This is a genomic window from Methylobacterium carpenticola (genome assembly GCF_042748905.1).
GTDB classification, from domain to species: Bacteria; Pseudomonadota; Alphaproteobacteria; order Rhizobiales; family Beijerinckiaceae; genus Methylobacterium; species Methylobacterium carpenticola.
Window position 1 is genome coordinate 5894275 of record NZ_JBHZEO010000001.1, and the last position, 222023, is coordinate 6116297.

Consider the following 222023-nt stretch of genomic DNA (forward strand, 5'->3'; position numbering starts at 1 on the left):
TCGCGCGGGTCATCGACATCACCACCTTCGTGCCGCCCGATCAGGACCAGAAGCTCGCGACCATCGAGGATGCGGCGAGCGTGCTCGGGCCGGTGTTGAGCCCGCCGCGCGTCGCCCCGCCCCCGAGCGACCGTGAGGTGGTGACGGCGATCAAGTCGGCCTCGACCGCCTTGCGCGGCGTCGCGGGCAACGGCGAGACCGGGCCGCAGAAGGAGATCATCGCCTTCACGGAGACCCTCGACCGCCTCGCCGCCGCGGCGCCCGCGATCCGCGAGGCCGCGGCCGCCGCGACCGTCCCGGACCTCAAGGGGCTGCTCACCCGCCTGCGCGGCCTGCTCGCGCCCGAGAAGATCACCATCGAGAACCTGCCCGAGCAGATCCGCTCCGAGTGGATCGCCAAGGACGGGCGGGCGCGCCTGGAGGTCCAGCCCAAGGGCAACTCGAACGACAACGCGGTGCTGAAGCGCTTCTCCAAGGAGGTGCTGAGCGTCGCGCCGCACGCGACGGGCGCGCCCATCGCCACCACCCGGTCGAGCGGCACCATCCTCGGCGCCTTCATCGAGGCGGGCCTGCTCGCCCTGGTCTCGATCTTCGTGATCCTGTCGGTGGCCCTGCGGCGTCCCTGGGACGTCGCCATGGCGCTGGGCCCGCTGGTGCTCGCCACCCTGTGGACGCTGGAGGCGCTCTACCTGATCGGCATGCCGCTGAACTTCGCCAACATCATCGCGATGCCGCTGATGCTGGCGGTGGGCGTGGCCTTCCACATCTACTACGTGATCGCGTGGCGGGCGGGCGTCGCCGACATGCTGGCCTCCAGCCTGACGCGGGCGATCTTCTTCTCGGCGCTGACCACCGGCACCGCCTTCGGATCGCTCGTCCTGTCGAGCCATCCGGGCACGGCGAGCATGGGCGAGTTGCTCGCCCTGTCGCTGTTCTTCACGCTGGTGGCGGCCTTCTTCATCGTGCCGGCCTTCCTCGGCCCGCCGCCGAAGCCCGCGAGCCGCGCGGTCCCCGCCCCGGCGCGGGAGCCCGTCCGCGAGCGGGAGAGCGTGGCGGCCCGGCGGGCGGTGTAGCGGTCGATCCGGCAACGTGAGTTGAAAAACGGCCGGCGATCCTGGATCGCCGGCCGTTTCGCTGTCGGATCGCCGTGCTTCGGAAGGCTGCCGGGGGACGTCGCGCCCGGGAGACCTATCCGACGAAGTCCGAGAACCCGCCGAGCCTCGCGCCCGAGGCGGCGAGCGCCGCCTTGCTCTCGGGAGCGGTGAGGGCCGCCAGCTCCTCCGCATAGGCGTAGCCCGGCGCTTCGCCCGGGAAGCCGCCCGCCGTCGCCGGATGGGCGTAGAGTTCGGTCAGCCCGTCCGGCAGGTGCCGCAGCAGGCCGGCGACGCGCGGCGGCGTCATCTGGCCTGACCATGCGAGGCCGAGAACCCCGTCCGGCGCGAGCAGACCGGCGCGGCGGGCGCGCAAGCCGAGCAGGGCCGCCCAGGGCGCGGTGTCGAGAGCGAGCCCTGATGCGCCGCCGGGCTCCGCCCGCCGCAGCACCGCGCGGTCCTCCCGCGGCACCCGCAGCGCCCGCATGCCGTAGTCGCGGCCGATCGCCAGCACGAGGCCGGCGATCACCGGATGCACGTGGAAATGCTTGTGCGCGTTGACGTGGTCGAGGGGGAGCCCGGTCGCCCGGTAGGCCTCGAACTGGGCCCGGATCTCCGCCGCGAGCTGGCGACGGGCAGAGGGTTTCGCGGCGAGGTCGAGGCCGAGCCGGCCCATGTCGCGGCGCAGGAGCCCGTTCTCATCCACGAGGTCGGGGAGGTCCGCGGCCGGCAGCCGGGGCCACGCCTCCACCATGACGAGGTGCAGGCCGACCCGTAGGGAGGGCAGCCGCCGCGCCCGCGCCACCGCGTCGGCGGCGGCGGGCGCGGCCACCATCAGGCTCGCCGCCGAGAGAATGCCCTCGCGATGCGCCCGCTCGACCGCGTCGTTCACCTGAGGGCTCAGGCCGAAATCGTCCGCGGTGACGACGAGGCGCTTGCGGGATGGGGTCATGGCGCGAACGAGGGCCCTGAAGATGCGAAAACCCCTCTCCCGGGCGGGAGAGGGGTCGTGTCGGTGATCGGCCCGAGGCGTCGGGGCGTTACGCCGCCTTCGGCGTCGCCTGCCGCTCCTTGAGGAAGCGGTAGAACTCCACGCCCTCGCGCAGGCGGCGCTTCATCATCTCGGGCGAGCGCACCATCTCGCCGACGATCGAGGCGATCTTCGGCGCCCGGAAGTAGAACTTCCGGTAGAAATCCTCGACCGAGTTGAAGATCTCGGTGTGGGACAGGTGCGGGTAGTGCAACGGCGCGATCTGCACGCCGTTCTCGTCCACCAGCTCGGCATTGGCCTCGTCGAGCCAGCCGTTCTCCACCGCCTGCTTGTACAGGAAGGTGCCCGGATAGGGCGCGGCCAGCGAGACCTGGATGGTGTGCGGGTTGATCCGGGTGGCGAACTTGATCGTCTCCTGGATCGTCTCCTTGGACTCGCCCGGCAGGCCGAGGATGAAGGTGCCGTGGATGGCGATGCCGAGGTCGTGGCAGTCCTTGGTGAACTTCTCGGCCACCTCGACCCGCATGCCCTTCTTGATGTTGTGCAGGATCTGCTGGTTGCCGGACTCGTAGCCCACCAGCAGCAGGCGCAGGCCGTTGTCGCGCAGCACCTTCAGGGTCTCGCGCGGCACGTTCGCCTTGGCGTTGCACGACCACGTCACGCCGAGCTTGCCGAGCTCGCGGGCGATCTCCTCGGCGCGGGGCAGGTTGTCCGTGAAGGTGTCGTCGTCGAAGAAGAACTCCTTCGTCTGCGGGAACGCCTTCAGGCAGTACTTGATCTCCTCGATCACGTGCCCGACCGAGCGCGTGCGGTAGGTATGACCGCCCACCGTCTGCGGCCACAGGCAGAAGGTGCAGCGCGACTTGCAGCCCCGGCCCGAATAGAACGAGATGTAGGGGTGCTTCAGGTAGCCGATGAAGTAGTTCTCCATCACGAGGTCGCGCTTGTAGACGCTCGTGACGAAGGGCAGCTGGTCCATGTCCATCATCACCGGCCGGTCCTCGTTGTGCACGATGACGCCGGAGCTGTTGCGGTAGGACAGGCCCTTGATCTGGGAGAGGTCGCGGCCGTCGGCGACCTCCTTGCAGGTGAAGTCGAACTCGTTGCGGGCGACGAAGTCGATGACCGGCGCCTTCTCCAGCGAGCCCTGCGCGTCCACCGCCACCTTCGCGCCGATCAGGCCGGCCTTGAGGTTCGGGTTGGCCGCCTTGAGCGCCGCCACCGTGGCCACGTCCTGCTTGAAGGACGGCACCGAGGTGTGGAGCACCACGAGGTCGAAATCCTTCGCCTGCGCGGCCACGTCCGAGAGCTTCAGGTTGTGCGGGGGCGCGTCGATCAGCTTGGAATTCTCGACGAGGGCCGCGGGCTGGGCGAGCCAGGTCGGATACCAGAACGATTTGATCTCGCGCTTGGCCTGGTAGCGGGAGCCGGCGCCGCCGTCGAAGCCGTCGAAGGTCGGAGCCTGGAGGAAGAGAGTGCGCATCGGGTTCGTCTCGCGGTTGCGGTCGGGGCCGGTCGGCCGGCCGGATCAGGTCGAGGGAGCGCCGGATTCCTGCGCGAGGCCCGGCTCGGGGATGAGCGTGCCGTCAGCCACAACGCGATAATCATGACCTTTCCAAGTCACGGCGCCGGAGACGAAGCACCACGCGAAGCCGGCGAAGGACACCAGGTCGCGGATCGGCAGCAGCCAGTAGGGGTGCGGCTCGAGGCCGAAGGCCCGCTCGATTCGCAGGCACTGGACGATGCGGCAGGTGAGCGCCAGCGCCGCGATGGCGAGCCCCTCCGGGCTGGTATCGGGCATCAGCGCGCCGATCAGGGCGAGCGGGAAGGCGTGGGTGATGAGGCTGCCCGCGTAGCCCGCCGGATCGACGTTGCGGATGGTGCGGTTCCAGCGCGTCTCGTGCCGCCACAGGTCGGAGAGCGAGGTGTCGACGCAGGTATGCCCGATGGTGAAGTTCGGGATGGCGACGATCCCGCCGCCGCTGCCGCGCAGGGCCGCGCCGAGGGCGTAATCGTCCGCGAGGTCGTCCTTCACCCGCTCGAAGCCGCCGATCGCCGCGAGCTGCTCCGCCCGGAAGGCGATGGTCGAGCCGAAGCAGGGCTCCGCGAGGCGAAGCCCGGTGCCGACGAGGACGTTCGGCAGGAACTGCGTGTCGATGGCGAGCGTCGAGAGCTGCGCCCAGACGGTCTTGTAGGCGGGAACGCCGTGATAGAGGCAGGTCACGCCCGCCACCCCCGGCTGCGCCAGCTCCGCGACGAGCCGCTCCAGGTAGTCGGGCGCCACCACCATGTCGCTGTCGGCGAGCACCACGATCTCGTGCGCGATCAGGCTCGCCATGTTGATCAGGTTCGAGACCTTGCGGTTCGAGCCGTGCTGGCGGGAATCGACCACGAGGTCGATGCGCAGGGCCGGATGCGCGGCCTTGAGGCGCTCGACCACCGCGATGGCCGGGTCCGCCACGGTCTGGACCCCGAAGATGACCTGGATCGGACCGGCGTAGTCCTGGCGGCAGAAGGTGGTCAGGTTCTCGTAGAGATTGGGCTCCGCCCCGCAGAGCGGCTTCAGCAGGGTCACGGACGGACGCCCCGCGCCGGCCGGCAGGGCGGGCGCGGGGCGGCGCGCCGTGCGGCCGGCGAGCCACGCCGCCACCAGGGCATAGGCGCAACCCACCACCGCGAGGCAGAAGAACGGGGTCGAGATCCAGGTGGAGTCCATGAGAGATCCGAGGACACTGGCGGCCGCGGGCAGCGGCGAAACGGGGGCGGCGGGCCCCCGCGGGATCAGGGTTTGGCGGCACCCGCCGCGGGCGCTCCGGCCGGCGCCGGCGTCGGCGCGGCCGCCAGCATCGTGGCGGTGGTCTTGCGCAGGAATTCGAGGAGCGCGTCGGCACCGCCGCTCTTGAGCGTGTCGGCGAAGTTGGTCCTGAGCGTCCCGGCCTCGCTCACCGTCCCCTGCAGGTAGACGTCGGTGATCTTGCCGTCCGCGTTGGTGATGTAGTCGACCGGGGATTCGTCCCCGCTCGCATCGGTGGCGGTGCCGCGCACGATGCGCCCGCTCCCGCGCGGCTCGCTCTTGGGCTGTACGCTGAAGCGCCCGCCCGTCGCCGCCGAGAGGCGGGTCGCGTAGGTCGCGGTGAGATAGGGGCCGAAGGCCTCGATCAGGGCGGCCTGCTTGTCGGCCGGGATGTCCTTCCAGCGCGAGCCGACCGCGAGGCGCAGCATGGCGGGCAGGTCGAACGACTCGGCCATCGGCGCCGTCAGCACCGCCACGCGGCCGCGCACGTCCGGGCTCTTCAGCGCCTCCTGGAACGCCTCGATCATCCGCTGTGCCGTGGCGACCGCCGGGTCGTCGGCGGCCCGGGCCGGGCGGAGCCCGAGGCCGGTGCCGAAGGCCGACAGGCCGGCTGCCAGGATGCCGGTCATCACGAGGCCGGCGCGCAGGATCTCGCGTCGATTCCGCACGTGCGTCACTCTCCCCTTTTCGCATCGGCGGTCGCCACGCCGGGCGCCGCATAGCCGTAGGCCGGATCGAGGGATGCCGGCGCCGACCCGAACATGCCGCGCAGGGACGATCCGAAGCTCGTCGCCGTCCCGCGGGCGCGGTTCTCCAGGGTGTGCCAGAGACCGAGGCTCGGCACGCCGACCGCGAGATCGGCGACCCGCTTGACGAGGGAGAGCGCGAGCGCCGCCTCCGCCGGGATGCCGAAGATCGCGCAGAGGGCGATCAGCCCGCCCTCCTGGGCACCGAGCGCGCCCGGCACCGCGAAGGCGGCCCCGCGTACCGCCTGCGCGAGGCTCTCGATCACCAGCGCCTCCACGAAGGCGGTGCCGTAGCCCATGAAGCGCAGGACCACCCACACCTCCAGGGCGCCGATCACCCAGCCGATGAGATGCAGCCCGATGGCGGAGACCACGCGGCGGGGCGATCCGTAGAGACCGCGCAGATGGGCGTAGAGCACGTCGACGGCGCCGAGGGCCCGCCACTCGCGCCCGCTGGCGAAGCGGCGCATCGCCGCCTGCAGGAGCCGGTGCCCGGAGCGCCGCTGCACGAGGTAGAAGGCGCCGAGCGCGGGCGCCGCCACCGCGAGGCCCACCGCCACGTAATGCACGATCGGCCCGTCGCCGCCGAGGGCGATCAGGATGCCGAGCCCGGCCACGGTGAACAGGAACTGGGTGAGCGCCTGGAGCATCAGGTCGACGAACATGCTCGCCCCGGCGAGCCCGCCCGGCACCTTCTGCAGGGTCAGGAGCCGCGCGCCGATGAGGTCGCCGCCGACCTGCGCCACCGGCAGCAGCGTGTTGATGCCCTCGCGCACGAAGCGGATCGACACGCAGGTGCGCAGGGTCGGCCGGCTCTCCGCGGAAAACACCGCCCACCAGGCGAGGCCCGCCCAGGCCACCGCGACCACGCGCGCCAGCACCACGAGCGCGGCACCCCAGCCCGCGGCCCAGGCGGCTTCCATCACGGCCTCGGGGCCGGAGGACACGAACAGGCCGATCGCGGTGCACAGGCCTGCCGCCAGGGCCAGGGTGGTGAGACGCTTCATGGTCCTCTTTCTGTTGCCACGGTTGCTCCGCGGGCCCCCGGGATGCGCGCCATTCGTGCAACGGGCGGGCGCAAAACATCCTCTTCCGAGCCGCGACGTTGCAGCTTCACCACGCGTTGTCTATCACCGCCCGGACACACTACCGGGTAAACGGGGTGTGCCGTCGCTTCGACCCGATTCCTCGGGAAAGCTCGCAACATTATGGCGCTGGGCGCTTTTTCCGGTCCGAGCGCTGAAAATGCTCCGATGCGGAAGCGCCCCGGATGAGGCCGATTTGCAACGGCCCAAGGGGAGAGACACAGACATGGACCGGGAGACGACCATCGCTCCGGAGCACGCCGTGCTCGACGAGGCCGCCAGCCAGGACCTGCTCGCGTTCAACGCCGCATCGGCCCCGCACCGGGCCGCATCGCCCCACTCGCCGGTCATGGCCTGGAACGAGTGGGATCCCCTTGAGGAGGTGATCGTCGGCAGCCTCGACGGCGCGACCATCCCGACCCATCACCTGACGGTGATCTTCAACCTGCCGCGCGCCGCGCAGCCCTTCTACCGCTTCGCCTCGGGCTGGAAATACCCGAAGTTCATGAAGAAGCTGGCCCAGGCCGAGCTCGACAACTTCATCGCCATCCTGGCGGGCGAGGGCGTGACGGTGCGCCGGCCCGACACGGTCGATTTCTCGAAGAAGTACAAGGCGCCACGCTGGACCTCGCGCGGCTTCTGCGTCGCCTGCCCGCGCGACCCCTATCTCGTGATCGGCGACGAGATCATCGAATCGCCGATGTGCTGGCGCTCGCGCTACTTCGAGGGCGATGCCTACCGGGCGCTGTTCAAGGAGTATTTCCGGGCCGGCGCCCGCTGGACCTCGGCCCCGCGGCCCCAGCTCACCGACGACCTCTACAATTACGACTATCGGGTGCCGAACCTGAAGGCCGGCGAGCCGATGCGCTACACGGTCAACGAGTTCGAGCCGGTCTTCGACGCGGCGGATTTCGTGCGCTGCGGCCGCGACCTGTTCGTCACCCGCTCGAACGTGACGAACCTGATGGGCATCGAGTGGCTGCGCCGCCACCTCGGGCCGGGCTTCCGCATCCACGAGATCGAGAGCCGCTGCCCGCAGCCGATGCACATCGACTCGTCGTTCATGCCGCTCGCGCCCGGCAAGGTGCTGGTCAATCCCGAATACATCGACGTCGAGCGCCTGCCGCCGATCCTCAAGAAGTGGGACGTGCTGATCGCGCCGCAGCCCGATCCGGTCGAGGGTTTCATGAGCAGGATCTCGATGTGCTCGCCCTGGACCTCGATCAACGTGCTGATGCTCGACGAGAAGAAGATCGTGGTCGATGCGAGCCAGCCGACCTTGATCAAGGCGCTCAAGGATTGGGGCTTCGATCCGATCCCGGCACCGTTCCTGTCCTACGGCCCGTTCGGCGGCTCGTTCCACTGCGCCACGCTCGACGTGCGGCGGCGCGGCACGCTGAAGTCCTACTTCTGATTGATGACCGGGAGGGCTTCGGCTCTCCCGCTCCGACCCCTTTCCGGGCCTGCACGGCTGGAGCGGCAGCGGAGGGAATTCCGGAAAAGGGGTCGGGAAGTCGGCAGGAGCCGCATGCCGGAAGCGGCCCGCCGCTCCCGGTTGTGCAACCACGGAACCCGTGCCGCTCTCAGCGGGCGCCCGCTGCCCGCTGCATGTCGAGCGAGCCCTTGTCGGTCCATTCCGGCGGGAAGCCGAGGGAATCGCCGATGATGCCGTCGATGCCCGGAGCGCGGCCGAACGCTTGGCAATCGGGATCGAGCGGGGCCTCGCCCAGCGCCGTCACGCGGATGCGGTCGTAGGTCGGGATGGTGAGTTCGGCCTGGAAAGGATCCTCGCCGGTCGCGAGCAGATAGCCGAAATCCTGGCCGAAATCGCCGGCGAGGTCGTAGGCGTCGCTGCCCGGGGAGAAGCGGGCTTGGTTGGTGAAGGAGTTGGCGCCGCCGGCCCAGACCATGGCGGCCCGCTGCTGCCGGCGCGCGTCGATCGCCTCGGCCTCGACGGTCAGGTCGCCGAGCCCGATCGGGATGCGCGGCACCGGGACCTTGCCGACGGAATCCGCGAAGCCGACTCCGACCTGGGCCGCGATGGAGATCGCCGCCGAGGCGCCGATCGTGGCGCCCGCCGCCGGCACGTTGGTCAGGCCGACGCGGGTGATGGCGGAGCGGACGGTCAGGTCGGCCTTGCCGGAAGAGACCACGTCGTAGCGCAGGGAGAGTTCGTAGCAGAGCGCCCGGTCCGCCGCGTTGGCGATCAGCCGGCGCTCATGCGGCGTGAGGCTGGAGCCCGAGACCACCTCCGAGAAGGCGGTCGGGATGATGCGCACCGTCCGGGTGCCGGCCAGGGCCGCCTTGTCGACGAAGATCCGGGCCTTCGTGGCGGTGGCCTCGGTGGGTGTGAGGTGGTCGTACCGGGAGATCAGGCCTGCCTCGGTCAGGAGCGGCGTCCCGCATCCGGCCGTCGCGGCCAGGAGGGCCGCCGCCGCGCCGAAACGGACGGCCCGTGCCGCCAGGACCGCCTTGAGCACCTTCCGCATACACTCGCTTCCTATCCGGAGGAGGATGGGCGTCCCGCAGGGACGCAACCCATCCGCGCGCGCGCCAGGTGCCCCCGAGCCGGACGCCGCGAAGTTGGCCTAAGCCTAGCCGTTCGGCCCCGGCCGGAGAAGCCGCCGGCCCGCGTCGCGCGCGCTTCCGGACCTGCTGTAACGATTCAGCCACATGACCGGGCCCCGCCCCGGCCTCATCAGCTCAGCGGCGCCATGGAGCAGCTCTGGCCCCCGTCGACCGGCAGGCAGACACCGGTGATGAAGCGGGCCTCGTCGGAGGCCAGGAACACCGCCGCGTGGGCGATGTCCCAGGCCTCGCCGAGCCGCCCGAGGGGGACCAGCCGGTCGCGTCCGGCATCGCGGGTGCCGGCGGCGCGGCAATCGTCGCGCAGCGAGGTGTCGAGAAGGCCCGGCAGGATGGCGTTCGCCCGGATGCCGTGGCGGGCATATTGCATCGCCACCGCCACCGTCGCCTGGTTCACCGCGGCCTTGGCCGCCGCATAGGCGAAGGCCGGGGCGCCGGCGCAGCGGATCGAGGCCACCGAGGAGATGTTGACCACCGCGCCCCGGCGCCGCGCCCGCATGCCGGGCAGCACCGCCCGGCAGGTGCGCCAGACGCCGCCGAGATTGATCTCGATGGCGCGTTGCCACGCGGTCTCGTCGAGATCCTCCGGGCCGCCGGGCTCGGCGAGGCCGACATTGTTGTGCAGGATGTCGAGGGCACCGAAGCGGCGCTCGGCCGTCGCGACCGCCCGGGCCACCGCCTCGGCGTCGGTGACGTCCGCCGTGACGGCTTCGGCCTCGTGCCCCTCCTCCGCGATGAGATGGGCGGTCTCGTCCGCGGCCTCGGGGATGCGGTCGACGCAGACGACCCGCGCGCCCTCGCGCGCATAGGCCACGGCCGCGGCCTTGCCGTTGCCCCAGCCGGATCCGGCCGAGCCGGCTCCGAAGACGATCGCGATTTTTCCGATGAGGCGGTCGGGCATGGCGGCATCTCCCGGTGCCGCGACACTCGCGAGAAAGACGGCCCTCAGGCAACGGGCCGCGAAGCAGGACCGCCATCCGGTGCCCGCATGGCTCCCGGGCCGTTCGTCCGGTCAGAGACCGCCGGCATCCCCGGCCGCCGGCAGCGGGCGGCGCGTCGCCCGCCGCCACGTGGCCACCGCGAGGCCCAGGGCCAAGGCCACCTGGAGGAAGTTGCCCTCGCTCAGGAAGGGGGAGCCGAGGCGGAAGTGAGAGGCGGCCTCGACGGCCCAGCCGAGGATCAGGAAGCCGGCGCAGAAGGCGAGCGCGGCGAAGAGAAGGGCGACGAAGTCGTTCATGGCTTGGGCCCGATGCGACACCGGACGATCCTAGCAAGGGGCGCGCCAGTCACTGGCGCCCCCTTGCCGGCCGCTCAGACCGGCTTCGTCGCCTGCATGGACGGGCGGGCCGCGAAGCGCGCGAACCACTCGGCCGCCGCCGGGTGATGGGCGCGCCACTCCATGTCGGCGAAGCGCAGATCGAGATAGCCGAGGCCGCAGCCGAAGGTGATGGTGCCGATGTCGAGCCGGTCGCCGAGGGAGGGCGCCGCCGCCTCGATGCGCTGGAGCGCGCTCACGACCTTGGCGCGCTGGCCCGCCACCCAGGCCTCGGAGCGCTCGGTCTCGGCCCGCACCCGGCCCTCGTAGACGACGAGGAGCGCCGCATCGAGGAGGCCGTCGCCGAGCGACTGCGCCGCGAGCACGCCCCAGCGCGTGGAATCGCGCGGGAACAGGCCGCCCTGCCCGAGATGGTCGAGGTACTCGCAGATGACCCGGCTGTCGGCCAGCACGGTGCCGTCATCGAGGATCAGGGTCGGCACCTGACCGAGGGGGTTGTGGGGCAGGATGCCGCCGTCCCGGTTCACCGGATGCGCGGCGGCGGGGAGCAGTTCCAGGCGGTCGGCGAGGCCGAGTTCGTGGGCCGTCACCATCACCTTGCGCACGAAGGGGGACGTGACCGAGTGGTAGAGCTTCATCGGGACCTCCGGGGAGTGAGTGCCTCAGCGGGTTTCCCGAACGGCGTCGTGCGGTTGTCCGGCGGGACTCTGCGGCCAGTCGGGACGCTGAAGCGGGGAAGCGGTCGGCCGGTTCGGCGGTGACGAAGATGCGAACCGGGAAGCTCGGCAGAATCGCCTCACGCGCTTCCGCCGAGCCCATCCGGGTGCGCTCAGGGGCGCGGGGCGCCGGCGGGCTTGGCGCCCGGCTTCGCCTCGGCCGGTTTCGGCGCGGTGGGCTTTGTGGTCGTCGCCGTGGCGGCGGGCCGCTCCGCGGGGGGGCGCGGCGTCTCGACCGCGAGGCGTTTCACCGGCCAGCCGTCGCTCCACCGCTCCATGTCGGTGAAGCGGGAATTGGCCTTCAGGGAGGCGGCGTCCTGACCGGCGAAGGCGGCCGCCGCGGCCATGTCGAATGTCTTCCAGTAGGCGAGGTAGTCGAGGCTGTCGGTGCCCGCGGCGTTGATCTGCGCCACCAGCGTGGTCTGCTCGCCGGTCAGCGCCATGTCGGCGGACCACTTGAAGGGCGGCGGCTTCTGCTTGGGGTCCTTCGGCGGCTCGGGCGGCAGCTTGATCGCCCCGGCATCGTAGGCGGCATTGACCCCCGCGGGCGAGGCCAGGGTGGCGGAGAGCGCCGGGAAGCCGTGATCGTCCGAGAGGGCCCGCATCAGGAGCTTGCGCTCGGGCGTGACGGCGGTGCTCTCGCGCATCAGCCGCCGGGAGGCGATGTCGGCGGCGCGCGCGTCGCGGTCGCCGATGATGGTGATGACGAGCGTCGCCGGATCGATGCGGCCGAGGTCGTGCAGGGCGATGCCGCGGGACTTGTCGTCCCGGGCGATGCCGCCCGGCATCGCGCCGAAGACGAGCTTGGGCACCGGCAGCCCGGTCTCCGCCGCGTGCGCCGCGATGTTGGCGGCGATCGGCACGCCGGCGAGATGGCCGATCAGCGCCACCCGGGCGAGGTCGGGCTTCGCCTCCGCATCGCCCGCGAGGCCGTCGAGCGCCTCCTTGATCAGGGCGGCCGCGGTGGCGCTCGCATCCGCGGGCCGGGTGCGGTTCACCTCCTGGAAGCGGGGGAACAGCACGAGATAGCCCTCGCGCGCGAGGTGCTCGATCCAGGAGCCGTAGGATTGCGGGTTGGTGGCGCCCCAGGCGTGCAGGAACACCACGACCGGGCGGCCCGCCGCGGGGGCGGCGCCGTTGCCGTAGAACGCGAAGGTCACGGCACCCGCGCGCCCGAGCGCCCGCTTGACGACGCTCTGCGCCGCGTAGGCCGCGCCGCCCGGCCCGTCCTTCGGCTGGGCGGGGGGCGTCGCGGCGCCGGCCTCGCCTGCCCCGGCAGCGAGGCCGAGGGTCAGCAGGAGGGCATGGAGGGTGCGGAGCGTGGGGCGCATGGGACCGGGAGGCTGGCGGGACGCTGCCGGCGGAGGACCGGACCGTCGACGGAACCCACCCGACACCAGATCGCACGCAATCTCAAGACGTCATCGACCCCGCGGCAACGGTGGTGCGATTCTGTCACTCCAGCGGTACAGTCGCGGGTGCAACCAGCGACGCAGCGGTCACGCCCCGTCGCGGCCCGCATCGTCCAGGGCGTCGAGGCGGGCCACGAGCCGGTTCAGGGCCTCGGGGACGGGCTCGTCGACGAAGTCCGTGTAGAGGGTGCGCAGGTCGTGCCCGAGTTTGGCGAGCAGCAGCGCATCCGCCAGCGACGACGCCGTGGCGTGCGTCTGGCCGAAACTGGCCGCATGGTTGCTCGGGATCAGCTTCATGGCGCGTCGTCGGGCGGGGCCCCGTCTCCGGTTTCGGGAAGGAAGCGGATCCCGGCGCGGGATCTCGCAGCGGCAAGTCTCAACAAATCACGAGTCTCAACGCGGCCGGATTGACTGGGTTGCGTAAAGCCGTGCGCCGAGAGGGCCGATCAGGTCGTTTCGCGAATTAACCTTTCGGCGCGGTCCCGCCCGCCGTTCCTCTGGAAATCTTGCCTGTGGACATCCTGCCGCCGCGCGCGATGATGTACGCGGCCGGCCGGTTCCATCGGATCCTGATCGAAAGAGGGGAATGGTTCCGCGCAGGCCCTGCCGCGCCGGTCCCGCCTCGGCGCGACCCGCCAGGTGCGTCCGAGCCGGTTTCAGCCCGCGCTCGCATCCCCGACGGGCGAGCGCCCGCCGTGATAGCCGGCCGCCTGCTCGACCAAGGTGAGGATGTCGAGCGCCCGCCAGGGCTTGGGGATGAAGGTGGCGGACATGCGCAGATCGCTCGGCTGATCGCCCGCGTCGCCGGAGGTGAGCAGCACGTGCACGCGCGGCCAGGTCACGCCGATGATCCGCGCGAGCTCGAACCCCCCGATCGGCCCGGGGGTGCGCACGTCGGAGAACACGACGTTCACCTCCCCGCCCCGCTCGCGCAGGATTGCGAGAGCCTTCTCTGCGGTGTCCGCCTCGATGACGCGGAAGCCCGTCTCCTCCAGCAGCGTCGCCGCCAGGAAACGCTCCTCCGGCTCGTCCTCAACGACCAGGATCACGGGTTGTGGCTTCGCGCCGCCGGTATCGCTCATAGGCATGGAACGGGCGTCCAGTTCACTGGTTGCATCGCCCGGGACGCTTCTCCGCGCGGGCTCACGAAAGCTTGACCACCAGCGCATCATCTTGCCCTTGATGTGCCGAATCAAGGGTGCGCCGGCACGTGATCCCGTGGCTCCGGGACGGAGCCGATTCCCGTTCGACGCAACCCCGTTTCGCAGCGTGTTGTCCGCCCGTTCGCCTGCCTTGGACCCATCTTGCGTCGGCCGGGGGCTCACGCCAAGGCGACCGGTGCGGATTCCCGTTCACGATTCGGCCAATCGCAGACCTGGCGCCGTGCGCGGGCGCACGGGTGCGAACGACCGAAGGGCGGCCCGAATGCCGGGCCGCCCTCCTCCTGCGGGTCGGATTGGAGCGCGCGTCCGGCTTCAGGCCGCCGCTGCCGCCTTGCGGGTCTTGGCCGGCCAGCCGAGGCTGACGAGCCGCTGCTTGGCGTGCTCGCGCACCTCGTCGCGCAGGCCGGGAGCCATGGCGGAGAGCCGGGCCTGCGTCTCCGGGGAGAGCATCAGGTCGGTCACGGCATTGATGCTCTTCGCCCGGTCGATCTGCGCCTTCAGATCGGCCTCGCCGGCGAGGCCGGATTCGGCGCTGGCGGCCTCGGCCGGCTCCTCCGCGGCCTCGTCCTCCTGGTCCGGCACATGGATGGGCTTCGTCTTCGCCGCCGGCTGGAGATCCGGGCGGGAGGCCTTGAACTCGTCGGCCTCGTCCTCCGAGTAGAGCAGGCCGTGCAGGCCCACCAGCTTGAGGATGACGCGGTCCTTCGCCCGCTTCTCGGCCATGGCGTAGACGTAGGCCGGCTGCCGGCCGCCGATCTTGTAGTTCACGCCGATCAGCGCCTCGCCGATCGACCATTCCGCGCGCTCGCCGCCGGGGCCCGGCATGTGGCCGGTGACGAGGATCACGGCCTCGTCCCGCTCGGCCCGAACGATCACCGGCGCGTCGAAGCGGATGCGGGCCTGGGCGGCGATCCGCTCCAGGGCCTTGTGGTAGATCACGGCGGTTCCCTGCACCCGCCAGACATTGCCGGCCAGCGGCTCGCCGTAGGTCGCGAGGATCTCCGCGATCTGCTTGTCGGTCGTTGCGCTCATGCGATCGATCTCACCTGCTCGAAGGCGGCTTGCGGCGGCCCTTCAGGCCCCCGATTCCACGGTCGATCTTGTAGCATGCCGGCTCTCGAAGAGCGAGTGATTTTGCCGGCATTCATCAAGAAGATCCGCGTCTCGATATCGCATTGCGGACTCCTATGCAGCGGCTTCGTCGCTCGATCCGGGTTCGATCGGAAGACCATAACCGCCAAGGTTCGGGATCAGGAACTGTGAAGGCGTTGACCGGATCGGTGATGTTCGCGTATCGTTCTTGTAAGACGAGCAGACGAAATCTTTTCAAGTCGCGCGAGCGGCGCCCGTTCCCGTCCGTGCCTCCGGAGTCCCGACCGGCCATGAACGCCCCCCTTCCGCACGATTCCGCTTCCCTGCTCGAGCGTCCGGGCAGCCGCCGCAGCGCGGTGCGGGGCGGGCGGCGGGCGGCGCCCGCGCTGCTTCCCGCGGCGCCGCGCATGGCGCTCGTGGCCGATTTCCTGGCGATCGCCGCCCTCGACCCGGCGGTGGAATCGCTGCGCGCCGCCCCGGCCCCCGCCCGCCTCCTGATGGGCGGCGAGGTGGTGGAGCACGCGGCGGATTTCGAGCAGGCGCGCACGGACGAGCCGGGCCTGCTGATCGACGTGGTGGCGGAGGCGGATCTCGCGCGCCATCCGTTCCGGGTCGCCTACGTGGCGGGGGAGCCGGTGGTGGCGGAGGACGGCCGGCGCTTCGTCATCGAGAGCGCGGCGACTTTGCGGGCCGAGCCCCGCATCTCGACGGTGCGGCTGGTGATGGCCTGCCGGCGCACCTTCGTCTCGGCGGGCGACCGGGTGCGGATCCTGCACCATCTCGACGAGAGCGGCACCGGCCGGCTGGTCGAGTGCGCGGCGGTGGTCCAGAACGCGGCGGACGGCGTCGCGGCGGTGCTGGCGCTGGCGGTCGAGGGATTGCTCGCCGTCGACATCACCCGGCCGATCGTGCCCGAGACCCCGGTGCGTCGGCGGCCCCTGCCCTTCACGGATCCGTTCGGGTTCTGAGGCTGCGCCGCAGCGCGGCGGCATTGTCGTGAGATCGTCGACGGCCCGGATCAGGTGAATCCGGGATATCCGCCGGTCCGGAGCGGAGTGCGCGAACAATATCGCAATGTCGAGGACCCGGGCTCTTGCCGCCTGTCTCTAGGGCCGCGAGAAGGTGCCAGGTTCGCGCGACGGAGACCGACATGGCGAATGACGACGAGTACGTGTACGACGAGGCGACCGGCGAGTGGCGGCCGGCCAGCGAACTCGCGGCCGCCGCCGCGGCGGTTCAGGTGCGGGACGCATCCGGGAACATCCTCGCGGACGGCGATTCCGTGACCCTGATCAAGGACCTGAAGGTCAAGGGCGCGAACCAGACCCTGAAGCAGGGCACGGTGATCCGCTCGATCCGGCTTACGGACAACCCCGAGGAGATCGACTGCCGCCACGACACGATCAAGGGGCTCGTTCTGCGCACGGAATTCGTGCGCAAGCGCTGAACCCGGGTCCGGCCGCCGCAACCGATGCGCGGCGGCCGGATTCAGGGGTCAGGGGGCCGCCGCCACGCCGTGCTGCGCGTCGAGAGCGACGTCCTCGCTCGGCACGCTCGCGGTCACCGCGTCGCGGCGGCGCCGGTCCGGGGCGGTCGCCTCGGCGACGAGATCGGCGAGCGCCTGGTCGAGGGGCAGCGTGCGGGTCTGCTGGCTGCCGAGGCGCCGGATCGAGACCGTGCGCTCCTCGCCCTCGCGGCGCCCGACCACCAGCATCACCGGCACCTTGGCGTGCGAGTGCTCGCGGACCTTGTAGTTGATCTTCTCGTTGCGCAGATCGACCTCGGCGCGCAGACCCGCCGCCTCCGCCGCCGCCAGCACGTCGCGGGCATAGGGGTCGGCGTCGCTGGTGATCGTCGCCACCACGACCTGCAGGGGCGCGAGCCAGAGCGGGAAATGGCCGGCGAAGTGCTCGATCAGGATGCCGGTGAAGCGCTCCATCGAGCCGCAGATGGCGCGGTGGACCATCACGGGCGTCTTCTTCTGCCCATCGGCATCGACGTAGAAGGCGCCGAACCGCTCCGGCAGGTTGAAGTCCACCTGCGTGGTGCCGCATTGCCAGTCGCGGCCGATGGCATCGCGCAGCACGTACTCGAATTTGGGGCCGTAGAAGGCGCCCTCGCCCGGGTTGATCGCCGTGCGGATGCGCCCGCCGGACTGCTCCTCGATCTCGGCGAGGACGCGGGTCATCACCGCCTCGGCGTGGTCCCAGAGGGCGTCCGAGCCGACGCGCTTCTCGGGCCGCGTCGAGAGCTTCACGACGATCTCGTCGAAGCCGAAATCCGCGTAGGTCGAGAGGATCAGGTCGTTGATCTTCAGGCACTCGGCGGCGAGCTGGTCCTCGGTGCAGAAGACGTGGGCATCGTCCTGCGTGAAGGCGCGCACGCGCATCAGCCCGTGCAGCGCGCCCGAGGGCTCGTAGCGCGACACCGCGCCGAATTCCGCAAGCCGCAGCGGTAGATCGCGGTAGGATTTGAGGCCGTGCTTGAAGATCTGCACGTGGCCCGGGCAGTTCATCGGCTTGATCGCGAAGACCCGCTCGTCCTCGGTCTTGGTGACGAACATGTTCTCCCGGTACCAGTCCCAGTGGCCCGAGGTCTCCCACAGGGCCTTGTCGAGGATCTGGGGGGCGTTGACCTCGCGGTAATCGGCCTTCAGGCGCCGCCGCATGTAGGCGATCAGCTCCTGGAACAGGGTCCAGCCCTTCGGGTGCCAGAAGACGACGCCCGGCCCCTCCTCCTGGAAGTGGAACAGGTCCATCTCCCGGCCGAGGCGGCGATGGTCGCGCCGCTCCGCCTCCTCAAGCCGGTGCAGGTAGGCGTCGAGATCGGCCTGGGCGGCCCAGGCCGTGCCGTAGATGCGGCTCAGCATCGGCTTGGTGGAATCGCCGCGCCAATAGGCGCCCGCCACCTTCATCAGCTTGAAGGCCGTGCCGACCTTGCCCGTCGAGGTCATGTGGGGGCCGCGGCAGAGGTCGAACCACTCGCCCTGCCGGTAGATCTTCAGGTCCTCGCCCGCCGGGATCGCGTCCACCAGCTCGACCTTGAAGGCCTCGCCCTTGTCGGCGAACAGGGCGCGCACGTCGTCGCGCTTCCAGACCTCCTTGGTGAAGGGGGCGTCCCGCGCGATGATCTCGCGCATCCGCGCCTCGATCGCGGCGAAGTCGTCCGGCGAGAACGGGGTCTCGCGGTAGAAGTCGTAGTAGAAGCCGTTCTCGATGACCGGGCCGATCGTGACCTGGGTCTCGGGCCAGAGCGACTGCACGGCTTCCGCCAGCACGTGCGCGCAATCGTGGCGGATCAGTTCGAGGGCGCGCGGATCGCTGCGATCGAGGAACTCGATGCGCGCGTCGCGGCTGATCAGGTCGTCGAGATCGTGGACGGTGCCGTCGAGCGCCATCGCGACCGTGCGCTTGGCCAGCGACTTGGCGATGCCTTCGACCACCGCGCGGCCGGTGACCGCGTCGTCGTAGGCGCGTGTGGCGCCGTCGGGGAATGTCAGGATCGGCATGAAAGCTCCTGCGGCTCACTCCTGCGCACCGTGCAGGTAAGCGGATGGGATGGGGCCGCCTCCATAGCAGCGCCGCCGGAAAAGGCCAGGGGCGCCTGCGCGACGCAGCGTCAGAGAGGCTTGCAGCGGCGCCTGAATATGATGCAATAAGGTTTTGTCTTGAAATCAGATTATTGAGTCGGTGATCCGTCGTCCGGACGATTGCTTCCGGAACACGGATCACAAGCCCGCGCGGCGATCGAGCGAAGCCGATTTCCGCATCGCGACGCGATGGCCTCAGCCGTCACCGAGCCATCAATCGGCAATCGGATGAGAGGGCGCCCCGCGTCACCTCGGCATGCGGCGCGTCGGGCTGCCGGAGCCGGACGTTCGAGCCCGCACAGCCTCCTCCGCCAGCGGCCCGGCCGGCGCGTTCACGCCCCGCCAGCGCCCGTAGGCCCAGGGCCGGTGCCACGCCGCCTGCGTCGGCAATGTCTCGGGCACGAGGTCGATGCCGTGGGTGCCGAAGGGGCCGCAGCGGCAGATGCGGGCCACGCCCATCCAGCCGCCGGCCCAGAGGCCGTGCCGCTGGATCGCCTCGTCCGTGTAGGCCGAACAGGAGGGCCAGTGCCGGCACTGGCGGCCGACGAGGCCCGACAGGGTGAGCTGGTAGCCGCGGATCGCCACATGCGCAGCGCGGCGCGGAATGCGGGCGGCGCGGCGTGGCGGGCTCACGCGGAGGCCTCGGCGGGGGCGCGGCGGGCGGCGATCTGGTCGAGGGCGTCGACCACGGCGTCGAAGGTCAGGAGCGTCGAGGCGTGGCGGGCCTTGAAGTCGCGCACGGGCTCCAGCACGGCGAACTCCGCCCACTTGCCCGCGGGAGCCGGCCCGCCCTCCTTGAGCATCCGGCGGACCTGGTCGCGCAGGTCCCGCAGCTCCGCGGCGGTCGCCCCGACCACGTGGCGGGCCATCAGCGAGGAGGAGGCCTGACCCAGCGCACAGGCCTTCACGTCGTGGGCGAAGTCCGTGACGGTGTCGCCCTGCGTGGCGAGGTCCACCGTGACGGTCGAGCCGCACAGCTTCGAATGCTTGCTCGCGCTCGCCTCCGGCGCCGCCAGACGGCCGAGCCGCGGGATGTCCGCGGCGAGTTCGAGGATGCGCCGGTTGTAGATGTCGCTGAGCATGGCGGGTTCGACTTTGGACGAGGACAGCCCCCGACCACCAGATGGGCCCCTGCAGGGACTTCCGGCAGAGGGCGTCTCATGGTGACCTGATGTGCAGCCGGCGCATTGCGCGTCGGACGCTGAGGCACGATATAGGCGGCCCGAGCCCGGATCGCGAGGCAGGCGGACGCGGCGCGTTCCGGTGCGACCGTCCGGGGCGGACGAATGGTTGTGAGGCCCGTATCCCGCGGGCGGGAGGCTCCATGGATGCGGTGCTGAAGTCGTTGTCGGTTCGGTTGCCGGACGCCGCCGACAAGCGCAGCGACGCGGCCCGTCCGGAGCGCATCACCGAGCGTCCGACCCGCCAGGAGGCGGAGGCCGCCGTGCGCACGCTCATCCGCTGGGCGGGCGACGATCCGGACCGCGAGGGCCTGCGCGAGACGCCCCAGCGCGTCGCCCGCGCCTACGAGCAGATCTTCGGCGGCTACCGCCAGGACGCGACCAACATCCTCGACCGGGTGTTCGAGGAGGTCGAGGGCTACGGCGACATCGTGCTGGTGCGCGACATCCCCTTCCACTCCCATTGCGAGCACCACATGGTGCCGTTCATGGGCAAGGCCCACATCGCCTATTACCCGCGCCGCGGCGTGGTCGGGCTCTCGAAGCTCGCCCGGGTGGTCGATGCCTTCGCCCGCCGCCTGCAGACGCAGGAGACCATGACGGCCCAGATCGCCGAGACCATCGACACGGTGCTCAACCCCCGCGGCGTCGCCGTGATGGTGGAGGCCGAGCACCTCTGCATGGCCATGCGCGGCGTGCAGAAATCGGGCGTGTCCACCCTCACCACCCAGTTCACCGGCGTGTTCAAGCAGGATCCGCACGAGCAGGTCCGCTTCCTCACCCTCGTGCGCGACAAGCGCTGATGGGCATCGTCTTCGCCGAACCCGGCGACCGCCGGGCGGTCGAGGAGGGCACCGCCTTCACCCCGCGCTTCGGCGCGGACGGCCTGATCACCGCGCTCGCCGTCGATGCGGAGACGGGCGCCCCCCTGATGCTCGCCCACATGAACCGCGAATCCCTCGCCCGCACGCTGGAGACCGGCGAGGCGTGGTACTGGTCGCGCTCGCGCGGCGAACTCTGGCACAAGGGCGCCACCAGCGGGCAGATCCAGCAGGTGGTGGAGATCCGGGTCGATTGCGACCAGGACGCGCTCCTCCTGCGCGTGCGGGTCGGCGGCGACGGCGGCTGCTGCCACACCGGCCGCCGCTCCTGCTTCTACCGGGCCGTGACGGTCGAGCCCGGGACGGGCGCGGCGCGCCTCGTCCCCGCCGGCTGATCCGGCCTCATCTCCCCGCCTCGGCGCGGCGGTCGTCCGCCTGCACCGTGCTGGTCGTGATCGCGTCCGGCGTCCAGTCGAAGGCGGTGCCGGCGCGGCCGAGCCGTTCCGCATGGGCGAAGAGCGCCCGCATGTAGCCCTGGTCGAAGGCCGCGGGCGAGCGGCGCGTGAAGCGCGCGTCGATCAGGGCCACGTGCAGAGGCAGCCCGGTGCGCGCGGCGAAGCTCTTGGTGAGCGCGATCGCGCCCGCCGTCTGGGCCCGGATCGCCGCCGAGAGCGAGCGGCCGAGGATGCTGAGCAGGCTGCGCTGGGTGACCTGGAATTCCGGCGACAGGGCGTTGTTGACCACCACGTAGACCTCCGGGGCCGGCACCGTGCCGGGCGCAGGGGACTCGCTCAGGAGGCTGGCGCCGGGCGCCAGGTAGAACGGCGCCGTGGTGCCGCCATCCGCGTGCATCTCCTGGAACCGCTTGCCGCCCGGGCCCTCGGCGTCGATCAGCACGGGCGGGAAGACGCCCGGGATCGCCGCGGAGGCGAGGAGCACCTCGCGGAACAGCTTGACCGAGGCGGGACCGCCCCTGGCGGCGATCGCGCCCATGTCCCAGAGGACCGGCCGGCCGCTGTCGAGTTCCGTCGTGACGACGAGGAGGCGGCGCCCCTTGGCGTGCTCGGCCGCGACATCGGCCATCAGCGCGGGCGTCACGCTCCGCTCGATCTGCCGCTTGAGCGGCCAGGTATCCGTGAGGCCCTCGTCGCTGCCGCCGAACTCGAACACGTCCGCGGCGGTCGTCTGGGTGTAGGCCTGTTCGAGGGCGCCGTCGTAGCGGCTGCCCGCGAAGGCGAAGGGCGCGATCAGGGCTCCGGTCGAGACCCCCGTGACCACCCCGAAATCCGGGCGGCTTCCGGACGCCGTCCATCCCTTGAGGAGTCCGGCCGCGAAGGCGCCGTTCTCGCCCCCGCCCGACAGGATCAGCCAGGGCGCCGCCGCGGCCTGGGGCGCCTTCGCGAGGAAGGCCCGGTAGGCCTCCGGATCGTCGGCCGGCAGGCGCAGCTGGTTCGGCAGTCCCTCGGGGCGCGCCACCGCGAGATCGGCCGCCGTGAACTCGGCCCGCACGGTGTTGCGCGGGCTCGTCGGCGGGTTGCCGGCCTGGGCCAGTGGGCTTGTGCCGAGCAGAATGATCGCGGCGCAGGCTAGGCCCCGCCGCCGGGTCGAACCCGACATGGTTCTCGTCCTCCGCCACCCGCCTCGTGCTGGAAACGCGGCGTTACCGAGCCTGTTCCGGTTTCGCTGCTTCGCATGTGCGAAATTGCACAAACCGCAATGGATCCGGCCGCTCCGGCAAGTCTCCGATGGCAGAGGGCAACTCGCCGTGGCTCGATCGATTGGGGCGAGGGTGACCGATCGCGGCCGATATGCGGGCGAAGACTGGAGGGCGGGGGCCCGGTATTGCGCCGGCTGAGAAGAGGCGGCGTCGGGCCCGGCCGCTACAGCCCCGCCACCAGCCAGCCGCCCTTCACCGCCCAGACGAAGGCGGTGAGCGTCACGATGGAGGCGAGCGTGCCGACGAGCAGGCAGAGGGAGGCGCGCTCGGTGCCGAGCCCGTATTGCGAGGACACGACGAAGATGTTGAGGGCCGGCGGCAGCGCCGCCATCAGCACCCCGGCGGCGATCCAGACCGGGGGCAGCCCGCCGATCAGCACCAGCACGCCGAGGGCGAGGAGCGGGTGCACGAGGAGTTTCACCGCCACGAGGAGCGCCACCTCGGGCGGCGGTAGGCGGGCCGGGCGCAGGGCGACGGTGAGCCCGAGCATGAACAGGGCGGTGGGGGCCGCGGTCTGGGCGAGGGAACCGGAGATGCGGTCGAGGACCACCGGCAGGTGCCAGTGCAGGGCACCCCAGACCACGCCGGCCGCCGCCGCGAGGTTGAACGGGTGGGTGGCGACCCGCAGCAGCACCGTGCCGATCGCCGCCGCGAGGCTGCGCCGTTCGTGACCGGAGAGCCCCATCAGCAGCGGCACGGCGGTGAACAGGAACAGGGTATCGAACACGAAGACCAGGGCGACGGGTGCGCCCGCCGTGGGGCCGAGCGCGCCCAGCACCAGCGGCGGCCCCATGTAGCCGATGTTGGAATAGGCCCCGGCCATGCCCTGGAGCGTCGCCTCGGCGAGCGCCCCGCGGCTCGCCTTCAGGCCGATGGCGAGGGACAGGGCGAAGGCGAGCGCCGTCGCCAGGGTGGTGCCGGCGACGAAGCGGCCGTTCATCACCTCGTCGAGGGGCTTGTCGGCGACGAGGCGGAAGAACAGGCAGGGCAGCGCCACGTAGATGACGTAGAATTGCAGCCACGCGAAGCCCGCCGCCCCCTCCGGCCGCGGGAAGTACCGGCCCGCGGCCCAGCCGACCGCGATGAGCCCGAAGAAGGGCGCCAGAAGATCGAACAGCGCCTGGAAATCCACGTCCTCGCCCCTGGCCGTCGTCGCGCCCCCGACCTTCGGCGGAGCGCGCGCGTCTTTACGCTGACGCTGCCCTTGCACTAACCCTCGGGGGTGAGCCAGGGCAGCGGACGCGCTTCCCCGCCCCGCGCGGCGCAGGGCTCGCGCCACCCTCGGTCGGGAGACCCCACGCCATGAAACTGCCGCGCCGCTTCTTCCAGCCGCTCGCCACGGGCGCGCCCGCGCCGTTCCGCGATCTGCCGGTGCGCCTGGAGCGCATGATCCACTTCGTGCCCCCGCACAACGAGAAGGTTCGCGCCCGGGTGCCGGACCTCGCCACCCAGGTCGACGTGGTGCTCGGCAACCTGGAGGACGCGGTCCCGGCCGACCAGAAGCTCGCCGCCCGCAAGGGCTTCATCGCCATGGCGCAGGCGACCGACTTTGCCGCCGCCGGCACCGGCCTGTGGACGCGCATCAATGCGCTCAACAGCCCGTGGATCCTCGACGACCTGTTCGAGATCGTCACCGAGGTCGGAAACCGGCTCGACGTGGTGATGGTGCCCAAGGTCGAGGGGCCGTGGGACATCCACTACATCGACCAGCTCCTCGCCCAGCTCGAAGCCCGGGCCGGGGTGACGAAGCCGATCCTCGTCCACGCCATCCTGGAGACGGCCGAGGGCGTCGCCAACGTCGATGCCATCGCGAGCGCCTCGCCGCGCATGCACGGCATGAGCCTGGGGCCGGCCGACCTCGCCGCCTCGCGCGGCATGAAGACCACCCGCGTCGGCGGCGGCCATCCAGATTACCGGGTCATCGCCGATCCGGTCGAGGGCGTGGCCGAGCGGGTGAGCGTGCAGCAGGACCTCTGGCACTACACCATCGCCCGGATGGTCGATGCCTGCCAGGCGAACGGCATCAAGGCCTTCTACGGCCCGTTCGGCGACTTCGCGGACGGGGCCGCCTGCGAGGCGCAGTTCCGCAACGCCTTCCTGATGGGCTGCGCGGGCGCCTGGACGCTGCATCCGAGCCAGGTCGCCATCGCCAAGCGGGTCTTCGCCCCCGATCCGGCCGAGGTCGCCTTCGCCAAGCGGATCCTGGAGGCGATGCCGGACGGGACCGGCGCGGTGATGCTGGACGGGAAGATGCAGGACGACGCCACCTGGAAGCAGGCGAGCGTGATCGTGAACCTCGCCAAGCTCGTCGCCACCAAGGACCCGGATCTCGCCCGCACCTACGGCCTGGGCTGAAGTCCCGCCTCCCCGGAAGCCGGTTCCTGTGGCATGATGCGGCGTGGCGGCGCGGGTGCAATCCTCCGCCGCCACGCCTACTTGTGCCCGATGAACGTTCGCCCGACCGATCCTGCCGCCATGTCCGCGCTGCCTGTTTCCGAGCCCGTCGCGATCCGCCGCGCCAAGTTCAACATCGGGGCGGTCGTGCGCCACCGGATCTATCCGTTCCGGGGCATCATCTTCGATGTCGATCCGGTGTTCAGCAACACCGAGGAATGGTGGCTGGCGATCCCCGAGGAAGTGCGGCCCGCCAAGGACCAGCCCTTCTACCATCTCCTGGCCGAGAACCAGGAGACCGAGTACGTGGCCTACGTCTCCGAGCAGAACCTGGTGCCGGACACCTCCGGCGAGGCCCTGCGCCATGCCCGCATCGCCGAGTTCTTCGTGCGCGACGCCACGACCGGGGCCTACCGGATGCGAGGCGACAGCGCGAACTGAGCCCGGTCCGGGCGCGCTCTGAATCCGTGAGCCGCGACGGTCCCCCGGTTTTCGCCTCCCGACCTACTGCCCAGACGAAAGGGCCGGGTGTCGCCACCCGGCCCTTGTCGATTCCGTTCCGCGGCGCGTGCTTGCGGCTTACTTGGGCGCGGCGTTGGCGGCGGGAGCCTGCGGCGCGGCGGCTCCGCCCTTCTGGGTCTCGAGCTGCTTGCGCATCTCCTCGCTGCGGCGCTCCAGCTCGGCCTGGAGCTTCTTCTGCTGCTCCTCCAGCACCTTCGGGTCGATCGGGGCGCCGTCGAAGGCCTTGCCGAAGCCGGCGAGCGGCACCGCGAAGGTGACCTCGCGCTGGGCCTGGTTCTGGACGCTCAGGTTCAGGGTGGTGCCCTTCTTGAGCGCGGCGATGAGGTCGTCCTTCAGCCCCGGCACCTCGGCGAAGCAGCCGTTCGGGAAGCAGACGGCGAAGCGGCCGGGCTGCGGCTGGCCCTGGTCCACCGCGAAGCGGATGCCGGGCTGGAGCAGCAGGCCGAGCGGCAGCAGGAAGCGGGCGACGCGCTGGTTCCCCTGCGCGCCCTTGAGGTCGTAGATCGCCGCGGCGAGAACCGGCTGGCCCTGCTCGGAGACGAAGTCGCGGGTCGTGTAGCAGACCTCGGCGCCGCTGCCCTGGTCCTTGCCGCAGACCTTGGTCCACTCGGCCTGGGACGGCTCGGACTTCACCTGCACCACCTGCGGGCCGTTCTGGGGAGCGGCGCCCTGCGCGGGCTGGGCCGGGGCGGCGGGTGCCGGGGCGGGCGCGGCGGGCTTCTTGGGCTGAGCCAGGGCGGGGACGGTCGCGAGGCCGAGCCCGAGCCCGGCCAGGGCGAGAAAGGCGGCGGCCTGGTGCGGGCGCGCGGAACGAGTCGCGAAGAACATCAGGTGGAAACCCCTCGAAACGGCTTGGTTCTCGAAGCCTGGAGCCGCGCCAGCGGCGGTTGGGCGTGTGCGGGAGCGTGGCCGGTGACCGCGCTCGACCTCCGGCGCCTGCTTCCCCGGAATTTGAGGCGAAGACAAGGCTTTCCGGCCGCCGCGCCTTAGCGCATGCCCGGTTCCCTGGCGAGGGGCGATCTTCAGAGTGTTTTAACCATGGCCGCAGAGAGTCGCGCTCCGATAGGATGAGGTGCGCGGTGGCGGCTCTACAGGCGGCGAGATGGCACGCGGGGGGCCCGCAGGCGCCGGAGGGGCTGAGCGGATCGGCGCGCCCCCTCGGCCTCGCGGCGCTCCTCGCGGCGGCCGCCGACCGGCATCCCGACCGCGTCGCCTTCGTGGACCAGCCCGACAAGCCGGATTGGAGCGGGCGGCCCGCCATCACCTGGACCTTCGCGGCGGCGCGCGAGATCGCGGCCCGCCTCACCGCCGGCCTGCAGGCCCTGCGCCTGCCGCCGCGCAGCCCGGTGGGCCTGTGCATGGCGGGCATGGCCGAGAGCCATCTCACCCTGATGGCGATCGAGCAGGCGGGCCACCTGCCCTGCCTGCTGCCGGTGACCTGGGACGAGGGGCGCCTGCTCCAGGCCGTCGAGGCGGCGCAGATGCAGGCGGTGATCACCCAGGGCCAGCTCGGGGACGAACGGCCGGCCGAGCGCCTCTGCCGCGTGGCGGCGCGCTACTTCCCCCTGCGCTTCATCGCGGCCTTCGGGCCCCAGGTCCCGGACGGGGTGATCACCCTCGACCGCATCGTGCTCGACCACCGGGGCGATACCGCGTCCTTCGGCGGCGCCGAGGTGGCGGGGCTCGTGACCTTCACGGGCGAAGAGCTGCCCCGGCCCGTCCTGCGGGACGGCGACGCGCTCACGGCGGCGGCCGCCCTCTGCCTCGTGCCGGCCCGGATCGAGCCCGGCGATCGGATCGTCAGCCTGCTGCCGCCCGCGGATCTGCGCGGCCTCGTGCCCGGCCTCGCCGCCGCCCTCCTCAGCGGGGCGACCCTCGAATCCCATGCGGTCTTCGACAGCGCCACCCTCGCGGCCGCGCTCGACCGGGAGGCCCCGGTCCATCTCGTCGCTCCGGGCTGGATGGAGCCCGGGCTCGCCCGGACGGCCATCGCCGCACGCCTGCGCAGCCTTCACCTCGTACACCGGGCGCCGGTGCGCCTGAGCGCCCGCGTCCCCGGCCGCCCCGGAATCGTCGACATCGTGGTCTTCGACGAGACGGCGCTGGTGGCGGGCCGTCGGGACGCGAACGACGTCGCGCTCCTCCTCGCCGCGCCGGAGCGCGTGGCCGCGGGCGGCCTGCTCCGGATCCGCCGGGAGCCGGACGGACGCCTCGCCTTCACCGGGCCGGCCGCCGCGGCGCGGCTGTTGCACCGCGGCATCGTCCGCGACGAATCTGTGGATGATTGGCGCGTCTCGCGGTTCACCACGACCTTGCTCGCCGGCGTCGCCACCGCGGTCACCGAGGTCTGAGGGGATCGCGACCTTCGGGTTTACTCCTTTGGCGACAGTATGTTGCATCGCCGCGTCGGGGCGGCGATTCCGGCGGATCGGCCGGCGACTGAGCCTCCTCCGCATGAACCATTCGACGGCTACGGGAGTTATTGCCGCGGTGCCTTCACGAGAGGCGCGCGACGGGTTAACACTTCCACCATGGGTGCGCTGCAGAAAGTCCTCGTCGTTGATGACGGCCACCGCGCCGTCGATCGGGCCCTCTCCGCCGAGCTCGCCGAGCTGGGTTATGCCAGCGTCACGGCGTCCCTCGAAGCGGCGGACGATGTTCTGGCCATGATGCCCCGTCCGGCGGCGGTGCTCCTGCACGTGCCGCCGCGCGGGAACGGCACGTTTCGGATCCGGACCGAGCGCCTGCGCGCCCAGATGCGCGACGCGGGCGTGCCGGTGATCGAGATCGACGGCGCGGTCGGCCAGAACGGCGGCCCGATCGACCTTCAGAGCCGTATCGGAACCCGGGTGCTCAACGAGCCGGAATTCTGAGCGGGCGGTCCTCGCAATCCCCGATGGGCGCGAGGGCCGGACCTTCGTTCTGGCATTGAGACGGCGTCCGCAGGATCGGCTCCGGCAGCCGGGTTGGCGCGCAAGGCTCCGCGAGCCCTGCATATCTCGGCATGAGGCGTGTCGCTGCCTCCATTGCCCGTCCGCCGCCGGGCGCATGCGGAGGCGCGTGGCGGATCCCGTAGCCCGGCGCCGCCCTTACCCCGCCCCCAGCAGCTTCACCGCGGCGTCCCGCTCGAACAGGTAGAGCAGCACCCGCAGCGCCCGGCCGCGCTCGCTCCTGAGGCCGGGATCGCGCTCCACGATGAGCCGGGCGTCGTCGCGGGCCGCCAGCAGCAGGTCGCCATCCGCCTCGGGCCGGGCCAGCCGGAACGCCGCGAGGCCAGACTGGCGGGTGCCCAGCACCTCCCCCTCCCCGCGCAGGCGCAGATCCTCCTCGGCGATGCGGAAGCCGTCCTCGGTCTCGCGCATCATCTCCAGCCGGGCGCGGGCCACCTGGCCGAGCGGGCCGCGATAGAGGAGCAGGCAGGTCGAGGCGCCCGAGCCCCGGCCGACCCGGCCGCGGAGCTGGTGGAGCTGCGCGAGGCCGAAGCGCTCCGCGTGCTCGATCACCATGATGGTCGCCTCGGGCACGTCGACGCCAACCTCCACCACCGTGGTCGAGACGAGGATGCGGGTCTGCCCGGCGGCGAAGCGGTCCATCGCCTCGTCCTTCTCGCGCCCCGGCATCTTGCCGTGGACGAGCCCCACCGCCTCGCCGAAATACTGGCGCAGGTCCGCGAAGCGCTCCTCTGCCGCGGCGAGGTCGATGATCTCGGATTCCGCCACGAGGGGGCAGATCCAGTAGACCCGTTCGCCCCGGGCGATCGCCCGTTCCAGGCCCGCCACCACTTCGTCGAGGCGCTCCGTGGAGACGAGGCGCGTCGCGATCGGCTGGCGCCCGGCCGGCTTCTCGTCGAGGACCGAGACCTCCATGTCGCCGAAACAGGTGAGCGCCAGGGTGCGCGGGATCGGCGTCGCGGTCATCACCAGAATGTCGACCGCCTCGCCCTTGGCTCCCAGCGCGAGGCGCTGGTGCACGCCGAAGCGGTGCTGCTCGTCCACCACCGCGAGGCCGAGATCGCGGAAGGCCACCTCCTCCTGGAACAGGGCGTGGGTGCCGACCGCGATCGGGACCGTGCCCTCCGCCAAGCCCTTCAGCGTCGCCCGGCGTTCGGCGGTGCGGTCGCGCCCCGTCATCAGCACCAGGGAGAGGCCGGCGGCCTCGGCGAGGGGCCGCAGGCGCTCCGCGTGCTGGCGGGCGAGGATCTCGGTGGGTGCCATCAGGGCGGCCTGCCGCCCGGCCTCGATGGCCGAGGCCATGGCGAGCATCGCCACCGCGGTCTTGCCGGAGCCGACATCCCCCTGGAGCAGGCGCAGCATGCGCCGGTCGGAGCGCATGTCCCCGCGGATCTCGGACAGCGCCCGGATCTGCGCGCCGGTCAGCCGGAACGGCAGCCCGGCCTCGATGCGCCGGGACACCTCGCCGTCGCCGGCATTCACCCGCCCCGGCGCCCGGCGCATGCGGCTGCGCACCAGCGCCAGGGCGAGCTGAGAGGCCAGCAGCTCGTCATAGGCGAGGCGGCGGCGCGTCGCGGGCGCCGGCTCGCCCTCGGCGGGCGGGGGCTTGTCCGGCCGGTGCTCCGCCCGCAGGGCCTCCGCGAAGGACGGCCAGCGGTTGCGGTCGAGCCAGGCGGCGTCCTGCCATTCGGGCAGGTCCGGCAGGCGCTCCACCGCGCCCTGCGCGAGCTTGCCGATGGCCCGGGAGGTCAGCCCCTCGGTCGCCCCGTAGAGGGGCTCGACGGAGGGCAATTCCGAAAACCCCTTGTCGTCGAGGATGCGGGCCGGGTGGACCATCTGGCGGAAGCCGTCCCACAGCTCGATCCGGCCCGAGACGTAGCGGCGCGCGCCCACCGGCAGCATCTTCTCGATGCGGGCGCGGGGCGTGTTGAAGAAGACGAGGCTGATATCGCCGGTGGCGTCCTCCACCAGCACCCGGTAGGGCCTGCGGCCCCCCACCGCCTGGGGCGGCCGGTGGGCCACCACGGTGACGCAGAGCGTCACCGGCTCGCCGACCGGCGCCTCGGCGATCGAGCCCCTGAGCTGGCGCGCCACGCCCCCGTGCGGCAGGTGGAACAGCAGATCCACCACCCGGGCCGGGTGCTCGGGCGTGCCGAGGAGCTTGTCGAGGAGCGCCGCCATCTTGGGCCCGGCGCCGGGGAGCACCGTGGCCGGCGCGAACAGGGGATCGAGCAGGGAAGGACGCAGCGACATGCGGGGGCGGGACAGGGAATCGGACCGCGGCGGTATACACGAGCCCGGCCGTTCCCGGCCGCCCTGCGACGATGCGGGATGACGCAGGCCGCCCCGTCGCCCATATAGAGGCGGAAGGAACGAGCGGATCCGCGGGAGCCTCAGGCCCCGGCGGGCCCGCTCCTGTTGTCTCGGGAACCGACCCCATGACCGGCACCACCCGCAGCAGCGCCGACCTCGATCCGCGCCGCCGCCGCACCCTCTACCGCTCCTGGCACCGCGGCACCCGGGAGATGGACCTGATCATGGGGCGCTTCGCGGATGCGGAGATCGGCACGCTCAGCGAGGCCGATCTCGACGAGTTCGAGCGCCTGATCGAGGTGCCGGACCGCGACCTCTTCCGCTGGATCAGCGGCGAGGAGGACGCTCCCGTGAACTACGACACCCCCGTCTTCCGCCGCCTGAAGGGCTTCCATCAGCACGGCGCCCCCATCCACAGCTAGGGAGGGCGGAGGGCCGGTGGCCCTCCGGCGCGGGTGCGGGGCGGAGTCGGCCCCGCCTCGGGGCCCTGCCCCGCATTCCCCGGACTTCCGGATCTTTCTCAGATTGCCCGATGGCCAAAGCCGCTCCCAGCCCTTCGCCCAAACCCCCGGTCGCCCGGTTCGCGCTTCCCAAATCCGCCGCCCTGACCCGGGCCGTCGAGGCCCTGAAGGCCGGCGGCAGCCCCACCCTGGCGCGCGTGCCGGACGGGTTCGACGCCCTGGTGGTGGCCGACCTCGCCCGGGCGCTCGGCCAGACGGCGCAGGGCCCGGCGGTGCTGGTCCACGTCGCCCGCGACGGCAACCGCTCGGCGGCCTTCGTGAGCGCGCTCGCCTTCGTCGCGCCGGAAATCGAGGTGCTGAGCGTCCCCGCCTGGGATTGCCAGCCCTACGACCGGGTCTCGCCGAACACCGCCATCGCGGCCCAGCGCATGACCGCCCTGTCGCGGCTGGCGCGCTCGCGCTCCTCGGAGGAGCGCCCCCGCATCGTCGCCACCACGGTCAACGCCCTGGTGCAGCGCGTGCCGGCGCGCGAGCGCATCGCGGTCGAGACCTTCTCGGCGGCGGTCGGCAACGCCCTCGACACCGACAAGATCGTGGCGTGGCTCGAAGCCAACGGCTTCCTGCGCACCGGCACCGTGCGCGACACCGGCGAATACGCGGTGCGCGGCGGCATCATCGATCTCTCGCCCCCCGGCCTGCCGAACCCGGTGCGCCTCGACTTCTTCGGCGACACCCTCGAATCGATCCGCACCTTCGATCCCGAGACCCAGCGCACCATCGGGCAGTTGCGCTCCCTCGATCTCGTGCCGATGAGCGAGGTGCAGCTCACCACCGAGACCATCCGGCGCTTCCGGCAGGGCTACATCTCGGCCTTCGGGGCGGCCACCCGCGACGACCGGCTCTACGAGGCGGTGAGCGAGGGCCGGCGCGCCGCCGGGCTCGAACACTGGATGCCGCTGTTCTACGACCGGCTCGACACCCTGTTCGACTACCTCGCGGGCGTGCCCTTCGTCTTCGAGAAGGATAGCGACGACGCGGCGGGCGAGCGGCTGGGCCAGGTCCAAGAGTACTACGACGCCCGCAGCGAGGCGATGAAGACGCCGCAGCCCGGCGTCGCCCCCTACAAGCCCCTGAAGCCGGATGCCCTCTACCTCTCGCCCGCCGAGTGGGCGAAGCGCGTCGAGGGGCTCAGCGTGGCACGCCTCACCCCCTTCGCGGTGCCCGAATCCTCCGGGCGCCGCACCATCGACTGCGAGGCCGAGCCCGCCCGCAGCTTCGCGCCCGAGCGGGCGCAGGAGGGCGTCAACGTCTTCGACGCGGCGGTCCAGCACGTCCGCGACCTCCAGGCCAGCGGTCACCACGTGATCCTGGCGGCGTGGTCCGAGGGCTCGCGGGACCGGCTGTGCAGCGTGCTCACCGACCACGGCCTGCCGAAGCCCAAGACCATCACCCGCCTCTCCGACACCCTGGCGCTCAAGCGCGGGCAGGACGTGGCAGTGGCGGTCTGGGGACTCGAATCCGGCTTCACCATCGAGCGGATGGCGGTCGTCGCCGAGGGCGACGTCCTGGGCGACCGGCTGGTGCGGCCCAAGCGCAAGGCCAAGCGGCCCCAGGACGTGATCCTGGAGGTGCAGGCGCTCAGCCCCGGCGACCTCGTGGTGCATGCGGATCACGGCATCGGCCGCTTCATCGGCCTCAAGACCGTGACGGCGGCGGGCGCCCCCCACGATTGCCTGGAGATCCAGTACAGCGGCGGCCTGCTGCTGCTGCCGGTGGAGAACATCGAACTCCTCACCCGCTACGGCTCGGAGGAGGCCGAGGTTCCCCTCGACAAGCTCGGCGGCGGGGCGTGGCAGGCCCGCAAGGCCAAGCTCAAGCGCCGCATCCTCGAGATGGCGGGTGCCCTCATCAAGGTCGCGGCCGAGCGCTTCCTGCGCCCCGCCCCCAAGCTGGTGCCGCCGGACGGCACCTACGGCGAGTTCGCCGCCCGCTTCCCCTACGAGGAGACCGAGGATCAGGACGCCGCCATCGCGGCGACGCTGGGCGACCTCACGGCCGGGCGGCCGATGGACCGGCTGATCTGCGGCGATGTCGGTTTCGGCAAGACCGAGGTGGCTTTGCGCGCCGCCTTCGTGGCGGCGATCGCGGGCAAGCAGGTGGCGGTGGTGGTGCCGACGACGCTCCTCGCCCGCCAGCACTACCGCACCTTCGCGGAGCGCTTCAAAGGGCTGCCCGTCAACGTGGCGCAGGCCTCCCGCTTCGTCTCGAACGCCGAGATGAAGAAGGTGCGCGAGGGGCTCGCCGACGGCACGATCGACATCGTGGTCGGCACCCATGCGCTGCTTGCCAAGAACGTGGCGTTCCGGGACCTCGGCCTCATCATCATCGACGAGGAGCAGCATTTCGGCGTCGCCCACAAGGAGCGGCTGAAGGCCCTGCGCGCCGAGGTCCACGTGCTCACCCTGTCGGCGACGCCGATCCCGCGCACGCTTCAGCTCGCCATGACGGGGGTGCGCGAACTCTCGATCATCGCGACGCCCCCGGTGGACCGGCTGGCGGTGCGCACCTTCGTGACGCCCTTCGATCCGCTCCTCATCCGCGAGGCGCTGCTGCGCGAGCGCTACCGAGGTGGCCAGTCCTTCTACGTGGTGCCGCGCATCGAGCATCTCGACGAGGTCAAGCGCTTCCTCGACCGGGAGATGCCGGAGGCCAAGGTCGGCGTCGCGCACGGGCAGATGGCGGCGGGCCAGCTCGAGGACGTGATGACCGCCTTCTACGAGGGCAAGTTCGACATCCTGCTCTCGACCACCATCGTGGAATCGGGCCTCGACATCCCGACCGCCAACACGCTGATCGTGCACCGGGCCGACATGTTCGGCCTCGCCCAGCTCTACCAGCTGCGCGGGCGCGTCGGCCGCTCGAAGGCGCGCGCCTACGCCCTGTTCACGACGCCGGAGAACAAGACGCTCACGGTCCAGGCCGAGCGGCGCCTCAAGGTGCTGCAATCCCTCGACACGCTCGGTGCCGGCTTCCAGCTCGCGAGCCACGACCTCGACATCCGCGGCGCCGGCAACCTGCTCGGCGACGAGCAGTCGGGCCACATCAAGGAGGTCGGCTACGAACTCTATCAGCAGATGCTGGAGGACGCGGTCGCTGCCCTCAAGGCCGGCCAGGAGGTGCCCACCGACGAGCAATGGTCGCCGACCATCGCGCTCGGCGCCCCCGTCACCATGCCGGACGACTACGTCTCCGACCTCACGGTGCGGCTCGGCCTCTACCGCCGCCTCGCGACGCTGGAGAGCGACGCGGAGCTGGAGAGCTTCGGGGCGGAACTCATCGACCGCTTCGGCCCGATGCCGCCCGAGGTGGAGCAGCTCCTCAAGATCGTGACCATCAAGATCCTGTGCCGGGAGACCAACGTCGAGAAGGTGGAGGCGGGCCCGAAGGGCATCGTCCTCCATTTCCGCGACCGGGCCTTCGCCAATCCGGGCAAGCTCGCCGCCTACATCGCCGAGCAGCGCAGCTTCGCCAAGGTGCGCCCGGACATGAGCGTGGTGTTCATCCGCAACCTCGACACGGTGGCCGAGCGGCTGAAGGAAACGACCGGGATCCTGCGCGATCTCGTCAAGCTGATCACGCGCAAGAAGGCGGCCTGACCGGGGCCGGAACGGGCCAGGGGTTCGGCTCTCGGTGGCCTGCTGGAGCCGCGCCCGGTCACGCTGCCATCGAGCGCTGCTCTCGGTCTTTGATTTTACAGGTTTTTCCGCGACGAGCCGGGATCCGTTCCGTCGGACAATGCTCTAGAGCTGCTTCTCGAAGAAGTGGTCCGGGTAGGGATCGTCGTTGAAGCGGTCGATCTCGATCCAGCCCGTGCTGCGGTAGAGCTGCAGGGCCTCGGGCAGCGCGCTGTTCGTGTCGAGGCGAAGAACCGTGATCGCGAGGCCCCGCGCGACCGTCTCCGCCGCATCCATGAGGCGGCGGGCGAGGCCGAGGCCGCGGGCGGCGGGGGAGACCCACAGCCGCTTGATCTCCGCCCGTTCCCCGCCGCTTCCCTTGAGGCCGACGCAGCCGATGGGGAGCCCGTCGGACAGGGCGACGAGGAATGCCCCGCGCGGCCGGATCATGTCGGCGGCGTCGGGATCGCGCGAGAGCGAGACGTCGAAGCCCGTCGCGAACCGCCGGCCCAATTCGGCGTAATACTCGCCGAGGCAGTGGCGCGCCGCCTCCCCGCGCGGATCCGCCTCCTCGACGCGGATCCGCTCCCGCCCGAGGGCCACGGCCACGAGATCCATGGCGCGCAGCAACTCGTCGGCCCGCGGATGCCGGGCCAGCAGGTCGGCCGCGCGGGCATTCGACAGCGCCTCGTAGGCGGCGAACTCGCGCTGCCCCGCCGCGGTCAGCGTCGCGACGCGCCGCCGCGCATCCTCCGGGTGAGGCGCGGTCTCGACGAGGCCCTCCTCCTCCAGGCCGCGCAGGAGCCGGCTCATCAGGCCCGAATCGAGCCCGAGATCATCGCGGATGCCGCCGACATCGGTGCGTCCCTGGCCGATGGCGTTGAGCACCCGCGCCGCGCCGAGGGGACGGCCGCGGCCGAGGAAGGAACTGTCGAGGGCGCCTACCTCGACGGTGACGGCGCGGCCGAAACGGCGGATGCGGTTGATGGGATCCGGGATCATTTATCTGACTTAAGTCAGATGATCGTCCGGGTCAACGCCGCCCGGTTCCGTCCGGACGAAGCAGCCCCTGCTTCGGCCCGGACCGGCCGGGCCGTGATCTCGCCTCGTCAAGATGAGCGCACAGGTTGCGCTTGCCGCGTCCATCGGCGAGACTTGACGACTCCCTCCGGTGACAGGAGCAGGCGGCGATGCTGACGGTGAGAATCTGGGCGGTGGGCGGCCTGCTGCTGTCACCCGCGGCGGGGCTGGCCCAGACGGAGGCCGACCGGACGGGCACCGGCGGCGGCCCGGGTTCGACCATCACGGCCCCCTATACCAGCTCCACCGGTCAGACCGTCCCCAGGCCGGGGATGGATCGCGGGATGGAGCGCCGGCTCGACGAGCGCACCCGCGAGGAGCGCCGCGACGATGCCATCGACAGCAGCATCTGCACGGGCTGCAAGTAGTTCCGCTCGGAACCCGCGCGCCACAGCCCCGTTTCGGCCTGAGATCCGCCGCGCGTCCCGGCATCACCGCCGCGACCCGGCCGCCGAAGGGGTCCTGTCGCGCATGCGCTCCGTCTCGCTCCTCCGTCCGCTCGCTGCGGCAACCGCCGCGCTCGTCCTCCTGCCCCTGGCCGAGGCGCAGGCCGGCTGCACGCGCCGCATCGTCAACCGCTCGGCGCTGACGCTGGTGGGCAGCCAGGACGGTGGGCCGACCTTCGTGCTGCCGCCCGGCCGCTCGCGCCCGGTGAGGCTCTCGGCGCCGGGACAGTTCGACCTCGCCGCCAGCTGCGGGCCGGCTGGCCCGGTGGTCGCGTCGGCGCGCCTGCCCTACGAGGCGATCCTGGATCGCTGCTACGTCGAACTCGGCACCCCCCTGCTCGCCTCGACCTTCGGGCGCGGACATCTCGGCCAGCAGGGCACCGGCCCCTTCGCGGCCAACGCTCCCCGCCAGGGCGACATCGTGCTCGGCCCGGGCGCGAACGGCGCCTGCCTGATCCGCTGATCCCCGGCCGGGGGGATCAGGCGAAGGGCGCCGGGGCGGTCATCTTGCGCGACGCCTGGACGACGAGGCGCGCGAAGGCCGTCGCCGCCGCCGAGGCCTGGATCTGGCTGCCGTAGGTTTCGTCCGAGCGCAGCAGAGTCACGCCGCGCGGACCGAGAAGGCGCCAGCCCCACTGGCCGGGCTGTTCCTGTTCGACCCGAAACTCCATGGCCGCCTCGCAAGATTCCGCCTCGCCTGTACCTGCCCGATACTGACAAGAATCAGCGTGTGACCGTGATGCGACGGGCGTGCCGGTCCGCGGCGGGCGGCATCGACTCGGGCGATTCGTCCCCGATATCAACAATGGGCGATGGCTCGGGGCGGGTCGGCTTCGGATCCGGGGGCCGCGAGCGGGGCCGGCGCGGCGGGGCCGCGACTCAGGGAGCCGACATCACCCGGGCGGGCCGGACGCGGCCGCCGAGGTGGAGCGCGCAAGGTGGGCCGGGCTCGACGATCCCCCCGGTCCGGCGAGGCCCGGCCCACCGTCGGCCGCGCGCGGTCCGGCCGCGGCGGGGCGACGGCACGATCCTCGGCCGGCGGTTCCCGCGCCGCCTTGATCCAGATCAACGGAAGCGGGAGAGGTGGCGTGCCCCGGCCCGGAACCCCTCGGTAAAACGTGGGCCCGGCCTTTACAAACCAGTGCGGATGGCCCTGTGTGAGCCCCCGGGGCCGTGCGCCCCGTGAGGGATCGTCATCATGAAATTTCGGGTCGAGGTCGACTGTACTCCGCTGGAAGCGCGTCAGTTCGTCGGCCTCCCGAACGTCGAACCCATGCAGGCCGCCGTGATGGCGGAGATCGAGCGGCGGATGCTCGCCGACATGGAGCGGTTCTCGCCGGACACGATCATGCGGAGCTGGTTCTCGTTGTTTCCGCAGAACGCCGAGCAGATGCAGTCGCTGTTCCTGAAGATGTTCCAGCAGGGTTTCGGCGGGGGAACGCCGCCGGCCAGGAACGAGTGAGCGGACGGACGCGGCACGGGCTCCGGCCCGCGGCGGCCGTTGGGGCACGCCGTTAGGGAACGTCCGCGCGACTTGGCGGTTGTGGCCGGGAGCCGGAGCCGCCATGGACGACAAATCGTTTCCCGCCAGCCCGATCACGCGCGTGCCGCTCGCCCTGGCGCTGTCCGGCCTCGCCGGCTGCGCCGACGCGATCGGCTTCCTGCAATTCTCGCAGCTCTTCATGTCCTTCATGTCGGGCAACACCACGCGATTCGGCGTCGCGGTGGCGGGGGCGGACTGGGAGGGCGTGACCCGCATCACCTCGGTCATCGCCATCTTCTGCTTCGGGGCCTTCGCGGGCACGCTGATCGCGGCGTGGTCCGGGCGCTGGCGCCTGCCGGTGCTGCTCGGCCTCCAGGCCGCCTTTCTCAGCGTCGGGCTGATCATGCCTCAGGGGCCCTACGCCTTCCCGATCCACGCCTATCCGGTGGTGTTCGCGCTGGGCATGCAGAACGCGACGCTGCAGGACGAGGACGGGCGCAGCCTCGCGCTGACCTACGTCACGGGCGCGGTGGTCCGCTTCGGCACCGGGCTCGCCAACCTGCTGCTCCACAAGCCGGCCAAGTCCTTCTGGATCCAGGCGCCGCTCTGGGGGGCGCTCAGCGCCGGCGCGGTGACGGGCGGCGTGCTCCACGCCCATTTCGGCGAGAACGCCTTCCTGTTCCCTGCGATTCTGGCAGCCGCGCTCGCGGTGGGGGTGACCCTGCTCACCCTCGCGCGGCCCGGCAGCCCCCTGATCGCCGGGACGGCGCCCGCGCCCGACGCGCCGAAGGATGCGAGGCCGGTCTACGTGGTGCGCGAGCCGCTGCGCTCCTGATCTCGCGGCGAGGCGACGCAAGGTTCATCCGGGCCGCCGCGCGGGTCTCGGCCCCGCGGCCTGTCCGGATTTCCGGACAGCCATGCGGTTCCGTTCCGACCTTCCGGAACGTCAATTCCCCCGGGGCGCATTCAAGCCCTTGCACTTCCTCACTGGTCCAATAGCGTGAGCCGTGGCATGGCCTGTGCTGAACGCAGGCACAGACCAGCCTCACCGCCTCATGTTCGGGCGGACAGGCAACGAGGGAGGAACAGAGTGGAACGCAGCCGCGATCTCGACCCGCGCGATCCCGATCCCATCGAGACCCGGGAATGGCTCGACTCCCTCGATGGCGTGCTGGAAGTGGAGGGTCCCGACCGGGCGCACTTCCTCATCGAGCAGGTGATCGAGGAAGCCCGCAAGAAGGGCGCCCCGGTCCCCTACTCCGCCAACACGGCCTATCTGAACACGATTCCCGTCGAGGCGCAGCCTAGACATCCGGGTGATAGGGCGATCGAGCACCGCATCCGGTCGGCCATCCGCTGGAACGCCATCGCGATCATCCTGCGGGCGAACAAGGAATCCTCCGAACTCGGTGGCCACATCGCGAGCTTCCAGTCGGCCGCGACGCTCTACGACACCGGCTTCATGCATTTCTGGCACGCGGCCGGCGAGGGGCACGGCGGCGACCTGATCTACGTCCAGGGCCATTCCGCGCCGGGCATCTACGCCCGCGCCTATCTCGAAGGGCGCCTCAGCGAGGAGCAGCTCCTCAATTTCCGCCAGGAGGTCGGGGGCAAGGGCCTGTCCTCCTATCCGCATCCCTGGCTGATGCCGGATTTCTGGCAGTTCCCCACCGTCTCGATGGGCCTCGGGCCGCTGATGGCGATCTACCAGGCCCGCTATCTCCGCTACCTGCACCATCGCGGGCTCGCCGACACGGATGGCCGCAAGGTCTGGGCCTTCATGGGCGACGGCGAGATGGACGAGCCGGAATCGCTCGGCGCGATCTCGCTCGCCTCGCGCGAGAAGCTCGACAATCTCGTCTTCGTGATCAACTGCAACCTGCAGCGTCTCGACGGCCCGGTGCGCGGCAACGGCAAGATCGTCCAGGAGCTGGAGGCCAATTTCCGCGGTGCCGGCTGGAACGTCATCAAGGTGCTGTGGGGCTCCGGCTGGGACCAGCTCCTCGCGCGCGACACCTCCGGCATGCTCGCACGGCTGATGGCCGAGTGCGTGGACGGCGAGTACCAGGACTTCAAGTCGAAGAACGGCGCCTATATCCGCGAGCACTTCTTCGGCAGGTATCCGGAGACCAAGGCGCTCGTCGCCGATTGGAGCGACGAGGACATCTGGCGCCTCACCCGCGGCGGCCACGATCCGAGCAAGGTCTTCGCGGCCTACAACGCCGCGGTGAACCACAAGGGCCAGCCCACCGTCATCCTCGCCAAGACCGTCAAGGGCTACGGCATGGGCGAGGCGGGCGAGGCCCAGAACATCACCCATCAGCAGAAGAAGATGGGCGAGGCGGTCCTCAAGCAGTTCCGCGACCGCTTCCAGATCGAGCTGTCGGACGAGCAGGTCGGCGAGATCCCGTTCATCCGCTTCCCCGAGGGGAGCCCCGAGCACCGCTACCTGATGGCCCGCCGTCAGGCGCTCGGCGGCCCGCTGCCGGCCCGGCGGCGGAAGTCGCAGAGCCTCGCCATCCCGCCGCTCTCGGCCTTCGACGCGCAGCTCAAGGAGACGGCGGGCCGCGAGATCTCCACCACCATGGCCTTCGTGCGGGTGCTGAACACGCTCCTGCGCGACAAGGAGATCGGCAAGCGCATCGTGCCGATCGTGCCGGACGAGAGCCGCACCTTCGGCATGGAGGGCATGTTCCGCCAGTTCGGCATCTTCAGCCAGGTCGGCCAGCTCTACCGGCCGGAAGACGCCAACCAGCTGATGTACTACAAGGAGGACAAATCCGGTCAGATGCTCCAGGAGGGCATCAACGAGGCCGGCGCCATGTCGTCCTGGATCGCGGCGGCGACCTCCTACTCGCATTCCGACGCGCCGACGATCCCGTTCTACATCTACTACTCGATGTTCGGGTTCCAGCGGGTCGGCGACCTCGCCTGGGCGGCGGGCGATCTGCGGGCGCGGGGCTTCCTGATCGGCGGCACGGCCGGGCGCACCACGCTGAACGGCGAGGGGCTCCAGCACGAGGACGGCCACAGCCACCTGTTCTCGGCCACGATCCCGAACTGCATCTCCTACGACCCGACCTTCTCGTACGAGGTCGCGGTGATCGTGCAGGACGGCCTGCGGCGGATGTACGGCGAGCAGGAGGACGTCTTCTACTACATCACCGTGATGAACGAGAACTACGCCCATCCGGGCATGCCGGAGGGGGCGGAGGAGGGCATCCTCAAGGGGATGTACCTGTTCCGGCAGGGCAAGGGCTCGGGCCCGCGGGTGCAGCTCCTCGGCTCGGGCACCATCCTGCGCGAGGTCATCGCGGGCGCCGAACTCCTGGAGAAGGATTTCGGCATCGTCGCGGACATCTGGTCCTGCCCGAGCTTCACCGAACTGAAGCGGGACGCGATGGCCGTGGAGCGCTGGAACATGCTCCATCCGGACGAGACGCCGCGGAAGTCGCATGTCGAGACCTGCCTGTCGGGCCGCTCCGGCCCGGTGGTCGCGGCGACCGACTACATGCGAATGTTCGCCGAGCAGATCCGTCCCTACGTGCCGGCGCGCTACAAGGTGCTGGGCACCGACGGGTTCGGGCGCTCGGATTACCGGGTGCGCCTGCGCGACTTCTTCGAGGTCGACCGGCGCTGGGTGGCGGTGGCGGCCCTGAAGAGCCTGGCCGAGGACCAGCTGGTGCCGACCGCGAAGGTCTCCGAGGCGATCGCCAAGTACGGCATCGATCCGGAGAAGCCCGCCCCGTGGACGGTGTGACGCGACGCGGATCCCCTGTCCCGCAGGGCTTGCGGATTCACACCACCCTGTTCGGGCGGACCGTTCGAGGTGGGCGCGATTCCCCTCTCCCGAGTGGGAGAGGGTCCAGGGGTGAGGGTGGCCCGGGTTCAGGATTGTCCTGAACCGTCGGGCTGCCATCGGCACGGTTCCGTCTTCTTGCGGAACCGTCTCCACCCTCACCCCTACCCCTCTCCCGCCCGGGAGAGGGGATCCCGCGCCACCCGCACCACCATTCATTCAGACGTGACGTAACGGGAGAGACGTCGTGGCGACCGAAGTCAAGGTTCCGGATATCGGCGACTTCAAGGATGTGCCGGTCATCGAAGTGCACGTGAAGGAGGGCGACAGCATCGGGCCGGACGACCCGCTGATCTCGCTCGAATCCGACAAGGCCACCATGGAGGTGCCCTCCCCCTCGGCCGGCGTGGTCGAGACGGTGCTGATCAAGATCGGCGACAAGGTGAGCGAGGGGCACCCGATCCTGCTCCTCAAGGGCGAGGGTACGGCGCCCTCCGCCGACACCGCCACGCAGATGCCGCGCCAGGAGCCGGAGCCGAGCGCCCCTGCCCCGGCCGCCCCTGCTTCAAGCACCCCTGCCCCGAGCGCCCCGGCTCCGGCCGCGGCCTCCGCGATCCCGGACTTCTCGCAGGTCCATGCCAGCCCGGCCGTGCGGCGGCTCGCCCGCGAACTCGGCGTCGATCTCAACGCCGTCAAGGGCACCGGCGAGAAGGGCCGCATCACCAAGGACGACGTGAAGGGTCACCTGACCCGCGCGGCCGCCCCCGCGGCGGCGGCCGGCGGCGCCGTCTTCGCCGGCGGCGGCATGGGCATCCCGGAGATCCCGGCGGTCGATTTCGCGAAGTTCGGTCCCGTCGAGACCAAGCCGCTCGCGCGCATCAAGAAGATCTCGGGGCCGCACCTGCACCGGGCGTGGCTCAACGTGCCCCTCGTCACCCACCAGGACGAGGCTGACATCACCGAGACCGACGCCTACCGCAAGGAACTCGACACGGCCGGCAAGGAGAAGGGCTACCGCGTCACGCTCCTGTCCTTCCTGATCAAGGCCGCGGTCTCGGCCCTGCGCCAGCACCCCGAGTTCAACGCCTCCCTGTCGCCCGACAAGGAATCCCTGATCCTCAAGCGCTACTACAACATCGGCGTGGCGGTGGACACGCCGGACGGGCTGGTTGTGCCGGTGGTCAAGGATGCGGACCGCAAGGGCATCACCGAGATCAGCCAGGAACTCGGCGCCCTCTCGAAGAAGGCCCGCGACGGCAAGCTCACCGGCGCCGACATGCAGGGGGCGACCTTCACGATCTCGTCGCTCGGCGGCATCGGCGGCACCGCCTTCACGCCGCTGGTCAACGCCCCCGAGGTGGCGATCCTCGGCGCCGTGCGCTCCAAGATGGCGCCGGTCTGGGACGGCTCCGAGTTCAAGCCGCGGCTGATGCTGCCGCTCTGCGTCTCCTACGACCACCGGGTCATCGACGGGGCGCTCGCGGCCCGCTTCACCCGCCATCTCGCCCACGTCCTGGAGGACGTGCGGCGTCTCGTGATCTGAGGAGGCCGCCCGCATGAGCAGCAACGAGGTGCGCCTGCCCGATATCGGCGACTTCAAGGACGTCCCGGTCATCGAGGTGGTGGTGAAGCCGGGCGACACGATCGGCGTCGACGACACGCTGATCGTGCTCGAATCCGACAAGGCGACGATGGACGTGCCCTCCTCCGTCGCCGGGACGGTGGCGGAGATCAAGGTCAAGCCCGGCGACAGGGTCTCGCAGGGCGACCTGATCCTGCTGATGGCGGAGACGGCCGGCACCGGCGCGTCGAAGCCGGCCGTTGCCGAGAAGCCGGCGCCGGTCGCCGCGGCGAGCGCGCCCGCGGGCGGCGGAGGTCCGGGCCACGCGCCCGGCGAGGGGCAGGCGGGCTACGGCTCGTCCGCCGCCCGCGCGGGCGGCAACGGCGCGGCGGCGCCCGCGCCGCAGGCCGCCGCTCCCGTCTCCGGCGAGGAGATGCGGGCGGAGGTGCTGGTGCTCGGCGCCGGGCCCGGCGGCTACACCGCCGCCTTCCGGGCCGCCGATCTCGGCAAGAAGGTCGTTCTCGTCGAGCGCTGGGCGAGCCTCGGCGGGGTCTGCCTCAACGTCGGCTGCATCCCCTCGAAGGCGCTCCTGCACGCCGCCAAGGTGATCGACGAGAGCCAGGCGATGGCCGCGCACGGCATCAGCTTCACGGCCCCGCAGATCGACATCGACAAGCTCCGGGGCTGGAAGGAGGGCGTCGTCAAGAAGCTCACCGGCGGCCTCTCCGGCCTCGCCAAGCAGCGCAAGGTGACGGTGGTGACCGGCACCGCCCGCTTCGTCAGCCCGCACCAGGTCGCGGTCGAGCACGAGGGGCAGACCCGGATCATCGGCTTCGAGCAGGCGATCATCGCGGCCGGTTCCGAGCCGATCCAGATGCCGTTCATCCCGCATGACGATCCGCGGGTGATCGACTCCACCGGCGCCCTCGAACTCGGCGGCGTGCCCAAGCGCCTGCTCGTCGTCGGCGGCGGCATCATCGGGCTCGAGATGGCGACCGTCTACCACGCGCTCGGCGCGAAGGTGACGATCGTCGAACTGATGGACCAGATCATCCCCGGCGCCGACAAGGACATCGTCACGCCGCTGATGAAGCGGATCTCCAAGCAGTACGAGGCGATCCACCTCAAGACCAAGGTCACCGCCGTCGAGGCGCTGCCCGAGGGGCTGAAGGTGACCTTCGAGGGCGGGTCGGCGCCCGCGACCGACACCTTCGACCGGATCCTGGTCTCGGTGGGGCGGCGGCCGAACGGCAAGCTGATCGGCGCGGAGGCCGCGGGCGTGATCGTGGACGAACGGGGCTTCATCCCGGTCGACAAGCAGATGCGCACCAACGTGCCGCACATCTTCGCCATCGGCGACGTGGTCGGCCAGCCGATGCTCGCCCACAAGGCGACGCACGAGGGCAAGGTGGCGGCCGAGACCGCGGCGGGGAAGAACTCCTTCTTCGACGCGAAGGTGATCCCGTCGGTGGCCTACACCGACCCGGAGGTGGCCTGGGTCGGGATCACCGAGAACGAGGCCAAGGCCAAGGGTCTCAAGATCGGCAAGGGCGTCTTCCCCTGGGCGGCGAGCGGGCGCTCGCTCTCGCTCGGGCGCGACGAGGGGCTGACCAAGGTGCTGTTCGACGAGGAGACCGACCGCATCCTCGGCTGCGGCATCGTCGGGCCCTCCGCGGGCGACCTGATCGCGGAAGCCGCGCTCGCCATCGAGATGGGGGCGGATGCGAGCGACATCGGGCTCACCATCCATCCGCATCCGACCCTGTCGGAGACGGTCGGCATGGCGGCCGAGGCCTTCGAGGGCACGATCACCGACCTCTACATGCCCAAGCGCCCGGGCCACTGAGCCCGGGATCACCGGCAGAAGTGCCATGTGCGGTTCTGCCGGGACTATTCGCGGCGGGCGGTCCCCAAAGGCCGCCCGCCGGCTTCCTCAGCCCTTCCGGGGGGCGCGGTTCTTGCGCTGCTGGCCGAGGCCGATGCTCTTGGCGAGTTCGGAGCGCTGGGCCGCGTAGTTCGCCGCCACCATCGGGTAGTCCGGCGGCAGGCCCCACTTCTCGCGGTACTGCTCCGGCGTCAGGCCGCGCGTCGTCAGGTGACGCTTGAGCGACTTGTAGGGCTTGCCGTCCTCCAGCGAGATGATCGCGTCCGGCGTCACCGTCTTCTTGATCGGAATCGGCGGAACCGGCTTCTCCGGCGCCGGCGGCGGCGGCGCGATCAGCGCCTGCAGGGTGCCGTGGATGGACGTCAGCAGCCCGGGCAACTCCGACGCCGGAACCGAATTCTTCGAGACATAGGCGGACACGATATCGGCCGTCAGCGTGACAAGCTCATCGGCGTCCGCGTCCTGGCCATCCTCGTCTGTCATCATCGAGCATCCGTTCCGTAAGAGGTGACAATGCCCGGGCCGCCCTCGTTTGCTCTCACGGTCGGCCCGCGTTTCTCGTTCGACATGCTCCGAGTTCTGCCGTTGCAGAACTCCGAAGCCTGCATCAGACGTGTTGGCCCGTCTTATGCGTTCCCGCAAGATCCATGATGCTCAAACCGCGGTCTTTCTACGTACTTCTTGTGGATGGTGAGGCAGGAATAGCCTGATATACCCACCTTAGGTTGTCTCCATTGGAGATGCCTGCAAAATAATTGTATAAAATGCATTGCACAATCTGAAATATATGACATTTGATAAGGTTCAATCAAGCGCGCTCCGGCAGCTCGGCCATTCGAGAGAATGGGCACGTTCGCGGAGAGGTCTGCGTAATGCAGGCAGGATTTGCTACCATTGCGTGTAGATTGCGGTCTCGCTCTCCGGCTGCCGATACTTGACGAGAGCCGGTCGCCGCCGGCGAGTTCGGCCGGCGGATTGCGGGCGGCTGGTTCGGCGGGCCCGTTCGTCCTTCCGGCGACGATCCGCGGGACGGGCGCATGGCGCGCGGTGCCGCCCCGGCCCGGCGCGCCTGAACGCCCGGCCTGCAACCAAACGTGGGGATCGGTCCGTTTTATCCCGGCCGGGGGGTGGCGGGCGCGGCATTCCGCTGCGGCCGCTCCGCCGCGGGCAAGGAGCTGACGGGACCGCCTTCAGGCCGCGAGGCGCAGGCGGTCCTGACGGTAGCTCTCGATGAGGGCGGCGGGGATCGAGTCGAGCACGGCGGCGACCGCGGCCTCGCTGGCGATGCTGCGGGCGAGGAGGCGCGCCTCCTCGCGGGCGGCCTCCGCGTCGAACCGGTTGAGGAGCGCGACGAGGGCGTGGCTCTCGGCGAAGGGGAGGCCCTCGCAGGCCGTCACCGCCCGCTCGATCATCCGGCGCGACAGGGCGGGGCCGCTCTCCTCGGTGAGGCCGTCCGCCTCCTCGCGCCACGCGGACATCGCCGCCGCGAAGGCGGGTTCGAGGGCGGCCGGCAGCCCGGCCCGGCGGTAGAGGGCCGTGAAGCCCTGGCCGTGGGCGTCGTGCAGGAGGCCCGCGACCCGCTCGACCGCGAGGCCGCTGAGGTCGGTGAAGGCGGCTTCCGTGAAGTCCATCCGCCGCGACAGCATCGCGCGCAGGATCAGGCCGGCGGTGAGCTGGCCGTTGCGGCGCAGATAGGCCACGAGGCGGCGCAGATCCTCCCGCACCGCGCCCTCGGCGAGGCCGAGGGTCGTGCGGTCGCGGGCCTCGCGGGTGATGCGCTCGCTCCGGTCGGGGCTGAGCCAGCCGCAGGCGGAGACGAAGGCCGAGAGGGATTGGGCGAGGCGGGCGGTCACCGCCTGGCGCACTTCGAGCGGCAGGTCCGGCCGGGCCAGGATCGCCTCCCGCAGGGCGCCCGTATCGCCGTGGCGCTCCACCATCCGCAGCAGGCTGCCCGGCGTGATCGCGGCGCCCGGATTGCCGGCGAGGCGTCGCAGGGCCTCGGGGCCCGCGACCTCCGCGAGCGCCCCGCAGACCATCGGCGAGACGGCCGGGCGCCCCGCGATGGCCTCCCGCGCCGCCTCCTCGCCGATCGCCGCGCAATCGACGAGATCCGCATCCGTCAGGACGGGCGAGCGCGCCAGCACCAGGGCGGCGATCTCGGGCACGTCCTGGGCCAGCGCCACCACCACCGGGCGGGGCGCCTCCGCGGCGTTGGCGCAGGCCTCGGCGAGCGCCCGGCGCACCAGCGGCGAGGGGTCGTCCAGGAGCGCGGTGACGGCGGTCTTCGCCTCCCAGCGCGCCTCCGGGTCGAGCTTGGCGTAGAGATAGGCCCGCGCCAGCGACGAGGCCGCCTCGGCCCGCCGCCCGGCGGATTCGTGCTGCGTCCAGAGCAGGAACTGGCGGATCATCATCGGGGCGAATCCGGGAGGGCCATCAGGGATTGGCGGTCGAACGGTAGAGGCTCGCGAGGGGGCGGCCGGCCGCGGCGAATTCCGGCGGCCGGGCGGGCGGCAGCGGCGCGGACAGGAGGGTCGGCGCGGCGATCGGCGCCTCGGCGACCGACCCGGTGGCCTCCGGCGCCGCCGCGGCCTCGCTGCCGTCGGAGCGCGGGAAGTAGCTCGGCGCCGCTTGCGTCCCGCTGCCGCGCGCCTGCCAGAGGCGCGCCACGCTGTCGGAGACCGGACCCCGGCGCGCATCGGTCTGGAACAGCGAGCGCAGGCCGCTGCCGGCCTCAGGGGTGAAGGCGCTCGCGACGCTGCCGGTCCCGGTCGGGACGGCGGCCGGGGGCGCGCTCCCGGCGACCGACCGGCTCGCCGACAGCAGGGCGTAGAGTTCGGCAGCCCCCCGGGGCCGGCCGGTCTTGTCGTAGAACAGGCCGCGATTGGCGCCCGCCGCCTCCGGCAGGTCGGTGGCGGCGGCCCGGGCGGGAGTGAACTGCGCCGCGCGGATCAGCGTCGCGGCCCCTCGCGTCCCGAGCACGTGCGCGGCGTAGAGATCGCCCTGGGTCGGCTCGCGGCCGAGTTCGGCGACGAGGGCGTCATGGTTGCGCCGGGTCAGCGCCCCCGCCAGGGCGGAGGCCACGTCCGGATCCTGGCGCAGGTCGAGGATCGTCTGGCGGGCGGTCGGATCGCTCACCGTGTAGCCGCCCTGCGGCTTCGCCGTGATCGCCTCCGCGTAGGCGCCGAGGCCGAGGGCGGGGCCATCCTGCTTGAGGATGCCGAGCCAGGTCTGTTCGATGAACTGGAACAGGCCGCTCGCCGAGGAGGTGGCGGCCTTGGCGGTGGGATCGAGGCTCGATTCCCGCTGCGCCGTGGCGAGCAGGTAGTCGAAGCCGGTTCCGGTCTTCTCCGCCCCCTGGCGGATCGCTTCCACCACCGGTCCCGACGCGCCCGCCCCGCGGCTCGGCGCGGTGTCGCGGGAGGGGGGTGAGGAGGTGGTGAAGAGGAACATGGCGCCCCGGCGGGGTGGCACCGCCGTCCGGATGCCGCCTCCCAAGGGTCACCTTGCTGCGATCATGGTAAATGAAGCTTGAAGCCGCCCGGGCCGGCGCCGTCCCGTATCAGGGGCGGGGGACGTCGCCGCCGCCCGTCGGCCGGCGCATCTCGAAGCGGCTCTCCCCGTCCACGGAGAAGTAGTCGAAGTAGCCGCCGCGCATCAGCGGCTTCATGGCGCCGGTATCGACCCGGCCCTCCGGCGTGACGAAGCGGTCGTCGATGTAGATCGACACCACCTGCCCGATCACCATGAAGTAGCGGGCCTCCCCGCCGCCGAGGGGCACGAGCGGGATCGTCTGGAGCCATTGGCACTCGATGGCGGCCGGCGCCTCGGCCACCCGGGGCGGGCGCACCTTGCGCGAGGGCGCGGGAGTGAGCCCCGCGAAGGCGAACTCGCTCTCCCCCCGCGGAAGCGGCGCCGAGGTCTGGTTCATCGCCTCCTTGAGGTCGAGGCTCGCGAAGCTGCAGACGAATTCCCCGCTCTCCTCCGCGAAGGCCAGCGCGTCCTTGCGGCCGAAGGACGAGAACATCACCATCTCGGGATTGTCCGCGACCCCGTTGAAGAAGGAATAGGGCGACAGGTTGAGCCGCCCGTCGCGGTCATGCGCGCTGATCCACCCGATCGGCCGCGGCGCGACGAGGGCCTTGAACGGGTTGTGCGGCAGGCTGCGGGTCTCGGCGTCGTAGTGCATCGGAGGTCCGTTCGTCCCGGGAGATGGCGGACCCTACCACCCTTCCGGATCCGGGACGACGAGCGGGCCGCTGCCGACCCGCGCGCCGAGTCAGAACCGCGACACGATCTCCGCCAGGTCCGGCCGCGGCCGGTCGGAGGGCACCTGCGTCGCGCGGCCGATATGGACGAAGCCGGCGAGCTGCTCGCGGGGATCGAGCCCGAGCGCGTCGAGGATGCGCCGGTCGTAGGCGATCCATTCCGTGAGCCAGGAGGTGGCGAAGCCGAGGGCGTTGGCCGCCACGCAGAGATTCATCGCGGCCGCCCCCGCCGAGAGAACCTGCTCCCATTCGGGGATCTTCACGTGCGGCCCCGCCCGCGACACCACCGCCACCACCAGCGGCGCAAGGGCGAGCCGGCGGCGCTCGGCGGCGAGCCGGGCCGCGTCGGCCTCCGGATGGTCCGCCGCGTAGGCCGCCGCGATCACCCCGCCGATCCGCTCGGCGCCCTCTCCCGCGATCACGATGAAGCGCCAGGGCGCGAGCTTGCCGTGGTCGGGCACCCGGGAGGCAATGCCGAGGATCGTGGCGAGATCCTCGTCCGTCGGCCCCGGGCCGGAGAGCATCGCGGGCGGCACCGAGCGCCGGGTGCGCAGGAGATCGAGCGTCGCGTTCATCGGACCTTCAGTGCGGCTGAGTAGAAGAGGAGAACGGCCAAGCGGGCCGCCGCGCATCCGGCCTCAGATAGGCGCCGCGCGGCCGGCTTTGCAATCCGGCCCGAAAACCGACACGGGAGCGTGGCATGCGGTGCGCCGCATCGACGGATCCCGCGAGATTGAAGACGCTGCCGGACCACGCCATGAGCCGCCCCCTTGCCCTACCGCGCGCCCAGGCCTGGACGTCGCGCGCGTTCGTCCTGGCGCTGGCCGCCGTCCTGGTCTTCTGGGCCGCCGCCGCGGCGGTGTGGCCGCTCACCGGCACCGTCGTGCCCTGGGATTCCAAGAACCACTTCTATCCGATGCTGCGCTACCTCGGCGCGGCGCTGGCGAATGGCGAGCTGCCGCTCTGGAACCCCTATCACTTCGCCGGCCACCCTTCCGTCGCCGATCCGCAATCGCTCCTGTTCACGCCCACCATGCTGGTCTTCGCATGGCTGGTGCCCTCGCCCTCCATGGAGCTGTTCGACGCGGTGGTGTTCGCCCATCTGCTGCCGGGCGCGGTGGCGATGCTGCCGCTGTTCCGGCGCCGGGGCTGGCATCCGGCCGGGGCGGTCGCGGCCGCGATGATCTTCATCCTCGGCGGCTCGGCCTCGGCCCGGCTCCAGCATACGGGGATGATCCTCTCCTACGGCTACTTTCCCCTCGCCCTCTGGCTCTTGGAGGAGGCCCTCGACCGGCGCTCCCTCGCCTACGGAATCGCCTTCGCGGTCATCGCCGCGCTGATGACCGTCGGCCGCGATCAGGTCGCCTTCCTGTGCGGCTTCGTCCTCATCGCCCGCGCGCTCTTCGCAGTGCTGGAGGCCGAGACGCCTCTCGGGTACTTGCGCCGCCGCCTCGGCCTCCTCCTCGTCATGGGCCTGGTGGGCGGGGCGCTCCTCGCGATTCCCTCGCTGCTCACCATGCAGCTCCTGATGACCTCGACCCGGCCCTCCTTCGGCTACGGGGTCGCCGCCATGGGCTCGCTGCCCCCCGAGAGCCTCGCCACCGGCCTGTTCGCGGACGTGTTCGGGTCGCTGCGCTGGACCTACGATTACTGGGGCCCGGACTGGTCGTCGCTCTCCGGCGGAACCTGGACCGACCGGGCGATCAACTACGTCTTCGCCGGCACCATTCCCGCCCTGCTGATCCTCTGGCACGGGCTGGCGGGCGGGCGGCTCTTTTCGCGCGAGATCCGCTTCCCGGCCCTCGTGCTCGCGGGCGCCCTCGTCTACGCGCTCGGCCGCTACACGCCGGTCTTCGCCCTGCTGTTCGACCACGTGCCCGGCATCGACCTCTACCGGCGGCCGGCCGACGCCACCTTCGTGGTGAACATCGGCATCGCCCTCACGGCGGGCTACCTCGTCCACCGCTTCGTGGCGGAGGGCGCTCCGGCGCTCGCCCGCGGCTGGCGCCTCGCCCTGCCCGTCCTGGCGGCGGCTTTCCTCGTCGCGGCGCTCGCGGCCGCCCTCGTCTTCGCGCTTCCCGCCAACCACCTCCTCGACGCCCTGCGCGACATCGCCACCGGCGCCGGCCTCGCTGTCGCGGCGGCGGTCGCCCTGCGCCGGCCGCGGCGGCGCGCGCTGATCGCCGCCGGCCTCGTCGCGGTGACCGGCGCCGAGCTGATCTGGCGCAATGCCGGCTCCTCCCTCAATGCCGAGGCGGCCGAGCGCTACGCCGTGTTCCGCCAGCTGCCGCCCGAGCAGCTCCAGGGCCTCACCATCCTCAAGGCGGAGCTGGAGGCGCGCCATGCCAAGGGCGAGCATCCCCGCGTCGAGATCCTGGGCTTGGGCGGCGCGTGGCAGAACGCCTCGATGGTGCTCGGGCTCGAGGACACGATCGGCTACAACCCGCTGCGCCTCTCCGATTACGAGCGCGCCGTCGGCCCGGGCGAGAACGCCGCCGATCCGAACCTGCGCCAGTTCCCGGCCCTGTTCCGCGGCTACCGCTCGCGACTCGCGAGCCTGCTCGGCCTCGAATACCTCGTCCTCGACCGCCCGGCCGAGCGGCTGCCGAAGCACTTCCCGCAGCTCACCGGGGCGAAGCTCCTCTACGGCTCGGGGCAGATGTGGATCTATCGCCTCGATCCCGCCCGGCCGCGCGCCTACCTCGCCACCCGCCTCGTGCCGGTGGATTCCGAGGACGTGCTCTCGCAGGACGAGCTGCCGGAATTCGAGGGCAGCGACACCGCCCTCGTCGATCAGGAGAGCCTGCCGAAGGTGAAGGGCGCCTACGGGCAGGCCGATCCGGCCGCGCCGGTCACGCCGGCCGAAGGCTCCGCGCAGATCCTCGCCTATCGCCGCACTCTCGTCACGGTGGAGGTCGACACCGACCGCGACGCCGTGCTGGTGCTGCACGATCTGTTCTACCCGGGCTGGGAGGCGCGGGTGGACGGCGTGCGCCGGCCGATCCTGCGCACCAACCTCCTGTTTCGCGGCGTCGAGGTGCCCAAGGGGCGCCATGTGGTGGAGTTCCGGTTCCGGCCCCTCTCGGTCGGCAACCTGATGGCGGCGGCGAGCGAGCTGCTGGCGAGGGATGGGGATGAGGCGGGCGAGACGGCTCTTCGGTAACACGGCGCTCGCGCTCCTCTGCGCGGGACCGGCGGCGGCCCAGGACGCGGTCCGCCCGGCCGCCCCCTCCGTCACGCAGGCCCCCCCGCCCGTCCCCGCTCCCGCGCCGGCGGATGCGCCCCTGGCGCTCCGGGCCGTGCTGACGAGCGAGGCCAAGCCGATCCGCGGCGGCCTGACCTGGCGCATCTACGAGGACCGCAGCGACGCCGGGAAGCCGGCCCTCCTCGCCCGCTCGGACGAGGCGCAGCCGACCTTCAGCCTGCCCCCGGGCAGCTACCTCGCCAACGTCACCTACGGCTTCGTGAGCACCTCGAAGCGCGTGACGCTGGCCCCCGCCGGGCTCAGCGACCAGATCACCGTCAATGCCGGGGCCCTGCGCTTGGCGGGCGCGGTCGGCGACAGCCGCATCCCGGGCACCCAGCTCGCCTTCGCGATCTTCGTGCCGATCGGCAACAACCCCGAGGGCCGCCTCGTGCGCGACGGGGTCAAGGCCGGCGAGCTGATCCGCCTGCCCGAGGGCACCTACCACGTGGTCTCGACCTGGGGCGATTCGAACGCCATCCAGCGGGCGGACCTCAAGGTCGAGAACGGCCGCATCACCGACGCGACCCTCAACCACCGGGCCGCCACCGTGACCCTCAAGCTCGTGGCCGCGCCGGGGACGGAGGCCTTCGCGGGCACGGCCTTCAGCGTGCTGACGCCCGGCGGCGACACCATTCGCGAGGCGATCGGCGCCTTCCCGCAGGTGACGCTGGCCGAGGGCGAATACCAGCTCATCGCCCGCCACGACGGCAAGGTCTACACCCAGGACTTCAAGGTCGAGAGCGGCATCGACCGCGACATCGAGGCCATCGCCAAGGATCCATGACGGTGCAAGGGTCCCTGACGGTTAAGGAGCCGTGAGGCGGCGGGGCGCTGCCCCGCACCCCGCCAGGGCCGAGGCGGCCCTGGACCCGCCCGGATCTCAGGCGGTGCGCTTGGCCGCCGCCACGGCGCCCACCACGGCGGCGCAGGTGAGGATGAGCCCGGCATCCACCGGCTCCCCCAGGACCAGCGCGGCGAGGACGAGGCTGCCGAAGGGCTGGAGCAGCTGCACCTGCCCCACCGCCGCGATGCCGCCGCGCGCGAGCCCGCGATACCAGAACACGAAGCCGATCAGCATGCTGAACAGCGACACGTAGGCGAGACCCGCGAGCGCCGGTCCGCCGACATGCGCCCAGGAGGCGGGCCGCAGCAGCCACGCGGCCGGCAGCGTCCCGGGCAGCGACAGGACGAGGGCCCACGCCACCACCTGCCAGCCGCCGAGCCGGCGCGCCAGCCGCGCCCCCTCCGCGTAGCCGAGCCCGCAGAGCACGACCCCGAGGACGAGCCAAGCATCCCCTGCCGAGAGGCCGCCTCCCCCGTTCCGGAGCGCGAAGCCGACCACCAGGGCGCTGCCGAGGCCCGAGAACAGCCAGAAGGCCGGGCGCGGCCGCTCGCCCCCGCGCCACACCGCGAACAGAGCCGTGGCCAGCGGCAGGCAGGCCACCGTCACGGTGGCGTGGGCGGCGGTGACGGTGGTGAGCGCCAGTGCCGTGCAGAGCGGCCAGCCGAACACCACGCCCAGCGCCACCAGCGCCAGCGCCCCGAGATCCCGCCGCTCCGGCCGGGGCTGGCGATAGGCCATGAGCAGGAGGAGCGCCGCGAGGCCGGCGATGGCGGCGCGGGCCAGCGTCAGGAAGAACGGGTCGAGATCGATCACCGCGAGCCGGGTCGCCGGCAGGGATCCGGCGAAGATCAGCACGCCGATCAGCCCGTCGACGAAGGCGCGCCGCACCTGCGCCACGTCCCGCCCCGTCGATATCGCCGCCACGCCGCTGCTCATGACACGCTCCGCACTTGCGCGGCGACCATTGCGCCGGCAGCCCTGTCGCGACAGGCACGAAGCCGGTACGGTTTCGCCGAACTGTCCGGGTCGGAGAGCAGGACGGATGCCCCTGGCGGAGGATCAGACCCGGGTCGCGGCGGTGGCCGCCTCCATTCGCGAGCGCATCGCCGTGCGCGCGCTCGGGCCGGGCGCGCGGATCCCCTCCGTGCGGGGCCTCGCCGCCGCGATGGGCGTGTCGAAATCGACCGTGGTCGAGGCCTACGACCGGCTCGTCGCCGAGGGGGTCATCCACTCCCGGCCGGGATCGGGCTTCTACGTGGCCGGGGCGGTCCGGCCCCTCACCCTGGCGGCGATCGGTCCGCGCCTCGACCGGGCGGTGGATCCGCTCTGGGTCACGCGCCAGACCCTGGAGGCCGGGGCCGGGGTGCTCAAGCCCGGATGCGGCTGGCTGCCGCCCGGCTGGCTTCCCGACGAGGCCCTGCGCCGCGCCCTGCGCGGCCTCGCCCGCGGCGAGGCGACCGACCTCCTCGATTACGACGAGCCCCTCGGCCACCCGCCCCTGCGCCAGCTCCTCTCCCGGCGTCTGCACGACCGCGGCATCCCGGCCGGGCCGGACCGGATCGTGCTCACCGCCTCGGCCACCCAGGCCCTCGACCTGATCGCCCGCCTGCTCCTGGAGCCCGGCGACGTCGTGCTGGTCGACGATCCCTGCTACTTCAACTTCCGCGCCCTGCTGCAGGTGCACCGGGCGGCGATCGTCGGCGTGCCCTGGAATCCGGAGGGGCCGGATCTCGACGCCTTCGCGGCGGCGCTGCGCGAGCATCGCCCGCGCCTCTACCTCACCAATTCGGCGCTCCAGAACCCGACCGGCGCCACGATGAGCGCGGCCACCGCCCACCGGCTGCTCCGCCTCGCGGAGGAGCACGGCACGCTCATCGTCGAGGACGCCCTGTTCGACGATTTCGAGCCCGATCCCTCGCCGCGGCTCGCCGCCCTCGACGGGCTCGACCGCGTGATCCACATCGGCAGCTTCTCCAAGACCCTCTCGGCGGCCTTGCGCTGCGGCTACGTGGCCCTGCGGGCCGAGTGGGTGGACCGCTTGGTCGATCTCAAGCTCGCCACCTCCTTCGGCAGCGGCCGGCTCTCGGCGAACCTCGTGCACCGCTTCCTCGCGGATGGCAGCTACCGCCGCTCCCTCGACGGCCTGCGGGCGAGGCTCGCCGAGGCGATGGGGCTGACCCGCCGCCGCCTCGACGCGCTCGGCCTGACGCCCTGGCTGGTGCCGCGGGGCGGGCTCTACCTGTGGGCGGGCCTGCCGCCCGGTCTGGAGGCCGCCGCGGTGGCGCGCCGGGCGCTCGCCGAGGACGTGGTGCTCGCCCCCGGCAACGTCTTCAGCCTGTCGCAGAGCGCGGGCGGCTTCCTGCGCTTCAACGTGGCGCAATGCGGCGATCCGCGGGTCTTCGCGGTGCTGGAACGGGCGATGGAGGGTGCGGAGGGACGACAGGCGGCGGCCGGTTGAGGCGAGTCCGCTTCAGGCGTCGGTGCGGTGCAGGCCGATCACGGTGGCGGGCTCGTGATCAGCGTCCATGAGCTTGGCCCTCGCCGTTCGAGGTGCGCTGTACGATCGCCTTGATTGTGCCGAGCGCTCAATCGAAGGCCGCCACGATGGCCCTTGCCTCGACTTGCGTACCGTTCCGGTCAACGACGACACGCCGGACCGCGCCGGGCATCCCGTGGAGTGCGGACAGGACCGCCTGCTTGGTCGCCCCTGGCACCGGCATCCCATCCACGGACAGGATCTCGTCCCCGACCTTGAGATCGGGTTCTCCGACCTCTGCGCTCCGCTGGGCCGGTGCGACAAGCCCGCCCACATAGGTCCGACTGCCCCGCCGAACCAGCGTGACCGGAATCTGATCGAGGTCGTGGGCATCGGCTGGCGCGACGCGCTTCAGGAAGACGGTTCGAGCGGGATAGTCGAGAGTGACCCGGAACTGCTTGAGCACGTTGCCGCCGATCCATCCGACCACGGGCTCGGTCGCCGCTTTCTGCCAGTTGTCCCAGAACAGGTTGCCCAGAAGCGTATCGCCGATGCGGCCGAGCAGCGGCGCCGTGCCGAGGATGCCGATGCGCTCCAACGTCACCGCTCCGAGAGTCAGGGCGGGGATGCGCGCCACCACACCCTTCTTCTCGAAGTCGAAATCCACCATGGCATTGTTGCTCTGCCCGACGGCGCCGGTGGCGCGGTGCCAATCCGGATGCGCAGCGAGCCAGCGCTCCAGCACCTCTCCCCGGACCCAGGTGTAGCCTGACCCCGCATCAAGCACGAAGGAATGGAGACCACCGCCGATCCCGGCCTTGATCACCGCGAAGCCCGTCTCCGGGTTGAGGGCGAAGGGAACGGCCTCACCCTCGGGCCGGATCGTCCCGGCCTCCGCCACGGCGAGCGTCCGGCGGCCGTAGTCGATCGTGACGATCCTCTCCCGGAACAGCGCGGCCGGCAGCACGAGTTCCACCGGGTGCGGCGCGAAGTAGTGTTGGAACTCGCTCTCGCCGTCGATCTTGCCATCGCCGTCGACCACGGTCGCGGGCGCCGCCGTCAGGACGGCGGTTCCGAGGCGGATCGTCAGTGGACGCCCGTCGCCGATGCCGAGGTCCCGGTAGAGCGGCTTCGCCAGCACCGGAGCCGGCATGCCCATGTTGAACCAGGCGAGCACTGCGCGGCTGCGGCCGTCCGGGGTTTCGACCTGCACGGTGAGCAGGATGCGCTGCGCGTCGAGGATGAAGGGGACGGCCCCCACGGACTCCGCGCGCGCCGCAGGCTTCTGCGGGGCTGCCAGCGCGGCCTCCCCACCGGCCAGCAGAAGGACACCCATCGTCGCGAGAAGGCTGTGATGAAGCCGGGACCGAGCCATGCTGCTCTCCGCACAACGCCCTGAGGGTTTGCGCCGACAGGAGCATCTTGCATGACCAAAGGTCAATTCATCCGCTGGGATCCGGGTTCTACGGGCGCCGCCGCACCACCGCCTCCTCCATCAGCGAGCGGATCGCGGCGCGCACCGGCTCGGGCGTGTCGTCGCGGCTGAACTTCGCCTCGATCGCCTCGCGGATCAGGGCGCCGTCGTCGCTGCGGGCGAGGTCCGTGGCGGTCTCGGCCCGCAGGAGGGAGACGAAGGCGCTCTCCACCGGCGCCGAGTCGGGCCGGGCCGGCGCCACCTGCCGGCCGGTGAGGTCGAACACCTCGGGGCGGTGCGGCAGGGGCTCGGGGCGCGGCACGAGATCGGCGCCGAGGCGCCACGCCGCCGGCTCGTGGGTGAGGAGATCGACCGAGCCCCGCGTGATGGTGCCGGGATTGAACCACAGCGTGTCGCCGTGGCGGACCGGCGCGTGGCGCTTGTGGACGTGGCCGTTCACCGCGAGGTCGCAGCCCGGGATGGCGTGGGGCGGCACCGCCCCCGGATAGCCCGCCCCGAAGGCGAGGTCGTGGTGGGTGAGCCAGAGCACGCGCTCCGCCTCCGGCATCAGTCCGCGCACGTCGGCGGGGATCGTCTGCCCGAAGGGCGTCATCCCGACCCCGAGACGCAGGCCCGCCACGGCGTAATGCGCGACCGGGCCGGCTTCGGGACCGACGTCGATCACGTCGCTCACCGCCAGCACCGCGAGGCTGTCCCCGTCCGAGAGCCGGGTGTGGCGGATGTCGTGGTTGCCGACATTGGCGAGCGGCCGGTGGCGAAAGCCCTTCAGGATGCGGATCAGGCGCGCCTTCAGGCTCTCGTCGGGCTCGACCGGATGCTCGAACAGGTCGCCGAGCAGCACGGGCGCGAGGTCGCCCGCATTGGCGAGACTGACGCAATGCTCGAGCTTGGCGAGGACCGGCGTGGGCCAGTCCGGATCCTTGCGCCGCCCGGGCCGCCGGGAGGCGATGTGCGGATCGCCGATGAGGAGGAGGCCCGCGCAGGCGACGGGCGGCGCTTCGAGGCGTTCGCGGTCGAGGATCATGCGGCCTCCGGGCGGAGCGGCGGATGCCGGTGGATGTCGAGCAGGGTCTCGGGCGCGGCGGGGCCGCCGCAGGCCGGGCAGCGACCGCCCGTCGCGGCGAGCAGGGCCGCCATCTCGGCCTCGATCGCGGCGAGGCCGGCCTCCGCCTCCCGCGCGCGGTCCCGTGCGGTGGCGAGCCGTCCGGCGAGGTCCCGCAGCCCGGCGGAGGTGCGGAGAGCGGGAGCGTTCTGCGCCAGGGCGGGCGTGTCCGCGGGCAGCGCCGCCAGCATGTCCGCCCGGCTCCGGGCGCGGTCGAGGTCGGCGGAGAGCCGCGCGAGCCGGGCCGCGTGCCGTTCCGCCGCCGCGCTGCTGCGGGGCGCCGGGGCCGCGCCCGGCAGATCCGCCAGGGCGGCCGCCTGCGCGGTGGCGCGGGCGAGCCCGCTCGCGGCGGCGAGCAGGCGCTGGCCGACGCCCTCGCGGTGGCGCGCCTCCGCGAGCCGGCGGCCGAGATCGGCGAGGGCCTCCGGGCCCGGCAGGGCGCCGAGGGTGGTGCTCCGCGCGGCGGCCGCGTCCCGCGCATGGGCGAGCCGGGCGAGGGCCGCCACCCGTCCCTCGACGGCGCGAAGCCGCGCCTCGTCCGCGGCGAGGCGGCCGGCCTCCCCGCGCAACGCCGCCACGGCCTCACCCAGCGCGTCGAGATCCGCGAAGGGCGCCAGCAATTCCTGCAGGGCCGTGAGGCGCCGCTCGCCCTCGCGGATGGTGCGCTGGTCCTCGGTCACGCGCTCGCGCTGGAGGGCCTGCATGTCGCGGATGTAGCCGGCCTCCCGGCCGATCGAGAGCACGGCGGAGCGCTTGGGGGCCTTCTCGCCGAGGAGGAAGACCGGGAACTTCTGGTGCGCGACGTGCACCTCCAGCTCCTCGACCCGGGTGATGCCGAAGAGCCGGTCGACCCAATCGGGCACGTCGCGCCCGCCGGTCTCCAGATGGGTCCCGTTCTCGACCACGAGGGAGCCGTCCGGCTCGTGTAGGGACCAGAGATTGACCGGCGTGCGCTTGGGCTGGCGCACGAAGCGCAGGGTCCGCCCCTCCGCGACGCCGATCTCGATCCGCGCCGCGGGCTTGCCCGCCCGCACCAGCCCGTCGCGGGCCTCGCCGTAGAACACCGCGCGCAGGGCCCGGATCACCGTCGACTTGCCGCGGTTGTTCGGCCCCACCAGGGCGTTGACGCCGGGGCCGAGCGGCAGGGTGGCGTCGGCGAAGCCCTGCACGTCGGTGAGGCGGATGAAGCGGAAGCCGGGGGCCTCCGGCGCCCAGGCAGCGGCGCATTCCTCCGCCGGCCCGTCGATGAGGACGCCGCTGCCCGGATGGCCGCCGATGCGGCTCACCCGCGTGGCCGGGCCGAAGCCCGAGACGTCGTGATGCGAGATGGCGAGGCATTGCAGGCCGAGCCGCGCCGCCCCGTCCTCCAGCACCCGGTAGAAGGCGGGCACCCGGTCGGGGGCGATCCAGCAATCGGCCTCGTCGAGGGCGATGAAGCGCCCGACGCCCGCCTTCACCACCGCGATCAGGCGCAGCGCCGTGCCGACCACGTTGGTCATGGCGCCCCCATTGTCCTCCAGCACGTCCTCGCGGCCCCCGTCCGGGCGCAGGAGGCCGATATCGAGGGCCGGCAGGCCACGCTCGGTGGTGAGTTCCAGGGAGACCGGCTTCTCCCCCGGCAGCACCTCCTGCACCAGGGCGGAGAGCAGCGTCTCGAAGCTCGCGAGGCTGCGCTGGTGGGTCTCCTGCTGCAACTCGCGCAGGCAGGTCTCGACCGCGTCGCGCAGGGCGAGCCGGCCCTTGGCGGCGGCGACCGCCGCGACGCGCGCGTCGCGCTCCTCGACCAGGGCGGTGCGGCGGGCCTCGGCGCGGGCGAGCATGCGGCCGAGCCCCTCGACGGCGCGGGCCGCCTCGTCGGGGGCCATCAGCGGGTCTCGGTCAGGGTGTCGAGCCGGTCCTGCACGGCGCGCAGGGCCTGCGCGAAGGCCTCGACCCGGCGGGCATTCTCGGCCCGGGTCTCCTCGATCATCGCCCGGATCGCCGCCTCGTCGTCGGTGCCGAGTTCCTCGCGGGCCTGGGCGCGGGCGGCCTCCAGCTCGGCGGTCAGGCGCTCCACGTCGCTCTCGGCCCGGATCCGGTCGGCGCGCAGGCGCTCATAGGCCGGCCGCAGCGTCTCCAGGCGCTTCAGCGCCTCCGTCTCCTGGCTCGTGCGGCTGCGCTCCATGCTGCTCCCCGTCATTCCCGTCCCTGAAGTGGCATGGCGCGGCCCCGGGCGCCAGAGGTTCCGCTCCCCGCGAACGTTCCGTGATTGTTCGCGCGAGCCCATTGACCTCTGTCACAAATCAGATCAGTGTTCCGCATATGTTCCACACACCGGGTGCCGATGCCAGCGCGGCACGGGCCCGCACCGGAGCCGGGAGTCCTGACGATGACGGCGACCTGCCTCGACGACGCGGTGCTGTTCGAGAACCGGGATTGGGTCCTGTCCGCGGAGGGGCTGGAGCATCGCGGCACCGGCTACTTCATCGCCCGCGACATGGTGGCCACCAAGCGGCCGGACGGCTATTGGGATTGGCCGCTCCACCTCTCCGAGAAGATGTGGTGCGGGGTGCGCAGCTTCCGCGAGGCCTTCCTGGCCGCGCTCGACGCCTACGGCATCGTCCCGGATTCGAAGCTCACCCTGTCCTTCGCGCTGGGCTTCGGCACGCGCCTGCCCGGCCCGGAGACGGACGGCTTCGTGCCCCTGGCCGACCTCGTGCGGCTCACCCCGCCCGCCCCCCGCAAGGCCGCGGCGATGCGGGTCCCGCGGGCCCTCGCGGTCGGGGCGTGAGGCCCGGCCGCCTGCGGCGGGCGACGCGATCCTGAAGCCGGGCGGCCTCGGGGGCCGGCGTCCGCGGCCCTCGCGGATCCGGCGGTCTCCTGCGACACTCGTGAGGCTGGTCATGCCCGGCGGCGGTCCCGCTCCTCCGGCCGAGGCGTCGTCCGCACGCAAGGACATCCTCAACGAGCGCGTGAGGCTTCTCGCCAACAATCTCGACCGGGCCTCGACCTCCTGCTTCACGGTCGGGGTGGCGACGCCGGTGGCCGGCTGGCTCTACAACGTCAGCGGGCTTCAGGGCTCCCTGAGCCTGTGGGTGCTCGGTCTCGGCATCGCCGGTTGGCTCTCGGCCGCGGTCGTCCTACATTACCTGGCGAGGCGCCTTCTTGGAGGGCTTCTGCCATGACCGCCTACGCCGTGCTCGCCTTCGTTCTCACGCCGATCCTCGTCGTGACGCTCGGTTATGGGGCCGTGCGTCTGCAGGAGCGGGAGCTGAGCCGGGCGCGGCGGGCCCTGGCGGTGGAGGCGGCTCCCGTCCGCCCGCGACGGGCCTCGTAGGAAGCGCCTGATCGGGGACGTCCGACACCAGGGGTGCCGATATCGGACTGCGCGGGTGGTGAGCGCCGCCGGCCCCCTATTCCGCCGCCTTCTGCTCCCGGCTCGCCAGGAAGGCCGCGTGCTCCTCCACGAGGGCGCCCGACAGCGCCCGCGCGATCAGCGCCCGGGTCTCGGCGACGCCGTAGAGCGCCACGAAGGAGCCGAAGCGCGGGCCCCGCGCCTCGCCGAGCAGGGTGCCGTAGAGCGTGGTGAACCACGTCTGCGCCACGCCCGGGCGCCCGTCCGGGCTCTTGGCCTTGCCGGAGAGGTCCGGATAGTGCCGCCGGCCGACCTCGTAGACCGCCGCCTGCAACGCCTCCGGATCGGTCGAGCCGGCATGCGAAGCGAGCGTCTCCGAGAGGTCGGCCAGGGCTGCGGCGGCCTCCGCGTCCGGGGCGCGGTACTGCTTGGCCGGCCGCACGAAGTCCCGGTAGTAGCGCACCGCGTGATGCACCAGCCGGTCGAGGCGCGGATGGGTCTCGGGCGAGACCTCCGGCGCGTAGCGGCGGATGAAGCCCCACAGCACCGCCGGATCCTCGGTATTCGCCACGGCGACGAGGTTCAGCAGCATCGCGAAGGAGGGCGCGCTGCCCCCCGCCGCCCGCTCCGGCGCCGGCGGCTCGCCCGTGTGGAGGTGCCAGACCGGGTTGCCGAGCTGCAGCTTCGGCTCCTGGCCCGGGAACTTCTCCAGGAACGACAGGTAATCGTCCACGTGGCGCGGGATGACGTCGAAGTGCAGCCGCTTGGCCTCGCGCGGCTTGTTGTACATGAACAGCGCGAGGCTCTCGGGGGTGCCGTAGGCCAGCCACTCGTCGATGGTGAGGCCGTTGCCCTTCGACTTCGAGATCTTCTGGCCCTTCTCGTCGAGGAAGAGCTCGTAGTTGAAGCCCTCGGGCGGCTCGGCCCCGAGCACGCGGGCGATCTGGCCCGAGAGCTTCACCGAATCGATCAGGTCCTTGCCGGCCATCTCGTAATCGACGCCGAGCGCCACCCAGCGCATGGCCCAGTCGGGCTTCCATTGCAGCTTGGCGTGCCCGCCGGTCACCGGGGTCTCGTAGCGCTCGCCCGTGGCGGGGTCGCGCCAGACGATGCTGCCGGCGGCGACCTTCACCTCGTCGATCGGCACCTGCATGACGTGACCGGTGACCGGGTGCAGCGGCAGGAACGGCGAGTAGGAGGCCGAGCGCTCGGCGCGCAGCGAGGGCAGCATCACCGCCATCACGGCGTCGTAGCGCTCCAGCACCCGCAGCAGTACCGCGTCGAACCGGCCCGACCGGTAGTAGTCGGTGGCGGAGGCGAAGGTGTAGTCGAAGCCGAAGGAATCGAGGAAGCGGCGCAGCTCCGCGTTGTTGTGCGCGCCGAAGCTGTCATGGGTGCCGAACGGGTCCGGCACCGCGGTGAGCGGCTTGTTCAGGTTCTCGGCGAGCAGCGCCCGGTTCGGCACGTTGTCCGGTACCTTGCGCAGGCCGTCCATGTCGTCCGAGAAGGCGATCAGCCGGGTCGGCACCGAATCCCGGGTCAGCACCCGGAAGGCGTGGCGCACCATCGAGGTGCGGGCGACCTCCCCGAAGGTGCCGATATGCGGCAGCCCCGAGGGCCCGTAGCCGGTCTCGAACAGCACCTCGGCCTTCGGCGACCGCTCCAGCCGTGCGACGAGTTTGCGCGCCTCCTCGAAGGGCCAGGCCGCGGAGGTCGCGGCGGCGTCGAGAAGGGCGGAGTCGATGCGGAGCGAGGCGGACATGATCTCTCGAAGACCCGGATGCGGGCGCGCGGGGGGGAGTCAGCCGCGCACCCTATGGAGTGCGCCCCCCGGGGTCAACGAAGGGGCGTCAGACGAGCAGGACAAGCGCCGAAGCGATTGTCCTGCGGGCCGCCCATGGGGCGGTGCCGTCAACCGGGCGCGAAGAGCGCCCCGCGGAGCGGGTTTTCGAGAGGGCGCACGTCCTCTCGAACCCAGAGCGGAGCGAAAGCCAGGGTCGCGGAGGCGACCGGCGGCGTCTGAGGCCAGGCAGACGATCAGGCGAGCAGGGGTTCCGGCGTCCGGGACGCTTGAAGCTCGGCCAGGATCTCGTAGGAGCGCACCCGGGCGCCGTGGTCGTAGACCGCCGCCGCCACCATGAGCTCGTCCGCCTGCGTGCGGGCGACGAAGGCCTCCAGTTCCCGGCGCACGGTGTCCTTCGCGCCGACGAACGAGCAGGCGAGCATGCGCGAGGCCTGCACCTTCTCCGCCGGTGACCAGTAGAGGTCGATGTCGTCGATCGGCGGCGGGAGCTGGCCGCGCGTGCCGCGCACGAGGTTGGTGAAGGATTGCTGGGGCGAGGTGAAGAGGCGGCGTGCCTCCGCATCGGTCTCCGCCGCGATCACGTTGACGCCGACCATGGCGTAGGGCCGGTCGAGCTGGGCGGAGGGCTCGAAGCGCGAGCGGTAGACCTCGAGGGCCTGCATCAGCGCCTCGGGCGCGAAGTGGGAGGCGAAGGCGAAGGGCAGGCCCAGCATGGCGGCGAGCTGCGCCCCGAACAGGCTGGAGCCGAGGATCCAGAGCGGCACCTGCGTGCCGGCTCCGGGCACCGCCTGGATGACCTGCCCCGGCTGCACCGGCCCGAGCAGCGCCTGGAGTTCGAGCACGTCCTGCGGGAAGGTGTCGGAGGCGGACGGGTCGCGCCGCAGGGCGCGCAGGGTGCGCTGATCGGTGCCGGGGGCGCGGCCGAGGCCGAGATCGATGCGGCCCGGATGCAGCGAGGCCAGGGTGCCGAACTGCTCGGCGATGACGAGCGGCGAGTGGTTCGGCAGCATGATGCCCCCCGCCCCCACCCGGATGGTGCGCGTGCCTCCCGCCACGTGGGCGATCGCCACCGCGGTGGCGGCGCTGGCGATGCCGGTCATGTTGTGATGCTCGGCGAGCCAGTAGCGGGTGTAGCCGAGGGCCTCCGCGTGGCGGGCGAGGTCGAGGCTGTTGGCGAGCGCCGCGCCGGGCGTGGAGCCCTGCGGGATCGGCGCGAGGTCGAGGATGGAGAAGGGCGGCATCCCGGGCTCCCGTGGTTCGCGTCTGACCCCCGCGACAAGATTTGGCGCGGGGCGGCGCGTTGCAAGCGCGGTACGGGCGGGCGTGGCATGCGCGGCCCGCGCGGCCGGGTGCCGGAAGGCCCTGCCTCCATACCGTATCTTCGAAACCGGCCCTTGCGGCTCCCGCCCGTTTGGCCGAGGCTCCGCCGGTCCGGGTGCGGACCGGGCGGCCGAACGGGAGGATGCGGCATGGCGGGGCTGTTCGATCTCGGCGGGCGCGTCGCCGTGGTGACGGGCGGGAACGGCGGCATCGGGCTCGGCATGGCGCAGGCCCTGGCCGAGGCGGGCGCCGCGGTCGCCATCTGGGGCCGCGATGCGGACAAGAATCAGGCCGCGGCCGGGCGGCTCGCCGCCGCGGGCGCCGCGGTCGAGGCCTTCTCCTGCGACGTGGCGGATCCTCGGGCCGTGCAGGCGGCCTTCGCGGCGACCCTGGCGCGGTTCGGGCGGGTCGACGGCGTCTTCGCCAATGCGGGCGTCGGTGGCGGGGGGCGGCACTCCTTCCTGGAGCGCGACGCGGCCGAGTGGCGGCGGCTCCTCGCGATCAACCTCGACGGCGTCGTGACCGTGTTCCAGTGCGCGGCCCGGCACATGGCCGAACGCGCGGCGGCGGGCGACGCCTTCGGGCGGCTGGTGGCGACGTCGAGCGTCGCCTCGCTCCTCGGCGCGGCCCGCAACGAGCATTACGGGGCGAGCAAGGGCGCGCTCAACGCGCTGGTGCGGGCGCTCGCCGTGGAACTCGCCCGCTACGGCATCACCGCCAACGCGATCCTGCCGGGCTGGATCGAGAGCGAGATGACGGCGGGGCTGATGAGCAACGAGAAGTTCGTCGCCAACACCCTGCCCCGCATCCCCCTGCGCCGCTATGGACGGCCCGCCGATTTCGGCGGCATCGCCGTCTTCCTGATGAGCGAGGCCTCCGCCTACATGACCGGACAGGTCACCGTCATCGACGGAGGCTACACCATCGCCTGAGGGAGATCCCGATGAGCCGGTTCGCCGACAAGGCCGTGATCGTCACCGGGGCGGGCAGTGGCATCGGCCGCGCCGCCGCCCGCCTCTTCGCCCGCGAGGGCGCCGCGGTCGCGGCGGTCGACCGCAACGCGGAGACCCTGGAGGCGACCGTCGCCGCCATCCTCGCGGAGGGCGGCCGGGCGGAGGCCCACGCGGCCGATTCCGGGGACGAGGAGGATGTGGTCGCCTTCATCGCCGCGGCGGAGCGGAGCTTCGGGCGGCTCGACGCGATCTTCGCCAATGCGGGCATCGGCGGCGGCACCAAGCCCCTGCTCGAGCAGAGCGTCGCCCTCTGGGAGGAGGTGCTGCGGGTCAACCTCATCGGCGCCTTCCTCGCCGTGAAGCACGGGGCGCCCGCGCTCCAGCGCCACGGCGGCGGCGCGATCGTCTGCACGGCCTCGGTGGCGGGGATGCGGGCGAACGCGGCGGGCGCGCCCTACAGCGCCAGCAAGGCCGGGGTGATCAGTCTCGTCCAGACGGCGGCCGACGCGCTCGCCGGCACGGGGGTGCGGGTGAACGCGGTCTGCCCGGGCCTGATCGAGACCGGCATGACCGCCGGCCTCTTCGCAGCCGCCCGGGCCCGCGGCAGCGAGGGGCGGATCGGCCAACTCAACCCGCTGCGGCGCGCCGGCCAGCCCGACGAGGTCGCGGCCGCCGCGGTCTTCCTCGCGAGTGAGGCGGCCTCCTACATCAACGGGCAGGCCCTTGCGGTGGACGGGGGCCTGTCCAGCAGCCATCCGTTCGTGCCGGGGCGGTGCTGAGCGCCGCGCGGCCTGGCCCGTTGCCCTTGCCTCGCCCTTGCCCTGCCGGCCATCCAGCCAAGATCCTCTGGGTTTCGCGCCTCGGAGTTCCGCGATGTCCCGGATGTCCCGCACCCTCGCCCCGGCCCTGCTCGCCGGCCTCGCCCTGGCCCTCGCCGGCCCCGCCGGGGCGGGCGACGCCGCGGCCGGGCGCAAGAAGGCCGTGGCCTGCCAAGCCTGCCACGGCCTCGACGGCGTCTCGAAGCTGCCCGACGCGCCGAACCTCGCCGGACAGGTCGAGCCCTACCTCGTGAAGGCGCTCGGCGAGTTCCGCAGCGGAGCCCGCAAGAACGAGGTGATGTCGGTGGCCGCCAAGGACCTCACGGACGCCGACATCGCGGATCTCGCCGCATATTACAGCGCGATCCAGGTCGAGGTGGTGCCCCCGTCCTGATGGCGCGCTGCAACATTCCCGGCGGCCAACCCGCGGGGCGGGTAGCCGGCCGGGGGGCGGATGCGGTAGGACTGGAGCGGCGCGTGCCGGGAGGTCCATCGCAGGATGCCGTTGTTTCCGAGCCGCTCCCGGTCGCCGGTTGCATCGCGGCACGCCGCCGGGGCCGCGGCACCCTGATGACGCGGCCCGGACCCGCCTCCGGCGGCGCCCTCCGGCGGGTGCTGATCTACTCCCATGACACGTTCGGCCTCGGGCATCTGCGCCGGGCGCGCGCCATCGCGCACGCCCTCGTGGCGGAGGCGCCGGAGCGGCGGGTGCTGATCCTGTCCGGCTCGCCGGTGAGCCACGCCTTCCGCTTCGCGCCGGGGGTGGCCTGCCGCCGCCTGCCCGGCGTGGTGAAGCTGGAGAGCGGCGCCTATCGCAGCCTCGGGGCGGCCCATGCCCTCGACGCCGTGGTGGCGACCCGGGCGGCGCTGATCCGCCATGTCGTCCGCCGCTTCGATCCGGACCTCTTCCTCGTCGACAAGGAGCCGACCGGCTTCCACGGCGAGGTGCTGCCGGTGCTCGGCCCCCTCAAGGCCCGGGGCTGCCGCCTCGTGCTCGGGCTGCGGGACGTGCTGGACGATCCGGCACTGCTCGCTCCCGAATGGGAGCGCAAGGGCGCCCTTGGCGTGCTGCCCCTCTATGATTCCATCTGGATCTACGGGCTGCCGGAGATCTACGCCCCGCTCTCGGGCCTCTCCCTGCCGGCCGGGGTGGACGAGCGCCTGACCTATACCGGCTATCTGCGCCGGGAGGCGCCGGAGGCCGGGCCCGCCGAGGCGGAGGAGGAGCCCTTCCTCCTCGTCACGCCGGGCGGCGGGGGCGACGGGGTCGAGCTGGTGGAGGCGGTGGTGCGCGCCTACGAGGCGCGGGCCGTGCCGCACCGGGCCCTCGTCGTGTTCGGGCCGTTCTTCCCGCCGCGGGCGCGCGACGCCCTCCAGGCGCGGATCGACGCGCATCCGCGTCTCTCGGCCCTCGATTTCGACGCCCGGCTGGAGCGGCTGATGCGCCGCGCCGCGGGAGTCGTCGCCATGGGCGGCTACAATACCTTCTGCGAGATCCTGTCCTTCGACCGGCCGGCGCTGATCCTGCCGCGGGTGCGGCCGCGCCGCGAGCAGCTGATCCGCGCCGAGGCCGCCGCCCGGCTCGGCCTCGTCGAGACCCTGGCGCCCGACCGGGCGGATCCGGAGCGGATGGCGGCGGCGCTCGCCGCCCTGCCCGGCCGGCCCCGCCCCTCCGCGCGGCCGATCCCCGGCCTCCTCGGCGGCCTGCCCGCGATCCGCGGGCTCGCCCAGGCGGCCTGCGACGCCGCCTGCATGGCGGCGGAGTAGCGACGCCTCCCATGCCCGTCCGCATCGCCGTCCTGGTCAAGGGCTATCCGCGCCTGTCCGAGACCTTCATCGCCCAGGAGCTGCTCGGCCTGGAGGCGCGGGGGATCCCCCTCGCCATCTGGTCCCTGCGCCGGCCCCATGACGGGGCCGTGCACCCGATGCACCGGCAGATCCGCGCGCCCGTCGCCTACCTGCCGGAATATCTCCACGAGGCGCCCTGGCGGGTGCTGCGCGGCGCCGCCGCCGCCCTCCGCCGCCCCGGCCTGGGCGCCCTCCTCGCCCTGGTCTGGCGCGACCTGCGGCGCGACCCGACGCCGAACCGCCTGCGCCGGCTCGGGCAGGCGCTGGTGCTCGCCCGCGAGCTGCCGGCGCAGATCACCCATCTCCACGTCCACTACCTGCACACGCCCGCCTCGGTCGGCCGCTACGCCGCCCTGCTGACGGGCCGCTCGTGGAGCGTCTCGGCCCACGCCAAGGACATCTGGACCACGCCGGATTGGGAACTCGCCGAGAAGCTCGACGACGCGCGTCTGACCTTCGCGGTGACCTGCACGGCGGCGGGGGCGGAGCGGCTGCGGAGCCTCGCGGCCCGGCCGGAGCGGGTCTCCCTCGTCTATCACGGCCTCGACCTGCGGCGCTTCCCGGAGCCGCCCGAGGCGCGGCCTTCCCGCGACGGCAGCGACCCGGCCGATCCGCTCCGCATCGTCACGGTGGGGCGGGCGGTGGCCAAGAAGGGCTTCGACGACCTCCTCGACGCGTTGGCGGCCCTGCCGCCGGACCTGCACTGGCGCCTCGCCCATCTGGGCGGCGGCGAGGCGCTGGCGGCGTTGAAGGCCAAGGCGGCCGCCCTCGGCCTGGACACGCGGGTGGCCTTCCTCGGGGCGCGGCCCCAGCCCGAGGTGGTGGCGCTCCTGCGCGAGGCCGACCTCTTCGCCCTGCCGGCCAAGCGCGCTCCCTCCGGCGACCGGGACGGCCTGCCGAACGTGATCATGGAGGCGGCCTCCCAGCGGCTCGCCATCGTGGCCACGGATTTCGCCGGGATCCCGGAATTCCTGCGCGACGGGATCGAGGGGCGCCTCGTGCCGCCCGGCGACTGGACCTCCCTGTCGAACGCGATCAACCTGCTCGCCCGGGACCCGGCCGAGCGGGCGCGGCTCGGCGCGGCGGCCCTGGCGCGGCTGCGGACGGAGTTCGGCGCGCAGGCGGGGTTCGAGCGGATCGCGGGGCTGCTCGCCGGGGACGGAATGTCATGAGCGGCGATCCCGCTCTCCCGGGATCGGGCCGACCGGCTCCGGAGGACACTCCCGCTCCTCAATTGAAGGCTGTCCCAACTCTTCGGTTGTGTTCAGCCTCGGGAGACGGTGCCGCGTGGCGCCTCCATCCGCCACTCCGGCGCGGGAACCCCTCTCCCGGTCGGGAGAGGGGTTCCCGCGCCGGATCGGACCTCGCGAGTCGGATCCATCTCGACGGTGGGCAGGGCCGGCGTGGCCGTCACCCGTCAGGGTCGGGAGGCGCCATGCCCGCGCAGAGCGGCCGGTCGGACGGCCGCATCGCCTTCTACGCCCCCCTGAAGCCGCCCGGGCATCCGGTCCCGTCGGGCGAGCGCACCATGGCGCGGCTCCTCCTCCGGGCCCTCGCGGCGGCCGGGTTCGCGCCCGCGACGGCGAGCGAGCTGCGCAGCTACGACGCCGCGGGCGACCGTCACCCGTCCCTGCGGGCGGCGGCCGCGGACGAGGCGGCCCGGCTCGTGGCGGCGTGGCGCCCGGCGCCGCCGCGGCTCTGGTTCACCTACCACGTCTACTACAAGGCCCCCGACTGGATCGGCCCGGCCGTCGCCGCCGCCCTCGGCATTCCCTACGTGGTGGCGGAAGGCTCCCGGGCGCCCAAGCGTGCGAACGGTCCGCACGCCCTCGGCCATGCGGGGGCCGAGGCCGCCCTCGACGCCGCCGACCTCGTGCTGGTGATGAGCCGCCGCGACCGTCCGGTTCTCGAAGCCGCCCGCCCGCCCGGCCAGATCCTCGCCGACCTGCCGCCCTTCCTCGATCCGTGCGACTGGCCGCTGCCGCCGGTCGCGCGGGCCGCCGGTCCCTTGCGGCTCCTCACCGTCGCGATGATGCGGGCGGGGGACAAGCTCGCCTCCTACCGCCTCCTCGCCGACACGCTCGTGCGCTGCGGCGACCTCGCCTGGACCCTCGACGTGGTCGGCGACGGGCCGGCGGCGGCGGAGGTCGCGGCCCTGCTCGCGCCCTTCGGCGACCGGGTGCGCCGCCACGGCGGCCTCGCGCCCGACGCCCTCTCGCCTCTCTACGCGGCGAGCGACCTCCTGGTCTGGCCGGCGGTCAACGAGGCCTACGGCATGGTGCTGCTGGAGGCCCAGGCCCATGGCTGCCCGGTGGTGGCGGGGGGCTATGGCGGCGTGCCGGGCGTCGTGCGCGACGGGATCACCGGCCTCGTGACGGCGCCGGGCGACGCGGCGGCGCTGGCGGGGGCGATCCGCCGGCTCGCGGCCGAGGCCGGGCTGCGGACCGCGATGGGCCGGGCGGCGCTCGCCTTCGCCCGCGAGGAGCGCGGCCTCTCCGCCGCCGCCGCGCGCCTGCGGGCGCTCCTCGGACCGCTGACGGAGCGGGTCGCATGAGCCGCATCCTCATCGCCGTCACGCATCTCCTCGGGGCCGGGCACCTGACCCGGGCCGCCGCCCTCGCCCGCGCCTTCGCGGGAGCCGGGCACGCGGTGACGCTGGTCTCCGGCGGCATGCCGGCCGTCCTGCCCCGCCTCGCCGGGATCCGGCTGGTGCAACTGCCGCCCGTGCGCATCGCCGGCACCGCCTTCACGGCGCTGCTCGAGCCGGACGGCAGGCCGGTTCGGGACGCCACCCTCGCGGCGCGGCGGACCGCCCTGATCGCGGCCCTCGACGCGGCGCGGCCGGACGCGGTGATCACCGAACTCTATCCCTTCGGCCGCCGGGTGCTCGCCGGGGAGTTCGACGCGCTCATCGCGGCGCTCCCGGCGCTGGCGCCCCGCCCGCTCCTCCTCGCCTCGGTCCGCGACGTGCTCGCCCGGCCGAGCCGCCCGGACCGGATCGCCCGGACCCATGCGCGGCTCGCCGATTACGACGCGGTGCTGGTCCATTCCGATCCGGAGGTGCTGCCGCTCGACGCCTCCTGGCCCGTCGATGCGGCGATCCGCCCGCTGCTGCGCTACACCGGCTACGTCGACGAGGCGGCGGATGCGGCCCCGCTCGCGCCTTCGGCCCGTTCCGGCATCGTCGTCTCGGGCGGATCGAGCGCGGCCGGGCTGCCGTTGCAGCGGGCGTCACTCGGCGCCGCGCGGCTGCTGCCGGACCTGTCCTGGCGGGTGCTGGTCGGCCGGGCGGTGCCGGAGGACGCCTTCGCCGCCTTGCGGGACGCGGCGCCGGGGAACGTCGCGGTGGAGCGGGCGCGGCCCGATTTCCGGGCGCTGCTCGCCGGGGCGGCGCTCTCGGTGAGCCAAGCCGGCTACAACACCGTGCTCGACCTCCTGCGCAGCGGCTGCCCGGCCCTGCTCGTGCCCTTCGAGGCCGGGAACGAGACCGAGCAGCGGCTGCGGGCCGAAACCCTGGCGGCTCGCGGGATCGCGCGGGTGCTGCCGGAGGCGGAGCTGACGGCGGAGGCCCTGGCGGCAGCCGTGGCGGCGTCTCCCCCTCCCGGCGACCCTGCGGTTCGCAGCCCTCTCCCTGCAAGCGGCGAGAGGAGAAGCCCGCGCTTCGCCCTCGACGGAGCTTCCCGCTCCGTGGCGATCGTGGAGACCCTGCTGGCCGGGCGGGCGGCCGCGCCCGCCATCCGGGCGACTCTCGACTGGTCCCCCCTCGACGGCGCGCTGGCGCGCCTCGCCGGCCGGGGCCGCGGCGTCACCCTGTGGTGGCGCGACGACGATGCCTGCGCCCACACCCCCGCCCTCGACCGGCTGCTCGGGCTGGCCCGGCAGACCGGCGTGCCGGTGGCGCTCGCGGCGATCCCGGCCCTGATCGAGCCCTCGCTCCCCGCGCGGCTCGCGGAGGAGCCCGCCGTCGACGGACTCGTGCACGGGCTCGCGCATGCCAACCACGCGCCCGCGGGCAAGAAGGCCGAGTTCGGGGAGCACCGGCCGCTCGGCGTGCGCGAGGCGCAGGCGCGCCAAGCCCTCGTGCTGGCCCGGGAGCGCCTCGGCCCCGCGGTGCTGCCCGTCTTCGTCCCGCCCTGGAACCGGATCGCGCCGGATCTCCCGCCGATCCTGCCGGCCATCGGCTACCGGGGCCTCTCCACCTTCGGCCCGCGCGGGCACGGCCTGCCCGGCCTGATCGCGGTCAACACCCATGTCGATCCGGTGGCGTGGCACGAAGCCGGCCGCGGCCTCGCCGATCCCGCCGTCCTGCTGCCGCGGGCGGCGGAGACGCTCGCGCAAGCCGCGGAAAGCGGCGAGCCGGTCGGTCTGCTCACGCATCACTTGGTACAGGATGCGGCAACCTGGGCGTTCTGCGCGGCGTTGCTGGAGCGGCTGGTCCGGCATCCGGCCGTCAACGTCGCGCGGGCGGCGAGTTTGTTTGCGCCGAGGGCATCGCCCGTGTCACAAACCGACGTTAGGGTCGCCGGGACGTTGCGGGACCCGCCCTCGGCCGAGGACGACCCGAAGGGACGAAAAGCACCGGAATGACGGCACCTCTCCTGTCGATCCGCGATCTCACGGTCGACTTCTCGGCCGATACCGGGGCCTTCCGGGCGGTCGACGGGCTGTCCCTCGACGTGCCGGCCGGCCGCACCGTCGCCCTGGTCGGAGAATCCGGCTCCGGCAAGTCGGTGACCGCGCAGGCGATCCTGCGCATCCTGCCGAAGGCCGCCCGCATCACCGGCGGCGAGATCCGCTTCCGCGATTCGGCCGCGCGCGAGACGGTGGACATCGCCCGGCTCGGGGCCGATTCGGAGGCGATGCGGGCCCTGCGCGGCGGGCGCATCGCGATGATCTTCCAGGAGCCGATGACCTCGCTCTCGCCGCTCCACACGGTGGGCGATCAGGTCACCGAGGCGCTGCGCCTCCACGCGGAGGTGGCGGGCGATGAGGCCAAGCGGCGCGCCATCGAGGTCTTCGAGCGCGTCGGCTTCCCGGATCCGAAGCGGGCCCTCGTCACCTATCCGTTCGAACTCTCGGGAGGCCTGCGCCAGCGCGCCATGATCGCGATGGCGCTGATCACCAAGCCCGCCCTGCTCATCGCCGACGAACCGACCACGGCGCTCGACGTCACCACCCAGGCCCAGATCCTCGACCTGCTGCGGGAACTCCAGGCCGAGACCGGCATGGCGATGCTGCTCATCACCCACGATCTCGGGGTGGTCGCCAACATGGCGGACGAGGTGGTGGTGCTCTATCGCGGCCGCGTCATGGAGGCGGGCGGGCGCGAGGACATCTTCCGCCGGCCCGGCCACCCCTATCTCCAGGCGCTGATGCGGGCGGTGCCGCGCTTCCACATGGCGGAGGGCGAGCGGCTGACCCCGATCCGCGAGGTCAAGAGCGCGGTCCTCGCCCGCAAGGCCGGCGAGCCGCACCGGCCCGATCCGCCGGGGCCGCTCCTCTCGATCGCCGACATCCGCAAGTCCTTCACTCTGCGGGCGGGCTGGTTCAGCGGCTCGGTCCGGCGCATCGACGCGGTGCGCGGCGTCAGCCTCGACCTGTGGCCGAACCGCACGCTCGGCCTCGTGGGCGAATCGGGCTGCGGCAAGACCACTCTGTCGAAGGTGGTGATGCGGGCGCTGCGGCCCGATACCGGGACCGTGCGCTTCGACGACGGCTCGGGGCGCGGCCCGCGCGACGTCTTCGCCCTCAAGGACCGGGAGCTGAAGGATTTCCGCCGGGCGGTGCAGTTCGTCTTCCAGGACCCGTTCTCCTCGCTCAACCCGCGGATGACGGTCTACGAGATCCTGACCGAGCCGCTGCGCATCCACGGGGTCGGCACCGCGGACGAGCGCTACGAGCGGGCGAAGGAGCTGCTCGACATGGTCGGGCTCGATCCGCGCTCCCTGCGCCGCTACCCGCACGCCTTCTCGGGCGGCCAGCGCCAGCGCCTCGGCATCGCCCGGGCGCTCGCGCTCAAGCCCCGGGTGCTGCTCTGCGACGAGCCGGTTTCGGCCCTCGACGTCTCGGTGCAGGCGCAGGTGCTCAACCTGCTCAAGGACCTGCAGGCGAGCCTCGGCATCGCCTACATGTTCGTGTCCCACAACCTCGCGGTGGTGGATTACATCGCCGACACCATCGCGGTGATGTGCCGGGGCTTCATCGTGGAGGAGGCCCCCAAGGCGGCCCTGTTCCGCAACCCCGTCCACCCCTACACGCGGGCGCTGCTGGCCGCCGTGCCGGAGCCCGACCTCGACCACCCCCTCGATCTCAAGCTCCTGATGAGCGACCGCTTCTCCGATCCGGCCTCGTGGCCCGACCCCTTCCGGCTCATCGGTCCCGAGACCGGCCTCATGCAGGAAGTCTCGCCGGGCCACTGCGTGCGCGTCGCCGGGCCGGCCCTGCGGCGGGCCGCCTGATGCCCCCCGCCGCCTCCCTCCGCCCGCACCCGCTGCTGGAGCGCCTGCGGCGCCGGTGGCTCGGGCCCCTGTTCGACCGGCTCGGCTACGACCTCGTCCCGGCGGTGCCGGACTGGACGCACCGGCCCCTCTCCCGGCGCGAGACCGAGGCGCTGATCGCCGCCGCCGCCGCGCGGCTCGACGCGGACCTCGCGGCCTGCGGCCTGTCCCTGCCGGGCGGGACGGGCCCGGCCGTCGCGGCCTTCTGGGACCTGATCGGCGGCGCGCCGGTGGCCCAGCGCCGGGGCGGCAACGGCTTCAACGGCGCGCTCCAGCTCTACGTCCTGATGCGGGCGCTGCAACCGCGGGTGGTGATCGAATCCGGGGTCTTCCGCGGCCTGACCACCTGGATCACCCGGCAGGCCTGCCCGGAGGCCGAGATCCTCTGCTTCGATCCCGACCTCTCGGGCCTGCGCTATCGCGACGCCCGGGCGCGCTACCACGCCCGCGACTGGTGGAGCTGCGATCTGCACGGCCTCGACCTGTCGCAGGGCGTCGCCTTCTTCGACGACCACATCAGCCAGGCGCGGCGGGTGCTGGAGGCGCGCGAGCGCGGCCTCACCCGGCTGATCTTCGACGACGACGCGGCGGCCCACCGCCTGCACGCCCATGGCGGTCCCGCCTTCCCGACCATCGCCATGCTGATGGATCCGGCGGGGGGCACGGAGCCGGTGCGCTGGCGGCGCAACGGGCGGGAATTCGTCTACCGGCCGGACGGCGAGGAGGCGCGGACCGCCCGGGCCGCCATCGCCACGGCCCATGCCTTCGACGACCTGCACGCCGCCACCGGCTACTCGCCGGCGCGGATCACCTACGTGGCGCTGGCGCCGCCCGCTTCGGGAGACCCGACATGAGGCCGTGGGGTGGGATCGACGGAGTGCGTGGCGTGGGCGGCCGGCCGGGAAGCCCCCCCGCGCGGCGCCGCTGGGGGGCGCTGCTGCTCCTCGCCCTCCTGCCCGCCCTCGCTCGGGCGGCCGAGCCGAGCACCGCGGAGCGCCTTCCCTCCGAACCCCTCGTGGTCGATCTCGCCGCGGAGAACCGCCAGATCGGCACGCCGGGCGGGGACATCGTCACCCTGGTCGCCAAGCCCCGGGACATCCGCTACATCTCGGCCTATTCCTACACCCGCCTCGTCGGCTACGATGCCAAGCTGACGCTCCGGCCCGACCTGCTCGCGGGCTTCGAGAGCGAGGACGACAAGATCTTCACCTTCACCCTGCGGGCCGGGCACCGCTGGTCGGACGGGCAGCCCTTCACGGCGGAGGATTTCCGCTACTGGTGGGAGGACGTGGCCCTCAACAAGGAGCTGAGCCCCTCCGGCCCGCCCGAATTCATGATGGTCGACGGGCAGTTGCCCCGCTTCGAGGTGCTCGATCCCCTCCGGGTCCGCTTCACCTGGGACAAGCCGAACCCGCGTTTCCTGCCGGAACTCGCCTCCCCGCGCGATCCCTTCATCTACCGGCCGGCCCATTACCTGAAGCAGTTCCACGCCAAGTACGCGCCGAAGAAGGAGCTGGACGCCGCAGTCAAGCAGCAGAAGGTCAAGAGCTGGGCGACCCTGCACAACCGGCTCGACGCGATGTTCGAGCAGACCAACCCGGATCTGCCGACGCTCCAGCCCTGGCGCGTGACCAACACCGCGCCCGCGGCCCGGTTCGTGTTCGTGCGCAACCCCTACTACCACCGGGTCGACGCGCAAGGGCAGCAGCTCCCCTATATCGACCGCGTGCTGATGGACGTGGCGGCGGGCGGCCTCTTCGCCGCCAAGGCCAATGCGGGCGAGGCGGACCTGCTGTTCCGCGGCCTCACCATGGAGGACATCCCGATCCTGCGGGAGGGCGAGCGGGCCAAGCACTACCGCACCCATCTCTGGCCGAGCGCCCGCGGCTCCGAGATCGCGCTTTATCCCAACCTCACCGCGGCCGATCCGGTCTGGCGCAAGCTCAACCGCGACGTCCGCTTCCGTCGCGCCCTCTCGCTCGCCATCGACCGGCGCACCCTCAACAACGCGCTCCTGTTCGGGCTCGGCACCGAGGGCAACGACACCGTCGTGGAGGGCAGCCCCCTCTACAAGCCGGAATACCGCACCCTCTATGCCGGCTACGATCCGGACGAAGCGTCCCGCCTCCTCGACGCGATGGGCCTGACGCAGCGCAACGGCGCCGGCATCCGGCTGATGCCGGACGGGCGCGAGCTGGAGATCGTGGTCGAGACCGACGGCGAGAGCACGATGCTCACCGACGGTCTGACGCTGATCGCGGAATTCTGGCGGGAGGTCGGGGTCAAGCTCTTCGTGAAGCCGCAGGACCGCACGGTGCTGCGCAACCGCGCCTATGCGGGGCTGACCACCATGGTGGCGGCCCAGGGTCTCGACCTCGCCATTCCCACCGCGGAGATGCCGCCGGACGAACTCGCCCCTGTCCATCAGGACACCTACGCCTGGCCGAAATGGGGGCAGTACGCGGAGACCAAGGGCAAGGAGGGCGAGCCCGTCGACATCCCCGAGGCCAAGGCCCTGGTCGATCTCAACGCGCAGTGGATGGCGACGGGCGACGCCGCCGTGCAGGCCCGGATCTGGGCCGAGATGCTCAAGAACCGCGCCGAGAACCAGTGGGTGATCGGCACCGTCGCGGGGGCGCTGCAGCCCGTCGTCGCCAAGACCCGCCTCGTCAACCTGCCCGACAAGGCCACCTACAGCTGGAAGCCGACCGCGATGATCGGGGTCTACCGCATGGACGAGTTCTTCTGGGGGCCGGACCGCAAGGAGGCCGCCCGGTGATCCGCTACCTCCTGCGGCGCACCCTGACCATGGCGGTGACGCTGCTCGTGATTTCGGCCCTGGTCTTCTTCATCATCAAGCTGCCGCCGGGTGACTTCCTGACGAACCAGATCGCCGAGCTGCGCTCGCAGGGCGAGGCCGCCTCGGTCGCCAAGGCGCAGTTCCTGATGCAGCAATACGGTCTCGACCGGCCGGTCTGGGAGCAGTACCTGCGCTGGATCGGCATCTGGCCGAACCCCGAGGGCGCCTTCAACGGGCTGCTTCAGGGCAATTGGGGCTGGTCCTTCGAGTACGACCGGCCGGTGCGCGAGGTGGTGGGCGACGCCCTCTGGCTCACCCTGGTCGTCAACCTCGCGGTGGTGATCTTCGTCCACGTGGTCTCGATCCCGATCGCCATCTACTCGGCCACGCGGCAATACTCGCTCGGCGACTACATCGCGACCTTCATCGGCTATATCGGGCTCGCAACCCCCTCCTTCCTGCTCGCCCTGATCATGCTGTTCTACGCCAACCGCTGGCTCGGGATCTCGATCGGCGGGCTCTACGACAGCGCCTATGCGGGCCAGCCCTGGAACTGGGAGAAGGTGCAGTCGCTGCTCGCCCATCTCGTGGTGCCGACGCTGGTGATCGGCCTGGGCGGCACGGCCGCCATGATCCGGCGCATGCGGGCGAACCTTCTCGACGAGCTCGGCAAGCAATACGTCGTCACCGCCAAGGCCAAGGGCCTGCCGCCGACCCGGGCGCTGCTCAAGTACCCGTTCCGGATGTCGCTCAACCCCTTCATCGCCGATATCGGCAACCTTCTCCCGCATCTCGTCTCGGGCTCGGTGCTGGTCTCGCTGGTGCTGAGCCTGCCGACGGTGGGGCCGATCCTGCTCGCCGCGCTCAAGAGCCAGGACCAGTTCCTGGCGGGCTTCATCCTGATGTTCGTGGCGATCCTCACCGTGATCGGGATGCTGATCTCGGATCTCCTGCTCGCGTGGCTCGACCCCCGCATCCGCCTCGGAGGCTCGGGCCGATGAACCTGGAGGTCCGCCCGCGCCACTTCGTCGATCCGGCCCCGTTCGATCCCGGCCGCACCGAGCCCCTCGGCGCCGAGAGCGAAGTCTTCGACCGCGCCTCCTCCTGGCGCCTCACGTGGTGGAAGTTCCGCAAGCACAAGGTGGCGGTGGCTGCCGGGATCGTGCTGCTCCTGTTCTACGGGCTCATCCCGTTCGTGGAGCTGCTCGCCCCCTACAATCCGGCCCAGCGCCACGGCGACTTCCTCTACGCCCCGCCGCAGGCGGTGCGCCTGTTCCACGAGGGCCGCTTCGTCGGGCCCCATACGAACCCCTACACGTTCACCTTCAACCTCGAGAACTTCCACCGCGAATACACGGTGGACCGCACCAAGGTGCAGCCCCTGCGCTTCCTGTGCCGGGGCGAGGCCTACGAGTTCTGGGGTCTGTGGAAGACCGACTGGCACCTCGTCTGCCCGCCAGAGGGCGGCACGCTGTTCCTCGCGGGCACCGACCGGCTCGGGCGGGACCTGTTCTCGCGCATCGTCTCGGGCGCGCGCATCTCGCTCACCGTCGGCATCGTCGGCATCGCGGTGTCCTTCGCCCTCGGCCTCTTCTTCGGCGGGCTCGCCGGCTATCTCGGGGGCTGGGTCGACAACGTCGTGCAACGGCTGATCGAGATCCTGCGCTCGCTGCCGGAACTGCCGCTCTGGCTCGCGCTCTCGGCGGCGCTGCCGCCGAACTGGAGCCCGGTCCTGGTCTTCTTCGGCATCACGCTGATCCTCGGGATGCTCGACTGGCCGGGGCTCGCCCGCGCCGTGCGCTCGAAGCTGCTGGCACTGCGCGAGGAGGATTACGTGCGCGCCGCCGAGCTGATGGGCGCCTCGAAGGCGCGGATCATCGGCCGGCACCTGATCCCGAACTTCATGAGCCACCTGATCGCCTCGGCGACCCTGTCGATCCCCTCGATGATCCTCGGCGAGACCGCCCTCTCCTTCCTGGGACTGGGCCTGCGCCCCCCCGTGACGAGCTGGGGCGTGCTCCTGAACGAGGCCCAGAACCTCGCCGCGGTGCAGCTTCATCCCTGGCTGCTGCTGCCGATCCTGCCGGTGGTGATCGTGGTCCTGGCCTTCAACTTCCTGGGCGACGGCCTGCGGGACGCGGCGGATCCCTATCACTGATACGGTTTCCGGAAGATCACTTTCGGAAACTGTATCACGAGCCCGCGCGGCGCCTGAGCGAGGCCGATTTCCGCATCGCGAAGCGATCATCCGGAAACCGTATGAGGGGACGGCCGCACGACCGATCGACCCCGCGGGCGCCGCGCGGGGTCGCGGGTGATCCGCCGCTCGGCCCCTTCGCCGGATCGGTCATCGGGCGGCGACAGCGATGCGAGACCACGCAGTGCGGCGGACCTGTCTGACGCGGTTCTGCTTCAGTGGCGGGCCTGCTCGGCGTCGAGGGAGGCCAGTTCGGCCCGCGCCTTCTCGATCAGGCGGGCATGCTGGAGCTGGAGGGCGCGGCTGTTGGCGCCCTGACCGGCGGAGCTGCGGATCTCGGCGAGCGACCGCTCGTAGTCCTGAAGCTGGGCCTCGGCCCGGCGGCGGCGTTCCGCGATGGTCTGTTGCATTCCGGTTTCCCCTTGGTGCTGAAGCGGGCCGGCCTTGATGGCCGGACACCGCTATGGGCCAAGCCTGGCCGCCGGAACGGCCAAGCTGGTCCAGCATGGTCACCAGTGGGGCGAGAATGCGGCACGGCCGCCGCGCATGCGGCGACCGCGGGGCAATTCCGGTTCAGAACCCGCGATAATACCCGCGGGGGCCGTGCCCCCAGTGGCGGTGACCCCAGTGATGGTGCCGGCGGTAGCCATAGGCGCGGCCGTAGGGCGGACCGAAATGCCGGCGATAGCCGTAGGGACGGCCCCAGTGGCGATGGTGGCGGTGGTAGCCGTACTGCGCCCAGGTGGTGGGAGCCTGCGCTTCCGCGGCCGTCGGAGCGGTGAGAGGCGCGGCGGTCGCGGCCTGCGGCGCGAGGGCGGCACCGCCCAGCACGAGCCCGGCGGCCAGGATCACGGTCTTCAGCAAGGGGGACAACTCCTGCTTGAGGGATGCACGCGCCCGCTAAGGCACGGATGCGCACAACGCGTGACCCCCGCGAACCGTTGCATCCCATCGTGCCGGGGGGCGGACGCCCCGGCGCGAGCGGATGTGGGCGTCAGGCGATCTTCAGGGTCATGTCGATGACGGGCGCCTGTCCCGCCCCCTTCACCAGGGCGATGCCGTGCTCGCAATCCTGGCGGCGGGCATAACCCTCGGCCGAATCGGCGATGACCTCGCCATTCGTCGCCCGCAGCCGCCAGCGCCAGTGTCCATCGGCATCCCGGAAGAGTTCGAAGCGCATCGCGGTCTCCTGTGGCGGCTGATCTCCCCTTGAGATGGGGGTGAGAGGAGGCGCGGCAATATCGGCCTGCCGGTGGCGCGGCCGCTGAGCGAGGCTGACGAGGCGTCACGACCGCGCCGCTTTGTCCGGCCACGCTGCGTCGGCAGGGCGGAGCGGTGGCGTGTCCGCGCTGGCGGAGCCCGGCATTGATGCGTCTGCCCCCTCTCGTCCTGTTGCTGCTCGCGGTCGGTCCGGTGATGAGCGGCCCGGTCCTGGCCCAGGAGAATCCCGACACGCCGCGCCGCGGGAACGTCCTGTCGGTGCGCGGGAGGGCCCAGCACTGGCAGAAGCCGGACACGGCGCGGATCGAGATCAGGGTGACGACCAAGGGGCGGACCCTGGACGGCACCGCGCAGGCGCATCAGGAGCGCACGCCGCGAGCCTACGAGATCCTGAAGGCGCTCGAGAGCAGCGGCGTGACGATCGAGAAGAGCACGTTCCGGTTGAACGAGGAGCAGCGCGGCTATCCGACGCCCGCGAACCCGAATCCGAAGGTGCCGGACCTGCCCTTCACGGCGATGAGCGACCTGACGCTGAAGCTCACCGCCGTCGATGCCGTCAATCCGACCGTGACCCGGCTCGTGGGCAGCGGCCTCTTCGAGGTTCTCAAGGTGACCTTCTCGGTCGAGGCCGATCGGCAGGCGCTCAACGAGGCGCGCCGGGCCGCGGTGCTCGATGCCCGCGAGCAGGCCCGGATCTACGCGGAGGCCGCGGATCTCAAACTGGTCGAGATCACCGAGATCGCGGATGGCGAGGCGACGCCGCCGGAGGGCTATGCCGATCTGCCGCGCTCCGCGCGCATCATCCACATCATCCCGCCCGCGGCCGTCGATTTCTCCGCGTCCGTGACGATCCGCTGGCGCATCGCGCCGCGCTGACCCGGCTGCCGAAACGGAAACGGCCCGCGCTCAAGCTTGAGCGCGGGCCGCCGATCGGTCGTCGGCCGGGCTGTCGGCCCGGCCGCGATGGTGCCTTACCGGGGCGCGCGCTCCAGCCAGCCGATGGCGCGGCCGTCCTGGCCGTTGCCGCCGGGCGCGCGGTCACGGCGCTGGGGCTGCCCCTGCGGGCGGCCATGGCCCTTCGGGCCCTCGGCACGGTGAGCCGGACGTCCGTCCTGACCCTGGCGGGCGGGACGCCCCTCCTGCGCCGGACGGCCGCCGTCGCGCGGCCGGCACTCGGCCGGGCGGCCGCCGTGGTTCTGCGGGCGCGCGCCCTGGGGCCGGGCCCCCGCCCCGTTCTGCGGACGGCCCCCCTGCGGGCGGCCGGGGCGCTGGCCCCGCGGGCCGGCCTGGCGCCGGTCGCGCTCGGACTCGGCCACCGCCTCGGCGGCCTCCTGGCGGCTCGGGGGCACGAAGCCCTCCGGGATCGCCATCTCGGGCACCTTCTGGCGGGTCAGCCGCTCGATGTCGCGCAGATAGGCGCGCTCCTCCTCGTTGCAGAACGAGATGGCGAGCCCGTCCGCCCCCGCCCGCGCGGTGCGGCCGATGCGGTGGACATAGGCCTCCGGCACGTTCGGCAGGTCGAAGTTCACCACGTGGGTGACGCCCTCGACGTCGATGCCGCGCGCCGCAATGTCGGTGGCGACGAGGACCCGGCAGGTCCCGGCCCGGAAGGCGGCGAGCGCCCGCTCGCGCTGCGGCTGGGACTTGTTGCCGTGGATCGCCGCCGAGCCGATGCCGGCCTTCTCGAGGCCGCGCACGACGCGGTCGGCGCCGTGCTTGGTGCGGGTGAAGACCAGCACGCGGTCGATGGAGTCGTCGCGCAGGATCGTGCCGAGCAGGGCCTGCTTGGCGCCCGTCGAGACGTGGACCACCCGCTGCTCGACGCGCTCGGCGGTGGTGGCCACCGGCGTCACCGCCACCTGGATCGGGTCGCGCAGGTACTGCGCGGCCAGCGACGCGATGTTCTTCGGCATGGTGGCCGAGAAGAACAGGCTCTGGCGCTCCTTCGGCAGCAGCGTGACGATGCGGCGCAGGGCGTGGATGAAGCCGAGATCGAGCATCTGGTCGGCCTCGTCGAGGACGAGGTACTCGACCGAATCGAGGCTCAGGGACCGGCGGTCGATGAGGTCGAGCAGCCGGCCCGGGGTCGCGACCAGGATGTCGATGCCGTTCGCCAGCGCCCGCTCCTGGCGGCTGATGGTGACGCCGCCGAACACCACGGTGGTCGAGAAGGGCAGGAACTTGCCGTAATCGCGGAAGCTGTCGGCGATCTGGCTGGCGAGCTCGCGGGTGGGCGAGAGGACGAGCACCCGGCAGCCGCGGCGCGGGGCGCGCCTCGTCGGGGTCTCGCTGGCGAGGCGGTGCAGGATCGGCAGCGCGAAGGCCGCGGTCTTGCCGGTGCCGGTCTGGGCGATGCCGCAGAGGTCGCGGCCGGTCATGGCGGGGGGAACCGCCTGCGCCTGGATCGGGGTCGGCGTGACGTAGCCGGTCTCGGCGAGCGCCTTCAGGAGCGGCGCCGCAAGGCCGAAATCAGTGAACTGGGTCAAGGTGGAGGAATCTCTCGGGAAGCAGCGGGATCGCCCGGATGGGTGCGGAGCACCGCGAATCGCGATCCGTCGTTCTGGGGAGGGCCGCCCGCGTGATGGGGCCGCCCGGAGGGTCAAGCGATTGAAGAGAGGGGCCGGGTCTGCCGCGCGAAAAACGGGCCAATCCGTCACGCAGCCCTCTCACGCGGGCCTGGAGGCCGCTGACGCTGCAAGGGCGATATGGCGTTGTGCGGGTGCGAAGTCAATGCGATCGATGCGAACTCGGTCGGTTGAGCGGTGGATGGGGCCCTTCCAGCCCCGTCAATCCGCCGCGGCGAGCGGGCTCGCCACCTCCTCCAGCGGGCGCCGCTCGGCCGCCACGCCCCAGATGCCCGCGACGATCCCCGCCGCGACCATCAGGCCGGAGGCCAGCAGGTAGCCGCCGAGGATCGCCTCCCGGGACTTCCCCTCGATGAGCAGGCCGAACAGGGCCGGTCCCGCCGCCCCGACGGCGGTGCCGATGGCGTAGAACACCGCGATCGCGAAGGCCCGGATCTCCAGCGGAAACACCTCGCTCACCGTGAGATAGGCGGAACTCGCCGCCGCCGAGGCGAAGAAGAACACCGCCATCCAGCTGATCGTCAGCGTGGTGGCGGTCAGCGTCTCCTGCTGGAACAGCACGCCGCTCACCGCGAGCAGCAGGCCCGAGATCCCGTAGGTCAGCGCGATCATCGGCTTGCGGCCCAGCGTGTCGAACAGGCGCCCGAGCAGCACCGGGCCGAAGAAGTTGCCCGCCGCGAAGGGCAGGATGTACCAGCCGATCGCCCCGGCCGGCACGTGGTAGAAGTCGATCAGGATCAGCCCGTAGGTGAAGAAGATCGCATTGTAGAAGAAGGCCTGGGCCGCCATCAGGGCGAGGCCGACGAAGGCGCGCTGCCGGTAATGGGCGAGCGCGGCGAAGACTTCCCGGAGCGGCGTGTGGCTGCGCTGGCGCAGGCGCGCCGTGCGGAACGGCCCCTCGGCGAGGACGTGGCCCTCGCGCCGGAAGCGGTCCTCGATGCAGCCCACGATGGCCTCGGCCTCCGCGGCCCGGCCGTGGGTCATCAGCCAGCGGGGGCTCTCGGGGATCCAGGTGCGCAGGGCCAGGATGACGAGGCCGAGGAGCGCGCCGAGGAGGAAGGCCGCGCGCCAGCCGTGATCGGGCCCGAACAGGGCCGGGTCGAGCACGATCAGCGAGGCCCCCGCCCCCAGCACCGCGCCGAGCCAGAACGAGCCGTTGATGACGAGATCGGTCCAGCCGCGGGCCCGGGCCGGGATCAGCTCCTGGATGGTCGAGTTGATCGCCGTGTACTCCCCGCCGATGCCGGCCCCGGTGAGGAACCGGAACAGGCAGAAGCTCCAGAGATTCCACGAGAACCCAGTGGCGGCGGTGGCCGCCAGATAGACCGCGAGGGTGATGAAGAACAGCTTCTTGCGCCCGAGCCGGTCGGTGAGCCAGCCGAAGCCGACCGCCCCCAGCACCGCGCCCGCGAGGTAGCTCGACGTGGCGAACCCGATCTCGGCATTGGTGAAGCGCAAGGTCGGGCTCTCGCGCAGGGCGCCCGCCAGCGCCCCGGCGAGCGTCACCTCGAGTCCGTCGAGGATCCATGTGATGCCGAGCGCCACCACCACCAGGGTGTGGAAGCGCCCCCAGGGCAGCCGGTCCAGACGGGCCGAGACGTCGGTTTCGACGACGATGCCGGTGGGGCGGGTCGGGGCGCGGGCGAGCGAGGACATCGGCACCTGTGCTGCGTGCGGGGCGGATGACGGGAGAGATAGGGCGCGGGCCGCCGACCCGGCATCGCGGCTCGCTGCCATGCGCCGGCCGGCGATGCGGCCGGGATCGGGCCGTGCCACAACGGCAGCGCGAACCAGGGAGGGCGGGATGGCGGAGGCCTCGGATCCGGCGGTGATCGTGCGCGCGTGCGGGCCCGACGACATCCCGGCCGTGCAGGCGATCTACGCGCAGGCGGTGCTGACCGGCCGGGCCTCGTTCGAACTCGACCCGCCGGATCTTCCGGAGATGCGCCGCCGCCATGCCGGCCTCGTCGAGGCGGGCTTCCCGTATCTGGCCGCCCTGCGGGACGGGGAGCTTCTCGGCTACGCCTATGCGGGTCCCTACCGGGCGCGGCCGGCCTACCGGGGCACCGTGGAGAACTCGGTCTACGTCGATCCGGCCCGGCACGGACGGGGCGTCGGCCGGCTCCTGCTCGGCGGCCTGATCGCGGCGGCGGAGGAGCGGGGCTTCCGCCAGATGGTGGCGGTGATCGGCGATTCGGCGAATCTCGCCTCGATCCGTCTGCACGCGGCCCTGGGCTTCGGCCACGCGGGAATCCTGCGCGCGGTCGGCTGGAAGCACGGGCAATGGCTCGACACGGTGCTGATGCAGCGCGCGCTCGGCGCGGGCGATGCCGCGCCGCCGGATCCGCGGTGATCCCGCCCGGCCTCGTGCTGCGGCTCGGCCTCTCGCAGCTCGTGCTCTGGGGCGTCAGCTACTACCTCGTGGGCGTCTTCGGGCCGGCGATCGGCGCCGATCTCGGCCTCTCGCCGAGCCTGACCTATGGCGGCTTCTCGGTGGGCCTCCTCGTCATGGGCTTCGCCTCGCCGATGGTGGGGCGCGCCATCGATTTGCGGGGCGGCCGGGCGGTGATGAGCCTCGGCTCCGGGGTGGTCGCGGCCGGCCTCGCCGGCCTCGCCGCCTGCCGGGGCCTCGTCGGCTACGGCCTCGCCTGGGCCGTGCTCGGGCTCGGCATGCGCATGACGCTCTACGAGGCGGCCTTCGCGGCGCTGGCGCGCATCGGCGGCGCGCAGGCCCGGCGGCCGATCGCCCAGGTGACGCTGTTCGGCGGGCTCGCGTCGAGCGTGCTCTGGCCCGTGGGCCACGCGCTGGCCGAGGCCCATGGCTGGCGGATGGCGCTCCTCGCCTATGCGGCCCTCGCCCTCGCGACCCTGCCGCTCCACCGCGCCATCCCGGATGCGCGTCATGCGCCGGGCGCCCCCCGCGGCCGGGGGCCCGTCCGGCCGCCGCTCGCGCGCGATCCGGCCGAGATCCGCCTCGCCGGGGGGCTCTACGCCCTGACCGCCGCCCTCGCGAGCGTCCTCAACGCGGCCATGTCCGCCCACATGATCCCGATCCTGATCGGGCTCGGGATCGGCCCCGCCGCGGCGGTCTGGATCGGCACCGTGCGGGGGATCGGCCAGACCGGCTCGCGCCTCGGCGAGGTGCTGTTCGGGCGCCGCCTCAGTCCGCTCGCCCTCGGCCTCGCGGCGGCGCTCCTCCTCCCGGTCGGGTTCGCGGCGGGCTTCGCGAGCGGACAGGCCGTCGCCGCGGCGCTCGCCTTCGCCTTCCTGTACGGAGCCGGGAACGGGCTCCTCACCATCGTCCGCGGCACCGTCCCCCTCGTGCTGTTCGCGCCGCAGGATTACGGGACGCGGGTCGGACGGCTGCTCGCCCCGAGCTTCGTCGTCTCGGCGCTCGCCCCCCTCGCCTTCGCGGCGACGATCGAGCAGGCCGGCGAGGCGGCGGCCCTCGGCCTGGCGCTCGCTCTCTCCGCCATCGTGGTCGGTGCGTCGGCGTGGCTGTGGTGGCGTTTCGGCCGTGCGGCGCCGGACCTCGGCGACCTCGCCCCCTGAGCGCGCTTACGTGCCCTTAACCACGCCGGTTGTAGGTCTCTTAACCATGATTTTCGAACCCCCGGCCTGTGGCGGGGGTGGTGCAGGCGGAGCGGCCGGTGGGGGCAGAGCGGCCGAGGAGCGAGGCGCGGCGCGGGGCTGCGGGATGCGCGGGCGGCGTCGCGCTCGCGGTGCTCACCCTCCTCGCGGAGCCCGCCGCCGCCCAGAGCGTGTCGGGATCCGGGCTCGGGTCCGATGCCACGGCCTCCGATGCAGGCGGCCGGCCGGGCGGGGTCGGGGGTCTGCGCGGCTCGTCGGATCCCGCCGGGCAGGCGGGCCGCTTGCGCGGCGCGGGCGAACGGCTGCGCCCGCCCCCGCGCCGGCGCACGCGCGCGCCCACGGCGGCGCTCGTGCGGCAGGTCACGCAGGCTCCGGTCCCCGACCCACGGGTGCGGCCGGTCGTCCAGGAGCCCGTGACCGGCCTGCCCGACCCGATCCTCGCCGGGATGCTGCTGCGCCGCCGCCCGATCGACCCGAACGACCCCTACGCGCCGCTCGGGCTGAAGTTCGGCAGCCTCGTGCTGTTCCCGGCCCTCCAGCAGAGCATCGGCTACGACACCAACCCGGACCGCGCCCTCCGGGGCAAGGCATCGCTGGCCCTGCGCACGGACGGCGAACTCGGCTTCCTCAGCGAGGGGCCGGCCCACTCGCTCACCGGCACCCTGCGCGGAGGCTACAGCGACTTTCCGGACAACCGCACCGCCAACCGCCCGGACGGCGACGGAGCCTTCCAGCTGCGCGTCGACGCCTCGCGCGACACCCATCTCGAGGTCACGGGGCGCTACGCGGTCACGACCCAGCGCGCCGGCAGCCCCGACCTCAACGCGCAGCTGCGCGAGCGCCCGATCGCGGCCGCCTATGGCGGCACGGTCGGGGTGGTGCAGGATTTCAACCGGCTGCAGGTGGCCCTGCGCGGCGTCGTCGCCCGCGAGACCTACGCCGATGCGCAACTCGCCGCCGGGGGCACCCTGCCGCAGGGCGACCGCAACGCCACCACCTACGGCGTCCGCCTGCGCACCGGCTACGAGATCCGGCCCGGCTTCACGCCCTTCGTGGACGCCCTGGTCGATACCCGCATCCACGATCTCGCGGTGGACTTCTCCGGCTACCGCCGCGATTCGGACGGGCTCACGCTCCGGGCGGGCAGCACCTTCGAGATCAGCCGGCTCCTCACCGGCGAGGTCTCGGGCGGCTATCTCTGGCGCCGCTACGACGACAGCCGCCTGCGCGACGTCACCGGCCCGGTCTTCGACGGCGCCATCGCCTGGGCGGCGACGCCGCTCACCACGGTGCGCCTCATCGCCAGCACGGGCGTGATCGAGACTGTGGTGCCGAATGCGAGCGGCGTGCTCACGCAATCCGTGGGCGCCGAAATCGCCCACGACCTGCGGCGCAACCTGCGCGTGACGCTGCTCGGCTCGATCTACACGAACGACTATCAGGGCGTGAGCATCCACGAGACCGGCTATCTCGCCGGCCTGCGGGTGGATTACCGGATCAACCGCTGGCTCGGCGTCCGGATGAGTTACGCCCACGAGAACCTGAACAGCACGGCGGCGGGATCGAGCTACGCCTCCGACACCGTGCTGCTGGGGGTGCGCGTCAACCCGTGAGGCGCCTCATCCCGTGAGGCCGCGGGCCGCGACCGGGATTTCGCCGGTGATGCGTCCGCCCCGGGTGGTCACCAGCCGGTCGACCATGTTGACCACCACGCAGACGTGGTTGGGAACCACCCGCACCACGGTTCCGACCGGCAGCGCCTCCGGGCAGGCCGAGAGGTCGAGGAAGCCGTGCTCCTCGGCAAATCGATGGATCCGGGCCTGGGGCACCTCGCGGATCAGCCCGTAGCCGTCGAGGCCGCCGCCCGGATCCGAGGTGAGCGTCTTCGAGCCGGCATCGAGGATGCCGCGCTCGGGCGTCGCCCGGCTCACCACCGTCGCCACCACGTCGAGGGCGCAATCCGCCAGGGTCGCGGCGCCGCAGGCCAGCATCATGCGGTCGTTGAAGATGCAGGTTCCGGCCCGGTGCTCGGTGACGCCCTTGATCGCCCCGAGATTGGCGAGGTTGGGGGTCCCGCCCGTCGAGACGATGCGGGCCTCGAGCCCCTGCTCCGCGAGCCCGGCCCGAACCGTGTCGAGGAAGGCCTGCGTCTCCGCCATGGCGTCCTCCGGCGGGTAGAGGAGCAGACCGGCGAAGCGCAGGCCGGGCGTGTCCGCGATCATGCGGGCGAGCGCCACCGCCTCGGCGGCCGTCGCCACCCCAGCGCGGCCCCGGCCGGTGTCGCATTCCACCACCACGTCGAGGGGATGGCGGGCGGAGGCGGCGGCCTCGCCGAGCCCCGCCACCACCGCCGGGTGATCCGCGCTCACGGTGAGCGGCCAGCGCTCCAGGAAGCGCGCGAGCCGCGCACGCTTGTGCGGGCCGACGAGGTTGTAGCTGATCAGGATGTCGGAGAGACCGGCCTCGGCCATCACCTCGGCCTCGCCCAGGGTCTGGCAGGTGAGGCCCCGGGCGCCCGCCTCCTGCTGCATCCGTGCGAGGATCGGGCTCTTGTGGGTCTTGATGTGCGGGCGGTTGGACAGCCCGGCTGCGTCGCAGGCGGCCTGGAGCCGGGCGATGTTCCGCTCGACCTGATCGAGGTCGATCATCACGGCGGGCGAGCCGAATGTGCGGGCGACCTCTTCGGCCAGCGTGGTCATGGGATCTCCTGGGTTTGCGGGAGGCGGGTGCATCCGCCGCCCTTCAGCACGTCGCATGCCACGGGCGCCAGCCCTGGCCCGGCGCCGTCCTCAGCGCACCAGGGCGAGGGGCGCACCGGATTTCGAGAGGGCACCGTCCATGGCGCCGCCCGCCGGGCGCAGGCGCGCCGCCACGGTGCCGCCCGGCTGGTAGAGGTAGACCTCCCCATCCCGATAGTCCCAGGCCGTGACCTTGGCGAGATCCTTGTTGGCGCAGCCGCTCGACGACGCCTTGTAGAGGTCGAGGGACGGGGTGCTCGCGAGCGTGACGCGGCAACTCGCCCCGGTGGCGTCCTTCGCCGTCCAGCCGCCGACCACCGAGGAGCGGCCGCCGCTCGTCACCGGCGGGGCGACGGGCGGCGGGGCGATGGCGGCCTGCTGCTGCGCCGGCGGGTTCGGCTCGGCCATGATCGCGCCGCCGGGATTGGCCACCACGCCCGGGGCGGCGCTGGCGCCCGGCGGCGGGGCGAGCGGGGACGAGGTCACCGGTCCGCTCGCGAGGCCCGGCGCGCCGAGATCCGGTTCCACCTCCGGCGCCACCGGGCGGGCCGCCTGCCGGGAGGCGAGGCGCGGCGCCTGCTGATCGAAGCGGGAGGAGGCGCAGGCCCCCAGGCTCGCGGCGAGCGCCAGAACGGCGACGGAGCGGAGATACGGACGCGGCATCACGGGGTCCCGGGCAGGAGGAGCGGTTTCCCGGGCACATACGCGGCCCCGAAGGCGCGGGCAGGGCCGCGCGAAACGACAAAGGCGCCCGCAGGCGCCTTTTCGAGCAGGTGTGACCCAAAGGCATCAGGCGCGGGCCCGCCTCCCGGGGGGCGGGCCCGCGCCGACGGCGTCCTACGGTTTCCGGTTGAGCGCTTCGCCATGCGGAAACCGGCTTCGCTCAGGCGTGCGCGGAGCCCTGCTCCGCGCCGCGCGGGCTTGTGATACGGTTCCCGGACGTGATCTTCCGAAGACCGAATCACACCTCGCGGGTGACCATCATCTTCTTGATCTCGGCGATGGCCTTCGCCGGGTTCAGCCCCTTCGGGCAGGTGTTGGCGCAGTTCATGATGGTGTGGCAGCGGTAGAGCCGGAACGGGTCGTGCAGGATGTCGAGCCGCTCGCCCGTATGCTCGTCGCGGCTGTCGATCAGCCAGCGATAGGCCTGGAGCAGGGCCGCCGGGCCGAGGAAGCGGTCGCCGTTCCACCAGTAGCTCGGGCAGGAGGTGGTGCAGCAGGCGCAGAGGATGCACTCGTAGAGGCCGTCGAGGCGCGCGCGGTCCTCCGGCGTCTGGCGCCACTCCTTCTCGGGGGCCGGGGTCTCGGTCTGCAGCCAGGGCTCGATCGCCGCGTGCTGGGCGAAGAAGCTCGACAGGTCCGGCACCAGATCCTTCAGCACCGGCATGTGCGGCAGCGGATAGATCTTGATCTGCTTGGCCTCGCAATCGTCGATGCCGAGCGTGCAGGCGAGCGTGTTCTGCCCCATGATGTTCATGGCGCAGGAGCCGCAGATGCCCTCGCGGCAGGAGCGCCGGAAGGTCAGGGTCGGGTCGATCTTGTTCTTGATGTACAGGAGCGCGTCGAGGACCATCGGGCCGCAATCGTCGCGATCGACGTAGTAGGTGTCGATCCGCGGATTGGAGCCGTCATCCTGGTTCCAGCGGTAGATCCGGAACTCCTGCAGGTTCTTAGCCCCGGCCGGCTTCGGCCAGGTCTTGCCCTCGCTGTACTGCGAGTTCTTGGGAAGGTTGAACTGGGCCATGAGACGAGAAGGCTCCCGAAAAGATCAATCCAGCATGCGGTGGCCGACGGGAATCGCCTTGGCGGGGCCTTTCGGGCGCCGCTCGAACACGACGAGACTGTCGTAGAAGGCGATGGCGTCGGTGACGTCGGCGAAGCCGGGATCGCGCGGCTCCGGATCGGGGTCGAGCACGTAGCGGGCGTGCAGCCGGTCGAGCAGGTCCTTGGCGTATTCCATGAAGGCGCCGGGCGCCCGCAAGCCGCCGCCGATCTCCCGCCAGTAGGAGCAGTGCACGTCCTCCACCGCGTAGACGCCGTCCGGCGCCATCAGCGGATAGAGGGTCTCGAAGGTGGCGATCTGGTGCTCGCTGCGGTGACTGCCGTCGTCGATCACCACGTCGACCCCACCCATCGCCTCGACGATCCGGCGCAGCAGGGCCGTGTCGGCTTGGCTGCCGATGTGGATGGTGACGTCCGGCCCGCCGACATCCGCGCAGCGCGGGTCGATGTCGAGCCCGTGGATCACCGCCTGCGGCCCGAGATAGCGCCGCCAGACCTGGAGCGAGCCGCCGTGGTTGACGCCGATCTCCAGGAAGCGGACCGGCCTCCCGCGGTAGCGCGCGAGGTGGCGGTCGTAGGCGTCGAGGTAGTGGGTCCATTTCGACGCGAAGCGGTCGCCTTGCGCGAAATAGGCGTCGCGCATCGGGTTCGAGACCCGCGCGCGCTCCGCCGCGAGGTCGAGCCCGGTCGAGGCGCCGCGGACGATCTCCTCCCAGGAGGACGGGGGCGCCGCCGGCGCCCCCGTCCGGAGGAAGTCGGGTGAGGCCGCGGGCTTCCCCCGGCGCAGCCGCTTCAGCATGGCGTCCTCCCGCGCGTCCCCATCCCGGTCCGCACGGCGCTCAGTAGACCCGCGCCTTCGGCTCGATATACGCGATGTCGTTCGACATCGTGTAGGTGTGGACCGGCCGGTAGTCGATCGTCACCTTGCGGCCCTGCGGGTCGAGCCAGGACAGGGTGTGCTTCATCCAGTCCTTGTCGTTGCGGTCGGGGAAGTCCTCGCGGGCATGCGCGCCGCGCGACTCGGTGCGGTTGGCCGCCGATTCCATGGTCACGACCGCCTGGCCGATCAGGTTGTCGAATTCCAGGGTCTCGAGCAGGTCGGTGTTCCAGACCAGCGAGCGGTCGGTGATGCGGATGTCGTCGATGCCCGACCACACCTTGTGGATGAGGTGCTTGCCCTCCTCCAGCACCTCGCCGGTGCGGAAGACCGCGCAGTTGTTCTGCATGGTCTTCTGCATGTCGAGGCGCAGATCCGCGGTCGGCGTGGCGCCGTTCGCGTGGCGGAAATGGTCGAGGCGGGAGAGCGCCTTGTCGGACGAGTCCTTGGGCAGGTCGGGCAGGCGGCCGTTGGCCTCCACGATCTCGGCACAGCGCAGGCCCGCGGCGCGACCGAACACCACGAGGTCGATGAGCGAGTTCGAGCCCAGCCGGTTGGCGCCGTGCACCGAGACGCAGGCCGCCTCGCCGATCGCCATCAGGCCCGGCACCACGTAGTCGGGGTTGCCGTCCCTCAGGGTCAGCACTTCGCCGTGATAGTTCGTCGGGATGCCGCCCATGTTGTAATGCACGGTCGGCAGGACCGGGATCGGCTCCTTGGTCACGTCGACGCCCGCGAAGATCTTGGCCGACTCGGAGATGCCGGGCAGGCGCTCGTGCAGGATCTTGGGGTCGAGGTGGTCGAGGTGCAGGAAGATGTGGTCCTTGCCCTTGCCGACGCCGCGGCCGGCCCGGATCTCCATGGTCATGGAGCGGGAGACCACGTCGCGCGAGGCGAGGTCCTTGGCGGAGGGGGCGTAGCGCTCCATGAAGCGCTCGCCCTCGGAATTGGTGAGGTAGCCGCCCTCGCCGCGGGCGCCCTCGGTGATCAGGCAGCCCGCCCCGTAGATGCCGGTCGGGTGGAACTGCACGAACTCCATGTCCTCAAGGGCGAGGCCGGCGCGCAGCACCATGGCGTTGCCGTCGCCCGTGCAGGTATGGGCGGAGGTCGCCGAGAAATAGGCGCGCCCGTAGCCGCCCGTCGCCAGGATGGTCATGGCGGCGCGGAAGCGGTGGATCTCGCCGGTCGACTGGTCGAGGGCGATCACGCCGCGACAGCGCCCCTCCTCGTCCATGATCAGGTCGAGGGCGAAGTACTCGATGAAGAAGTTGGTCTTGTTCCGGACCGCCTGCCCGTAGAGCGTGTGGAGCATGGCGTGGCCGGTGCGGTCGGCCGCCGCGCAGGTGCGCTGGGCGGTGCCCTTGCCGTAATCGGTGGTCATGCCGCCGAAGGGCCGCTGGTAGATCTTGCCCTCGGCCGTGCGCGAGAACGGCACGCCCCAATGCTCCAGCTCGTAGACCGCCGCGGGAGCGTTGCGCACGAGATACTCGATGGCGTCCTGGTCGCCGAGCCAGTCCGACCCCTTCACGGTGTCGTACATGTGCCAGCGCCAATCGTCGGGCCCCATGTTGCCGAGCGAGGCCGAGATGCCGCCCTGCGCCGCCACGGTGTGCGAGCGGGTCGGGAACACCTTGGTGATGCAGGCGGTGCGCAGGCCGGCCTGGGAGCAGCCGACCGTGGCGCGCAGGCCCGCGCCGCCGGCCCCGACGACGACGACGTCGAAGCTGTGATCGACGATGGGGTAGGCCTTGCCGTTCTGAGCCGGCGCGGCGGTTCCGTTGGTGGCCATGGGGGGATCCTGTGAGAAGACGTCAGACGAAGGCGCGCAGGCTGATCCGCACGATGGCGTAGAGGCAGGCGACCGCCACGACGACGCTGTAGAAGGTGTTGGCCATCACGGCCGCGATCTTCAGGCCCTTGTCGTGCACGTAGTCCTCGATGACGATCTGCATGCCCATCCGCATGTGGTTCGTCACCGAGAGGACGCCGAGGATGAGCAGGATCGCGACGAGCGGATGCGACACGAGGCGGACCGCATCCTCGTAGGAGCGCCCGGCGCAGAGCGCCACGATCACCACGAAGGCCAGGATGAGCGGCACGTTGGAGACCGCGGTGAGGCGGTGCAGCCACCACTCGCCCGCGCCGTGATGGGCCGGGCCGAGCCCCTGCGCCCGGGCGTAGGAGGTGCGGATGGTGCGGGTGGCTTCGGGACGGTTGTCGACCATGGGATCCTCCCGCGCCCTCAGCGCGCCAGCAGGGCCGCGGCCCAGATCACGGCGGTGAGCACCGCCGAGCCGACCAGCGTGTACTTCGCCATGGCGATGCGGGTGCCCGGGTCCATGCCGTGGCCGAAATCCCAGACCAGGTGCCGGATGCCGCCCAGCATGTGGTGCATCAGGATCCAGGTATAGGCGAAGATCACGAGGCGCCCGAGGATCGAGCCGTAGAGCCACGCGACCGGGTCGTAGGCGGCCTTGCCGGAGGCCAGCGCCACGAGCCAGATCGCCACGAGGGCGGTGCCGCCGTAGAGCGCGATCCCGGTGAGTCGGTGGGCCACCGACATCGCCATGGTCCAGGTCCAGCGGTAGATCTGGAGGTGGGGCGACAGCGGTCGGGCCACGGCGGGCCTGACGATTTCGGCCATGATGATCCTCAGCTCCTCGGCGCCCGAAACTGGTCCGGTTCTAAACTCAGGTGCTTATCGGCTCCGTGACGGGCCGGCAACGCGGACGGATGGCGGCGCCCCGGTTTCGGGTGCGCACCATTCTCCGCCGCCCTCTTTGTTTGGAAATGGTCCGGTTCGCAATGTGAATCTCGTTGACGGAGGCTTCGCGGTTCGCGAAGTCTGAGGCGGTTCGCCAGGGCTGGTATACCAGAGCTTTCCACGGCCGCCCTTCGTCCCCGGCGCAGGATGCGCCGCTTTCCACCCGGCGCAGGATGCGCCCTCGCCCACCCGGTCAGGCCGCGCATGCATTTCGACCTCGTCGACCTCAGCCTGTTCCGCCACGTGGTCGAGGCCGGCTCGATCACCCACGGGGCGAACCGGGCGAACCTCGCGCTCGCGGCGGCGAGCCACCGCATCCGGGCCATGGAGGCGTCCCTCGGCGCCGCCCTCCTCACCCGCGCCCGGCACGGGGTCACGCCCACGCCCGCGGGACGCACCCTCCTCGCCCATGCCCGGGCGATCCTGGGCGATGTCGAGCGGCTGCAATCGGATCTCGCCGCCTTCGCGGGCGGGGCGGCCGGACAGATCCGCGTCCTGTCGAACACCAACGCGCTCACCGAGTTCCTGCCCGAGGTGCTGTCGGCCTACCTGACGCAGCATCCCGGCGTGAGCGTCGAGATCGAGGAGCGGCTCTCCGACGAGATCGTCGGGCTGGTGGCCGAGGGTGCGGCCGATCTCGGCCTCGTGGCCGCCACCGTGGATACGGGCGCGCTCCAGACCTATCCGTTCCGGCGCGACCGCTTCGTGCTGGTGGTGGCGGCCGACCATCCCCTCGCCGCCCGGGAATCGGTCGGCTTCGCGGAGGTGCTCGGCCACGACGTGGTCGGCCTCGACCGGGCGAGCGCGCTGACCCGCTTCCTCCTCACCAAGGCGGCGCGGATCGGCCAGCCCCTGCGGCTGCGGGTGCAGTTGCGCGGCTTCGACGCGGTCTGCCGGCTGGTGGAGTGCCGGGTCGGCCTCGGCATCGTGCCGGAGACCACCGCCCGGCGGGCGGCGCGCACCATGGCGATCGCGGCGGTGGCGCTCGAGGATCCCTGGGCAGCCCGCGACCTCACGATCTGCGTGCGGGATCTCGGGGCGCTGGCCCCCTTCGCGCAGGATTTCGTGGCCCATCTGCGCGGCGGGAGCTGATCGGGTCCGTCACGGTCTCCGCGGGGCCGCGCCCGGCGGGAATCCGGGAGGCCGGCTCCGAGGGTGGCGTCTCAGACGTAGCGAAATCGGGCCGGCTCGGGCCGCGCCGCCTGCTGCCAGCGCGCTGCCGCCGCGAGGTTGGGCAAGCCCGGCAAGGGCCCGTCCGCGCTCAGCGCGTCCGCGATGGCGTCGGCCTCGTCCATGTCGAGGCCGATCTGCAGCACGCCGTCGATCACCGCGGTCTGGCCGGTGCGGACGTCGTAGACCGTCCAGCCGAAGCGGTCGCGGCGGATGTCGTAGCGGATCAGGTCTGCCTTGGTGTCCATGGTACGGCTCCGTTCCGATCGCTGTTGAGACGGGGGATAGCCCCGCCCTCCTCCGGCCAAGGTGCTGGCGCGCACATCAGGGTGCTGACCCGCCCGTGGCCGCGCCGGTCGCCCGGCTCCTCATCTGCGGCAGGGCCGTCGAGCCCCGCGGCGGTGCCTTCAGCCCCGCGGCGAGGCTCCGCGGACGTAGCCGCGCGAGATCAGCCGCTCGCGCGCCGCCCGCTGCCGCGCCGCCTCGTCGAGGGCCGCGAGAGCATCCGCCACGGCCTGCCGGAGCGCCGTGACGGGGTCGTCGCCAGCCTCCCGCAAGTAGGCCGCCGTCATCGCGTCGAGGGACGGATGCGCCTTGCTGGATTCCGCGCCGTCCGTCATCGCCGCCCGACTCACGTTGAGAACATAACATGAACAAAGCACGCGGTGCGCGAGCGGTCAAGGTTGCAGGAGGGGTCGTGTGGATTTCGGGGATGGGACGTTGCCCGACCCGCGCGCGATGTGCCCGATCGCAGGCCGATCGATCAGTTATATTTCAATTAATACCGCCGCGCTTTGGCGTTGACTCGAACGTGAGTTGGTTGTGCAGCGCGTCTGTGCTGGCCTGCGGCCTGTGCAGCAGGAGGCCGCGATGGCACGACCGGGCCTGACGATCCGCACCGATCTCGCCAGCGCCGCCGAGTTGCGTCGCCTGGCCCGGCGCGAGCCCCGCCGACGCACGATGCAGCGCCTCCTAGCCGTCGCCAACGCGCTGGAGGGCATGAGCCGCGCCGAGGCGGCGCGGGCGGCCGGAATGGAGCGCCAAGCCCTGCGCGATGCGGTGATCCGGTTCAATGCCGAGGGGTTGGCCGGGCTGGTGGATCGTCCGCACGGCCACAGGCGAGAGATCCTCAGCGAGGGTGAGCAAGCAGTTCTGGTGCATCGGATCCTGGTTGGGCCAGATCCCGAGCAAGGGGAGCCGTCGAGTTGGACGCTGCCGGACCTCTGCCGTTTCATCGAGGAGCGGTTCGACAAGACGATGTGCCCGCAATCCATGTCGCGGGTCGTGCGTCGGCTCGGGCTGTCGAAGCAGAAGGCCAGGCCCGTTCACCCGAAGCGGAACGCCCGTGCGGCGGCCGCTTTCGCCAAAGGGGGCTTCGCACCGCCGTAGCGGCGGCGGCCCAAGCCCATCCGGACAAGACGATCGCGCTCTGGTTCATGGACGAGGCGCGCGTGGGCCAGAAGGGCCGGACCGGCCATCGCTGGTGGGTGCGCGGCCAACGCCCACCAGGGCTGTGCGACAAGCGCTTCGCCTCAGCCTACATCTTCGCAGCCGTGCGGCCCGCCACAGGCGAGGAGTTCGCCCTCGTGCTGCCGCGGGTCTGCACTCAGGCCATGGATCGCTTCCTGGCCGACTTTGCGGCCAGCATCCCAGCCGACACCCACGCTGTGATGGTGCGGGACGGTGCGGGCTGGCACGATCCGCGCGCGGTGACGCTCCCGCCCAACCTCACCCTCGTGCCGCTGCCGCCCTACAGTCCCGAGCTGAACCCGGTCGAGCGTGTCTGGCTCTACCTGCGCGAGCGCTACCTCTCCCATCGGCTTCTGGCCGACGACGAGGCCGTCGTCGAGGCGTGCTGCCGGGCCTGGACTGCGCTCGCGGCAGAGACCGGCCGCATCAAGACCCTCTGCGCCTATCCCTACTTGGAACAGATCAGTTCATAAGCGCGGCGGTATAATACGCTGATTTCTATTCGTTAATTTCTCGCCATTGATGCCAGTAAACGGCGATAAGCGAAATAAAATGCCGAGTATCTTTATTTTCAACTTGTGACTTGAGCGGATGGGGCAGCCTGTTGATCGATCCTGCCGTCTCTCCCGGTCCTGCCCTCATCCTTCGAGCCCGCGCGGCGCGGAGCCTTGCTCCGCGCACATCCGAGCGAAGCTCGGCATTGCGAGGCGACGGCCTCGGCCATCGCCGAGCGATCAATCGGAGATCGCATGGTCGCCGGGACCCGCCGACGACAGAACCGGCTGCCGGACGTCGCGACCCGCGCGGATGCGGTCGCCGGGGGCGAGGCGGGCCATGGCCCGCCTCGCCCGGCCCTCACCCCGCGTAGAGATCCCGGTTCGCGTCGCGCAGGACGTTCTTCTGCACCTTGCCCATCGTGTTGCGGGGCAGTTCGTCGGCGAAGAGGATGCGCTTGGGCAGCTTGAACTTGGCGAGCCGGTCCTCGAGCGCGCCGAGGATCTCGCCTTCGCTGACGCTCGCGCCCGGCCGGCGCACCACCACGGCGGTGACGCCCTCGCCGAAATCCCGGTGCGGCAGGCCGATCACCGCCGATTCGAGCACGCCGGGCAGCGCGTCGATCTCGGTCTCGACCTCCTTCGGGTAGACGTTGTAGCCGCCCGTGATGATCAGGTCCTTGCCGCGGCCGACGATGTGCACGTAGCCGCGCTCGTCCACCTTGCCGAGGTCGCCCGTGATGAAGAAGCCGTCGGTCTTGAACTCGGCGGCGGTCTTCTCCGGCATGCGCCAGTAGCCCTTGAACACGTTGGGGCCGCGCACCTCGATCATGCCGACCGCCTCGGTGGGCAGGGCCTTGCCGGTCTCGGGGTCGACCACGCGCAGGCTCACTCCCGGCAGGGGGAAGCCGACCGTGCCCGCCACCCGGTCCCCGTCATAGGGATTCGAGGTGCTCATGTTGGTCTCGGTCATGCCGTAGCGTTCGAGGATGGCGTGGCCGGTGCGCTCGCGCCATTCCCGGTGCGTCTCGGCCAGGAGCGGCGCCGAGCCGGAGACGAACAGACGCATGCCGCGCGTGGCCTCCGGCGTCAGGCCGGGCTCCTTCAGGAGCCGGGTGTAGAAGGTCGGCACGCCCATCAGCACGCTCGCCCGGCCCATCAGCTCCAGGATCCGCGGCGGATCGAGCTTGGGCAGGAAGACCATCGCGGCGCCGGCCATCAGCACCGTGTTGGTGGCCACGAACAGGCCGTGGGTGTGGAAGACCGGCAGCGCGTGGATCAGCACGTCCCCGGCGGTGAAGCGCCACGCCTCGACCAGGGTCAGCGCGTTCGAGGCGAGGTTGTCGTGCGAGAGCATGGCGCCCTTGGAGCGCCCGGTCGTGCCCGAGGTGTAGAGGATCGCCGCGAGATCGTCGGGCCCGCGGGCGATGTCGGCGAAGTCGCCGGTCTGCCCGGCGGCCTCCGCCGCCATGGTGCCCTCGCCCGCCGCGTCGAGGGTGCCGACCTGCGGCACGCCGGCCGCCTCGGCCACGGGCTTCAGCGCGTCGAGCTTGCCGGGGTCGCAGACGAACAGGGCGGGCTCGGCGTCGCCGAGGAAATAGGCGATCTCCGCCGCCGTGTAGGCGGTGTTGAGGGGCAGGAACACCGCGCCCGCCCGCACGCAGCCGAGATAGAGCGCGAGCACGGCCGGGCTCTTCTCCACCTGCACCGCGACCCGGTCGCCGGGCTTCACCCCGAGGCCCACCAGGGCGGCGGCGTAGCGGCCGGAGGCGGCGAGCAGGTCGGCGTAGCTCCAGCGCAGTCCGTCGAGGGTCTCCAGGAAGGGGCGCGCGGCGGGATCGCCCGGCAGGCGGGCGCGGACGAGATCGAAGAAGTGGTTGGACATGGGACGTTTCCGGTGGCGCGTCACGCCTCGGCCAGCGCGACGGCGCGGGCGGGGGGCAGGTTCTGGCGCAGCTCGCGGTTGACCGCAATGGAGGCCGAGACCGTGCCGAGATTGGCGTAGGTCTCGTGGTTCTTCTCGATCGCCGCGAGGTCGTAGAGGTAGTTGACCATCAGCCCGTAGGATTGCGCGAGGCCCTTCGGGGAGAGGTCGCCGAGGAAGTTCAGCCGCTCCAGCCGCGCCCCGTTGCCGAGATGGAAGCGCGCCACCGGATCGACCGGCTTGCCCCGCGGGGTCTTGGCCCGCAGGAAGTAGTAGGCGGCGGCCGGCAGCAGCGCCTTGCGCACCGTCTCGGCGGTGGCCTTGTCGGCATGCCAGTCGGGCTTGTCGAGGAGGCGCAGGGTCTCGGCATCCTCGCGGGTGAGCCCCTGCGGCGCGTCGGCCCGGCGCTCGCGGTCGAGCCAGCGGCGGAAGCCCGGCACCGGGGAGAGCGTCACGAAGGTCTTGAGCGCCGGCATCTCCCGGCAGAGATCCTCCACCACCTGCTTGATCAGGAAGTTTCCGAAGGTGACGCCCGCGAGCCCGCGCTGGCAGTTCGAGATCGAGTAGAAGATCGCGGTGGTCGCCTCGCGCGAGGCCAGGGGCTGGCGGTCGTTCGCCAGGATCGGGCCGATCGCCGAGGCGATGCCCGTGGTGAGCGCCACCTCGACGAAGATCAGCGGCTCGTCGACGAGGGCCGGGTGGAAGAAGGCGAAGCAGCGCCGGTCCGCCGGCTCGATCCGCCGCCGCAGGTCGTCCCAGCCGGAGATCTCGTGCACCGCCTCGTAGCGGATGATCTTCTCCAGGATGTGGGCCGGGGTGGTCCAGTCGATCCGGTGCAGCACCAGGAAGCCGCGGTTGAACCACGAGGCGAAGAGGTGCTCGAAGTCGCTGTCCAGGCTCTCGGCGGCGTCGATCAGGGCAGGGTCGCGCTCCTCGGCCCCGCGCAGGGCGTCGCGGAGCGTGAACACGTCCTCGCGCATGCGCACGAGCGCGATCGTGCCGTCGCGGGCGAGGTTGAGGCGGCGGATCAGTTCCTGCGAGCGCGGCTCGGCCGCCTCGTGCAGGCGCCCGAGCGTCGCCCGCGAGGGGGCCGCCTGATAGGCCGCGATGGCCCCCTCCACCGCCGCGCCGTCCGCGCCGAAATCGCGGGCGATGCGGCGCAGGAAGTCGTGCCGCTCCGCCGCCGTGAAGGTGGCGTAGCGGTCGAGGATGATGCGGGCGAGCGCGACGCCCGACGCCTCGCCCCGCCGCGAGATCAGGTCCTCGCAGAGCTTGACGAGGTCCGGCACGCTCGCGCGCGAGAGCGCGTCCCCCTTGCCGAAGGGGATGAGCCCGCGGCCCCGCTCCGTGATGCTCTGGAGAAGGTCGCCGAGGAAGGAGATCGCCACCATGTCGCCCTGCTGCGCTCCGTGCCGCCCGTTCGCCGCGGGAGGATCCCCTGCCGCGGCGTCGCCCTTGGGCGGTAGATAGGGTTCCGCCGGGGCGGCGGAGGGGGAACGGCCCCTCCGTCCCCAGCGTTTCGGCGTCGCGCCCGCCATCCGGCTACTTCCCGAGCCCCACGAGCTGGTCCGGCAGCCACAGGGCGATGCCGGGCACGAGGCAGAGGACCAGGATCGCCACCGCCATCAGGATCACGAAGGGCAAGGTGCCCCAGATGATCTCGGAGAGCGGGATGTCCGGCGCGATGTTCTTGATGACGAAGATGTTGAGGCCGACCGGGGGATGGATCAAGCCCATCTCCATGGTGATGGTCATCACGACGCCGAACCAGACGAGGTCGAAGCCCGCCGCCTTGAGGGGCGGCAGGATGATCGGCGCGGTCATCAGGATGATCGAGACCGGCGGCAGGAAGAAGCCGAGCACGACCACGAGGAGCAGGATCGTCAGCAGCAGCAGCCAGGGCGAGAGCTGCATCGCCACGATCGCGGCGGCGGCGGCCTGCGAGATGTGCAGGTAGCTCATCACGTAGGCGTAGAGGAGCGACATGCCGATGATCAGCATCAGCATGGTCGATTCGCGCAGGGTCGCGGTGAGGATCGGGTCAACGTCCCGCGGCTTCCACACGCCGTAGATGAGCGCGATGAGGAGCAGCGCCAGGATGCCGCCCAGGCCCGCCGTCTCGGAGGGCGTGGCGTAGCCGCCGTAGAGCGCCACCATCACGCCGGTGAGCAGGACCACGAAGGGCAGCACCCGCGGCAGCGTCGAGAAGCGCTGCGCCATGGAGTAGCGCTCCTCGGCGAGGATCGGGTGCCCCGTGCCCGCCTCCGCATAGGCCGCCTTGGCGGTGGCGAATTCCCGCCGGAAGCGCCACATCGCGTAGAGGGCGAAGAGCGCGACGAGGAGGAAGCCCGGGCCGATGCCCGCGAGGAACAGCCGGCCCAGCGACTGCTCCGCCGCCACCGCGTAGAGGATCATGGTGATGGAGGGCGGCAGCAGGATGCCGAGCGTGCCGCCCGCCGCGATGATGCCGGCGGCGAAGCCTCCCGAATAGCCGCGCTTGCGCATCTCCGGGATGCCCGCCGAGCCGATGGCCGAGCAGGTCGCCGGGCTCGACCCCGCCATGGCGGCGAAGAGCGCGCAGGCGAAGACGTTGGCGATGCCGAGGCCGCCGGGGATGCGGTGCATCCAGGCGTGCATGGCGGAATAGAGGTCCTGGCCCGCCTTCGAGCGCCCGATCGCCGCGCCCTTCAGGATGAAGAGCGGGATCGACAGGAGCGTGATCGAGGCCATCTCCTCGTAGACGTTCTGCGCCACCGTATCGAGGGAGGCGCCCGGCATGAAGGCCAGCATGAAGACGAGCGCCACCGCCCCGAGGGCGAAGGCGATCGGGATGCCCGAGAGCATCGCGCCGAGCGTCGCCCCGGCATAGAGGAAGCCGACCACGGCGGTGCTCATCGGGCGCTTCCCTTGGTGAGGTCGGCCCCGAGCCCGATCTTCGGATCGGCGCGGCCGGCGGCGAGGGGCCCGCGGGCGAGGGCCTCGGCGAGCTGCAGCAGGATCTGGAGGCCGAGCATGGTCATGCCGATCGCCATCAGCGAGTAGGGGATCCACAGGGGCGGGCCCCAGGTGGATTGCGAGGTCTGCCCGTCGACCCAGGCCTCGTGGAGGAGCGTCCAGCTCTTCCAGGCGAAGAAGGCGACGAAGAGCAGGCTGACGAGATCGGCGAGGAACAGCCGCACGGCGTTGGCGCGCGGGGGCAGCAGGCCGGTCAGCGCCTCGATGGCGACGTGGCCGCGCCGCGCCTGCACGGCCGCCGCCGACAGGAAGGTGGCGCCGACGATGAGGAACACCGCCGTCTCGTCCTGCCAGTCGGTGGGGATCTTCAGGAAGTAGCGGACCACCACGCTGTAGGAGAGGACGAGGCAGGCCGCGACCAAGGCGAGCCCGCCGAACACCAGGATCAGCCGGTTGAGGGCGCCGGTCGCCCGCTCGATGGCGCCGAGGGCCCCGGGCGAGCGGGCGGCGCCCGCAGAATCGGGACCCGCGGCGGCGGCCGAGGCCGCGTCGAAGGCATGGCTCACGCGACCGCCTCCGCCAGCTTGAGCATCTCGGCGCAGGTCGCGGACTTCGCCGCGTAGTCCTTCCAGGCGGTGTCGCGGGCGATGTCGCGCCAGCGGCCCAGCGTCTTCTCGTCGAGGTTGGAGACCTTGGCGCCGGCCTTGCCGAAGACCTGCTCGACGCGGTCGTCGTCGGCCTTGGCCCCCTCCTGCCCGAAGCTCTCCAGCTCTGCGCCGGCCTGCATGATCAGATCCTGCTGGTCCTTCGGCAGCCCGTCGAAGACGATCTTCGACATCATGATCGGCTCCAGCATGAACCAGTAGGAGCGGCCCTTGCCGGAGGTCAGCGACTTGGCGAGTTCCTCCAGGCGGAAGGAGATCAGGCTGGTGGAGGAGGTGATGACCGCGTCGCAGGCGCCGGTCTGCATGGCCGCGTAGGATTCGTTCGAGGGCAGGCTCAGCGTCGCGGCGCCCGCGGCCTTCATCATCAGGTCCATCTCGCGGGAGCCGCCGCGGACCTTCATGCCCTTGGCATCCTCGGGCGCCACCAGGGGGCGCTCGCGGCTGGCCACGCCCCCCGCCTGCCAGACCCAGGACACCATCACGATGCCCTTGGATTGCAGGATCTCCGTGAGCTTGCGGCCGACCGGGGCGGTCTTCCAGGCCTTGGCCTGCTCGTAGGAGGTCACCAGCGCCGGCATCAGGCCGATATTGGTCTCCGGCACCTCGCCGCCCGCATAGGGCAGCGGATAAAGGCTGAGATCGAGGGCGCCCTTCCGCATGGCGCTGAACTGGGCGTTCGTCTTCATCAGCGACGAGCCCGGATAGACCTGCATCTCGAGGGCGCCCTTGGAGCGCTCCTTCACGGCCAGGGCGAGCTTGCGGCACATCCGGTCGCGGAAGTCGCCCTCGTCGATCGAGCCGCCCGGGAACTGGTGCGACAGCTTGAGGGTCGTCGCCGCCTGCGCGCCGCGGGCGGCCAGGAGAGCGGGCGCCGCGAGACCGGCGGCCACGAGCGAGCGTCGCGTGAGAGCCATGGCGATTTCCTCCGTCCGGGGCTCCGGCCCCGGTTCCGTGTGCGGCCGCTTGGTATTCTGCTTGCGGCGTCTGGCATATTGGACTCAAGGAAGCCTGCTCTTGTATATTTTGTCAACACTCCTGCATAATCGGTGCAGGAGCGGGGCGCGCCATGAACCATGCACAGCGGCTGAGGCAGACGATCGAGGATGAGATCGTCGACGGCGTGCTGGCGCCGGGCGCGCGGCTCGACGAGGTGCAGCTCGCCGAGCGCTTCGGCGTCTCGCGCACGCCGATCCGCGAGGCCCTGCTCCAGCTCGCCGTGACGGGCCTGATCGAGATGAAGCCGCGCCGGGGCGCGGTGGTGAGCACCCCCGACCCGACCCGGCTCCTCGAGATGTTCGAGACGATGGCGGAGCTGGAGGCCGCGTGCGCGCGGCTCGCGGCCCGGCGGCTGACGCCCCAGCATCAGGCGGAACTCTCCGCCGCCCTCGAAGCCTGCCGCGCCGCGGCCGTGACCGGCGACGAGAGCGCCTACTACGCCGAGAACGCGGTGTTCCACGCGGTGATCTACCGGGCCTCGCGCAACGGCTTCCTGTGCGAGCAGGCGATGCAGCTGAGCCGGCGCCTCGCGCCGTTCCGGCGCATCCAGCTGCGGGTGCGCAACCGCCTCGCCCAGTCCTTCGCCGAGCACGAGGCGGCCGTGGAGGCGATCCTCGCCGGGGACGGGGCGCTCGCGGCCGATCGGATGCGCGCCCACGTCATCGTGCAGGGGGACCGCTTCTCGGATCTCGTCCTGAGCCTGCGCCGCGACAGCGCGGCGGCCTGAGCCTCAGGTCTGCGGGTCGGAGGCCGGGGCGAGGTCCATCCGGTCGGCGCGCTCGCGCCAATCCTCGACGCCGTGATGCCGGGCGAAGCGCAGGGCGGCGGCGCGCTCGGCGCGCTGTGGGTCGCGGGCACGGGTGATCTCGATCGTTCCGATCGAGAACGGCACCCCCATGATCTCCTTGGCGAACTGAAAACGGTATTGCGACATCGTCCGATCCCTCACGGGTCCAGATCAGGCCGGCATCCGGTGCCGGCCGCTCGAAACTGACTGACCAAAGGTTCCGCTCGCCCAGCCGGGTTGTGCGGGACGATCAACGCCGGAATTCGAGTTCCGCGATGAACAGCCATGCCGCCCGGCAGGTCGCCGGGTCGGAACTATCCGTTGTTCCCGGGCCGAGGCCAAGCGGAATCTCCGGTACAGCCTCCGGCACATGGGGATGGGGTCGGCGGGGCGAAAGGGGTGGACGGGGCCGGGATTCGCCGCCGTCCCGCGCCCCGGCGGCCGTTCCGCCATGATCAGCGCGCGGGGCGGCCGCGCGGCGACGCCCCGTGCCGCGGCGGGCGGAGGCCTTACTTATGGCCACAGCTCAGGGCGCCCGCGGGCTGCTCCCTGCCGGATCTCTCCATAACGGCCCTGCCATGACTGCCCTGTCCTCGCCGATGCCGACCGCCGCGCCGGTCCTCACCCCCGCGACCCGCCTCAGCCTGAGCCTGCTGGCGGGCGGCGCCGTGGCCAACATCTACTACAACCAGCCGCTCCTCGCCGTGCTGGCGCAGGAATTCGGCCCCTCGGCGTCGAGCCTGGTCCCGGCCGCGACGCTCGCCGGGTACGGTCTCGGCATCCTCGGCCTCGTGCCCCTCGGCGACCGCTATCCGCGCCGCGGGCTGATCGTCGGGCTGCTCGTCCTCTTGGCGGGCGCCCTCGTCCTCGCCGCCCTGGCGCCCGGCCTCGGCACCCTCGTCACCGCGAGCTTCCTGATCGGCATCCTGGCGACGGCCGCCCAGCAGGCGGTGCCCTTCGCGGCCGAACTCGCGCCGGATTCCAGCCGCGGGCGGATGATCGGGCAGGTGATGACCGGGCTCCTGCTCGGCATCCTGCTCGCCCGGACGGTGAGCGGCGTCGTCGGCGCGTGGTTCGGCTGGCGGGCGATGTTCGGCGCGGCGGCGGGCCTGTCGCTGGCCCTCGCGGCGCTCGCCGGCCTGACGCTGCCGGGAACCTCGGCCACGACCAGCCTGTCCTACGGCCGGCTGATGGCCTCGGTCCTCGATCTCGTGCGGACCCAGCCGGCGCTCCGGCACGCGGCCCTCGCCCAGGCGCTGCTCTTCGCGGCCTTCAACGCCTTCTGGACCAGCCTCGCGCTGTTCGTGGAGGGACCGCCCTTCCGGCTCGACCCCGCGGGGGCCGGCCTGTTCGGGCTGATCGGTGCAGCAGGCGCCCTCTGCGCGCCCTTCGCCGGCCGCTTCGCCGATACCCGCAGTCCCCGGCCGGTGGTGATCGGCGGCGCCCTGCTCACGGTCGCGTCCTTCGCGGTGTTCGGGCTCCTCGGCAGCGTCTCGCTCGCCGGGATGGCCGTCGGCGTGCTGCTGATCGACATCGGCATCAACACCGCACTCATCGCCAACCAGACCCGGGTCTACGCCCTCGCCCCCGGGGCGCGCGGGCGCATCAACACGGTGTTCTTCACCACGGTGTTCATCGGCGGGGCGCTCGGCGCCTCGGCGGGCACCCGCGCCTTCGCGGCGGGGGGCTGGCCCCTGCTCTGCCTCGTCGGCGGCGCCTTCGCGGCCGCCGCCGTGCTGGTGCCGGTACTGGAGCCGCGGCTCACGGGCTCCAGCCGTATTCCGCAGCGTCCGTGACGCGGCGGTGGAAGGCGAGCTTGCGGTCGTATTCGAGCGGGTCCTTGGGCTTCACCAGGGCACCGGGCGGCACGTTGAGCCAGTCGACGAGCCGCGTCAGCATGAAGCGCAGGGCCGCCCCCTGGCAGAGGATCGGCAGGGCCGCGACCTCCTGCGGGGTGAGCGGCCGGGCCGCCTGATAGGCGGCGATCATCGCCTGGCCCTTGGTGCGGTTGAAGGAGCCGTCCGGCTCGAAGCACCACGCGTTGAGGCAGATGGCGAGGTCGTACGCGAAGGCGTCCGTGCAGGCGAAGTAGAAGTCGATCAGCCCCGACACCGCCTCGCCGATGAAGAACACGTTGTCGGTGAACAGGTCGGCGTGAATCACGCCGCCCGGGAGGTCGCGGGGCCAGCCCGCCTCCAGGCGGGCGAGGTCGGCCCGGGTGCGCTCGGCGAGGTTGGGGGCGACCCGGTCGGCCTGCGACTCGGCCTGGGCGAAGAGCGGGCGCCAGCCCTCCACCGAGAGGACGTTGGGGCGCCGCATCGGGAAGTCGGCCCCGGCCGCGTGCAGGCCGGCGAGGGCTTGGCCCAGCGCCCGGCAGTGGCGCGCGCCGGGCCGGCGCACCGAGACCCCGTCGAGGAACGACACGATCACCGCCGGCCGGCCGCAGAGCCGGCCCAGGGCCACTCCGGAGCGGTTGCGGATCGGTTGCGGGCAGGCGAGGCCGCGGGCGGCGAGGTGCTCCATCAGGCCGAGGAAGAAGGGCAGGTCTCCCTCCGCCACCCGCTTCTCATAGAGCGTCAGGATGTAGGAGCCGGCCGTGGTGTGCAGGAAGAAGTTGGTGTTCTCGACCCCCTCCGCGATGCCCTTGTAGGAGAGCAGCCCGCCGATGTCGTAATCGGAAAGGAAGGCGCCGAGCGCCTCGTCGGGAACCTCGGTATAGACCGCCACGGTCCGGTATCCGTCTCGATGATGAGGAGAGCGGGTCGGCCGGCCGGCCGGGCCCGGGCGCGAAAAGGGCGCCGCCCCGGTGATGGAGCGGCGCCCCGCGCTTGTCAAAGCTGAGAGGCGGTCCGCCTACTCCGCGGCTTCGCTGCGCAGCTCGCGCGGCAGCGGGAACACCATGTCCTCGGTGGTGGTCGAGACCGTGTCGACCGTCACCGTGTAGCGGGTCGCGAAGGCGTCGATGATCTCCTCCACCAGCACCTCGGGGGCCGAGGCGCCAGCGGTGAGGCCGAGCCGGCGGATGTTGGTGAACGCATCCCAGTCGATCTCCTCGGCGCGGTTGAGGAGCCGGGTGATCGAGCAGCCGGCCCGCTCGGCCACTTCGCGCAGGCGCTGCGAGTTCGAGGAGTTCGACGAGCCGACCACGATGAGCGCGTCGACCAGGGGGGCCACCTGCTTCACCGCCTCCTGGCGGTTGGTGGTGGCGTAGCAGATGTCGTCCTTGTGCGGGCCGACGATCGCCGGGAACTTCCGCTTGAGGGCGTCGACGATGTGGCGGGTGTCGTCCACCGACAGGGTGGTCTGCGTCACCCAGGCGAGGTTCTCGCGGTTGGCGGGCTCCAGCGCAGCGATCTGCTCCAGATCCTCCACCAGGGTGATGGAGCCGGCCGGCAGCTGGCCCATGGTGCCGACCACCTCCGGATGGCCCGAATGGCCGACGAGGAGCACGTGGCGCCCGCGCTTGTGATGGATCTCCGCCTCGCGGTGAACCTTGGTGACGAGGGGGCAGGTCGCGTCGATGGTGATGAGGCCGCGGCTGTCGGCGGTCTGCGGCACGGTCTTGGCGACGCCGTGGGCCGAGAAGATCACCGGGGCGCTGCCATCCGGCACCTCGTCGAGTTCCGAGACGAAGACCGCGCCCTTCCGCTTCAGGCTCTCGACCACGTACTTGTTGTGGACGATCTCGTGGCGGACGTAGACCGGCGGTCCGTAGATGGCGAGCGCCCGCTCGACCACGTCGATGGCGCGCACCACGCCCGCGCAGAAGCCGCGGGGGGCGCAGAGCATGATCTCAAGCGGGGGCTTGGCGGACGCGTCGGCGGCGGAGAGGTTCACGGGAGCGCTCATCATACCCGGGATGTGGAGAGGTGGGACTGTGCCTGTCAACCTATCATCGCATCGAATCGTGGCGATCAACAGGCCGGAGGAGACAACGGCAGACAGCGGGCGGCGGGTGCCGGCCGGCCCCGGGCGAGACGGATCAGCAGCGCGAGGGCGCCGAGCGAGCAGGCGAGCGTCGCCGTGAGCACCCCGGCGGGGCCGAGCCGGGTGAGGAGTGACGCCAGGATCGGCGGCGCCGCGGCCGCCGCGAGGTTGAGGGGCAGCGCGATCCGCGCCAGGGCGGCGCCGTAGGCGGCCCGGTCGTAGAACAGCAGCGGCATCGTCGCCCGGGCCACCGCGAAGGCACCGCTGCCGAGGCCGAACAGGACGGCGAAGGCCGTGGCCGAGGCCACTCCGCCGCCGCCGAGCAGGAGGGCCATCAGGCCGAGGGGCATCGCGGCGGTGGCGGCGATGCCCGTGGTCATCCCGTCCCAGCGCTGCCCGCCCATCATGTCGATCGCCCGGCCGGCAACCTTGAGCAGGCTCATCGCCGAGGCGGCCGCGACCGCCTCGGCCGGGCCGTAGCCGTAGGCGGACAGGAGCGCGATCGTGACCGCCTCGAGCCCGAAGGACACGAAGGCGTTGAGGCCGATCGCCCCCGCCATCAGCCGGAAGGGCGTGCCCGCGGGGGCGGGGCCCGCCTGCGCCGCCGGGCTCGCGATCGCCGCCGCCGGCGGGAGCCAGGCGAGCAGCGGCAGCATGAGGCCGAGCTGCAGCCCGGCATAGAGCGCGACCGCGCCGCGCCAGCCGATCGCGGCGTCGAGCCACGCTGTGACCGGCCAGAAGATCCCGGTGGCGAGACCCGTCACCAGCATGACGAGGCCGATCGCCCCCTTGGCCCGGATGCCCGCGAGTTCGTTCAGATAGGCGTTGGCGCTCGTGGAGAGCACCATCGCGCCGAACAGGCCGAGCACCATCCAGGCGGCCAGATAGGTGGCGAGGCCCGTGGCGGTGGCGAGGACCAGCAGGCCGGCGGCGCCGACGGGCGTGCCCGCCATCATGACGCTCCTCGCGCCCCAGAGCCGGTAGGCCCGGCCGAGGAGCGGCGAGGCCAGGCCCGCCACCACCATGACGAGGGACGACCCGGCGAGGACGACCGGCAGGTCGAGGCCGAGCGAGGCGCCCATCGCCGCCCCGATCACCGGCGGCAGGAGGATGGTGCCCCATCCGATCACCTGCGTGACGGCCAGGATGGCGAGGGGCCGGGCGAGGCGGGAGGTCATGAGGGGGCCGTCCGGGCACGCCTCCGTCGGCGTGGCGCCATCCTGGATGACGTCGCGGCACGGGGCAACCCGCCGTTGCGCCACTCCAGAGCAAGCGCTTCAGAGCGCTTGCCCCGGTTTCCTGCTTGGCCCCGGACGCGGGAAGTCCAGGGATCCTGGGCCGCCTCCGCGACGGCTGCGTCGCCGCGGCCTTGGCTGTCGCTCCGCTCCGCGTTCGAGAGGGCGGACGTCCTCTCGAACCCGCTCCGCGGGCGCTGTTCGCGCCCGCCATGAGGTGCCGCCCGGTGGGCGGCCACCGCGTCTCGCTTGCGCCGCAACCCCGGGTTAAGGGAGAGGCCCCTTCCTTCCACCCGGGAGCCCGTCCGCGATGGCGACCACCGCCGACCACGCCAGCTTCCTGCCGCCGGTCCTCACCTTCCTCTCGGCGGCGGTGATCGGCGTGCCGATCGTCCGCCTGCTCGGCCAGAGCGCGGTGCTGGGATACCTCGTGGCCGGGGTGGTGATCGGGCCGTCGGCCCTCTCGCTCATCCCGGAGGCCGAGACGGCCCGCAGCGTCTCCGAACTCGGGGTGGTGCTGCTCCTGTTCATCGTCGGGCTCGAACTCGAGATCTCGCGCCTCATCTCCATGCGGCGCGACATCCTGGGCCTCGGCACCCTGCAGCTCGTGACCTGCTCCATCGCCCTCGGCGGGCTCGCCATGCTGGGGGGCTTGCGGCCCTCCGCCTCCGCGGTGGTGGGCATCGCGCTCGCCCTCTCGGCGACGGCGGTCGCCCTCCAGCTCCTGGAGGAGCGCCGCGACCTCGGGGCGCCCTACGGCCAGCGCGCCTTCGCGGTCCTGCTGTTCCAGGACATCTCGGTGGTGGCGATCCTCGCGCTGCTGCCGCTCCTCGCCTCCACCGGCACGGGCGCGGGCGAGAACTGGCTCAGCGAGGCCCTGCATTCCACCGGCTCGGCGGTCGCCGCGGTGATCGCGGCGGTGCTGGTCGGGCGCTACGGCCTCAACCCGTTCTTCCGCCTGCTCGCGGCGAGCGGCGCCCGCGAGGTGATGACCGCCGCCGCCCTCCTCGTCGTGCTCGGCACCGCGCTCCTCATGGAGCATGTCGGACTCTCGATGGCGATGGGGGCCTTCCTCGCCGGGCTGCTCCTCGCCGAATCGAATTTCCGCCACCAGCTCGAAGCCGATATCGAGCCGTTCCGCGGCATGCTGCTCGGCCTGTTCTTCATGAGCGTGGGCATGTCGATCGACATCGCGCTCGTGCGCGAGCACTGGATCGGCCTCTCGGCGGCGATGATCTCGGCGATCGTGCTCAAGACCGCGATCGTGGCGGGGCTCTTCCGCCTGTTCGGCTCGCCCTGGCTCGATTCCCTCCGCGGCGCGGCGGTGCTGGCGCCCGCGGGCGAGTTCGCCTTCGTGCTGCTGCCGCTCGCGGGCGAACTCGGCATCGTGGACGGGGCGGCCGGGCGGCTCGCCATCGCGCTCGCGGCGCTCACCATGCTGGTCGGGCCGCTCGCCGCCAAGGGCCTCGACGGGCTGCTCGCCCGCCGCCGCACGGGGGCGCTGGAGCCCGCCTACGACGTGATCGAGAGCGCGGAGGCCCGCGTCCTCGTGGTCGGATTCGGCCGCTTCGGCCAGATCCTCAACCAAGTGCTGCTGGCCCAGGGCATCAGCGTCACGGTGATCGACAAGGATGTCGAGCAGATCCGCAACGCCTCCCGCTTCGGGTTCCGGGTCTATTACGGCGACGGCACGCGCCTCGATGTGCTGCGCGCCTCGGGCGCCGGCCGGGCCGAGCTGATCTGCATCTGCATCGACGATCCCGAGGAGACCCTGAAGATCATCGACCTCGTCCATGCCGAATTCCCCTCGGCGCGCACCTACGTGCGGACCTTCGACCGGGTGCAGGCGATCGAGGCGATGAACCGGGACGTGGACTACGTGATCCGCGAGACGGTGGAATCGGCCCTCACCTTCGGGCGCGCCACCCTGGAGGCCCTCGGCGTACCGCCCGCGGAGGCGGCGGGCATCGCGGACGACGTGCGCAAGCGCGACGTCGCCCGCCTCGTCCTCCAGCAGGCGGGCGAGCCGCTCGACCGCTCCGACCCGGTGCGCGGCCTCGTGCGCATCAAGCCCGAGCCCCTGACCGCCCCGGTGCGCGAGTCCCGGGCGCTGACGGCCGAGACGCAGGACATCATCGCCAAGGAGCGCCCCGCTCCACCGGAGCCCGCCCCCGCCTCCGAGCCCGAGACGGTCTCCGATGACGCCTGAGGCGGTCCGGGAGGTGCCCCCGGCCGGGGCCGCCTTCGTCACCGGCTCGACCCTGCGCCACGTGGTCGTGATGGGGGCGACGGGGTCGGCCGGCCTGATGGCCGTCTTCGCCGTCGATCTCCTGTCGCTCCTCTACGTGTCCTGGCTCGGGGATCCGCTCCTCACCGCGGCGGTGGGCTTCGCGACCATCCTGCAGGTCTTCGCGGTCGCGATCACGGTCGGCCTGATGATCGCCGTCGGCGCCCTGGTCTCGCGGGCCCTCGGCGCCGGCGAGCGCGGGGCGGCCCGGCGCATCGCCGCCTCGGCCCTCACGCTCACGCTGGCGACGAGCCTCGTCGTCCTCGCGCTGATGCTGCCCCTGATCGATCCGCTCCTGCGGCTGATCGGGGCCGGCCCCGACACGCTGCCGGCCGCCCGGCGCTTCCTGCTGATCTCCCTGCCCTCGCTGCCGCTGATGGCGCTCGGCCTCGGCTTCTCGGGGGTGCTGCGGGCGGTGGCGGATGCGCGCCGGGCCATGGCGGTGACGATCGGGGGCGCGGTCGCGACGGCCCTCCTCGATCCGCTCCTCATCTTCGGCCTCGGCCTCGGGCTCGACGGGGCGGCGCTCAGCACGGCGGCGGCGCGCCTCGCCTTCGCGGTGGTGGGCTGGCACGGGGCGGTGCGCGTGCACCGGATGGTGGCCGCCCCCCGCCGCGCCGCCGTGCTGGCCGACGCGCCCGAGATCCTGCGCATCGCGCTCCCGGCGGTGCTGACCAACCTCGCCCCTCCGGTGGCGAGCGCTTTCCAGGCCCATATCGTGGCCGGCTTCGGCACCCAGGCCGTCGCGGCCAATGCGGTGATCGAGCGGCTGATCCCGGTGGCCTTCGGGGGGATGTTCGCCCTCTCGGGGGCGATCGGGCCGATCCTCGGCCAGAACTGGGGCGCGCGGCGCTTCGACCGGATGCGGCAGGTGCTGCGGGACGCCGTCCTGGTGACGGCCCTCTATTCCCTCGCCGTCTGGCTCGCTCTGTTCCTCGGGCGCGGGGCCGTGGCGCAGGGCTTCGCCCTCGGCCCGGAGGCGGCGCAGCTCGTCGGGTTCTTCTGCCTCGTGGGCGGCGGGGTCTGGTTCTTCAACGGGCTGTTGTTCCTCGCCAACGCCTCGTTCAACAACCTCGGCTTCCCGCTGCTCTCCACCGCCGTCAATTGGGGGCGGGCGACCCTGGGCACGATGCCCTTCGCGGCGCTCGGCGCGCATCTCGGCGGGCCGGAAGGCATGATCGTCGGGATCGGGGCCGGATCGCTGATCTTCGGATCCGGCGCCCTGATCGCCGCCTTCCGGGTGGTCGGCATCCTCGAGCGCCGGCCGATCCCGAGGACCGGTCCGGCGCCGCGATCGAACTCAGGCCGCGAGGTTGGGCCCGATCCGCTTACCCTCGCTGGCCACGATGGTCATGCGCACCGCTGAGCGGCCCACAGCCCGAGCGTGACGTCGGTCCCCCAGGTGCAGGGTCGGGTCGTCCCGCCACGACAGGTCGAGGGCGCCCATCACCTCGCTGCGCGTCAGCCCGAGGTCTTTGAGCATCCGGTCGTCGAGTTGGGCGAGGCGGTGGGCGGCGCGCCGGTGGCTGAGAATGCGGACGGCCTGCGCAATACCCTGACCGGCCACGCGACCGGCCCGGACGGCCAGCGAGAGAACACCGAGGGGAGCGAAACCGAGAGACATCTGAACCTCCAGCGACGGCCGTTCCGAGGCCCGCCGCGGCACGGTCATACGCCGGTTCGACCGATCCGTTGAGCGAATGCTTGAGATGTGTAACATCACAGATGCTGATGGAAGGGCCGGGCCGTGCATCCCCTCGACATCGACCAGCTCCGCACCCTGGTGGCGATCGCCGACAGCGGTTCCTTCACCCAGGCGGCGGATCTCGTCCACAAGACGCAATCGGCCGTCTCGATGCAGATGAAGCGGCTGGAGGAGCGCATCGGCCGCGAGATCTTCTCCCGGGCCGGGCGCGGGATGCGGCTCACCGATGATGGCGAGCGGCTGCTCGACTATGCGCGCCGGATCGTGCGGCTGCAGACCGAGTGCCTCGCCACCTTCGACGAGGGCGACCTCGCCGGCCGCGTCCGCCTCGGCCTGCCGGACGACTACGCCGACCGCTACCTGCCCGAGATCCTGGCCCGCTTCTCCCGTGCCCATCCGCGGGCGGAGGTGACGGTGGCCTGCGAGCCCACCGACATGCTGGTCGGGCGGATCGCGACGGGCGACCTCGACCTCGCCATCGTCACGGAGGCGCGCCAGCGCCTCAACATCGAGACGATCCGCACCGAGGCCCTGCTCTGGGTCGCGTCGAGCCGGCACTGCGTCCATACGCAGACGCCGCTGCCCCTCGCCCTCGGGCGCCCGCCTTGCGTCTGGCGGACGGCGGCGCTGGCCGCCCTGGAGCGGGCCGGCCGCCCGAGCCGGATCCTGTTCGTGAGCTGGAGTTCGACCGCGGTGGGGGCGGCGGTGCAGGCGGGGCTCGCCGTCTCGGTGCTGCCGGAGAGCGCCCTGCGCCCGGGCATGCGGATCCTCAGCCCGGCCGAGGGCTTCCCCGCCCTCCCCGCCTGCCGCATCGGCCTGGTGCGCCACCGCGCGCCGGAGCCGATGCCCCTCGCCGACGCTCTCGCCGCGCAGATCCGCCAATGCCTCGACAATCTCGGGCTGGCGGCCGAGTAGCCGCGCCGCTCACGGCCGGGAGAGAACGTCCACCACCTTGGCGCTGAAATTCGCGTAGAGGCTCCCCGTCGAGCCGCCGTAGACGGATAGAGAGACCGACAGTGCCAGGAAGATGAGCCCGGCGATCAGCACGTACTCGATGGCCGTCGCGCCCGACGTGTCGCAAAGGAATCGCCGGACGGACCGGGCGCGCAGCCGAGTGCCGAGCACGAAATTCTCCTCTCGCAGATCGTCGCGATCATACGCAACGACATCCTCATCATCGGTTAAGATGATGGTTGACCAAGAGGCTTCGTTGCCGGCGGCGCGCGGCGACGCGCCTCGCGGCCTGTTTTGTTTGATCGCGCGACCCATCCGGCCCCCGACCTCGTTCCGAGGTCGGGGGCCGGATCGAGCATGGGTGGAGGTGTTGCAGGGAGCCGAGAACCGTCAGACGGGCTCTCATACGGTTTCCGGTTGATCGATTCGCGATGCGGAAACCGGCCTCGCTCAGGCGCCGCGCGGGCTCGTGATACGGTTTCCGAAAGTGATCTTCCGGAAACCGTATCAGGCCTTTCCCGTCGCCTTGCGCAGGGCATCGATCCGTTGCGAGGCCTCGGCCTTGTCGAGATCCGGGTCGAAGGCGTCCTCGTCCTTCGCCTGTTCCGACAGCGTCTTGAGGTAGGAGGCTTGGGCGCCGGTCATCGGCTCGCCGCCGGTCGTCCAGTCCTTCGGATCCTTGATCCGGTTGGAGGCGTCGTCGCCCGCCTCCGGAGAGGCCGCCTTGGGGTTGTGGGTCTCGCTCGTCTTCGCCGACATGCCGGATCCTTCGTTCCCGAAATGTTCTCGTCCGGGCAACGCTGCGAGCCGCGCTCGGGTTCCGCGCGGCGTCCCGGATCGCATCTGGGACGCCGCGGGACATTCGCAGGGTCAGGCCGCCTCGATTCAGGCGGCCCCGATTCAGGCGGCCTTGGCGCGGGGCTGCACCTCGGCGCTGTAATCGTCCATCAGCGTGCGCGTCATGTCCGCCGGCTGGAACCGGTAGGGGCCGATCTCGGAGACCGGGGTCACCTCGGCGGCCGAGCCGGTGATGAAGCACTCCGTGAAGCCCTCCATCTCCTCGGGCCGGATGCGCCGCTCGACCACCTCGTAGCCGCGGCGGCGCGCGAGTTCGACCACCGTCTGGCGGGTGATGCCGTTCAGGAAGCGGTCGGCGAGCGGCGTGTGGACGACGCCGTCCTGGATGAAGAACACGTTGGCGCCGGTGCACTCGGCGATGTTGTCCTCCCAGTCGAGCATCAGGGCGTCGGCATAGCCCTTCTTCTCGGCCCGGTGCTTCGAGATCGTGCAGATCATGTACAGGCCCGCCGCCTTGGAGGCGGACGGCGCGGTGCGCGGATCGGGCCGGCGGTAATCCGCGAGGTCGAGGCGGATGCCCTTCATCTTGGTCGCCGGGTCGAAGTAGCTCGGCCATTCCCAGGCCGCGATGGCGAGGTGGATGGTGTTGTGCTGCGCCGAGACGCCCATCATCTCGGAGCCGCGCCACGCGACCGGGCGCAGATAGGCGTCCCTGAGGCCGCTCTCCTTGAGGACGAGCCGCTTGGCGGCGTCGATCTCGGCCACCGAGAACGGGACCTCGAAGTCGAGGAGCTCCGCCGAGCGGCGCAGCCGCGCCGAGTGCTCCGTGCACTTGAAGATCTCGCCGCCATAGGCGCGCTCGCCCTCGAACACGCAGGAGCCGTAATGCAGGCCGTGGGTCAGTACGTGAATCTTCGCGTCCGCCCACGGCACCATGCGGCCGTCGAACCAGATGTGGCCTTCACGCTGGTCGAAGGGGATGACGGACATGTCGATGATCCTCGGTTGCGGTTCGTTTCCGCGAATGCGGCCCGGCTCGCAATGTTCGTGCTCCAAAGGCACGAATGGCGTACGTTCGTTGCGCCGGCGGGGTTGACGGGTATCAACGGGGCTGAGATATGTCAACAAGGCTGACGTAACTGGGAACGGCCCGGAACGCCGGCCGCGGATCCCGGGGAGACGAGGGGGAATGACGGTGACGCAGGCAGCCCGGACCCGAGCGAATTCCCCCGCGCTGCCCGATGCCGCCAACGAGGACCTGCCCGAGGCCGGCCACGCCTACGACCTGATCGAACTCCTGTTCTTCGCCTACCGCGACTTCGTCTCCGACCCCGACCGCATCCTCGAGGAATACGGGTTCGGGCGCGCGCATCACCGGGTGCTGCACTTCGTGGAGCGCAACCCCGGCCTCACGATCGCCGAACTCCTCGATATCCTGCGCATCACCAAGCAGAGCCTCAACCGGGTGCTCAAGGAATTGATCGAGACGGGCTACATCGCGCAGCGCGCGGGCGAGAGCGACCGCCGCCACCGGCTCCTCACCTGCACGCCGAAGGGCCGCCGCCTCGCCGAGCAGCTCGCCCGCGTCCAGGGCGAGCGGGTGCGCCGGGCGCTGGCCGAGGCCGGCCCCGCCGCGCGCGGGCCGGCGAGCCGCTTCCTCCTCGCCATGATCGACCCCGGCGACCGGGCCGAGGTCAGCCGCCTCATCGCCGCCGCGCCCCCGCGGGCGGCCGAGGAGGCGTGAGGGGATGACGGGCCTCGCCGCGCGCGCCGATCTGCCCGATCACGCGCCCCACGTCCTCGTCGTCGACGACGACCGGCGCCTGCGCGACCTGCTCTCCCGCTTCCTCTACGAGCACGGCTACCGGGTGACCGCGGCGGCGAGCGCCGCCGAGGCGCGGGCCAAGGGCGCCAATCTCGTCTTCGACGCCCTCGTCCTCGACGTGATGATGCCGGGCGAGACCGGCTTCGACTACGCGCGCACGATCCGCCTGACCTCGCAGGTGCCGATCCTGATGCTCACCGCCCGCTCGAACCCGAACGACCGGGTGACCGGGCTGGAGATCGGGGCCGACGACTACCTGCCCAAGCCCTTCGACCCGCGCGAGCTGATCCTGCGGCTCAACAACATCCTGCGCCGCAACGCCCGCAGCGACGCCGCCTCCGCCCCCACCCCCCTCGACGCGGTCCGCTTCGGGCCCTTCCTGTTCCGGGTCGAGCGCGGGGAACTCACCCGCGAGGAGGAGCCGATCCGCCTGAGCGAGCGCGAGCGGGAGATCCTCACCATCCTGGCGCTCGCCAAGGGCAACAACGTCGCCCGCGAGGCGTTGGCCGGGGGCGAGGCCGGCAACGAGCGCACCATCGACGTGCAGATGAACCGCCTGCGGCGCAAGCTCGAGGACGATCCGGCCAATCCCCGCTACCTGCAGACGGTGCGCGGCATCGGCTACCGGCTCGTCCTGGACTAGGCCCGTGACTCTCCCGGGCGGGATCGCGCGGGTCGCGGGGGAGCCCGCCCCGCCCGGGCGCCGGTCCCTGCGCCAGAGGCTCGGGCCGCGGGCCCTGTGGCGCCGCATCGGCCGGGCGGCGAGCGAGCGGCTGCCGAAGGGGCTCTACGCCCGCTCCCTCATCATCATCATCGCCCCGGTCGTCCTGCTCCAGTCGGTGATCGCCTACACCTTCATGGAGCGGCACTGGCAGCTCGTGACGAAGCGCCTCTCGGCGGCGGTGACCGCCGACATCGCGGCGCTGATCGACATCTACGAGAGCTACCCGCAGGATCGGGATTCCGAGACGCTCCAGCGCATCGCCGCCGAGCGGCTCACCCTCGACGTCGACATCCTGGAGGGGGCCAAGATCCCGGCGCCGGGGCCGCGGCCCTTCTTCTCCCTCCTCGACGAGGCGCTCTCGGACGAGATCCGGCGCCAGATCAAGCGGCCGTTCTGGATCGACACGGTGGGCCGCTCCAGCCTGATCGAGATCCGGATCGAGATCCCTGGCGGCGTCATGCGGGTGATCGCCCGGCGCAGCCAGGCCTACGCCTCGAACTCGCACATCTTCCTGCTCTGGATGGGCGGCACCTCGCTGGTGCTGCTCGGCGTCGCCATCCTGTTCCTGCGCAACCAGATCCGGCCGATCCTGCGCCTTGCCGACGTGGCCGAGAGCTTCGGCAAGGGGCGCGAGGTGGAGTTCCGGCCCCGGGGCGCCCGCGAGGTGCGCAAGGCCGGCCACGCCTTCATCGAGATGAAGCGGCGCATCGAGCGGGCGATGGACCAGCGCACCACCATGCTCAACGGCGTAAGCCACGACCTGCGCACCATCCTGACCCGCTTCCGCCTCTCGCTCGCCCTGCTCGAACAGGGCCCGGAGATCGACGACCTGACCCGCGACGTGGACGAGATGAGCCGCATGCTGGAGGCCTATCTCGCCTTCGCCCGCGGCGATTCCGGCGAGCAGGCGGTGCCGGTGGACCTGCGGGCGCTGCTGGAGGATCTGCGCACCGACGTGGAGCGCCTCGGCGGCCACGTGAGCGAGGTGACGGTGGCGGGGCCGGCCACCGTGACGGTGCGCCCCGACGCGTTCCGGCGCTGCCTGTTCAACCTCGCGGCGAATGCGGCGCGCTACGGCGAGACGATCGCGCTCACCGCCCGCCAGGAGAGCCGCTGGCTCGCGGTCTCGGTGGACGACGACGGGCCGGGCATCTCGCCCGAACAGCGCGAGGAGGTGTTCAAGCCCTTCGTGCGCCTCGACGACGCGCGTCAGGACGCGGGCGGCTCGGGGCTCGGGCTCGCCATCGCCCTCGACATCGCGCGGGCGCATGGCGGCGACGTCTCGCTGCACGACAGCCCCCTCGGGGGCCTGCGCGCGACGGTGCGGATCCCGGCCTGAGCGGCGGCTGTTGCCGTGCGGAATCCCTCTCGGCTAGGATTTCGCATCGACAGCCTTCGCGGAGAGATGATGCGACGCCCTGCCCTGACGCTCGCCCTCGTTCTGGCCGCCGCTGTGCCGGCCGCCCAGGCCTCCCCTCGGTCCAAGCGCCTCGCCGCCTGCGAGCAGGCCGCCAGCCACGCCGAGCGGCTGCAGATGGGGTGCTGGCGCCTGCGCCACCGGCCGGAGCCGCGCCGGATCGGCCCGGTGGAGACGCCCGGAGCGGCGGCCCGCGCCACCCACGAGGTTCGCGCGTCCAAGGAGGCGCAGCGGCAACGGGACTGGTTGCGGGGGCGCGCCGCCAGCATGGCCACGGACGCGGTGCCTTAGCGCACGTCCCGTCGAACTGGACACCGGTTCGGCGTCAGGACGTGCGACAAGCAAAGATCGAGGGCAGCTCCCGCTTGGCGATCGGGAGCTGCTCTCGCCGGGAGCGCCGCCTACTCGCCGGCCGCCTCGGCCGTCGCCCGCCTCGACGAGGTGGCCGTCTCGATCGGCAGGGCTGCGCTGGCCGCGGCCCGGAGCAGGTTCGGCAGATCCGCGCCCTCGGCCCCGAAGCGCGACCACGCCGCCCGGCAGCGCCGCTCGTCGGCATCGTCCCGGAAGTAGCGCTCCTGCTCGCCCAGGAGCCGCGCGTAGACGGCGGCGCGGACCGAATGGTCGTCCTCGACGTAGAGGCGGTAGATCCGGTGCCAGGACGCCTCGTCGAGGTCCCACTGGCACTGGCCGGCGGCCTTCATCAGGGCGAGCCGGCGCAGGCTCTTCCACTCGGGATAGGACAGCACGAGGAGCCCGTACTGCGCCTTGAGCGCCCGCCCGCCGGCCGTGTAGCCGGCCTGCGTGCTCACCGCCCAGGCGCCGTAGCCGAGGCCGGCCATCAGGACCGCGCCGGCCGCGAGCAGGAATCTCCGGAAGCTCATGGATCTCCGAGGCCGAGGACGAATCGGGCCGATGCTCCCGCACCGTGCCGGCGATTCTATGGAGGACTCGCGCGGTGCGCGAGTCCCCACCGCGTCGCTCAGGCGGCGATCCGGCCGCCGAGCTCGTCCTCGACATGGACCCGGATGATGCTGTCGAAATCGGGCTCCGCGGTGAAGCCGAGTTCCAGCGCCCGGCGGGTGTCGAAGCCCCGCGGCCAGCCCGCCACGATGCGCTCGATCGTCGGGTCGGGCTCGCGGCGGATGCGGGCCACCACCGCGTCGCCGGCGATGCGGCGCAGGGCCTCGATCTGCTCGGCCACGGTCACGGCGACGCCCGGCATGGTGAGGTTGCGCCGGTCGCCGAGCCGCGCGCCCTCGATGGTCGCGGCGTGGAGCAGGAAGCCCACCGCCGCCCGCGGCGAGGCGTGCCAGTGGCGCACCTGATCCGAGACCGGCAGCACCGCCTCCTGGCCGGAGAGCGGCTCGCGGATGATGCCCGAGAAGAAGCCCGAGGCCGCCTTGTTGGGCTTGCCCGGCCGCACGCAGATGGTGGGGAGCCGGATGCCGACGCCGTCGAAGATCCCCCGGCGCGTGTAGTCGGAGAGCAGCAGCTCGCCGATCGCCTTCTGGGTGCCGTAGCTGGTCAGCGGCGCCGTCAGGTACTCGTCGCCGATCGCGTCGGGCATCGGCGCGCCGAACACCGCGATCGAGGAGGTGAAGACGAGGCGCGGGCAATAGCCCTCCCCGATCGCCCGCACCGCGTCGTAGAGGCGGCGGGTGCCGTCGAGGTTGATCCGGTAGCCCTTGTCGAAATCGGCCTCGGCCTCGCCCGAGACGATGGCGGCGAGGTGGAAGATCACGTCCGGCCGGCCGGCGACGAGGCGCTCCGCCTCGCCGGGCAGCGAGAAGTCGGAGGCCGAGAGCGAGACCGGCACGCGCAGTTCCGCCGGCGCCTCGGGGGCAACCACGTCGTGCAGGGTCAGCCGGGTGATCGCCGTGCCGCCGAGCTGGCCGTCCTGCGCCAGCCGGGCGAGCAGCTTGCGGCCGACCATGCCGGCCGCGCCGAGAATCAGAATATGCATCGGGGGATCCTCAAGGCGGCCGTCAGAGGGCGAAGCCGCCGTCGACGAGATGGGTCTGGCCGGTGGTGAAGCGCGATTCGTCCGAGGCGAGATAGACCGCGATGGCCGCGATCTCCTCGGGCGTGCCGAGGCGCCCCATCGGCTGGCGGTCGATGAAGGCTTGGCGGGCCGCGGCCTCGCTGGTGCCGGTCGCGGCGGCGAGCGCCGTGATCCGCTCGTCGAGGGACGGCGACTGGATGGTGCCGGGGCAGATCGCGTTGGCCCGCACGCCCTGGCGGATGAAGTCGCGCGCCACCGCCATGGTGAGCCCGATCACCGCCGCCTTGGTGGCTCCGTAGACGTAGCGGTTGGGAGCGGTCGCCACGCTCGACACCGCCGAGGCGATGTTGACGATCGAGCCGCCGCCCCGCTCCAGCATGCCCGGCAGGAAGGTGCGGATCGTGCGGTGCATCGAGCGCACGTTGAGATCGAAGGCGAAGTCCCAATCCGCGTCGGTGCAGTCGAGGATCGTGCCGTGATGCACGAAGCCCGCGGCGTTGACGAGGATGTCGACGGGGCCGGCGCCCCGGGCGAAGGCGGCGATCCCCTCGTCCGAGCGCACGTCGAGGGGCGCGGTCACGGCGCCGGCCAAGCTTTCGAGCTTCCCCCCGTCGAGATCGGTGGCGAGGACCCGGGCTCCTTCCGCCAGGAAGGCCTCGGCGATCGCGCGGCCGATCCCCTGCCCCGCCGCCGTCACGACGGCGCTCTTGCCCGCAAGACGTCCCACCATGCGTTCCCCTCCCGTGTGCCCGTCACGCGAGGCGCTTGGTCATGTGCACCAGGCGGCGGTCCGGGAGGGCCTCGACCCGCTCCGTCCGCCAGCCGTGGCGCGCATACCAGCCGATCACGCGCGCGAGCTTCTCTCCGGTGTAGAGGCGCAGGTCGGTGAGGTCGAGATCCTTCGCGCGGGCCTCCACGGCGTCGAGCAGGCGGCTGCCGAGCCCGCGCTCCTGCTGCGCCGGATCGACCGCGATGCTCCAGACGAGCAGGTGGTCGGGCCGGGGATCGAGGAGCAACGCCCCCGCGAGGCCCTCCCCGGCGTCGAGGAGCCAGACCTCGTAGGTGTCGAGCAGGGCCTCGGGCGGCGTGAGGAGCGGCAGCGGCTCGACCCCGAGGAGGGCCCGGTTCGGCGCGTAGGCCATCCCCTGGAGGGCGCCGAGGATGGCGAGATCCGCCCGCGTCGCCCGGCGCAGGGCATGTCCGGGGATCGCCGCGGCGGTGAGGGCGGAGAGGCGCAGGCGCTGGCGGCCGTCCGCGGAAAAATTCTCCGGCGCGAGCCAGCGGCCGAGAGCTTGGCGGATCTGCGGCCACTCGCGGTCCAGCATGGAGAACCACGCCGTGTCGCGGTTGCGCCCCTTCACGATCATCGCCTGCCGGAACAGGCCCTCGGGGGTGAAGCCGAGGCGGGTGGCGGCGGCGCGCGAGGGGGCGTTGAGCGCGTTGCACTTCCACTCGTAGCGCCGGTAGCCGAGGCCGAAGGCGTAATCCGCCAGGAGCCGCATCGCCTCCGTGGCGCCGGGCCGGCGCTGGAGGGCCGGCGTGTAGAGGATGTTGCCGACCTCGATGGTCCGGTTCGCCGGATCGATGCGCATCAGCGTGGCGTGGCCGATGGCCTCGCCCGAGCCGGCATCGAGGATCGCGAAGAACAGCGGGTCCGCGGAGGCCTCGCACTCCTTCAGGTAGTCGCGGAAGGCGGCCTCGTCCGCGAAGGGGCCGCGGCCCATGTAGAGCCAGAGCGCCTCGCTGCCGGGCCCTACGGCGCCCGCCGCCGCCAGGGCCGGCCCGTGGGCGTCGGCGTCGAGGGGCACCAGGGTGACGAAGCGGCCCCGCAGGACGGCCCGCTCCGGCCGCGGCGCCGGGCCGGCGGGCGAGACGGGCACGCCGATGGGGAGACCGGTCGCCGGGTCGGTGTCGTGGGTCATCGGCCTTCGAGATCCTTGCGGAAGAAACCGTTGAGGTCGGCGAAGCCGACCGAGCCGTCGAAGCCGGCGAAGCTGCCCTCGTCGCGGATGCGCGTGGCGGCGCGGATGAAGCCGGTCCAGGCCGTGCGGGCGAGCGAGGAGCCGACGCTGATCCGCCGCACCCCGAGGGCGGCGATGTCCGCCACCTTGAGGCCCGCATTGGTGCTCACGAGCAGGTTGACCGGGCGCGGCGCCACGGCCTCGACGATGGTGCGGATCTCGGCGCGGCTTTTCGGGCCCGGCGCGTAGAGCACGTCGGCCCCCGCCTCCGCATAGGCCCGCAGCCGCGCGACGGATTCGTCGAGGGGCGTCGGATGACCGGTCAGATAGGCCTCGCAGCGCCCGGTCAGCAGCACGTCGGCGCCGGTGGCGTCGATCGCCTCCCGGGCGGCGCGGATGCGCTCCACCGCGTGGCCGCGGTCGTAGAGGGGCTTGGCGGGATCGCCGGTGGCGTCCTCGATCGACAGGCCGGCGACGCCGGTCGCCACGCAGAGGGTCACGTTCGCGGCGACGCCCGCGGGGTCGTGCGCGTAGCCGGATTCGAAATCGGCATTGACCGGCAGGTCCGTAGCCGCGGCGATCTCGGCGATGTGGGCGAGCATGGCGTCCCGCGGCACCGCCCAGTCGGTATCGGGCAGGGCGCGGGAGAAGGCGTAGCCGGAACTCGTGGTGGCGAGCGCCGGGAAGCCGAGGGCGGCGAGGTAGCGGGCCGTGCCGATGTCCCAGGGATTCGGCATCACGAAGCAGCCGTCTTCGTGCAGGGCACGGAAGGCGGCGCGGCGGGTGACGGGATCGGTCATCGGCAGCTCCCCCCGGGGGCGAACGCCCGAGCTTACACCGGCCCCGGCGGTAACCAAGCCGCGCGGGAGAATTCCCTCGCAGGGACGGGCCCGTGGGTTCGCGCTTCCTCGTCCGCGCAGACAGTCTGGGATGGTGCGCTTCTCCCGTCCCAGACGGATGGTCGTGCGCGTGCAGGCCGGGGCGGGAGCCGGGAGAGCCCATAAGGGATTTGCAAGTTGGCAAATCCCCTGCATGGCATTCGTTGCCGCTCCTCATGCTGAGGTGCCGGGCGATCTTCGATCGCCAGGAGCGAGCCTCGAAGCAGCGCCGACCAGGAGCCCGAGGCGCCAGGACGTCGATCAGCGCACGGGGGTGCGTACCGGCTGCGCCGGACAGAGGGCGCTTCGCGCCACCTCAGCATGCGGAGCGGGGCGCCTGCCCGATCCGGTCCGCTGAGGTGCCGGCGCCTGAGACAGGTGAACGGCATCGCCCGCGCGGGAGCGGGATTCCCGCGGCGGGCATCATCGGGGCCCGCCCCGTACTCAGTGCCCCTCGAACTCCACCAGCGTCCAGACCGGCACGTCGAGGGCGCGCAGCTTGGCCGCGCCGCCGAGTTCCGGCAGGTCGATCACGAAGCAGGCCGCCACCACCTCGGCGCCGATCTGCCGCAGCAGGTTCACGGCCGCCGTCGCCGTGCCCCCCGTGGCGATGAGGTCGTCCACCAGCACCACCCGGTCGCCCGGCTTCACCGCGTCCGAGTGGATCTCCATCTCGTCGGTGCCGTATTCGAGCGCGTAGGCGATCGAGACCGTGGTGTGGGGCAGCTTCCCCTTCTTGCGGATCGGCACGAAGCCCGAGGAGAGCTGGTGGGCCACCGCGCCGCCCAGGATGAAGCCGCGCGCCTCGATCCCGGCCACTTGGTCGATCCGTCCGCCCGCGAACGGATGAACCAGGGTGTCCACGGCCCGGCGGAAGGCGCCGGGGTCGCCGAGCAGGGTCGTGATGTCCCGGAACATGATGCCCGGCTTCGGATAGTCCGGGATCGTGCGGATCGCATCCTTCAGCGCGGTGAGCGTGCGCGGGTCCATGCGGCAGCCTTGTCGAGACGCGGGAGCGGTGGGGTGAGAGCAGATCGGCGCGGCGGGTGCCGGCGGCCTACTGGTTGGCCTTCTTGAGGAGGGCGACGAGGTCGCGGTGCAGCACCTCGTTGCCGCAGGCGACCGAGCGCGCCGCGAGCGCGTCCGGCCCGCCATCGGCGCTGGAGACGAAGCCTCCCGCCTCGCGCACCAGGATCAGGCCGGCCGCGATGTCCCAGGTCTGCAGGTCCCGCTCCCAGTAGAGGTCGGCCCGACCGCAGGCCACGTAGGCGAGGTCGAGGGCGGCCGAGCCCTGGCGGCGCACGCCGCCCGTCACCGCCATCACGGTGCCGAGTTCCTTGAGGAGCCGCGGGTGGCTGCCGCGCCCCAGATAGGGCGAGCCGTACAGGACGAGCGCGTCCGCGAGGTCGTTGCGGGCCGAGACGCGCAGGCGCCGGTTGTTGAGGAAGGCGCCCTTGCCGCGCTCGGCGATGAACAACTCGTCCTTGATGGGGTCGTAGATCACGCCCGCGACGATCACGCCCTCGCGCTCCAGCCCCACCGAGATGCAGAAATGCGGGATGCCGTGCAGGAAGTTCGTGGTGCCGTCGAGGGGGTCGACGTGCCAGGTATGGGTCTTGTCCGGCCCCTCGATGATGCCGCTCTCCTCCAGGACGAGGCTGTAGCCGGGGCGCGCCTTCATCAGCGCCTCGCGCAGAACCCCCTCGGCACGCTTGTCGGCGACGGAGACGAAGTTGCCCGGGCCCTTCCGCGAGACCTGGAGGTTCTCGACCTCGCCGAAATCGCGCTTGAGGCCCCGCGCGGCCTTGCGCACGGCATCGACCATCACGGTCATGAGGGGGGAGTTGATCATCGCGCGGCGGTCCCGGTCAGGTTCGGCGGCACAACGCGGCTCCCGCGCGCCGAGCGCGCGGCCGTCCGTCCGCCCTCTGGAAATCGAAAACCGGCCTTAGAGCATTTCCCGGCGGAGGGGAAACCGGTTCGTTGCGGGAAATGCAAGGCCGGATAGCCCGGGCGGCGCCCGCTCAGGGCGTCATGCGGTCGGCGGCGAGGCGCTCGGCGCGCGTGCGCTCCTCGGGGCTCAAGCCCGCCAGCGCCTGGGTCAGCCACGCGTCACTGAGGCCCTGCGCGCTCGCCGCCATGTTCCAGGCCGCCGCCTCGACGAGATTCTTCGGCACGCCGCGCCCGACCGCGTAGAGGCGGGCGATGCGGTTCTGCGCCACCGCGTTGCCGCGGAAGGCCGCGTGCCGGAAGTAGCGGGCGGCGCGCACCTCGTCCTTCGGTACGCCCTCGCCGTTGAACAGCAGGATCGAGAACTCGACCTCGCCCGCGATATCGCCGTTATCGGCGGCCCGCCGGAAGAGCTGGGCGGCCTGCATGGTGTCCTTCTCGACGCCGCTGCCCTTCAGATAGAGGATGCCGAGCGCGTGCTGGGCGGCCGGGATCTCTTGCTCGGCGGCCTTGCGCAGCAGGGCGGCGGCGCGGGTGCGGTCGTCCGGCGAGCCGGTGCCGAGCAGGATCAGGGCGAGGTTGTAGCTCGCCGTGGGCTCGCCCTTCGCGGCGGCCTTCTCCAGCCATGCCCGGCCGGCAGCCGGGTCCTTCTTCACGCCGCGGCCCTCGATGGCCATCATGCCCAGCAGCCCCATCGCCGAGCGGTCGCCGAGATCGGCGGCGAGGCGATACCATTCGGCGGCCTTGGCCGGGTCCTGGCGCAGGCCGAGGCCCTGGTTGTAGAGTTCGCCCAGCAGCGTCATGGCGGGCGCGTCGGCCTTGTTCTTCTCCAGGCGCTTCGTCGCCTCGCGGAAGGCCGCGTTGTAGTAGCCGCGCTGGTAGGCGCCGTAGGCCACGTCCGCCTTCGGGTCGGTGCTGTTGATGGCAGGCGGAAGCGTGCTGGAGCCCGGCAGAAGCGCGGTCGGCATCGTCTGCGCGGCGGCCGTGCTGCCGGCGGCGAGCAGCAGCGCGAGGCCGGCGAGGACGCCGGGCCTCACGCGCGGGCTCCCCCGAGCCGCTCCTGCGCGGCGGCGACCGCGGCGGCGCCCTCCGGCCCGTCCCACAGGCCCGCGTCCAGGGCCACGAACTCGGCGCCCGTCGCGGCGAGATCCGCGACCGCGTCGAGGCTGCGGGCCAGCGCCACGCAGGGCGTCTCGAAGATCTCCGCCCACCACGCCGCCTGGGCGCGCACGCTCTCGGGCACCGTCCCCTCGTCGTCGCCGAACAGGACGTAGTCGGCCCCCGCCTCCCCCGCCTCCATGGCGGCGTGGCGGGAGCGCAGGGTGCCCGCCCCGAGGATGCGCCCGTCGCGCAGCCGCTCGCGCAGGTCGCGCAGGGCCGTGCCGGGCTCCTCGTCGGCCGTCGCATGGACGCCGTCGGCCCCCCCGCGGGCGGCGATCGCCACGGGATCGATCCCCGGCCCGTCGCAGGCGACGACGAGCGCGGCGCCCGTCTCCTGGACCGCCGGGGCAATGTCCTTGACGCGCTTGACCAAGCTGCGCTCGTCGGCGGGCGCGAGGCGCAGGATCACCGCCGCCACGTCGCCGGCCCGGCAGGCGGCGGCGAGCCGCCCGGCGAGATCGGGGCCGGTCTCCGGCTCCGGGCCGGCGATGAGGACGAGGCGGGTCTGCGGATCGGTCATGCGCGGAGAATGTCGAAACAAGGCTTCGAAAATAGGGCGTGGGCGGCGCGGAACGCGAGAACCCCTCTCCCGGCCGGGAGAGGGGTTCCCCGCATCATCGCCGCGAAGGGAGGCCGCGGATCGTTACTCCGCCGCCGCCTTCTGCTTGGCGCCGAAGGACGGGTCGAGCTTGCCGGCGGCGTAGCGCTTGGCCATCTCCGAGAGCGCGATCGGCCGGATCTTGCCGGCATTGCCGGCGGTGCCGAACTCCTCGAAGCGCTGCTTGCACAGCTTGGTCATCGCCTCCATGGCGGGCTTGAGATACTTGCGCGGATCGAACTCCGCCTTGTTCTCGGACAGGACCTTGCGGATCTGGCCCGTCATCGCCATCCGGTTGTCGGTGTCGATGTTGATCTTGCGCACGCCGTGCTTGATGCCGCGCTGGATCTCCTCGACCGGCACGCCCCAGGTCGGCTTCATCTCGCCGCCATACTGGTTGATGATGTCCTGGAGGTCCTGCGGCACGGAGGAGGAGCCGTGCATCACGAGGTGGGTGTTCGGCAGGCGGCGGTTGATCTCCTCGATCACGTTCATCGCCAGCACGGCGCCGTCCGGCTTGCGGGTGAACTTGTAGGCGCCGTGGCTGGTGCCCATCGCCACCGCCAGCGCGTCGACCTTGGTGGCTTCCACGAACTTCACCGCCTCGTCCGGATCGGTGAGGAGCTGGTCGTGGCTCAGCGTGCCCTCGGCGCCGTGGCCGTCCTCGGCCTCGCCCTGGCCGCTCTCCAGCGAGCCGAGCACGCCGAGTTCGCCCTCCACCGAGACTCCGGCCCAGTGCGCCATCTCGGCGACCTTGCGGGTGATCTCGACGTTGTAGGCGTAGTCGGCCGGGGTCTTGCCGTCCGCCTTCAGCGAGCCGTCCATCATCACCGAGGTGAAGCCGTACTGGATCGCGGTGGCGCAGGTCGCCTCGTTGTTCCCGTGGTCGAGATGCATGCAGACCGGGATGTGGGGATAGATCTCCACCAGCCCGTCGATCAGCTTGGCCAGCACCACGTCGTTGGCATAGGCGCGCGCGCCGCGGCTCGCCTGCAGGATGACGGGCGCGTCGCAGGCATCCGCCGCCGCCATGATGGCGAGGCCCTGCTCCATGTTGTTGATGTTGAAGGCCGGGACCCCGTAGCCGTGCTCGGCCGCGTGGTCCAGAAGCTGCCTCAGCGTGATGCGCGCCATCGTCAACCCTCCGAAGAAACCGTTTCCGCGATTATAGGCGATCCGGGTGCCGCCGTCCTACGGGCGGCACCCTGAACGCGAGCTTCACGCCTTGACGCGCAGCGCATCGACGCCCGGCAGCGGCTTGCCTTCGAGCCATTCGAGGAAGGCGCCGCCCGCGGTCGAGACGTAGGAGAAATCCTCCGCGACGCCCGCGTGGTTGAGGGCCGCCACCGTGTCGCCGCCGCCCGCCACCGACACGAGCTTGCCGGCCTTGGTGCGCGCCGCCGCGTGGCGGGCCGCCGCCACCGTGCCCTGGTCGAAGGGGGCGTACTCGAAGGCGCCGAGCGGCCCGTTCCACACCAGGGTCCTGGCGTCGTTGAGGGCGGCCGCCACCCGCTCCACCGATTGCGCGCCGACGTCGAGGATCATGCCGGTCTCGGGGATCGCGTCGATCCCGTAGGTGTGGTGCGGGGCGTTGGCCTTGAACTCCTCCGCCACCACCGCGTCCACCGGCAGGATGATGGCGCAGTTCTTCTCGCGCGCCGCCTCGATGATGCGCAAGGCCGTGTCGGCGAGGTCCTTCTCGCACAGCGACTTGCCGACGCCGAGGCCGGTGGCGTGCAGGAAGGTGTTGGCCATGCCGCCGCCGATCACCAGCGCGTCGACCTTGCCGACGAGATTCACGAGGAGGTCGATCTTGGTGGAGACCTTCGAGCCGCCGACGATGGCGAGCACCGGGCGGGCCGGGGCTTCGAGGCCCTTGGTGAGCGCCTCGATCTCCGCCTGCATCAGGCGCCCCGCATAGGCGGGCAGCACGTGGGCGAGGCCCTCGGTGGAGGCGTGGGCCCGGTGCGAGGCGGAGAAGGCCTCGTTCACGTAGACGTCGCCGTTCGCCGCCAGCGCCTCGACGAAGGCGCGGTCGTTCTTCTCCTCGCCGGCGTGGAAGCGGGTGTTCTCCAGCATCACGACGCCGCCGTCGCCGAGCGCCGCCACCGCCTCGGCGGCCTTCGGCCCGATGCAATCCTCCGCGAAGGCGACCGGGCGGCCGAGATCCTTCGCCACCGCCTCGGCGATCGGGCGCAGGGATTCCTTGGGGTCCGGCTTGCCCTTCGGGCGGCCGAAATGCGCCAGCAGGACGACGCGGCCGCCGCCCTCGGCGACCTCGCGGATCGTCGGCAGCACGCGGGTGATGCGGGTCGCGTCGGTGACGCGGCCGTTCTCCATCGGCACGTTGAGGTCGACGCGCACGAGGACGCGCTTGCCCTTCAGGTCGCCGGCATCGTCGAGGGTACGGAAACGGGTCATCGGCCTCTGGCCTCCTGTGGCGGGCGGGAGGATCACCGCGGCGGGATCAGGGTCTGGAGATTCAGGCGCTGCGCCGCGAGGGTGAGCGCCACGGTCAGGACGGCGGTGATGATCGCCGTGAGCAGGAGCATGCCGAAGCCCGGCAGGCGCCGGGTGCGCTCGCCGATGGCCCGCACCTCGCTGCGCAGGGCGGCGAGGTCGGATTGGCGCGCCGCCTCATTCATGCGCTGGCCCGCGGCCTCGACCCGGTCCTCGACGCGGGACAGGAGCGCCTCGGAGCGGGCGTACTTGTCCTCGATGCGGGAGGCCTTGTCCTCGATGCGGGCGAGCTGGTCGCTCACCTGAGGCGGCAGCGCGGGCGCGGCCGCGGAGGAAGGGGGATCGACGGGGGCCGGGACAGGCGGGGATGCGGCCGGCACCGGAACGGTGCGGGCTGTGGCGGTTCCGGAGGTGGAGGTGACGTCCGTGGCGTCGGTCATGGCGGCTCCTCGGCATCGCCCGCCGCGGCGGGCGCCGTTCGCGGGAAGAGCGTGTCGGACGGTGGCGGATCCCCTCGAAGAGAGGATCCGCCACCGTCCCGGGCCGGCTCAGATCAGCTTCGCGAAGGCCACGGCCGTGTCGGCCATGCGGTTCGAGAAGCCCCACTCGTTGTCGTACCAGGACATCACCCGCACGAAGGTCCCGTCCAGCACCTTGGTCTGGTCGATGTGGAAGGTCGAGGAGTGCGGATCGTGGTTGAAGTCGATCGAGACGTTCGGGGCCTCGGTGTAGCCGAGCACGCCCTTGAGCGGGCCGTTCGCCGCCACCTTGATGGCCTCGTTGATCTCCGCGACGGTGGTGGCGCGCTTGGCCACGAACTTGAAGTCCACGACCGAGACGTTGGGGGTCGGCACGCGCACCGAGGTGCCGTCGAGCTTGCCGTTCAGCTCCGGCAGGACGAGGCCCACCGCCTTGGCGGCGCCGGTGGTGGTCGGGATCATCGACAGGGCCGCGGCGCGGGCCCGGTAGAGATCCTTGTGCATCTGGTCGAGGGAGGGCTGGTCGTTGGTGTAGGAGTGGATCGTCGTCATGAAGCCGCGCTCGATCCCGACCGCGTCGTTGAGCACCTTGGCCACCGGCGCGAGGCAGTTGGTGGTGCAGGAGGCGTTCGAGATGACGCGGTGCTCGGCGTTCAGCTTGTCGTGGTTGACGCCGTAGACGACCGTGAGGTCCGCGCCGTCCGCGGGAGCCGAGACGATCACGCGCTTGGCGCCCGCGTCGAGATGGGCCTTGGCCTTGTCGCGGGCCGTGAAGATGCCGGTGCACTCGAGCGCGATGTCGACGCCGAGTTCGCCGTGGGGCAGCTCGGCCGGGTTCTTGATCGCGGTGACGCGGATGCGCTGGCCGTCGACGATGATCGCGTCGCCCTCGACCTTCACCTCGCCGGGGAAGCGGCCGTGCACGGAATCGTAGCGCAGCAGGTGGGCGTTGGTCTCGACCGGGCCGAGGTCGTTGATGGCGACGACTTCGATATCCGTGCGCCCGGCCTCCTTGATGGCCCGCAGCACGTTGCGCCCGATGCGTCCGAAGCCGTTGATGGCGACCTTGACCGTCATGTCGATGACTCCCGAGAAGGAACGGGGATTCCACCTCCCCGCTTCAGGTTGCAGCCCAGTTCCCGACCCCGGCCCCGAGGATGGACCGGGCGCACGGCATCGCGGCCGGGCGACCGTCCGGCGGGATCGGGATGCTGGGGGATATGAGGTGCCGTTGCCGGGACGGCCAACCCGCACGCGCCGGACGATCCCTTGCGGGCGGCGCTGACGAGGAAGGCAGAAGGCGTCACGGGAACCCGGCTCTGCGGCTGTGCGCCGGCCGACATGGCCTGACGCGAGCGCGGGCTTCCTAACATGACGGTCTAGCCTGTCAAATCAGGCCGCCCGGTCTGTGGACTTCATCCGGAGTGATTGCGGGCGGCGTGGCCGCGCTCTAGGCTTTCGCCATGGTGTCGGTCAGTATCGTCGCGTCGAGGGGTGAATCATGAGTGCAGCGGTGGAGGATGCGCTGCGCCGGCTCGAAGCCGCGGTCGCCCTCCTCGACGCCGCCGTGACCCGCAAGCTCGATGCCGAGCGCAGCCGCGGCGATCTGGAGGCCGAACTCGCCCTCATGCAGGAGGACCGGGCACGGCTGGCCGCGGAGCTCGACGGGGCGCTCGCGCAGCTCGCGGAGGCCGTGGCGGTGACCGACGACGTCGAGAACCGGCTCGGGCGCGCCATCGGCACCGTCGAGGGCGTGATCACCCGCGGCCGCGCGGACGGATAAGGGAGAACGGGACGCGTCGATGCCTCAAGTCACGGTGAGCATTGCCGGGAAGACCTACCGCATGGCCTGCGGCGAGGGCGAGCAGGCGCATCTCGAAGCGCTGGCCAGCGCCTTCGACAGCCGCATCGGCGAGATGCGCAAGGCCTTCGGCGAGATCGGCGACATGCGCCTCCACGTGATGGCGGCGCTGACGGTGTTCGACGAACTCGCCGAGACCCGCCGCCGGATCGAGGAGCTGGAGGGCGAGGCCGCCGCCCTGCGCGAGGCCGCGGCGGCGGGCGAGGCGGATCGCGAGGCGGCCGAGGGGCGCATCGCCGAGGGCATCGGCCGGGCCGCCGACCGCATCGAGGCCGCGGTGCGCCGCCTCGCCCCCGGGCAGGGCACCAGCGAGACGTGAGGCAGCCGGCCGGCGGCGCCATGCCCCGGTCCGACGCTCCCGTCTTGGAACGATTTTAATCCCTCTTTCAGCCTCTCGTCCGGCCCCGTGCGCGACGCGGTCGCAACACTGTGTCCTGCGAACCACGTCGGCTGCGCAACCGCACGGGTGCGGCCGTTTTAAGCTTGGCTTTAGCGGGGGTGCGTTTACGGCTTGGCCATCGGTCAAGCCGCACGATGCGCGGCAGTTCACGCATCGCCCTTCCCTCACGCCAAGCGCTCCCCAAGAGGCTCCCATGCGCCGCTTCGCCCCCGCTCTGGCCGGGCTCGCCTGCGCCGTCGTCGCCTGGGCGGCCCCCGCCGCCGCCTACGAGATCGACCCGCTCACCCGCCAGCCGCTCACCCAGGCGCTCACCGTCACGGTGCGCCCCTCCGGCTCCGCCGCCTCGCCCGACGCGATGGACGCGACGGTGCCCAAGATCAGCCCGATCCCGCGCGAGACCGTGGCCTATAACGGGCCCTACGGTCCCGGCACCATCGTCGTCTCCACCACCGAGCGGCGGCTCTACTACGTGCTCGGCAGCGGCCAGGCCCTGCGCTACGGCATCGGCGTCGGCCGGCCGGGCTTCACCTGGAACGGCGTGCAGAGCATCACCATGAAGCGCGAGTGGCCGGATTGGCGTCCGCCGTCGCAGATGATCCGCCGCCGTCCCGACCTGCCGCGCTACATGAAGGGCGGCCCGGAGAATCCCCTCGGCGCCCGCGCCATGTATCTCGGCGGCACCCTCTATCGCATCCACGGCTCCAACGAGCCGGAGACCATCGGCACCGCCGTGTCGTCCGGCTGCATCCGCATGACGAACGACGACGTCATCGACCTCTACAGCCGCGCCAAGGTCGGCGCGAAGGTGATCGTGCAGCGCTGAGCCGCGCGATCGTCGCATCGCATCGAAGGCCGGCGGGGACGCCGGCCTTCGTCGTTTCCGGGGTCAGGCCGCCGGCCCGAACAGGTCCGGGCGGCGCAGGCGCAGGGTCTGGACGAGGAACAGGGTCTTGAGGTCGCGCAGGCCGCCCTCCTCCGCCAGCGCCGCGAGGTCGGCGAGCGGCATCTCGACCACCACGATGTTCTCCTGCTCGGACGCGAGCCCGCCCCCCTCGCCCGTGCGGTCGCTGCCGCGGTAGGGGGCGAGGTAGAGGTCCATCAGCTCGGTCGAGACGCCCGGCATCGAGAAGGCCCGGGTGACCGGCTCCAGGGCGGTGAGCCGCACGCCCGTCTCCTCGAAGGCCTCCCGGCGGGCACAGGCCGCCGGGTCGTCCTCGTCGAGGCAGCCCGCCGGCGCCTCGAGGATATCCACGCTGCCGTCGACGATGCAGGGGGGCGCCCGGAACTGGCGCACCAGCAGGGCGGTGCGGCGCTCGGGATCGTAGGGGAGGACCGTGACCGCGCGGCCATGATCCTCCACCTCCCGGGTGATCGTGCTGCCATCGGGCAGCTGCACCTCGGCCATGACGTAGCGGCCCCAGCCCTCGTAGAGGGGGCGCGTTCCGGTGATGCGGGGACGGCTCACGGGCGGGCTCCGGCGTGACGGGTCGGGGCGAAGCAGCGGGTCATGGCATGTCTCGCGAGGGAGAGGGTTGGACGGTCGGCGCGGGCGCCGCCATGCGGCGCAGGCCGATGCAATACGGGGGCCCGGCGCAGGGAACCAAGCCCATTCGCGTCAGGCGCGCTCGCCGCGGCGGATCTCGAAGACGAGGATGCCGTCCTCGGACCGTTGCGCGTCGAGTCGGTCTCCGGTCTCGTGCAGGAGGTGCGGGATGTCGATGGCCGCGAGCGGATCCGTGCAGCGGACGACGAGGCGGCCTCCGGGGGCGAGGCGGCGCAGGGCCTTGCGGGTGTGCAGGACCGGCAGCGGGCATTTGAGCCCGCGCAGGTCGAGGTCGTCGGGGTCGCTCACGCGGGGGATCATCCATGCGAAACGGCCCGGCGCAGGGTGCGCCGGGCCGCCGGTCGAGCCGGGAAGCCGGACTCAGTAGCCGTAATAGCCGTAGCCGTAGGCGGGATAGCCGTAAGCCGGGTAGCCGTAGGCGGGATAGCCGTAGCTGTAGCCGTAGGCCGGGGCGCCGTAATAGCCGTAGGACGGGGCCGCGCTCGCCGCGATGGCGCCGCCGATCAGGCCGAGCGCCGCGCCGGCCGCCAGCGCGCCGCCGACGTTCCGGCGATAGCCGTAGCCGCGATAGCCGTAGCCGCCGCGATAGCCGTAGCCCCGGTAGCCGCCGCCGTAATAGGCGCCACGCCACCGCACCTGGTCCACGGCCGCCGGCGCACCGGCCACCGCCGCCGCGCTCGCGGCCGGGAGGGGCGCCGCCTGCGCCGAGCCGACCACGCCTGCGCCGAGAGCCACGGCGGCCGTGCCGGCCAGGGCGAGGGACTTCATGCGGAACATGATCATTCTCCTGGTAGGGGTCTCGGGCCTGGCGGCTCTCGCGACCCGTTCGGGCTTAAGAACGGTCAGGGACAGATCTCGTTCCCGGGTCATCGACCCGTCATGGGCATCTCCCGCAGGTCTCGCCGGACTTGCCGCCGGCGCGCCCTGTAGAGGTCTGCGTCATTCTGACCATAGGAGCCCGAACGTCGCAGGAGAACTGTGCGGAAACGCACCACAAGGGCCAGCTTGACGGTTTCGCTGGGGACAACGCCCGGGATCCGGCCGCGATGCCCGGCTCAGAAGGTGCAGGCGCCGAAGGCCGGATCGACCGAGCCGTTCCATGGCCCCTCGTAGAGGGCGAGCAGGTCCTCCGCCCGGGTCCGGCTCGCCGCGATGGCGTGGAGCGGGGCGAGGTGGAGCGTCTCGTCCCTCCCCTGCCCGTCGCGGCGGGCCCGCGCCTTGAGGCCGGCCTCCGCGAGGCCGAGCGCGTCGCGGGCGACCTCGCGCACGCTGCGTCCGCCGATCTCGGCCGCGAGCCCGAGGCGCGGCACCTCCGCCCGCAAAGCCTCGCGGGCGGCGGCGTCCCAGCCGTCGATCAGGTCGAGGGCGCCGTCGAGGGCCGCGTCGTCGTAGAGGAGCCCGACCCAGAAGGCCGCCTGGGCGGCGATCATGCCCGGATCGCCGACATCGGCCCCGCGCATCTCCAGGAAGCGCTTCAGGCGCACCTCCGGAAAGGCGGTCGAGGCGTGGTTCGCCCAGTCGGAGCGGGTCGCGCGCTCGCCCGGCAGGGCGGCGAGCCGCCCCTCCATCAGGTCGCGGAAGGAGGCGCCGCTGACGTCGTGGTAGGTCTCGCCCCGCTTCACGAAATACATCGGCATGTCGAGGAGCCAGTCCGCATAGGCCTCGTAGCCGAAGCCGGGCTCGAAGGCCCGCGGCAGCATGCCGGTGCGGTCGGGATCGGTGTGGCGCCAGATCTCGGAGCGCCGCGACAGGAACCCGTTCGGCCGCCCGTCGGTGAAGGGGGAGTTGGCGAACAGGGCGGTGGCGACCGGCTGCAGGGCGAGGCCGACGCGCATCTTGCGCACCATATCGGCCTCCGAGGCGAAATCGAGGTTCACCTGCACGGTGGCGGTGCGCAGCATCATGTCGAGGCCGAGGGTTCCGACCTTCGGCATGTAGGCCTGCATGATGCGGTAGCGGCTCTTCGGCATCACGGGCGTCTCGCCCCGCGTCCATTTCGGGCTCATGCCGAGGGTGAGGAAGCCGATGCCGAGCGGGTCGGCGGCCGCGCGCGCCGCGTCGAGGTGCTGGGCGAGTTCGAGGCTGGTCGCGTGCACGTCGGGCAGCGGCGCGCCGGAGAGCTCGAACTGGCCGCCGGGCTCGATGGAGATCGCGCCGCCGCCCTCGGCCGCCGCGAGCCCGATCACCCGCCCCGCATCGATGATCGGTTCCCAGCCGGTCGCCCGCTGCACGCCGTCGAGGAGCGCGCCGATGCCTCGCTCGCCCTCGTAGGGCACGGGCGCGAGGTCGGCGCGGTAGAACGGCACCTTCTCGTGCTCGGTGCCGATGAGGAAGGCGTCCTTCGGCTTCTCGCCTTGCGCGAACCACTCGATCAGTGCGTCCCGCGTGGTGAGCGGGGTCGCGTCGGACTCGTCGCGCGCCATGCGCCACCTCGTCGTCGGTTGTTCTCTGGATCCGGCGGGCGAAGGGCGCGGGGCCCGCGCCGCTCCACCGAAACGGTCGCGCTTAGATAGGCCGCCGCTCCCGGCGCCGCAACGCAGCGTCCGATGCGGCCGCTTCAGTTCCGATCGCGCGCGATCGATCGCCGGTTGTTCACCGATCGTTTACCGCAGGACCGGATCGCCGTGCAGCCCCCTTTGACTGCGAACGGAAAGCGAACAAACATGGTCCCGACAGCGAACGAAGGCTGCTCCCATGATCCTACGCAAAGTCCTCCTCGGAGTCACGGAGATCGCCGCGATGGGGCTTCTGGCCGGCGCGGTGGCCTTCTGGGCCGTGGCGCTGGCGCCACTGCATTGAGCGCTCGTGCGAAGAGCCTGTGAATCCCGCCCCGGTGTGGCGTGACTCCGGCAAGCGCTGCTGCAAACGTTCGCGGCCCGGCCGGGCGTCTCTCCGGCCGTGCGAGACGGAGAACGGCGCGTGCGGGTGCTCAAGGACGTCGGTTTCGTTCACCTCCACACCCACTCCTCCTACTCGCTGCTGGAGGGGGCGCTGAAGATCGGCGACCTCGTCAAGGCGGCGACGGCCGACCGGCAGCCGGCGCTCGCGCTCACCGACACCAACAACCTGTTCGGCGCCCTCGAATTCTCCGAGAAGGCGGCGGGCAGTGGCATCCAGCCGATCGCCGGCATCCAGCTCTCGGTGCAGTTCGAGGTGCCGGAGCCGGGCCAGCGCGGCGGGCCGCCGCCCCTGCCGAACCTCGTGCTGCTCGCGCGTGACGAGACCGGCTACGGCCACCTCCTGAAGCTCGCGAGCCTCGCCTATTTCGACGGGCCCCTCGGCGAATCGCCCCGGGTGCCGGTGGAGGCCCTGAAGGACTGCGCCCCGGGCCTGATCGCGCTCACCGGCGGCTTCACCGGCCCGCTCGATTCGTGCCTGCGGGCGGCGCGGCCGGAGCACGCCGCCTCGCGCCTCGCGCGGCTCGTGGAGGCCTTCGGCGAGGATCACCTCTACGTGGAGATCCAGCGCCACGGCCTGCCCGACGAGCGGGCGGTGGAGGCGGAGCTGATCGCGCTCGCCGACCGGCACGGGCTGCCCCTCGTCGCCACCAACGAGCCGTTCTTCGCCAAGCCGGAGGATTACGAGGCGCACGACGCGCTGCTCGCCATCGCCGAGGGGCGCATCGTCTCGGACGAGAAGCGCCGCCGGCTGACGCCGCGCCACGCCTTCAAGACCCGCGCGAGCATGGCCGAGCTGTTCCGCGACCTGCCGGACGCCCTCGCGGCGACGGTCGAGATCGCGATGCGCTGCGCCTACCGGGTGCGCACCCGCAAGCCGATCCTGCCGAGCTTCGGCCTGCCGGCCGGGAGCGCCCCCGCCGAGGCCGCCGAGTTTCTCGACGAGGCGGGCGAGCTGAAGCGCCAAGCGGAGGCCGGGCTGGAGCGCCGCCTCGCCCAGGCGGGCCCCGCCGAGGGGCTCACCGAGCAGCATTACCGGGACCGTCTCGCCTACGAGATCGGCATCATCACCAAGATGAAATTCCCGGGCTACTTCCTGATCGTCTCGGACTTCATCAAGTGGGCCAAGGCGAACGACATTCCGGTCGGGCCGGGCCGCGGCTCGGGCGCGGGTTCGCTGGTGGCGTGGTCGCTCCTCATCACCGACCTCGATCCGCTCCGCTTCGGCCTGCTGTTCGAGCGCTTCCTCAACCCCGAGCGCGTCTCGATGCCGGATTTCGACATCGATTTCTGCGTGGTCGGGCGCGAGCGCGTCATCGAGTACGTGCAGAGCCGCTACGGCGAGCGGCAGGTGGCGCAGATCATCACCTTCGGCACCCTGCTCGCCCGCGGCGTGCTGCGCGACGTCGGCCGCGTGCTGGAGATGCCCTACGGGCAGGTCGACAAGCTCACCAAGCTCGTCCCGCAGAACCCGGCCAACCCCGTCACCCTGGCCCAGGCGATCGAGGGCGAGCCGCGGCTCCAGAGCGCCATGGAGGAGGAGCCGGTGGTCGCCCGGCTGATGGAGATCGCCAAGAAGCTGGAGGGGCTGCACCGGCACGCCTCCACCCACGCGGCGGGCGTGGTGATCGGCGACCGGCCCCTCGAGGAGCTGGTGCCGCTCTACCGAGACCCGAAGACGGGCATGCGCGTCACCCAGTTCAACATGAAGTGGGTGGAGCAGGCCGGCCTCGTGAAGTTCGACTTCCTGGGCCTCAAGACCCTGACGGTGCTGCGCGGCGCCACCGACCTGCTCAAGCAGCGCGGGATCGAGATCGACCTCGCCGCCGTGCCCATCGACGACGCGCGCACCTACGAGCGCTTGCGCAAGGGCGAGGTGGTGGGCGTGTTCCAGGTGGAATCGGCGGGCATGCGCAAGGCGCTCGTCGAGATGTGCGCCGACCGCTTCGAGGATCTGATCGCCCTCGTCGCCCTCTACCGGCCGGGCCCGATGGCCAACATCCCGGTCTATTGCGAGCGCAAGCTCGGGCGCGATGCCGGCAACGAGGCCGCGTGGTACCCCCACACCAAGCTGGAGCCGATCCTGGCCGAGACCTTCGGCATCATCGTCTACCAGGAGCAGGTGATGGAGGTGGCCAAGGTGCTCGCCGGCTACTCGCTGGGCGACGCCGACCTCCTGCGCCGCGCCATGGGCAAGAAGATCAAGGCGGAGATGGACGCCCAGCGCGACCGTTTCCTCAAGGGCGCGATGGAGCGCGGCCTCGACAAGGCCAAGGCCAACGAGATCTTCGACCTGCTCGCCAAGTTCGCCGATTACGGCTTCAACAAGTCGCACGCGGCGGCCTACGCGCTGATCACCTATCAGACCGCCTACCTGAAGGCGAACTACCCCGTCGAGTTCCTGGCGGCCTCGATGTCCCAGGACCTCGACGACACCGACAAGCTCGCCGAGCTGCGCCAGGACGCGCAGCGCCTCGACATCAAGGTCGAGCCGCCCTCGGTGAACCGCTCCGGCGTCACCTTCGAGGTGCATGACGGCACGATCCGCTACGCGCTCGCGGCCATCAAGGGTGTGGGGCGCTCGGCCGTGGAGGCGATCGTCCAGGCGCGCGGCGACCGGCCGTTCCGGGACCTCGGCGATTTCGCCCGCCGCCTCAACCCGCGCCTCGTCAACAAGCGCACGCTGGAGAGCCTGGTCGGCGCCGGCGCCCTCGACGAGATCGAGCCCGACCGGGCCCGGGCCTTCGCGGCGGTCGAGCCGATGATGCGCCTCGCCCAGGGAGCGATCGAGGCCGAGTCGGTGGGCATGACCGACATGTTCGGCGGCGTCGCCGCCGCGGATGTGGCCCTGCGCATCCCCGCCTACGATCCCTGGCCGGCGGCCGACCGGTTGAAGAAGGAGTACGAGGCGGTCGGCTTCTTCCTGTCGGGCCATCCCCTCGACGAGTACGGCGACCTGCTCAGGAAGCTCCGCGTCCAGACCTGGGTGGAGTTCTGCCGCTCGGTGCGGGCGGGCAACAGCGTGGGGCGCGTCGCCGCCACCGTGCTCGACCGCTCGGAGCGGCGCACCAAGACCGGCAACAAGATCGGCATCGTCAACCTCTCGGACCAGACCGGCCATTTCGAGGCGATCGTGTTCTCGGAAGGGCTGCAACAGTACCGCGAACTCCTCGAGCCCGGCCGGGCCCTGGCCCTGCAGCTCCAGGCGAGCGCCGAGGGCGAGGACGTGCGCGCCCGCATCCAGACCTGCGAACCCCTCGACCAGGCGGTCGCCCGCCATCAGAAGGGCATGCGGATCTACCTGCGCGACGAGCGCCCCATCGCCAGCGTGCAGCAGCGCCTGACCGTGCGCGGCGAGGGCGAGGTCTCGCTGATCCTCATCCTCGACGGCGGCGAGCGCGAGGTCGAGGTGCGGTTGCGGGACCGCTACCAGGCGACGCCCCAGGTCGCGGGCGCCCTGCGGGCGGTGCCCGGGGTGGTGCAGGTGGAGGTGAACTGAGCGCCCCTCGCTTCTCGCTTGGCGGAGGTTGAGACGCGGGGGACCAGCTACTCCGCGGCCGGCACCTTCCTCGCCGCGAGCGACAGCACCAGCGCTCCGGCGAGCGACGAGAGCAGGGAGCCCACGAGCACGCCGAGCTTGGTCTCGGCTTCGAGATCCGGACGGGACGCGAAGGCGAGCGCCCCGATGAACAGGCTCATGGTGAAGCCGATACCGCAGAGCAGCGCCACCCCGTAGACGTGCTGCCAAGTGGCGCCGGCGGGCTTCTTCGCGAGCCCGGTCCGCACCGCGAGCCAGACCCCGCCGAACACCCCGATCTGCTTGCCGACGAACAGGCCGAGCGCGACGCCGAGCGTCACCGGGGCGAGGAGCACGCCGAGGCCGAGCCCCGTCAGCGACACGCCCGCATTGGCGAAGCCGAAGATCGGCACGACGGCGTAGGCGACGAGGGGCTGGAGCGCGTGCTCCAGCGCGTGCAGGGGCGAGTGGGTGTCGTCCGGGCGGCCCGGGCTCGGGCGGCAGGGAATCGCGAGCGCGAGCAGCACGCCCGCCACCGTCGCGTGGAGCCCCGAGCGCAGCACCACCAGCCAGAGCGCCGCGCCGAGGATGAGGTAGGGCCCGAGCCGCCGTGACCCGACCCGGTTGAGGGTGAAGAGCATCGCCAGGATGCCGGCCGCGAGCCCCAGCATCGGCCAGGACAGGTCGGCGGTGTAGAACACGGCGATGATCAGCACCGCGCCGAGATCGTCCAGGATGGCGAGCGCGGTGAGGAAGATCTTGAGCGAGACCGGTGCCCGCGCGCCGAGGAGCGCCAGCACGCCGAGCGCGAAGGCGATGTCGGTGGCGGCGGGGATCGCCCAGCCCCGGAGGGTCGCGGGCGTGTGCCAGTTGAGGGCGACGTAGACCAGCGCCGGGGCGATCATGCCGCCGAGCGCCGCGATGCCGGGCAGGGCCCGGTCCGGCCACGTGCGCAGGCCCCCGTCCAGGAACTCGCGCTTGATCTCCAGCCCGACCAGCAGGAAGAACACCGCCATCAGCCCGTCGTTGATCCAGTGGAGCAGGCTCAGGGGCCCGATCTCGGCGTGGAGCGCGTGGGCGTATGTCTCCCCGAGCGGGCCATTGGCGACGATCAGCGCGAGCAAGGCGCTCGCCATCAGCACGACGCCGCCGCCCGCGCTGCTGGCGAGGAGACTGCGCAGGGCGGAGAGCGGGCGCGGGACGCGGCGGATGCGGGACGGGGCGGTCATGATGCGGGCCCTGCCAGGAATCCAGAGTGCGTTCAACGACAGAGCACGGGCCGACGAGCGGCGCTTTCCCGTGCCGGACCATTCTCGCCGAGCGCGATCGGCCGTCACGGCGCGACGCGCGTCCTTAGCACTCCCGGCTTGTCAGCCGGACACTTGAGCTTGCGTCTCCCGGGCGGCGTCTCGCAGGCCGGACATGGAACAGATGGTGATCGTTCAGGCCGACCAGGCGGACGCCCGGACGGTGAAGGTCCTGCAAGGCGCGCAGGACGCAGGGATTCTCCGATCGCGTGTTCGTGGTCGACGGGTTCCGCGCTCTCCCGGGCGTCAAGATGCCCGCCCCGCTCGATGCGGCGGAGGTCAGCCGGCTGTCGATAGGCGAGCGCCTGTCGATCGACGCCCGGGGCGATCGGATGTCCGGGGCCGGCGGGAAGACCCGGCCCGGTGACGGTCTGAGCTGGGCACACGAGGGCTTCCAGGCGCCCCCAGGGAAGCGTCCCCTCCGGGCGCCGGCAGGGGTTACCCCGCCCCGAGCGCCGCCCGTACCAGCTTGAGCGCGTCCTCGCTCGCCCATTCGGCCGGGCCCTTCATCACGCCGATCTCGCAGCCGGCCCTGTCGATCAGGAGCGTCGTCGGCAGACCGACCACCGCCCCGCTCTTCTGCAACACCGGCAGCACGCCGCCCGCGGAATCGGAATAGTAGGCGAGCCGCTCGATCCGGTTCTCCTTCATCCAGGTCAGCGGCTTGTCGAGGTTGCGGGTGTCGACGTTGAGGGCCACCACCTCGAAATCGCTGCTCCCGAGGGCCGCCTGAAGTCGGTCGAGGGCGGGCATCTCGGCCTTGCAGGGCGCGCACCACGTCGCCCACAGGTTCAGGAGCACGGTGCGGCCCTTGAGGTCGTCGAGGCTACGCGGCTTGCCGTCCGGACCCGTGAAGGCCAGGGCCGGCGCGGGTTGCGGGGCGGGATCGACCTGGAGCGCGGCGACCTCGCCGCGGGCGAGCGGCGCCACCCGGGCGGCGGTCGCGGCGGCGGTCGCGCAGGTGCCGCTGTTGCCGTGGCCGCCCCTGGCGTATAGGGCGGCCCCGAGCGCAAGCCCTGCGGCAAGGACCCCGCCTCCCAGGGCGAGGCGGAGGGGCGTGACGGCGAGACGAGGTGCGGACATGAGCAACCGGATGTGGGGCGGGCGTTTCGCGAGCGGCCCCGCCGAGATCATGGAGGAGATCAACGCTTCCATCGGCTTCGACAAGCGCCTCGCCCCCCAGGACATCCGGGGCTCGCTGGCCCACGTGGCGATGCTGGGCAAGACGGGGATCCTGCCGCAGGCCGATGTGGCGGCGATCGAGGCCGGCCTCAAGACGGTTCAGGCGGAAATCGAGTCCGGCGCCTTCACCTTCGCGCGCGCGCTCGAAGACATCCACATGAATGTGGAGAGCCGCCTGCGCGAGATCGTCGGCCCGACGGCAGGGCGCCTGCACACCGCGCGCTCGCGCAACGATCAGGTCGCCACCGACATGCGCCTGTGGGTGCGCGACACCCTGGACGAACTCGACGCCCAGGCCGCCGAGCTGCAGCGGGCGCTGGCCGAGACGGCCCTCAAGCACGCGGGCACCGTGATGCCGGGCTTCACCCACCTGCAATCGGCCCAGCCCGTCACCTTCGGCCACCATCTCCTCGCCTATGTGGAGATGCTGGGACGCGACCGCGGCCGCTTCCGCGATGCCCGCGCACGGCTCAACGAGTGCCCGCTCGGCGCCGCGGCGCTCGCCGGGACTTCGTTCCCCATCGACCGGCACGCCACGGCCGCGGCGCTCGGCTTCGACCGGCCGACCGCCAATTCCCTCGATTCCGTGGCCGATCGCGACTTCGCCCTCGAAGCCCTCTCGGCCGCCGCGATCGCGGCGATGCACCTGTCGCGCTTCGCCGAGGAGATCGTGATCTGGACCTCGGCCCAGTTCGGCTTCGTGAAGCTCTCCGACCGCTTCACCACCGGCTCCTCGATCATGCCGCAGAAGCGCAATCCCGACGCCGCCGAGCTGGTGCGGGCCAAGGCCGGCCGGGTGATCGGCGCACTCTCGGGCCTGCTCATCGTCATGAAGGGGCTGCCGCTCGCCTATTCGAAGGACATGCAGGAGGACAAGGAGGGCACCTTCGACGCGCTCCTGACCCTCTCGCTGTGCCTTGCCGCGATGGCCGGGATGGTGCGCGATCTCGAGCCGGTGCCGGAGGTGCTGAAGGCCGCGGCCGGATCGGGCTACGCCACCGCCACCGACCTCGCCGACTGGCTGGTGCGCGAACTCGGCCTGCCCTTCCGCGACGCCCACCACGTCACCGGCCGCCTCGTCGGCGCGGCGGCGGCGAAGGGCGTCGGCCTCGAAGCCCTCCCGCTCGCCGAGATGCAGGCCGAGGAGCCGCGCATCACGGCGGCGATCTACGACGTGCTCGGCGTCGAGAACTCGGTGGCGAGCCGCACCAGCTACGGCGGCACCGCGCCCGCCAATGTGCGCGCACAGGCCGAGCGCTGGCTCGCCGCGCTCGCCGCGACGAAGTGATCGGGACGAAGCAAGCAGGAGCATGCATCCATGGATCTGGGCCTGAAGGGCAAGCGCGCCGTCGTTCTCTCCTCCAGCCGCGGCCTCGGCCGCGGCATCGCCGAGGGGCTCGCGGCGGAGGGGGCGAACGTGCTGCTGGCGGCGCGCAGCGGCGATCGCCTGAACGAGGCGGTGGCCGCCATCAACGCCCGCGGCCAGGGCCGCGCCTTCGCCTTCGCGGGCGACCTCAAGGACAGCGTCGAGGCGATCCACGCCGCGGCGCAGGAGCAGCTCGGCGGCGTCGACATCCTGGTCGCCAACACGGGCGGCCCGCCCGCCGGCCAGGCGACCAAGGTCGCACCCGAGGCCTGGGCGCCCCAGTTCGACGCCATGGTGGTACCGGTGATCCGCCTCGCGGGCCTCGTTCTGCCGGGGATGCGGCAGGCGGGCTTCGGCCGCGTCCTCGTCGTGGCGTCGAGCGGCGTCGAGCAGCCGATCCCCAACCTCGTGATGTCGAATGCCTTGCGCGCCTCCCTGGCCGGCTGGGCGAAGACGCTGGCGAGCGAGGTGGCGGCGGAGGGCGTGACGGTGAACATGATCCTGCCCGGCCGCATCGAGACCGACCGGACCGGTGAACTCGACGCCGCCAACGCCAAGGCCCAGGGCAAGACTCCGGCCGAGATCGCCGAGGCGGCCCGCGCGGCGATCCCCGCCAAGCGCTACGGCCGGGTGCAGGAATTCGCCGACGTCGCCTGCTTCCTCGCCTCGGAGCGGGCCTCCTACGTCACCGGCAGCATGATCCGGGTCGATGGCGGCGCGATCCGCTCCATCTGATCCTCTCAGGCGAGGCGCCGCCCGATGAGGCGGTGAAGGGCGGACCCGGCGAGCACGCCGAGGCCCGCCCCGCTGACGCTCGCTACCGCGTCGATGACCTGGGAGGTGCGGCCCGGCACCCAGATCTGGCCCACCTCCATCACGCAGGCGAGCGCCGCCAGCATCGTGAACAGCCGCCAGCCGGCCGGACGCGCGAGCCCGATCGCGAGGAGCGCGCCGGTTCCCGCATAGGCGATCACGTGCTCGATCTGCCCGGCGGCACCGGTGCGCAGCTCCCATTCCTTCGGGATCAGGGACAGCCAGACGATGACCGGGATGCAGAGGCATCCGGCGGCGAAGGCGAATCTCCGCAGCGTCATCACCGAGAGCGGCATCGTCCCTCCTTGCGCGTGTGGGTGACGGTCCCTTCGGCCGAAACGCGCGCCGTGTCCAGGGCGCCCGTCGCGTCCGGAAACCGGATCAGGCGAACAGGCTGGTGAGCAGGCTTCCCATCAGGGCCACGGTGGCGATGGTCATGATGAAGCCCAGATCCTCGATCCGCTCGCGCATGGAAGCCTCCCGGTCTGTGGATGGCGCTGTGGATGAACCGGGGATACGGCGACGCTGCCGCGGTCGCGGTGCGGTGCAGCACACGGAACGGTGGCGCGGGCACCGCGTCGGCCGGGCCGGAGCGAGGGAGGATCGAGACATGGGGCGCGCGCATTGGGGCGGGCTCGTCGTGGCGACGGTGCTGGGGCTCGCCTCCCCGGCCGGGGCCGAGGTGCGCCTCGGCGGCAACGTCCGGATCGGCGGATACGATTTCTCGGGGCGGCGTGCGGGTGCCGTCCATGTGGAGCGGGTGCGGCGGCTGCCGGGGCCGCCGGGCTGCCGGCATGTCCGCCGTGGGCGGTACCGGCGGGGCGACGGCACCCTGGTGCGCGGCCCCATGCAGGTGTGCCATCTTCCGGCCCGGCCGCATTGAGCCGGGAGCGGGCCGGCCCTGGTGTTTCCGCCACCTCGGGCTACATGGACATCTGGGGTTACATGGACATCTGGGGTTACACGGACGGATGAACCGGGCGCCGCTCGCGTCCGCCCGGGCGTCCCGCGAGGAGTACAGAGACGTGACGATCACCCGTGAGGACGTGCTGAGGGCGCTGTCGGGCGTGACGGTGGATGCGAAGGGCACCCCGCTGCCCGCCTCGGGGCGCCTCTCCGAGATCGTGATCGATGCCGGCAACCGGGTGATGTTCTCGATCGGCATCGACCCGAGCGAGGCCAAGGCCTTCGAGGCGGTGCGCCAAGCGGCCGAGATCGCCGTCCTGAAAATCGGTGGGGTCAAGAGCGCGCTCGCGAGCCTCACGGCCGAGCGGTCGCAGGGCGCGGCGCCCGCGGCGGCGCGTCCGCCCGGTCCCGGCGGGGCCGGCCCGCGGCCCGGCCCGGCGCTGCCGGGCATCCGCCACATCATCGCGGTGGCCTCCGGCAAGGGCGGCGTCGGCAAGTCGACCACGGCCTGCAACCTCGCCCTCGCCCTCAAGGCGCGGGGCCTGAAGGTCGGCCTCCTCGACGCGGACATCTACGGCCCCTCGGTGCCGAAGCTCCTCGGCCTCGACCGGAAGCCCGAGACGGTGAGCACCCCGCAGGGCCAGCGCATCGTGCCGCTCGACGGCTACGGCATGCCGGTGATGTCGATCGGCTTCCTGATCCAGGCCGATACGGCGATGATCTGGCGCGGCCCGATGGTGCAATCGGCCCTGACCCAGCTCCTGCGCGAGGTGGCCTGGGGCGAACTCGACGTGCTCGTCGTCGACATGCCCCCGGGCACCGGCGATGCGCAGCTCACCCTCGCCCAGGCGACGCCGCTCGCGGGCGCGGTGATCGTCTCGACGCCGCAGGATCTCGCGCTCATCGACGCCCGGCGCGGCGTGGCGATGTTCAAGCGGGTCGAGGTGCCGATCCTCGGCATCGTCGAGAACATGGCGACCTTCATCTGTCCGCATTGCGGGGGCGCCTCGCACATCTTCGGGCATGGAGGCGCCCGCGAGGAGGCGGAGCGCCTCGGCGTGCCCTTCCTCGGCGAGGTGCCGCTGACCATGACGATCCGGGAATCCTCGGATGCGGGCCGCCCGGTCGTGGCGGTCGATCCGGACGGACCGCAGGCCGCGATCTACCGGGACATCGCCGCCCGGCTCTGGGCGGGCCTGTCCGGCGCGCCCGCGGGCCGCACCCCGCCCCGGATCGTCATCGAGTGAGCGCGGCCCCGCCGACCCTCGGGGTGATCCTGGCCGGCGGCCTCGCCCGCCGGATGGGCGGCGGCGACAAGCCCCTGCTGCGGCTCGGCGGACCGACCCTGCTGGAACGCGTGGCGGCCCGCCTCGCGCCGCAATGCCCGGCCGGGGTGATCCTGAACGCAAACGGCGACCCGGCCCGCTTCGCCGGCCTCTTCCCGGGCCCGATCGTGCCCGATCCGGTCGCCGGAGCCGCAGGCCCCCTCGCCGGCGTGCTCGCGGCGCTCGACTACGCGGCCGAACACGTGCCGGAGGTGCGCTTCGTGGCGAGCGTCGCGGGCGACACGCCCTTCCTGCCTGCGGATTTCGTAGCCCGGCTCCATGCCGCCCGCGCGAGTGCGGGGCTTCCCCTCGCCACGGCGGTGTCGAATGGGCGCTCGCATTTCGTGGATGGCCTCTGGCCCGTGGCCTTGCGCCAGGACCTGCGCGCGGCGCTGGACGGCGGCTTGCGCCGCGTCGGCCAGTGGATCGCCGGGCATGGCGCCGCGCAGGCGGAATGGTCCTCCGATCCCGTCGATCCGTTCCTGAACCTCAACACGCCCGAGGATCTGGCCTTGGCCGAGGCGATGATGGCGCGTCTGCGAAACTGAGCGGATTCCCGCCTGCGGCGCGCCGGTCTAAGATCGGTGGGCGATACGAGGCCACCGTGATGAGCACACGCAGTGCCTGGGATCGGGAGGCGGCTCTCCTGGCGCTCTCGGAAAAGCACCTCACGGACGGTCGCCGCCGGATCGACGAGCAGCGCAGGCGCATCACGATGCTGCGCCAGGGCGGCTGCGACGTCGGCCTTGCCGAAGACCTTCTGGCGGCTCTGGAATGCACGCAGCAGGAGTGGCAGTCGCACCATGATCTCATCGCGGCCCACCTTGCCGCGATCGAGGCGGCGGAGAGGACGGATCGGTCGGACACCTGATCGGGCGAGGGTCTTCGCGCGCGGAGCCGCCCGTTCCGCGACGCCCTGATGCAGCGTGAAGCGTGCCGGGCTCGCGCCCAATCGTGTGCCATTCGACCTTGCGGGACACGGTTTTCGTCCACTCGATTGCGGTCCTCGTCATTCGTTTGATGTATTGCGAGTGCATTGCTAAGCTTTCAGAGAGCAATGCATGCTGCTTTAGCTTGCACATTTTGTATGCAGCAGCTGATTGTGTACTAGACATGCAATTTGAGGGCGAGTAGTATTTGTACATGCCCACCGAGACTTGCTTGCCTGCAAGTGCTCTTTTTCTTTGCTTGTGGGCGTTAACGTTACCCGCTGGCTGGGTCTGGAATGGTCGAGCCTTTTACTTGCCGGCTCGGCATTCACATTAGCCTTCAAACAGGGGAAACGGTCATGACAGCTTACACTAGCGCAGCCTCTGGCAACGGCCAGTTTGGGCCCCAGTTCGATTGGAGCATCGTCGGTGATGTTCTCAAAACCGTCGGGCCGATTGCACTCAGTTTCTTGCAGGCCCAGCCGGGTGGCCTGGGCGCCCAGCGGGCCGGAGCACCGGGCCTGGCGGGCATGAACGCCGGTCAGCCGCAGCTGGGGGCGCAGTTCGACTGGAGCGTCATCGGCGACGTGATCAAGACCGTCGGCCCGATCGCCCTGAGCTTCCTGCAAGCCCAGCCGGGCGGTTTGGGCGCCCAGCGCGCCACGATGCCCGGTCTGACCGGCTTGAGCACGGGGCAGCCGCAGCTCGGGGCGCAGTTCGACTGGAGCATCATCGGCGACGTGCTCAAGACCGTCGGGCCGATCGCGCTCAGCCTCCTGCAGGCCCAGCCGGGTGGCCTGGGCGCCCAGCGGGCCGGAGCACCGGGCCTGGCGGGCATGAACGCCGGTCAGCCGCAGCTGGGGGCGCAGTTCGACTGGAGCGTCATCGGCGACGTGATCAAGACCGTCGGCCCGATCGCCCTGAGCTTCCTGCAAGCCCAGCCGGGCGGTTTGGGCGCCCAGCGCGCCACGATGCCCGGTCTGACCGGCTTGAGCACGGGGCAGCCGCAGCTCGGGGCTCAGTTCGACTGGAGCATCATCGGCGACGTGCTCAAGACCGTCGGGCCGATCGCGCTCAGCCTCCTGCAGGCCCAGCCGGGTGGCCTGGGCGCCCAGCGGGCCGGAGCACCGGGCCTGGCGGGCATGAACGCCGGTCAGCCGCAGCTGGGGGCGCAGTTCGACTGGAGCGTCATCGGCGACGTGATCAAGACCGTCGGCCCGATCGCCCTGAGCTTCCTGCAAGCCCAGCCGAGCAATCTCGGTGCTCACCAGATGCACTGAAGCCCATGACGGCCTCGGGGTGAACACACATCGCCGGCGCGTCGGCATCCGTGAACCGCGGACAGGCCGCCGCGACCTGTGAGGTGACCCCGATCGCTGGGCGTCCGGTGCTCCTGCCGCGGTGGCACGCGAGAGCACTCCCGTGGAGTGGATGCGGGGACGGCGCCGAAGCGAAAGCGACGAGCTGGGAGCCGTGGCCGTTCCAACCAGAGCAGCGACGGCTTCCATCCCTGACGGCAAACCGTGGCCGAGTGTTCAAACAAGTCTGCGCACGGGCAGATATGCAGTCATTGAATCAAGGTATATGGTGAAAATAGCTGGGATGAATGTATTTCCAAACTTCGCTCGTGTTTTGCTGCTGTCCTCAAGGTGATCGACGGGGATGATTCGATGGCCAGTCCAGATCAGAAGGAAGAATTCCTGGTTCGCATCAAGGCGCAACCCGATGCCGATGTGAACGATCTCAGGCGGCGCATTGCGGAAGATGGAGGGGTTGATGTCCTCGATCCGGACGTTGCGGGCTCTGGCAATTTGATGAGCGTGAAGATGACGGGCGCCTTGGCGCAGCAGTTGAAAAACGAATTATCCGGAAAGGCAGAGATCGTCCCGAATGTTCAGCTTATGGATCCCGGCGTGATTCCAACGATGCCCCCAGACTAATGGCATTGAAATCAATGGGAGAGAGGTCATGGCAGATCGGACGCGGAGAGGATCGGCGGGACAAGGCAATCCTGATTCCACGGACACAACCACGAGCCCGTCGAGCTCCGAGATACGGGCCGATACGGCCACGGCGAGGGCCGGATCAGCCACGGCGGCGAGCAATTCCGAGGCGGAGGCTTCGGTTTCCGAGACGGTTGCACCTCCGAGTCGTTCAGGCACGCGCGCTTCCGGCGATTCCGATCGGCCGACGTCGGCTGCGGGAACGGCAGCGTCCCCGTCCGCCGCTTCGGCTTCCGATGACGGCTCGTCGGTGAGCGGCAACGGGCACGACAATGCCCAGTCCGTGCCCATCACGCAGAAGCGCGACGAATTCCTCATCGCTCAGGTCAGCGATCCGTCCCGCGCCCCGCCCCTCGATCTGGCGGCGTTCCTGAACACCCAGTTCGGCGCGCTTCTCGCCGGACGGCCGGTCGCGCCACCGCAATTCTCCGTGCTGTCCAATCCGGATTTCTCGATGCTGGCGGACCAGCTCGACGGCCCTGATTTCGAGGTCATCGAGAGGATCGCGCCGAAGGGGCTGACGGCCGTATCGACGGTCGACTCCCCGCCGCCGCCGCAGCTCATCGTGGCCCGGATGTCCCCGGAGAAGGCGGAATCCCTCAAATCCACCTCGGGAGGCCGATTCCTGGTTACGGCCAATCCGCCCTTGCTGATGGCCGATGCCCAATCCACGGCCTTTGCCGCAGCCTTCCAGGCGCCCTCGGTCGGCAATTCCGTCGGTGCGATGCTGGCATTCACGATCGAAGTGCTCGGTGAGACCGCGCCCCTGCCGAATACGCAGATCTACGTTTACGGCAGCACCGGCACGACGCAGGGCATCACGGATCAGAACGGGCGCGCTTCGTTCTCGTTCGCGCAGGAGACGGCGTCGACGATCCGCGGGATCATGATCCAGCCGGCCCATAGCTACTGGAACATCCTCATCAGACGGCCGGCCCTGTCCGAGACGACCGTGAACTCCATTCAGTTGCGATCCCTGGTTTCGACATTCGGCAACCTCCTGACGCAGGACAATTTCGGCTGGGGGCAGAGGGCCATGAGGCTCGACAAGTTGCCTGCCGACTATCGGGGTCAGGGCATCAAGATCGCCGTCATCGATTCCGGCATCGACGCGAGCCACCGCGACCTCTCGAACGTCAGGACGGGGTTCGATTTTCCGCGCAGCAACGCGAATACGTGGAGAGTCGATTCCATCGGTCACGGCTCACACTGCGCCGGGATCATCAGCGGCGTGGCCGACAATGCCTTCGGAGTCAGGGGGTTCGCTCCCGATGCGGAGGTCCACGCCTTGAGGGTCTTGCCCGAAGGGCGGGCGGACGATCTGGTGAAGGCCCTTCAATACTGCATCGACCACGACATCGACGTCGTGAACCTCAGCCTCGGCGGGGTGGGCGGGGATCCGCAGGCCATCGCGGAGATCAGCTCGATCGTGGAGCCGTACCTGTCCAAGGCGAAGTCCCTGGGCGTCGCCTGCATCGCGGCGGCCGGCAACAGTTCGGGGCCCGTGCTCTATCCGGCGAGTTCGCCCAACGTGCTCACGGTGTCGGCCATCGGAAAGGTCGGCGAGTTCCCGGCCGACAGCTACCACGCCTCCCTGCCCTTGACCCCGGTCCAGGCGGACGGCGTCTTCTTCCCGCGGTTCAGCTGCTTCGGGCCGGAAGTGGAGGTCGCCGGACCCGGCGTGGCGATCGTCTCATCCGTTCCGGGGAATGTCTTCGTGGCCTGGGACGGGACGTCGATGGCCGCGCCGCACATCACGGGATTGGCGGCATTGGTGCTGGCGCACAATCCGGACTTCACGTCGCAATACCAAGCCCGGAATGCCGCAAGGGTCGATCACCTCTTCTCCATCCTCCGGCAGAGCGCCCAACCCTTGAATCTGGGCGATCCGACGCGCTCGGGCGCGGGGTTGCCGGATGCGGTCGCCGCGGTTCAGCCGAGAGTTGCAGTGTCTCAAGGCGCGAGCGTTCAGCGGCCCACGCCATCGGCGGCCCGTGCGGAGAGTGGCGGTCTCACCGCGGCACAGATCGCGGACCTCACGCAGCGGATCGCGGCAGCCCTGCAAGGCGCGAGACCCGGCGGAGGCTAGGCGATCGCCGATAACGGGCCCTTCGAGCGCATCGGTCGCGGCTGGGCTCGCCCGCAAGTCACCGTGATGCCTGCCGCCCGGTCACCATGCCGGGCGTCAGGTGCTTCGTCATCGTCACTCTCCCGCCGCCAGGGCCGCGGCCACTCACGGCTCCCAGCTTCGTCCGACAGCCGCCGCGGGCTGGCGAGCCGGCCGGCCGAGAGCCACCGGATCGCCCCCATCGCCGGTGCCGGGCTGCTACCCTCAGCGTTGCCTGCTTGACCCGTCCGTCGCTCGACCACCGGAACCGCCATGGATCTCACGTCCGGACACACGCCGTTCGTGCGCCGGCGGCGTACGGGGTGAGACAGGCCTCTCACGACCGGGCTTGGCCGGCTGAAGGTCTCGTTGATCAATATCTCCTGGAATAGCAGCCCCCACGGTCCGCCAGCCCGCGGCTCCAGGTCAAGCTGAACGCCGACCAGATCGGCTGCGGTTCCAGGACGGCTGAGATCGTGATCAATTGAGGGCTACATGATTTCACGAAGAGCTGGCCAATCAAACATAGTGTGTTAACAAATGACGTTGCCGTGTGAACATTCGGCAACCAAAAGCTAGCCCAAGTGTCATCATGCAAGAGGGAGGAGGCAGCTGGACATGGGCGCTCATCCGAGCCTGCGCACCGTAAAACATATGACGCCGCGCGGCGGCCTACAGGCTGCTGAGTACGAAGATATCGGCTATGGATATCTGGAGATTATCGAAAATTCAGTCAGATATATTGATAAAGAGACGGGTAAGTGCCTGATAAGCTTCTCTTATGCTTCCCAAAGGGACGCAGCGCTACAGCTGCGCTTTTTCAGGCAGGCTTGCCAGGACGCAAAAAGCCACCACAGCGTAAGCAAGTTCAATCGGTCTGAGTTGAGGATTGCGGGCCGCACAACGACGGTGAAAGATCCAATCGAAAAAGACGATGAAGAGGGCCGGAAGATGTTGCCGCAGCCCGCAAATGTCGTTTCCGGAAGGGAAATCGCGGCAAGCAACCGTGAGGATCAAGCTCGTTTTTGCCCGAAGCTCTGGAAGATCCTGGATATGAGCTTCCCTGATCCGCTTGTCCGGATGACCTTCTCCTCGGAGCGGCAAGCTCGCGTCGCCTGTGAAACGATGAATGCCAAGGCCCGCCGAGAGCGGTTCGAGGTGGTGTGGATGGGGACTTGAGGTGTCTGGGTCGTCCGGACGGATTGCGCTGACACACGGCCTTGCGCTCGCGGGCGGACCAACGCTGGCCAGAACGAGCCATCTGATCCGGCGTTGCTCCGCCAAGGAGGAGGCATCTTCCCGGCAAGCGTGCGTGACTTCAATGGTTTGCATGACGGTCGATGGTGCAAGCCTGAGTAAGAGTAACCGAAATGCACAACCTTTTGATAAGAAAGCTTGAACAAACTGGTGTATTGAAAGATAGCGATATCGAAGCCTTGCGATGTATAAAATTCAAGGAGCGAATAGTAACCGCGGGAAGTAATATTTACCATGGTGAATTTGCGGAAAATTTGCATCTCATCGTCGAGGGGATGGCCTGCAGATACAAGATTTGGGCGGATGGCGATCGACGGATCCTGTCCCTGATTGTTCCAGGTGATCTCTGCGACGGGCACGCACCGTTGCCATTCATGTTTCAGACCGAGGTGGCAGCGCTGACGACCTGCAAAGTTGCGGATATTCCCCGTCAGACGATGGCCGATCTGATCGACCTATACCCACGCATTGCGCGGGCTCTCTGGTGGATAACACTCGTCAAGCTCAGCACAACTCAGGTGTGGCTGGCGAATATGGGGCGAGTGGCCGATAAACGAGTGGCGCATTTCTTTTGTGAATTGCTTGTGCGCTTGCAAGCGGTCGGCCTTGCCGATGATGGCAGTTACGATTTCAATCTCACACAGCTGGAATTGGGAGAGATTTTTGGACTGTCCAATGTTCACGTCAATCGTGTTTTGAAGTCATTGAAGGAATTGGGTTTAATGACGGTGGCGAATCGTCGGGTGACGATTCCTGATGTCAGACGGTTGAAGAAATTTGCCGACTTCGATCCGGATTATCTGCATGACGCGGCGGATCTTGGTGCGAACAAGCGGGCCTTGGCTTTGTCGGAGCAGATCGCGAAGCAGAGGGCCTGATCGCGTGCATGCGGGCAGCGCCGTGACAAGGGTGCTCCCGAGCCGTCTCCGGCCGTCCGACCCGGTGCGAACTGCGCCGTACCGCTCGTGGCGGCTCTCCAGCAGCCGAGCTGGCCCAACCTTGACGTGGCGGCGGGATGCGACCGCCAGGGTCGGCGGGCTGCCATCCTCACCCCGAAGGCCGGCCCGGCCAGCGCAGCCGCGACGCGGCGTGCTCGTTCAGTCCAGAGGCCCGATCAGGCGGCGATACTCGGCCTCGGGGCGGCCATAGGCGTCCTGCGCGAACTCCTCCAACCCGCGACGGTCCCGGATCGTAATATGGCCGCGCTCGGTTCGGATGAAGCCGTTGCCCTCCAGAACGTGCAGCGCCGTCGTCACGCTCGGGCGGCGCACGGCCAGCATCAGCGACAGAAAATCGTGGGTGAGCGCCATCTCGTTGGTGGGGCTTCGGTCGTGGCACATCAGCAGCCGGCGCGCGAGCCGCTCGTCGATCGGATGCACCGCGTTCGACAAGGCCGTGAAGTTCGTCTGCAATCCGCGTACCTGCACGAAGCGCAGCAGCAGGTTTCGGAGTGATGCGGTTTCCGGACGATCACTTTCGGAAACCGTATCACGAGCCCGCGCGGCGCCTGAGCGAGGCCGGTTTCCGCATCGCGAAGCGATCATCCGGAAACCGTATGACGCACTCTCCTCGATGGCATCAATCAGGGCCGGTCGGGCGATCCTGTAAGCACCGTCCGCCAGTTGGATCACGATCCGATGCGGCGAGCGGTCCGACCCCAGGATGACGCTGAGGGGAACGCAGCCCTCCTTTCCGACGATGCCCGCCTCGATCTTCAGGCCCTCGGGCGAACTCGCGATGATCGAGCTGATGCTGCCTTCAGGGAAGGAGACGTGCTCGATCAGCCCGTCCTCCTCGACCAAAACGTCGCCCCTCTTCAGCGTGCAGCGTCCGAGGTGCGGGGCGAGAAGCGCGAAGTCCTCGCCGGACATCAGCGCCAACAGCCGGCCATCCACGGCGACGCCGCCGAGCCGGATCGGCCCGGGCCGGCCGGCCTCGATTGCCGTGGCCACGGCCCCCGACAGCTCCAGCTCGCCGGCTGCCCGTTCCGGGCCGCAGACCAGCTGCTCCTTGTCGGCCACGAAGGCCTCGGGATCGCGGGTGGGGCAAGGCGCCGAAGCCGGGACGCGCAGGTCCGCGACAGCGTCCGAGCCTTCAGAGGCTGAGGCATGCGGAACGTGGCGGCATCCCCCGAAGCAGGCCTGATGGCCGTCTGGATCGTTCCTGGCGAGCAAGCCCTCCCGGAATGGCTTGGATCGCGCGTCGGCTCGCGCGTACACACATGATCGCAGTGCTGCGCGGGTTCTAAACCGTAGCCCGCACTGACGAGCGCCCGATCGACCAGTGCCGGGGAGAGGTGATGCCCGTCTACGATCAGATGCTGAAGCGCCAGCAGGTGCTGGCTGACTTCGGCGAGTTCGCCTTGCGCAGCGACAACCTCGACGAGGTCCTCACCGAAGCCTGCCGCCTCGTTGGAGAGGCCCTTGGCACCCATCGCGCCAAGATCCTGGAAATCCAGAGGGGCGAAGAATGCCTCCTGGTGCGCGCCGGTGTCGGCTGGGATCCCGGCATTGTTGGCCAGCTACGCCTGCCGATGAGTGAACGCTCGTCTGAAACCTTCTCGATCAAGAAGGGCAAGCCCGTCATCACCCAGGACATCCGCAAGGAAGAGCGCTTCGAAGTCCCGGCGTTCATGAGGAGGGCCGGTGTGATCGCGCTCGCCAACGTACCGATCTTCGTGCCCGGTCAGAAGGCCTACGGGCTGCTGCAGGTGGATGCAACGGAGCCGCGCGACTTCGGCCAGGAGGACATTGAATTCCTTCGCACCTACGCCACCATTCTGGGCCCTGTCATCGATCGCCTGCAGAAGGTGGGGAACCTGCGCGCGAGCGAGGAACGCTTCCGCCTCGTGGTCGAGAACGCCCGCGACTACGCGATCTTCACCACCGATCCCCAGGACAGGATCACCGACTGGTATCATGGTGCGCAGGCCGTGTTCGGCTGGAGTGCCGAGGAGATCATCGGCCAGCCTGCAGCCATCATATTCACGACTGAGGACCGACAGGCGGGCGAGGATGCCAAGGAGACCGAGATTGCCGTTCGCGAAGGTTCCGCGCCGAACGTGCGCTGGCATGTCCGCAAGGACGGCTCGCGCGTGTTCATCGAGGGGATGACAACGGCCCTGTGCCGTCCCGACGGCTCGCTGAAAGGCTTCCTCAAAATCGGCCAGGACGTCACCGGGCGCCGGGAGGCGGAGACGGCTCTGCGCGAGAGCGAGGAACGCTTCCGTTCGTTCGCGGAGACTTCCGCAGACACGCTCTGGATCGTCAAGGCCGAGACCGGTCAGCTCGAGTATCTCAGCCCCGCCTTCGAGGAAATGTGGGGCGAGCCGCGCGAGGGAGTCATGGCCGATCTCGGCCGCTGGCTCGAGCTCGTCCATCCGGAGGACCGGAAGCGCGCTTCGCAGGGCATGCCGCGGGTTCTGAGTGGCGACAGGTTCATCAACGAGTATCGCATCGTGCGCCCATCCGACGGGACCGTGCGCTGGATCCACGACACGGGTTTCCCGATCAGGAACGAGCGCGGAGAGGTCTGGCGGGCGGGCGGCATCGCTCAGGACGTGACGGATCAGAAAGAGACGGAGGCGCGCCTGGAGATCTTGGTCAAAGAGCTGCAACACCGCTCGCGCAACCTCCTGGGCCTCGTCACGGCACTCGCGAACCGCACCATCGGCCGAGGCGCGCCGGTTGAGAGCTTTACCACGCGGTTGAAGGCGCTCAGCCGGGCACAAGCCCTGCTCAGCCAGTCCGGCAGCGATGCCGTCGAGGTGCGGGCACTCGTGAATGCGGAGTTCGCCGCGCATCTGGGCGGCCCAGGTGGGCGCATAACCATCTCGGGTCCGGAGGTGCAGCTCACCTCAACGCAGGTGCAGACATTCGCGCTCGCCTTGCACGAACTGACCACCAACGCGGTGAAGTACGGCGCATTGAAGGGCGAGGTGGGCCGGCTCTCCGTCGCCTGGGAGCTGCTCCCGAGCGATGACGGAGGCAAGCGCTTGGCACTCAGTTGGGTTGAGAGCGGAGTAGACGTACGCCCGGAGATGGTAAGCCGGCGCGGCTACGGGCGAGAGCTGATCGAGCAGGCTCTCGCCTATGCACTGCAAGCCCGGACCGAGTTCGTGCTCGGTGGGGACGGGGTGCGCTGTCGGATCGAGCTGCCGATCGCCTAACCCACGACAATGTGCGTTCGGATCGAAGCCGATAAGGCGTGGGGGTATGCCGCGCGCTTCCGAGCCCTCATGCCTCATTCCTCGTTTCCCGTTGTCCAACCGTCGCGTAATGGTGGTGGAAGACGATTACTTCATCGCCATGGACGTTAAGTATATCCTCCAGCAGGCAGGTGCCGACGTGGTCGGCCCAGTTCCTGACGTGGAGCAGGCGTTAGCACTCATCGGAGCGGGTTCGCTCGACGCGGCGGTGCTCGACGTGAACCTTAGGAATGAAGAGGTCTACCTGATTGCGGACCGGCTGCGTGAGGATGGCGTGCCGTATCTGTTTGCCACGGGCGAGGAGCAGATCGCGGACCGCTCTGACTATCGCACGCGCCCGAAGTTGATGAAGCCGATCCTCGACACTGAGTTGGTGCAAGCGGTGGGCAAACTCATGCCCAACTGACCGGCCAGCGCTCTGCGACACGCCCGTCGGCGAAGGTCTGCTCGGGGCGGCGAGGCACCATGTGAGAGGGTTTGGGCGAATGCCCACTTCTCACCCTGAGCGGCCCTCCAAACAGTCAGGCTGGTCGGGCCAAGTTCATAGGCGTAGTTCGTCCGCGACGCTGAAGTGCTATAGCCTCTTCGCCCGCACTGGCCGCCGCTCCAACGCGCCCTGCATTTCCCGCTCAATCCGCCGTCGCTTCCACGCCGGCCGGTACCGCTCGGTTCCATCGGATCGTCTGCCACCCGGAAGGCCTGAATTCGCGTCGTCGCCCGGCTGCGCCGGCGCCGACGGCTGCCCGCGTATCTGCACTGCCTCGGGCTCGGGCCCGACGAAGGTCTGCTCGGCCAGCCAGTCCGCGGCGATCGCCTCGAGGAGGTCACGGAAGCGCGCCGCCACGAAGGCCACCGACTGCCGGCTATCCCCGCGCCCAAGCCCGCGCGAGATCTCCGCGAACTCGCGTCCGTTCGCCAGGACCAGGTGGAGGAAGCGGGCACCATCGCTGCCCACGGCCCGCTCGAGGCGCGCGATCAGCCCCTCGACGAGCCGGCCATCATCGATCGCCAGCAGGAGTGACAGCTCGTGCGCGACGGCCTGGTCGACGCGGTCGCGGCCGTCCGGTGAGCCCCCACCCCGCGGGCCCGCCCGCCGCTCGAATACCTCCTGCAGCACGCGGCCGACGAGGGAGGCCTGTTCCGAGACGCGCTTGTGCGCGAATTCCCGCTCCAGCAGGTCGGTGTTGCGGCTGATGGGAACCGCGACCTGCTCCGGGGGCGCGAAGGGATCGCGCTCCGGGTTCGGCCAGGGATCGTCGACGCCGCCGACCGCCGTTCGCACGTTCTGCGATGGCACGGGACGTTCCGGCCTGCGGGGCACGTGTGCCACGCCACCGTCATCGCGTGAGCGCGAGCGATACGGCGTCGTGCCGCGCACGAGCCGGTCGGCAGATGACATCGGTTCATCCCCGCGCCTCGATATCGAAGCGGTATCATAATACCTCGTCGGAGGCAGGTCCGCCCAGGACTGGCCGCAAGGTGCGGTCGGGTTGTCAGATGGGCCATTCCTACCATCAGGCCAGCCATAGAGCCGAAGTACCGTGGCGGGCATTCCAGAGGCACTCATCCGTTGCGCCTGCATCAGCCTGGAGCAGCGCCACGGATCAGGCCTTGCCGGGAGGAACGCTTTTACGGCGGCGGCAGTTCTAGCGGGCAACAACCAGGAGTGAAAGCATGCGACTTGTCGGACAAGCGTCGGTTATCGCTGTCGTGACGCTCATGAGCGTCGGGGCCGCGGAGGCGAAGGGCTGCATCAAAGGCGCGATCATCGGCGGTCTGGCTGGCCACTACCTGGCCGAGCGCGGCGTAGTTGGCGCCGTGGCGGGGTGCCTCGGCGGCCGCTACCTCGCCAATCGTCAGGCCCGGCGCGAGATCGACTATGGCTCACGTGTGCAACCGCGCAACTCGGGCTACGGGCCGCCCCAGGCCTATCCGCGCCGCTCCTACAGCTACTGAACGGGCTGTTAAGGCCATTTGGTGAGGCAGCCTCGGTCGGCTGCCTCACTCCCCCAAGGTTTCCCGATAGAGCGGCTTGATGGACCTTGATGCAATTCGGCAGTGGTCGCTCGCCTTCATCGAGGCCCACAAGGCCTGGACGCCGTTGATCGCGGGCTTGCTCGCCTTCTGCGAGTCCGTTGCCTTCCTGTCGTTTCTGGTGCCCGCCACGGTCATCCTGCTCGCTCTCGGGCCGATGATCGCGGCAGCCGACGTCTCGTTCTGGCCGGTGGTGCTCTGCGCGGCACTGGGGGCGGCACTCGGAGACTGGATCTCCTACGAGTTTGGCCACTACTTCAAGGACGATGCGAAGCGGATGTGGCCGATGCGGCGCTACCCCGCGGCCTTGGCCCGCGCCGAGGCGTTCTGCAGGCGCTGGGGAGCGGGCGCGGTGGCGCTCGGCCGCTTCTTCGGGCCGATCCGGGCCGTCATTCCTCTGGTAGCGGGTGTCTTCGGCGTGCGCCGCTTGCCGTTCCAGGCCGCGAACCTCGCCTCAGCACTGGCCTGGGCTTTCGTACTGATCGCGCCGGGTGCAGGGCTGATGACGTGGTACCGAGGTTGAGGGCAGCTCATCCGTGACGCCACCTCGCCCGCGCTGGGCAAGCTCTTCCGCGCCGGGCAAGGCGGCGCCACGGTCTTGCCGACTAGGCCGGAACCCGTCCATCGGGCGTGTAGCGGTCGACCGCCTGCGGGAGGTCACGGGAGAGCCGGGACAGTAGCTCCTCGCGAGAGAGCCCGGTCCGCTGCGTGAGAGCCATCAGCACGTCGGGACCGATCGCCTGTTCCAGCTGGCTTGGCGCGATATCCTGGTTCGGTCCACGGTCCACCCAGGACTGTGCAACCACGCCGTGACCGGCTTGGTGGAAGCGCTCCAGCATCTCGCCGAGACTGCTGTTCAGGAACCCGCCGGGAGACGCGCCGCGCTGGTTACCCAGGAGGCCTCCGAGGAGGCCGCCCAAGCCTCCGGCCGAGCTGCCGGGACCAGTCGGTGCGGCATCGGCCCGGGCAGAAGCAGGGACGTCCTGACCGGCGCCGCCAAGCAACTCTGCGATTTTGTCCCTGTTCTGGTAGCCTGCCAAGGCTAGCAGACCCAGGAGCGCCGTCATGGAGGGGTAGCCATCGCTCATGGTTCATCTCCGACTTGCGGTAGCGGAGTTGCGTCCGCCCGCTCGGGTTTCAGACCCCACAAACGCGTGAGGCCACCGAGACGATGCAGGCGAGGTATCTTGGCGGGCCGCACGCGCGATGCAACCCTTGAGCTACAACCGGTGATCCTCATCGGGCTGAAGAAGGAGAAACCGCTCTTTCATCAAGATGGCGGCGATTTTCTGCTTCCGAAATTCCAGAAGTTAGCGTTCCCACCAATCTGTTGACGATTTCGTCCTCAATATCCATCAATGAGGCTTCGTGGCTTTTAAATCGATCTGCCCAGACTTGTGCCCCAGTCGATGTGTCAATCAACTGCGCATTGATACGGAATCGCCCGTCGGAGTGGTGTATCGTTCCCGAAAAAATATATCTTACATCTAAATATTTTTTGATCTCGCGCGGATCAATATTTCTGTCTTTGAGTTCGCGAGCGATGCTATTGGCGAATACAAAAATGTTTTCTGACCGAGACAAGTCGGATGTTATATCTTCTGCGACCGCGGCTGCCAAAATATCTCCCGCTAGTCCACCTTCAGGATTTTTGAACGGCATAATCAAAACAGACGTTCTGGCAGTAATTCTCTTTGCAGTTGCGCCAGCTCCACCGAGCGCATTGGTAAAAATGGCATTTCTCAGGTCATTATTATAAAAATTTTGGTATTCAAAATTTATGTTGTCAGATGACAAGAATGTCATGCCGATTATCAGCGGCAGAATCATGGACAAAAGCACAATTTTTCGTATATTAACCCGTATATCTGCTATAGGTTTTGAATTGCTTATCGATGCTTGGCGCGCTATGGCTTCAGGGGTGATTGCAAAAACTCGCACGGCATGATCAATATTCTTGAGGTGGACTGACCCGAGGTCGACAAATTCACATTGTATTTTGCCTCTGATCTGATCAAGGGCCGCTTGAGAAATGCATATACCACCGTTGGGAGCTATATTCTCCAGTCGAGATGCGACATTAACGCTATTACCATAAATATCTCCGTCGTCATCTACCGTAACATCTCCCACGCCTATGCCCATTCGAAAAAACACACGCTGATCTTCATCTATATACTTATTCGATGCCAATAAAGAACGCTGCATCTCAATTGCGCAGTTCACAGCGTGGCGCGTGCTCGAGAACTCGACTAGTACCCCGTCTCCGCTCGATTTTATGACCCGGCCTCCATGGTGCCTCGTACTCGGATAGAGCAAATTGCGGCGGAGAGACCTTAGCTTTAAGATGGTCCCGGTTTCGTCTCTGCACATGTGTTGGCTGTATCCGACCATATCGGCAGCCAGAATAGCGGCAATGTGAGGTTCTCCGCCATGAACAGCTTTGAAGTTAGGCTTTGCCATAACAGGGCCTTTAGACTTCGCAACCGCCCTACCAGATTTCCATATAGTACCATTCATGAGCAAGGCAAGCCGATCACAATTTTATTGGGTACAACAAATCACATCAAACTCAACCATAAAGAGACATGTGGACGGATGTAGTCTATATAGGTGACAACGGAATTGTGCGCGAGCTTGACAGCCACAACCTTCGCTGTTGATTTTATTCGCCCATCATGCGGGCGACGCTGTGGATCATCTACGCAGCCTGCTTATCCATCCAGCATGCCGGCATACTGCGGCACGCCCCGAAGGATGACAGTGTCCGACCGTGTTCCCGACGGCACCGAGCACTGACTCCGGCAATGCGCTTCACGCCAGGATCCACCTGGGCAGTGAACGTTTAGAAATCGTGCCAGGTATGTGAATGTCCGGAGTGTGCTCGCAACCCGCCCCGCGGGGCCGATCCGTCAGGATCGGAATGGCTCTTCCGCGACTCTTCCCTTGGCTCTTCGAACGAAGTGGGCCCGGAATCGGATTCCGGTTGGCGTGACGTGAGATTCCGGTTGCTCGGCTCCGAGGTGCCGGTTGCGGCTGGCGCTCGTCCGGGAGCCGTTGCGTCGTCGCCGCTCCTCCCGATGCAGGGAGCCCTCGTTCTCCAGCCACTTCAGCGCCATGCGCGCGGCGCGCTCGCTGTCGGCCGTGAGCTCGGCCAGCTCCTCCTGCGACGGCCAGCAGGCGCCCGCGCTGTCCGCATGCATGGCGATCGCGTTGAGCACGTTGCGGGCAACCGGGTTGGTGATCCGGCGCTGCCGGCGCGCCCACTGGATCGCCGGGTAGGGCGAGGGCCGGCTCATGGCGTCACCCGTTCGATCAGGCCGGCCGCGCGCAGCGCGTCGGCGAGCGCGGCGAGCTGCGCATCGTCGAGGCCGAAGCGCTCGCGGGCGGCGGTGATCGGCCGGCGCGGCGCCGCCCAGGAGAACCAGGCGGAGAGGCCGAGGGCGGCCGCGGAGATCGCGCGCTGGTCGAGGGCGCGGACCTCGATCGGGACGTAGCGGGGCTGGGAGGAGCGCGTCAGGCGGGATCGCGCGACGCGCGGGTGGCGGTTGGGGTGGGCCGATGCCGGGCAAAGCTCCGCCCCGCACCGAAGCGGTGAGGCGGCGTCGGAACTCAGGTCATGACGGCGCGCAGGGCGGCGGGCCCCGGGCGGAGCGGCGAGACCTTCTCGATCCGCGCCGAGAAGACGGGAGCGATCGTGACGCGGCCGGTCCTGCCGTAGCTCGCGGCCTCGATCGCGGCGACGAGGACGGGCGATCTCGCCTTCACCGTGCAGCTGGATGGCCAGCCCTTCGTGAAGGAAGGCTTCGGGAACGGGTTTCGGGAGGTTTGCCGGGCGGCGAAGGTGCCGGGCTCGGCACATGGTCTGCGCGAGGCCGGAGCGCGGCGCGCGGCCGAGGCAGGAGCGACGGAGATGCAGCTCAACGCCCTGTTCGGCTGGCGCCCCGGCAGCCGCGAGAGCGCGACCGATACCCGGACCGCCGACAAGGCGCGGCTGGCCCGGGATGCGCCCGTTCTTCCCGCACCGTCATCCCAGGTGCGGGATCGATCGGCAAAATAGAAGAAAAATCAGCGGGTTGAAAATAACATGGTGCCCGCAGAGGGAATCGAACCCCCACGCCTTGCGGCTGACGATTTTGAGTCGTCCGCGTCTACCAATTCCGCCATGCGGGCACGCGCCCCGCTGTGCCGCGAGCCATGCGCGGAGTCAATCCCGGCTTACGCGGCGGTGGCGTCGGCGTCGAGGCGCGCGGTGGGTTTGGTGCGGATGTCCATCGCGTTGCCGCGCCAGACGATGTCGCGGGCGACCCAGGCGGCGAGCCAGACGCCGAGCAGCATCCCGTCCCGGGCGAGGCAGGCCGCCGCCCAGCGCCACGAGCGGTGCCAGCCGTTCCGGGCGGCGAGCACCCATTCGGCGCCGTACCATGCCGCGCCCACGGCGCCCGTGGCGAGGAGGCCGGCCCCGCCGCCCCCGGCGGCGAGGAAGCCCGCCACCAGCGGGATCAGCGCGCCGATGCCGATCTCGGGGGCGAAGAAGAGCGGGAAGGTCACCCGCCGCAGCCGCGCCCAGCGCAGCTGACGCGCCCAGACCTCCACCGCCCGCCGCCGGCCCAGCGGCTGCCGGAAAGGCGCCCCGACCAAGTGGACGCGGCGCCCCGCGGCGCGCACGAGCTTCGTCGCCGCCGCATCCTCGGCGATCTCGGCGCCGAGCGCCCGGATGCCGCCTTGCGCCTCCAGGAACGGCCGGTGCCAGAGCATGCTCTTGCCCTGCGCGAAGCCGAGCCCGAGGCTCTCGCCCGCATATTGCCAGCGCGCCTGCAGCGTGTTGAGGAAGGCGCATTCCACCTCGGCCCAGAAGCCGTCCGGCCGGTCGCCCACCGGCGTCGAGCAGACGAGGCCGGTGTCGGGCCGCCACGCCGCGAAGAGCTGCTGCACGTAATCCGGCGGCATCAGCACGTTGGAATCAGCCAGGATGATCCAGTCGTGCCGCGCCGCCTCCCAGCCGCGCACGCAGTTGTTGAGCTTGGGGTTCTCGCTCACCCGCTCGTCGCCGACGATCAGCCGCGACGGCACGGACGGGTGCGCCTTCATCAGCCTGCGCACCAGCGGCACCACCGGGTCGGTGGCGCGGGCCACGCAGATGATCAGCTCGTAGGCCGGATGGGCGAGCCGGAAGCCGGAGGCCAGCGTCTCCTCGCTGAAGGGTTCGAGCCCACAGACCGGCCGCACGATGGTCACGGGCACGGGCTCGGGGGACGGACCCCGGCCCTTGCGCCCGATCCGCCGCAGGGCGAGGCCGAGGCTGACGAGGTTGATCGCGCTCAGCCCGAGGCAGAGGGCGGCGAGCCAGGAGCCGGTCATGCGAGGTCCCGTCGGCACGAAGGGCGGTCCGCGCGCGGCGGGTGCCGGACGCCCGGTTTACAAACAGACCGCGTGTTTCAACCGTGTGACGGTGGCGCCGAACTCGTCCTTGCCCGCCCCTGGACGGGGGCTCCCCAGCGGTTAGGTTCGCGAGACGGCCCGCTCCGCTTCGGAACCCCTCATGACGCTCGTGCCCGATCCCCGCCCGACGCTCGCCGCCCCGGACGACGACCCCTATCTCTGGCTGGAGGAGATCGACGGCGCGCGGGCTCTCGCCTGGGTCGAGGCGCAGAACGCGGCGACGCACGAGATCCTCGCGGACGGGCGCTTCGCCGCCGACCGCGACGGCCTCAAGGCCGCCCTCGACCGGCCCGACAAGATCCCGGGCGTCACCCGCCGCGGCGGGCTCCTCTACAACCTGTGGCAGGATGCGGAGCATCCGCGCGGCCTGTGGCGGCGCACCACCCTCGCGGCCTATCGCGGCGGCGATCCGGAGTGGGAGGTGCTGCTCGACCTCGACGCCCTCGCCCGCGAGGAGGCGGAGGATTGGGTCTGGGCCGGGGCGGTCAGCCTGCCGGGCTCCCACGATCGGGCGCTCCTCAAGCTGTCGCGGGGCGGCGGCGATGCCACGGCGATCCGGGAATTCGACATTCCCTCGCGCGGCTTCGTTCCGGACGGCTTCGTGCTGCCGGAGGGCAAGAGCTATCCGGCCTGGCTCGACCGGGACACCGTGCTCCTGTCGAGCCCCCTCGGCGAGGGCATGGCGACGCTCTCGGGCTATCCGCGCACGGTCCGCCTCTGGGCCCGTGGCGGCGATCCGCTGGCCGCGCCGGTGCTGTTCGAGGCGCCGCCCGAGAGCATGGCGGTCTACGGCGCACCCGACCGGGACGTGGTTCCGGAGCGCCTCGTCTTCGTGGAGCGCACGGGCTTCTTCGACGCCGTGATCCATTTCGGCGACCGCAGCGGGCCGACGACCCGCCTCGACCTGCCCACCGATGCCGAGGCGCAGTGGCACCGCGGTTTCCTCGCGGTCCGGCCGCGCACGCCCTGGACGGTCGGGCCCGTGACCTACGCTCCCGACACGGTGCTGGGGATCGGCCTCGACGCCTTCCTGGCCGGCGAGCGGGATTTCCGGGTGCTGTTCGAGCCGGGGCCCCGGCGGGCCCTGCAGGGCTTCTTCTGGTCGGGTCCCTTCCTCGTCCTCTCGGTGCTGGACGATCTGCGCGCCGTCTTCCCGGTCTTCACCCCGGCGGAGGATTGGGCGGCGAGCGAGGTCGGCGGGCTGCCGCAGCTCGGCATGGTCAGCGTCTGGTCCCTCGACGGCGAAGAGGAGGAGACCAACGGCGATCTCCTCGCCGCCGCCAACGATCCGCTGACACCCGCGACCCTGATGCTCACCCGTCCGGGGCCCGGCGCGCCCGCGATCCTGCGGCAGGCCCCGGCCGCCTTCTCGTCCGAGGGGCTGGTGGTGACGCGCCACGAGGCGGTGTCGGCGGACGGGGAGCGCATCCCCTACGTCCAGGCCGGCCCGCCCGGCGAGACCGGCGAGGCGCCGGTGCATCTCTCGGGCTATGGCGGCTTCCAGGTCTCCAACCTCGCGGGCTACTCGATCGTGCTCGGGCGGCTGTGGCTGGCGAAGGGCGGCACCCGGGTGGTGGCGAATATCCGCGGCGGCGGCGAGTTCGGCACCCGCTGGCACGAGGCGGGCCGGCGCGAGGGCAAGGCGCTCTCGCACGACGATTTCGCGGCCGTCGCCGCCGACCTCGTCCGGCGCGGCGTCACCCGGCCCGGGCGCATCGCCGCGGAGGGCGGCTCGAACGGCGGCCTCCTCATCGCCAACATGCTGACGCGCTATCCGGAGCGCTTCGGCGCCCTGCTCTGCACCATCCCGCTGATCGACATGCGCCGCTATCACCGGCTGCTCGCCGGGGCGAGCTGGGTCGCGGAATACGGCGATCCGGACAAGCCGGAGGATTGGGATTTCCTGCAAAGGATCTCCGCCTACCACGTCGCGGAGCCCGGCCGGACCTATCCGCCGATCCTGATCGCCACCACGCGCCGGGACGACCGGGTCCATCCGGGCCATGCGCGCAAGATGGCGGCCAAGCTCCAGGCCATGGGCTATCCGGCGCGGTTCTACGAGCCGGAGGCCGGCGGCCATTCCTACGGCAAGAACAGCGCCGAGACCGCGAGCTTCGCGGCCCTCTGCGCAGCCTTCCTGCGCCGGAGCATCGGCTGGGAGCCGGACGTCGCGTAGCCGTGCGACATCCGTCCGGGCGCAGCCTCAGTGAACGCGCCGCAGGGCGCTCAGGACGCTGTCCCGGTGCCAGCCGCCGCCCCGCGGCGCCGGGACGCCGCGGGCGGTGAGCGCCCGGGCGATCCCCGCGACGGTAGTGATTCCCTCGGCGCGTATCTCGGCGAGGATCGGTGCCACGGCGCTCGCGCGCTGATCGGCAATCGCTTTCGTGACGGCCATGGCCTTGGCGGCCGAGGCTCTCCGGGTCAGATGCAGGCTCATCGCCACCTCATGGTCTTCGCAGAATGAGGAGGGCGACGGCCCGGCAAACCGGTGATCGGGGGAAGGCCGAACCGTCGCGTGTGCCGGGCCGGTCTCGTGGACCGCCGTGCCCGGCCAGATGAGCATCGGCGGATCGGGGTTAACGACCGGTTAAAGCGCGCCGGATGACGAGCATCGCCGATCGTACGACTGGCGACCAAGATCCTTTACAGTGAGCGCTGCGGATATCCGCAGCTCAGCCGCGTGGGAATTCCAGGCCCATCTCGCGGTAGCGCTCGGGATCGTCGGCCCAGTTCTCGCGGACCTTCACGTAAAGGAAAAGATGGACCGGCGTCTCGGCCGCTTCCGCGATCTCGATGCGGGCCGCCTGCCCGATCGCCTTGATGGTCTGGCCGCCCTTGCCGAGCACGATCTTCCGCTGGCTCTCGCGCTCGACGAAGATCGTCTGCTCGATGCGCACCGATCCGTCCGGCCGCACCTGCCACTGGTCGGTCTCGACGGTGGAGGAATAGGGCAGTTCCTCGTGCAGCCGGTCGTAGATCTTCTCGCGGGTGATCTCGGCGGCGAGCATCCGCAGGGGCGCGTCGGAGATCTGGTCCTCGGGGTACAGCCAGGGGCTCACGGGCATCAGCCCGGCGAGCACCCGGCGCAGGTCCGCCACCCCGTCTCCGGTGAGGGCCGAGACCATGAAGGTGTGGTCGAAGGGCAGGCGCGCGTTGAGCGAGGCGGCGAGTTCCAGGAGCCGCTCGCGGGCGATCACGTCGATCTTGTTGAGGACGAGGATCTTGGGCCGGCGCAGCTCCGGCAGCCGGCCGAGCACCGCCTCCACCTCCTCGTCGACGCCCTTGCGGGCGTCGATCAGCAGGCAGATCGCGTCCGCATCCGCGGCTCCGCTCCAGGCCGAGGTCACCATGGCCCGGTCGAGCCGGCGCTTGGGCGCGAAGATGCCGGGCGTATCGACGAAGACGATCTGGGCCGGCCCCTCCATGGCGATGCCGCGCACCAGCGCCCGCGTCGTCTGCACCTTGCGGGAGACGATCGAGACCTTGCTGCCGACGAGGCTGTTGAGGAGGGTCGATTTGCCGGCATTCGGCACCCCGATCAGGGCGACGAAGCCCGCGCGGGTCTCAGCCGGCGGGGCGGAATCGGGGGCGGAGGGGGAGTCGTGCGTTTCGGACATGGATCATTCCGTACCCTCCGCGCCCTCGTCGCGCCAGACGCCCTCGCGCACGAGGAGCAGGCGCGCGGCCTCCTGCTCGGCGAGGCGCTTCGAGCCGCCGACACCGAGGCCGGGCTCCACCCCGGAGACGCGCGCCTCGATGCGGAAGATCGGGGCGTGGTCCGGGCCGGCCCGCTCCACCACGGCGTAGGTCGGGGTCGGCAGGCCGAGCCCCTGGGCCCATTCCTGCAACGCCGATTTCGGGTCGCGGGTCCGCGCGCCCTCCACCGCCTCGCCGGCTCCGAAGGCGCGGTCGATCACCGCCTTGGCGGCCTCGTAGCCGGCATCGAGGAAGATCGCGCCGAGGATCGCCTCGCAGACATCGGCGAGGATGGCGGCGTTGCGCCGCCCCCCGCCATGCACCTCGCCCGCCCCGAGCTTGAGATGCGGCCCGACGTCCCAGGCGGTGGCGACCGCCGCGCAGCTCTCCCGGCGCACGAGGCCCGAGAGCCGCCGCGACAGGTCGCCCTCGTCGGCGCCCGGCAGCGCGCGGAACAGTCCGTCCGCCACCGCGAGACCGAGCACACGGTCGCCGAGGAATTCCAGGCGCTGGTAGCTCTCCGGGCCGGTCGCGGCGCTGACATGCGTCACCGCCCGCAGCAGCAGATCCGGATCGGCGAAGCGGTGGCCGATCCGCTCCTCGAGAGCCGAGAGGTCCGGCCGGTCGGCCCGACGCTTCCCGCGGCGTGCGCCCACGGCGCCCTCCGTCAGTGGATCGGGGTGAACAGGCGGCCCCAGCGCACGGTCCAGGGCCAGTTCCAGACCTGCCAGGCGGCGGCGCCCTCGTCGATGGAGAAGAAGATCACCTCGGCGCGCCCGACGAGGTTCTCGAAGGGCACGTAGCCGACGCTGCCGAGATCGCGGGAATCGGTGGAATTGTCGCGGTTGTCGCCCATCATGAAGAAGTGGCCGGCCGGCACCGTGTAGACGTTGGTGTTGTCCCACAGGCCGCGGTCGCCGTCGCGCTCGATGATCCGGTGCGAGACGCCGTTCGGCAGGGTCTCGACATATTGCGGCACCTGCGTCGGCTGGCCGAACGCGTCGGTGGAGGTGAAGTCCTCGACCTGCTCGCGCTTCACCGGCCGGCCGTTGATGTTGAGGATCCCGTTGATCATCTGGACGCGGTCGCCCGGCAGCCCGATCACCCGCTTGATGTAGTCGGTGGCGTTGTCCTTCGGCAGCTTGAACACCACGATGTCGCCGCGCTTGGGCTCCGCGCCCCAGATCCGGCCGTGGGCCTGGAAGGGCAGGTACTCGCTCAAGGGAAGCGAGTACTTGGAGTAGCCGAGCGAGTACTTCGAGACGAAGAGATAGTCGCCGACCAGCAGGGTCGGCACCAGCGAACTCGACGGGATGTTGAACGGCTGGAACAGCAGCGTCCGCACCACGACGGCGATCAGGAGAGCCTGGAGGCCGACCTTCACGGTCTCCTTGACGGTCTCCCAGAGGCCCGCCTCCTTGGCCGGCTTGAGGTCGTGGTTGCTGCGCGCGCGTTCCATAGTCATTCGCCTCCGGCGGTCCGTTCTCTCGCCGTGGCGACCGCCGAAGCGGGCGAGCAAGCCGCGGTGCCGCGCGGTCTAGACCAACGCTTGGCCGCCCGCAACGCGCAGGTCCGCCGCGCCCCGGCCGGCCTCTCTTATTCCGGCAGGGCCTCGATCACCACGAAGGCCTGGGCGAGGGGCGGATCGTCCGTGAGCGAGACGTGGACCGCGGCGCGGTGGCCCGCCGGCGTGATCGCCGCCAGCCGCGCCGCGGCGCCGCCGGTGAGCCGCAGGGTCGGGCGCCCGCCGGGGAGGTTCACCACCTCCATGTCGCGCCAGAACACCCCGTGCGCGAGCCCGGTGCCGAGCGCCTTGGCGCAGGCCTCCTTGGCGGCGAAGCGCCGCGCGTAGGACGGGGCCCGGGCGGCCCGGCGGTCGCTGCGGGCCCGCTCGCCCTCCGTGAAGATCCGGTGCGTGAAGCGGTCCCCGAACCGGTCGAGGGAGCGGTCGATCCGCCGGATGTCGCAGAGGTCGGAGCCGATCCCGATGATCACGCGCCCGCCCCGGCCCGCGAGGCGTCCATCGCCGCCCGCATGGCGCGCACCGCGGCGGAGAAGCCGACGAAGACCGCATCCGCCACGATGGCGTGGCCGATGTTGAGTTCGCGCAGATCCGCCAGCGCCGCGACGGGCCCGACGCTGTCGAGGGTGAGGCCGTGGCCCGCATGCACTTCGAGCCCGAGCGCGGTGCCGTGCCGCGCGGCCCGGGCGATGCGGGCGAGTTGGCGCTCGGCCTCCGCCGTCTCGCCCGCGGCCACCGCCTCGCAGTAGCGGCCCGTATGCAGCTCGACCACGGGCGCTTCGAGGCCGCGGGCCGCATCCATGATGTGCACGTCGGGTTCCACGAAGAGCGAGACCCGGATGCCGGCCTCCGACAGCCGGGCCACGGCGGCCCGGACCGGCTCGCGGGCGGTGACGATGTCGAGGCCGCCCTCGGTGGTGCGCTCCTCGCGCCGCTCGGGCACGAGGCAGGCCGCGTGCGGCTTCAGCCGCACGGCGATGCCGACCATCTCCTCGGTGATCGCCATCTCGAGGTTGAGCGGCCGGTCGATCTCGCGCTTGAGCCGCTCCACGTCCTCGTCGCGGATGTGGCGGCGGTCCTCGCGCAGATGCGCGGTGATGCCGTCCGCCCCCGCCTCCACGGCGATGCGGGCCGCGCGCAGGGGATCCGGCATGACGCCGCCGCGGGCGTTCCGGAGCGTGGCGATGTGGTCGATGTTGACGCCGAGGCGAAGCGGGGACGCGGACATCGGTCGAAGACTCCCGGGATGGGCGCGGTTTAGCGGAGCGCGGGCGGGAGGGCCAGCGATGTCCGTCGGCCTTGAAGGCAATTGCCTCCGGGCGGCGACCCTGCCTGTGCGTTTCGCCGTATCCCCTCCCGGATTTCCGGCCGGCGTGCCTGGACACCTCGCCGGGGCGCCCGCAAGGATGGCGGTGCGGTGGCGGGGCTGGCGGCCGGGCGGCCGTTCCCCGATGATCCACGATTGTGAGGCCGGGCCGGCCGCAGGCCCGCCGCGGAGACGCATCCCGATGTCTGTTCGACGGCCCGCCCGCGGCGGTCGCCCGATGGCCCGGCCCGCTCACCCGGTGCCTTCCCACAACTTCGCCGCGATGGCCGCCTATCCCTGCGATCGCCGTGACGCCGCGGAACCCAATGGAACCGGCGCGGTTGGCGATCGGACGATGATGCGAGCGAGACGAGGAGACAGCGTGGGCACGATCCTGCGGACGGCCGTGGCGGCCCTCGCGAGCCTGTGGGCGGTCGCCGCGGTCGGGCAGACCGGATCGGTGCCCCCCTCCCCGCCCGCGGAGGCGCCCACCGGCGCGAAGCCCGCGGACACGCCGCCTGCCGCTCCGCCGCAGGCGCAACCGGTACCGCAGGCTCCGGCCCAGCAACCCCCGGCCGCACAGCCTCCGGCTGCCGCGCAGGCCCCCGCCCCGGTGCCGGCCGTGCCCTCGGGCACGCCCGCGACCGTGCTCGACACCCAGGATTACGACGGCGTGCTCGGCAAGCCGGTGCGCAGCGCCGCCGGCGAGGATATGGGCCGCATCATCGACATCATCGTGGACAAGGAGGGCCGGCCGCGGGCGGCGATCATCGATTTCGGCGGCTTCCTCGGCGTCGGCTCCCGCAAGATCGCCGTGGATTGGCGCGCCCTGCACTTCTCGGCCGACAACAAGCCCGGCCGCGCGGTGCTCCAGCTCAGCCGCAACCAAGTGCGGGTGTCTCCCGAATACAAGCCCGGCGACCCGATCGTGGTGCTGGGGCCGGCGTCGCCGGCCGCCCCGGCGGCTCCGGTTCAGGCACCGGCGGCGCCCGCCCCGGCTCAGCCGCCGGCCGCCGCGGCCACGCCGCCCGCCCCTGCTGCCGATCCCGAGCAGGCCGCCGCGCGCAACCCCCCTGAGAAATGACGTCGGCCCGACCCTCTCATCGCCGCTCCCTGGCGCACCGCGAGGTGCCCCTGCCCCGCTACGACGCGCGCGCCGAACCGACGCGCGAGCGTCCCGCGGCGCCGGCTCCCCAGACCGCCAAGCGCCGCGAGAAGCCGGAGCCGTCGCGGGCGAGCACGCAGGGTCTCGACGCCTTCACGTTCTTCGTCGCCAACCTTCAGACCGGTTTCGGGCCCTTCGTCGCCGTCCACTTCACCGCCCATCAGTGGACGCAGGCCGATATCGGCCTCGTCCTCACCGTCGGCGGTCTGTTCAGCCTGCTCGGTCAGGTGCCGGGCGGCGCCTTCGTGGATTGGGTGCGCTCGAAGCGCCTCGTTGCTGCCCTGTCGGTCATCATCATCGGGGCGAGCGCCGCCGGGCTCGGCATCTGGCCGACCTTCCTGATCGCGGCCCTGTCCATGGCCGCCCATTCCCTGGCGAGCTGCACGCTCACGCCCGCCATCGCGGCGATCAGCCTCGGTCTCGCCGGCCATTCCCGGCTCGGCGAGCGGCTCGGGCGCAACGCCCGCTTCTCCTCCATCGGCAACGCCCTCGCGGCGGCCGGGATGGGCGCCTGCGGCTACTACCTGTCGAACGCGGCGGTGTTCTACGTGACCGCCGCCCTGGTGGTGCCGACCCTCGTCGCCCTCTGGTTCATCCGCGCGGACGAGATCGACGTGGTGCGCCCGCAGGCCCGCGACGGTGCCGTCCCGCCGAGCGGCTGGGCGAGCCTGAAGCTCCTCCTCACCAACCGGGCGCTGCTGTGCTTCGCCGCCTGCATCCTCCTGTTCTACATCGCGAACGCGGCGATGCTGCCACTCGTCGGCAGCGTGCTCACCATGCGCACGAGCCAGACCGCGACGGTGCTCATCGCCGCCTGCATCATGGCCCCGCAGATCGTGATGGCCCTGATCGCGCCCGCGGTCGGGCGGGCGGCCCAGACCTATGGCCGCCGGCCCCTGCTGATCCTCGGCTTCGCCGCCCTGCCCCTGCGCGGCGTGCTCTTCGCCTTCACGCAGGAGCCCGAGGTGCTGGTGCTGATCCAGGTGCTCGACGGCATCTCGGCGGCGGTGATCGGCGTGATGGTGCCCCTCGTCGTTGCCGATGCCACCCGCGGCACCGGCCGCTTCAACCTCGCCCTCGGGGCGATCGGCACCGGCATGGGCATCGGGGCGGCGATCAGCACCACCCTCTCGGGCTACATGGCCGACCATCTCGGCACCCATGCGGCCTTCCTGGGGCTCGCCGCCGTGGCGGCCCTGGCGCTGGTGGCCCTGGTCCTGGTGATGCCGGAGACGCGGCGGGCGCGCGGCGCCTGAGCGGCCCGTCCGGGCCGCTGCGGCGCAGCGGAATTCCGCATCGCAGCGCGGCCGCTCAACTCCCGTTCATGTAGGATCGCTATAAATCGAAGCGGCCGACCTTTTTTGCCTGCAACATAAGGCGACGCTTCCGCGTTGCGGCTGTGGCGGGTGCTCCGGAGTCCCGGATCATCCCATCCGTCCCACGGGCGGCCGCACGCGGACGAAGAACCGGGATCGATCGTCACGATGGAAGACCTCTGCGCCTACGCTGAACGGCCCTGGGCTTTCGTGGCCCGCTACCTGCGGCGCCGCGTGGTCCCCCACGCCGCCATCATCGTCGCGGTGCTGGGTGCCGTCGCCTGCTCGGTCAGCACGCAATACGGCCTCAAGGGCGTGGTCGACGCCCTCGGGAAGGGGCCGCAATCTGGGGAGATCTGGGGGGCGCTCACCCTGCTGGTCGTGTTCATCGCCGCCGACAACATGCTCTGGCGCGTGGCGAGCCTGATCGCGAGCTTCACCTTCGTGGCGGTGACCGGCGACATCCGCCGCGACCTGTTCCGGCACCTGACCGGCCACTCGCCCTCCTACTTCGCCGACCGGCAGCCGGGCACCCTGGCGAGCCGCATCACGGCGACCTCGAACGCGATCTTCACCGCCGAGAACATGTTCGTCTGGAACGTGATGCCGCCCTGCGCGGCGGCCTTCGGCGCGATTCTCTATGTCGGCGCGGTCAGCATTCCGATGGCGGCGGGCCTGCTGGTGATCTGCGGCGGCGTCGTGGTGCTGATGTTCCGCATCGCGGCGGCCGGCAAGCCGCTCCACCACGACTTCGCCGAGAAGGCTGCCGCCGTCGACGGCGAGATGGTCGACCTCGTCAGCAACATGCCCCTCGTGCGCGCCTTCTCGGCCTTCAAGCGGGAATACGTGCGCTTCGACGGCACCATCGGCGTCGAGATGAAGGCGCGGCGCCGCAGTCTGCTCTACCTCGAGAAGCTGCGCATCATGCACGCGGTGATCACCGTCGTGGCGGTGCTCGGCCTGCTCTACTGGGCGGTGCGGATGTGGGAGGCGGGAGCCGCGACGGCGGGCCAGGTCGTGCTCGTCTGCACGCTCGGCATCACCATCCTGGCCGCGACCCGCGACCTCGCGGTGGCGCTCGTCGACGTCACCCAGCACACGGCGCGGCTCTCGGAGGCCCTGCGCACGCTGCTCCAGCCCCACGACCTGCGCGACCACCCGGAGGCGAAGCCCCTGGTCGGCGAGGGTGCGCGGCTCGATTTCGAGCACGTCGCCTTCAACTACCCGGACGGGCGCGAGGTCTTCAAGGATTTCAACCTCACCCTCGAGCCGGGCCAGCGGGTCGGCCTCGTCGGGCGCTCCGGCGGCGGCAAGTCGACCCTCTTCACCCTGCTGCAGCGCTTCTACGACCCGCAGGGCGGCCGCATCCTGATCGACGGCCAGGATATCGGCCGGGTCACGCAGGAATCCCTGCGCGAGGCGATCACCGTGGTGCCGCAGGACATCTCGCTCTTCCACCGCTCCCTGCGCGAGAACATCCGCTACGGCCGGCCCGACGCCACCGACGAGGAGGTCTGGGCCGCCGCCGAGGCCGCCCGCTGCTCGGAATTCATCAACGACCTGCCGCAGGGCTTCGACACCATCGTGGGCGACCGCGGCGTGAAGCTCTCGGGCGGCCAGCGCCAGCGCATCGCGGTGGCCCGTGCGATCCTGAAGGATTCGCCGATCCTGCTCCTCGACGAGGCGACCTCGGCCCTCGACACCGAGTCGGAGGAGGCGATCCGCGAGGCGCTCGGCAACCTGATGAAGGGCCGCACCGTGATCGCCATCGCGCACCGTCTCTCGACCCTGAAGGACTTCGACCGGATCGTGGTGCTGGATGGCGGGAAGGTGATCCAGGACGGCTCGCCCGAGCGCCTCGTCCATCTCGACGGCTTCTACCGCGATCTCATCCAGCGCGAGACGATGAAGCTGTCGCGCGAGGCGGCCTGAGCCTCGGAACAGGAGATCGGCGGAATTGCCTCATGCAACTCCTCTGATCTCCGTTCGGCGCTCCGTCCGCGCGCTGGGAGACGGCTTCGATCCTCGGGCTCCGCAGGGATCAGCCTCAAAGCGTTCCCATCGCCGGCTCGGCCGATCCCTCACGCCGCCGTCTCCTCCGCCAGCGCCCGCACCCGCCGCAGGTCGTCCACGAAGGCGGTGTAGGCCGCGTCCTTGGCCCCGTCGGGCAGGCGCAGCAGGTAGGACGGGTGCACGGTGATGAAGCCCGTGTAGGGTTTCCCCGCGAAACGCGCCGGCCCGCGCGCCCGGGTGATCGGGATCGTCTGACCGGTGAGCGCCAGAACCGCCGTCGCGCCGAGCCCCACCACGAGCCGGGGCCGCACGAAGCCGAGTTCCCGGTCGAGCCACCAGCGGTAATGCGCCACCTCGCCGGCGGTGGGCTTCTGGTGGATGCGCCGCCTGCCGCGCTCCTCGAACTTGAAGTGCTTGACCGCATTGGTGAGATAGGCCGCCGGGCGCTCGATCCCCGCCGCCTCCAGCGCCCGGGTGAGGAGCTGGCCCGCCGGGCCGACGAAGGGCCGGCCCTGTCGGTCCTCCTGATCGCCGGGCTGCTCGCCCACGAAGGCGATGGCCGCGCCCAAAGGCCCCTCCCCCAGCACCGCCTGCGTCGCGCCCGGCACCAGCGGCTCGGAGCGCCGGATGATCGCGTTGAGGGCATCGAGCGAGGCGGGCTCCTGCGCGGCCATGGCGGCGAGCGCGCGGGCGGGAACGCGCTTCTGCGGCAGCGCGGGCTCCCGCTCGATCATCGCGGCGACGCGCGGGCGCGCGGCGCGCACGAGGTCGGGAATCGCCGCCGTCTCGGGCAGGTTGCGCCAGTACTTCTTCGGCATCTCGGCCCGCATCGCGGTCGGGTTGAGCCGGGCCGGGTTGAAGGTGCTGGCGTAATAGGCGCACCAGCCGGCCTCGAAGGAATCCGTCGCGGGCACGTCCTCGCGCCGCCCCGGCGGCCCGAGACGCAGCGCCGCGCCGTCCCAATGCGCCGAGGCTTCCGGCGTCAGGATCGACCAGTCGAAGGCGGGGAAGCGCTCTACGAAGAAGGGAGCCGCCGCCGCCAGGATGTGGTGGTCGGGCTCGAACCAGGCGGCGAAGCGCTCGCGCGGCTCTTGTCCCTGCCCTCGCCCCTGCCCCTCCCCCTCCCCTTGCCCCTCCCCTTGCCCCGGCACCCGCCGGAAGCGCAGGAAGGCGTGCATCTTGTGCAGGTCGCGTCCCACGGCCTTGCGCATCCGCAGCAGGCGGTGGACGAGCGGATCGCTCGCCACCTCCAAGAGGTGGCGCTCCCCGTGCAGGGCCCGCCAGACGAGGCCGTAGAGCAGCGCGTAGCGCTCCGGGTCGCGATGGGGCACCACCGCGGGGATCAGCGCCGCCACCGGCTTCGGCAGGGCCAGCGGCGGCGCCTCGGCCTCCGGGGGGGCGGCGAACAGGCCGGGAGCATCCGCCGTGGTGAAGGCCGCCGCCTCGGGCGGCACGCCCTCCGCCGCGAGGCGCCGGGCGGCGGCGCGGAAGCCGGCGAGGTCGGCGCCCGGAGCGAGCCGGATCGTGCGCATCAGCCGAACAGGGCGAGCTGCCGCGGCGGCTCTGGCAGCCGCGGCGGCTCGGCGAGCCGGGCGCGCAGGTCGAGCCGGTCGGTGAGCCGCGTCGGCGCATGGTCGGCCGCGATCAGGAAGGGCCGCGCGCGCTTCAGGCCGGAGGTCAGCCGCGCCACGTCGGCGAGCCGCAGGCGCGTGTGACGGCGCGCGGCGACGATCTTGTCCACCGCCCGCACCCCGAGGCCCGGCACCCGCAGCAGCAGCTCGCGATCGGCATGGTTGACGTCGACGGGGAAGCGCTCGCGGTGCTTGAGCGCCCAGGCGAGCTTCGGGTCGATGTCGAGGGCGAGCATGCCCTCGTCCGATGCCGCCGCCACGTCCTCGGCGGAGAAGGCGTAGTACCGCAGCAGCCAATCCGCTTGGTAGAGCCGGTGCTCGCGCTGCAACGGCGGCGGCTTCGCCGGGAGGAGCGCCGCGGCGTCCGGGATCGGGCTGAAGGCCGAGTAGTAGATCCGCTTGAGCGCGTGGGCGTCGTAGAGGCTGGCGCTCTTGCGGATCAGCGTCGCGTCCGTGCTCGCATCCGCCCCGACGATCACCTGCGTCGACTGACCGGCGGGCGCGAAGCGGCGCTTCTCCTCCCGCGCCTGCACGATGCGCTCGCTCATCTGGCCCATGGCCGTCTCGATCGCGGCGCCGTCCTTCTCGGGCGCGAGCCGCTCCAGGCTCGCCTCGGTGGGAAGTTCGAGGTTGATCGACAGCCGGTCGGCGTAGAGGCCCGCCTGCTCGATCAGCCAGGGGCTCGCCTCGGGGATGGTCTTCAGGTGGATGTAGCCCCGGAAGCCGTGGCGCTGCCGCAGGCCCTTCGCCACCCGGATCAGTTGCTCCATGGTGTGATCGGGCGAGCGGATGATGCCGGAGGACAGGAACAGGCCCTCGATGGTGTTGCGCTTGTAGAACTCCACCGTGAGGGTGATGACCTCCTCCACCGTGAAGCTCGCCCGCCGCACGTTCGAGGAGCGCCGGTTGATGCAGTAGGCGCAGTCGAACAGGCAGTAATTCGTCAGCAGGATCTTCAGGAGCGACACGCAGCGCCCGTCCGGCGTGTAGGCGTGGCAGATCCCCGCTCCCGTGGTCGAGCCGAGACCGCCGGGATCGGCCCGCCGCTTCGGTGCCCCCGAGGAGGCGCAGGAGGCGTCGTACTTCGCCGCATCGGCGAGGATGGTGAGCTTCTTCGCGAGCCGGTCGTCCATGCGGGAGAGAATGGCGCACGTTCTTGTTTTGTTCAAGTGATGGAGACGGCGCCGGAGGAGAGGGTTCGAGCGGAACCGATCGGTGCCGCGTGCTGTTGTCTGGAGGAATTCCAAGCTGGAAGGAGATCAGCATGGCGAGCACCGAGACCGGCATGGCCTGCCGGACCTGCCGCTACTACGACACGCACCGGCTCAATGCCGGCAGCCCGCAGGGCGACGAGGGCCTCTGCCGCTTCAACCCGCCGGTGAGCCAGCCGGAGCCGCAGGGCCATGGCCTGTGGCCGGTGGTCTCCGCCTCCGACTGGTGCGGTCACTACTCCCCCGAGATGATGGCCGGCGAATAGGCCTGCGACGAGTCTCGATCCCCGAAGGGCCGCCGCGTGCGGCCCTTCTCGCGTCAGGAACCCGGGCCGCCGAAGGGGCGTTGGCGGGCGTCCCCCCGCAACCAGCGAACGGCGAGGCGCATGCCCGACGATCTGACCCTTCTCTCCCGCCGCACCCTGATGCTCGCGGGCGGCGCGACGCTCGCCGCCGTCGGCGGGGCGCAGGGTGCGAGCCCGCCCCAGGCGGCCGTCAAACCGGCGCCTGTCGATACCGGGCGGGTGGAGAACGGGCGCGTCACCTTCCCGAACTGGCGCGGGCCCTCCGACCGGCCCGCCGCGCCGCCCCCGGCGCCGCTGCCCCCCGAGCGCCGGGTCGGTTTCGCGGTGGTCGGGCTCGGGCGGCTCTCCTTGGAGGAGATCCTGCCGGCTTTCGGCCAGACGAAGAAGGCGAAGCTCGTGGCATTGCTGTCGGGCAGCCCCGACAAGGCGAAGCTGGTGGCGGCCCAGTACGGGGTGAAACCCGAGGCGGTGCACGGTTACGACGGCTTCGCCGCGCTGGCGCGGAACCCGGAGGTGCAGGCGGTCTACATCGTGACCCCGAACGGCCTCCACCGCGACCACGTGCTCGCCGCGGCGGGGGCCGGCAAGCACGTGCTCTGCGAGAAGCCGATGGCGAATTCCGCCGCCGAGGCGCGGGCGATGATCGATGCCTGCGCCACGGCCGGCGTGAAGCTGATGATCGCCTATCGCTGCCAGTACGAGACCCACAACCGGGAGGTGACGCGGCTGGTGCGGGGCGGCCAGTACGGCAAGCCGAAGCTGATCGAGGCGGTCAACACCCAGACCATGAGCCTCCCCGAGCAGTGGCGCCTGCGGCGCGACCTCGCGGGCGGCGGGGCTCTGCCCGATATCGGCCTCTACTGCCTCAACGGGGTGCGGGCGCTCCTCGGCGAGGAGCCGGTGGCGGTTCAGGCGCAGATCCGCTCGCCCGAGGATCCGCTCTACCGCGAGGTCGAGGAGACGGTGGCGTTCACCCTGCGCTTCCCCTCCGGCGCGCTGGCGCAATGCAACACGAGCTACGGCGCCCACGAGACCCGCCGCCTCGCGGTGCAGGCCGAGGGCGGCGCGATCACCCTGGAGAACGCCTTCGCGTATGAGGGCCAGCGCCTGATCCTGAACCACCGCGAGGGCCGCTCCGAGGCGCGCGAGGAGCGGGCGCTGCCCGTCCACAACCAGTTCGCCCTCGAAATCGACCACATGGCGACCTGCATCCTGGAGGACCGGTCGCCGCGCACGCCCGGCGAGGAGGGCCTGCAGGACCAGATCCTGATGGAGGCGATCTACGAGGCGGCCCGCACCGGCGGCACGGTGGCGCTGAAGCCGCCGGAGCGCACGCTCCAGAAGGGCCCCCTCGACCTCACCCGCGGCCCCGCGCCCGAGGACGCCGGCTGAGATCGAGCCGGCTGAGGATCGCGGGCCGCCCGCGGTCGCGCAAGGCCGTCCGCCTCCCTATATTCGGGACATGCTCACCGCGTCCCCGACCCGTCCCATCGTGCGCCGCCTCGATCCGGTGCTCGTCGACCGCATCGCGGCCGGCGAGGTGGTGGAGCGGCCGGCCGCGGCGGTGAAGGAGCTGGTCGAGAACGCCATCGATGCGGGCGCGGCCAGCATCGAGGTGACGATCCAGGCCGGCGGCCGGCGGCTGATCCGCGTGGTCGATGACGGCATCGGCATGGAGCCGGAGGATCTGGCGCTGGCGGTGGAGCGCCACGCCACCTCGAAGCTGCCCGAGGGCGACCTCGACCGGATCGAGACCCTGGGCTTCCGCGGCGAGGCCCTGCCCTCGATCGGCGCGGTGGCGCGGCTCTCCCTGGTCTCGCGCACGGCGGAGGCCGAGAGCGGCCACGGCCTCGTGGTCGATGCCGGCATCAAGGGGCCGGTGCGCCCGGTGGCGGCCGAGCGCGGCACCCGCGTCGAGGTCACCGACCTGTTCTCCGCCACTCCCGCCCGGCTCAAGTTCCTGAAATCCGACCGGGCCGAGGCCGGCGCCGTGGCCGAGATCCTGCGCCGCCTCGCGGTGGCGCATCCGCAGATCCGCTTCACCCTGCGGGGCGAGGGCGGCAACGGGCTCACCTTCCCGGCCGAGATGGGCCAGGGGGCGTGGTTGCGGCGGCTCGCGGCGGTGCTGGGCGCCGATTTCGCCGCGAATTCGGCGCCGCTCAGCCTGGAGCGGGAGGGCCTCGCCCTCGACGGCCATGTCGGCCTGCCGACCTTCCACCGGGCCGCCGCCACCCACATGCACTTCGTGGTGAACGGGCGCCCGGTGCGCGACCGCCTGCTGCTCGGCGCCGTGCGCGGCGCCTATGCGGACGTGATGGCCTCCGACCGCCACCCGGTGCTGGCGCTGGCGCTCACCTGCGACCCGACCCTCGTGGACGTGAACGTGCACCCGGCCAAGACCGAGGTGCGCTTCCGCGAGCCGGGGCTGGTGCGCGGCCTCATCGTCAGCGCCATCCACGATTCCCTGCGCCGGGAGGGCGGGCGCGCCTCGGGCAGCGTCGCGGCCAGGACCCTGGAGAGCCTGCGCCCGGCCCAGAGCCCCCCCCTGCCCCTGCGCCGCCCGGAGCCGCCGCCGGCCCCGCCGCGCGGCTCGGGGCGGGTCGAGTCCTTCGCGCAGGACTTCTTCGGAGAGGCGCCGGCCGCGGAGGCGTCCGCGCCGGGCTTCGCCGAGGAGGCGCAGGCGGCCTTCGCCGGGGCGGTGCTGCCCCCCACCGCCGACTGGCGCGAGCCGTCCCCCGAACCCGCCGCGCCCGCCCACCCGCTCGGCGCTGCCCGGGCGCAGCTCCACGAGACCTACATCGTGGCGCAGACGCAGGACGGCATCGTCATCGTCGACCAGCACGCGGCGCACGAGCGCCTCGTCTACGAGCGCCTGAAGCGGGAGCGGGAGGCGGGCGGCATCGCCCGCCAGCTCCTGCTGATCCCGGAGGTGGTGGAACTCGACCCCGCCGAGGCCGACCGCCTCGCGGAGGCGGCCGAGGATCTCGCGGCGCTCGGCCTCGTCCTCGAAGCCTTCGGGCACGGGGCGGTGCTGGTGCGCGAGGTGCCCTCGGCGCTCGCCGGCGGCAGCCTGCGGGCGCTGCTCGCCGACGTGGTCGACGTGCTGCAGGAGGGCGGCCCCGATCCTCTCGCCCGCCGCCTCGACGCGGTGCTCTCACGGATGAGCTGCCACGGCTCGATCCGGGCCGGACGGCGCCTGCGGCCCGAGGAGATGAACGCCCTCCTGCGCGAGATGGAGGCGACGCCCCTCTCGGGCCAGTGCAACCATGGCCGCCCGACCTACGTGGAACTCAAGCTCACCGACATCGAGCGGCTGTTCGGGCGGCGTTGACCGTCACGGGATGATCCGGTCCGCGCGCAGCCGCGCGAAGAGGTCGAAGAAGGCGTCGTCGGTGGGCTGGTAGTCGAGGAAGCCGAGGCGGCGGCTCTTCGCCATGTCGGTGACGACCTCGATCGGCCGGCCGAGATCCGCATCCGTGTGCCAGGCCGAGGCGAGGCGCGACAGATCGGGCTCCGCGAGCCCGCGGCGGCGGGCGATGTCCGCCCAGATCGGGCCCGCATCGGCGAGCTGCCGTTCGAGCGGGACGCCCTCGCCCGGAAACGGGGCCGGCGCGACGCCGAACCACCGGGCGATGCGCTCCCACATCCATTGCCAGCGGAAGACGTCGCCGTTGACGACGTTGAAGGCTTGGTTGCGGGCGGCGGGCGTCGTCGCGGCCCAGGTCAGGTGCCGGGCGAGCAGCCGCGCATCCGTCATGTCGGTGAGCCCGTTCCACTGCGCGGCCGAGCCCGGGAACAGGAAGGGCCGGCCGGTCTCGCGGCAGATCGTGGCGTAGGCCGCGAGCGTCACCCCCATGTTCATGGCGTTGCCGAGCGCGTAGCCGATGATGGTGTGGGGCCGGTGCACGCTCCAGCCGAAGCCGTCCCGCTCCGCGGCGGCGAAGACCTCGTCCTCCTGCGCGTAGTAGAAGTTCTCGACGGGGAGACGCGGCTGCTCCTCGCGGAAAGGCGTCGGGGGCAGCGCGCCCTTCCCGTAATTCTCGAACGGCCCGAGATAGTGCTTGAGCCCGGTGACCAGGGCGACGTGGCGCAGGCTCCCGCCGGGCCGCACCGCGTCGAGGAGGTTGCGCACCATCGCGGCGTTCACCCGGATGTTCTCGGCCTCGCTCGCCTGCCGCAGCCAGGTGGCGAGGAAGACGTGCGAGGGGCGAAGCTCGCGCAGGGCGCCACCGAGCGCCTGCGGATCGCGGAGATCGGCGGCCACCGGTTGCAGGCCGGCTATGTCGCCCGGCGGGCGCCGCGCGAGGCCCGCCACCGACCAGCCCTCCCGCAGGAGGTGCCGGGCGAGCGTGTTGCCGACGATGCCGCTGACGCCGACCACCAGTGCCGCTTGGGTCATGTGTGCTTCCATCATCATCGCGAGGGGCGTGGCGACAACGTCCCGCGACGGCGGAGGGTGCCCGGCATGGAACGGTGCCCGGCTTGGAACGGTGCCCTCTTCGGAACGGTGCCCTCTTCGGAACAGCGGCGTGCCGCCTCCGTTGCCCGCGGTACGGCGCAACCCGCGCCGCCCTCGGAGCCTCGTCATGCGCACAGCCGTCACCACCGCCCTCGCCCTTTCGGCGCTCGCGGCCGCCACCGTCCCGGTCCTCGCGCAGGGCATCAACAACGGCTCGGGCGCCGCCCCGGCCGCGTCCGGCAATACCGGTTCCGGCATGTCGAGCCAGCCGCCCGGCAGCGGGATCGGCGGCAACAATCCGGGCAGCATGGGCTCCACCGGCACGCAGGGAGCGAGCGGCGGCAACATGGGCCCGAATTCCACCTCGAGCACGCAGCGTCCCACCGGCAGCGGTTCGCCCGGCACCGGACCGGGCAGCCAGTCGGGCAACCCGCACAAGTAGGGTGGCCGGGGCGCCAGGAGAGAGGCGGACGAGACTGGGAATCCGATGCCCGAAAGGGCTTTGATCGGCGCGCAGCCCGATCACCGGATCATCAGCGGAGCGAGCCTGGAGTTTGCGACGCTCCTCATGGCGAGGTGGCCGGTGACAACCGGCCCGCGAAGCATCCATGACCGCCGATCGCTTGCGCCGGAGGTCGGGAGCGCCGTTCCGGGCTGCTCCGAGGCTTGCCGACGCGAGCACCTCGCCACGAGGAGCGTCGTGCAGGCCACGAACGCGGCCGCCCGTCGCCTCGCCCCGGCCACGGAGTGGCGCTATGGGGAACCAGGAAGGTTCCGATGCGCCAGTTCCCGTCGCTCCTCGTTGCCGGGGCTCTCCTGTGGAGCGCCCTCCCCGCCGCCGCCCAGGCGCCGCGGGTGAACCCCAAATACGCCGACCTCGTGCGGGCCGAACTCGTGGCCGAGCCCGGGGCGGTGGCGGCGGGGCAGCCCTTCACGGTGGGCGTGCGGCTGGTGATGAAGCCGCACTGGCACGTCTACTGGCGCAATCCCGGCGATTCCGGCCTCGCGCCGGAGATCGCCTGGGCGTTGCCGCCGGGCTTCGCGGCCGGCGCGATCGCGTGGCCGGTGCCCGAGCGCATCCCGGTGGCGGGGCTCATGAATTTCGGCTTCGAGGGGGAGACGCTGCTCACCACGACGGTGACGCCGCCCGCCACCCTCGACGGCGCCTCCGTGACGCTGCGCGCCAAGGTCTCCTACCTCGTCTGCGAGCGCGAATGCATCCCGGGCGAGGCGAGCGTGGCGGCGAGCCTGCCGGTGGCGCCGCCCGGCACCAGCGTGCGGCCCGATCCCCGCCACCGCGACCTGTTCGAGACGGCCCGCTCCCAACTCCCCCAGCCCGCGCCCTGGCCCGCCCGGGTGAGCGCGGTCGGCGAGACGCTCACCCTCCACCTCGCCGCGCCCGGCCTGAAGCGCGAGACGGTCCGCGACGTCGCGTTCTTTCCCTATTCCGAGACGCTGATCGAGCACGCGGCGGCGCAGGACGTCAGCATCGATGCCGGGGGGCTGCACCTCGCGCTGAAGCTCAGCAATCCCGCGCCCTCCGAGCCGGTCTCCCGTCTCGACGGGGTGCTCGCCCTGACGGAGGAGACGGGCAGCGGTCCCGTCCGGCACGCCTTCGCGCTCGGCGAGGAGCCGGCCCAAACAGCCCCTGTCCAAGCGGCACCGGCTCGGCCGATCCCGGCCGCCGCGGCTCCGGCTCCGGCCTCCGACGCCCCCGCCGGCCTGTGGCAGGCCGCGCTGCTGGCCTTCCTCGGCGGTATCCTCCTCAACCTGATGCCCTGCGTCTTCCCGGTCCTGTCGATCAAGGTGCTGGGGCTGGTGCGGCAGGCCGGCGAGAGCCCGGCCCGGGTGCGGCTGCACGGGCTCGCCTACACGGCGGGCGTGCTCGCGGCCTTCCTCGGCCTCGCGGCCAGCCTCATCGGCCTGCGGGCGGGCGGCGCGCAGATCGGCTGGGGCTTCCAGCTGCAATCACCCCTCGTCGTGGCGAGCCTCGCCTACCTGCTGTTCGGGATGGGCTTGAGCCTGTCGGGCGTCGTGCATCTCGGCGGGCGCTTCGTCGCCATCGGCGACGGGCTGACGCGCCGGGCGGGCGTCGAGGGCTCGTTCTTCACCGGCGTGCTCGCCACCATCGTGGCGACCCCGTGCACGGCGCCCTTCATGGGGGCGGCGGTGGGCTTCGCCCTCACGCAGGGGGCCGCGTTGAGCCTCGCGGTCTTCGCCGCCCTCGGCTTCGGGCTCGCCCTGCCCGTCCTGCTCCTCACCCTCTGGCCCGCCGCCGTGCGGCGCCTGCCGCGGCCCGGCGCCTGGATGGAGACGCTGAAGGGCGTCCTCGCCTTCCCGCTCTATGCGACGGTGGCGTGGCTGATCTGGGTGCTGAGCCAGCAGCTCGGCTCCACCGGGCTGTTTCTGGCGCTGATCGGCCTCGTTCTCGTCGGGTTCTGCGCCTGGGTGCTGGAGCGCGCCCGCCTCGCGGGTCCCCGCGGCCGGCGCATCGCGCAGGCGGCGGCCGTGCTCGGCGTGGTCGCCCTCGGGATGCTCGTCGCGGCCCTCGACCGTGACCGTGCGCAGGCGGGGCCGGTCGCGGTGGCGGGCGGTCCGGAGCCGTTCACCCGGGCGCGTCTCGACAGTCTGCTCGCCGAGGGGCGGCCGGTCTTCGTCAACATGACGGCGGCATGGTGCATCACCTGTCAGGTGAACGAGCGCACCTCGCTCTCCGGCGCCGCCGTGCGGCAGGCCTTCCGCGCCCGCGACGTCGCCTATCTCAAGGGCGACTGGACCAACCAGAATCCCGAGATCACCCGGGTGCTGGAGGCGCATGGCCGCTCGGGCGTGCCGCTCTACCTGCTCTACCGCGGCCCCGGCAGCGCCGAGGTGCTGCCGCAGATCCTGACCGAATCCATCATCCTCGCCGCGCTGGACAGTCTCGTGCCCCCGCGCCGCGCCGCCGCCCTCGACCCGGCCTCTTCGCCCAAGGAGTGATCATCCGATGGTCGTGCTCGCGGAACTCACGGCCTTCGACCAGACCGCGCGCGCGCGTGGCGGCCCGGTCACGTCGTCGCCGTAAGTGACCGCCTGGATCGCCGGGGTCGACGGCTGCCCGGGTGGCTGGATCGCCGCCTTCCAGCCCCTCGACGGTCCGCAGGACTGCGTCGTCCGGGTGCTGCCGGACCTCGCCGCGATCTGCGAGGCCCCGGAGGCCCCCGCGATCGTCGCGATCGACATCCCGATCGGCCTGCCCGAGCGGGTCGGGGCGGGCGGGCGTCTCGCCGAGCAGGTGGTGCGCCCGCTGCTCGGCCCGCGGCGGGCCTCCGTCTTCCCGACCTCGGCCCGGGCGGTGGTCGAGGCGCCCGACTACACGGCGGCGATCGCGCTCGCCCGGCGCGGCAGCTTGCAGCCCTTCGCCCCTTCCCCGCCCGCCCATGCCATCTTTCCCCGCATCCGCGCGGTCGATGCGTGGCTGCGGGCGCTGCCGGATCGGCGGGGGCGCGTGTACGAGGTCCATCCCGAACTCGCCTTCGCGAGCCTCAACGGCGGGGCGGCTTTGGCCCACCCGAAGCGCGACCCCGCGGGAGCCGACGCACGCCGGGCCCTGCTGCGCCGGGCTGGCCTGCCGGAACCCGTCATCGCCGGCCCGCCTCCGCGCGGCGCCAGATCCGACGACCTCCTCGATGCCCTGGCCTGCCTCGCCGTCGCGCGGGGGATCGCGCGCGGGCGCGGGGTGTCCTATCCCGATCCGCCGGAGCGCGACGCGCATGGCCTGCCCGCCGCGATCTGGACCCTCCTTCCGGACGAGACCCCGCCATGACCCAGCCGACCTCCCTGCCGACCCGCGACATCGCCCGCGCCCTGGTCTTCGACCCGCAGAACCGCCTGCTCCTCATCGGCTACGAGGCGGTGCGCGACGTGGATCCGGCCCGGCCGGGCGAGCGCTGCTTCTGGTTCATGCCCGGCGGCGGCATGGAGCCCGGCGAGACGCCCGAGGAGGCCTGCCGGCGCGAGCTGGAGGAGGAGATCGGCGTGTCCGACGCGCCGATCGGGCCGCTCGTCGCCCGCTGCGACGGACCCTTCACCCTGTTCACCAAGCCGCGCATCGCCCACGAGCGCTACTTCGTGGTGCGCCTGCCGAGCGACGCGATCGACACCTCGCGCCTCGCCGAGACCGAGGACAACCCGGTGCTCGGCACCCGCTGGTGGTCGCTCGACGAACTCGACGCCACGCGGGAGCGGGTCGAGCCGGCGGGTCTCGCGGCGCTCGCCCGCCGGATCGCGGCCGGCGAGACGGTGACGGAAGTCCGACTCGCCTGGGGTGAGGGTGCGGCCTAGATGGAGTGCAGACGAGCGAAGGTCCTCCGCCGGGTCCCGGGGCAGCGCCCCGGGCAGGCCCGCCTTCCTCCCCCTGAGTTCAACCGATGAGCCGGCCCATGCTTCCTGAGACCCTCACCGAAGGCTACCGCGCCTTCTTGGACGACCGCTTCGCCCGCGAGCGCGGGCGCTACGAATCCCTCGCCGAGGGGCAGAGCCCCGAGATCATGGTGATCAGCTGCTGTGACAGCCGGGTCTCGCCGGAGGTGATCTTCGACGCCCGCCCGGGCGAGCTGTTCGTGGTGCGCAACGTCGCCAACCTCGTGCCGCCCTTCGAGACCGGCGGCGAGTACCACGGCACCTCGGCGGCCCTCGAATTCGCCGTGCAGGCGCTCAAGGTGAAGCACATCGTGGTGCTGGGTCACGCCCGCTGCGGCGGCGTGCGGGCCTTCGCGGACGATGCGGCCCCGCTCTCGCCGGGCGACTTCATCGGCCGCTGGGTCTCGCTGATCGCCCCGGCCGCCGAGCGGCTCGGGCCGCGCGACGGCCCGGACTACCTGGAGCGGCTCGAATACGCGACGGTGGAGAACAGCCTCAGGAACCTGATGACCTTCCCCTGCGTGCGGATCCTGGTCGAGAAGGGCCGGCTGCAACTGCACGGGGCGCATTTCGGTATCGCCTCGGGCGAGCTGCGCGTGCGCGACCCGGAGACCGGCGCCTTCCGGCCGGCGGTGCCGGGGGCGTCCGTGAGCCCGACGCGGCTGATCCGCTGCCAGGACGGCAACGCCGGAGGCTAGCCCCCGGCGAACGGGAAGCCCAGGTAAGGCGGAGAGCCATGCAGGGCGGCACCTGATTGCCGGGCGCGAACAGCGCCCCCGCGGAGCGGGCCTGGACGCCCGAAGGGCGTCCAGGCGCAGAGCGGAGCGAGAGCCGAGGTCGCGGCGACGCGGGCGTTGCTGAAGGCCACCGCCGGCGTCCGAGGCCAAGCAGAGAACCAGGGCAAGCGCTCTCAAGCGCTTGCCCTGAGAGCCAGGGAGACCCGACGCGCCCATGCCGATGCTCCAGCCTCCCGTCGCGGTGATCGGTGCCGGTTTCAGCGGCACCATGGCGGCCCTGCATCTGAGCCGCCTGCTGCCGCCGGGCCGGCCGGTCCTGCTGTGCGAGAAGTCGGCGGTGTTCGCGCGCGGCCTCGCCTACGCGACCGGCTGCCCCGACCACCTGCTCAACGTACGCGCCGCCAACATGAGCGCGTTCCCGGACGAGCCTGAGGATTTCTCGCGCTGGCTCGAACGCTGCGGGCTCGATGACCTCGCCGGCATCCGCGCGACCCCGGCGGGCGTGTTCGCGGCGCGCGGCCTCTACGGGCGCTACCTCACCGATCTCCTGCTCGGCGCCCTGCAAGGGCCCGGGATGCCGCGGCTGATCCTGGAGAATGACGAGGTCGTGGACCTCGCGCCCTCCGCCGAGGGGTTCCGGCTGACGCTCGCGGCCGGCCGGGTGCGGCCTGTGGCCGGGGTGATCCTCGCCTGCGGCAACCTCCAGGGCGGCCGGGAGCTGCCGACCCGCTACCGGATCGACCCCTGGGACGAGACGCCCCTCGACGGCCTGCGCGCCGACATGCCGGTGCTGATCCGGGGCAGCGGCCTCACCATGGTGGACGCGGTGGCGGCCCTGCGGCGGCGGGGCTTTTCCGGGCCCGTGGTGGCGGTCTCCCGGCACGGCTACCTGCCGCAGGTTCACGCACCGGCGCCGTCCTGGCCGGCCCCGGCCTTCGATGCGGCGGAGCGGCTCTCCGCCCGGGCGCTGCTGCGCCGCGTCCGCCAGGAGGTGGTGCGGGCGGTGGAGGCCGGCGGCGACTGGCGCGGCGTGATCGACGGGCTGCGCCCCGGCAGCATCGCGCTCTGGCAGGGCCTGCCGCTGCCGGAGCAGAGGCGCTTCCTGCGGCACCTGCGCAGCATCTGGGACGTGCACCGGCACCGGATGGCGCCACCCGCCGCCGAGATCATCGCGCGCGAGACGCGGGCCGGCGACCTCTCGCTGCTGCGGGGCCGCATCGAGGCCATCGCGGATCAGGCGGGATTCGCGACCGTGCGCATCCGCGAGCGGGGCAGCGAGCGGCGGCGCGACCTCTCGGTGCAGCGGATCATCGACGCGTCGGGGATCGCCAGCGTGGCGCAGACCGACGACCCGCTCCTGCGTCGCCTGATGCAGCGCGGCCTCGTCCGCCCGGATGCCCACGGGCTCGGCCTCGCGGTGGCGGAGGATTTCTCGGTGACCGGCGGCGACGGGGCGGAGCGCCCGCTCTGGACGCTCGGTCCGCTCCTGCGCGGAACGCTGTGGGAATGCACGGCGGTGCCCGACATCCGCGGGCAGGCGGCCACCCTGGCACGGATCGTGGCGGAGCGGGTGGGGAGCGGCGCGGGGACGGCCCGAAACGAAAGCCCCCTGTCCCGTGCGGGACAGGGGGCTCACGGCTGACGCTTCGGACGGCTCGATGCCGTTCAGAACTTCAGGGTTTCCTTCGACTCGCGCAGCTGCGCGATCGCCATGTCGATGTCGCGGCGCTTGTCGAGGTCGTCGGTGGCATCGCGCAGCGTCTCGGCGGTGGCGATCTCCGCGTCGATGCTCTCGGGCGTCAGCTCCTCGACCGGCGTCGCGCGCTCGGCGAGAACGATGAGGCTCGTCGCGTTGATCTCGGCGAAGCCGCCGCGCACCAGCACGCGCTTGCCATGCTGCGGGCCCTCGGTGATCACGAGGACGCCGGTCTTGAGGGTGGTCAGCACCGGGGCGTGGCCCGGCAGCACGGTCATCTCGCCCTCGGAGCCGGGCAGCTGCACGGCGTCGACCGGGCCCGAATAGAGGACCCGCTCGGGGCCGACGAGGTCGAACTGGAAAGTGGCCATGGGATGAGGTCAGTTCCGGTTTCGGGCGTGCCCGGTTTCAACTGCGGAACGGGGACCGGGCGTGAGCCCGATCCCCGACCGACCGTGACGATCCGCGCGTCCGATCAGGCCGCGGCGAGGCGCTGGGCCTTCTCGATCGCCTCCTCGATGGTGCCGACCATGTAGAAGGCCGCCTCCGGCAGGTGGTCGTACTGACCCTCGACCAGGCCCTTGAAGCCCTTGATGGTGTCCTCGAGGGCGACGAGCTTGCCGGGCGACCCGGTGAAGACCTCGGCCACGTGGAAGGGCTGGCTGAGGAAGCGCTCGATCTTGCGGGCGCGGGCCACCGTCAGCTTGTCCTCCTCGGACAGCTCGTCCATGCCCAGGATCGCGATGATGTCCTGGAGCGCCTTGTAGCGCTGCAGCACCTGCTGGACGCGGCGGGCGGTGTTGTAGTGCTCCTCGCCGAGGATGGTCGGCGACAGCATGCGCGAGGTCGAGTCGAGCGGGTCCACCGCCGGGTAGATGCCCTTCTCGGCGATCGAGCGCGACAGCACCGTGGTGGCGTCGAGGTGGGCGAAGGAGGTGGCCGGCGCCGGGTCGGTCAGGTCGTCCGCCGGCACGTAGATCGCCTGCACCGAGGTGATCGAGCCCTTGGTGGTGGTGGTGATGCGCTCCTGCAGGGCGCCCATGTCGGTGGCGAGCGTCGGCTGGTAGCCCACCGCCGAGGGGATGCGGCCGAGCAGCGCCGACACCTCGGAGCCCGCCTGCGTGAAGCGGAAGATGTTGTCGACGAAGAACAGCACGTCCTGGCCCTCGTCGCGGAAATGCTCGGCGACGGTGAGGCCGGTGAGCGCGACACGGGCGCGGGCGCCCGGAGGCTCGTTCATCTGGCCGTAGACCAGGGCGCACTTGGAGCCCTCGACGTTGCCGCCGTGCTCGTGGGGGTCCATGTTGACCTTGGACTCGATCATCTCGTGGTAGAGGTCGTTGCCCTCGCGGGTGCGCTCACCCACGCCCGCGAACACCGAGTAGCCCGAATGGGCCTTCGCGATGTTGTTGATCAGCTCCATGATCAGCACGGTCTTGCCGACGCCGGCGCCGCCGAACAGGCCGATCTTGCCGCCCTTGGCGTAGGGGGCGAGCAGGTCCACGACCTTGATGCCGGTGACCAGGATCTGCGCCTCGGTCGACTGGTCCGCGTAGCTCGGGGCCGGCTGGTGGATGGCCCGGAAGGTGTCGGCCTTGATCTCGCCGAGTTCGTCGATCGGCTCGCCGATCACGTTCATGATGCGGCCGAGCGTGTTGGCGCCGACCGGCACCCGGATCGGGGAGCCGGTGTCGGTGACCTCCTGGCCGCGCACCAGGCCCTCGGAGGTGTCCATGGCGATGCAGCGCACGGTGTTCTCGCCGAGCTGCATGGCCACTTCGAGGACGAGGCGATTGCCCTGGTTCTTGGTCTCGAGGGCGTTCAGGATCTCGGGCAGGTGACCGTCGAACTGCACGTCGACGACCGCGCCGATGACCTGGGTGATGTGGCCGACCTTGTTCGAGCCGGCGCCGGGGGTCGCAGTGTTCGCCATCTGATGAATTCCCTGAAATGAGCGGTCAGAGCGCCTCGGCGCCGGAGATGATCTCGATCAGCTCCTTGGTGATCTGGGCCTGACGAGTCCGGTTGTAGATCAGCGTCTGCTTCTTGATCATCTCGCCGGCATTGCGGGTGGCGCTGTCCATGGCGCTCATGCGCGCGCCCTGCTCGGAGGCGGCGTTCTCCAGGAGCGCCCGGAGGATCTGGACGGTGAGGTTCTTCGGAAGCAGGGCCGCCAGGATCTCGCCCTCGTCGGGCTCGTACTCGTAGGCGGCGTCGGTCTGCACGGTCTCCGCGGCCGGCGCGATCTCGGCCGGGATGATCTGCTGCGCCGTCGGGATCTGCGCGATCACCGAGCGGAAGCGCGAGTAGAACAGCGTCGCGATGTCGAACTCGCCCGCGTCGAAGCGGGTGAGCAGGTTCCGGGCCACCGCCTCCGCGTTCTCGAAGCCGAGCTGGCGCACGCCGCGCAGCTCGATGAGCTCGATGATCTGCTCGCGGAACTCGCGGCGCAGGATGTCGTAGCCCTTCTTGCCGACGCAGATGATCTTGACGGTCTTGCCCTCCGCCATGAGGCGGCGGGCGTGATCCCGCGCGAGGCGCGAGATCGAGGAGTTGAAGGCGCCGCAGAGGCCACGCTCGGCGGTGCAGACGAGGAGCAGGTGCACCCGATCCGCGCCGGTGCCCGACAGGAGCCGGGGCGTCTCCGCCCCGGAGGTCAGGTTGGTGGCGAGGTTGCCGAGGACGGCGGCCATGCGCTCCGCGTAGGGACGCGCATTCTCGGCCGCGGTCTGCGCGCGGCGGAGCTTCGCCGCCGCGACCATCTGCATCGCCTTGGTGATCTTCTGTGTCGCCTTCACCGAGGCGATGCGGTTGCGCAGGTCCTTCAGACTCGCCATCGGGTGTCCCTCGGGGCTCGTGCCGCTCTTACTGGAAGGACTTGGCGAAGGTCTCGACCACGCTCTTCAGCTTGGCCGCCGACTCGTCGCTCAGGTCCTTCGACGAGCGGATCGTCTCCAGAAGGTCCGCGTGCTTGCCGCGCAGCATCGCGAGCAGCCCGTCCTCGAAGGCCCGCACCCGGTTGACCGGGATCGGGTCGAGGTAGCCGTTCACGCCCGCGTAGATCACCGCGACCTGCTCTTCCATCTTCAGCGGCGAGAATTGCGGCTGCTTCAGGAGCTCGGTCAGGCGCGAGCCGCGGTTCAGCAGGCGCTGGGTCGAGGCGTCGAGGTCCGAGCCGAACTGCGCGAAGGCCGCCATCTCGCGGTACTGCGCGAGCTCGCCCTTGATCTTGCCGGCGACCTTCTTCATCGCCTTGGTCTGCGCGGCCGAGCCGACGCGCGACACCGACAGGCCGACGTTCACCGCCGGGCGGACGCCCTGATAGAACAGGTCGGTCTCGAGGAAGATCTGGCCGTCGGTGATGGAGATCACGTTGGTCGGGATGTAGGCCGAGACGTCGTTCGCCTGGGTCTCGATGACCGGCAGCGCGGTCAGCGAGCCGGCACCGGCGGCGTCGCCCATCTTGGCGGCGCGCTCCAGCAGGCGGGAGTGCAGGTAGAACACGTCGCCCGGATAGGCCTCGCGGCCCGGCGGGCGGCGCAGCAGCAGCGACATCTGGCGGTAGGCGACGGCCTGCTTGGACAGATCGTCGTAGATGATCACGGCATGCATGCCGTTGTCGCGGAAGAACTCGCCCATGGCGCAGCCGGCGAAGGGCGCCAGGAACTGCATCGGGGCCGGGTCGGAGGCGGTGGCCGCGATGACGATCGAGTATTCGAGGGCGCCGTTATCCTCCAGCACCTTCACGAACTGGGCCACCGTCGAGCGCTTCTGGCCCACCGCGACGTAGACGCAGTAGAGCTTGGCCTTCTCGTCCGTGCCCGCGTGGGCCGGCTTCTGGTTCAGGATGGTGTCGAGGGCGATGGCGGTCTTGCCGGTCTGCCGGTCGCCGATGATCAGCTCGCGCTGGCCGCGGCCGATCGGGATCAGGGCGTCCACCGACTTCAGGCCGGTCGCCATCGGCTCATGCACGGACTTGCGCGGGATGATGCCCGGCGCCTTCACGTCCACGCGGCGGCGCTCGGTCGACTGGATCGGGCCCTTGCCGTCGATCGGGTTGCCGAGCGCGTCGACGACGCGGCCGAGCAGGCCGCGGCCCACCGGCACGTCCACGATGGCGCCGGTGCGCTTGACGGTCTGGCCTTCCTTGATGTCGCGGTCGGCGCCGAAGATCACGATGCCGACGTTGTCCTGCTCGAGGTTCAGGGCCATGCCGCGCACGCCCGACTCGAACTCGACCATCTCACCGGCCTGGACATTGTCGAGGCCGTACACGCGGGCGATGCCGTCGCCGACCGACAGAACCTGGCCGACCTCGGTGACCTCGGCCTCCTGGCCGAAGTTCTTGATCTGCTCCTTCAGGATCGCGGAGATCTCAGCGGCTCGGATGTCCATCGTCGGATCGTCTCTCGTTCGGGTTTATCGGGGAAGCGGGAGGCGCAGGGCCGGACCGGCCGTCAGCGCGCGTCCCGCATCGCGAGGCGGATGCTGTTGAGCTTGGTGCGCAGCGAGGCGTCGACCATGCGGCTGCCGAGCTTGACGACGATGCCGCCGATCAGGCTCGGATCGATGCGGAGATTCACGTCGACCTCCGCGCGGGCCACGTCGCGCAGCGAGGCCTTGATCTCCTCCAGCACGGCGTCGGAGGGCTGCTCGGCGAGGCGCACCTCGGCCTGCACGATGCCCTTGGCCTCGCGCACCAGAGCCCGGTAGGCCCGGATCATGTCCGGCAGCACGAAGAGGCGGCGATTGGCCGCCGAGAGGCGGATGAAGTTCGCGGCGAGGCCCTCGATCCCGGCGCGGGACAGCACGGCCTCGATCGCCTTGACCTGCTCCTCGGTGGTGAAGACGGGGCTCCGCACGAGGCGCTGCAGGTCCGCGCTCTCTTGGAGAAGCGCGTCGAACCGGTCGAGTCCCTCGGAGACTGCGTCCACGGCGCGCTCGTCGCGCGCCAGTTCGAACAGGGCCGAGGCGTAGCGCCCAGCGACGCCACCCAGGGTGGAACCCGATTCCGATCCGTTCTGAGCCACCAGCGCTCTCTCTTTACCTGGCCCGCCGGGTCCCGCTTCCGCCGGTCGCCGGCGTGGCTTGGCGGCAGCGCGGCCCGTCGATGATGGGAAGGCGCCGGACCGGACATTGCCCCCTTCCCGGCGCGGCGCGGGCCTAGCATGGGTTCACGGGGGGCGCAAGGCGACGCCTGGCGAGCCGTGGGCCCGCCATTCGGCAAGCAATTGAGAGCGTTGGCGGCGGGGCCGTTGGGGCGGTTCGGGCCGCCTCAGCCCGGGTTCCCCGCTTCGCACAGCACGGAATCGCAGGTCTCCACCGCCGCGAGCACCCGCGCGAGGGTGCGTCCGCCCGGATGGCCGAGGAGCGCCGTCGTCCCCAGGACGTAGGACGGGGTAGCCGAAAGGCCAAGATTGGCGGCGAGCCGCATATGCGCCGCCAGGGCCCGGCGGATGAGGTCCGAATCGCCCTCCGCCTCGATCGCCGCGCGGTCGTGGCCGAGGCTGCGGGCGGCATCGAGGGCCCGGGTGCCGTCGATCGTGCCGCTCCGTCCGAGGAGCGCCCCGTAGAGGGCGAAGGCGGCGGCCGAGCCGGCCTTGCGCTGCACCGCGAGGGCGACCTTGGCGGCCTGCGCCGAGCCCGGCGACAGGATCGCGTTGTGGACGAGACCGACCCGCAGGGTCGGGTTGCCGGCGAGGAGCCCGGTGAGGTCGCGCGCCGCCGCCCGGCACCAGGGGCAGTTGAAGTCGAAGAATTCGTAGAGTGTCACCGCCGGCTCGGGGCTGCCGGCCAGGGTGAGGCCCGGCAGTTCGGGAATCTCCGAGACGAGTTCGCCCGGCAGCCGGGCATTGGCCACCGGGCGGCCGTCATCCCCCGTGAGCGGGAACCACTGCCCCTCGGCGGGCTCGGCCGCCGGCGCGCGCGCCGGCGGGAGCGCCTGCAGGACGGGGGCCGCCTCGGCGACGGGGGCCGCGGTGAGGAGCGCGGCGAGGAGGGAGCGGCGGGAGAGCGGCATGGAAGGGTCGATCCGACGGTTGCCCGCCCGCTCTGGCGCAATGGCTTGGCCGGAAGATGGCGGTCAGGCGAGACCGGGCGGGCGATCCCCGGCCGCCCAGGCGAGGGCCTGCTCCAGGCGGTCGTTGCCCCAGAACAGTTCGCCGTCCTCGGTGAGGAAGGTCGGGGCGCCGAAGATGCCGCGGGACTTCGCCTCCTCGCCGACCACGCGCAGACGGCTCTTGTGTGGCTCGGAGGTCGCCGCCCGGACGATGGCGGGCCCGTCGAGGCCGAGCCCGTTGAGCAGGCCCGAGACGGTGCCGGGCTCCGCGATCGACTGGCCGCGGGCGAATTCCGTCTCGAACACCGCCCGGGTGAAGGCGCCGATCCAGGGCTGGTCCGCTCCGTAGCTGGCGACCCGCGCGGCGGCGAGGCTGTTCTGCGGGAAATCCGCGGGCTTGCGGACGGGAGGCAGGCCGAGCCGCGCCGCCTCGCGGGCGAGGTCGCGCCACATGGCGCGCCCCTTGGCCGGATAGAGGTTGAAGGGCGAACTCGCCCAGCCCTGCCCCGCGAAGATCGGTCCGAGCAGGAAGGGCCGCCAGCGCAGGTCGACCCCCGCCATCTCCGCCAGGGCCTCGATCCGCATCGCCGCGAGGTAGGAATAGGTCGACGCGAACTCGAACCAGAATTCGAGGGTGGGCCGGCGCGGCATGCGGATGTCCTCTGCTTTCGGCGTGCGTGTTCGAGCTTCGCTCCGGATCACCCCCGCCACAAGCGCGGGATGGCACCTCGCTCCGCCATGGGAAGAAGCGCGCCGGAGCCGCCGTGGTTGCACGCCGGCGGGCTCGGCTGATAAGGCGCGCGTCACTTCCCCATCGCGAGGCGAGGCCCCGTTCCCATGTCCGATCAGACCCAGAAGCGCGTGCAGAAGGTCGTGCTCGCCTATTCGGGCGGCCTCGACACCTCGATCATCCTCAAGTGGCTCCAGACCACCTACGGCTGCGAGGTGGTCACCTTCACGGCCGATCTCGGCCAGGGCGAGGAGCTGGAGCCCGCCCGCCGCAAGGCGGAGCTGCTCGGGATCAAGCCCGAGAACATCTTCATCGAGGATCTCCGCGAGGAGTTCGTCCGCGACTACGTGTTCCCGATGTTCCGGGCGAACGCCGTCTACGAGGGCGTCTACCTGCTCGGCACCTCGATCGCCCGGCCGCTGATCGCCAAGAAGCAGATCGAGATCGCCGAGCGGGTCGGGGCCGACGCCGTCGCCCACGGCGCCACCGGCAAGGGCAACGACCAAGTCCGGTTCGAACTCGCCTATTACGCGCTCAAGCCCGACGTGACCGTGATCGCCCCCTGGCGCGAGTGGGATTTCCGCTCCCGCGAGGCGCTGATCGCCTTCGCCGAGCAGCACCAGATCCCGATCGCCAAGGACAAGCGCGGCGAGGCGCCGTTCTCGGTCGACGCCAACCTCCTGCACGCCTCCTCGGAGGGCAAGGTGCTGGAGGATCCGGCGCAGGACGTGCCGGACTACGTCTATTCGCGCACCCTCTCCCCCGAGGAGGCGCCCGACACCCCGACCGAGATCGCGATCGGCTTCGAGCGGGGCGACGCCGTCTCGATCGACGGCGAGCGCCTCTCGCCCGCGACCCTGCTCGCCAGGCTCAACGAGCTCGGCCGCGCCAACGGCATCGGCCGGCTCGACCTCGTCGAGAACCGCTTCGTCGGCATGAAGAGCCGCGGCATGTACGAGACCCCCGGCGGCACCATCCTGCTGCCGGCCCACCGGGCGATCGAGTCGATCACCCTCGACCGCGGCGCGGCTCACCTGAAGGACGAGCTGATGCCGCGCTACGCCGAGCTGATCTACAACGGCTTCTGGTTCTCGCCGGAGCGCGAGATGCTCCAGGCGCTGATCGACAAGAGCCAGGAGATGGTCACCGGCACGGTGCGGCTGAAGCTCTACAAGGGCGGCGTGCACGTGATCGGCCGCGAGAGCCCGAATTCCCTCTACGACCAGGATCTGGTGACCTTCGAGGAGGGCGCGGTCGCCTACGACCACCGCGACGCGGCGGGCTTCATCAAGCTCAACGCCCTGCGCCTGCGCACGCTCGGCCAGCGCCGCCGGAAGCTCGGCGCCTGATCGGCCGGGCGCCCGCGGCCCGCGGGCGCCCTGGCGTCATCGGATCCCGAGCGCCCCCGCGTCGCTCGACACGAAGGGCACGCGGAGATCCTCGTCCGGCACGTCGTCGCGGGCCTCCCACTGGAAGGTGGTGGGGCCCGTTTTCGTGACGCCGCTCTGGCTCGCCGAGGAGCGCGATCCGCGGATCCTTCACCAGGAAGAGGCCGCCCGCGTCGAGTTCCTCGGCGCTGTCTCCGCGGCGCTGTCGTGGGCACGGGCGGGCGTGCCGACGAGGCACCCGGTGGCGACGGCGAGCCCGCCACACCAGCCAGACCGAAACCCACGCATCGAGACCCCCGGGATACCGCCAACGGCCGGGCTTCCGCCGATGCTCATCGATCCCGGGGCAACGATCCCGAATGTCGGGATCAGGCGCGCTTCCCCTCTCCCGGCCGGGCAAGGGGAAGCGCGGTTCAGTGCGGGACGCCGGCTCGGGCGCCGACGTGCGACCGGCGCGTCCCGCCGGGCCGGCTCAGTGCTCGCCCTCTTCGTCGATGTCGATGAGGAAGAGGATGTCCACATCCTCCAGATCCTCGTCCGTGTCGTCGGCCGAATCCGCCGCCTTCGTGCCCGAATCGTCCGGCTCGTCGTCGAACTCCTCGTCGTCGTCCATGGCGTCTTCGAAGGTCTCGACCTCGTCCTCCGTGGAGGGACGCAGCTTGAGCGCGGCGGCGTCGCCCGACCACAGGGGCTTGCCCTCGCTCGTCATGGTGCGCAGGTCGTCCTTGAAGCCCTCCACGTCGAGGAGCTCCCGGGCCCGTTCCTCGCTCGCCCGGATGACGGCGACCGGGGTTCCGTTGATCTCGAGTGTGAACATGCTGCCTCCTGTGGGGGTCGGAGCGGTCTCTACGCGGGGAATCGGCTGGGCGCCACCGCGTTCCTGACTCAGGGGCGGGCGCAGGCCGCGAGGCCGTCGATGCGGGCCATCCGGCTCTGAAGCCGCCCCGCCAGCGCCTTCAGACCGCGCGAGGGGCGTGCCGGGTTCCGCGCGGCCGGGTTGGGCAGGGACGCGACGAGGAGGGCCGCCTCGGCGCGCGTGAGGTCGCGGGCGCTCTTGCCGAACCAATGGTGCGCGGCTGCCTCCGCCCCGAACACGCCCTCCCCCCATTCGGCGAGGTTGAGGTAGATCTCCATGGTGCGCCGCTTGCCCCAGATCACGTCGGCCGCCAGCGCCAGCGGAATCTCCAGCGCCTTGCGGATGTAGGAGCGGCTCGGCCAGAGGAAGACGTTCTTCACCGTCTGCATCGTGACCGTGGAGGCGCCGCGGCTCGGCCCGTCCTCGTCGCTCACCACCTGCCCCAGCGCCTCCCAGTCGACGCCGCCGTGCAGGCAGAAGCGCTGATCCTCGGAGGCGATCACCGCCTGGACCAGCACCGGCGCCATCGCCGAGAGCGGGACGGCATCGTGCTGCACGGGGCGGGCCGTCATCCACCGGCCGAGCATGAGGGTTGAGGGCGGGTCCACCGCGCGATAGACGAGCGCCAGGATCAGAACGAGGGCGACCGCCATGACCGGGAGGAGGACGAGCAGGCGCGCGATGCGGCGCAGCCGCGGCGCCCATCCGGCCGGTGCGGCGGCGGGCCTCCTGCCCTCGTCCTCCCTGGTCGCGCCGCGCGGCTCCTGAATTCCGCCCTCCCCCGTTCCCTCGACCGAGGCTTTCATCATGACGTCACTGCAGGCCGGGCCGGCCGAGAACCGGAGCCACCTCCAGGCCGATGCTTCCGGTCCTTCGCACGGATCGGCGGCCGGCGGCTATCCGACCGGCGCCGATTTCCCCGCCCGTCTCACGGCGGTGGCCGACGCGGTGGAGGCTTTCCTGAACGAGCGGCTCGGCGACGCGGCCGGCCCCGGCGAGATCACCCGTCCGGCGCGGCTGATGCAGGGCATGCGGCACGCGGTGCTCGGCGGCGGCAAGCGGCTGCGCCCCTTCCTCACCATCGAGACCGCCCGCATGCTCGGCGGGCCCTATGCGGGAGCCCTGGCGGCGGGCAGCGGCATCGAACTCGTCCACTGCTACTCGCTCGTCCACGACGACCTGCCGGCGATGGACGACGACGATCTGCGGCGCGGCAAGCCCACCGTCCACAAGGCCTTCGACGAGGCGACCGCGATCCTGGTCGGCGACGCGCTGCTCACCTTCGCCTTCGAGGTGGTGGCCGATCCGGCCTGGCAATCCGATCCGCGCATCCGGGCCGAGCTGGTGCTCGGCCTCGCCCGGGCCGCCGGGCTCGGCGGCATGGTGGGCGGCCAGCTCCTCGACCTCGGCGCGGAGGGCCGCTTCGGCCCGGCCAACCTCGACGTCGACGCGACGTTGCAGCTCCAGGCGATGAAGACCGGTGCCCTGCTCGCGGTCTCGGTCGATGCCGGCGCCCTCGTCGGCGGTGCCGATGCGGAGGAGCGGGCCGCGCTCCTCACCTACGGCCGGGCCCTCGGGCAGGCCTTCCAGGTCGCCGACGACATCCTCGACCGCGAGGCGACCGCCGAGGCCCTGGGCAAGCGCACCGGCAAGGACAAGGATGCCGGCAAGGCCACCCTCGTCGACCGGCTCGGCCTCGACGGCGCCCGCGCCGAATGCGAGCGGCTGGTCGGCGTCTGCGAGGCCGCCCTGGCCCCCTGGGGCGAGGCCGCCGCGACCCTGCGCGAGGCCGCCCGCTTCACCGTCGCCCGCAAGACCTGATCGGGGCGAATGGCGAATAGCGGGTGGCGAATGGGGGCTTGCGGCTGCCGCTAACCGGACGCATCCCGACTCGCCACCCGTCCTCCCCCCTCTCACCATCCCGGACACGCACCATGGCCACGCACAAGATCCTGCTCCTTCCCGGCGACGGCATCGGCCCCGAAGTGGCGCGCGAGGTGGAGAAGGTGCTGGGCTGGCTGTCCGGCCGAGGCATCGCCGCCTTCGAGACCGAGACGGACCTCGTCGGCGGCGCGGCGATCGACGCCCACGGCGTGCCGCTGACCGATGCCGCGCTCGCGCGGGCCAAGGCCGCCGACGCGGTGCTGTTCGGGGCGGTCGGCGGGCCGAAATGGGCGAGCGTGCCCTACGCGGTTCGGCCCGAAGCGGGCCTGTTGCGCCTGCGCAAGGATCTCGGCCTGTTCGCGAACCTGCGCCCGGCGATCTGCTATCCGGCGCTCGCCGAGGCCTCGGCCCTGAAGCGCGACCTCGTCGAGGGGCTCGACATCGTCATCGTCCGCGAGCTGACGGGCGGCGTCTATTTCGGCGAGCCGAAGGAGATCGTGACGCTGGAGGACGGCACCAAGCGCGCCGTCGACACGCAGATCTACTCCTCGGGCGAGATCGAGCGCATCGCCGCGGTGGCCTTCGACCTCGCCCGCAAGCGGCGCAACAAGGTCTCGTCGGCCGAGAAGCACAACGTGATGAAGACCGGCGTCCTCTGGAAGGAGGTCGTCGGGCGCGTGCATGCCGAGCAGTTCCCGGATGTCGCGCTCGAACACGTGCTCGCGGACAACTGCGCGATGCAGCTCGTGCGCAACCCCAAGCAGTTCGACGTGCTCGTCACCGACAACCTGTTCGGCGACATCCTGTCGGACGTGGCCGCGATGCTCACCGGCTCCCTCGGCATGCTGCCCTCCGCCTCGCTCGGCGCGGTGGAGAACGGCACCCGCCGCGCGCTCTACGAGCCGGTGCACGGCTCGGCCCCGGACATCGCCGGCCAGAACCTCGCCAACCCGATCGCCATGATCGGCTCGCTCGCCATGGCGCTGCGCTACTCCTTCGGCCTCGGCGAGGCCGCCGACCTCGTGGAGGGGGCGATCACCCGCACTCTCGCGGCAGGGATGCGTACCCGCGACATCGCCGGACCCGGCACGAACGCGGTCGGCACGACCGAGATGGGCGACGCCATCGTGCGGGAGCTCGCCGCGCAGGCGGGCTGAGGAAAGGCGCGGGGGTCCGAACTGACTTCGACCCCCGGACCCTTCGTGGATCCAAAGCTGCGCCACCTCTTCGATTGGGTTCAGCCTCATGACGTGGCGCCACGTGGCGCCTCGATCCGCCTTCCTGGCGCGGGCCCCCCCTCGGGAGAGGGGGGCCCGCGCTTAGATCGGAACTGACGAGGCATACGGTGTCCGATCGATCGCCTGGCGATGGCTGCGCAGTCAGGTCGCGATGCGGAAACCGAATCACCAGGAGGATCGGCAAGGCGGTCGCGGCTTCATCCGTGAGGCCGCCACGTCCAGACCCCGGGCGTGTCGGTTGCGGCCGATCGAGCACCGGCAGGATTCGTATCCTCAAGTATTCCGGAGCGTTCCGACGCCGTCATCTCCGACGTGGCCGGGCGGACGCAGATGTCCCGTCCGGCCGCCCATCGGAACTGATCCTCCCGAAATGAGCCTGCCGGAACGATCCGGTCCTGACCTTCGTTGACCGGCCTCAGCCCCGCTCCCGGCCGATGCGGAGATCATGCTCGTCTTCGAATGGATCATCTGTGTTCTGCTCGCCGCCGTGCTGATGGCGGCACTGGCGCGGCGGGTGGGGGCGCCGTTCCCGGCCTTCCTGGCGCTGGGCGGGGCCGGTCTCGCCTTCGTGGACGCCGTTCCGGATCTGCGGCTCGACCCCGATCTGGCGCTCGCCCTGTTCCTCGCCCCCGTGCTGCTCGATGCGGGCTACGACACCTCCCTGCGGGACCTGCGCGTCAACTGGCTGCCCATCACGGGCCTCGTGGTCGGTGCGGTGGGCGTCACCACGGCGGCCGTGGCGGGCATCGTGCACTGGCTCGTGCCGGACATGCCGCTCGCGGCCTGCATCGCGCTCGGCGCCATCGTCGCGCCGCCGGATGCGGTGGCGGCCGTCTCGATCCTGCGCCACGTGCCCCTGCCGCACCGGCTCGTCACCATCCTCAAGGGCGAGAGCCTGTTCAACGACGCCTCCTCGCTGCTGATCTATCGCCTCGCCGTCCCGGCCGCGGTGAGCGGCAGTTTCGCGCTTCAGGATGCGGTCCCGACCTTTCTCGTCGGCGTGGTCGGCAGCCTGATCGCGGGGCCGGTCCTCGGCTGGCTCTACACCCGCGTGCAGCGCTACTTTCCCGATGCGCCGAGCGCCATCGTGCTCCAGTTCATCGGCACCTTCGGCATCTGGCTGCTCGCCGAGCGGGTCGGCCTGTCCGGGGTGCTGACGGTGGTGAGCTACGCCATCACGGTGGCGCGCATCTCCCCCGCCACGACCCCGCCGCACCTGCGCGTGCCCTCCTACGCGGTCTGGGAGACGGCGGTCTTCGTCCTCAACGTGCTGGCCTTCGTGCTGATCGGCCTGCAGATCGGTCCGATCCTGGAGGGGTTGTCGCCCGAGGAGCGCAGCCGCTACGCCGTGATCGCGGGCGTGGTGTTCGTCACAGTGGTGCTGGTGCGTCTCGCCTGGGTGCTGGGCGCGACGGCGTGCGGCCGGATCTGGCGCCACAGCATCGGCCCCATCGGGCCCGGGCCGACGAGCCTGCGCGGCGGCACCATCGTGGCGTGGTGCGGCATGCGCGGCGTCGTCACGGTGGCGCTCGCGCTCGCCCTGCCCGAGGGGGGCGAGGGCGGCTTCCCGCAGCGTGACGTGGTGGTGCTGATCGCCTTCAGCGTGGTGCTCGGCACGCTGGTGATCCAGGGGCTGACCCTGCGGCCCCTGCTGGCGTGGTTCGCGTTGCGCGACGACGATCCGGTCGGCCGCGAGGTCGGGCTCGCCCGTGCCGAGGCCTACCGGGCGGCGGTGGACAGCCTCTCCCGCGAGCATTCCCCTCACGCCGCGGCCCTGCGGCACGAATTCGCCGCCGCCTTGATCGAGGCCGAGCGCGAGCGGGAGGGGCGCGCCTCCAACACCCTGCCGGCCGACGGGCCGCGCCGCCGGGCGATCGAGGCCGCCCGCCGGACGATCCTCACGCTGCGGGAGGACGGCACGATCGGCGACGACGCCTTCTTCCGCCTGGAGGAGGAGCTGGATTGGGCCGAACTCAGCGCGACGCCGCGGGAGGAGATCGACGAAGTGTAGAGGTGGGTTGCAGGGCGCAGGGGTGGGCAAGCGGGCCAGCGTGGGAGTATTGCGGGCACCGGGTCCCCCCAACGTCCGCGGCACGGGCGCCGCCGGACGCCGATCGAGAAACGCCCGAGGAACGCCCCCAGAGGATCACCCCATGAACTCGACCCGGATGCCGTCGTCGCGACCGCCGTCCACGATGTCGCGATTCTTCTCGACGACGCCCGCGACCTGCATCGAGGACCTGCGCGTGCTCGCCGAGCGCCGCGTCCCGCGCATGTTCTACGACTACGCGGATTCCGGCTCCTACACGGAGGGCACCTACCGGGCGAACGAGAGCGATTTCTCGGCGATCAAGCTGCGCCAGCGCGTCGCCGTCGACATGACGAACCGCACCCTCGAGACCCGGATGATCGGCCAGCCGGTGAGCATGCCGGTCGCCCTCGCGCCGACCGGCCTCACCGGCATGCAGCACGCGGACGGCGAGATCCTGGCCGCCCGGGCCGCCGCGAAGGCCGGCGTGCCCTTCACGCTCTCCACCATGAGCATCTGCTCGATCGAGGACGTGGCCGAGAACACCGACAGGCCGTTCTGGTTCCAGCTCTACGTGATGCGCGACCGGGACTTCATCAACCGGCTGATCGACCGCGCCAAGGCGGCCGGCTGCTCGGCGCTGGTGCTCACCCTCGACCTGCAGATCCTCGGCCAGCGCCACAAGGACATCAAGAACGGCCTGTCCACCCCGCCCAGGATGACGCTGCCGAACATCATCAACCTCGCGACGAAGCCGCGCTGGTGCCTGAACATGCTGCGCACCGAGCGCCGCACCTTCCGCAACATCGTCGGCCACGCGAGCGGCGTGAGCGACCTGTCGTCGCTCTCCTCGTGGACGGCCGAGCAGTTCGACCCGCGCCTGAACTGGGACGACGTGAAGCGCATCCAGGACCGCTGGGGCGGACCGCTGATCCTCAAGGGGATCCTCGATCCGGAGGATGCCGAAATGGCGGCCCGGACCGGGGCCGAGGCCCTCATCGTCTCGAACCACGGCGGGCGTCAGCTCGACGGGGCGCCCTCCTCGATCTCCGCGCTGCCCGCCATCGCCGCCGCGGTCGGCGACCGCATCGAGGTGCTGATGGACGGGGGCATCCGCTCGGGTCAGGACGTCATCAAGGCGCTGGCCCTGGGCGCCAAGGGCGTCTTCATCGGCCGAGCCTTCCTGTACGGCCTCGGGGCCGGCGGCGAGGCCGGCGTCACCCAGTGCCTCGACATCATCCGCAAGGAACTCGACACCACCATGGCGATGTGCGGCCTGCGCGACATCAAGGCGGTCACCGCCGACATCCTGGCGACGCGCTTCGTGCCGGAAGCCGTCTGAGCGCATGGCGATGCCGGAGCGGTGCCCGTCCCCGCGGGACCGGCGCCGCTCCGGCACCTGATGGCCCGCGGCGCCTACATGCGGTGCATGCGGCGGTGCATCATGTGATGCCGGTGCATCATCCGGCGGTGATGCATCTCCCGGCGCATCATCCGGTGGCGCATCATGTGGCGCTCGCCGCGGGTCATCTGCACATAGGCGGTTGGCGCGTTCACCGCGGCGTCGACCGAGGCCGCCGAGGCCGAGCCGGCGCCCAGACCGAGCCCACCCAGAACCAGCGCTGCGGCCAAGCCCAATGTCGTCCTCTTCATGGTCGTTTCTCCTTGGGTTCCCTCGGAGACAGGGAACAGCCTCGTCCAGCGGACGTGCCAGGGGAGAAGTTTCACCGCACGGCGACGGTTCCTCGCAAAACATTCTTTCGGCGGCGAAGCGATCGCGCCACGGGCGTCCTCCCGCCGCCCAAAAATGACGCGCGCGTCGCGACCTTTGGCGACGGCCGCGCGTTAACCCGGCGTGAACGGTTGCCGTAGCCGGCCGTTCGAGGAGGAATGTCCCGTCATGGAAGAAGGCATCCGGATCAAGGCCGACGGGGACGGGACCTTCACCCTCTACAGCGCCGAGCGCGTGATCCTGCGCGGCCTGAGCCGCGAGAAGGCCTATCGCCTCGCGGCCCGGCTCGGCGGGTTTCCGGTCGAATATTGATCGAAGCGCCCCCGCATGGCGCGGATCTTGAAAGGACGGCATCGAAATCGGCCCGACCGATCCACAACGGTGGTGTGATGCAGGCTTTTCTCTTCGCTCTCGTGCTCGTCGTGGTCCTGGTGGGGCTGGGCGTCCTGACGCGCCATTCCGACCATCATCACGCGGCGGCCGGACCGCACCGCGATTCCTCGCCTTCGTGAGGCCGTGCGGCATGGTCGTCGAGGCGCGGTCGCTCCCGCGCTCCACGCGACGGCCTTCACCATCGTCCCGATGGATCTGGCTCGTGGGTTCCGATCCAAGCGTGGGATCCCCTCTCCCGAGCGGGAGAGGGGAAGGGGTGGAGACGGTGCCGCAGATGGTCGCGACCGTCCCGCGGGCAACGCGACGCTCAGCGCTTGATCCCGACGCCGAGCCGCCCTCACGCGGGCCGAAGGCCCGTGCGCGATCTTCGATCGCCTGCCCTACTCCCACTCGGGGGAGGAGTTCCCGGCGACGGAGCGGCGGATGGGTAGGCCACGTGGCACTGCTTGATGAGGCTGAACACGACCAAGGTCCCTACTTCCCGAGATCCTCGGCCATCTTCAGGTGCTGAGCGAGGCTCGGCTCCGTCTTCCCGGCCCAGGCTTTCAGCTCGGCGTTGTCGCCGCCCTTGGCATAGCGCTGGAACAAGTCGACCGCGTCCTTGTGCGCCTTCACTTGATCGGCCCGGTACTGCTTGGTGAAGGCGTCGCCGTTGAGGCCCTTCAGCGTGTCGAGCTTGCTCTGGTGGGCCGAGTCGAGGGTGGTCGGGATCTCGGCCTTCACCGCGCCGGACTGCACCATCGTCTTGAGTTCGGTGCTGGTCTTCTGATGATCGGTGATCATGTGCGCGGCGAAGGCTTTGGTTGCTTCGTCGGCGCGCTCCGCGGCGAGCTGGCTCGATTGCAGCTCGAAGAGGTCGCTGACGGCCGCCTCCTTCACGAAATCGGCGGTCGAGGGGCTGGCCCCCATCAGGGAGTTGAGGCCGCTCCGCTCGCTCAGCGATTGAGCGAGGACGGGAGTGGCGAGCAGTAGGGCCGTGACGGCGAGAGCAGGGCGTCGCATCGGTGATCTCCCGTGAGATCCGAAGCGTCGCCTCGCGGTGTCGGTCGATGGTCTCGCGCGGCGACGCCGGATTGGTCCGCGCGTGAACCGAACCAACCGAAGCGTGCTACCGAAGTTCCTGCCATCCGGCGCGGCGGCTCCGCCGAGGAGCCGCCGCGCGGAGTCGCATCAGTTGCTGGCGAGCTTCGGGATCGGGTCGACCGGGGTCGCGCCCTTGCGGATCTCGAAGTGGAGCTGCGGCGAGGTCACGTTGCCGGAGGCGCCGGACTTGGCGATGACCTGCCCGCGCTTGACCTTGTCGCCCGGGCGCACGTCGATCTCGCCGTTATGGGCATAGGCCGAGACGTAGCCGTTCGAGTGGCGCACCAGCACGAGCTTGCCGTAGCCCTTCACGTCGCTGCCCGCATAGGCGACGGTGCCTTCCTCGGCGGCCTTCACCGGCGTGCCCTCGGGCAGCGCGATGTTGATGCCCTCGTTGCCGCTCGAACCGTAGCCGGCGATCACCCGGCCGCGCGCCGGCCAGCGGAACGCGGAGGATTCTTCCGGCGGAACCGCCGCGACGGCGGGAGCCGGCTCGGCCGGCTTCTCGGCGGCGACGGGCTTCTCGGCCGGCTTCGCAGGCTTGGCGGCCTCCACCTTCGGCTCGGGCTTGGGCTCGAGTTTGGCGACGGGCTTGGGGGCCTCCGCCTTCTCGACGGGCTTCTTCGGCTCGACCTTGGCCACCTTCTCGGCCGGCTTCTCCGCGACCTTCCTCGGTTCGGGCTTGGGCTCGGACTTCGGCTCGGACTTCGGCTCCGGCTTGGCGGCCCTGGCGGGCTCGAGCTTGGCGACGGCCTTCGGCTCCGGCTTCGGCGCGGGCTTGGCCGCGACGGCCTTGGTCTCGTGTTTGGGCTCGGCCTTCTTCGGCTCCGGCTCGGCCTTGGCGGCCTTGACGGGCTCGGCCGGGCGGGCGTTGAGCTTGGCGGCGCGCTCCACCGCCGCGGGCTTCACCGGCGCGGCCGCGGCCTGTCCCGGGCGGGGATGAGCCTTCGGCGCGGGCGCAGGCTCCTCCTTGGCTTCCGCGACCTTCTCCACGGCCCGGCGCGGCTCGGCCGGCGGCTTGCCCTGCTGGAGCACCATCCGCGGCTGCGGGGCCGGCTGGGCGGCCGGCGTCGCGCGCGGCGTCAGGCTGGCGGAGCCGCCCGCATGGTAGACCGGGATCACGATCTGCCGGCCGGGCGTCACCTGGCTCGCGCTCGACAGCCCGTTCGCCGACAGGATCGCGGTGGACGGCACGCCGAAGCGCGTCGACATCTGGTTGAGGGTGTCACCCTGGCCGACCGTGACCGTGGTGCCGCCTTGGGCGGTCCAGCCGGCCGTCCCGCCGGTGGCCGGGGCCGCCGCGACGGCGCGCGGGGTCTGCACCGGTGCCACCGGAGCCGGACGGCTCGACTGGGGCATCGGCGCTGCGGCCGACGGCGCGGCCAGGGCCTGGGAGCGGATCGGCGAGCTGCGCACGGCCGGCGCCACCGCCTGATCCTCCGGCAGGCTGCCGGTCGCGCCGGGCTCGGCGCTCGCCGCCCCGCCCGACGAGAAGGGGTTCGAGAATGGATCCCCGAACCGCATCGTATCGGAGCTGCAGGCGGCGGATGCACCTCCGATCAGCCCGATGAGAGCGAAGCGCGACAGCGTCCTCATCCCGTAGCCAGCCCCGCGATCCCGCATCGACGCACCCACACATGCACGCAACCCGATGCGATGGATTCAAATCCCATTCAGGTTAAGCTTCCGTTTCGAGCGCGCGCCGGGCTTTCAGCATAAGGATCCACGGCGCCGTCCGAGGCCTGGGCGCCACGCGACGTGACGTCGGGAGAAGCGCCTACAGCACGCGGGCGCGGCCGGGCGTGAGCGGCGCGATGCGCAGGGGCGTGTCGAGGATGCGGCGCTGCGGGCCGTCGGGGCCGCGCTCCGCCACGGCGACGCGCACGCCCAGCGGAGTGACGATCGCGCCGACGAGCCGGCCCCCCGGCGCGAGGCGCTGGATCAGGCTGTCGGGGATCGCCGGCAGCGCGCCGTTGATCAGGATGCGGTCGAAGGGCGTCACGTCCTTCTCGGGGGCGCAGCCATCGGCGATGCGCAGCCGCACCGATCCGGCGAGCCCGAGCGCGTCGAGGCGGTCCTGGGCGTCCCCCGCCAGCATCGCGTAGCGCTCCAGGCTCTCGACCACGGCGCACCCGAGGCGCAGGAGCAGCGCCGTGGCGTAGCCCGAGCCGGTGCCGATCTCGAGGGCGCGGGCCCCCGGCCCGGGCTCCAGCGCCGTCAGCATGGCGGCGATCGCGCTCGGTGCCGTCATGGTCTGGCCGCAGGCGAGCGGCAGGGCCACGTCTCGGCGGGCGAGATCCCGGAAGGCCTCCGGCACGAAGCGGTCGCGCGGCACCCGTTCCATGGCGCCGAGCACGGCGGGAGCGCGCACCCCGCGGGCGCGCAGGGCCAGCACGAAGGCGGCCGCCTCGACGGCGTCGGAATGCGCGGCCCCCTCCCCCATTGCGGTCAGGCGAGGGCCTGGGCGAAGCGGGTCAGGGTCGGCTCGTCGGTGAGATCGAGGCGCAGCGGCGTCACGGAGATGCGGTTCTCCGCGATCGCCTTCAGGTCGGTGCCGTGGCCCGGCTCGAACCGGGCCTTGGCGAAGGCGAGCCAGAAATAGGGATTGCCGCGCCCGTCCAGCCGCTCGTCGATGGCGAGGAGCTGCTGGTTGCGCATGCCCTGCGTCACCACGGCGATGCCCTCCACCGCCTCGGGCTCGCAATCCGGGAAGTTCACGTTGACGAGGATGCCGGGCTCGATCCCGGCTTCCAGGATCCGGCGGACCGTGCGCGCCCCGTGATGGGCGGCGGTGTGCCACTTCACGTTGGCCCGGCCGCCCGCGCCGTAGGCTTGGCTCAGCGCGATCGAGCGCACGCCCAGGATCGTGCCCTCCATCGCCCCCGCGACGGTGCCCGAATAGGTCACGTCCTCGGCGACGTTCTGGCCCCGGTTGACGCCCGAGAGCACGAGGTCCGGCCCGTGATCCTTGAGGATGTGGCGGATCCCCATGATGACGCAGTCGGACGGCGTGCCCTTCACCGCGTAGCGGTTGTCCTCCACCCGCCGCAGGCGCAGCGGATCGTTCAGGGAGAGCGAGTGAGAGACGCCGCTCTGGTCGGTCTCGGGGGCGACGACCCAGACGTCGTCGGAGAGTTCCCGGGCGATCTCCTCCAGGACCTTCAGGCCCGGCGCGTGGATGCCGTCATCGTTGGTGACGAGAATGCGCATCAGGCGTGTGGTCCTTCGATTCGGGTGATGCCGCCCATGTAGGGCGCGAGCGCCGACGGCACCGTGACGCTGCCGTCCGGATTCTGGTAATTCTCCATCACGGCGATGAGGGCGCGGCCGACCGCGACGCCCGAGCCGTTGAGAGTGTGCAGGTGGGCCACCCCCCGCCCCTCGCGGCGGCGGAAGCGGGCATCCATGCGCCGGGCCTGGAAGTCGCCGCAGACCGAGCAGGACGAGATCTCCCGGAAGGTCTCCTGCCCCGGCAGCCAGACCTCGATGTCGTAGGTCTTCTGCGAGGCGAAGCCCATGTCGCCCGTGCAGAGCGTGATCACCCGGTAGGGCAGGTCGAGCTTCTTCAGCACCGCCTCGGCGGCGGCGAGCATGCGCTCGTGCTCCTCCTCCGACTGCTCGGGAGCCGTCACCGAGACCAGCTCGACCTTCGTGAACTGATGCTGGCGCAGCATGCCGCGGGTGTCGCGCCCGGCCGCCCCGGCCTCGGCGCGGAAACAGGGGGTGAGCGCGGTGAAGCGCAGCGGCAGCTCCTCCTCGGAGAGGATGCTCTCGCGCACGAGGTTGGTGAGCGGCACCTCCGCGGTGGGGATCAGCCAGCGGGTCGGAGCCCCCGGCTCGGCCGAGCCCGGCATCGCGGCGAACTGGTCGTCCCGGAACTTCGGCAGCTGGGCCGTGCCGAACATCACCTCGTCGCGCACCAGGAGCGGCGGGGCGACCTCGGTGTAGCCGTGCTCCGTCGTGTGCAGGTCGAGCATGAACTGGCCGAGCGCCCGCTCCAGCCGGGCGAGCTGGCCCTTCAGCACCACGAAGCGCGAGCCCGACAGCTTGGCCGCCGTCTCGAAATCCATCAGGCCGCTCGCCTCGCCGAGCTCGAAATGCTGGCGCCCGCCCGCGATGCGGCCCCGCCCCTCGAAGCGGCGGATCTCGACGTTGTCGCTCTCGTCGCGGCCCTCCGGCACCTCGGCCTTCGGGGTGTTGGGGATGGCGGCGAGGCGCTCGTCCAGCGCCCGGGCGGCCTCGGCGGCGGCGGCCTCGAGGGCGGGCGCCTCCTCCTTGAGGCGCGCCACCTCGGCCATCAGCGCCTGCGCCCGCGGCTCGTCCTTCGCCTTCTTGGCGGCGCCGATCTCCTTCGAGAGGGCGTTGCGGCGCTCCTGCGCCCCCTGCGCCGCCGAGATCGCGGCCTTGCGCGCGTCGTCGAGGGCGATCAGCGCGCTGGACAGGGGCTCCAGCCCGCGCTTGCCCAAGCCTTCGTCGAAGGCGGCGGGATTGTCGCGGATGATCCGGATGTCGTGCATCGCTCTTTCGCCGGTTCCCGACGGCGGGCCGCTCCCGCCGTCCTGCATGAAGGCGACGACGCTTTGCAGCATCCCCCCGATCGGGACAAGGGCATCCGGTGCCGGGGCGGGTCGCGGCGCGGCGCTTCAATGGCCGGAGGGCGCCTCGTCGAGGGCGGCGGCGAGCCGCGCCACCTCGCCGGGCCGCAGGATGTGGCCGCTCGCGGTGATGATCCAGGCGCGGCGCTCGCCCGTGGCGGCGCAGGCCGCGCGGATCGCCTCGCGCAGGGTCACGGTCGGGCGCTCGTCGGCGCCGTCTCCCACGTCCGGCCAGTAGATGAGCTGCACCGGGGAATCCCAATCCGTCATGACCTCAGGTCACCACGGGATTGGGGCGCCCCCGGGGCAGTCTCCTCACGTCGTCGTGTGCGGTGGTCCGATTTCCGATCGATGGCCCGGCGATTGCCATGGCCATCGCATCGCGATGCGGAACCCGGCTTCGCTCAGGCGTGCGCGGAGCCCCGCTCCGCGCCGGGCGGGCTGATGATGCGGCTTCCGCACGGACCATGCGGGAAACCGCTTCAGTCCTGCATCTTGGCCATGAGCGCGTCGGAGACGGCGAAGTTCACGAACACGTTCTGCACGTCGTCCTGATCCTCGATCATCTCGACGAGGCGGATCAGCTTCTCGCCGGTCTCGTCGTCCACCTCGACGGTGTTTTGCGGGCGCCAGACGAGGGCGGTGCGCTGGGGCTCGCCGAACCGCGCCTCCAGCGCCTTGACCACCTCGCCGAAGGCGCCCTGGTCGCAGGTGACCTCGTGGCCGTTCTCGTCCGACTTCACGTCGTCGGCCCCCGCCTCGATGGCGGCTTCGAGCATGGTGTCGGCATCCGCCACCTTGGCGTCGAAGGCGACGAGGCCGACGCGGTCGAACATGAACGACACCGCGCCGGTCTCGGCGAGGCTGCCGCCCGCCTTGGTGAAGGCCGAGCGCACGTCCGAGGCGGTGCGGTTGCGGTTGTCGGTCTGCGCCTCGACGATGAGCGCCGCGCCGCCCGGGCCGTAGCCCTCGTAGCGGATCTCCTCGTAGTTCTCCGCGTCGCCGCCCGCCGCCTTCTTGATCGCCCGCTCGATGTTGTCCTTGGGCATGTTCTCGGCGCGGGCCGCCAGGATCGCGGCGCGCAGGCGCGGGTTCATCGCGGGATCCGGCACGCCGAGCTTGGCCGCGACCGTGATCTCGCGCGCGAGCTTGCCGAAGACCTTGGAGCGGACCGCGTCGACGCGGCCCTTCCGGTGCATGATGTTCTTGAACTGCGAATGGCCGGCCATGGTGCTCTCCGGGGCGTGTGCGGCGCTCGGGCGGAGCGCTCCGGGCGGAAGCGCTCGACGCCTGCGTCATCTGAGACAGGGCCGGTTTATAGAGGCGGCTCGCCTCCGAGCACAATCGGCGCGTTCCGAGGCCTGCAGGTCGGTCGGCGGCGGTTCCGAGCCCTGAGCGCAATGCCTGTATTACCCTAACGCATAACGAGACATCGCCCTGCGACCGTGGCGGAGGCGCCATATCTCCGCGTATCGCTGCGGTGCAGAAACGAATCTCTCGTGTAAGACTGTCGCATTGCGGAAAATGAATATTGACGTGCGAGGCCCAAAACCGCATGGGGCTGGCACTCTGCGAACCGGAGCATGTGAATGCAGGACCAAGACCAAGAAATCGACCTGATCGAGCGCGCCACCGACATCGTCGCGGCCTACGTCTCGAACAACTCCGTTCCGGTGACCGACCTGCCGGGGCTGATCAGCGCCGTGCACACCTCGCTCGTGCGGCTGCGCGAGCCGGCAGCGGCCGAGCCCGAGAAGCCGGTTCCGCTGATGCCGATCAAGAAGACGATCACCCCCGACTACCTGATCAGCCTGGAGGACGGGCGTCAGTACAAGTCGCTGAAGCGTCACCTCTCCACGCGCGGCCTCACCCCCGAGCAGTACCGCCAGAAGTGGGGCCTGCCCCACGACTACCCGATGGTGGCGGCGAACTACGCGGCCCAGCGCTCCGAGCTCGCCAAGAACAGCGGCCTCGGCCGGCGCCGGGCCTGATCGGGCTCATCGCCCGCGCGGGTCCCGGCATGGGTCCCGGCATGGGTCCCGGATCGAGCCCCTCTCCCGTGCAGGGAGAGGGGCTCTTTCGTTGATGCGGGGCTTTGGATTCCTCAGGCGACCTCGAAGGAGGTCCACAGGCCGGTGTCGAAGCGCTCCAGCACGGTCGAGCCGATGACCCAGCGTCCCGGATTGTCCGCCAGGAACGCGATGCGGGCGGTGCGGCCCTCCAGGAGCTGGAAGGTGTCGAGCCAGTAGGGCTCCCAGCCGTCGTCGAGCGGGTGCAGCAGCCGGAAGACGTGGCCGTGCAGGTGGAGCGATTGCGGAAAGGCGGTCTGGTTCGTCAGCGCCAGCACCACCACCTGCCCCCGCTTCACCGAGAAGAGCGGCGGTGCACCGGCCGTCCCGGCAGCGCCGTTCACGGTCCAGATCCGGGCGGGGTCGCCCGTATAGACCGGCGCCGCCTCGGGCTTCGCCCGGTCGAGGCTCGCCCCGCCCGCGATGGCGAGGTCGCGCCGGAAGGCGTTCTGCAGCTTGATCTCCGGCGGCAGCAGCCGGTTCTCGCCGATGGCGGCGACCGGCGGGCGCGCCGGCACCGGCTCGCCCTGCGGGGTCACCAGGGCGAGCGGGATCCCCTGCCCGATCAGGGCCACGACGGCGCCCTTGCCCTCCGCCTCGGTCGGCACGTCGAGGAGCACATCGTAGCGGGTGCCGGGCGGGAAGGGCAGAGTGGCGCGCAGGGGCTCGAAGGTGTCGGTGGGCTGCCCGTCCACTGCCGCGACCCAGACCTTGAGCCCGTCGAACCGGATGCGGGTCGCCCGCGCGTTGCAGGCATTGGCGAGCCGCAGGCGCAGCCGCGTGCCGGGCGCCGCCGCGATCGTCTCCGGGACCGGGCGGCCGTTGACGGTCAGCGCGTTGCCGAGGCGTCCGGCCGTCGCCGCGAAAGACGCCTGCCCGAAGGCGGCGAGCGCCCCGTCCGGTTCGATCCGCCAATCCTGCAGCACGAGCGGGACGTCGCGGTCGAGGACCGGGCCCTTGGCCTCCTCGACGACGAGCAGGCCCGCGAGCCCCCGCCCGGCCGGCTCGCTCGACCCGCCCACCACCAGGGGACGGATCAGCGAGGTGCCGGCATCGGGCGGCGTGAAGGCGTAGGTGAAGCTCGCCCCCGGCGCCACCGGGGCCTGCGTGACGCCCCCCACCCCGTCCATGGCGTTGGCGTTGCGGACCCCGTGCCAGTGCAGGGCGAGCGGCTTGTCGGTCTTGTTGTCGAGGCGCAGGCGCAGGGCCTCGCCGTGCCGGATTCGCAGCACCGGGGGCGCGGCCTTGCCGTCGAAGGCCCAGATCGCGGTCTCGGCCGCGGCGGGGTCCGGCCGCAGCCGTGCCGTCGCCGTCCCCGCGCCCAGCGCCTTCGGCTCCGTTTCAGGCGGCTGCCGGGGTCCTTGGGCGGATCCTTGGCCGGGTCCTTGGCCGGGCGCTTGTCCTTGGCCGGGCGCTTGGGCGTGGGACCGCCCCGCCGCGAGCGCGAGGGCGGAGCCCGCGAGGAGCGCGCGGCGCGTGAGGGCACCTTTCGGGGGCAAGGACGGCGTCATGGCACCTCGGCAGGGTTGAGGGAGGCAGGCCCGCTCGCGGGGTTGCGCCTTAGTAGCGGGCGGGGCCGGCGCGCGCGAGCGGGGCCCGCCGAAAACCCCGGTGCCCGAAAGATTCTTGCTGCGTGCGCAACGGACCATGCTATAGAGCGCCGCCCGAGCGCCGCGGCGACCCCGGGCGCGCGCGTTGCGGGCGTGGCGGAACTGGTAGACGCGCTGGATTTAGGTTCCAGTGACGAGAGTCGTGGGGGTTCGAGCCCCTCCGCCCGCACCACTTTCGCCAGCGGACCGCCGCGGGGCGATATACGCTGCACGGCGACTTCAAGCGCCGTAAGGCGACACGACGGATTGGCTTTTCACATCAGGGCCGGCCCGCCAGACTGACGGTTCCCGTCGCGCGGCACCTCTCTCGACGCCGTCCGGGATCCGCCAGGGCGGTCCGGATTCGAAAGAGGCGGAACGACGACGATGCAGGTGACCGAGACCAAGGCCGAGGGGCTGACGCGCGAGTTCCAAGTGGTGCTCGCCGCGGCCGAACTCGAGGATCGGCTGGCGACCGAACTCGCCGGCATCAAGGACAAGGTCCAGCTGAAGGGCTTCCGCCCCGGCAAGGTGCCGGTCGCCCATCTGCGCCGCGTCTACGGCCGCTCGCTCATGGCCGACGTGGTGCAGAACGCCGTCAACGAGGCCAACCAGAAGATCCTCGAAGAGAACAAGCTCAAGCTCGCCCTCGAGCCGCGCATCCAGATGCCGGAGGACAAGGACGAGATCGAGAAGGCGCTCGACGCCAAGGCCGACCTCGCGTTCACGGTCGCCCTCGAGGTGATGCCGAGCTTCGACCTCGTCGACCATTCCGACATCACCCTGACGAAGCCCGTCGCCGCGGTGGGCGACGAGGAGGTCGACGCCGCCATCGCCCGCATGGCGCAGCAGAACCGCTCGTTCAGCGACCGCCCCGAGGGCGGCTACGCCGAGACCGGCGACCGGGTCGTGATCGACTTCGTCGGCCGCATCGACGGCGAGGCGTTCGAGGGCGGCAGCGCCGAGGACGCCAACCTCGATCTCGGCTCCAACACCTTCATCCCGGGCTTCGAGGACCAGCTCCTCGGCGCCAAGGCCGGCGAGCAGCGCACCGTCACGGTGACCTTCCCGGCCGACTACCCGGCCGAGCACCTCGCGGGCAAGGAAGCGGTCTTCGACGTGACCGTGAAGGCCGTGCAGACCCCGGGCGAGACCACGATCGACGACGAGCTCGCCAAGACCTTCGGCCTCGAGAGCCTCGACAAGCTCAAGGAGGCGGTCCGCACCTCGCTCTCCTCCGAACTCGACGCGCAGTCGCGCCGCCGGGTGAAGAAGGCCCTCCTCGACGCCCTCGACGGCCGCTACGCCTTCGACCTGCCCCCGACCCTGGTGCACCAGGAATTCGCGGCGGTGTGGGCGCAGGTCGAGGCCGACCTGAAGGCCCGCGGCAAGACCTTCGAGGACGAGGGCACCACCGAGGAGAAGGCGCAGGCGGAGTACCGCCGGATCGCCGAGCGCCGCGTGCGCCTCGGCCTGGTGCTTGCGCAGGTCGGCGAGAGCGCCGATATCAAGGTGCCGGATGAGGAGGTGAACCAGGCGCTCATCGCCCGGCTTCGCCAGTTCCCGGGGCAGGAGCGCGAGGTCTACGACTTCTACCGCAAGAACCCCCAGGCGATGGCCGAGCTTCGCGCGCCCCTGTTCGAGGAGAAGGTGGTTGACCACGTTCTCGGGCAGGTCAAACTCGTCGAGGAGCCGGTCTCCAAGGAGGCGCTGTTCGCCGACGACGAGGACGAGGCGCCTGCCGCCGAGACCGCGTCCGAGGCCGGTGCGTCCCCGGATGCCACCACCGAGACCAGCGCGGCCTGATCCGGCCCGCGGCCCTGCCGGGCGGCGGACGGACGGCCCGGAGGGCTCACCGATCCGCCGACCCCCGGCCGCAGCGGCGCGGCCGGGTTCCCCAGCACCAGGGCCATCCCGATGAGAGACCCCGTCGACTTCTACAACAGCGCGCTCGTCCCCATGGTGGTCGAGCAGTCGAGCCGCGGCGAGCGCGCCTTCGACATCTATTCGCGCCTGTTGCGCGAACGCATCATCTTCCTGACCGGGCCGGTCGAGGACTACTCCGCCTCGCTCATCGTGGCGCAGCTGCTGTTCCTCGAAGCCGAGAACCCGAAGAAGGAAATCTCCTTCTACATCAACTCGCCGGGCGGCGTGGTGACGTCGGGCCTGTCGATCTACGACACGATGCAGTTCATCCGCTGCCCCGTGGCGACGCTCTGCGTCGGCCAAGCCGCGTCGATGGGCTCGCTGCTCCTGGCCGCCGGCGAGCCCGGCCACCGCTTCGCGCTGCCGAACGCCCGCATCATGGTGCACCAGCCCTCGGGCGGCTTCCAGGGCCAGGCCACCGACATCCTGATCCATGCCCGCGAGATCGAGGCCCTGAAGCGGCGCCTCAACGAGATCTACGTGAAGCACACGGGCCGCGACTACGACGCGATCGAGCAGGGCCTGGAGCGCGACAATTTCATGACCGCCGAAGCCGCCAAGGAGTGGGGCCTCATCGACGAGGTGCTCCAGAAGCGCGCGGATCCGGCGCCCGCCGCCTGACCCGGAACGGGCACCGCCCCCAAGGGATTACGATCCCGCGGGCGATGCGGCCTTTTGGCGAGGCCGTGTCGCTTTCGTGGGATTGATCCGGAGGTGGCTGCGTGTTTGCATCGCGGTTCTGCGTCGGGCACCCGGCGCGTATGCGAAGGCGGTGACTGTTTCTTTAGTCGGGTGTCACTATCTAGAGGGACGCGGCCCCCGCTTCGGCGGGGCCCGTCGGGGACTTGGAGACCCATATGAGCAAGGCTGGCGGCAACGACTCGAAGAGCACGCTGTACTGCTCGTTCTGTGGCAAGAGCCAGCACGAGGTCCGCAAGCTGATCGCGGGCCCGACCGTCTTCATCTGCGATGAGTGCGTCGAGCTGTGCATGGACATCATTCGCGAGGAATCGAAGTCCTCGCTGGTGAAGTCGCGGGACGGCGTACCGACCCCGAAGGAGATCCGTCGGGTTCTCGATGACTACGTCATCGGACAGGATTTCGCCAAGAAGGTGCTGTCCGTCGCGGTACACAACCACTACAAGCGGCTGGCGCACGCGACGAAGCACAACGACGTCGAACTCGCGAAGTCGAACATCCTGCTGATCGGGCCGACGGGCTCGGGCAAGACGCTGCTGGCGCAGACGCTCGCCCGCATCCTCGACGTGCCCTTCACCATGGCGGATGCGACGACGCTGACCGAGGCCGGCTATGTCGGCGAGGACGTCGAGAACATCATCCTCAAGCTGCTCCAGGCCTCCGACTACAACGTCGAGCGGGCGCAACGCGGCATCGTCTACATCGACGAGATCGACAAGATCTCGCGCAAGTCCGACAACCCGTCGATCACCCGCGACGTGTCGGGCGAGGGCGTGCAGCAGGCGCTCCTGAAGATCATGGAGGGCACCGTCGCCAGCGTGCCGCCGCAGGGCGGCCGCAAGCACCCGCAGCAGGAGTTCCTCCAGGTCGACACGACCAACATCCTGTTCATCTGCGGCGGCGCCTTCGCGGGGCTGGAGCGGATCATCTCGGCCCGCGGCAAGGGCACGTCGATCGGCTTCGGCGCCACCGTGCAGGCCCCGGATGACCGCCGCACCGGCGAGATCTTCCGCAACGTCGAGCCCGAGGA

The 222023-nt window shown here is 71.3% G+C and carries 211 protein-coding genes, 2 tRNA genes and 1 pseudogene (2 of these 214 only partly in view); 98 read left to right on the forward strand and 116 right to left on the reverse strand.

From position 1 onward, the window contains the following. On the forward strand, positions 1-1073 hold the final stretch of the coding sequence (gene hpnN, locus ACE101_RS27275; RefSeq protein WP_379136490.1) for a hopanoid transporter HpnN. The gene continues 1576 nt to the left of window position 1, outside the view; the window shows 1073 of its 2649 coding nt (coding positions 1577-2649); its start codon lies beyond the left edge, outside the window; it ends in the stop codon at positions 1071-1073. A 115-nt stretch (positions 1074-1188) separates the two neighbouring features. Here the strand turns inward: hpnN and hpnK are convergent, their stop codons facing one another. From hpnK to ACE101_RS27300, 5 genes are all read right to left on the reverse strand, one after another. Further along, entirely contained in the window at positions 1189-2043 is an 855-nt protein-coding gene (hpnK, locus tag ACE101_RS27280; RefSeq protein WP_379136492.1) for a hopanoid biosynthesis-associated protein HpnK, read from the reverse strand. Between the two features lie 88 nt (positions 2044-2131). Continuing rightward, positions 2132-3565: a hopanoid biosynthesis associated radical SAM protein HpnJ gene (gene hpnJ / locus ACE101_RS27285; RefSeq protein WP_379136495.1), complete on the reverse strand. Its 1434-nt coding sequence runs from the start codon at positions 3563-3565 to the stop codon at positions 2132-2134. Positions 3566-3610: 45 nt separating this feature from the next. Further along, positions 3611-4798 (reverse strand): bacteriohopanetetrol glucosamine biosynthesis glycosyltransferase HpnI, encoded by a 1188-nt coding sequence (hpnI, locus tag ACE101_RS27290; RefSeq protein WP_379136498.1) that lies wholly within the window; start codon positions 4796-4798, stop codon positions 3611-3613. Between the two features lie 65 nt (positions 4799-4863). Beyond that, complete coding sequence (locus ACE101_RS27295) at positions 4864-5544, reverse strand: Tgt2/MlaC family protein (protein ID WP_379136501.1); 681 nt, start codon at positions 5542-5544, stop codon at positions 4864-4866. Positions 5545-5549: 5 nt separating this feature from the next. Next, positions 5550-6629 (reverse strand): lysylphosphatidylglycerol synthase domain-containing protein, encoded by a 1080-nt coding sequence (locus ACE101_RS27300; RefSeq protein WP_379136503.1) that lies wholly within the window; start codon positions 6627-6629, stop codon positions 5550-5552. 427 nt (positions 6630-7056) lie between these two features. On the opposite strand from ACE101_RS27300, the gene ACE101_RS27305 reads away from it, so the two are divergent. Then, the gene (locus ACE101_RS27305) at positions 7057-8121 is read left to right on the forward strand and encodes an amidinotransferase (RefSeq protein WP_379138976.1); all 1065 of its coding nucleotides are present in this window, start codon (positions 7057-7059) and stop codon (positions 8119-8121) included. Between the two features lie 169 nt (positions 8122-8290). Here ACE101_RS27305 and ACE101_RS27310 read toward each other — a convergent pair whose 3' ends face one another. The 8 genes from ACE101_RS27310 to ACE101_RS27345 all read right to left on the reverse strand — a co-directional run bounded on the left by ACE101_RS27310 (position 8291) and on the right by ACE101_RS27345 (position 14892). After that, positions 8291-9196 carry a DUF3313 domain-containing protein gene (locus ACE101_RS27310; protein ID WP_379136506.1) on the reverse strand — a complete coding sequence of 302 codons (906 nt, stop codon included), beginning with the start codon at positions 9194-9196 and terminating at the stop codon, positions 8291-8293. A 209-nt stretch (positions 9197-9405) separates the two neighbouring features. After that, the gene (locus tag ACE101_RS27315) at positions 9406-10194 is read right to left on the reverse strand and encodes an SDR family NAD(P)-dependent oxidoreductase (RefSeq protein WP_379136508.1); all 789 of its coding nucleotides are present in this window, start codon (positions 10192-10194) and stop codon (positions 9406-9408) included. Positions 10195-10305: 111 nt separating this feature from the next. Further along, positions 10306-10551, reverse strand: coding sequence for a hypothetical protein (locus tag ACE101_RS27320; RefSeq protein WP_379136510.1), 246 nt, complete (start codon positions 10549-10551; stop codon positions 10306-10308). Positions 10552-10604: 53 nt separating this feature from the next. Beyond that, positions 10605-11207, reverse strand: coding sequence for a glutathione S-transferase family protein (locus ACE101_RS27325; protein WP_379136513.1), 603 nt, complete (start codon positions 11205-11207; stop codon positions 10605-10607). A 191-nt stretch (positions 11208-11398) separates the two neighbouring features. Further along, complete coding sequence (locus ACE101_RS27330; RefSeq protein ID WP_379136515.1) at positions 11399-12616, reverse strand: alpha/beta hydrolase; 1218 nt, start codon at positions 12614-12616, stop codon at positions 11399-11401. Between the two features lie 168 nt (positions 12617-12784). After that, on the reverse strand, positions 12785-12994 hold the full coding sequence (locus ACE101_RS27335; RefSeq protein ID WP_379136518.1) for a NepR family anti-sigma factor: 210 nt from the start codon (positions 12992-12994) through the stop codon (positions 12785-12787). A 359-nt stretch (positions 12995-13353) separates the two neighbouring features. Then, the gene (locus ACE101_RS27340; RefSeq protein ID WP_379138979.1) at positions 13354-13779 is read right to left on the reverse strand and encodes a response regulator; all 426 of its coding nucleotides are present in this window, start codon (positions 13777-13779) and stop codon (positions 13354-13356) included. Between the two features lie 393 nt (positions 13780-14172). After that, positions 14173-14892 carry a trna delta -isopentenylpyrophosphate transferase gene (locus ACE101_RS27345; protein WP_379136521.1) on the reverse strand — a complete coding sequence of 240 codons (720 nt, stop codon included), beginning with the start codon at positions 14890-14892 and terminating at the stop codon, positions 14173-14175. 350 nt (positions 14893-15242) lie between these two features. On the opposite strand from ACE101_RS27345, the gene ACE101_RS27350 reads away from it, so the two are divergent. Further along, positions 15243-15920: a hypothetical protein gene (locus ACE101_RS27350; protein WP_379136524.1), complete on the forward strand. Its 678-nt coding sequence runs from the start codon at positions 15243-15245 to the stop codon at positions 15918-15920. 182 nt (positions 15921-16102) lie between these two features. Next, on the forward strand, positions 16103-16399 hold the full coding sequence (locus ACE101_RS27355; RefSeq protein WP_379136527.1) for an alkylphosphonate utilization protein: 297 nt from the start codon (positions 16103-16105) through the stop codon (positions 16397-16399). A 48-nt stretch (positions 16400-16447) separates the two neighbouring features. Here the strand turns inward: ACE101_RS27355 and thrS are convergent, their stop codons facing one another. From thrS to ACE101_RS27370, 3 genes are all read right to left on the reverse strand, one after another. Next, complete coding sequence (thrS, locus tag ACE101_RS27360; RefSeq protein ID WP_379136529.1) at positions 16448-18460, reverse strand: threonine--tRNA ligase; 2013 nt, start codon at positions 18458-18460, stop codon at positions 16448-16450. Positions 18461-18787: 327 nt separating this feature from the next. After that, positions 18788-19147, reverse strand: coding sequence for a membrane protein insertion efficiency factor YidD (gene yidD / locus ACE101_RS27365; protein ID WP_379138982.1), 360 nt, complete (start codon positions 19145-19147; stop codon positions 18788-18790). A 23-nt stretch (positions 19148-19170) separates the two neighbouring features. Continuing rightward, positions 19171-19623, reverse strand: a complete 453-nt coding sequence (locus ACE101_RS27370; RefSeq protein ID WP_379136531.1) for an iron-sulfur cluster assembly scaffold protein — start codon at positions 19621-19623, stop codon at positions 19171-19173. Between the two features lie 242 nt (positions 19624-19865). On the opposite strand from ACE101_RS27370, the gene folE reads away from it, so the two are divergent. Beyond that, positions 19866-20525 (forward strand): GTP cyclohydrolase I FolE, encoded by a 660-nt coding sequence (gene folE / locus ACE101_RS27375; RefSeq protein ID WP_379136534.1) that lies wholly within the window; start codon positions 19866-19868, stop codon positions 20523-20525. Further along, positions 20525-20938 carry a phosphoribosyl-AMP cyclohydrolase gene (hisI, locus tag ACE101_RS27380; RefSeq protein ID WP_379136537.1) on the forward strand — a complete coding sequence of 138 codons (414 nt, stop codon included), beginning with the start codon at positions 20525-20527 and terminating at the stop codon, positions 20936-20938. Before folE ends, hisI begins: the two co-directional genes overlap by 1 nt. Before the next feature lie 7 nt (positions 20939-20945). On the opposite strand, the gene ACE101_RS27385 is transcribed toward hisI, so the two are convergent. Beyond that, positions 20946-22160: a patatin-like phospholipase family protein gene (locus ACE101_RS27385; protein ID WP_379136539.1), complete on the reverse strand. Its 1215-nt coding sequence runs from the start codon at positions 22158-22160 to the stop codon at positions 20946-20948. A gap of 263 nt (positions 22161-22423) precedes the next feature. Continuing rightward, positions 22424-23392 (reverse strand): AEC family transporter, encoded by a 969-nt coding sequence (locus tag ACE101_RS27390; protein WP_379136542.1) that lies wholly within the window; start codon positions 23390-23392, stop codon positions 22424-22426. A gap of 170 nt (positions 23393-23562) precedes the next feature. On the opposite strand from ACE101_RS27390, the gene ACE101_RS27395 reads away from it, so the two are divergent. Next, positions 23563-24615 carry an HpcH/HpaI aldolase/citrate lyase family protein gene (locus tag ACE101_RS27395; RefSeq protein ID WP_379136543.1) on the forward strand — a complete coding sequence of 351 codons (1053 nt, stop codon included), beginning with the start codon at positions 23563-23565 and terminating at the stop codon, positions 24613-24615. A 120-nt stretch (positions 24616-24735) separates the two neighbouring features. After that, on the forward strand, positions 24736-25095 hold the full coding sequence (gene hspQ / locus ACE101_RS27400) for a heat shock protein HspQ (RefSeq protein ID WP_379136546.1): 360 nt from the start codon (positions 24736-24738) through the stop codon (positions 25093-25095). A gap of 138 nt (positions 25096-25233) precedes the next feature. Here the strand turns inward: hspQ and ACE101_RS27405 are convergent, their stop codons facing one another. Then, positions 25234-26004 carry an invasion associated locus B family protein gene (locus ACE101_RS27405; RefSeq protein WP_379136549.1) on the reverse strand — a complete coding sequence of 257 codons (771 nt, stop codon included), beginning with the start codon at positions 26002-26004 and terminating at the stop codon, positions 25234-25236. A 251-nt stretch (positions 26005-26255) separates the two neighbouring features. Between ACE101_RS27405 and ACE101_RS27410 the strand changes: the two genes are divergently transcribed. Beyond that, on the forward strand, positions 26256-27527 hold the full coding sequence (locus ACE101_RS27410; RefSeq protein WP_379136552.1) for an AMP-binding protein: 1272 nt from the start codon (positions 26256-26258) through the stop codon (positions 27525-27527). A 180-nt stretch (positions 27528-27707) separates the two neighbouring features. After that, a complete protein-coding gene (locus ACE101_RS27415) occupies positions 27708-28049 on the forward strand; it encodes a hypothetical protein (RefSeq protein WP_379136555.1) in 342 nt (113 codons plus the stop codon). Positions 28050-28265: 216 nt separating this feature from the next. On the opposite strand, the gene recG is transcribed toward ACE101_RS27415, so the two are convergent. Next, complete coding sequence (gene recG, locus ACE101_RS27420; protein WP_379136558.1) at positions 28266-30380, reverse strand: ATP-dependent DNA helicase RecG; 2115 nt, start codon at positions 30378-30380, stop codon at positions 28266-28268. 185 nt (positions 30381-30565) lie between these two features. On the opposite strand from recG, the gene ACE101_RS27425 reads away from it, so the two are divergent. Together ACE101_RS27425 and mfd are read left to right on the forward strand one after the other, a co-directional pair. Beyond that, positions 30566-30862, forward strand: a complete 297-nt coding sequence (locus ACE101_RS27425; protein WP_379136561.1) for an FAD assembly factor SdhE — start codon at positions 30566-30568, stop codon at positions 30860-30862. Between the two features lie 110 nt (positions 30863-30972). Continuing rightward, positions 30973-34557 carry a transcription-repair coupling factor gene (gene mfd, locus ACE101_RS27430; protein ID WP_379136563.1) on the forward strand — a complete coding sequence of 1195 codons (3585 nt, stop codon included), beginning with the start codon at positions 30973-30975 and terminating at the stop codon, positions 34555-34557. Between the two features lie 144 nt (positions 34558-34701). Here the strand turns inward: mfd and ACE101_RS27435 are convergent, their stop codons facing one another. Then, a complete protein-coding gene (locus ACE101_RS27435; RefSeq protein ID WP_379136565.1) occupies positions 34702-35577 on the reverse strand; it encodes a bifunctional helix-turn-helix transcriptional regulator/GNAT family N-acetyltransferase in 876 nt (291 codons plus the stop codon). Positions 35578-35765: 188 nt separating this feature from the next. On the opposite strand from ACE101_RS27435, the gene ACE101_RS27440 reads away from it, so the two are divergent. Continuing rightward, positions 35766-36023 carry a hypothetical protein gene (locus ACE101_RS27440; protein ID WP_379136568.1) on the forward strand — a complete coding sequence of 86 codons (258 nt, stop codon included), beginning with the start codon at positions 35766-35768 and terminating at the stop codon, positions 36021-36023. A gap of 103 nt (positions 36024-36126) precedes the next feature. Further along, positions 36127-36564 carry a hypothetical protein gene (locus ACE101_RS27445; RefSeq protein ID WP_379136571.1) on the forward strand — a complete coding sequence of 146 codons (438 nt, stop codon included), beginning with the start codon at positions 36127-36129 and terminating at the stop codon, positions 36562-36564. A gap of 16 nt (positions 36565-36580) precedes the next feature. On the opposite strand, the gene ACE101_RS27450 is transcribed toward ACE101_RS27445, so the two are convergent. Further along, entirely contained in the window at positions 36581-36772 is a 192-nt protein-coding gene (locus tag ACE101_RS27450) for a hypothetical protein (RefSeq protein WP_379136574.1), read from the reverse strand. A 527-nt stretch (positions 36773-37299) separates the two neighbouring features. Here ACE101_RS27450 and ACE101_RS27455 point away from each other — a divergent pair. The 5 genes from ACE101_RS27455 to lpdA all read left to right on the forward strand — a co-directional run bounded on the left by ACE101_RS27455 (position 37300) and on the right by lpdA (position 44790). Then, positions 37300-37563 (forward strand): DUF6489 family protein, encoded by a 264-nt coding sequence (locus ACE101_RS27455; protein ID WP_379136576.1) that lies wholly within the window; start codon positions 37300-37302, stop codon positions 37561-37563. A 103-nt stretch (positions 37564-37666) separates the two neighbouring features. Beyond that, entirely contained in the window at positions 37667-38419 is a 753-nt protein-coding gene (locus tag ACE101_RS27460; RefSeq protein ID WP_379136579.1) for a YoaK family protein, read from the forward strand. Between the two features lie 255 nt (positions 38420-38674). After that, a complete protein-coding gene (aceE, locus tag ACE101_RS27465) occupies positions 38675-41344 on the forward strand; it encodes a pyruvate dehydrogenase (acetyl-transferring), homodimeric type (protein ID WP_379136581.1) in 2670 nt (889 codons plus the stop codon). 286 nt (positions 41345-41630) lie between these two features. Beyond that, the gene (aceF, locus tag ACE101_RS27470; RefSeq protein WP_379136583.1) at positions 41631-42926 is read left to right on the forward strand and encodes a dihydrolipoyllysine-residue acetyltransferase; all 1296 of its coding nucleotides are present in this window, start codon (positions 41631-41633) and stop codon (positions 42924-42926) included. A 13-nt stretch (positions 42927-42939) separates the two neighbouring features. Beyond that, complete coding sequence (gene lpdA / locus ACE101_RS27475; RefSeq protein WP_379136585.1) at positions 42940-44790, forward strand: dihydrolipoyl dehydrogenase; 1851 nt, start codon at positions 42940-42942, stop codon at positions 44788-44790. A gap of 87 nt (positions 44791-44877) precedes the next feature. Here the strand turns inward: lpdA and ACE101_RS27480 are convergent, their stop codons facing one another. The 5 genes from ACE101_RS27480 to ACE101_RS27500 all read right to left on the reverse strand — a co-directional run bounded on the left by ACE101_RS27480 (position 44878) and on the right by ACE101_RS27500 (position 49669). Further along, complete coding sequence (locus tag ACE101_RS27480; protein ID WP_379136586.1) at positions 44878-45315, reverse strand: Ros/MucR family transcriptional regulator; 438 nt, start codon at positions 45313-45315, stop codon at positions 44878-44880. A gap of 704 nt (positions 45316-46019) precedes the next feature. After that, positions 46020-47240: a DUF2336 domain-containing protein gene (locus tag ACE101_RS27485; protein WP_379136588.1), complete on the reverse strand. Its 1221-nt coding sequence runs from the start codon at positions 47238-47240 to the stop codon at positions 46020-46022. 22 nt (positions 47241-47262) lie between these two features. Further along, on the reverse strand, positions 47263-48279 hold the full coding sequence (locus ACE101_RS27490) for a lytic transglycosylase domain-containing protein (protein WP_379136591.1): 1017 nt from the start codon (positions 48277-48279) through the stop codon (positions 47263-47265). Positions 48280-48388: 109 nt separating this feature from the next. After that, positions 48389-49015, reverse strand: coding sequence for a flavin reductase family protein (locus ACE101_RS27495; RefSeq protein ID WP_379136594.1), 627 nt, complete (start codon positions 49013-49015; stop codon positions 48389-48391). 90 nt (positions 49016-49105) lie between these two features. Further along, the gene (locus ACE101_RS27500; RefSeq protein WP_379136596.1) at positions 49106-49669 is read right to left on the reverse strand and encodes a nitroreductase family protein; all 564 of its coding nucleotides are present in this window, start codon (positions 49667-49669) and stop codon (positions 49106-49108) included. Between the two features lie 182 nt (positions 49670-49851). On the opposite strand from ACE101_RS27500, the gene ACE101_RS27505 reads away from it, so the two are divergent. Both ACE101_RS27505 and ACE101_RS27510 read left to right on the forward strand, forming a co-directional pair. Then, a complete protein-coding gene (locus tag ACE101_RS27505) occupies positions 49852-52257 on the forward strand; it encodes a hypothetical protein (protein ID WP_379136599.1) in 2406 nt (801 codons plus the stop codon). Further along, complete coding sequence (locus ACE101_RS27510; protein WP_379136602.1) at positions 52229-53125, forward strand: RgsD C-terminal domain-containing protein; 897 nt, start codon at positions 52229-52231, stop codon at positions 53123-53125. The genes ACE101_RS27505 and ACE101_RS27510 overlap by 29 nt, the downstream gene beginning before the upstream one ends. A 96-nt stretch (positions 53126-53221) precedes the next feature. Here the strand turns inward: ACE101_RS27510 and ACE101_RS27515 are convergent, their stop codons facing one another. After that, a complete protein-coding gene (locus ACE101_RS27515) occupies positions 53222-54121 on the reverse strand; it encodes a DMT family transporter (protein WP_379136605.1) in 900 nt (299 codons plus the stop codon). A gap of 106 nt (positions 54122-54227) precedes the next feature. Here ACE101_RS27515 and ACE101_RS27520 point away from each other — a divergent pair, with 106 nt between their 5' ends. After that, positions 54228-55643 (forward strand): aminotransferase-like domain-containing protein, encoded by a 1416-nt coding sequence (locus ACE101_RS27520; RefSeq protein ID WP_379136608.1) that lies wholly within the window; start codon positions 54228-54230, stop codon positions 55641-55643. A gap of 127 nt (positions 55644-55770) precedes the next feature. Here ACE101_RS27520 and ACE101_RS27525 read toward each other — a convergent pair whose 3' ends face one another. The 4 genes from ACE101_RS27525 to ACE101_RS27540 all read right to left on the reverse strand — a co-directional run bounded on the left by ACE101_RS27525 (position 55771) and on the right by ACE101_RS27540 (position 60362). Continuing rightward, a complete protein-coding gene (locus tag ACE101_RS27525) occupies positions 55771-57036 on the reverse strand; it encodes a PDZ domain-containing protein (RefSeq protein WP_379136611.1) in 1266 nt (421 codons plus the stop codon). Between the two features lie 88 nt (positions 57037-57124). Then, positions 57125-58120, reverse strand: coding sequence for a hypothetical protein (locus ACE101_RS27530; protein ID WP_379136613.1), 996 nt, complete (start codon positions 58118-58120; stop codon positions 57125-57127). Beyond that, positions 58117-60063: an AAA family ATPase gene (locus ACE101_RS27535; RefSeq protein WP_379136614.1), complete on the reverse strand. Its 1947-nt coding sequence runs from the start codon at positions 60061-60063 to the stop codon at positions 58117-58119. Before ACE101_RS27535 ends, ACE101_RS27530 begins: the two co-directional genes overlap by 4 nt. After that, positions 60063-60362 (reverse strand): hypothetical protein, encoded by a 300-nt coding sequence (locus ACE101_RS27540; RefSeq protein ID WP_379136616.1) that lies wholly within the window; start codon positions 60360-60362, stop codon positions 60063-60065. The genes ACE101_RS27535 and ACE101_RS27540 overlap by 1 nt, the downstream gene beginning before the upstream one ends. Before the next feature lie 204 nt (positions 60363-60566). Between ACE101_RS27540 and ACE101_RS27545 the strand changes: the two genes are divergently transcribed. The 3 genes from ACE101_RS27545 (at position 60567) to ACE101_RS27555 (ending at position 61514) form a co-directional block, all read left to right on the forward strand. After that, entirely contained in the window at positions 60567-60968 is a 402-nt protein-coding gene (locus ACE101_RS27545; RefSeq protein ID WP_379136618.1) for a hypothetical protein, read from the forward strand. A gap of 112 nt (positions 60969-61080) precedes the next feature. Further along, entirely contained in the window at positions 61081-61362 is a 282-nt protein-coding gene (locus tag ACE101_RS27550; protein WP_379136620.1) for a hypothetical protein, read from the forward strand. Continuing rightward, positions 61359-61514, forward strand: a complete 156-nt coding sequence (locus ACE101_RS27555) for a hypothetical protein (RefSeq protein WP_379136622.1) — start codon at positions 61359-61361, stop codon at positions 61512-61514. The genes ACE101_RS27550 and ACE101_RS27555 overlap by 4 nt, the downstream gene beginning before the upstream one ends. A gap of 76 nt (positions 61515-61590) precedes the next feature. Here ACE101_RS27555 and ACE101_RS27560 read toward each other — a convergent pair whose 3' ends face one another. Both ACE101_RS27560 and ACE101_RS27565 read right to left on the reverse strand, forming a co-directional pair. Then, on the reverse strand, positions 61591-63294 hold the full coding sequence (locus ACE101_RS27560) for a lysine--tRNA ligase (RefSeq protein ID WP_379136624.1): 1704 nt from the start codon (positions 63292-63294) through the stop codon (positions 61591-61593). A 275-nt stretch (positions 63295-63569) separates the two neighbouring features. After that, entirely contained in the window at positions 63570-64577 is a 1008-nt protein-coding gene (locus ACE101_RS27565; RefSeq protein WP_379136626.1) for an LLM class flavin-dependent oxidoreductase, read from the reverse strand. A 228-nt stretch (positions 64578-64805) separates the two neighbouring features. Between ACE101_RS27565 and ACE101_RS27570 the strand changes: the two genes are divergently transcribed. The 12 genes from ACE101_RS27570 (at position 64806) to ACE101_RS27625 (ending at position 79730) form a co-directional block, all read left to right on the forward strand. Continuing rightward, positions 64806-65588 (forward strand): SDR family NAD(P)-dependent oxidoreductase, encoded by a 783-nt coding sequence (locus tag ACE101_RS27570; protein WP_379136629.1) that lies wholly within the window; start codon positions 64806-64808, stop codon positions 65586-65588. An 11-nt stretch (positions 65589-65599) separates the two neighbouring features. Continuing rightward, entirely contained in the window at positions 65600-66388 is a 789-nt protein-coding gene (locus tag ACE101_RS27575) for an SDR family NAD(P)-dependent oxidoreductase (protein ID WP_379136631.1), read from the forward strand. A 103-nt stretch (positions 66389-66491) separates the two neighbouring features. Beyond that, positions 66492-66821 (forward strand): c-type cytochrome, encoded by a 330-nt coding sequence (locus tag ACE101_RS27580; RefSeq protein ID WP_379138984.1) that lies wholly within the window; start codon positions 66492-66494, stop codon positions 66819-66821. 176 nt (positions 66822-66997) lie between these two features. After that, the gene (locus ACE101_RS27585) at positions 66998-68194 is read left to right on the forward strand and encodes a glycosyltransferase family protein (RefSeq protein WP_379136634.1); all 1197 of its coding nucleotides are present in this window, start codon (positions 66998-67000) and stop codon (positions 68192-68194) included. Between the two features lie 11 nt (positions 68195-68205). Beyond that, positions 68206-69447, forward strand: coding sequence for a glycosyltransferase family 4 protein (locus tag ACE101_RS27590; RefSeq protein ID WP_379136637.1), 1242 nt, complete (start codon positions 68206-68208; stop codon positions 69445-69447). A gap of 263 nt (positions 69448-69710) precedes the next feature. Further along, complete coding sequence (locus tag ACE101_RS27595; protein WP_379136640.1) at positions 69711-70829, forward strand: glycosyltransferase family 4 protein; 1119 nt, start codon at positions 69711-69713, stop codon at positions 70827-70829. Further along, the gene (locus ACE101_RS27600) at positions 70826-72862 is read left to right on the forward strand and encodes a glycosyltransferase (protein WP_379136641.1); all 2037 of its coding nucleotides are present in this window, start codon (positions 70826-70828) and stop codon (positions 72860-72862) included. The genes ACE101_RS27595 and ACE101_RS27600 overlap by 4 nt, the downstream gene beginning before the upstream one ends. Then, a complete protein-coding gene (locus tag ACE101_RS27605; RefSeq protein ID WP_379136643.1) occupies positions 72859-74733 on the forward strand; it encodes an ABC transporter ATP-binding protein in 1875 nt (624 codons plus the stop codon). The genes ACE101_RS27600 and ACE101_RS27605 overlap by 4 nt, the downstream gene beginning before the upstream one ends. Beyond that, positions 74733-75626 (forward strand): hypothetical protein, encoded by an 894-nt coding sequence (locus tag ACE101_RS27610; RefSeq protein ID WP_379136646.1) that lies wholly within the window; start codon positions 74733-74735, stop codon positions 75624-75626. Before ACE101_RS27605 ends, ACE101_RS27610 begins: the two co-directional genes overlap by 1 nt. Further along, complete coding sequence (locus ACE101_RS27615) at positions 75623-77551, forward strand: ABC transporter substrate-binding protein (protein ID WP_379136647.1); 1929 nt, start codon at positions 75623-75625, stop codon at positions 77549-77551. Before ACE101_RS27610 ends, ACE101_RS27615 begins: the two co-directional genes overlap by 4 nt. After that, the gene (locus ACE101_RS27620; RefSeq protein WP_379136649.1) at positions 77548-78573 is read left to right on the forward strand and encodes an ABC transporter permease; all 1026 of its coding nucleotides are present in this window, start codon (positions 77548-77550) and stop codon (positions 78571-78573) included. Before ACE101_RS27615 ends, ACE101_RS27620 begins: the two co-directional genes overlap by 4 nt. After that, on the forward strand, positions 78570-79730 hold the full coding sequence (locus ACE101_RS27625) for an ABC transporter permease (RefSeq protein WP_379136651.1): 1161 nt from the start codon (positions 78570-78572) through the stop codon (positions 79728-79730). Before ACE101_RS27620 ends, ACE101_RS27625 begins: the two co-directional genes overlap by 4 nt. A gap of 254 nt (positions 79731-79984) precedes the next feature. On the opposite strand, the gene ACE101_RS27630 is transcribed toward ACE101_RS27625, so the two are convergent. From ACE101_RS27630 to ACE101_RS27640, 3 genes are all read right to left on the reverse strand, one after another. Continuing rightward, positions 79985-80179 (reverse strand): hypothetical protein, encoded by a 195-nt coding sequence (locus tag ACE101_RS27630; protein WP_379136653.1) that lies wholly within the window; start codon positions 80177-80179, stop codon positions 79985-79987. A 163-nt stretch (positions 80180-80342) separates the two neighbouring features. Further along, entirely contained in the window at positions 80343-80633 is a 291-nt protein-coding gene (locus ACE101_RS27635; RefSeq protein ID WP_379136655.1) for a hypothetical protein, read from the reverse strand. Between the two features lie 130 nt (positions 80634-80763). Continuing rightward, the gene (locus ACE101_RS27640; protein ID WP_379136658.1) at positions 80764-80949 is read right to left on the reverse strand and encodes a YegP family protein; all 186 of its coding nucleotides are present in this window, start codon (positions 80947-80949) and stop codon (positions 80764-80766) included. A 188-nt stretch (positions 80950-81137) separates the two neighbouring features. On the opposite strand from ACE101_RS27640, the gene ACE101_RS27645 reads away from it, so the two are divergent. Then, on the forward strand, positions 81138-81866 hold the full coding sequence (locus ACE101_RS27645; protein WP_379136661.1) for an SIMPL domain-containing protein: 729 nt from the start codon (positions 81138-81140) through the stop codon (positions 81864-81866). Positions 81867-81961: 95 nt separating this feature from the next. Here the strand turns inward: ACE101_RS27645 and ACE101_RS27650 are convergent, their stop codons facing one another. Both ACE101_RS27650 and ACE101_RS27655 read right to left on the reverse strand, forming a co-directional pair. Further along, the gene (locus ACE101_RS27650) at positions 81962-83476 is read right to left on the reverse strand and encodes a DEAD/DEAH box helicase (RefSeq protein ID WP_379136664.1); all 1515 of its coding nucleotides are present in this window, start codon (positions 83474-83476) and stop codon (positions 81962-81964) included. Between the two features lie 300 nt (positions 83477-83776). Further along, positions 83777-85231, reverse strand: a complete 1455-nt coding sequence (locus ACE101_RS27655; protein ID WP_379136666.1) for an MFS transporter — start codon at positions 85229-85231, stop codon at positions 83777-83779. A 148-nt stretch (positions 85232-85379) separates the two neighbouring features. Between ACE101_RS27655 and ACE101_RS27660 the strand changes: the two genes are divergently transcribed. The 3 genes from ACE101_RS27660 to ACE101_RS27670 all read left to right on the forward strand — a co-directional run bounded on the left by ACE101_RS27660 (position 85380) and on the right by ACE101_RS27670 (position 88779). Then, entirely contained in the window at positions 85380-85928 is a 549-nt protein-coding gene (locus ACE101_RS27660) for a GNAT family N-acetyltransferase (protein ID WP_379136669.1), read from the forward strand. Next, the gene (locus ACE101_RS27665; RefSeq protein WP_379136672.1) at positions 85925-87127 is read left to right on the forward strand and encodes an MFS transporter; all 1203 of its coding nucleotides are present in this window, start codon (positions 85925-85927) and stop codon (positions 87125-87127) included. The genes ACE101_RS27660 and ACE101_RS27665 overlap by 4 nt, the downstream gene beginning before the upstream one ends. A 98-nt stretch (positions 87128-87225) precedes the next feature. Further along, positions 87226-88779 (forward strand): outer membrane beta-barrel protein, encoded by a 1554-nt coding sequence (locus ACE101_RS27670; protein ID WP_379136674.1) that lies wholly within the window; start codon positions 87226-87228, stop codon positions 88777-88779. A 6-nt stretch (positions 88780-88785) separates the two neighbouring features. Here ACE101_RS27670 and ACE101_RS27675 read toward each other — a convergent pair whose 3' ends face one another. The 7 genes from ACE101_RS27675 to sdhC form a co-directional block, all read right to left on the reverse strand. Continuing rightward, positions 88786-89865 carry an alanine racemase gene (locus ACE101_RS27675; RefSeq protein WP_379136675.1) on the reverse strand — a complete coding sequence of 360 codons (1080 nt, stop codon included), beginning with the start codon at positions 89863-89865 and terminating at the stop codon, positions 88786-88788. 90 nt (positions 89866-89955) lie between these two features. Further along, complete coding sequence (locus ACE101_RS27680; RefSeq protein WP_379136678.1) at positions 89956-90567, reverse strand: AprI/Inh family metalloprotease inhibitor; 612 nt, start codon at positions 90565-90567, stop codon at positions 89956-89958. Between the two features lie 298 nt (positions 90568-90865). Beyond that, a complete protein-coding gene (locus tag ACE101_RS27685; RefSeq protein WP_379136681.1) occupies positions 90866-91648 on the reverse strand; it encodes a succinate dehydrogenase iron-sulfur subunit in 783 nt (260 codons plus the stop codon). A gap of 24 nt (positions 91649-91672) precedes the next feature. Further along, positions 91673-92485, reverse strand: coding sequence for a class I SAM-dependent methyltransferase (locus tag ACE101_RS27690; RefSeq protein ID WP_379136684.1), 813 nt, complete (start codon positions 92483-92485; stop codon positions 91673-91675). 40 nt (positions 92486-92525) lie between these two features. Then, positions 92526-94352: a succinate dehydrogenase flavoprotein subunit gene (sdhA, locus tag ACE101_RS27695; RefSeq protein WP_379136687.1), complete on the reverse strand. Its 1827-nt coding sequence runs from the start codon at positions 94350-94352 to the stop codon at positions 92526-92528. A 22-nt stretch (positions 94353-94374) separates the two neighbouring features. Further along, the gene (gene sdhD, locus ACE101_RS27700) at positions 94375-94788 is read right to left on the reverse strand and encodes a succinate dehydrogenase, hydrophobic membrane anchor protein (protein ID WP_379136688.1); all 414 of its coding nucleotides are present in this window, start codon (positions 94786-94788) and stop codon (positions 94375-94377) included. Between the two features lie 17 nt (positions 94789-94805). Then, positions 94806-95207, reverse strand: a complete 402-nt coding sequence (sdhC, locus tag ACE101_RS27705; RefSeq protein ID WP_379136691.1) for a succinate dehydrogenase, cytochrome b556 subunit — start codon at positions 95205-95207, stop codon at positions 94806-94808. A 324-nt stretch (positions 95208-95531) separates the two neighbouring features. Between sdhC and ACE101_RS27710 the strand changes: the two genes are divergently transcribed. Further along, positions 95532-96419 carry a LysR family transcriptional regulator gene (locus tag ACE101_RS27710; protein ID WP_379136694.1) on the forward strand — a complete coding sequence of 296 codons (888 nt, stop codon included), beginning with the start codon at positions 95532-95534 and terminating at the stop codon, positions 96417-96419. Positions 96420-96490: 71 nt separating this feature from the next. Here the strand turns inward: ACE101_RS27710 and ACE101_RS27715 are convergent, their stop codons facing one another. Together ACE101_RS27715 and ACE101_RS27720 are read right to left on the reverse strand one after the other, a co-directional pair. After that, positions 96491-96745 (reverse strand): hypothetical protein, encoded by a 255-nt coding sequence (locus ACE101_RS27715; RefSeq protein WP_379136696.1) that lies wholly within the window; start codon positions 96743-96745, stop codon positions 96491-96493. Positions 96746-96904: 159 nt separating this feature from the next. After that, positions 96905-97117: a hypothetical protein gene (locus tag ACE101_RS27720; protein WP_379136699.1), complete on the reverse strand. Its 213-nt coding sequence runs from the start codon at positions 97115-97117 to the stop codon at positions 96905-96907. A gap of 250 nt (positions 97118-97367) precedes the next feature. Between ACE101_RS27720 and ACE101_RS27725 the strand changes: the two genes are divergently transcribed. Next, positions 97368-97886 carry a winged helix-turn-helix domain-containing protein gene (locus tag ACE101_RS27725; RefSeq protein WP_379129366.1) on the forward strand — a complete coding sequence of 173 codons (519 nt, stop codon included), beginning with the start codon at positions 97368-97370 and terminating at the stop codon, positions 97884-97886. A 17-nt stretch (positions 97887-97903) separates the two neighbouring features. Beyond that, positions 97904-98440, forward strand: a pseudogene (locus tag ACE101_RS27730) (IS630 family transposase); the annotation flags it as partial. A 382-nt stretch (positions 98441-98822) separates the two neighbouring features. On the opposite strand, the gene ACE101_RS27735 reads toward ACE101_RS27730, so the two are convergent. The 5 genes from ACE101_RS27735 to dctP form a co-directional block, all read right to left on the reverse strand. Next, complete coding sequence (locus tag ACE101_RS27735) at positions 98823-100346, reverse strand: malonate--CoA ligase (protein ID WP_379136701.1); 1524 nt, start codon at positions 100344-100346, stop codon at positions 98823-98825. A gap of 20 nt (positions 100347-100366) precedes the next feature. Continuing rightward, positions 100367-101776 carry a malonyl-CoA decarboxylase gene (locus ACE101_RS27740; RefSeq protein WP_379136704.1) on the reverse strand — a complete coding sequence of 470 codons (1410 nt, stop codon included), beginning with the start codon at positions 101774-101776 and terminating at the stop codon, positions 100367-100369. 151 nt (positions 101777-101927) lie between these two features. Further along, a complete protein-coding gene (locus tag ACE101_RS27745) occupies positions 101928-103280 on the reverse strand; it encodes a TRAP transporter large permease (protein ID WP_379136707.1) in 1353 nt (450 codons plus the stop codon). Beyond that, positions 103277-103906 carry a TRAP transporter small permease gene (locus tag ACE101_RS27750; RefSeq protein ID WP_379136711.1) on the reverse strand — a complete coding sequence of 210 codons (630 nt, stop codon included), beginning with the start codon at positions 103904-103906 and terminating at the stop codon, positions 103277-103279. The genes ACE101_RS27745 and ACE101_RS27750 overlap by 4 nt, the downstream gene beginning before the upstream one ends. Beyond that, on the reverse strand, positions 103903-104919 hold the full coding sequence (gene dctP / locus ACE101_RS27755; protein WP_379136713.1) for a TRAP transporter substrate-binding protein DctP: 1017 nt from the start codon (positions 104917-104919) through the stop codon (positions 103903-103905). Before dctP ends, ACE101_RS27750 begins: the two co-directional genes overlap by 4 nt. Before the next feature lie 152 nt (positions 104920-105071). Between dctP and ACE101_RS27760 the strand changes: the two genes are divergently transcribed. Then, positions 105072-105728, forward strand: coding sequence for a GntR family transcriptional regulator (locus ACE101_RS27760; RefSeq protein WP_379136716.1), 657 nt, complete (start codon positions 105072-105074; stop codon positions 105726-105728). A 3-nt stretch (positions 105729-105731) separates the two neighbouring features. Here the strand turns inward: ACE101_RS27760 and ACE101_RS27765 are convergent, their stop codons facing one another. After that, a complete protein-coding gene (locus ACE101_RS27765) occupies positions 105732-105935 on the reverse strand; it encodes a hypothetical protein (protein ID WP_379136719.1) in 204 nt (67 codons plus the stop codon). Positions 105936-106366: 431 nt separating this feature from the next. On the opposite strand from ACE101_RS27765, the gene ACE101_RS27770 reads away from it, so the two are divergent. After that, a complete protein-coding gene (locus ACE101_RS27770; protein WP_379136721.1) occupies positions 106367-107584 on the forward strand; it encodes an MFS transporter in 1218 nt (405 codons plus the stop codon). Here ACE101_RS27770 and ACE101_RS27775 read toward each other — a convergent pair. The 3 genes from ACE101_RS27775 to ACE101_RS27785 all read right to left on the reverse strand — a co-directional run bounded on the left by ACE101_RS27775 (position 107550) and on the right by ACE101_RS27785 (position 110893). Beyond that, positions 107550-108515 carry a homoserine kinase gene (locus tag ACE101_RS27775; protein ID WP_379136723.1) on the reverse strand — a complete coding sequence of 322 codons (966 nt, stop codon included), beginning with the start codon at positions 108513-108515 and terminating at the stop codon, positions 107550-107552. The two genes, ACE101_RS27770 and ACE101_RS27775, sit on opposite strands and share 35 nt — an antisense overlap. A 126-nt stretch (positions 108516-108641) precedes the next feature. Next, positions 108642-109637 carry a 4-hydroxy-3-methylbut-2-enyl diphosphate reductase gene (gene ispH, locus ACE101_RS27780; RefSeq protein ID WP_379136726.1) on the reverse strand — a complete coding sequence of 332 codons (996 nt, stop codon included), beginning with the start codon at positions 109635-109637 and terminating at the stop codon, positions 108642-108644. 65 nt (positions 109638-109702) lie between these two features. Then, positions 109703-110893, reverse strand: a complete 1191-nt coding sequence (locus tag ACE101_RS27785; protein ID WP_379136729.1) for an MFS transporter — start codon at positions 110891-110893, stop codon at positions 109703-109705. Between the two features lie 367 nt (positions 110894-111260). Between ACE101_RS27785 and ACE101_RS27790 the strand changes: the two genes are divergently transcribed. Next, positions 111261-113159, forward strand: coding sequence for a monovalent cation:proton antiporter-2 (CPA2) family protein (locus tag ACE101_RS27790; RefSeq protein WP_379136732.1), 1899 nt, complete (start codon positions 111261-111263; stop codon positions 113157-113159). Beyond that, positions 113149-114603, forward strand: a complete 1455-nt coding sequence (locus ACE101_RS27795; RefSeq protein ID WP_379136734.1) for an MATE family efflux transporter — start codon at positions 113149-113151, stop codon at positions 114601-114603. Before ACE101_RS27790 ends, ACE101_RS27795 begins: the two co-directional genes overlap by 11 nt. Here the strand turns inward: ACE101_RS27795 and ACE101_RS27800 are convergent. After that, entirely contained in the window at positions 114538-114861 is a 324-nt protein-coding gene (locus ACE101_RS27800) for a YjiS-like domain-containing protein (RefSeq protein WP_379136736.1), read from the reverse strand. The two genes, ACE101_RS27795 and ACE101_RS27800, sit on opposite strands and share 66 nt — an antisense overlap. Positions 114862-114984: 123 nt before the next feature. On the opposite strand from ACE101_RS27800, the gene ACE101_RS27805 reads away from it, so the two are divergent. Next, positions 114985-115857 (forward strand): LysR substrate-binding domain-containing protein, encoded by an 873-nt coding sequence (locus tag ACE101_RS27805; protein ID WP_379136739.1) that lies wholly within the window; start codon positions 114985-114987, stop codon positions 115855-115857. 9 nt (positions 115858-115866) lie between these two features. Here ACE101_RS27805 and ACE101_RS27810 read toward each other — a convergent pair whose 3' ends face one another. From ACE101_RS27810 to ACE101_RS27820, 3 genes are all read right to left on the reverse strand, one after another. Then, positions 115867-116211, reverse strand: coding sequence for a Flp family type IVb pilin (locus ACE101_RS27810; protein WP_379136742.1), 345 nt, complete (start codon positions 116209-116211; stop codon positions 115867-115869). A gap of 192 nt (positions 116212-116403) precedes the next feature. Further along, positions 116404-116655 (reverse strand): DUF3072 domain-containing protein, encoded by a 252-nt coding sequence (locus ACE101_RS27815; protein ID WP_379136745.1) that lies wholly within the window; start codon positions 116653-116655, stop codon positions 116404-116406. 141 nt (positions 116656-116796) lie between these two features. Further along, positions 116797-117684 carry a branched-chain amino acid aminotransferase gene (locus tag ACE101_RS27820; RefSeq protein ID WP_379136748.1) on the reverse strand — a complete coding sequence of 296 codons (888 nt, stop codon included), beginning with the start codon at positions 117682-117684 and terminating at the stop codon, positions 116797-116799. Between the two features lie 199 nt (positions 117685-117883). Here ACE101_RS27820 and ACE101_RS27825 point away from each other — a divergent pair, with 199 nt between their 5' ends. The 4 genes from ACE101_RS27825 (at position 117884) to ACE101_RS27840 (ending at position 120951) form a co-directional block, all read left to right on the forward strand. Further along, positions 117884-118438: a MarR family winged helix-turn-helix transcriptional regulator gene (locus ACE101_RS27825; protein ID WP_379136751.1), complete on the forward strand. Its 555-nt coding sequence runs from the start codon at positions 117884-117886 to the stop codon at positions 118436-118438. 4 nt (positions 118439-118442) lie between these two features. Next, complete coding sequence (locus ACE101_RS27830; protein WP_379136752.1) at positions 118443-119162, forward strand: response regulator; 720 nt, start codon at positions 118443-118445, stop codon at positions 119160-119162. Positions 119163-119184: 22 nt separating this feature from the next. Continuing rightward, positions 119185-120582 carry an ATP-binding protein gene (locus tag ACE101_RS27835; RefSeq protein WP_379138987.1) on the forward strand — a complete coding sequence of 466 codons (1398 nt, stop codon included), beginning with the start codon at positions 119185-119187 and terminating at the stop codon, positions 120580-120582. 69 nt (positions 120583-120651) lie between these two features. Then, entirely contained in the window at positions 120652-120951 is a 300-nt protein-coding gene (locus ACE101_RS27840; protein ID WP_379136754.1) for a hypothetical protein, read from the forward strand. A 110-nt stretch (positions 120952-121061) separates the two neighbouring features. On the opposite strand, the gene ACE101_RS27845 is transcribed toward ACE101_RS27840, so the two are convergent. The 13 genes from ACE101_RS27845 to gap form a co-directional block, all read right to left on the reverse strand. Next, on the reverse strand, positions 121062-121541 hold the full coding sequence (locus ACE101_RS27845; protein ID WP_379136757.1) for a hypothetical protein: 480 nt from the start codon (positions 121539-121541) through the stop codon (positions 121062-121064). Between the two features lie 98 nt (positions 121542-121639). Further along, positions 121640-122623 carry a D-erythronate dehydrogenase gene (gene denD / locus ACE101_RS27850; protein ID WP_379136760.1) on the reverse strand — a complete coding sequence of 328 codons (984 nt, stop codon included), beginning with the start codon at positions 122621-122623 and terminating at the stop codon, positions 121640-121642. Positions 122624-122645: 22 nt separating this feature from the next. Then, positions 122646-123392 (reverse strand): SDR family oxidoreductase, encoded by a 747-nt coding sequence (locus ACE101_RS27855; protein WP_379136763.1) that lies wholly within the window; start codon positions 123390-123392, stop codon positions 122646-122648. A gap of 22 nt (positions 123393-123414) precedes the next feature. Next, positions 123415-124584, reverse strand: a complete 1170-nt coding sequence (locus ACE101_RS27860; protein ID WP_379136766.1) for a GNAT family N-acetyltransferase — start codon at positions 124582-124584, stop codon at positions 123415-123417. After that, positions 124581-125423 carry an isocitrate lyase/PEP mutase family protein gene (locus ACE101_RS27865; protein ID WP_379136768.1) on the reverse strand — a complete coding sequence of 281 codons (843 nt, stop codon included), beginning with the start codon at positions 125421-125423 and terminating at the stop codon, positions 124581-124583. Before ACE101_RS27865 ends, ACE101_RS27860 begins: the two co-directional genes overlap by 4 nt. 522 nt (positions 125424-125945) lie before the next feature. Further along, positions 125946-126491 carry an adenine phosphoribosyltransferase gene (locus ACE101_RS27870; RefSeq protein ID WP_379136771.1) on the reverse strand — a complete coding sequence of 182 codons (546 nt, stop codon included), beginning with the start codon at positions 126489-126491 and terminating at the stop codon, positions 125946-125948. Between the two features lie 67 nt (positions 126492-126558). After that, on the reverse strand, positions 126559-127353 hold the full coding sequence (locus ACE101_RS27875; protein ID WP_379136774.1) for an inositol monophosphatase family protein: 795 nt from the start codon (positions 127351-127353) through the stop codon (positions 126559-126561). A 172-nt stretch (positions 127354-127525) separates the two neighbouring features. Next, on the reverse strand, positions 127526-128488 hold the full coding sequence (locus tag ACE101_RS27880) for a tetratricopeptide repeat protein (protein WP_379136777.1): 963 nt from the start codon (positions 128486-128488) through the stop codon (positions 127526-127528). Continuing rightward, complete coding sequence (locus ACE101_RS27885) at positions 128485-129132, reverse strand: thiamine phosphate synthase (RefSeq protein ID WP_379136779.1); 648 nt, start codon at positions 129130-129132, stop codon at positions 128485-128487. The genes ACE101_RS27880 and ACE101_RS27885 overlap by 4 nt, the downstream gene beginning before the upstream one ends. 123 nt (positions 129133-129255) lie before the next feature. Then, positions 129256-130344, reverse strand: coding sequence for a class II fructose-bisphosphate aldolase (gene fba, locus ACE101_RS27890; protein WP_379136781.1), 1089 nt, complete (start codon positions 130342-130344; stop codon positions 129256-129258). Between the two features lie 84 nt (positions 130345-130428). Further along, the gene (locus ACE101_RS27895; protein ID WP_379136784.1) at positions 130429-131631 is read right to left on the reverse strand and encodes a phosphoglycerate kinase; all 1203 of its coding nucleotides are present in this window, start codon (positions 131629-131631) and stop codon (positions 130429-130431) included. A 32-nt stretch (positions 131632-131663) separates the two neighbouring features. Then, positions 131664-132110: a hypothetical protein gene (locus ACE101_RS27900; RefSeq protein ID WP_379136787.1), complete on the reverse strand. Its 447-nt coding sequence runs from the start codon at positions 132108-132110 to the stop codon at positions 131664-131666. 108 nt (positions 132111-132218) lie between these two features. Continuing rightward, complete coding sequence (gene gap / locus ACE101_RS27905; RefSeq protein ID WP_379136789.1) at positions 132219-133226, reverse strand: type I glyceraldehyde-3-phosphate dehydrogenase; 1008 nt, start codon at positions 133224-133226, stop codon at positions 132219-132221. 424 nt (positions 133227-133650) lie between these two features. On the opposite strand from gap, the gene ACE101_RS27910 reads away from it, so the two are divergent. The 3 genes from ACE101_RS27910 to ACE101_RS27920 all read left to right on the forward strand — a co-directional run bounded on the left by ACE101_RS27910 (position 133651) and on the right by ACE101_RS27920 (position 135233). Continuing rightward, positions 133651-133932: a DUF4164 family protein gene (locus ACE101_RS27910; protein WP_379136792.1), complete on the forward strand. Its 282-nt coding sequence runs from the start codon at positions 133651-133653 to the stop codon at positions 133930-133932. A 19-nt stretch (positions 133933-133951) separates the two neighbouring features. After that, positions 133952-134329 carry a cell division protein ZapA gene (locus ACE101_RS27915; protein WP_379136794.1) on the forward strand — a complete coding sequence of 126 codons (378 nt, stop codon included), beginning with the start codon at positions 133952-133954 and terminating at the stop codon, positions 134327-134329. Positions 134330-134603: 274 nt separating this feature from the next. Next, a complete protein-coding gene (locus tag ACE101_RS27920; RefSeq protein ID WP_379136796.1) occupies positions 134604-135233 on the forward strand; it encodes a L,D-transpeptidase in 630 nt (209 codons plus the stop codon). Positions 135234-135296: 63 nt separating this feature from the next. Here ACE101_RS27920 and ACE101_RS27925 read toward each other — a convergent pair whose 3' ends face one another. From ACE101_RS27925 to ACE101_RS27940, 4 genes are all read right to left on the reverse strand, one after another. Then, entirely contained in the window at positions 135297-135815 is a 519-nt protein-coding gene (locus ACE101_RS27925) for an NUDIX domain-containing protein (protein ID WP_379138991.1), read from the reverse strand. 210 nt (positions 135816-136025) lie between these two features. Continuing rightward, entirely contained in the window at positions 136026-136274 is a 249-nt protein-coding gene (locus ACE101_RS27930) for a sulfurtransferase TusA family protein (RefSeq protein WP_379136799.1), read from the reverse strand. Between the two features lie 60 nt (positions 136275-136334). Beyond that, positions 136335-136751: a hypothetical protein gene (locus ACE101_RS27935; RefSeq protein WP_379136802.1), complete on the reverse strand. Its 417-nt coding sequence runs from the start codon at positions 136749-136751 to the stop codon at positions 136335-136337. Between the two features lie 278 nt (positions 136752-137029). Next, complete coding sequence (locus ACE101_RS27940; RefSeq protein ID WP_379136805.1) at positions 137030-138397, reverse strand: glutamate--cysteine ligase; 1368 nt, start codon at positions 138395-138397, stop codon at positions 137030-137032. Positions 138398-138893: 496 nt separating this feature from the next. Here ACE101_RS27940 and dnaE point away from each other — a divergent pair, with 496 nt between their 5' ends. After that, positions 138894-142370, forward strand: coding sequence for a DNA polymerase III subunit alpha (dnaE, locus tag ACE101_RS27945; protein ID WP_379136808.1), 3477 nt, complete (start codon positions 138894-138896; stop codon positions 142368-142370). 47 nt (positions 142371-142417) lie between these two features. Here dnaE and nhaA read toward each other — a convergent pair whose 3' ends face one another. Together nhaA and tlpA are read right to left on the reverse strand one after the other, a co-directional pair. After that, positions 142418-143617, reverse strand: a complete 1200-nt coding sequence (gene nhaA / locus ACE101_RS27950; RefSeq protein WP_379136810.1) for a Na+/H+ antiporter NhaA — start codon at positions 143615-143617, stop codon at positions 142418-142420. A gap of 516 nt (positions 143618-144133) precedes the next feature. Next, positions 144134-144778, reverse strand: coding sequence for a thiol:disulfide interchange protein TlpA (gene tlpA / locus ACE101_RS27955; RefSeq protein WP_379136813.1), 645 nt, complete (start codon positions 144776-144778; stop codon positions 144134-144136). Here tlpA and argH point away from each other — a divergent pair. Together argH and ACE101_RS27965 are read left to right on the forward strand one after the other, a co-directional pair. Next, the gene (gene argH, locus ACE101_RS27960; protein ID WP_379136816.1) at positions 144777-146165 is read left to right on the forward strand and encodes an argininosuccinate lyase; all 1389 of its coding nucleotides are present in this window, start codon (positions 144777-144779) and stop codon (positions 146163-146165) included. The two genes, tlpA and argH, sit on opposite strands and share 2 nt — an antisense overlap. A gap of 30 nt (positions 146166-146195) precedes the next feature. After that, on the forward strand, positions 146196-146978 hold the full coding sequence (locus ACE101_RS27965) for an SDR family oxidoreductase (protein WP_379136818.1): 783 nt from the start codon (positions 146196-146198) through the stop codon (positions 146976-146978). A gap of 5 nt (positions 146979-146983) precedes the next feature. On the opposite strand, the gene ACE101_RS27970 is transcribed toward ACE101_RS27965, so the two are convergent. Then, positions 146984-147352 (reverse strand): VanZ family protein, encoded by a 369-nt coding sequence (locus tag ACE101_RS27970; protein WP_379136821.1) that lies wholly within the window; start codon positions 147350-147352, stop codon positions 146984-146986. Between the two features lie 314 nt (positions 147353-147666). Between ACE101_RS27970 and ACE101_RS27975 the strand changes: the two genes are divergently transcribed. From ACE101_RS27975 to ACE101_RS28015, 9 genes are all read left to right on the forward strand, one after another. Next, positions 147667-147939 carry a hypothetical protein gene (locus ACE101_RS27975; RefSeq protein ID WP_379136824.1) on the forward strand — a complete coding sequence of 91 codons (273 nt, stop codon included), beginning with the start codon at positions 147667-147669 and terminating at the stop codon, positions 147937-147939. Positions 147940-148081: 142 nt separating this feature from the next. Beyond that, complete coding sequence (locus tag ACE101_RS27980; RefSeq protein ID WP_379136827.1) at positions 148082-149209, forward strand: Mrp/NBP35 family ATP-binding protein; 1128 nt, start codon at positions 148082-148084, stop codon at positions 149207-149209. After that, complete coding sequence (gene mobA, locus ACE101_RS27985) at positions 149206-149835, forward strand: molybdenum cofactor guanylyltransferase MobA (protein ID WP_379136830.1); 630 nt, start codon at positions 149206-149208, stop codon at positions 149833-149835. The genes ACE101_RS27980 and mobA overlap by 4 nt, the downstream gene beginning before the upstream one ends. 56 nt (positions 149836-149891) lie before the next feature. Next, positions 149892-150158 carry a hypothetical protein gene (locus ACE101_RS27990; protein WP_379136833.1) on the forward strand — a complete coding sequence of 89 codons (267 nt, stop codon included), beginning with the start codon at positions 149892-149894 and terminating at the stop codon, positions 150156-150158. Between the two features lie 417 nt (positions 150159-150575). After that, positions 150576-151496 (forward strand): hypothetical protein, encoded by a 921-nt coding sequence (locus ACE101_RS27995; protein WP_379136835.1) that lies wholly within the window; start codon positions 150576-150578, stop codon positions 151494-151496. Between the two features lie 390 nt (positions 151497-151886). Then, positions 151887-152156 carry a hypothetical protein gene (locus tag ACE101_RS28000; protein WP_379136838.1) on the forward strand — a complete coding sequence of 90 codons (270 nt, stop codon included), beginning with the start codon at positions 151887-151889 and terminating at the stop codon, positions 152154-152156. Between the two features lie 313 nt (positions 152157-152469). Then, on the forward strand, positions 152470-154308 hold the full coding sequence (locus ACE101_RS28005; protein WP_379136841.1) for a S8 family serine peptidase: 1839 nt from the start codon (positions 152470-152472) through the stop codon (positions 154306-154308). 636 nt (positions 154309-154944) lie between these two features. Then, positions 154945-155505, forward strand: a complete 561-nt coding sequence (locus tag ACE101_RS28010; protein ID WP_379136844.1) for a hypothetical protein — start codon at positions 154945-154947, stop codon at positions 155503-155505. A gap of 191 nt (positions 155506-155696) precedes the next feature. Then, positions 155697-156461 (forward strand): Crp/Fnr family transcriptional regulator, encoded by a 765-nt coding sequence (locus ACE101_RS28015; protein WP_379136846.1) that lies wholly within the window; start codon positions 155697-155699, stop codon positions 156459-156461. A 219-nt stretch (positions 156462-156680) separates the two neighbouring features. Here ACE101_RS28015 and ACE101_RS28020 read toward each other — a convergent pair whose 3' ends face one another. After that, a complete protein-coding gene (locus ACE101_RS28020; protein ID WP_379138994.1) occupies positions 156681-157454 on the reverse strand; it encodes a Crp/Fnr family transcriptional regulator in 774 nt (257 codons plus the stop codon). 428 nt (positions 157455-157882) lie between these two features. Here ACE101_RS28020 and ACE101_RS28025 point away from each other — a divergent pair, with 428 nt between their 5' ends. Together ACE101_RS28025 and ACE101_RS28030 are read left to right on the forward strand one after the other, a co-directional pair. Then, a complete protein-coding gene (locus ACE101_RS28025; protein WP_379136848.1) occupies positions 157883-159751 on the forward strand; it encodes a PAS domain S-box protein in 1869 nt (622 codons plus the stop codon). A gap of 109 nt (positions 159752-159860) precedes the next feature. Continuing rightward, the gene (locus ACE101_RS28030) at positions 159861-160196 is read left to right on the forward strand and encodes a response regulator (RefSeq protein ID WP_379138997.1); all 336 of its coding nucleotides are present in this window, start codon (positions 159861-159863) and stop codon (positions 160194-160196) included. 168 nt (positions 160197-160364) lie between these two features. Here the strand turns inward: ACE101_RS28030 and ACE101_RS28035 are convergent, their stop codons facing one another. After that, complete coding sequence (locus tag ACE101_RS28035; protein WP_379136849.1) at positions 160365-161189, reverse strand: hypothetical protein; 825 nt, start codon at positions 161187-161189, stop codon at positions 160365-160367. A gap of 275 nt (positions 161190-161464) precedes the next feature. Here ACE101_RS28035 and ACE101_RS28040 point away from each other — a divergent pair, with 275 nt between their 5' ends. Together ACE101_RS28040 and ACE101_RS28045 are read left to right on the forward strand one after the other, a co-directional pair. After that, on the forward strand, positions 161465-161746 hold the full coding sequence (locus ACE101_RS28040; protein ID WP_379136852.1) for a hypothetical protein: 282 nt from the start codon (positions 161465-161467) through the stop codon (positions 161744-161746). A 79-nt stretch (positions 161747-161825) separates the two neighbouring features. Then, a complete protein-coding gene (locus tag ACE101_RS28045; protein ID WP_379136854.1) occupies positions 161826-162347 on the forward strand; it encodes a DedA family protein in 522 nt (173 codons plus the stop codon). Positions 162348-162429: 82 nt separating this feature from the next. Here ACE101_RS28045 and ACE101_RS28050 read toward each other — a convergent pair whose 3' ends face one another. From ACE101_RS28050 to ACE101_RS28065, 4 genes are all read right to left on the reverse strand, one after another. Next, positions 162430-162912 carry a YidB family protein gene (locus tag ACE101_RS28050; RefSeq protein WP_379136857.1) on the reverse strand — a complete coding sequence of 161 codons (483 nt, stop codon included), beginning with the start codon at positions 162910-162912 and terminating at the stop codon, positions 162430-162432. 148 nt (positions 162913-163060) lie between these two features. Then, positions 163061-164344: an adenylate/guanylate cyclase domain-containing protein gene (locus ACE101_RS28055; RefSeq protein ID WP_379138999.1), complete on the reverse strand. Its 1284-nt coding sequence runs from the start codon at positions 164342-164344 to the stop codon at positions 163061-163063. Positions 164345-164736: 392 nt separating this feature from the next. Beyond that, the gene (locus ACE101_RS28060) at positions 164737-165123 is read right to left on the reverse strand and encodes a helix-turn-helix domain-containing protein (protein ID WP_379136858.1); all 387 of its coding nucleotides are present in this window, start codon (positions 165121-165123) and stop codon (positions 164737-164739) included. Further along, on the reverse strand, positions 165120-165686 hold the full coding sequence (locus ACE101_RS28065) for a hypothetical protein (protein ID WP_379136860.1): 567 nt from the start codon (positions 165684-165686) through the stop codon (positions 165120-165122). Before ACE101_RS28065 ends, ACE101_RS28060 begins: the two co-directional genes overlap by 4 nt. 51 nt (positions 165687-165737) lie before the next feature. On the opposite strand from ACE101_RS28065, the gene ACE101_RS28070 reads away from it, so the two are divergent. Continuing rightward, entirely contained in the window at positions 165738-165884 is a 147-nt protein-coding gene (locus ACE101_RS28070) for a hypothetical protein (protein ID WP_379136863.1), read from the forward strand. A gap of 28 nt (positions 165885-165912) precedes the next feature. On the opposite strand, the gene ACE101_RS28075 is transcribed toward ACE101_RS28070, so the two are convergent. Together ACE101_RS28075 and ACE101_RS28080 are read right to left on the reverse strand one after the other, a co-directional pair. Continuing rightward, positions 165913-165997, reverse strand: a tRNA-Leu gene (locus ACE101_RS28075). A 45-nt stretch (positions 165998-166042) separates the two neighbouring features. After that, complete coding sequence (locus ACE101_RS28080; RefSeq protein WP_379136866.1) at positions 166043-167185, reverse strand: ceramide glucosyltransferase; 1143 nt, start codon at positions 167183-167185, stop codon at positions 166043-166045. Between the two features lie 181 nt (positions 167186-167366). Between ACE101_RS28080 and ACE101_RS28085 the strand changes: the two genes are divergently transcribed. Further along, positions 167367-169442: a prolyl oligopeptidase family serine peptidase gene (locus tag ACE101_RS28085; RefSeq protein WP_379136869.1), complete on the forward strand. Its 2076-nt coding sequence runs from the start codon at positions 167367-167369 to the stop codon at positions 169440-169442. Positions 169443-169469: 27 nt separating this feature from the next. On the opposite strand, the gene ACE101_RS28090 is transcribed toward ACE101_RS28085, so the two are convergent. The 6 genes from ACE101_RS28090 to ACE101_RS28115 all read right to left on the reverse strand — a co-directional run bounded on the left by ACE101_RS28090 (position 169470) and on the right by ACE101_RS28115 (position 173712). Next, on the reverse strand, positions 169470-169829 hold the full coding sequence (locus ACE101_RS28090; protein ID WP_379136871.1) for a hypothetical protein: 360 nt from the start codon (positions 169827-169829) through the stop codon (positions 169470-169472). Positions 169830-169938: 109 nt separating this feature from the next. Continuing rightward, positions 169939-170883, reverse strand: a complete 945-nt coding sequence (era, locus tag ACE101_RS28095) for a GTPase Era (RefSeq protein ID WP_379136874.1) — start codon at positions 170881-170883, stop codon at positions 169939-169941. Between the two features lie 3 nt (positions 170884-170886). Next, on the reverse strand, positions 170887-171618 hold the full coding sequence (gene rnc / locus ACE101_RS28100) for a ribonuclease III (protein ID WP_379136875.1): 732 nt from the start codon (positions 171616-171618) through the stop codon (positions 170887-170889). A gap of 11 nt (positions 171619-171629) precedes the next feature. After that, positions 171630-172421 (reverse strand): signal peptidase I, encoded by a 792-nt coding sequence (gene lepB / locus ACE101_RS28105; RefSeq protein ID WP_379139002.1) that lies wholly within the window; start codon positions 172419-172421, stop codon positions 171630-171632. A 137-nt stretch (positions 172422-172558) separates the two neighbouring features. Continuing rightward, complete coding sequence (gene acpS / locus ACE101_RS28110; RefSeq protein ID WP_379136877.1) at positions 172559-172957, reverse strand: holo-ACP synthase; 399 nt, start codon at positions 172955-172957, stop codon at positions 172559-172561. Next, complete coding sequence (locus ACE101_RS28115) at positions 172954-173712, reverse strand: pyridoxine 5'-phosphate synthase (RefSeq protein WP_379136880.1); 759 nt, start codon at positions 173710-173712, stop codon at positions 172954-172956. Before ACE101_RS28115 ends, acpS begins: the two co-directional genes overlap by 4 nt. Before the next feature lie 460 nt (positions 173713-174172). Between ACE101_RS28115 and ACE101_RS28120 the strand changes: the two genes are divergently transcribed. From ACE101_RS28120 to ACE101_RS28130, 3 genes are all read left to right on the forward strand, one after another. After that, on the forward strand, positions 174173-174874 hold the full coding sequence (locus ACE101_RS28120) for a PRC-barrel domain-containing protein (RefSeq protein WP_379136881.1): 702 nt from the start codon (positions 174173-174175) through the stop codon (positions 174872-174874). Then, complete coding sequence (locus tag ACE101_RS28125; RefSeq protein ID WP_379136883.1) at positions 174871-176211, forward strand: MFS transporter; 1341 nt, start codon at positions 174871-174873, stop codon at positions 176209-176211. Before ACE101_RS28120 ends, ACE101_RS28125 begins: the two co-directional genes overlap by 4 nt. A 228-nt stretch (positions 176212-176439) precedes the next feature. Further along, positions 176440-178203 carry an ABC transporter ATP-binding protein gene (locus ACE101_RS28130; RefSeq protein ID WP_379136885.1) on the forward strand — a complete coding sequence of 588 codons (1764 nt, stop codon included), beginning with the start codon at positions 176440-176442 and terminating at the stop codon, positions 178201-178203. Between the two features lie 149 nt (positions 178204-178352). Here ACE101_RS28130 and ACE101_RS28135 read toward each other — a convergent pair whose 3' ends face one another. After that, entirely contained in the window at positions 178353-179816 is a 1464-nt protein-coding gene (locus ACE101_RS28135) for a UdgX family uracil-DNA binding protein (RefSeq protein WP_379136888.1), read from the reverse strand. Continuing rightward, positions 179816-181048, reverse strand: a complete 1233-nt coding sequence (locus tag ACE101_RS28140; protein WP_379136891.1) for a putative DNA modification/repair radical SAM protein — start codon at positions 181046-181048, stop codon at positions 179816-179818. The genes ACE101_RS28135 and ACE101_RS28140 overlap by 1 nt, the downstream gene beginning before the upstream one ends. A 131-nt stretch (positions 181049-181179) precedes the next feature. Here ACE101_RS28140 and ACE101_RS28145 point away from each other — a divergent pair, with 131 nt between their 5' ends. The 3 genes from ACE101_RS28145 (at position 181180) to mutL (ending at position 184762) form a co-directional block, all read left to right on the forward strand. After that, the gene (locus ACE101_RS28145) at positions 181180-181392 is read left to right on the forward strand and encodes a hypothetical protein (RefSeq protein WP_379136894.1); all 213 of its coding nucleotides are present in this window, start codon (positions 181180-181182) and stop codon (positions 181390-181392) included. Between the two features lie 120 nt (positions 181393-181512). After that, a complete protein-coding gene (locus ACE101_RS28150) occupies positions 181513-182823 on the forward strand; it encodes a Gfo/Idh/MocA family oxidoreductase (protein ID WP_379136896.1) in 1311 nt (436 codons plus the stop codon). A gap of 70 nt (positions 182824-182893) precedes the next feature. Continuing rightward, the gene (gene mutL, locus ACE101_RS28155; RefSeq protein ID WP_379136898.1) at positions 182894-184762 is read left to right on the forward strand and encodes a DNA mismatch repair endonuclease MutL; all 1869 of its coding nucleotides are present in this window, start codon (positions 182894-182896) and stop codon (positions 184760-184762) included. A 3-nt stretch (positions 184763-184765) separates the two neighbouring features. On the opposite strand, the gene ACE101_RS28160 is transcribed toward mutL, so the two are convergent. Beyond that, entirely contained in the window at positions 184766-185830 is a 1065-nt protein-coding gene (locus ACE101_RS28160) for an SDR family oxidoreductase (RefSeq protein ID WP_379136901.1), read from the reverse strand. Between the two features lie 187 nt (positions 185831-186017). On the opposite strand from ACE101_RS28160, the gene ACE101_RS28165 reads away from it, so the two are divergent. The 6 genes from ACE101_RS28165 (at position 186018) to ACE101_RS28190 (ending at position 192670) form a co-directional block, all read left to right on the forward strand. Further along, a complete protein-coding gene (locus ACE101_RS28165) occupies positions 186018-186332 on the forward strand; it encodes a hypothetical protein (protein WP_379136903.1) in 315 nt (104 codons plus the stop codon). Positions 186333-186667: 335 nt separating this feature from the next. After that, entirely contained in the window at positions 186668-188869 is a 2202-nt protein-coding gene (locus tag ACE101_RS28170; RefSeq protein WP_379136906.1) for a protein-disulfide reductase DsbD family protein, read from the forward strand. Positions 188870-188954: 85 nt separating this feature from the next. Then, positions 188955-189695, forward strand: coding sequence for a DUF429 domain-containing protein (locus ACE101_RS28175; RefSeq protein ID WP_379136910.1), 741 nt, complete (start codon positions 188955-188957; stop codon positions 189693-189695). Continuing rightward, on the forward strand, positions 189692-190213 hold the full coding sequence (locus tag ACE101_RS28180) for an NUDIX hydrolase (RefSeq protein WP_379136913.1): 522 nt from the start codon (positions 189692-189694) through the stop codon (positions 190211-190213). The genes ACE101_RS28175 and ACE101_RS28180 overlap by 4 nt, the downstream gene beginning before the upstream one ends. A 98-nt stretch (positions 190214-190311) precedes the next feature. Beyond that, positions 190312-190989 (forward strand): carbonic anhydrase, encoded by a 678-nt coding sequence (locus ACE101_RS28185; protein WP_379136915.1) that lies wholly within the window; start codon positions 190312-190314, stop codon positions 190987-190989. A gap of 253 nt (positions 190990-191242) precedes the next feature. Then, a complete protein-coding gene (locus ACE101_RS28190; RefSeq protein ID WP_379136918.1) occupies positions 191243-192670 on the forward strand; it encodes an FAD/NAD(P)-binding protein in 1428 nt (475 codons plus the stop codon). Between the two features lie 23 nt (positions 192671-192693). Here the strand turns inward: ACE101_RS28190 and atpC are convergent, their stop codons facing one another. The 7 genes from atpC to ACE101_RS28225 form a co-directional block, all read right to left on the reverse strand. Further along, a complete protein-coding gene (atpC, locus tag ACE101_RS28195; RefSeq protein WP_379136920.1) occupies positions 192694-193095 on the reverse strand; it encodes an ATP synthase F1 subunit epsilon in 402 nt (133 codons plus the stop codon). Between the two features lie 104 nt (positions 193096-193199). Beyond that, positions 193200-194657, reverse strand: coding sequence for a F0F1 ATP synthase subunit beta (gene atpD, locus ACE101_RS28200; RefSeq protein ID WP_379136923.1), 1458 nt, complete (start codon positions 194655-194657; stop codon positions 193200-193202). Positions 194658-194682: 25 nt separating this feature from the next. Beyond that, positions 194683-195561, reverse strand: coding sequence for a F0F1 ATP synthase subunit gamma (locus ACE101_RS28205; RefSeq protein ID WP_379136926.1), 879 nt, complete (start codon positions 195559-195561; stop codon positions 194683-194685). 28 nt (positions 195562-195589) lie between these two features. Continuing rightward, positions 195590-197119, reverse strand: coding sequence for a F0F1 ATP synthase subunit alpha (gene atpA, locus ACE101_RS28210; protein ID WP_379136928.1), 1530 nt, complete (start codon positions 197117-197119; stop codon positions 195590-195592). Positions 197120-197181: 62 nt separating this feature from the next. Beyond that, positions 197182-197754, reverse strand: coding sequence for a F0F1 ATP synthase subunit delta (locus ACE101_RS28215; protein ID WP_379136931.1), 573 nt, complete (start codon positions 197752-197754; stop codon positions 197182-197184). A gap of 245 nt (positions 197755-197999) precedes the next feature. Beyond that, positions 198000-198743, reverse strand: coding sequence for a DsbA family protein (locus tag ACE101_RS28220; protein ID WP_379136934.1), 744 nt, complete (start codon positions 198741-198743; stop codon positions 198000-198002). Between the two features lie 63 nt (positions 198744-198806). Further along, on the reverse strand, positions 198807-199433 hold the full coding sequence (locus tag ACE101_RS28225) for a 2-hydroxychromene-2-carboxylate isomerase (protein WP_379136936.1): 627 nt from the start codon (positions 199431-199433) through the stop codon (positions 198807-198809). Positions 199434-199619: 186 nt separating this feature from the next. Between ACE101_RS28225 and ACE101_RS28230 the strand changes: the two genes are divergently transcribed. Continuing rightward, positions 199620-200861, forward strand: a complete 1242-nt coding sequence (locus ACE101_RS28230; RefSeq protein ID WP_379136939.1) for an argininosuccinate synthase — start codon at positions 199620-199622, stop codon at positions 200859-200861. Between the two features lie 511 nt (positions 200862-201372). Here the strand turns inward: ACE101_RS28230 and ACE101_RS28235 are convergent. Together ACE101_RS28235 and mtgA are read right to left on the reverse strand one after the other, a co-directional pair. Beyond that, the gene (locus ACE101_RS28235) at positions 201373-201717 is read right to left on the reverse strand and encodes a hypothetical protein (RefSeq protein ID WP_379136942.1); all 345 of its coding nucleotides are present in this window, start codon (positions 201715-201717) and stop codon (positions 201373-201375) included. 68 nt (positions 201718-201785) lie between these two features. Next, the gene (gene mtgA, locus ACE101_RS28240) at positions 201786-202565 is read right to left on the reverse strand and encodes a monofunctional biosynthetic peptidoglycan transglycosylase (protein WP_379136944.1); all 780 of its coding nucleotides are present in this window, start codon (positions 202563-202565) and stop codon (positions 201786-201788) included. On the opposite strand from mtgA, the gene ACE101_RS28245 reads away from it, so the two are divergent. From ACE101_RS28245 to ACE101_RS28260, 4 genes are all read left to right on the forward strand, one after another. Continuing rightward, positions 202564-203577 carry a polyprenyl synthetase family protein gene (locus tag ACE101_RS28245; RefSeq protein ID WP_379136947.1) on the forward strand — a complete coding sequence of 338 codons (1014 nt, stop codon included), beginning with the start codon at positions 202564-202566 and terminating at the stop codon, positions 203575-203577. The genes mtgA and ACE101_RS28245 overlap by 2 nt on opposite strands. Positions 203578-203690: 113 nt before the next feature. Further along, positions 203691-204797, forward strand: coding sequence for a 3-isopropylmalate dehydrogenase (gene leuB / locus ACE101_RS28250; RefSeq protein ID WP_379136949.1), 1107 nt, complete (start codon positions 203691-203693; stop codon positions 204795-204797). Between the two features lie 526 nt (positions 204798-205323). Beyond that, positions 205324-206889, forward strand: coding sequence for a cation:proton antiporter (locus ACE101_RS28255; protein WP_379136952.1), 1566 nt, complete (start codon positions 205324-205326; stop codon positions 206887-206889). A 184-nt stretch (positions 206890-207073) separates the two neighbouring features. After that, complete coding sequence (locus tag ACE101_RS28260; protein WP_379139005.1) at positions 207074-208249, forward strand: alpha-hydroxy acid oxidase; 1176 nt, start codon at positions 207074-207076, stop codon at positions 208247-208249. 74 nt (positions 208250-208323) lie between these two features. Here the strand turns inward: ACE101_RS28260 and ACE101_RS28265 are convergent, their stop codons facing one another. Next, the gene (locus ACE101_RS28265; protein WP_379136955.1) at positions 208324-208560 is read right to left on the reverse strand and encodes a hypothetical protein; all 237 of its coding nucleotides are present in this window, start codon (positions 208558-208560) and stop codon (positions 208324-208326) included. A 247-nt stretch (positions 208561-208807) separates the two neighbouring features. Between ACE101_RS28265 and ACE101_RS28270 the strand changes: the two genes are divergently transcribed. Both ACE101_RS28270 and ACE101_RS28275 read left to right on the forward strand, forming a co-directional pair. Next, entirely contained in the window at positions 208808-208951 is a 144-nt protein-coding gene (locus ACE101_RS28270; protein ID WP_379136958.1) for a hypothetical protein, read from the forward strand. A gap of 77 nt (positions 208952-209028) precedes the next feature. Then, entirely contained in the window at positions 209029-209151 is a 123-nt protein-coding gene (locus ACE101_RS28275; protein ID WP_379136960.1) for a hypothetical protein, read from the forward strand. A gap of 355 nt (positions 209152-209506) precedes the next feature. Here ACE101_RS28275 and ACE101_RS28280 read toward each other — a convergent pair whose 3' ends face one another. The 7 genes from ACE101_RS28280 to ACE101_RS28310 all read right to left on the reverse strand — a co-directional run bounded on the left by ACE101_RS28280 (position 209507) and on the right by ACE101_RS28310 (position 215939). Beyond that, positions 209507-210034 (reverse strand): DUF4142 domain-containing protein, encoded by a 528-nt coding sequence (locus ACE101_RS28280; protein ID WP_379136963.1) that lies wholly within the window; start codon positions 210032-210034, stop codon positions 209507-209509. 168 nt (positions 210035-210202) lie between these two features. After that, entirely contained in the window at positions 210203-211639 is a 1437-nt protein-coding gene (locus ACE101_RS28285) for a peptidoglycan DD-metalloendopeptidase family protein (protein WP_379136966.1), read from the reverse strand. Between the two features lie 253 nt (positions 211640-211892). Then, a complete protein-coding gene (locus tag ACE101_RS28290) occupies positions 211893-212558 on the reverse strand; it encodes a protein-L-isoaspartate O-methyltransferase family protein (protein WP_379136968.1) in 666 nt (221 codons plus the stop codon). A 5-nt stretch (positions 212559-212563) separates the two neighbouring features. Next, positions 212564-213325: a 5'/3'-nucleotidase SurE gene (gene surE, locus ACE101_RS28295; RefSeq protein WP_379136970.1), complete on the reverse strand. Its 762-nt coding sequence runs from the start codon at positions 213323-213325 to the stop codon at positions 212564-212566. Beyond that, positions 213325-214632, reverse strand: coding sequence for a serine--tRNA ligase (gene serS / locus ACE101_RS28300; protein WP_379136971.1), 1308 nt, complete (start codon positions 214630-214632; stop codon positions 213325-213327). Before serS ends, surE begins: the two co-directional genes overlap by 1 nt. Positions 214633-214758: 126 nt before the next feature. Continuing rightward, positions 214759-214980 carry a hypothetical protein gene (locus tag ACE101_RS28305; RefSeq protein WP_379136974.1) on the reverse strand — a complete coding sequence of 74 codons (222 nt, stop codon included), beginning with the start codon at positions 214978-214980 and terminating at the stop codon, positions 214759-214761. A gap of 212 nt (positions 214981-215192) precedes the next feature. After that, positions 215193-215939, reverse strand: coding sequence for a YebC/PmpR family DNA-binding transcriptional regulator (locus ACE101_RS28310; RefSeq protein ID WP_379136977.1), 747 nt, complete (start codon positions 215937-215939; stop codon positions 215193-215195). Between the two features lie 360 nt (positions 215940-216299). Between ACE101_RS28310 and ACE101_RS28315 the strand changes: the two genes are divergently transcribed. Beyond that, positions 216300-216701 (forward strand): Ros/MucR family transcriptional regulator, encoded by a 402-nt coding sequence (locus ACE101_RS28315; protein ID WP_379136980.1) that lies wholly within the window; start codon positions 216300-216302, stop codon positions 216699-216701. A 113-nt stretch (positions 216702-216814) separates the two neighbouring features. On the opposite strand, the gene ACE101_RS28320 is transcribed toward ACE101_RS28315, so the two are convergent. Continuing rightward, entirely contained in the window at positions 216815-218290 is a 1476-nt protein-coding gene (locus ACE101_RS28320) for a multicopper oxidase family protein (protein WP_379136982.1), read from the reverse strand. Positions 218291-218476: 186 nt separating this feature from the next. Here ACE101_RS28320 and ACE101_RS28325 point away from each other — a divergent pair. From ACE101_RS28325 to clpX, 4 genes are all read left to right on the forward strand, one after another. Then, positions 218477-218561: transfer RNA gene (locus tag ACE101_RS28325), tRNA-Leu, on the forward strand. A gap of 194 nt (positions 218562-218755) precedes the next feature. Continuing rightward, entirely contained in the window at positions 218756-220174 is a 1419-nt protein-coding gene (gene tig / locus ACE101_RS28330; protein ID WP_379136984.1) for a trigger factor, read from the forward strand. A gap of 111 nt (positions 220175-220285) precedes the next feature. Beyond that, a complete protein-coding gene (locus ACE101_RS28335) occupies positions 220286-220915 on the forward strand; it encodes an ATP-dependent Clp protease proteolytic subunit (RefSeq protein ID WP_379136987.1) in 630 nt (209 codons plus the stop codon). 236 nt (positions 220916-221151) lie between these two features. Beyond that, a protein-coding gene (clpX, locus tag ACE101_RS28340; protein ID WP_379136990.1) for an ATP-dependent Clp protease ATP-binding subunit ClpX crosses the window boundary here: on the forward strand, positions 221152-222023 show its 5' portion. Its footprint extends 400 nt past the window's final position; only the first 872 of its 1272 coding nucleotides appear in the window; it begins with the start codon at positions 221152-221154; its stop codon lies beyond the right edge, outside the window.

Coding starts and splice junctions, on each gene's coding strand:
- hpnK (WP_379136492.1), bottom strand. CDS start 2,043: ATGACCCCATCCCGCAAGCGCCTCGTCGTCACCGCGGACGATTTCGGC.
- hpnJ (WP_379136495.1), bottom strand. CDS start 3,565: ATGCGCACTCTCTTCCTCCAGGCTCCGACCTTCGACGGCTTCGACGGC.
- hpnI (WP_379136498.1), bottom strand. CDS start 4,798: ATGGACTCCACCTGGATCTCGACCCCGTTCTTCTGCCTCGCGGTGGTG.
- ACE101_RS27300 (WP_379136503.1), bottom strand. CDS start 6,629: ATGAAGCGTCTCACCACCCTGGCCCTGGCGGCAGGCCTGTGCACCGCG.
- ACE101_RS27305 (WP_379138976.1), top strand. CDS start 7,057: ATGGCCTGGAACGAGTGGGATCCCCTTGAGGAGGTGATCGTCGGCAGC.
- ACE101_RS27310 (WP_379136506.1), bottom strand. CDS start 9,196: ATGCGGAAGGTGCTCAAGGCGGTCCTGGCGGCACGGGCCGTCCGTTTC.
- ACE101_RS27315 (WP_379136508.1), bottom strand. CDS start 10,194: ATGCCCGACCGCCTCATCGGAAAAATCGCGATCGTCTTCGGAGCCGGC.
- ACE101_RS27325 (WP_379136513.1), bottom strand. CDS start 11,207: ATGAAGCTCTACCACTCGGTCACGTCCCCCTTCGTGCGCAAGGTGATG.
- ACE101_RS27330 (WP_379136515.1), bottom strand. CDS start 12,616: ATGCGCCCCACGCTCCGCACCCTCCATGCCCTCCTGCTGACCCTCGGC.
- ACE101_RS27335 (WP_379136518.1), bottom strand. CDS start 12,994: ATGAAGCTGATCCCGAGCAACCATGCGGCCAGTTTCGGCCAGACGCAC.
- ACE101_RS27340 (WP_379138979.1), bottom strand. CDS start 13,779: ATGAGCGATACCGGCGGCGCGAAGCCACAACCCGTGATCCTGGTCGTT.
- ACE101_RS27345 (WP_379136521.1), bottom strand. CDS start 14,892: ATGAGCGCAACGACCGACAAGCAGATCGCGGAGATCCTCGCGACCTAC.
- ACE101_RS27350 (WP_379136524.1), top strand. CDS start 15,243: ATGAACGCCCCCCTTCCGCACGATTCCGCTTCCCTGCTCGAGCGTCCG.
- ACE101_RS27355 (WP_379136527.1), top strand. CDS start 16,103: ATGGCGAATGACGACGAGTACGTGTACGACGAGGCGACCGGCGAGTGG.
- thrS (WP_379136529.1), bottom strand. CDS start 18,460: ATGCCGATCCTGACATTCCCCGACGGCGCCACACGCGCCTACGACGAC.
- ACE101_RS27370 (WP_379136531.1), bottom strand. CDS start 19,623: ATGCTCAGCGACATCTACAACCGGCGCATCCTCGAACTCGCCGCGGAC.
- folE (WP_379136534.1), top strand. CDS start 19,866: ATGGATGCGGTGCTGAAGTCGTTGTCGGTTCGGTTGCCGGACGCCGCC.
- hisI (WP_379136537.1), top strand. CDS start 20,525: ATGGGCATCGTCTTCGCCGAACCCGGCGACCGCCGGGCGGTCGAGGAG.
- ACE101_RS27385 (WP_379136539.1), bottom strand. CDS start 22,160: ATGTCGGGTTCGACCCGGCGGCGGGGCCTAGCCTGCGCCGCGATCATT.
- ACE101_RS27395 (WP_379136543.1), top strand. CDS start 23,563: ATGAAACTGCCGCGCCGCTTCTTCCAGCCGCTCGCCACGGGCGCGCCC.
- hspQ (WP_379136546.1), top strand. CDS start 24,736: ATGTCCGCGCTGCCTGTTTCCGAGCCCGTCGCGATCCGCCGCGCCAAG.
- ACE101_RS27405 (WP_379136549.1), bottom strand. CDS start 26,004: ATGTTCTTCGCGACTCGTTCCGCGCGCCCGCACCAGGCCGCCGCCTTT.
- ACE101_RS27415 (WP_379136555.1), top strand. CDS start 27,708: ATGGGTGCGCTGCAGAAAGTCCTCGTCGTTGATGACGGCCACCGCGCC.
- recG (WP_379136558.1), bottom strand. CDS start 30,380: ATGTCGCTGCGTCCTTCCCTGCTCGATCCCCTGTTCGCGCCGGCCACG.
- ACE101_RS27425 (WP_379136561.1), top strand. CDS start 30,566: ATGACCGGCACCACCCGCAGCAGCGCCGACCTCGATCCGCGCCGCCGC.
- mfd (WP_379136563.1), top strand. CDS start 30,973: ATGGCCAAAGCCGCTCCCAGCCCTTCGCCCAAACCCCCGGTCGCCCGG.
- ACE101_RS27435 (WP_379136565.1), bottom strand. CDS start 35,577: ATGATCCCGGATCCCATCAACCGCATCCGCCGTTTCGGCCGCGCCGTC.
- ACE101_RS27440 (WP_379136568.1), top strand. CDS start 35,766: ATGCTGACGGTGAGAATCTGGGCGGTGGGCGGCCTGCTGCTGTCACCC.
- ACE101_RS27445 (WP_379136571.1), top strand. CDS start 36,127: ATGCGCTCCGTCTCGCTCCTCCGTCCGCTCGCTGCGGCAACCGCCGCG.
- ACE101_RS27450 (WP_379136574.1), bottom strand. CDS start 36,772: ATGGAGTTTCGGGTCGAACAGGAACAGCCCGGCCAGTGGGGCTGGCGC.
- ACE101_RS27455 (WP_379136576.1), top strand. CDS start 37,300: ATGAAATTTCGGGTCGAGGTCGACTGTACTCCGCTGGAAGCGCGTCAG.
- ACE101_RS27460 (WP_379136579.1), top strand. CDS start 37,667: ATGGACGACAAATCGTTTCCCGCCAGCCCGATCACGCGCGTGCCGCTC.
- lpdA (WP_379136585.1), top strand. CDS start 42,940: ATGAGCAGCAACGAGGTGCGCCTGCCCGATATCGGCGACTTCAAGGAC.
- ACE101_RS27480 (WP_379136586.1), bottom strand. CDS start 45,315: ATGATGACAGACGAGGATGGCCAGGACGCGGACGCCGATGAGCTTGTC.
- ACE101_RS27485 (WP_379136588.1), bottom strand. CDS start 47,240: ATGATGATCCGCCAGTTCCTGCTCTGGACGCAGCACGAATCCGCCGGG.
- ACE101_RS27490 (WP_379136591.1), bottom strand. CDS start 48,279: ATGTTCCTCTTCACCACCTCCTCACCCCCCTCCCGCGACACCGCGCCG.
- ACE101_RS27495 (WP_379136594.1), bottom strand. CDS start 49,015: ATGCACTACGACGCCGAGACCCGCAGCCTGCCGCACAACCCGTTCAAG.
- ACE101_RS27500 (WP_379136596.1), bottom strand. CDS start 49,669: ATGAACGCGACGCTCGATCTCCTGCGCACCCGGCGCTCGGTGCCGCCC.
- ACE101_RS27505 (WP_379136599.1), top strand. CDS start 49,852: ATGAGCCGCCCCCTTGCCCTACCGCGCGCCCAGGCCTGGACGTCGCGC.
- ACE101_RS27510 (WP_379136602.1), top strand. CDS start 52,229: ATGAGGCGGGCGAGACGGCTCTTCGGTAACACGGCGCTCGCGCTCCTC.
- ACE101_RS27515 (WP_379136605.1), bottom strand. CDS start 54,121: ATGAGCAGCGGCGTGGCGGCGATATCGACGGGGCGGGACGTGGCGCAG.
- ACE101_RS27520 (WP_379136608.1), top strand. CDS start 54,228: ATGCCCCTGGCGGAGGATCAGACCCGGGTCGCGGCGGTGGCCGCCTCC.
- ACE101_RS27525 (WP_379136611.1), bottom strand. CDS start 57,036: ATGGCTCGGTCCCGGCTTCATCACAGCCTTCTCGCGACGATGGGTGTC.
- ACE101_RS27530 (WP_379136613.1), bottom strand. CDS start 58,120: ATGATCCTCGACCGCGAACGCCTCGAAGCGCCGCCCGTCGCCTGCGCG.
- ACE101_RS27535 (WP_379136614.1), bottom strand. CDS start 60,063: ATGGCCCCCGACGAGGCGGCCCGCGCCGTCGAGGGGCTCGGCCGCATG.
- ACE101_RS27540 (WP_379136616.1), bottom strand. CDS start 60,362: ATGGAGCGCAGCCGCACGAGCCAGGAGACGGAGGCGCTGAAGCGCCTG.
- ACE101_RS27545 (WP_379136618.1), top strand. CDS start 60,567: ATGACGGCGACCTGCCTCGACGACGCGGTGCTGTTCGAGAACCGGGAT.
- ACE101_RS27550 (WP_379136620.1), top strand. CDS start 61,081: ATGCCCGGCGGCGGTCCCGCTCCTCCGGCCGAGGCGTCGTCCGCACGC.
- ACE101_RS27555 (WP_379136622.1), top strand. CDS start 61,359: ATGACCGCCTACGCCGTGCTCGCCTTCGTTCTCACGCCGATCCTCGTC.
- ACE101_RS27560 (WP_379136624.1), bottom strand. CDS start 63,294: ATGTCCGCCTCGCTCCGCATCGACTCCGCCCTTCTCGACGCCGCCGCG.
- ACE101_RS27565 (WP_379136626.1), bottom strand. CDS start 64,577: ATGCCGCCCTTCTCCATCCTCGACCTCGCGCCGATCCCGCAGGGCTCC.
- ACE101_RS27570 (WP_379136629.1), top strand. CDS start 64,806: ATGGCGGGGCTGTTCGATCTCGGCGGGCGCGTCGCCGTGGTGACGGGC.
- ACE101_RS27575 (WP_379136631.1), top strand. CDS start 65,600: ATGAGCCGGTTCGCCGACAAGGCCGTGATCGTCACCGGGGCGGGCAGT.
- ACE101_RS27580 (WP_379138984.1), top strand. CDS start 66,492: ATGTCCCGCACCCTCGCCCCGGCCCTGCTCGCCGGCCTCGCCCTGGCC.
- ACE101_RS27585 (WP_379136634.1), top strand. CDS start 66,998: ATGACGCGGCCCGGACCCGCCTCCGGCGGCGCCCTCCGGCGGGTGCTG.
- ACE101_RS27590 (WP_379136637.1), top strand. CDS start 68,206: ATGCCCGTCCGCATCGCCGTCCTGGTCAAGGGCTATCCGCGCCTGTCC.
- ACE101_RS27595 (WP_379136640.1), top strand. CDS start 69,711: ATGCCCGCGCAGAGCGGCCGGTCGGACGGCCGCATCGCCTTCTACGCC.
- ACE101_RS27600 (WP_379136641.1), top strand. CDS start 70,826: ATGAGCCGCATCCTCATCGCCGTCACGCATCTCCTCGGGGCCGGGCAC.
- ACE101_RS27605 (WP_379136643.1), top strand. CDS start 72,859: ATGACGGCACCTCTCCTGTCGATCCGCGATCTCACGGTCGACTTCTCG.
- ACE101_RS27610 (WP_379136646.1), top strand. CDS start 74,733: ATGCCCCCCGCCGCCTCCCTCCGCCCGCACCCGCTGCTGGAGCGCCTG.
- ACE101_RS27615 (WP_379136647.1), top strand. CDS start 75,623: ATGAGGCCGTGGGGTGGGATCGACGGAGTGCGTGGCGTGGGCGGCCGG.
- ACE101_RS27625 (WP_379136651.1), top strand. CDS start 78,570: ATGAACCTGGAGGTCCGCCCGCGCCACTTCGTCGATCCGGCCCCGTTC.
- ACE101_RS27630 (WP_379136653.1), bottom strand. CDS start 80,179: ATGCAACAGACCATCGCGGAACGCCGCCGCCGGGCCGAGGCCCAGCTT.
- ACE101_RS27640 (WP_379136658.1), bottom strand. CDS start 80,949: ATGCGCTTCGAACTCTTCCGGGATGCCGATGGACACTGGCGCTGGCGG.
- ACE101_RS27645 (WP_379136661.1), top strand. CDS start 81,138: ATGCGTCTGCCCCCTCTCGTCCTGTTGCTGCTCGCGGTCGGTCCGGTG.
- ACE101_RS27655 (WP_379136666.1), bottom strand. CDS start 85,231: ATGTCCTCGCTCGCCCGCGCCCCGACCCGCCCCACCGGCATCGTCGTC.
- ACE101_RS27660 (WP_379136669.1), top strand. CDS start 85,380: ATGGCGGAGGCCTCGGATCCGGCGGTGATCGTGCGCGCGTGCGGGCCC.
- ACE101_RS27675 (WP_379136675.1), bottom strand. CDS start 89,865: ATGACCACGCTGGCCGAAGAGGTCGCCCGCACATTCGGCTCGCCCGCC.
- ACE101_RS27680 (WP_379136678.1), bottom strand. CDS start 90,567: ATGCCGCGTCCGTATCTCCGCTCCGTCGCCGTTCTGGCGCTCGCCGCG.
- ACE101_RS27685 (WP_379136681.1), bottom strand. CDS start 91,648: ATGGCCCAGTTCAACCTTCCCAAGAACTCGCAGTACAGCGAGGGCAAG.
- ACE101_RS27690 (WP_379136684.1), bottom strand. CDS start 92,485: ATGCTGAAGCGGCTGCGCCGGGGGAAGCCCGCGGCCTCACCCGACTTC.
- sdhA (WP_379136687.1), bottom strand. CDS start 94,352: ATGGCCACCAACGGAACCGCCGCGCCGGCTCAGAACGGCAAGGCCTAC.
- sdhD (WP_379136688.1), bottom strand. CDS start 94,788: ATGGTCGACAACCGTCCCGAAGCCACCCGCACCATCCGCACCTCCTAC.
- sdhC (WP_379136691.1), bottom strand. CDS start 95,207: ATGGCCGAAATCGTCAGGCCCGCCGTGGCCCGACCGCTGTCGCCCCAC.
- ACE101_RS27710 (WP_379136694.1), top strand. CDS start 95,532: ATGCATTTCGACCTCGTCGACCTCAGCCTGTTCCGCCACGTGGTCGAG.
- ACE101_RS27715 (WP_379136696.1), bottom strand. CDS start 96,745: ATGGACACCAAGGCAGACCTGATCCGCTACGACATCCGCCGCGACCGC.
- ACE101_RS27720 (WP_379136699.1), bottom strand. CDS start 97,117: ATGACGGACGGCGCGGAATCCAGCAAGGCGCATCCGTCCCTCGACGCG.
- ACE101_RS27725 (WP_379129366.1), top strand. CDS start 97,368: ATGGCACGACCGGGCCTGACGATCCGCACCGATCTCGCCAGCGCCGCC.
- ACE101_RS27735 (WP_379136701.1), bottom strand. CDS start 100,346: ATGTCCAACCACTTCTTCGATCTCGTCCGCGCCCGCCTGCCGGGCGAT.
- ACE101_RS27740 (WP_379136704.1), bottom strand. CDS start 101,776: ATGGTGGCGATCTCCTTCCTCGGCGACCTTCTCCAGAGCATCACGGAG.
- ACE101_RS27745 (WP_379136707.1), bottom strand. CDS start 103,280: ATGAGCACCGCCGTGGTCGGCTTCCTCTATGCCGGGGCGACGCTCGGC.
- dctP (WP_379136713.1), bottom strand. CDS start 104,919: ATGGCTCTCACGCGACGCTCGCTCGTGGCCGCCGGTCTCGCGGCGCCC.
- ACE101_RS27760 (WP_379136716.1), top strand. CDS start 105,072: ATGAACCATGCACAGCGGCTGAGGCAGACGATCGAGGATGAGATCGTC.
- ACE101_RS27765 (WP_379136719.1), bottom strand. CDS start 105,935: ATGTCGCAATACCGTTTTCAGTTCGCCAAGGAGATCATGGGGGTGCCG.
- ACE101_RS27770 (WP_379136721.1), top strand. CDS start 106,367: ATGACTGCCCTGTCCTCGCCGATGCCGACCGCCGCGCCGGTCCTCACC.
- ispH (WP_379136726.1), bottom strand. CDS start 109,637: ATGAGCGCTCCCGTGAACCTCTCCGCCGCCGACGCGTCCGCCAAGCCC.
- ACE101_RS27785 (WP_379136729.1), bottom strand. CDS start 110,893: ATGACCTCCCGCCTCGCCCGGCCCCTCGCCATCCTGGCCGTCACGCAG.
- ACE101_RS27790 (WP_379136732.1), top strand. CDS start 111,261: ATGGCGACCACCGCCGACCACGCCAGCTTCCTGCCGCCGGTCCTCACC.
- ACE101_RS27795 (WP_379136734.1), top strand. CDS start 113,149: ATGACGCCTGAGGCGGTCCGGGAGGTGCCCCCGGCCGGGGCCGCCTTC.
- ACE101_RS27800 (WP_379136736.1), bottom strand. CDS start 114,861: ATGTCTCTCGGTTTCGCTCCCCTCGGTGTTCTCTCGCTGGCCGTCCGG.
- ACE101_RS27810 (WP_379136742.1), bottom strand. CDS start 116,211: ATGGGTCGCGCGATCAAACAAAACAGGCCGCGAGGCGCGTCGCCGCGC.
- ACE101_RS27815 (WP_379136745.1), bottom strand. CDS start 116,655: ATGTCGGCGAAGACGAGCGAGACCCACAACCCCAAGGCGGCCTCTCCG.
- ACE101_RS27820 (WP_379136748.1), bottom strand. CDS start 117,684: ATGTCCGTCATCCCCTTCGACCAGCGTGAAGGCCACATCTGGTTCGAC.
- ACE101_RS27825 (WP_379136751.1), top strand. CDS start 117,884: ATGACGGTGACGCAGGCAGCCCGGACCCGAGCGAATTCCCCCGCGCTG.
- ACE101_RS27830 (WP_379136752.1), top strand. CDS start 118,443: ATGACGGGCCTCGCCGCGCGCGCCGATCTGCCCGATCACGCGCCCCAC.
- ACE101_RS27840 (WP_379136754.1), top strand. CDS start 120,652: ATGCGACGCCCTGCCCTGACGCTCGCCCTCGTTCTGGCCGCCGCTGTG.
- ACE101_RS27845 (WP_379136757.1), bottom strand. CDS start 121,541: ATGAGCTTCCGGAGATTCCTGCTCGCGGCCGGCGCGGTCCTGATGGCC.
- denD (WP_379136760.1), bottom strand. CDS start 122,623: ATGCATATTCTGATTCTCGGCGCGGCCGGCATGGTCGGCCGCAAGCTG.
- ACE101_RS27855 (WP_379136763.1), bottom strand. CDS start 123,392: ATGGTGGGACGTCTTGCGGGCAAGAGCGCCGTCGTGACGGCGGCGGGG.
- ACE101_RS27860 (WP_379136766.1), bottom strand. CDS start 124,584: ATGACCCACGACACCGACCCGGCGACCGGTCTCCCCATCGGCGTGCCC.
- ACE101_RS27865 (WP_379136768.1), bottom strand. CDS start 125,423: ATGACCGATCCCGTCACCCGCCGCGCCGCCTTCCGTGCCCTGCACGAA.
- ACE101_RS27870 (WP_379136771.1), bottom strand. CDS start 126,491: ATGGACCCGCGCACGCTCACCGCGCTGAAGGATGCGATCCGCACGATC.
- ACE101_RS27875 (WP_379136774.1), bottom strand. CDS start 127,353: ATGATCAACTCCCCCCTCATGACCGTGATGGTCGATGCCGTGCGCAAG.
- ACE101_RS27885 (WP_379136779.1), bottom strand. CDS start 129,132: ATGACCGATCCGCAGACCCGCCTCGTCCTCATCGCCGGCCCGGAGCCG.
- fba (WP_379136781.1), bottom strand. CDS start 130,344: ATGGCGCGCATCACGCTGAGGCAGCTTCTGGACCACGCGGCCGAGCAC.
- ACE101_RS27895 (WP_379136784.1), bottom strand. CDS start 131,631: ATGACCCGTTTCCGTACCCTCGACGATGCCGGCGACCTGAAGGGCAAG.
- ACE101_RS27900 (WP_379136787.1), bottom strand. CDS start 132,110: ATGACCGACGCCACGGACGTCACCTCCACCTCCGGAACCGCCACAGCC.
- gap (WP_379136789.1), bottom strand. CDS start 133,226: ATGACGGTCAAGGTCGCCATCAACGGCTTCGGACGCATCGGGCGCAAC.
- ACE101_RS27910 (WP_379136792.1), top strand. CDS start 133,651: ATGAGTGCAGCGGTGGAGGATGCGCTGCGCCGGCTCGAAGCCGCGGTC.
- ACE101_RS27915 (WP_379136794.1), top strand. CDS start 133,952: ATGCCTCAAGTCACGGTGAGCATTGCCGGGAAGACCTACCGCATGGCC.
- ACE101_RS27920 (WP_379136796.1), top strand. CDS start 134,604: ATGCGCCGCTTCGCCCCCGCTCTGGCCGGGCTCGCCTGCGCCGTCGTC.
- ACE101_RS27925 (WP_379138991.1), bottom strand. CDS start 135,815: ATGGCCGAGGTGCAGCTGCCCGATGGCAGCACGATCACCCGGGAGGTG.
- ACE101_RS27930 (WP_379136799.1), bottom strand. CDS start 136,274: ATGATCCCCCGCGTGAGCGACCCCGACGACCTCGACCTGCGCGGGCTC.
- ACE101_RS27935 (WP_379136802.1), bottom strand. CDS start 136,751: ATGTTCCGCATGAAGTCCCTCGCCCTGGCCGGCACGGCCGCCGTGGCT.
- ACE101_RS27940 (WP_379136805.1), bottom strand. CDS start 138,397: ATGGCGCGCGACGAGTCCGACGCGACCCCGCTCACCACGCGGGACGCA.
- nhaA (WP_379136810.1), bottom strand. CDS start 143,617: ATGACCGCCCCGTCCCGCATCCGCCGCGTCCCGCGCCCGCTCTCCGCC.
- argH (WP_379136816.1), top strand. CDS start 144,777: ATGAGCAACCGGATGTGGGGCGGGCGTTTCGCGAGCGGCCCCGCCGAG.
- tlpA (WP_379136813.1), bottom strand. CDS start 144,778: ATGTCCGCACCTCGTCTCGCCGTCACGCCCCTCCGCCTCGCCCTGGGA.
- ACE101_RS27965 (WP_379136818.1), top strand. CDS start 146,196: ATGGATCTGGGCCTGAAGGGCAAGCGCGCCGTCGTTCTCTCCTCCAGC.
- ACE101_RS27970 (WP_379136821.1), bottom strand. CDS start 147,352: ATGCCGCTCTCGGTGATGACGCTGCGGAGATTCGCCTTCGCCGCCGGA.
- ACE101_RS27975 (WP_379136824.1), top strand. CDS start 147,667: ATGGGGCGCGCGCATTGGGGCGGGCTCGTCGTGGCGACGGTGCTGGGG.
- ACE101_RS27995 (WP_379136835.1), top strand. CDS start 150,576: ATGACAGCTTACACTAGCGCAGCCTCTGGCAACGGCCAGTTTGGGCCC.
- ACE101_RS28000 (WP_379136838.1), top strand. CDS start 151,887: ATGGCCAGTCCAGATCAGAAGGAAGAATTCCTGGTTCGCATCAAGGCG.
- ACE101_RS28010 (WP_379136844.1), top strand. CDS start 154,945: ATGGGCGCTCATCCGAGCCTGCGCACCGTAAAACATATGACGCCGCGC.
- ACE101_RS28015 (WP_379136846.1), top strand. CDS start 155,697: ATGCACAACCTTTTGATAAGAAAGCTTGAACAAACTGGTGTATTGAAA.
- ACE101_RS28020 (WP_379138994.1), bottom strand. CDS start 157,454: ATGTCCGGCGAGGACTTCGCGCTTCTCGCCCCGCACCTCGGACGCTGC.
- ACE101_RS28025 (WP_379136848.1), top strand. CDS start 157,883: ATGCCCGTCTACGATCAGATGCTGAAGCGCCAGCAGGTGCTGGCTGAC.
- ACE101_RS28030 (WP_379138997.1), top strand. CDS start 159,861: ATGGTGGTGGAAGACGATTACTTCATCGCCATGGACGTTAAGTATATC.
- ACE101_RS28035 (WP_379136849.1), bottom strand. CDS start 161,189: ATGTCATCTGCCGACCGGCTCGTGCGCGGCACGACGCCGTATCGCTCG.
- ACE101_RS28040 (WP_379136852.1), top strand. CDS start 161,465: ATGCGACTTGTCGGACAAGCGTCGGTTATCGCTGTCGTGACGCTCATG.
- ACE101_RS28045 (WP_379136854.1), top strand. CDS start 161,826: ATGGACCTTGATGCAATTCGGCAGTGGTCGCTCGCCTTCATCGAGGCC.
- ACE101_RS28050 (WP_379136857.1), bottom strand. CDS start 162,912: ATGAGCGATGGCTACCCCTCCATGACGGCGCTCCTGGGTCTGCTAGCC.
- ACE101_RS28055 (WP_379138999.1), bottom strand. CDS start 164,344: ATGAATGGTACTATATGGAAATCTGGTAGGGCGGTTGCGAAGTCTAAA.
- ACE101_RS28060 (WP_379136858.1), bottom strand. CDS start 165,123: ATGAGCCGGCCCTCGCCCTACCCGGCGATCCAGTGGGCGCGCCGGCAG.
- ACE101_RS28065 (WP_379136860.1), bottom strand. CDS start 165,686: ATGTGCCGAGCCCGGCACCTTCGCCGCCCGGCAAACCTCCCGAAACCC.
- ACE101_RS28070 (WP_379136863.1), top strand. CDS start 165,738: ATGCAGCTCAACGCCCTGTTCGGCTGGCGCCCCGGCAGCCGCGAGAGC.
- ACE101_RS28080 (WP_379136866.1), bottom strand. CDS start 167,185: ATGACCGGCTCCTGGCTCGCCGCCCTCTGCCTCGGGCTGAGCGCGATC.
- ACE101_RS28085 (WP_379136869.1), top strand. CDS start 167,367: ATGACGCTCGTGCCCGATCCCCGCCCGACGCTCGCCGCCCCGGACGAC.
- ACE101_RS28090 (WP_379136871.1), bottom strand. CDS start 169,829: ATGCTCATCTGGCCGGGCACGGCGGTCCACGAGACCGGCCCGGCACAC.
- era (WP_379136874.1), bottom strand. CDS start 170,883: ATGTCCGAAACGCACGACTCCCCCTCCGCCCCCGATTCCGCCCCGCCG.
- lepB (WP_379139002.1), bottom strand. CDS start 172,421: ATGGAACGCGCGCGCAGCAACCACGACCTCAAGCCGGCCAAGGAGGCG.
- ACE101_RS28115 (WP_379136880.1), bottom strand. CDS start 173,712: ATGTCCGCGTCCCCGCTTCGCCTCGGCGTCAACATCGACCACATCGCC.
- ACE101_RS28125 (WP_379136883.1), top strand. CDS start 174,871: ATGACGTCGGCCCGACCCTCTCATCGCCGCTCCCTGGCGCACCGCGAG.
- ACE101_RS28130 (WP_379136885.1), top strand. CDS start 176,440: ATGGAAGACCTCTGCGCCTACGCTGAACGGCCCTGGGCTTTCGTGGCC.
- ACE101_RS28135 (WP_379136888.1), bottom strand. CDS start 179,816: ATGCGCACGATCCGGCTCGCTCCGGGCGCCGACCTCGCCGGCTTCCGC.
- ACE101_RS28140 (WP_379136891.1), bottom strand. CDS start 181,048: ATGGACGACCGGCTCGCGAAGAAGCTCACCATCCTCGCCGATGCGGCG.
- ACE101_RS28145 (WP_379136894.1), top strand. CDS start 181,180: ATGGCGAGCACCGAGACCGGCATGGCCTGCCGGACCTGCCGCTACTAC.
- ACE101_RS28150 (WP_379136896.1), top strand. CDS start 181,513: ATGCCCGACGATCTGACCCTTCTCTCCCGCCGCACCCTGATGCTCGCG.
- mutL (WP_379136898.1), top strand. CDS start 182,894: ATGCTCACCGCGTCCCCGACCCGTCCCATCGTGCGCCGCCTCGATCCG.
- ACE101_RS28160 (WP_379136901.1), bottom strand. CDS start 185,830: ATGACCCAAGCGGCACTGGTGGTCGGCGTCAGCGGCATCGTCGGCAAC.
- ACE101_RS28165 (WP_379136903.1), top strand. CDS start 186,018: ATGCGCACAGCCGTCACCACCGCCCTCGCCCTTTCGGCGCTCGCGGCC.
- ACE101_RS28170 (WP_379136906.1), top strand. CDS start 186,668: ATGCGCCAGTTCCCGTCGCTCCTCGTTGCCGGGGCTCTCCTGTGGAGC.
- ACE101_RS28180 (WP_379136913.1), top strand. CDS start 189,692: ATGACCCAGCCGACCTCCCTGCCGACCCGCGACATCGCCCGCGCCCTG.
- ACE101_RS28185 (WP_379136915.1), top strand. CDS start 190,312: ATGCTTCCTGAGACCCTCACCGAAGGCTACCGCGCCTTCTTGGACGAC.
- ACE101_RS28190 (WP_379136918.1), top strand. CDS start 191,243: ATGCCGATGCTCCAGCCTCCCGTCGCGGTGATCGGTGCCGGTTTCAGC.
- atpC (WP_379136920.1), bottom strand. CDS start 193,095: ATGGCCACTTTCCAGTTCGACCTCGTCGGCCCCGAGCGGGTCCTCTAT.
- atpD (WP_379136923.1), bottom strand. CDS start 194,657: ATGGCGAACACTGCGACCCCCGGCGCCGGCTCGAACAAGGTCGGCCAC.
- ACE101_RS28205 (WP_379136926.1), bottom strand. CDS start 195,561: ATGGCGAGTCTGAAGGACCTGCGCAACCGCATCGCCTCGGTGAAGGCG.
- atpA (WP_379136928.1), bottom strand. CDS start 197,119: ATGGACATCCGAGCCGCTGAGATCTCCGCGATCCTGAAGGAGCAGATC.
- ACE101_RS28220 (WP_379136934.1), bottom strand. CDS start 198,743: ATGCCGCTCTCCCGCCGCTCCCTCCTCGCCGCGCTCCTCACCGCGGCC.
- ACE101_RS28225 (WP_379136936.1), bottom strand. CDS start 199,433: ATGCCGCGCCGGCCCACCCTCGAATTCTGGTTCGAGTTCGCGTCGACC.
- ACE101_RS28230 (WP_379136939.1), top strand. CDS start 199,620: ATGTCCGATCAGACCCAGAAGCGCGTGCAGAAGGTCGTGCTCGCCTAT.
- ACE101_RS28235 (WP_379136942.1), bottom strand. CDS start 201,717: ATGTTCACACTCGAGATCAACGGAACCCCGGTCGCCGTCATCCGGGCG.
- ACE101_RS28245 (WP_379136947.1), top strand. CDS start 202,564: ATGACGTCACTGCAGGCCGGGCCGGCCGAGAACCGGAGCCACCTCCAG.
- mtgA (WP_379136944.1), bottom strand. CDS start 202,565: ATGATGAAAGCCTCGGTCGAGGGAACGGGGGAGGGCGGAATTCAGGAG.
- leuB (WP_379136949.1), top strand. CDS start 203,691: ATGGCCACGCACAAGATCCTGCTCCTTCCCGGCGACGGCATCGGCCCC.
- ACE101_RS28255 (WP_379136952.1), top strand. CDS start 205,324: ATGCTCGTCTTCGAATGGATCATCTGTGTTCTGCTCGCCGCCGTGCTG.
- ACE101_RS28260 (WP_379139005.1), top strand. CDS start 207,074: ATGTCGCGATTCTTCTCGACGACGCCCGCGACCTGCATCGAGGACCTG.
- ACE101_RS28265 (WP_379136955.1), bottom strand. CDS start 208,560: ATGAAGAGGACGACATTGGGCTTGGCCGCAGCGCTGGTTCTGGGTGGG.
- ACE101_RS28270 (WP_379136958.1), top strand. CDS start 208,808: ATGGAAGAAGGCATCCGGATCAAGGCCGACGGGGACGGGACCTTCACC.
- ACE101_RS28275 (WP_379136960.1), top strand. CDS start 209,029: ATGCAGGCTTTTCTCTTCGCTCTCGTGCTCGTCGTGGTCCTGGTGGGG.
- ACE101_RS28280 (WP_379136963.1), bottom strand. CDS start 210,034: ATGCGACGCCCTGCTCTCGCCGTCACGGCCCTACTGCTCGCCACTCCC.
- ACE101_RS28285 (WP_379136966.1), bottom strand. CDS start 211,639: ATGCGGTTCGGGGATCCATTCTCGAACCCCTTCTCGTCGGGCGGGGCG.
- ACE101_RS28290 (WP_379136968.1), bottom strand. CDS start 212,558: ATGGGGGAGGGGGCCGCGCATTCCGACGCCGTCGAGGCGGCCGCCTTC.
- surE (WP_379136970.1), bottom strand. CDS start 213,325: ATGCGCATTCTCGTCACCAACGATGACGGCATCCACGCGCCGGGCCTG.
- serS (WP_379136971.1), bottom strand. CDS start 214,632: ATGCACGACATCCGGATCATCCGCGACAATCCCGCCGCCTTCGACGAA.
- ACE101_RS28305 (WP_379136974.1), bottom strand. CDS start 214,980: ATGACGGATTGGGATTCCCCGGTGCAGCTCATCTACTGGCCGGACGTG.
- ACE101_RS28310 (WP_379136977.1), bottom strand. CDS start 215,939: ATGGCCGGCCATTCGCAGTTCAAGAACATCATGCACCGGAAGGGCCGC.
- ACE101_RS28315 (WP_379136980.1), top strand. CDS start 216,300: ATGCAGGACCAAGACCAAGAAATCGACCTGATCGAGCGCGCCACCGAC.
- ACE101_RS28320 (WP_379136982.1), bottom strand. CDS start 218,290: ATGACGCCGTCCTTGCCCCCGAAAGGTGCCCTCACGCGCCGCGCGCTC.
- tig (WP_379136984.1), top strand. CDS start 218,756: ATGCAGGTGACCGAGACCAAGGCCGAGGGGCTGACGCGCGAGTTCCAA.
- ACE101_RS28335 (WP_379136987.1), top strand. CDS start 220,286: ATGAGAGACCCCGTCGACTTCTACAACAGCGCGCTCGTCCCCATGGTG.